Source organism: Streptomyces sp. NPDC047971 (assembly GCF_040653355.1).
Lineage (GTDB): Bacteria > Actinomycetota > Actinomycetes > Streptomycetales > Streptomycetaceae > Streptomyces.
Genome location: NZ_JBEZNW010000001.1, coordinates 397,786 through 591,843, shown reverse-complemented (window position 1 = coordinate 591,843; position 194,058 = coordinate 397,786). Strand labels below are relative to the sequence as shown.

Here is a 194,058-nt window from a genome sequence, read left to right as displayed (position 1 = left end):
GTGGACCGCCACCCAGGCGGAGAAGGCATCGGCCGGCTCCCTCTGGCTCGGCCTCGGCATCGTCCTCTCGCTCCTCGGCTTCATCGTCGTCGGCCTGCTGTCCGAGCCCATGAGTCGCGGCGCCGGCGGAGTCCGTCCGCCCCGACGCACACGAGGGCCGCCGCCCCGCCCTCCCCCCGGCGTCCGGCCGCGACGCGGCCCAGGAAAGCCCCTGTACGGCCGGGAGAACGACGAAGGGCCCGGAGACCATGTCTCCGGGCCCTTCCTTCGTCCACGTACCGGCTACGGCAGCTGAGCCGCCTGCGCCTGGCGTGCCTCGCGGCTCTCGCGGCGGTTGCCGCGGAAGGTGTTCACCCGACGGGCCGTCGCGAAGAGGGGGATCACGGCGCCCATCACCACCTGCAGGGCGCAACCGGCCTGCAGCAGGAACTGTCCGCCGGGCGCGTCGAACGCCCAGGCCGCCAGCATTCCCATGGCTCCGACGATCCAGGCGAGCATCGCCACCGCGAGGACACCCCGCGGCTTGGGGTACTCGACCCGGCTCACCATCAGCCAGGCGACGCCGATGATCGCGAGCAGCGTCGGGATGAACGGCAGCTCGAGGAGCACGATCGAGACCACCGTGAGCGCGCCGAAGGGGCTCGGCATGCCCTGGAACATGCCGTCCTTCAGGGTCACGCAGGAGAATCTCGCCAGCCGCAGCACCACCGCGAGCAGCACCACGATCGCGGCCACCGCCGAGACCTTCTGCTGCGCGCCGGGCGTGACCATGCCGTACACGAGTACGAAGTAGGCCGGGGCCAGACCGAAGCTGATCAGGTCCGAGAGGTTGTCGAGTTCCGCGCCCATCGGGGACGAGCGCAGCTTGCGTGCCACGATGCCGTCGAAGAGGTCGAAGATCGCCGCGGCGAGCATCAGGATCACGGCGGTCGCGGCGCTGTTGCGCGCCATGCCGGTCTCGGTGCTGCCCGTGAGGTGCGGGATGAGGATGCCCGTGGTGGTGAAGTACACCGCCATGAATCCACACGTGGCGTTACCGAGCGTGAGGGCGTCCGCTATGGACAGCCTCAACGACAGAGGCATCTCCTCGGCCTCTTCGGCCTCCTCCGCGTCGCCGTCGGCGACCCAGTCTGCGGCCCGGGTGTCGGGATCAATCACGGTCAATGCGAGTCACCCCCGCGGTCGTGGTCTGACCGACCTCGACGGCGACGTCGACACCTTCCGGAAGGTAGATGTCGACGCGCGACCCGAAGCGGATCAGACCGATGCGCTCGCCCTGCTCGACCTTCGTCCCCTGCGGGATGTACGGCACGATGCGACGGGCCACGGCACCCGCGATCTGCACCATCTCGATGTCACCGAGCTCGGTGTCGAAGTGCCAGACAACGCGCTCGTTGTTCTCGCTCTCCTTGTTGAACGCCGGGACGAACCCACCGGGGACGTGCTCCACGGACGTCACCGTGCCGGCGAGCGGCGCGCGGTTGACGTGGACGTTCAGCGGGCTCATGAAGATGGCGACCCGGGTCCGTCCGTCCTTCCACGGCATGATGCTCTGCACCACACCGTCGGCGGGGGAGATGACCCGGCCCTGAGCGATCTCACGCTCGGGGTCGCGGAAGAACCACAGCATGCCCGCCGCCAGCGCGGTGGTGGGCACGGCGATGGCCGCGGCACGCCGGGACCTGCGCGCACGCACGAGGCTCAGGGCCGCGGTGGCGACGGTCGGCAGAAGCCACGGCGATGCTCCGCGTGCGATGCGTACGCCCTTGGGGGTGTCGCGGTGTGCAGAGGTTTGGCTGTGGGGCATGGATGACCTTCGTAGCGGATGATGCCGCACTTGCAACAGGGGACGGCGGCTTTCGGGCGATGCTATCGGTTGCGGGCCGCAACTGGGCAAGCCAGAAGCCGAGTCGGCGGCCGGAAGACGATGACAGGGTGTGATCTTCTTCGCGGCCGAACCGACCCAAATGCGACAATCAGCCCTGGAATCGGTACTCCTCGAGCAGCCTGCGCCCAATGATCATTTTCTGGATCTCGGCGGTACCTTCGCCGATGAGCAGCATCGGCGCCTCACGGTAGAGGCGCTCGATCTCGTACTCCTTCGAGAACCCGTATCCACCGTGGATACGGAAGGCGTCCTCGACGACTTCCTTGCAGTATTCGGAGGCGAGGTACTTCGCCATCCCCGCTTCGAGGTCGTTTCGTTCCCCGGAGTCCTTTTTGCGTGCTGCATTCACCATCATGGCATGAGCGGCCTCGACCTTGGTAGCCATCTCGGCGAGCTTGAACTGAATCGCCTGGTGCTGGGCGATCGCCTTGCCGAAAGTGTGACGTTGCTGGGCATACGAGACACCTAGTTCGAAGGCACGCTGCGCGACACCGCAGCCACGGGCCGCGACATTGACGCGACCGACCTCCACGCCGTCCATCATTTGGTAAAACCCTCGGCCGGTGACCCCGCCGAGGACCCGATTGGCCGGAATGCGCAGTCCGTCCATGATGAGTTCGGTCGTGTCGACGCCCTTGTAACCCATCTTGTCGATCTTCCCGGGGATGGTGAGGCCGGGGCGGACCTCTCCGAAGCCGGGCTCCTTCTCGACGAGGAAGGTCGTCATCGACTTGTGGGGGGCGGTGCCCTCCGGGTGTCCTTCGTCACTTCGGACGAGAACGGCGACCAGCGTTGACGTTCCGCCGTTCGTCAGCCACATCTTCTGGCCGTTGAGGACGTACTCGTCGCCGTCCTTGACCGCCTTGGACGTGATCGCCGACACATCCGAGCCGAGGCCCGGCTCCGACATCGAGAAGGCGCCGCGCGTCTCGCCGGCCGCCATCCGCGGAAGGAAGTAGTCCTTCTGCTCCTGGGTGCCGTGCTGCTTGAGCATGTACGCGACGATGAAGTGCGTGTTGATGATGCCGGAGACCGACATCCAGCCGCGGGCGATCTCCTCCACGCACAGCGCGTAGGTGAGCAGCGACTCACCCAGGCCCCCGTACTCCTCGGGGATCATCAGACCGAAGAGGCCGAGCTCCTTGAGCCCGTCGACGATCTGCTGGGGGTACTCGTCGCGGTGCTCCAGCTCGGTGGCGACCGGGATGATCTCCTTGTCGACGAACTCCCGGACGGTCTTGAGGATCTCCTGCTGGACGTCCGTGAGCCCGGCGGTCTGGGCGAGTCGGGCCATGTCTACTTCCCCTGTTCCTTGAGCTCCGGGCGGCCGGGCTGCTCGCCGCCGCGCTCCTTGATGTACGTCTCGGTGGGGACCATCACCTTGCGGCGGAAGACGCACACGAGGGTGCCGTCCTGCTTGTAGCCCTTGGTCTCGACGTAGACGATGCCGCGGTCGTTCTTCGACTTCGACGGGGTCTTGTCGAGGACCGTGGTCTCGCCGTAGATCGTGTCGCCGTGGAACGTCGGCGCGACGTGCCGCAGCGACTCGATCTCCAGGTTGGCGATCGCCTTGCCCGAGACGTCCGGCACGGACATGCCGAGCAGCAGCGAGTAGATGTAGTTGCCGACGACGACGTTCTTCTTGAAGTCCGTCGTGTTCTCCGCGTAATTCACGTCCATGTGAAGCGGGTGGTGGTTCATCGTCAGCAGACAGAAGAGGTGGTCGTCGTACTCGGTGACCGTCTTCCCGGGCCAGTGCTTGTAGACGGCGCCGATCTCGAACTCTTCGTAGGTGCGGCCGAACTGCATCGGACTCAGGCCTCCGGGATCTCGAACTTGGTGGTGCGCTGCATGCCGGCGGCGCGGCCCTTGCCGGAGATGACCAGGGCCATCTTGCGGGAGGCCTCGTCGATCATCTCGTCGCCGAGCATGGCCGAGCCCTTCTTGCCGCCGGCCTCGGAGGTGTAGTAGTCGTACGCGTCCAGGATCAGCTCGGCGTGGTCGAAGTCCTCCTGCGAGGGCGAGAAGATCTCGTTCGCGGCGGCGACCTGGTCCGGGTGGAGCACCCACTTGCCGTCGAAGCCCAGGGCCGCGGCGCGACGGGCGACCGCCTGGTAGCCCTCGGGGTTGCGGATCTGCAGGTAGGGGCCGTCGATCGCCTGGAGGTTGTTGGCGCGGGCGGCCATCAGGATCTTCATCAGGATGTAGTGGTAGGCGTCGGCGTCGTAGCCGGGCGGCTGCTCGCCGACGACCAGGGACTTCATGTTGATGGAGGCCATGAAGTCGGCCGGGCCGAAGATGATCGTCTCGACGCGCTGCGAGGCGGTCGCGATCGCGTTGACGTTGTTGAGGCCCTGGGCGTTCTCGATCTGCGCCTCGATGCCGATCTTGCCGACCTCGAAGCCCATGGTCTTCTCGATCTGCGTCAGCAGCAGGTCGAGCGCCACGATCTGCTGGGCGTCCTGGACCTTCGGCAGCATGATGCAGTCGAGGTTCTGGCCGGCGCCCTCGACGACGGTGACGACGTCACGGTACGTCCAGTGGGTGGTCCAGTCGTTGACCCGCACGACGCGCGTCTTGCCGGTCCAGTCGCCCTCGTTCAGGAACTTCACGATGGTGTGGCGCGCCTCGGGCTTGGCGAGCGGCGCACAGGCGTCCTCCAGGTCCAGGAAGACCTGGTCGGCGGCGAGCCCCTGGGCCTTCTCCAGGAAGCGGGGGTTGGAGCCGGGGACCGCCAGGCAGGAGCGACGCGGGCGGAGTCGGTTCACGGGGCTGGTCATGCGGGGACCTCCAGGGGGTCGAGCTTGTTCGCTTTCCGGATCTCGTCGACGATACGGCCGATGATCTCCGTGATACCGAAGTCCTTCGGTGTGAAGACGGCGGCCACACCCGCGCGCTTCAGATCTGCGGCGTCGGCGTTCGGGATGATCCCGCCGACGATGACCGGAACGTCGTTCGCCCCGGCCTCACGGAGGCGGTCGAGGACGTCCGGGACCAGCTCGGCGTGCGAGCCGGAGAGGATCGACAGACCCACGCAGTGCACGTCCTCGGCCAGGGCCGCGTTGACGATCTGCTCGGGGGTCAGCCTGATCCCCTGGTAGACCACCTCGAAACCGGCGTCACGCGCGCGTACGGCGATCTGCTCGGCCCCGTTGGAGTGCCCGTCCAGGCCGGGCTTGCCGACCAGGAGCCGCAGCCGCCCCGCGCCCAGCTCGGTCGCCGTCCGGGCCACCTTCTCCCGTACGAGGGCCAGCGGGGTGCCCTCCTCCGCCGTCACCGCGACAGGGGCGGAGGAGACGCCGGTGGGGGCCCGGAACTCGCCGAAGACGTCCCGCAGCGCCCAGGACCACTCGCCGGTCGTGACGCCGGCGCGCGCGCACTCCAGGGTGGCGGCGAAGAGGTTGCCCTCGCCGGCCGCCGTCGCCTTGAGGGCCGCCAGCGACTCCTGGGCACGGTTCTCGTCCCGGTTGTCGCGCCACTCGTGGAGCTTCGCGACGACCTTGGCCTCGTTGGCCGGGTCGACCGTCATGATCGCCGTGTCGAGATCCGAGGTGAGGGGGTTCTCCTCGGTCGACTGGAAGATGTTGACGCCGACGATCTTCTCGTCGCCCGCCTCGATCCGGGCGCGCCGCTCGGCGTGCGAGGAGACCAGCTGCGACTTCAGGTAGCCGGACTCGACGGCGGCCATCGCGCCGCCCATCGCCTGGATCCGGTCGATCTCGGCCAGGCACTCCTCGACGAGGGCGTCCACCTTGGCCTCGATCACGTGCGAGCCGGCGAAGATGTCCTCGTACTCCAGCAGGTCGGACTCGTGGGCGAGCACCTGCTGGATGCGGAGCGACCACTGCTGGTCCCAGGGACGGGGCAGACCGAGCGCCTCGTTCCACGCGGGCAGCTGGACGGCACGCGCGCGTGCGTCCTTGGAGAGCGTCACGGCCAGCATCTCCAGCACGATCCGCTGGACGTTGTTCTCCGGCTGGGCCTCGGTCAGACCGAGCGAGTTGACCTGCACGCCGTAGCGGAAGCGGCGCTGCTTGTCGTTCTCGATGCCGTACCGCTCGCGGGTGACCTTGTCCCAGATGCGGCCGAAGGCGCGCATCTTGCACATCTCCTCGATGAAGCGGACGCCCGCGTTCACGAAGAACGAGATGCGGGCGACGACCTCGCCGAAGCGGTCCGCCGGGACCTGGCCGGAGTCCCGGACCGCGTCGAGCACCGCGATCGCGGTGGACATCGCGTAGGAGATCTCCTGGACCGGAGTGGCCCCCGCCTCCTGCAGGTGGTAGCTGCAGATGTTGATCGGGTTCCACTTCGGGATGTTGTTCACCGTGTAGGTGATCATGTCCGTCGTGAGGCGCAGGGACGGGCCGGGCGGGAAGACGTGCGTCCCGCGCGACAGGTACTCCTTCACGATGTCGTTCTGGGTGGTGCCCTGGAGCAGGGTGACGTCCGCCCCCTGCTCCTCGGCCACCACCTGGTAGAGCGCCAGCAGCCACATCGCCGTGGCGTTGATGGTCATCGAGGTGTTCATCTGCTCCAGGGGGATGTCCTGGAACAGCCGGCGCATGTCACCGAGGTGCGAGACCGGGACCCCGACCCGGCCGACCTCGCCGCGGGCGAGGATGTGGTCGGGGTCGTAGCCGGTCTGCGTCGGCAGGTCGAAGGCGACCGAGAGGCCGGTCTGACCCTTGGCGAGGTTGCGCCGGTACAGCTCGTTGGACGCCTCGGCGGTCGAGTGACCGGCGTACGTCCGCATGAGCCACGGCCGGTCCTTCTCTTTCCGTGCCTGCGGCTTCTGACGCTCAGTCATGTACGGTCCCGGGGTCAGATGTTACGGAAGCGGTTGATGGCGTCGATGTGCTTGGCGCGCATCTCCGGGTCGCGCACGCCCAGGCCCTCCTGCGGGGCGAGGGCGAGAACGCCGACCTTGCCCTGGTGCAGGTTGCGGTGGACGTCGTAGGCGGCCTGACCGGTGTCCTCCAGGGAGTAGACCTTGGAGAGCGTCGGGTGGATCTTGCCCTTGGCGATCAGGCGGTTGGCCTCCCACGCCTCGCGGTAGTTGGCGAAGTGCGAGCCGATGATGCGCTTCAGCGACATCCACAGGTAGCGGTTGTCGTACTGGTGCATGTAGCCCGAGGTGGAGGCGCAGGTGGTGATCGTGCCGCCCTTGCGGGTGACGTAGACGCTCGCGCCGAAGGTCTCGCGGCCCGGGTGCTCGAAGACGATGTCGATGTCCTCGCCGCCGGTGAGCTCGCGGATCTTGGAGCCGAAGCGCTTCCACTCGCGCGGGTCCTGGGTGTTCTCGTCCTTCCAGAACTTGTAGCCCTCGGCGTTGCGGTCGATGACCGCGTCGGCGCCCATCGCGCGGCAGATGTCGGCCTTCTCGGGGGAGGAGACGACACAGATCGGGTTGGCGCCGCCGGCCAGCGCGAACTGGGTGGCGTACGAGCCGAGGCCGCCGCTGGCGCCCCAGATCAGGACGTTGTCGCCCTGCTTCATGCCGGCGCCGTTGCGGGAGACCAGCTGGCGGTACGCGGTGGAGTTCACCAGGCCGGGGGAGGCGGCCTCCTCCCAGCTCAGGTGGTCCGGCTTGGGCATGAGCTGGTTGGACTTGACGAGCGCGATCTCCGCGAGGCCGCCGAAGTTGGTCTCGAAGCCCCAGATGCGCTGCTCGGGGTCGAGCATCGTGTCGTTGTGGCCGTCCGAGGACTCCAGCTCGACCGAGAGGCAGTGCGCGACGACCTCGTCGCCCGGGTTCCAGGCGTTGACGCCGGGGCCGGTGCGCAGCACCACGCCCGCGAGGTCGGAGCCGATGATGTGGTACGGCAGGTCGTGGCGCTTGGTGAGCTCCGACAGGCGCCCGTAGCGCTCCAGGAAGCCGAAGGTGGAGACCGGCTCGAAGATCGAGGTCCAGACCGAGTTGTAGTTCACGGAGCTGGCCATGACGGCGACCAGGGCCTCGCCCGGGCCGAGCTCGGGGAGCGGCACGTCGTCGAGGTGGAGCGACTTGCGCGGGTCCTTGTCGCGGCTGGTGAGGCCGTCGAACATCTCGACCTCGTCCTTGTGGACGGTCACGGCGCGGTACGACTCGGGGAGCTTGATGTTGGCGAAGTCCGAGGACGTGGAGTCCGGGGACTGGATCGCGTCCAGGATGTCCTTCACGGGGTGCCTCCGGCGGTGCGGCGTCTGAGGGTGACGCGCTGAGGGTTCTGTCTTGGAGTGCTGCGGTGGAGGTGTGCCGTCGGTTCGGCGGGGTCGTGCGTGGCTGCGCCGGGTGCGGCGCTGAGGGTGCCTGTGACGCAGGCGTCCGGGCGCACAATCGCTTGTGGGGACAGCCGGCGCACGAGGTGATCTCTGCGCGCCGGCCGCCCGGACAACATCAACGTATGGCACCGCGTGTCACCTGACAAGGCACTGGGTGCCAACAATTTCACTCAGATGCAATCCCCTGGTCACACATGAGCGATGATCGATCGAGTAGGGGGTCGAAACGGACGAAAGGCCGCCCCGGAAAGGGGCGGCCTTCGTCGTGGACGGCGGTGCGTCGGTCAGCTCTTCCGCAGCGCCTGCTGGATCGTGCGCATGACCTCGTCCAGCGGAGCGTCCGTACGGGCCACGGCGATCACCACGTCCCCCTCCGTGGAGACCGCGGCCGCGGGTCCCGTGGCGGCCGGCTGCTGCTGAGGCTGCGGAGCCGCGGCCGGGCGGGCGCCTATGCCCGTGCCGAAGGTCTCCCGCACGATCGCGAACGCGTGGTCCAGCTGGGCCTCCACGTCGCCCTGACCGCCCGCGCGCAGCCAGCGACGCAGCACGTGGTTGTGGGCGGTGACGACCGCGGAGGCGGCGACCTCGGCCAGCAGCGGGTCGTCGTTGCCGTCGTGGTGGTCACGCTCGTCGAAGTGGCCCAGGAGATAGCGGGTGAACAGCCGCTCGTAGCGGGCCACCGAGGCGATCTCGCGCTCCCGCAGGGTCGGTACCTCACGGGTGAGCCGATAGCGCTCCACGGAGACCGCCGGGGACCCCGCGTACATCTTCATGACTTCCTTGATGCCCCGGCAGACCGTGTCCAGCGGGTGCTCGTGCGGCGGCGCGGCGTTCAGCACCGCCTCCGCCCGCACCAGGGTGTCGTCGTGATCGGGGAAGATCGCCTCTTCCTTGGAGCGGAAGTGGCGGAAGAAGGTCCGGCGCGCGACCCCGGCCTGGGCGGCGATCTCGTCGACCGTCGTGGCCTCGTACCCCTTGGTCGCGAAGAGCTCCATGGCCGCCGCGGCCAGCTCGCGGCGCATCTTCAGCCGCTGCGCCGCCGCGCGGGTGCCCGCCGGGCTCTCCTGCGTGTCGGAGGACGGGGAGGTGGACGTGGCACGGGGTGACTTCGCGGCCTTGGACATGTCCTGAACGTACTGCATCAGCGCGGGAGTGTGCCCAGGTGGGGGAGGGTCGCCCGGGGCGCCGGAGGCGGCCCCGGGACTCAGCAGCCCTCCCCAGCCCGCGTAGGGCTCAGCGTCGGGCATATTCGCGGAAGCCGCGCCCCGTCTTGCGGCCCAGGCAGCCGGCCGCCACCAGGTGCTCCAGGAGCGGCGCCGGGGCCAGGCCCGGGTCGCGGAACTCACGGTGCAGCACCTGCTCGATGGCGAGGGAGACATCGAGGCCGACGACGTCGAGGAGCTCGAAGGGCCCCATCGGGTAGCCGCCGCCCAGCTTCATGGCGGCGTCGATGTCGTCCAGCGTCGCGTAGTGCTCCTGGACCATCTTGATCGCGTTGTTCAGGTACGGGAAGAGCAGCGCGTTCACGATGAAGCCGGCCCGGTCGCCGCAGTCCACCGGGTGCTTCCTGATCTTCGCCGTGACCTCGCGGACCGTGGCGTGCACGTCGTCGGCGGTCAGGACCGTACGGACGATCTCCACCAGCTTCATCGCGGGCGCCGGGTTGAAGAAGTGCATGCCGATGACGTCCTGCGGGCGCGAGGTGGCGCGGGCGCAGGCCACGACCGGCAGCGAGGAGGTCGTGGTGGCGAGCACCGCGCCCGGCTTGCAGATCTTGTCGAGCCGCGCGAACAGCTCCTGCTTGATCGTCAGGTCCTCGGCGACCGCCTCCAGGGCCAGGTCGACCTCGGCGAAGGCGTCGAGCGAACCGGCCGGGGTGATCAGGGCCAGCGTCTCGTCGCGGGCCTCGGGGGTCATCCGGCCCTTGTCGACCGAACGGGCGAGGGACTTCGCGATCCGGGCCTTGGCGGTGTCCGCCTTCTCCTGGGAGCGGGCCGCCAGCACGACCGTGTACCCGGCCTTGGCGAAGACCTCGGCGATGCCGGAGGCCATCGTGCCGGAGCCGGCGACGCCCACCGAACGGACCTCACGGCCCTCGGCGGTGGCGGCGCTGTCCAGCGGGGTCAGCGCGTCGCGGACCACGGTGGCCGAGCCGGGGGCGTCGTAGGTGTAGAAGCCGCGACCCGACTTGCGGCCGGTCAGCCCGGCCTCGCTGAGCTGCTTGAGGATCGGGGCGGGGGCGTGCAGACGGTCGTGCGACTCGCTGTACATCGCCTCCAGGACGGTACGGGCGGTGTCGACGCCGATCAGGTCGAGCAGCGCCAGCGGGCCCATCGGCAGACCGCAGCCGAGCTTCATGGCGGCGTCGATGTCCTCGCGGGAGGCGTACTTGGCCTCGTACATGGCCGCGGCCTGGTTGAGGTAGCCGAAGAGCAGTCCGTCGGCGACGAAGCCGGGACGGTCGCCGACGGCGACCGGCTCCTTGCCGAGGTCGTGCGCGAGGGAGGTGACGGCCTCGACCGCCTGCGGGGCGGTCAGGACGGAGGAGACGATCTCCACCAGCTTCATCGCCTGGACCGGGGTGAAGAAGTGCAGGCCGAGGACGCGCTCGGGGTGCGCCGAGTCGGCGGCCAGCCGGGTCACCGAGAGCGCGTTGGTGCCGGTGGCGATGATGGCGTCGGGCCGGACGATGGCGTCCAGGGCCCGGAAGACCTCCTGCTTGGCCTCGTACGACTCGGGGACGACCTCGATCACGAGGTCGGCGTCCGCGGCGGCCTGGAGGTCGGAGAAGGTGCGGAAGCGGGCGAGAACGTCCTGCCGCTCCTCCTCCGTGATCCGCTCACGGGTCACCGCGCGGGCGGTGGAGGCCTCCAGGGCGGCGACGGCCTGGGCGGCGGCGGCTTCGCTGATGTCGACGCCGATGACCTCACGGCCGGCCCGGGCGAGGACATCGGCGATGCCCGTGCCCATCGTGCCGAGACCGATGACGGCGATGGTGGAGAGAGGGGTGTCCATCAGGGGACTCCAGGGAGGGAAGAGTGACGACTGAAGGCGGCAATGCGGGCGCGCACAGGTCGCGAACGGAAAGCGCGAGGAGTTCGCGACAGAAGCGCGAAGAGATCGCGTGGAAAAAGCGACGGACTCTGTCCCGGAGCCGCGTCGAAAACTGCCGAACCGACAAACTCGAACTCACGACGGCTGCGTCACCAGGCCGTTGTGAGGGTGCGGGGGGTGACCCGCTCACCTGAGATTAACCGGCGGGTAACGAGCGCGCCAGTCCTCGGGAGTTCGGAAAATGTGATCTGGATCGCGGATACGCTGACGGCCATGGAAATCGCCCAGGACCCCGAATTCTGCTCGATGATCGATCGATTGCGGGACGAGATCCACGACGGCGCGGAAGCCGATCGAAAACCATTCGAGGAACTGCTCGCCGCCGACGATCCCGAGGAGTTCGCCCGCGTCCTGACCGCACCCGGCCGCCCCCTCTGGGCCCGCGAGATCTCCGCCTTCCGGCTCGGCCTCGCCCGCGACCCGCGCGCCTTCGAAGCCCTGGTCCTGCTCCTCAACCACCGTGACCCGGAGCGCTGCGTCTCCGCCGCCTACGCCCTGACGCGTCTCGGCGACCCGCGCACCGCTCGGGCGGCCGCCGCCCTCGCCACCAACGAACTCCGGGTCGCCTACGCCCTGTTGCCGGTCCGGCTGCTCGCCGCCCTGCGCGCTCCCGAATCCGTGCCGGCCCTCGTCGCCGTCCTCGAACGGCGGCTGGCGGCCGACGACCCGCACTGGCGGGTCGGTGTCGCCTGCGTCGAGGGGCTCGGCTCCCTCGGCGACCCGAGAGCCCGGCCGGCGATCGAGGCCGCCCTGCCCCATCCCCGGCTCGGCCGGGCGGCCGCCGAAGCCCTCGCCCGGCTCGCGGGCTAGCCCGCGTCGCTCTCCGGGACCAGGGCGAAGGCGTCGACCTCGATCAGCAGCTCCGGCCGGACCAGAGCGGCGACCTGGACCGCCGAGCTCGCGGGCAGCGGGGCCGTGCCGAACGCCTCGTCGCGCGCCGCGCGGACCGCGGGCAGGTGGCCGACGTCGGTGACGAAATACGTCAGCTTCACCACGTCCTCGAAGCCCGCGCCCGCCGCGGCGAGACAACGGCGCAGGTTCGCGAAGACCTGACGGGCCTGCGCCGCCGGGTCGTCCGTCCCGACCACCGCGCCCGAGGCGTCGAGGGAGCACTGGCCGGATATCGCGACGAACCGGCCGGTGCCCCACACGACGTGGCTGTACTGGGCGCTGGGGGCGATCCCCTCGGGAGCGGGGACGTGGGTGAGGTGCGTCGTCATGACCGACATCCTCGCGCACGCCACTGACAGCGCCCCGGGGCGGTTCCCTCAGCGCACGTGGCCGAGGAGGCCGTGCAGCACCGTGCCGCCCGTGGTGGCGGGCCGCGCGGAGCCGTCGCGGTTCGCGGTGGCCTTCACCGGCGTCGGCTCCGGGAGCGTCTCGCAGACCGCGTCCGCCTCCGCCTGCCCGTCGCCGCGCGGCACCCGGCCCGTGGCGAGGTACGTCACCAGGTGCTGGTCCACGCACGCGTTGCCGGCCAGCGACACCCCGTGGTTCCCGCCGCCCTCCTCGACCACCAGGCTGGAGCCGCTCACCATCCGGTGCAGCGCCACACCGCCCTCGTACGGGGTCGCCGCGTCGTCCGACGCCTGGAGGATCAGCACCGGCCCCACCTCGTCGTTGGTGACGTCGGGCGGGGTGAGCGAGTCCACCGGCCAGAACGCGCACGGAGCGTTGTACCAGGCGTTGTTCCAGGTCGCGAACGGAGCCTTGGCATGCACGTCCCAGTTGTCCGTGCGCCAGGTGTTCCAGTCCCGCGGCCACGTGGCGTCCCGGCACTGCACGCTCGTGTAGACCGAGTAGCCGTTGTCGGCCGCCGCGTCCGCCTCCCCGTACGCCTCGTACGCCCGGGTCAGCGGGACCGCGTTCTTGTCGTTGACGTACGAGGAGAAGGCCGCCGCCAGGCTCGGCCAGTAGCCGTTGTAGTACCCGCCCGGCAGGTAGGTGTCCTCCAGCTCGCCCGGACCGACCTTGCCGCCCGCCGGGCTCTTCCCCAGCTCCTCCCGCATCCGGTACCAGGCCGCCTCGACCGCGGCCGGGTCCGTGCCCAGCTTGTACGTGGCGTTCTGGCGGGCCACCCAGGACATGAAGTCCTTGTGGCGGGTGTCGAAGGCGTAGTCCTGCGCGATGTTGTCCTCGTACCAGACGCCCTGCGGATTGACGACGGAGTCCAGCACGAGGCGGCGCACCCGCTCCGGGTACAGCCGCGCGTACACGGCGCCGAGGTACGTGCCGTAGGAGTACCCGAGGTAGTTGAGCTGCGGGGCGCCGAGCGCCGCGCGGATGGCGTCCAGGTCCCGGGCCGTGCTGACCGTGTCGATGTACGGCAGGACGTCGCCGTGCTTCTTCCCGCAGGCCGTCGCGAACGACCGGGCCCGCTCGACCCCGGTCCGCTCGCGCTCGGCGTCGAGCGGCAGGGAGTCCGGCCGTACCGGGTCGAAGTGGCCGGGCTTGCAGTCGAGCGCGGGCTCGCTCCTGCCGACGCCGCGCGGATCGAAGCCGATGACGTCGTACTGGCCCGCCACCTCCGCGGGCAGCGAGGCGGCCACGAAGCCGGCCATGGTCCGTCCGCTGCCCCCCGGGCCCCCGGGGTTGACGAGCAGGGGGCCCTGGTAGTCCTTGGTGTCCTTCACGGTGTGCGGGACCCGGGTCAGGGCCAGCGTGATCGACCGGCCGGCCGGGTCGTCGTGGTTCAGGGGCACCTGGAGGGTGGCGCACTGGAGCCGGGGATACGCCGTGGTGGCGCAGTCGCTCCACAGCAGCGGTGCGATGGGGCGGGGGGTCGGCTCGGGCCTGGGCGTCGCGGACGCGGGCAGGGCGGTGACCGTCCCTGCGACCAGTGCCCCAGTGGCGATCAGCATTCCTGCGCGTGTGGTCATAGGGCGTCCGTGCCCCGATCCGAACCCGAAGGGACCCGATCCGCCCAGAGTTGACCCGAACAGAGGACCCGTCAGAGGAGGGTGAGCTGTTCGGGCGTGCCCGCGAGGGCCGGCTCCTCCGGTGCGGGCGTCCGGCGCGAGGCCCCCCGGCGGGACGGTCCGATCCCGAACTCGGTTGCCAGTTCGTGCACCTGACGGGTGATCCGGCGCTGGTACCAGGTCGGCGCGTAGGCCCCGTCCGCGTACATCCGCTCGTATCGCCCGACCAGATGGGGGTGGTGCCGTCGCAGCCAGGTGAAGAACCACTCGCGGGCGCCCGGACGCAGATGCAGCACGAGCGGGGTCACCGAGGTCGCGCCCGCCTCGGCGATGGCGCGCACCGTGTCGCGCAGCTGCTCGGGGCGGTCGCCGAGGAAGGGGACGACCGGGGCCATCAGCACCCCGCAGCCGATGCCGTGCGCGCCGAGCGTCCGCACGACGTCCAGGCGTCGCGCGGGGGAGGGAGTGCCGGGCTCGATCGTGCGCCACAGCTCCTGGTCGGTGAAGCCGACGGAGACGGAGATGCCGACCTCGGTCACCTCCGCCGCCTGGACGATCAGATCGAGGTCCCGCAGGATCAGCGTCCCCTTGGTGAGGATGGAGAAGGGATTGGCGTGGTCGCGGAGGGCCTCGATGATCCCGGGCATGAGCCGGTAGCGCCCCTCGGCCCGCTGGTAGCAGTCGACGTTCGTGCCCATCGCGATGTGGGCGCCCTGCCAGCGACGGGAGGCCAGCTGGCGGCGCAGCAGCTCCGGCGCGTTGATCTTCACCACGATCTGCGAGTCGAAGCCGAGGCCGGTGTCCAGGTCCAGATAGCTGTGGGTCTTGCGGGCGAAGCAGTACACGCACGCGTGTGTGCAGCCCCGGTACGGGTTGACCGTCCACTCGAACGGCATCCGTGAGGCGCCGGGCACCCGGTTCACGATCGAGCGGGCCCGCACCTCGTGGAACGTGATCCCGCGGAACTCGGGGGTGTCGAAGGTGCGGGTGGTGACCGCGTCCGTACCGAACAGGGCGGTCTCCGCGACGGTGACGGGGTTGTCGCCCAGATTGTCCCAGCGCATCGACGCCTCCTCGGTAGCCGTTTCTCAGCCGTGCGGACAGAATAGAACACATGTTCCCTTGATCGCCGCAACCCGGATTTGGGAGGCCCGGGTCCAGGTGGTTGGCTGGGCGCCACACCCTGAAGAACCACGTGTTGGAGGAAGTGCCATGGCGCAGGTCGAGGCCACGACGGAGCGGATCATCTCGGCGGACCCGGAGTCGGTGTTCGACGCCCTGGCCGACTACAGCGGCACGCGCGCGAAGCTGCTGCCCGAGCACTACAGCGAGTACGAGGTGCGCGAGGGCGGCGACGGCGAGGGGACCCTCGTCCACTGGAAGCTCCAGGCCACCAGCAAGCGCGTCCGCGACTGCCTCCTGGAGGTCACCGAGCCCACCGACGGGGAGCTCGTCGAGAAGGACCGCAACTCCTCCATGGTCACCACCTGGACCGTCACGCCCGCGGGCGAGGGGAAGTCCAGGGTGGTCGTCTCCACCGTGTGGAACGGCGCCGGTGGCATCGGCGGCTTCTTCGAGAAGACCTTCGCGCCCAAGGGGCTCGGCCGCATCTACGACGCCGTGCTGGCCAACCTGGCGGCCGAGGTGGAGAAGTAACGCCTCGTCGGTCACCGATTCGAGTGGATTCCCCCGCGCCCCCTCGGTAGCGCCCCGCGCGCCCCGGGGGCGCGGGGGTCTTCACAAACGCGCTGATGAGCGCCCCAAGTGCCACCCCGCACAGGGCTGTTCGGCCCCTCCGGCCCCATCGTTCCCCCGTGCCGCCCGACTTGCTCCCGCTTCGCGCCCAATGCGAAGAATGGCGCGGCGCTGACGTCGTGACGAGGGGAGCAGCACGTGGGTGCGATCACGCTGGCGAAGGACGAGCCGCCCGTCGAGGACGGCCCGCCCCGCGACCAGCCCCCGCCCACCGGAGGGGAGGCCGCCGCTCTCGACCCCCGCCGGGTCCGACTCGTCTTCTTCGGCCTCATGCTCGCCCTGCTCCTCGCCGCGCTGGAGCAGATGATCGTCGCCACCGCCCTGCCGAAGATCGTCGGCGAACTCCAGGGCCTGGACCGGATGTCCTGGGCGATCACCGCCTATCTCCTCACCGCCACCATCGGCCTGCCGGTCTACGGCAAGCTGGGCGACCTCTTCGGCCGCAAGGGCGTCTTCCTCTTCGCCATCGTGGTCTTCGTCATCGGCTCCGCGCTGGCGGGCTGGTCACGGTCCATGGACGAGCTCATCGCCTTCCGGGCGGTCCAGGGCATCGGCGCGGGCGGCCTGATGATCGGCGTCCAGGCGATCATCGCGGACATCGTCCCCGCCCGGGAACGCGGCCGCTACATGGGCCTCATCGGCGCGGCCTTCGGCCTCGCCTCCGTCGCGGGCCCGCTCCTCGGCGGCTTCTTCACCGACCACGTCTCCTGGCGCTGGTGCTTCTACTTCAACGTCCCCTTCGGGCTCGTCACCCTCGCCGTCGTCGCCGTGGTGCTCAAGCTCCCCCGGCCGAAGAACAGGGCACGGCTCGACGTCCTCGGTGCGATCCTGCTCGCCGCCGCCTCCACCTGCCTCGTGCTGCTCACCAGCTGGGGCGGTACCGAGTACGCGTGGGACTCCGAGGTCATCATCGGTCTCGGCTGCGGAGCCGCGGCGGCCACCGTGCTCTTCCTCGTCGTCGAGCACGTCGCGCCCGAACCCCTCATCCCCCTGCGGCTGTTCCGTGACTCGGTGTTCACGGTCACGAGCCTCGTCGGCGCGGTGGTGGGCATCGCGCTCTTCGGCGCCGCCAGCTATCTGCCGACCTTCCTCCAGATGGTCGAGGGCGCCACCGCCACCGAGTCCGGTCTCCTCATGCTGCCGCTGATGGGCGGGATCGTGCTCGCCTCGATCGTCTCGGGGCAGCTGATCACCCGCACCGGTCACTACCGGATCTACCCGATCGCCGGTGGCGCGGTCTCCGTGGTCGGCATGTGGCTGCTCTCCCGGATGGAGACGGACACCCCGCGCCTGCACCACAGCCTCTGGCAGGCCGTGCTCGGCCTGGGCATCGGCCTGGTCATGCCCGTCCTCATCCTCGCGGTGCAGAACTCCGTGCGCCCCGCCGACCTCGGCACCGCCACCAGCGCCCACAACTACTTCCGCCAGATCGGCGGCAGCGTCGGCGCCGCGGTCTTCGGCACCCTCTTCGCCGCGCGGCTCGACGACGCGCTCGCCGACTCCCTGCCCCGCGCGGCGGGAACCCCGCTGCCCGCCGCCGAATCGATCACTCCGCAGACGGTGCACGCCCTGCCGCCCGTCCTGCGCGACGCCTACATCCAGGCGTACGCGGACGCGATGCCGCGGATCTTCCTCTATCTCGTGCCGGTCCTCGTGCTCGGCCTCGTCCTCGCCTTCTTCCTCAAGGAGAAACCGCTGGTGTCCCACCACAGCCCCACCACCGAGGCCCCCACCGCCGTTCCCCGGGCCCGCGCGGCGGCCGCCCCCGCCCCGGCCGCCAACACCGCCGGCCTTCCGGTCTGCGGAACCGTCCAGCACCACGACGGCAGCCGCGTCCCGCGCGCGGCCCTCACCCTCATCGACGTCCAGGGGCGGCAGATCGGCCGCGGCGGCAGCGGCGAGGACGGGCGCTACGCCCTCAGCGTCCCCGGCCCCGGCGCGTACGTCCTGATCGCGGCGGCCGGCGGGCACCAGCCCCAGGCCGTCTCCGTCACCGTCGGCGAACGGCCGGTGGAGCTCGACGTGGTCCTCGGCGGCGCCGGCCGGCTGGCCGGCGCCGTGGTGACCGCCGACGGAACTCCCGTACGGGACGCGGCGGTCACCCTCACCGACGTACGCGGCGAGGTCGTCGCCTCCACCCGCAGCGGGCGCGAGGGCGGCTACGTCATCGCGGAGCTGGTGGCCGGCGAGTACACGCTGGCCGCCAGCGCCCCCGCGTTCCGGCCCGCCGCGCTGCCGGTGAGTGTGCAGGCGTCCCGCGAGACCCGCCAGGACATCGAGCTGGCGGGCGGCGCGGTGCTGCGCGGCACGGTGCGCGCGGGCGGCGGACAGCCGGTCGAGGACGCGCGGGTGACGCTCCTCGACGCGGCGGGCAACGTGGTCGACACGCTGACGACGGGCCCCGACGGCACCTTCCGCTTCGTGGACCTGTCCTCGGGGGAGTACACGGTGATCGCGGCGGGCTATCCACCGGTCGCCACCGTCCTCCAGGTCGCCGGCGGCGGCCGCACCGAGCGGGACCTCCAGCTCGGTCACGAGGACTGAGGCGGCTCAGGAGGAGGCGTCGGCCGCCCTGCGCAGCGCGCTGATGCAGCTGCCGATCGCCTCCTGAAGGGCTTCGAGGCGCTGGAGCATGTCGTCCTCGAGGACGTCCTCCTCCAGGACCTCGTCGAGCGTCAGCTCCTCGAAGACCTTCGTGGCCTTCTGCAGGCTGTTGTAGAACTTCGTGCGCCGCTCCTGGACGCGCAACGCCGGGTCCGACTCGACGGCCTCGGCGACCATGCCCTTCACCGCGTCGTACGCCTCACCCGCCCACTCGCCCGCCTCCTCGGAGTCGTCGAGCTCGTCGAGGAGGGAGAGGTGCCGCTCCGCCTCGGCGCGCACCGCGGCGGGCGCCTCCACGGTCTGTCCGGCGGGAGTGCGGATCTGGCCCTTCTCGACGATCTGCCGGACGTAGCCGATCCGGTCGGCCGCCTTCGCCTCGCCCGCGACGGCCTTCTTCAGCTCGTCGGTCCTGGCGATGGCGCGGGCCATCTCGGTCTGCAGCGCCGGGTCCTCCTTCATCCGGTCGAGGAGCGCGCCGCGCGCGGCCTCGGCGGTGCCGGGGTCGGCGAGGATCGCGGCGCGCAGGGCGGTCGGGTTCTCGGCGACCTCCAGCGCCTTCGTCGGCCTGATGCCCTCGGCCTCCGCCGCGGCGGTGATGGCGTGTCCGCGCACCGAGGACGCGCTGGAGCGGGAGGAGTAGTACGACAGCCAGACGTCGGCCTCCGGGAGCTCGACCTCCTCGCCGGGTACCAGGGCCTCGAACTGCGGGACGAGGCCGTCGTCGGCGGCCATGTCCCACGCCTTGTAGTAGCGCATGACCCGCTCGGGGGAGCATTCCGCCAGCTCGGCGAAGACCGTCGCCGACACCTTGGGCGAGTCCTGGGCCGCCTGCCCGCCCGGTCGTACGCTCCGGGCCACCTTCAACGCGAACGCCCAGCCGCCGGTGCGGGCGTAGACCCCGAACTCCCGGGCGTCCCGGACGACCGCGTCGGGCACGTCCTGGACGACGAAGTCGGTCTCCTCGGCGTCGGGAGCCTGTGCGGCTTCGGCTTCGGATGGGGCGATCACGGTGGTCACCGAGAGGTCTCCTGACGGTCGGGGTGCGGGAAGTGCGCCCGCAAGCCTATACGCGCCTGTTGGCGGGGTATCGCCCGAAATCGATATTGAACCGATCGGTCCAATACCTGCTACGGTTCCTCCATGGCACGCCCGAGGACGTTCGACGAGGCGCGCGCCCTGGACGCCGCGATGCACCTGTTCTGGGAGAAGGGCTACGAGGCCACTTCGACCCAGGACCTGTGCGAGGCGACCGGCCTGGGCCGCAGCAGCATCTACAACACCTTCGTGAGCAAGCACGCGCTCTTCCTCAGGTCGCTCGCGCGCTACACGGAGATGACCACGAGCGGCCAGCTCGCACTCCTGGAGGACGAGACCCTGCCGCCCGTCGACCGCCTGAAGGGTGTCCTGGCGTCCGTCGTCGAGATCGAGGAGGCTCATCGGCGGGCCGGCGTCGGCATCGGGTGCCTCGGTGTGAACAGCACCGTCGAACTCTCCGGGCGCGACCCCCAGGCGGCCGCGCTCCTCGGGCGGGACCAGGAACGCCGGCTCGCCGCGCTCACGGCGACGATCGCCGCAGGGCAGAGCGCCGGCGCCTTCGCGCGGACGCGCCGGGCGGACGAGCTCGCGCGGTTCTTCAACGCCGCCGTCGCGGGAATGCGGGTCTCCGCGCAGAACGGCGCCGACCGCGCCGTCATCGAGTCCATCGCCGCCGTCACCCTGGACGCCCTGACCGTCTGACCCTCGCGCGCCGGGCCTTCGCCATGGGGCCGCGCCCCGTGGCGCCCGACCGCGCCCTCATTTCGTACTGATCAGTCCAAAACTGTTTCCGGAACAACGTAAGGACGTGAACCACGTGCCACGCGCCGTGTACGTACTGGCCATCGGCATCTTCGCCATGGTCACCGGCGAGTTCGTCGTCGCGGGTCTCATGCCGCAGATGGCGGCCGGACTCGACGCGACCATCCCTCAGATCGGCTACCTCATCACCACCTTCGCCGTCGCGATGGCGGTCGGCGGCCCCTTCCTCACCGTCGCGGTCCTGAAACTGCGCCCCAAGCCCGCGCTCCTCGTGCTGATCGGTGTCTTCCTGACGGGCAATCTGCTGGCCGCCACCGCCACCTCGTACGGCGCGATGGTCGTCGCCCGTGTCGTCACCGGGGTCGCCGCCCAGGCCTTCTTCGGTGTGGCGATCTCGGTCTGCTCCGCCCTGACCCGGGAGGAGGTCCGCGGCCGGGCCGTGGCCGTCGCGATGAACGGACTGATGCTCGGCACGCTCCTCGGGCTCCCGATGGCGACCTTCATCGGCGGGCACCTGGGCTGGCGCGCGGCGTTCTGGGCGATCACCGCGCTGACCGTGCTCGCCGCCGCGGCGGTGGTCGTGGGCGTCCCCCGCCTGGAGCGGCCCGGCGCCGCCGGCGCGTCCTTCCGTGACGAGGTCCGGGTCTTCCGCGCGCCGCGTCTGTGGTCGGCGCTCGCCACCAGCACCCTCATCATCGGCGCGACGTTCTCGGCCTTCAGCTACTTCAACCCCATCCTCACCGAGGTGACCGGCTTCGAGGAGGGGACCGTGCCCGTGCTGCTCGTCGCCTACGGCGCCGCCACGGTGATCGGCAACACGGTCGTCGGCCGTCTCGCGGACCGTCGCACCGTCGGCGTGCAGGTCGCCGGCCTCGCCCTCAACGTCCTCTTCCTGAGCGGCTTCGCGCTGCTCGCCGATGTCGGTGCCGCCGCCGTGCTCCTCATGACGGGCATCGGCCTGGTGGGCGTCACCATGAACCCCGCCATGGTCACGCGCGTCCAGCGGGCCGGCAACGCGGGGCCGCTGGTGAACACCGTGCACTCCTCGTTCATCACCCTCGGCATCATCATCGGTTCCTCCGTCGGAGGGGTTCTCGTGGGCGCGTACGGACTCCGCTCGCCGCTCTGGCTCGGTGCCGCGCTGGCCGTGCTCGGCCTGCTGTCGCTTCTGCCCGAGTCCGGGCGCCGCCGACACCCGATAGAGGTCTAGACCACTAAACCTTTCCGAGGTCCTGGCCCGGCCCCTCCTCGGGGCGTAACGTGACGCCGCATGAGCGTCGTCGTCACCGAACGTGAGGGGACAGGGGTTTCGTGAAGATCCTTATCAGCGCCGACATGGAGGGTGCCACCGGCGTCACCTGGCCGGGCGACGTGCTCCCCGGGACACCCCAGTGGGAACGCTGCCGGTCCATGTTCACCTCCGACGTCAACGCGGCGGTCCTCGGCTTCTTCGACGGCGGCGCCGACGAGGTGCTGATCAACGAGGCGCACTGGAGCATGCGGAACCTGCTCCTCGAACAGCTCGACGAGCGGGCCGAGATGATCACCGGCCGGCACAAGACCCTCTCCATGGTGGAGGGCGTGCAGCGCGGGGACGTCGACGGCATCGCCTTCGTCGGCTACCACACCGGCGCCGGAACCGAGGGCGTCCTCGCGCACACCTACCTCGCCAACTCGATCACCGGCGTATGGCTCGACGGCGAGCGGGCCAGCGAGGGACTGCTGAACGCCCATGTCGTCGCCGAGTACGGCGTGCCCGTCGTCCTCGTCACGGGCGACGACCTGACCTGCGAGGACGCCCTCGGATACGCGCCCGAGGCGCACAAGGTCGCCGTGAAGGACCACGTCTCGCGGTACGCGGCCGTGTGCCGGACCCCGAAGCGTACGGCGAGCGACATCCGGGCCGCCGCCAAGGCCGCGGCCGCTCTCGCCGTACGGCACGAGCCGGTACGGGGCGGGCCGTTCACCGTGGAGCTGGAGTTCGACGCCGACCACCTGGCCTCCTCCGCCACGGTCGTGCCCGGCGTCGTACGGAACGGCGAACGCCGGGTCGCCTACACCAGCGGGACGATGTACGAGTGCATCCGCACGTTCAAGGCGGTCACCACGATCGTCTCCGCGGCCGTGGAGGAGCAGTATGGCTGAGCCGGGCCGAGAGCCGGACGCCACCGCGCTCGACGAGGTGGTGACCTTCACCTCCGAACTCATCCGCATCGACACCACCAACCGCGGCGGCGGTGACTGCCGCGAGCGGCCCGCCGCCGAGTACGTCGCCGAACGCCTCGCCGCCGCCGGTCTGGAACCCATCCTGCTGGAGCGGACCCCCGGCCGCACCAACGTCGTGGCGCGCATCGAGGGGACCGACCCCTCCGCCGACGCCCTGCTCGTCCACGGCCACCTCGACGTCGTCCCCGCGGAATCCGCCGACTGGGCCGTGCACCCCTTCTCCGGAGAGATCCGCGACGGCGTCGTCTGGGGGCGCGGCGCGGTCGACATGAAGAACATGGACGCGATGGTCCTCGCGGTCGTCCGTTCCTGGGCCCGCCAGGGCATCCGCCCGCGCCGTGACATCGTCCTCGCCTACACCGCCGACGAGGAGGCGAGCGCCGAGGACGGATCGGGCTTCCTCGCCGACGAGCACCCCGGACTCTTCGAGGGCTGCACCGAAGGCATCAGCGAGTCCGGCGCGTTCAGCTTCCACCCGACCCCCGGCACGACCCTCTACCCGATCGCCGCCGGCGAGCGCGGCACCGCCTGGATCAAGCTCACCGCACACGGCAGGGCCGGACACGGCTCGAAGGTGAACACGGCCAACGCCGTCACCCGCCTCGCCGGAGCCGTCGCCCGCATCGGCGCCCACCCCTGGCCCGTCCGCCTGACCTCGACCGTACGGGCCGCGCTCACCGAACTCGCGGCGCTGTACGGCATCGAGACCGACATCGGCGCGGCGGACTTCGACGTCGACCGGCTGCTGGAGAAGCTCGGACCCGCCGCGGCCCTGGTGGAGCCGACCGTACGCAACAGCGCCAACCCGACGATGCTGGAGGCCGGTTACAAGGTCAACGTCATTCCCGGGCACGCCGTCGCCTACGTCGACGGCCGGATGCTCCCGGGCGGCGAGCAGGAGTTCATCGAGACGATGGACCGGCTCACCGGACCCGACGTCGCGTGGGAGTTCCACCACCGCGAAGTCCCCCTGGAAGCACCCGTCGACTCGCCGACCTTCGCCCGACTGCGCGCCGCCGTCGAGCACTTCGCGCCCGACGGCCATGTCGTCCCCTTCGCCATGTCCGGCGGCACCGACGCCAAGCAGTTCTCCCGGCTCGGCATCACCGGATACGGCTTCTCCCCGCTCAAGCTGCCCCCGGACCTCGACTACGCCGCGCTCTTCCACGGGGTCGACGAACGCGTCCCCGTCGACGCACTGCACTTCGGCGTCCGCGTCCTCGACCACTATCTGAAGTCCGCGTGAGGGGAGCCGAGATGGTACCGACAGGCGACCACGGCACCTGGCCCTCCCCGATCGACGCGGCGCTCGCCGCCCGGCACGACGGACGCCCCGAGTACGTCGGCGTCATCGGCGACGAGGTGTGGTGGACCGCGCCACGCCCCACCGAGGGCGGCCGGCGCGCGCTCGTCCGCCGACGCGCCGACGGCACCGAGGAGTCGGTGCTTCCCGCCCCGTGGAACGTCCGCAGCCGGGTCGTCGAGTACGGCGGACAGCCCTGGGCGGGCCTGGCCCGCACGGCGGGCGGACCGCTCGTCGTGTTCAGCCACCACCCCGACCAGCGGCTCTACGCCCACGCGCCCGACGCCGGCCCCGGATCCGCGCCACAGCCCCTCACCCCCGTCTCCACCGTCGGCGGCGGACTGCGCTGGGCCGACCCGGTGATCCACCCCGAACGCGGTGAAGTCTGGTGCGTCCTGGAGGAGTTCACCGGACCCGCGCCCACCGACGTCCGTCGCGTCCTGGCCGCCGTACCCCTCGACGGCTCGGCCGCCGAGGACCGCGGCGCCGTGCGCGAACTCTCCGACGGGCGCCACCGGTTCGTCACCGGCCCCCGGCTCTCCCCGGACGGACGGCAGGTCGCGTGGATCGCCTGGGACCACCCGCGGATGCCGTGGGACGGCACCGAGGTGCTCCTCGCCGAGGTCACGGCCGACGGCACCTTCCAGGGCGCGCGGACCGTCGCCGGCGGGCCGGAGGAGTCGGTGCCTCAGGTCGACTGGAGCGCCGACGGACAGCTTCTGTACGTCAGCGACCGCAGTGGCTGGTGGAACCTCTACCGCGCGGACCCCGGGGGAGAGCCGGTCGCCCTCTGCCCGCGCCCGGAGGAGTTCGGCGGACCGCTGTGGAAGATCGGTCTCAGATGGTTCCACCCGCTGGAGAGCGGCCTCGTCGCCGTCGTCCACGGCAAGGGCGCCACCACTCTCGGGATACTCGACCCCGAGAGCGGGGAACTCGTCGACGCCGCGGGCCCCTGGACCGAGTGGGCCTCCACCCTCGCCGTGCAGGACACCCGCGTCGTCGGCGTCGCGGCGAGCCCGCGCAGCGCCTACGAGGTCGTGGAGCTGGACACCGGCACCGGCCGGGCCCGGGTCATCGGCTCGGCCCACGACGATCCCGTCGACCCCGCGTACTACCCCGAGCCCCAGATCCGTACCTTCACCGGCCCCGACGACCGCGAGATCCACGCCCACGTCTATCCGCCCCACAACCCCGACCGGATCGCCCCCGGCCAGGAGCTGCCGCCCTACGTCGTCTGGGCGCACGGCGGGCCGACCGGGCACGCTCCGCTCGTCCTCGACCTGGAGATCGCCTACTTCACCTCCCGGGGCATCGGCGTCGCCGAGGTCAACTACGGCGGGTCGACCGGCTACGGGCGGGAGTACCGCGAGCGGCTGCGCGAGCAGTGGGGCGTCGTCGACGTGGAGGACTGCGCCGCCGTCGCCGAGGCGCTGGCCGCCGAGGGCACCGCCGATCCGGCCCGGCTGGCGATCCGGGGCGGCAGCGCGGGCGGCTGGACCACCGCGGCGTCCCTCGTCACCACCGAGGTGTACGCCTGCGGCACGATCATCTATCCCATCCTCGATCTGCTGGGATGGGCGACCGACGAGACCCACGATTTTGAAGCCCGGTACCTGGAGTCGCTCGTCGGCCCGCTCGCCGACGTACCCGCCCGCTACCGGGAACGCTCGCCGCTCGACCACGTCGAGCGGATCACGGCGCCGTTCCTCCTGCTCCAGGGCCTCGACGACGTGATCTGCCCGCCCGCGCAGGCCGAGCGGTTCCTGGGGCGGATGGCGGGGCGCGGCGTCCCGCACGCGTACATCGCCTTCGAGGGCGAGAGCCACGGCTTCCGCCGCGCCGAGACGATGATCCGCGCTCTGGAGGCCGAACTCTCGCTGTACGCGCAGACCTTCGGCATCGCCCGAACCGACGTCCCCCGGCTGGAGCTGAAACGGTGACCGTGACTCCGCCGCGCCGGCCCCGGCGCCTTCGCCCGGGTTCCCGGGTCGCCGTCGTCGCCCCCAGCGGGCCGGTCCCCGAGGATCGGCTCGCCGCCGGGCTCGACCTGCTGCGCGGCTGGGACCTGGAACCCGTGGTCGCCCCCCATGTCCTGGACACACACGGAGAGTTGGGGTACCTCGCGGGCGCGGACGCGGCCCGCGCCCGGGATCTCCAGGCGGCCTGGTGCGATCCCACCGTCTCCGCGGTGATCTGCGCCCGCGGCGGCTACGGTGTCCAGCGGATGGTGGACCTCGTCGACTGGTCGGCGATCCGGGCGGCGGGGCCCAAGGTGTTCGTCGGCTACAGCGATGTCACCGCCCTGCACGAGGCGTTCGCCGTCCGCGCGGGCCTCGCCACGCTCCACGGACCGATGGTCGCGGCGGCCGCCTTCCTCAAGGACCCCCGCACCCAGGAGTCCCTGCGGGCCACGCTCTTCGAGCCCGATTCCGTGCGGACCCTCGGCCTGGACACCGCCCGCGCCATCGCTCCCGGCCGGGCCCGCGGCGTCACGCTCGGCGGCTGCGTGAGCCTGCTCGCCGCCGACCTCGCCGCCCCGCACGCCCGCCCCTCGGCCCGCGGCGGCCTGCTCCTCCTGGAGGACGTGGGGGAGGAGCCGTACCGCCTGGACCGCATCCTCACCCAACTGCTGCGCTCCGGCTGGCTGGACGGGGTCGCGGGCATCGGCCTCGGTTCATGGGAGGAGTGCGGCCCCTACGAAGAGGTCCGGGCGGTCCTCGCCGACCGGCTCGGCGCGCTCGGCGTCCCGGTGGTGGAGGAGATGGGCTTCGGCCACTGCGAGACGGCCCTCACCGTCCCCCTCGGCGTACCCGGCGTCCTGGACGCGGAGGCCGGGACGCTGACACTGGACGTGCCGGCGCTGCGCTGAGGCCGCCGCCTCCGCCCCCGGGGGAGTCGTGTCCACCTTCACTGAATCTCCGTCAACAACCCCTGTCAGGTGCGTTGACGGAGATCTGACACGTGTCACACCATGGGCCCGGATCGATACGTACCAGTCGGTATCCCCAGCGTGGAGGCCCCGTGCCCGTGTCCCGTGCGCTACCGCTGTCCCGCAGACTGCTTTCCCTGGCGGCGAGTTCGTTGCTGCTCGGACCCCTCGTCCTGACCGGCCGGGCGAGCGCCGCCGAACCCGGTTCGTACACCGTCACCCCGCTGACCTTCACCGTCGACGCGGGTGGGCGCACCTGCACGGTCGACGCCGATCTCTACCGGCCGGCCGGGGTCGACGCCGCCCACCCGGCGCCCGCCGTGCTCGCCACCAACGGCTTCGGGGGGAGCAAGGCCGACGGGTCGACCGATGCCATCGGGAAGGCGTTCGCCGCCCGGGGGTACGTCGGACTCGTCTACTCGGGGCTCGGCTTCGGCAGGTCCGGCTGCCTGATCTCCCTCGACGACCCCCGCATCGACGGACGGGCCGCCACGCGACTCGTCGACTTCCTCGGCGGCACCCGCGCCGCCGACGACGGCACCCGCGCCGACTTCGTGACCAAGGACGGCGCCGGAGACCCGCGCGTCGGCATGGTGGGCGGCTCCTACGGCGGCGCCGTCCAGCTCGCCACCGCCTCCGTCGACCCCCGGCTCGACGCGCTCGTCCCCCTCATCACCTGGAACGACCTCGCCCACTCGCTCGCCCCGAACGGCGCCGACCGCGCGACCCCCGGCGTCTTCAAGTGGCAGTGGGCCAACGGCTTCTACCTCATGGGCGAGGGGCAGCCCCTGCTCGTTCCCTCCCTCGATCCGTCCCGGATCAACGGCCTCGGCTGTCTGCACTTCGTCACCGACGCCTGCGACACCGTCCGGCTCCTCAACTCCGGTCGCTACCCCGACGCGGAGACCAGGAAGATGCTCGACTTCGCCCGGAGCGTCTCACCGGTCTCCTACCTCGACCGCGTCAAGGCGCCGACCCTGATCGTCCAGGGCCAGGCCGACAGCCTCTTCACCCTCAACGAGGCCCAGGACACCTACGAGCGGCTCCAGGCGCGGGGCGTCGAGACCAAGATGATCTGGCAGTCGTGGGGACACAGCGGGGGACAGGCCGCCGGCGAACTCGACCTCGGCCAGGGCAATCTGGAGACCAGTTACGTCGGACAGCGCGTCCTGGCCTGGTTCGACCGCCATCTGCGGGGCGACCGGAGCATCGACACCGGCGCCGAGTTCGCGTACTACCGCTCCTGGCAGAGCGGTTACGGCACCGCGGCCCGGGTCCCCGCCCTCAGCCAGAAGCTCTATCTCTCCGGCGACGGCAAGCTCGTCGACAACCGCGCCAAGGTCGTCCGCGGTTCGCGTGCGTACAGCAACTGGCTGGTCCCCACGAGTCATTCGGAGTCCTCGCTCGCCGGACTCATCGGTCTTCCTGACCCCCGGCCGTACGACATCAAGGGCACCTACCTCGGCTGGACCAGCGCCCCGCTGAGCGCCCCCGTCGATGTCGTCGGCTCCCCGCGGGCCACGCTCAGGGTCGTCTCCCCGAAGACGGAGCGCGTCCAGGACTCCGGTGACGCCGCCGACAAGCTGGTGCTCTTCGCCAAGGTCTACGACATCGCCCCGGACGGGACGAAGACCCTGGTCAACCGGCTCGTGGCGCCGGTGCGGGTCCCGGACGCGACCCGGCCCTTCACGGTGGAGCTGCCGGGCATCGTGCACCGGTACGAGGCGGGGCACCGCCTGGAGTTCGTGATCGCGGCCAGCGACGACGCGTACGTCGGGAACCGGGGCGTCAAGCCGGTGACCGTCACCGCCGCGCCCGAGGACACCGGGGTCCTGGAGCTGCCCGTTGTCAAGGGCCGATCGGGGTAGCAGCCAGAAGGGTGGATTCACGCGACCTTCGGTCGTTCTTTACCTGTTCTTTTCCCACTCTGTGGGCGGTGGGGCAGAGACTGTGCCACCGCCTTCGCGCCGTGACGTCGGCGCGGGGCAGCCTCCCCACTCGCAGAAGGACCGAAGGCCCCGTGCCACTTCCCGTTGTGCTGTCCGGCCGCACCGTACGGCTGGAACCCCTCGCACCACAGCACGTCGCCGCGATCGCCGCGGCCGGCGCAGAGGACCGTACGACGTACGCGTTCACGCCCGTCCCCCACAGTCCGGACGCGGCGGAGATCTATCTCGAACGGGCCCTGGCCGAACAGGCCGCGGGCCGGGCGATGCCCTTCGCCGTCGTCGGTACCGCCGACGGACAGGTCGTGGGCTCCACGAGGTTCCTGGAGCTCGACTACTGGCAGGGGCCGCTGGTCTGGCCCTCGGTGCCGGGGATGCCGTACGGAGATCCGGCCACCGCGGTGCCGGACGCCGCGGAGATCGGCAACACCTGGCTCGTGCCCCGGGCCCAGGGCACCGGGATCAACACCGAGGCCAAGCTGCTGATGCTGCGGCATGCCTTCGAGGTGTGGGGGGTGCGGCGCGTCTCGATGCGCGCCGACGCCAGGAACCTGCGTTCGCGGGCCGCCATCGAACGCCTCGGAGCGACCTGCGAAGGGGTCCGGCGGGCGCATTCGCGCGGGCTCGACGGAGCCGTGCGCAGTACCGCCTTCTACTCGATCCTCGACGACGAGTGGCCGGCCGTCCGGGCCGTCATCGAGGCGAGGCTCGACCGCGGGCCCCGGCTCGACCGCGGGCCCCGGCTCGACGGAGCGGCGCTGCTGGACGGACCGCCCGTGCTGGACGGATCACCCCTGCCGCCCCTGCTGGACGGTGCGGTCGGGCTCGACGCGTCGGCGTCGCGCGGACCGCTCGTACCGGCGTAGGCGCGAAGCGAGCGGCCCCGCACGGTCGACAGGAACCGTGCGGGGCCGCCGCGCGCGACGGGGGCGTCAGAGCGCCGCGTACCCCGGTCGCACGACCTCGTCGATCAGCCGCTGCCGCTCCGGCAGCGGCAGGAACGCGGCGTCGAGCGCGGCGACGGTGAACTCCTCGAAGACCTCCGGGCCGTAGCCGAAGGCGTCCACCATGTGCTGGAACTCCTCGCTCATGGTCGTGCCGGAGACCAGCCGGTTGTCCGTGTTCAGCGTGATGCGGAAACCGAGGCGGCGGAGCTCGTCGATGGGGTGCGAGGCGTAGTCCTTGGCCGCACCGGTCTGCAGGTTGGAGGTCGGGCAGACCTCCAGGGCGATCCGGTTGTCCCGGACGTACGAGGCCAGGTGGCCGAGCGTGCCGTCCTCGGCGATGTCGTCCGTGATCCGCACGCCGTGGCCGATCCGCTCGGCGCCGCAGACCTGCACGGCCTCGTGGATCGACTCCGCGCCGACGGCCTCGCCCGCGTGGATCGTGAAGTGGCAGTTGTGCCGCTTGAGGTGCTGGAAGGCGGGGAGGTGACGGGCCGGCGGGTTGCCGATCTCGCCGCCGGCGATGTCGAAACCGGCCACGCCCTCCTCGCGGTGGGCGACGGTGAGCCGCGCGATCTCCAGCGAGCGGTCGGTGTGGCGCATCCCGGTCAGGAGGGCGCGGACCGTGATCCGGCCGCCGGTGCGGCGCTCGCCCTCACGGAAGCCCTCGTTCACCGCCTCGACGACCTCGTCGAGGGTCAGCCCGGCCTCCAGGTGCTGCTCGGGGGCATAGCGGATCTCGGCGTAGACGACCCCGTCCGCGGCCAGGTCCTCGGCGCACTCCGCCGCGATGCGGTGCAGCGCCTCGCGGGTCTGCATCACCGCGCAGGTGTGGGCGAAGGTCTCCAGGTACCGCTCCAGCGAACCGGAGTCGGCGGCGTCGCGGAACCAGACCGCGAGGGCGGCCGGGTCCTCGGTCGGCAGCGCGGTGTAGCCGCACTCCCGGGCCAGTTCGACGATGGTGGCGGGGCGCAGGCCGCCGTCCAGGTGGTCGTGGAGGACGGCCTTGGGCGCGCGGCGGATCCACTCGGCGACGGGCGTGGACACCGGGGCGCTGAGCGGGGCGGCAGGGTTGTCAGACAAGTGCATGGCGCGGAAGTGTACGCCACGACGGCGGGCGGGCGCTGTGACGGCGATCGCCCACCCCGCCTCCCGGGGGTGCCCGGTCAGTTCGACTGGAGCACCGGGAGCGCCGGCGCGCCCGTCGGGAGCATGTGCTTGGCCGCGAGGACCGGGGTGTCCCCGACCCGTACGACCTGGGTCACCAGCACCGCGGGGGTGTCGGCAGGCCGGCCGAGCTGCTCACCGCGGCGCTGGCCCACCAGCGTCGCGGTCACGCTGCTGTGGGCCCCCAGCGGCACCCCGCGCGAGGCCCCCGCGAGCACCGCCAGCATCGAGGTCCGCTCGGGTGCGGCCTCGGCGCGCAGCGCCTCGGCGAAGGCGGGGTGCGCCCGCGCCAGCACGTCGTCGGCGGCCGCCCACTCCTGGCTCAGGGCCGCCGCCGCACCCTCCCCGACCAGCAAGGACTCCCAGAAGCGCAGCTCCGCCCGGGCCGGGGCGAGCAGGTGCTGGGTGGTGAAGTCGGTCGGCTCCTCGACCGCCCGCAGCAGCGCCCGGACGCGCAGCGGGGCACCCGCGCCGATCAGCTCCTCCAGGGGCTGGATGTGCTCGAAGCCGCGCCGGGGAGGGTGGTCGTTGACGGTCCGGCCGACCCCGCGCCGCACGGACAGCAGGCCGTCCTCCTGGAGGAGCAGCAGCGCCTCGCGCAGGGCGGGGCGGCTCACGCCGAGTTCGCCGGCGAGCTTGGGCTCGGAGGGGAGGGTCGAGCCCGGGGGGTAGGTGCCGTCGTGGATGGCGTCCGCGATCCGCTCGTAGAGCACCACGACCGGTCGCCGCTGCTGCCCGCTGACTGCCACTGCCCCTCCTCCTGCCGACTTGTCGGCAAGTGAACGGTATCCGGAATCACAGGTCAAAGGGACTTGACGTGTGACGCGCGTAGAACTCACTCTGTCTGAGCCTTGCTTGTCAGACAAGTAGGGTTCGTCGACATGACATCCACGGCAAAGGGGCCCACATGTCAGCAACATCCGACCTCAAGGGCCGCGGGCCCATGCTGCTGGCGATGGTGCTCGCCGTGCTCGGCTACCAGATCAACGCCACCATGCTCAGCCCCGCCCTGCCGGATGTCATCGAGCGCCTCGGCACCACCACGGCCGCCGCCGGTCTCTCGCAGACCCTCTTCTTCCTGATGGCGGCCATCGGCCAGGTCACCCTCGCCCGCCTCAGCGACCAGCGCGGCCGCAAGCCGATGATGATCGTCTGCGCCGTCGTCCTGATCGCCGGCAACCTGCTCTGCGTCTTCGCGCCGAACATCGAGATCTTCATCGCCGGCCGCATCCTCCAGGGCATCTCGGCGGCGATGTTCACGCTCGCCTTCCTCACCCTCAACCAGCTGCTGACCCCGGCGGGCTTCGGCAAGGCCGCGGGCGTCATCACCGCCGTCAACGGCGGCCTCGCGGGTGTCGACGCCATCGCCGGCGGCCAGATCGCCGACACCATCGGCTTCCGCGGCATCTTCGTCTGCTCCACCCTGATCGCCGTCGCGGGCCTGATCGGCGTCCGCAGGTACGTCCCCGACGTCCCGGCCACCGCGACCGACGGCCGCTTCGACTCCCGCGGCATCGCCGCCCTCGCGCTGGGCCTCACCGGCATCCTCGTCGGCCTGGCCCAGGGTGCCGCCTGGGGCTGGACCTCCGTCCTCACCCTCGGCTTCCTGCTCGGCGGCCTCGCCTCGCTGGTCTTCTTCGTCGTCTCGCAGAAGAGCGCGGCCAACCCGGTCATCGACATCGAGGTGCTCGCCTCGCGCCGCGCCTGGCCGCTGCTGCTCACCACGGTCTGCACCCTGGGCGGCGCCTTCGGTGCCATCGCGCTCACGATCCCGCTCTTCTCGCAGGACGCCAGGGTCGGCCTCGGCCTCTCCGCGGTCACCGCGGCCGTCCTCTTCCTCACCCCGATCCAGCTGATCGGTGTGGTCTCCGCCCCGCTGACCGGCCGGCTCGGCCCGAAGATCGGCTGGCGCACCATCGTCGTCACCGGCGCCGTCGCCAACTTCGCGATCTTCCTCTTCGCGACGCTCTTCCTGCACAACGAGTGGATCCTCGTCGCCTCGCTCGCGGCGCTCGGCGTCACCTACGGCGGATTCATGCTGACCGGACTCAACGGCCTCGCCGTGACCACCGCCCCGAAGGACAAGCCCGGCTCGCTCTCCGGACTCAACGGAGCCTGCTTCGGCATCGGGGCCTCGCTCGGCATCGCCCTGGCCTCCGCGATGATCACCGCGGGCAGCGACGCCGGAGGCCCGACCGAGGCCGGCTACCAGCACGCGATGTACGCGGCGCTCGCGCTGCTCGGCATCGGCGTCCTCACGGCCTTCCTCATCCAGCGGCCCGACCCGGCCGAGGCGCCCGCCGAAGCGCCGCAGCCGGTGCTCGCCCACCACTGACCGGGCCGCGGGCGAGGCCGCACCCTCACCCGTACGGCCCTCCCACCGCCCCCGCGGGACCGGATCCCTCCATCCTGGTCCCACGGGGGCGGCCGCGTACGAGGAGGAGAGGTCAGGGGATGAGGCCCAAGGAGACGTCGAGCACGGGTCGGCGCCGGCGCACCTGGTCCCTCACGCCCGGCCGGATCGCCACCGGTGCCGTGCTCGCGCTCGCGGTGGTGGCCGTCACGGCGGGGGAGGAGGCGGTGGCCGACGAGGACGCCCCGCCGATGCCCGGTTTCCTCGGCAAGGGACTGTGGCAGGTCTTCACGGCGCTCGACCATCGCACCCGCATCGATGTCCACGACGTCGGCGGGAGGGACCGTCGGGTGCTGTGGCCGTCGAACTGGACGGTGTGCACCCAGCACCCCGACGAGGGTGTGGCGCTCGACGGCCGCACCACGGTCGTGATCGGTGTGGTGCGGAAGGGCGAGAGCTGCCCGGTGAAGGTCCGCTCGGCCCGCCGCTGACCGGCAGCCGCCCGCCGTTGACCGGCAGCCGCGCGCCGTTGACCGCCGCCATACGCCCTGGACCGCAGCCGCCCGCCCTGGACTGCCCGAGGCTGCCGGCCGCTGGCGGGTCCCTCAGCGCTTGTAGTTGATCTTCATCGTGTCCATGTCGGTGACGGACGACGTGAGTTCACCGTGGCCGTGACCGAGCTCCCCGAGCGCCGTCTCCACCCGGTCCTCCGCGATCGCCGCCGCCATCTCCACGCCGTCCGCCGCGTCCGAGACCACGATCACCCGGTACGAGAAGTGCTTCAGCGTCCTGTCGTAGGCGAGCGAGCCCGCGTCGGTGAAGCGCATCGCGGACATCCCGTGCTCGTCGGCCTCGGCGAGCAGCCGAGCCCGGCTCTCCTCCGACAGCCCGTCGAACGTGCCGCGCACGATCACCCGGTAGGTGTGCTCGGTACTCATTTCCCTGGTCCTCGCGTTCTTCGCCGAAGTCGATTGAAGATCCAGACTACGGGCGTGAGGATGAGACGCATGCGGAATATCGTGGCCCTCGACGCCCCGTCCAACCTCGGCCTGCGCCCGCCGGCCCCCGGCACCGTCCCCGGCTGCTACAAGCTCGCCGGCGCCCTGCGCGAGAACCGGATCGTGCGGCGGCTCGGCGCGCTGGAAGGCGGCGTCGTCGTCCCGCCCCGCTACGACCGCGGCGACTGGCGGGAGGGCGACGGAGTCTTCAACGCGGCCGCCCTCGCCACGTACACCCGCAAGCTCGCGGACCGGATCGAGGGGCACGTACGGGCGGGGGACTTCCCCCTCGTCCTCGGCGGCGACTGCTCCATCCAGCTCGGCGCCTCCCTCGCCCTGCGCCGACTCGGCCGCTACGGACTCGCCGCGATCGACGCCTCGCCGGACTTCCGCCACACCGGCAACTCCGACGCCGTGGGCGCCGCCGGCGGTGAGGAACTGGCCCTCGCCACCGGCCGGGGGCAGCGCGACCTCACCGACCTGGAGGGCCTGCGGCCCTACCTCCGCGAGGAGGACGTCCGGCTCTTCGGCATCCGCGACGCCTACCTCGACGATCCCGAGCTCGTCGACCTGCGCGCCCTGAAGGTGCCCGTCGTCACCGTCTCCGACCTGCGCGCCTGGGGCCCGGCCGAGCTCGCCGCCGCCACCGTGACCGCCTTCGGGACCCCCGCTCTCGACGGCTTCTGGGTCCACCTCGACGCCGACGTCCTCGACCCCACCGTGATGCCGGCCGTCGACAGCCCCGACCCCGACGGACTGCTGCCCCACGAACTCACCCCGCTGCTGCGCACCTTGGTCCGCTCCGAACGGTGCGTCGGACTCAACGTCACGATCTACGACCCGGATCTCGACCCGGACGGCACCGCCGGAGCGCTGCTCACGGACCTCGTGGTCGCCGCCCTGGCCCCGGCATGACGAGCGGCGCCCCTGGTCAGGAGGGCGCCCGACGTGTTCCATGGTCGACATGACGACCGTACGACGTGCCGTACTGACCCTGCCCGCGGCCCCGTTGGGACCGGACAACCCCCTCCCCGCGCTGCGGGCCCCTGGCGCGCCGCACACGGCCGCCGTGCCCGATCCGCGCGCCGGGGAGGACGTTCCGCGCGACATGGCGCGGCAGTTGGGCTACGCGCCCCTGCGCAGCCTGCTGCCCGTCCCGGTCCGTGACGGCTACGGACGCGAGCGCACCCCCGCCGCGCTCGACGCGATCGTCATCGAGAACGACCGGCTGCGGGCGACCGTCCTGCCCGGACTCGGCGGTCGCGTCCACTCCCTGCACCACAAGCCCACCGGCCGCGAACTGGTCCACCGCAACCCGGTCTTCCAGCCCGCCGCCTTCGCCCTCAACGGCGCCTGGTTCGCGGGCGGCATCGAATGGAACATCGGCGCCACCGGCCACACCACGCTCTCCTGCTCCCCGGTCCACGCCGCGATCGTCCCGGCCCCCGACGGCGGCGAGATGCTCCGGCTGTGGGAGTGGGAGCGCCTGCGCGACCTGCCCTTCCAGGTCGACCTGTGGCTGCCCGAAGGCTCCGACTTCCTGCACGCCGGCATCCGGATACGCAACCCGCACGAGCGGACCGTGCCCGTCTACTGGTGGTCCAACACCGCCGTCCCCGAGGACCGCAGGATCCTCGCGCCCGCCGACGAGGCATGGCTCCACGGCTACGAACGCGGTCTGCGCCGCGTCCCCGTCCCCGTCACCGAGGACCACACCGGCACGGCGGCGGACCACACGTACCCGCTCCGCGGCACCCTTCCCGCCGACTACTTCTACGACGTCCCCGAGGAACGGCGGCGCTGGATCGCCGCTCTCGACGAGACCGGCGCCGGACTCGTCCAGACCTCCACGGACCTGCTGCGCGGGCGCAAGCTCTTCGTCTGGGGCTCGGCCCGCGGCGGCCGGCGCTGGCAGGAGTGGCTCACCGAACCCGGCGCGCCCGGCTATGCCGAGATCCAGGCCGGACTCGCCCGTACCCAGCTGGAGCATCTGAGGCTGGAGGCCGGGGCGGAGTTCAACTGGCTGGAGACGTACGGGCCGCTCGCGGCCGCGCCCTCGGCGGTTCACGGCGAGGACTGGGCGGCGGCCCGCGCGAGCGTGGAGACGAGCCTGGAGCAGGCGCTCCCGCGCGCCGCCGTCGACGCCGCGTACACGGCGTGGCGCGACGGCGCGGCCGACACCGAACCGGTGACCGTCCTCGCGGCGGGCTCCGGCTGGGGCGCGCTGGAGCTCCTCGCCGGAGGGCACGAGCTGCCCGGCACCCCCTTCCCCGCGTCCACCCTGGGCGCAGAGCAGAAGCCCTGGCTGGAGCTGCTCCGCACCGGCGTCCTGCCGCCTCCCGAGGACGGTGCCGTCCCGGGCCCGCCGCTGGTCGCGGACCACTGGCGGGACATGCTGGAGACCGCACCCGCCGAGCCGTTCACCGAGTACCACCTCGGGATCGCGCAGTGGCACGCGGGCGATCTGGCCCAGGCGGTGCGGAGTTGGGAGCGCGGACTCCAACAGGCGCACGTACGCTGGCCGTTGCTGTACTGCCTGGCCGTCGCCGACGAGGAGGGCGGTCACCCGGAGCGGGCGGCCGAGCGCTTCGCGGAAGCCTTCGACGCCCTGCCCGAGGACGCCGGCGCCGTGCTGACCGCCGCCCTGGGGCGCGAGGCCCTCACCGCGCTCCTGGCCGCGGGCCGGGTCCCGCAGGCCCGGGCTCTCTGGGAACGGCTGCCCGCACCCGCCCACGGGCACGGCGCGTTCCGCTTCGCCGAGGCCCGCCTCCTCCTCGCCGAGGGCCGCAAGGCCGAGGCCCGCGCCGTCTTCGACGCGGGCTTCGAGGTTCCGGATCTGCGGGAGGGCGCCGAGATCCTGGGCGACGTGTGGTCCGCCGTGAGCGACGAACCGGTCCCGGACGTCTACGAGTTCCGGATGCGTCCCTGAGACGTCCCTGAAGCGTCCCTGGCGCGTCCCGTCGGACCGGCCGGCTCAGCCGGTCCGACGGTCGACGTACTCGAAGACGGAGCCGTCCGGGTGGACCGCGATCAGATTGCGGCCCACCGGGGTCGGGACCGGGCCGGCCAGGATCTTGGCCCCCGCGTCGGCCAGCGAGGTGAACGCCGCGTCCACATCCTGTACGGAGATGGTCGCGGTGACCTTCCGCAGGACCTCCAGCTCCGCCTCGGGCCCGCTCATCAGCAGGAAACAGCCGACGGCCGCGACCGACACCCCGCCGCGCTCGAACCGGAGGGCGGAGGTACCGGTGAGGCGCTCGTAGAACTCCACCGCCGGATCGAGGTCGTCGACGCAGACGCGTAGCGTGGTTCCCAGGATCTCCATGCGTACGAGCCTAGTTGAGGTTCAGGAGACGCGGCAGAGGATCTCCCCGTGGGGGACCATGAACCAGGCGTCGTCCTGTCGGCCCCACTCCCGCCACGCCTCGGAGATGCCGGTCAGGGCCCCGGGCGTGGCATGTCCGCCGTCCACCGCCAGCCTCGCGTACACCGACTCGGTCGTCCGGTCCGCCCACAGACCGCTCCACCACGCCCGCTCGTCCGGGGTCGCGAAGCACCAGGCGGCGGCCGTCGTCGTCACGTCCGTGAACCCCGCCTGCCGCGCCCAGCCGAACAGCCTCCGCCCGGCGTCGGGTTCGCCGCCGTTGGCCCGGGCGACCCGGCGGTACAGCTCCTGCCACTCGGTCATGGCGGCAGGCTCCGGGTACCAGGCGAAGGCCCCGTAGTCGCTGTCCCGGGCGGCCACCACACCGCCCGGGCGGCAGACCCGGCGCATCTCGCGCAGCGCCCGCACCGGGTCCCCGACGTGCTGCAGCACCTGGTGGGCGTGGACGACGTCGAAGGAGTCGTCGGGGAAGTCCAGGTCGTGGACGTCGGCCACCGCGAACTCCACGTTATCCAGGCCCCGTTCGGCCGCGGTGGCCCGGGCCTTGTCCAGGACGTCCTCGGCCGCGTCCACCGCGGTCACCCGGCCGGGGGCCACCAGAGCCGCCAGGTCGGCGGTGATGGTTCCGGGACCGCAGCCCACGTCCAGGACGTCCAGGCCGGGGCGCAGCTCGGGGATCAGGTAGGCCGCGGAGTTGGCCGCCGTGCGCCAGGTGTGCGAGCGCAGCACCGACTCGTGGTGTCCATGGGTGTAGACGGCGGTCTCCCGCGGAGCGGACTGCTCGGAGGCATGGGTCATGGCCGGACTCCCTCGTCTGGGTTGGTTCGGCCACCGTACGCCCCAATGCCGCATGGTGAGATGAGAATCTCACCATGCGGGCAGAGCGTCGAGTGGACCGGCGGTCCGTCCCGGCGCCCCGCCCCGGATCGCGGGGCATACGCCCCGGAGCCCTGGGTACGCGCGTCGGTGGACAGGGCACGCCAAGCCGCCACGAAGGCTCGTGGAGGAGGTTCGTGATGGGGTACGCATCGATGTCCTCGCTCGCCCGGCAGCTCCGGGTGGACGCCGTACGCGCCGCCGACGCCGCCGGCTCGGGACACCCGACCTCCTCGATGTCGGCGGCCGAGATCGGCGCCGTGCTCCTCGCCCGCCACCTGCGGTACGACTTCGACCGACCCGACCACCCGGGCAACGACCGGCTCGTCCTCTCCAAGGGGCACGCCTCGCCGCTGCTGTACGCCATGTACCGGGCCGCGGGCGTCGTCGGCGAGAGCGAACTGCTCACCTTCCGCGCCCGGGGGAGCCTCCTCGAAGGCCACCCCACACCCCGGCTGCCCTGGGTCGACGTCGCCACCGGCTCCCTGGGCCAGGGCCTGCCCATCGGGGTCGGCATGGCACTCGCCGGGAAATTCCTCGACCGCGTCCCCTACCAGGTGTGGGTCGTCAGCGGCGACAGCGAGATGGCCGAAGGGTCCGTCTGGGAGGCCGTGGAGCACGCCGCCTACTGCCGCCTGGACAACCTCACCCTGATCGTCGACGTCAACCGGCTCGGCCAGCGCGGACCCACCCGCCACCAGCACGATCTGGGCGCCTACGCGGCCCGCCTCGAAGCCTTCGGCTGGCACACCCTGCGGATCGACGGCCACGACGTCGAGGCGGTCGACGCGGCGCTGCGCGAGGCCCGGGCCACCGTCCGCCGCCCCACCGCGATCCTCGCCGCCACCCGCAAGGGCCGGGGCGTGGCCGCGGTGGAGAACCGCGAGGGGATGCACGGCAAACCGCTGCCGGACGCCGAGGCCGCCATCGCCGAGCTCGGCGGCCGGAGCGATCTGCGGGTCCAGGTGACCGATCCGCCCGCCGCGCTCGTGGCGCGTCCCGGACGGGACGGCGCGCCGCGACTCCCGCGGTACGGCAGGGGCGAGAAGGTCGCCACCCGTGACGCCTACGGGCACGCTCTCGCCGCCCTCGGAGACGTGCGCGCCGACGTCGTCGCGCTCGACGGCGAGGTCGGCGACTCCACCCGCTCCGAGTTCTTCGCGAAGGCGCACCCCGAGCGCTACTTCGAGTGCTGGATCGCCGAACAGCAGCTCGTCGGCGCCGCCGTCGGACTGCAGGCGCGCGGCTACGTCCCGTACGCCTCGACCTTCGCCGCCTTCCTCACCCGCGCGTACGACTTCGTCCGGATGGCGGCCGTCAGCCGTGCCGGTCTCAACCTCGTCGGTTCGCACGCCGGGGTCTCCATAGGCCAGGACGGGCCGAGCCAGATGGGTCTTGAGGACCTGGCGATGCTGCGCGCCGTGCACGGCAGCACCGTGCTCTACCCGTGCGACGCCAACCAGACCGCGCGACTGGTGGTGGCCATGGCCGACCTGGAGGGCATCCGCTACCTGCGCACCACCCGCGGCGGCACCCCCGTCCTGTACGGGCCGGACGAGGAGTTCCCGGTCGGCGGGAGCAAGGTGCTCCGCAGCCACGGCGACGACGACCGGGCGACCGTCGTCGCGGCCGGGGTGACGGTGCACGAGGCCCTGAAGGCCGCCGACCGGCTCGCGGAGCACGGCCTGCCCGTCCGGGTGATCGACCTCTACTCGGTCAAGCCGGTGGACACCGCGACCCTCGACCAGGCGGCCGGGACGACGGGCTGCGTCCTCACGGTGGAGGACCATCACCCCGAGGGCGGGCTCGGCGACGCCGTCGCCGAGGCGTACGCCAACGGCCACGGCGGGGTCCCCCGACTCGCCCGCCTCGCCGTGCGCTCCATGCCCGTCTCCGCGACCCCCGAGGAACAGCTCCACGAGGCCGGCATCGACGCGGACGCCATCGTCTCGGCGGTCGAACTGATGCTGGAGCGCGTGTTGGTGCGCTAGTTGTATTGATCACGAGCGTTGTTGACACCGGCCTGGTCTTGAACATGGCGAAGACCTCCGGTGTGGTGGGAGCTGTCTAGGAACTCACCGCACGGAGGTCTTCGTGCCCCACCGTAATGCCCGGCTGACCGTCTTCGGTAGGAGACTGCTGGTCGAACGTGTCCGCTCAGGCCGTCCGGTCGCTCATGTGGCCGCCGAGATGGGGATCTCCCGGGCCACCGCCCACAAATGGATCCGCCGGTGGCGGGCCGAGGGCGATGCGGGTCTGCACGACCGGCCGAGCCAACCTCACACGAACCCGCACCGAACACCGGCCGCGATGGAAGACCGTGTCTGCGAGCTGCGGCGGAGCCGCAAGCTCGGGCCCGCCCGGATCGGCCCGGTCCTGGGACTGCCTGCATCCACCGTCCACCGAATCCTGACCCGCCACCACCTGAACCGGCTCGCGTGGATCGACCGCCCGACCGGCCAGATCATCCGCCGCTACGAACGCGACCACCCGGGCGAGCTGGTCCACATCGACGTGAAGAAGCTCGGCCGGATCCCCGACGGCGGCGGCCACAAGACCCTGGGCCGCCAAGCCGGCCGGGCCACCCGCAACGGCGTGGGCTTCGACTACGTCCACTCCGCCGTCGACGACCACTCCCGACTTGCCTACAGCGAGATCCACTCCGATGAGAAGGTCGCCACCTGCGCGGCCTTCCTGGCCCGCGCGGCCGCGTTCTTCCAGACCTGCGGCATCACCCGCATCGAACGGGTCCTGACCGACAACGCCTGGGCCTACCGCAAGGGCCTGGCCTGGAAGAACGTCCTGGACGACCTCGGCGCGACCGGCAAACTCACCCGCGCCTACCGGCCGCAGACCAACGGCAAGGTCGAACGCTTCAATCGCACCCTGCTCGACGAATGGGCCTACCTGCGGCCCTACACCTCCAACCACGAGCGGACCGAAGCCCTGACAGACTTCCTCCACACCTACAACCACCACCGCTGCCACACCGCACTCGGAGGCAACCCACCGATCAGCCGTGTCAACAACGCTGCGGGTCAATACAGCTAGTCCGTGCCGCGCCGGGTCCCGTGACCCGCCTTCGGGTGGATCGCCTCGGGCGTCGTGGGGTGGGGGACCTCGGTCACCAGCAGTTCGGAGAAGAGCAGGTTCAGTCGGTAGACGTCGGTCCTGAGGAAGACGTCGTGGAAGTCGATGCCAAGGGCCTGCGACCAGCGACGGGCCGCGTCGGACGGGGGCGCCACCTCCGCCCCGGGAGACCGATGCCACGCCTCATCCCAGGCGGACCCCTCAGGCTCTGCGTCGGCCTCCTGGCCGATCGTGCCGTCGTCCAGAGCACGCTTCCACACCTCGGCCGGCACCGAGGAGAGACATCGGGCCCCGACGCAGTGCCGGAAGAGATAGCGGCGGAGTGGCGACTCCCGCGCATCCGAGTCCGTCACCACACGGACGACGACCTCGTAGTCACGCAGGCGACCGGTGTACCCGTGGCGCACGACCGGTTGCCCCGATATCCCGTCCAGCATCTGCTCAAGCACTGCGGCATCCATGCCGACGTTCTACCTCACGCGCCGGGCGCCGCCGCGCCGCGCCGCCGCCGTTCGACACGCCGGACACCCCGCCGGGCGTCCTCCTCCTGCCTCACCCGGACGGTCCCCTCGTCGTGTGTGGCGGGCCCCGCCGGTGGCCAGCACCCTTCGTCGTCCCGTGCCCCCGCCCGGGGCGGCGAACCGTCCCGAACCTTCGTATAAAGGGCACTGTGGGCGCCGTGCGGGCGCGAACCGGTGCTTCGGGAGGTACGGAAGATGAGGCAGACGGCTCCGGAAGGCCGCGGTCCGGTGCGCTACGGCCCTCCGGCCCCGGAACCGGCCCTGCCCGTACTCCCCGGACTCGCCGCCCTTCTCGCCGCCGCCGCGGGCCGCGCCACCGTGGAACCACCCGGCGGCGGGCCCGTGCTCCGCGAGGCCGCCGGCGGCTACTGGTGGCGTCGCGGCCTGCGCACGCACGCCGAGGACGTAGTCGCGGCCCCGGGGGCGCAGCCCCTGCTCCTCGCCCTGATCGCCGCCCATGGCGGCGACGTCCTGATGCCCCGGCCCTGCCCCGCCTGGTGGACCCCGCAGGCCCGCCTCCTGGGCCGCCCCGCCTACCACGTGCCCACCCCCGCCGAGTGCGGCGGCGTACCCGATCCGTACGCCCTGCTCGAAACGATCCGGCGGGTCAGGGCCGAGGGCGGGCACCCCCGGCTGCTGCTGCTCTCCGTCGCCGACGACCCCACCGCCACCGTCGCCCCGCCCGAGCTGGTCCGCGAGGCCTGCGAGGCGGCCGTCGGCGAGGGGCTGCACATCATCAGCGACGAGACCTGGCGCGACACCCTGCACCGGCGCCACGACACCGTCCTCCTCAGCCCCGCCGAGATGTGTCCCGAGGACGTCACCGTCCTGTACGACCTGGCCGGCGCCCTCGCCCCGGTCGCCTGGCCCTGCGCCGTGGCCCGCTTCCCGCCCACCGACCCCTCGCGCGCCGACCGCTACACCGATCCCCGCGCCCGCACCCTCGACATCCTCACCGCGCTCGGCGCCTGCGTCGCGGGGCCGGTCGCCCCCGCCGCCGCCCACGCCCTCGACGAGCCGGAGGACGTGACCGTGCGCGCCGCCCTCTCCGCCGGCCTCCACGCGCGCGTGGCCGCCGCCGCGCACCGGGCCGTCCTCACCGCGGGCGCCCTCGCCCGGCCGCCGCAGGCCGGCCGCCACCTCTACGCCGATCTCGGCCCGCTCCGGGCCGGGCTCGCCGCCCGGGGCGTCACCGACTCCATGGAGCTGGAGAACCACCTCAGCGAGCGGCTCGGCACCCCGGTCCCCGGCGGGCATCGCTTCGGCGACGAACTCGGCGCCCTGCGCGTGCGGTTCGACACCGGCGCGTTCCTGGGATCGACCGATGAGGAACGGATGGAGTCCCTGGCCTCGGCGAACCCGGTGGAACTGCCGCATGTGGCGGCCGCGTTGAGCTCGTTCGGCGCGGCACTGGAGGAACTTCGTTGACATCCGGCGCACTTCGGAGCCCCGCAGGCTCGTAAGACGTCCTCGACGAACCGCGCAGAACGGAGCTCGCAGATGACGGAACAGACGGCACGGTCGACCGAGGCCCCCCTGAACGCGCCCGACGCCGACACCGCCCCGGACGGCCGTACCGCCCTCGACGCCGACACCGCCCCCGACGGCCGTACCGTGCCCGACACCGACACCGCCCCCGACGGCCGTACCGCGTCGGACGGCCGTACCGCCCCCGACGGCCGTACCGCCCCCGACGGCCGTACCGCCCCCGACGGCCGTACCGCCCCCGTACCGGGTGCCGTGGGGGCCGGTGCGGCGGCGAGATCGGCGGGTGGGGCCCCCGCGGCCCTGCTTCAGCCCCTCGGCCGGGTCAGGGCGGACTGGCCGCGTTCCTTCGCCGATCGGCTCACCGCGCCGCTCCCCGGCGTCCGGGCGATGGCGCGGCTCGCCCGCGAAGGTGCCGTACGCCCCGGCCCCGAGGGCCTGCGCGACATCCCGCTGCTGCCCTTCGCCCCGGGCCCACTGCCCGCCGCGGGGCCCGACACGCTGGCCGTCACCTGGGCGGGCCACGCCAGCTGGATCCTGCGGGTCGGTGGCCTGACCGTCCTCACCGACCCTGTCTGGTCCCGCAGGATCCTCGGCACCCCGGCCCGGATCACGCCCGTCGGGGTGCGCTGGGAGGACCTGCCGCCGGTGGACGCCGTCGTCATCAGCCACAACCACTTCGACCACCTCGACGCCCCCACCCTCAGACGGCTGCCGCGGGACACCCCGGTCTTCGTCCCCGCGGGACTCGGCCGCTGGTTCACCCGCCGCAGATTCCACCGGGTCACCGAACTCGACTGGTGGGAGGCGGCCGAACTCCAGGGTGTGCGCTTCGAGTTCGTGCCCTCCCACCACTGGTCCAAGCGGACGCTCCTCGACACCTGCCGCTCGCTGTGGGGCGGCTGGGTCCTCACCGACCCCCGCGACCGCCGGGTCTACTTCGCCGGCGACACGGGCTACGGCCACTGGTTCGCCGAGATCGGGCGGCGCCACCCGGGGATCGACCTCGCGCTGCTCCCCATCGGCGCCTACGCCCCCCGCTGGTGGCTCAGCGACGTCCACACCGACCCCGAGGAGGCCGTCCGCGCCTTCCAGGACCTCGGGGCACGGCGGATGGCGCCGATGCACTGGGCGACCTTCGTCCTCTCCTCCGAGCCGGTCCTCGAACCGCTCACCCGGGTCAGGGCCGCCTGGGAGCGGGCCGGACTGCGCCGTGACGACCTCTGGGACCTCCCCGTCGGCGCCTCACGCGTGCTTCTGCCCTGACCTGCTGTCCCGCCCGGACCCCCGCATCCGCCGCCACAGCGCGGGAGCCCCGCTGATCAGCACCGTCAGGGCCACCGCCGCCAGCACGCCCTGCCAGGGCTCGGGGAAGAGCGAGCCGCCCAGGATCCCGATCAGCTGATACGTCGCCGCCCATGCCAGACAGGCCGGAACGTCCCCGCGCAGGAACCGGCGCAGCGGCATCCGCGCCAGCAGACACGCGAGCATCACCGGAATCCGTCCGGCCGGTACCAGCCGCGACAGCACGAGGACCGACACCTGGTGGGTCTCCAGCTTCGCCTGCGCCTGCGCCAGCCGGTCGGGAGCGGCCCGGCCGCGCAGCACCTCCAGCCAGCGCGAGCCGTTCCGCGACCTCACGCCGCGCTGCCCCAGCCAGTACAGCGTCACGTCGCCCAGCAGCGCGGCGGAGGCCGACACCAGGAACACGAAGAGCAGCGACAGCGGGGACGTCTGGTGGAAGGCGACGACGGCCGCGGAGCTGACGATGGCCCCCGTCGGCACCACCGGCACCAGCGCACCGAGCGCCACCAGCGCGAACAGCGTGGGGTAGCCGACCGCCTGCTGCGTCGACTCGGGCGGCAGGTCCCGTACCGCCCCCATCAGATCGATCACCGCGCGACCTCGGGCCGCACCCGCTCGCCGTGGCCGAGCAGATGGACCGCCACCTTCGGCGCGAGCCGCGCGGCGTGCCGGACGAACTCGTCGCCCGGGGCATGGAACTCGTGCGGCCGGACCGCGTCCATCCCGATCGGCCAGTACGTGCCGTAGTGCACCGGCACCGCCGCCGCGGGGGAGAGCGCCGCGAGCGCCTGCGCGGCCCGCCGCGCGTCCAGATGGCCGTGCCCCAGGTACGGACCCCAGCCGCCCACCGGCAGCAGCGCCACGTCCACCGGGCCGACCGCCTCGGCCATCCCGTCGAAGAGGCCGGTGTCGCCGGCGAAGTACGTCCGCGCCTCGCCCTCGACGACGTACCCGAGCGCGGGGGAGCGGTGCGGTCCCACCGGAAGCCGCCGCCCGTCGTGCCGCGCCGGCACGGCCCGTACGGTCACGCCCCGCACCGTGACCGTGTCGCCCGGCTCCAGCTCCGTCAGCCGCAGACCCCGGCCGTCCAGCCTCCGCAGCCCCGCCACGGCGCCCGGCGCGCCGTGCGGCACGATCAGCCGCGTCCCCGGCGCGAGCCGGGCCAGCGAGGGAAGATGCAGATGGTCGGCGTGCAGATGCGAGACGAGGACCGCCTCGGCGGACGCGGCCTCCGGGGGCGGCAGCGCGCCGCGGCGGCGGCGCAGGTGCGCGAGCCGGCGCACGAAGAGCGGGTCGGTGAGGAACCGGACCCCGGAGTCCTCGACCGTGCAGGTGGCATGACCCCACCAGGTGACCTCCACCGGTACGCCGCCCTTCCGCCCGAGTCGATGCGCTCCTACCGAGGGTAGATGTCCCGGGCGGGCGACGCGGGGCGTCCGAGGCGGATCGAGGGGGTAGCCATCGTGGAGCAAGGCGATGGGAGCACGGGTGAGCACGATGGGGACGACCTGCCATTCGACGCAGTGCCCGCGCTGCGGGGGCGTACTGGCCGTGACCCAGGACGGCTGGCAGATCTGTCACACCTGTGGCTACTCCTCGCCGCCGTGAGGCCGGACGAGTGGGGGAAGGGAGCCTCCTCGCCCGAGCCGGTTCGGAGTAGGGTCGGTCCATGGACGACGTTCGGGTGGCGGCGATCGCCAGCCTCACCCCGCTCGAGGAACTCGACAGCGACCCCTTCCTGGTCGACACCCGCAGCCAGCACGAGATGTGCGCCCGCTGGGCGGCGCACAAGGGCTACGTGGTGGCGAGACAACTGCTCTGCTACGGGATCCGGCCCGACCACGCGGCGCTCTGGGCCGATGTGGACGCCGGGCAGGTGGACCTCTTCGTCGCCCCCAACGAACGGGTGCTCGCACGGGCGTTGACCGACGTGCCCGCGTTCTTCGCGGAGTGCGAGCGACGCGGCGTACGCCTGGAGACCGCGGGCTTGGACGAGCCGGTGTACGACGCCGCGGCCAAGGCCGGAGTGCATCGCCGCCACTCCATGCCCACCGCCGGCTACGACGGTTGTTAGCCCGGCGCGCAACCTGCTCCGTGCCGCCCGCTCCTTGCCACCTGCTCCCTGAGCGCCTCCTGCCTGCGCGCCTGCTCCCTGAGCGCCTCCTCCCTGCGCGCCTGCACCTTGCCGCCTCGCCGGCCGCCCGCGCGGCCGAGTAGGCGGCCGAGACGGGGGCCGAAACGGCGCCCGCGACGGCGGTCGGCCCCGGCGTCGCGCGCACCCCTTTCCCGCCCTGACCACGCCCCCGGGCGATGTGCCACGCTTGAGGCAGGAAACGGGTGAAAGGTGAACCAGGCGTGGGTGACGGGCGATGGCGCACCGCCGGCCGCTGGCGGGCGACGGGGAGCGCGCTGGTGCGGGTGGCCGTGGTCTGGGCGGTGTCGACGCTGACCATGCTGGCCCTGGCCGGCCTGCTGCCCGACTTCCAACTCCAGTCCGCCGACGGCGACAGCATCACCCGTACCGCCCTCACCGCCGTCTGGGGCGCCGGTGCGTTCGGTCTGCTCGGCGCGCTGGTGTGGCCCGTGGTCGTGCGGGCTCTGCTGCTCGTACCGGCCTTGGTCCTCGGCCTGTTGGTCTTCTTCCTCAACGGCTCCCTGCTGCTGATCGCGCTCTGGCTCATCCCCGACGGCCGGGGCGCCGCCGACCCGGAGACCGCCGTCGTGGTCGCCGCCGTGATGTCGGCCGTCGCCTCGGCCACCTCCACCGCGCTCGCGGTCCGCGACGACGACGCCTACCGCCGCCGTCTCTACCGGCTCGCCGACCGCAGGCGTCCCCGGGCCGTGGCCGGGGGCACGGCCCCGGGCGCGGGGGGAGGATCCGAACCCGTCCCCGGCACCCTCTTCCTGCAACTCGACGGCGTCGGCCACCGCGTGCTCCGCGACGCCGTGGCCGACGGCCTGATGCCCACCGTCGCCGACTGGCTCGACAGCTCGCACAGGCTCACCCCCTGGCGCACCGACTGGTCCAGCCAGACCGGCGCCAGCCAGCTCGGCATCCTGCACGGCTCCAACGAGGACGTGCCGGCCTTCCGCTGGTACGAGAAGGACACCGGCCGGCTGATGGTCTCCAACCGGCCCGCGAGCGCCGTCGAACTCCAGCGGCGGGCCATCGAACGCACCGGCGACGGCGGACTGCTGACCGTCGACGGCGCCTCCCGCGGCAACCTCTTCAGCGGCGGTGCCGACCAACTCGCCCTCGTGCTGTCGATGGCCGCTCGGCGCGGTCGGCGCAACCGCTCGCGCGCCGGCTACTTCACCTACTTCTCCGACCCCGCCAACGCGGTCCGTACGGCGGTCTCGTTCGTCGCCGAGGCCGCCCGTGAGGTGTTCCAGTCGATCCGCGCACGGCTGCGCAAGGAGACGCCGAGGGTCTCGCGCGGGGGCGCCTACCCCTTCATCCGGGCCTTCGCCACCGTCGTGGAGCGCGACGTCGTCGTCGCCGCGGTGATCGGGGACCTGCTGGCCGGCCGGACCGCCGTCTACGCCGACCTCGTCGCCTACGACGAGGTCGCCCACCACTCCGGCCCGCACGGCCACGACACCGACCGGGTCCTGGCCCGGCTCGACCGCTCCCTCGCGCTGATCGCCAAGGTCGCCGAGCACGCCCCCCGCCCGTACCGGATCGTGCTCCTCTCCGACCACGGCCAGAGCCCCGGCGAGACCTTCGAGGGCGCGTACGGGCTCACCCTGCGGGATCTCGTACGCGCCGGCTGCGGGCTTCCCGTACCGCGCCGGGTCGGGCGGACCCGCAGCGGCTCGGAGGCGAGGGACGCGGCTCGCGACGCGCTGCGCAGCGCGCTGCACCGCCCGGTGGACGAGGACGGGGGAGTCGTCCCCGACAAGGCGGGGCCCGTCGTGCTCGCCTCCGGCAACCTGGGGCTGATCTCCTTCCCCGGGGTGCCGCACCGGATGACCCGTGAGGAGATCGAGCGCCGCCACCCCGCGCTCCTGCACACCCTCGCCAACCATCCGGGCATCGGCTTCCTGCTGGTCGCGAGCGCCGAGCACGGCTCGGTCGTGCTCGGCAGGGACGGCGCGGAGGTGCCGGTCGCCGAGCTCGCCGACGACGGACCGCTCGCGGTCTTCGGGCGGGGCGCGGCGGACACGGTGCGGCGCACGGACGGGTTCCCGCACGTCGCCGACATCATGGTCAACTCGATGTACGACCCGGCGACCGGCACCGTGCACGCCTTCGAGGAGCAGATCGGCTCGCACGGTGGCCTCGGCGGGGAGCAGTCGCATCCCTTCCTGCTCTCTCCCGTGGAGTTCTCGGCGCCGGTCGAGGCCGGCGCCGAACTCGTGGGGGCGGAGCAGGTCCACCGGGTGCTGCGCCGCTGGCTGCGGGAGTGCGTGGGGCCGCAGGTGCCGCTGGAGATTTCGCTGCCCACCAGCGATGCGGAAGCGTTTCTTCCGGTCAAGGGTGCTGCCGGGCCGGACAAAAACGACTGATTTGGTGGGGCGTCTCGCCTACCGGACCATGGTCGGGTTTGCACGACGAGAGGCGCACCACCCCCCATGAGCACGGCCGTATCCGAACAGCCCGCAGAAGAGACCAAGCACGCCCGGCGATTCGGACTGCCGATCGCCACCGCGCTGGTCATGGGCAACATCATCGGCGGCGGGATCTTCCTGCTCCCCGCCTCCGTCGCCCCCTTCGGGACCATCAGTCTGGTCGCCTTCGGCGTCCTCACCCTCGGCGCGATCGCCCTCGCCCTCGTCTTCGGCCGGCTCGCCCACCGCCATCCGCAGACCGGCGGCCCGTACGTCTACGCCCGGGCGGCCTTCGGCGACTTCGCCGGATTCCTCGCGGCCTGGTCGTACTGGATCACCGCCTGGGTCTCCAACGCGGCCCTCGCCGTGGCCGCGGTCGGCTACCTCGACGTGCTGATCCCCGTCCACGAGTCGAAGCTCGCCACCATCGCCGCCGCGCTCACGCTCCAGTGGCTGCCGGCGCTCGCCAACCTCGCCGGCACCCGGTACGTCGGGGCCGTGCAGCTGATCGCGACCGTCCTCAAGTTCGTCCCGCTCCTCCTGGTCGCCGTCGGCGGACTCTTCTTCTTCGACAGCGCCAACCTCGGACCGTTCCAGGCCGGTGAGGGCGGCGCGCTCGGCGCGGTCTCGGCCTCCGCCGCGATCCTGCTCTTCAGCTACCTGGGCGTCGAGTCGGCCGCCGTCAGCGCCGGGGAGGTCCGCGACCCGCGGCGCAACGTCGGCCGTGCCACCGTCCTCGGGACCCTGGGCGCCGCCGCGATCTACCTCCTCGGCACGCTCGCCGTCTTCGGCACCGTCGCCCACGACCGGCTCGTCGCATCCTCCGCGCCGTTCTCGGACGCCGTGAACGCCATGTTCGGCGGCTCGTGGGGCGGCACCGTCATCGCCTGCATGGCCCTCGTCTCCATGGTCGGCGCGCTCAACGGCTGGACCCTGCTGAGCGCCCAGACCCCCTACGCCGCGGCGCGCGACGGGCTCTTCCCGCAGGTCTTCGCCCGGAAGCGGCGCGGCGTCCCGACCGTCGGCGTCCTCGTCACCGTCGTGCTGGCCTCGCTCCTGACGGTCTACAACTACACGGTCGGCACCGAGGGCGTCTTCGAGATCCTGGTCCTCGTCACCACCTTCACCGCGACCGTCCCCTACCTGCTGTCCACCGCCGCCCAGATCTACTTCCTGCTCTCCGGCCGTTCCGAGCGCGTCGACCGCGCCCGGCTGATCCGCGACGGGGTCCTCGCCGCGGCCGCCTTCGGGTTCTCCATGTGGCTCGTGGCGGGCTCCGGATACGCGGCCGTGTACCAGGGCGTGCTGTTCCTCTTCGCGGGCGTGCTCGTGTACGCGTGGATGTCGGCCCGCACGGCACGGCGGGGGACCGGCCCGGTGCCGGGCGCCGTCTCCGTGCCGGAGCCGTCGCGGACGGCCGACGGCACGTCCGAGCGCGTGAATTCGGGCGCTCCGGCGTAGGCCGCCCGGGCGGAATCGCCGCCCACCACGGCACGTCGGGCCGCACGCGGGGCAGAACGCATCTCCGTGAGCCCCGCTCCCGCGCCGCACCCGGACCCCGCCGCCCCGGCGGGGTCCCCGCCACGCGAAGCGCCGGACGCCGACGCACCCGGCGGGGACGCGTCGGCGGGAGCGGACTGGACCCGCCCGGAGGTGCCGGCCTCGGCCCCGGGCGGCCGACGAAGGCGCTCCCGGGCATCGGCCGTCGGGCGGCTCGTGGTCACGGTGCTGCTCGTGCTGGCCTCCCTCCTCGGTGCGTACGGCGGGGTCGGAGGGTCCGGAGCGGCCGAGTCGCTGCCCGCCGCCTCCGGCGCGGCCGACCCCGGCACGGAGACGCTCGAAGCGGGCGAGGCCGAGACCGCCGCCCCCGCCTCCCGGAGTCGCTCGCGCCACGGGGCCGCGCCCCGCGACGGCGGTCGCCGGCGCGGAGCGGCGGCGGCCGACCTCCCCCTCGCACCCGCCCTCCTCCCCGTGCCCGGCCCACGCGACGGCGCGCGGCGGTGCGTGGTGATGCGCTGCTGAGAGGCCCGTTCCTCTCGCAGTCCCTCACCCCCCACCGCAAGGAGCTCTGTCATGCCCGTCGACCCCTTCGCCGTACTCCGCGCCCTGCTGCGCGCGGAGGCCGCCCGCGACGCCCGCGGCGCGTCCGCCGAGCCGGAACGCGCCCCGGCACGCGAACCGGAACGCGCCCGCGAGGAGCGTCCCGCCCGCTAGTGCCGCGCCGGCGGGCGGAGTCGCGGTGGGGTGTGCGGTGGGGTGTGCGGTGGACGCGGATCACCCGATGAACGCGGCCGACCGGCCACCACCCTGACCGGCACACGACCCCCGGCCGGGGCACCCCCGGCCGGGGCACCCCGACCGGTCCGCCGGCCGACACCCACCCCCGGCCCTCCCGAGCCCGGGAGAGCCGCCTCGGCCCTCCCGAGCCGGGAGGCCGAGCGCGGCCCTCAGCCGGCCTGCTGGACGCCCTTCCCCGCGGCGCCCCTGCCGTGCAGGGTGACCAGCGTGGTCAGACCGACGGCGAGGACCACCAGCGCCACCAGGGCCGGGACCAGGCCGACGAGCGCACCGGACGCCAGCGCGCACACCCCGCCGACCGCGAGCACCGTCGGCCGGCGCCCGGAGGTGCGCAGCACGATCGCGGCGCCGCCGAGCAGGAAGACTCCGACACCGCCCGTCAGCGACCAGGCCACGACCCCGTGCAGCGGCTCGGAGAGACCGTAGTGGCCGGTGTCCGCGACCTGCTGGAGGACCTTCTTCATCCCGAGCGCGCACAGCACCACGCCCGCGACGAGCGGAAGGTGCAGGAAGGTGTACACGTCCCGGGCGAACCGGGTCCGCTCGTCGCCCTCCAGCGCCTCCAGCCGGTGCTCCGCCCCCTCCGCGAGCCGCCGGAAGTACAGCGCCCACAGCGCGGCCGAGAGCAGCAGCCCGGCGGCGGCGGCGCCCAGGACCGCGACGGTGATCGGGAAGGCGCCGACTCCCACGCCCATCGCCACGATCGACTCGCCGAGAGCGATGATGACGATCAGCCCGTGCCGCTCGGCGAAGTGCCCGGGGGAGTTGATCCGCCAGCCGGAGGCGCCCGTGACGTAGATCCCGCCGTAGTCGATGACCACCGCGCCGAGCCACAGCAGGAGTTGGACCGTGCCCGTGTAGGCGGAGCCGATCAGCAGCAGCACCAGCGGCGGGGCGACGGACAGCAGCGCCGTGCGGCGCAGGGTGGCCCGCAGGGCGGCGTCGCCGGGGCTGGAGATCCAGTACGAGACCAGGTGGAGCAGGCGCACGGCTCCGTAACAGAGCACGAAGAGGAGCGGGGCCGAGAGCCCGCCGGGTGCGTCCGCGAACACCTCGGGAACCACGAGCGACACGATGAAGACGACGGCCATCACGACGACGAGCACCGCGAACAGCGCCCCGGAGTCGGCCCGTACGACGTTGCCCAGCCAGGCGAAGCAGCACCAGCACCACCACAGCAGCGCGAGCACGACCATCGCCCCGACCACCCGCATCGCCGACGGATCGGCCGCCATCAACGCGGTGACCTGGGTGATCGCGTACACGAACACGAGGTCGAAGAAGAGTTCCGCGGGCGTCACCCGGTGGTCGTCCCCGGCCGCGACCATCCGCGCCCGTTCCCTGCGCCGAACCATGTGAGCTCCCCGCCTTCCCGATGCGACCCCCGCCGCCACGGCGCGAACAATACCCAGGCCCCGGCGCCGGGGAAGCGATCTCCGGGATCCCGTACGAGCGGTGCCGTGCCCCCGGAGACCATCCGCGGCGGGTGGGCCCGCGAGGACCGCCCTGACGGTCGGGGGGAGCCGGCCGGCCACCGACGGCCACGCGCGCGGCCCGTCGAGAGCCCCGAACCGCGAGCCCCGCCAGCGCAGGGGCGCCAGCGGTCAGGGGCGCCAGCGGGGTGCCTCGTCGTCCGGGGTGTCGGGGGAGGCGAAGTGGAACGGCACGCCGAGGTGGGCGGCGAGGTCGGTTCCCGCGCGGGTGGCGGCCACCGCCGAGGGGTGGAGCGGTCCCGTGTCGGCGTGGTCCAGGGCGCGTACGGCAGTGGCCCGGTAGATCGTGGCCAGGCATGTCTCGCCGGCGGGGTCGTCCGTCACGGCCAGCAGGGTCACGAACCAGTCGTGGACGGTGTCCCCGTCCCAGACGGCCTCGATCGCCACCACGCGGGCCCGGACACCGCGGGCGAGGGCGGCGAGCGAGTCCAGGTCGAGGGGGGAGTCGGGCGTGCGGGCCACGCGGTCGCCGAGGCGCTCGTAGCGCCGATGGACGATCTGCTGGGCGGCGTACAGGTCGACACCCTGGGCGCGGCCCGCCTCCCACACGAGCCGCACCGCCCGCATGTGGGCGTCCTGCAGGACGTAGCCGTCGGCCTGGGCGCGGATGCCGGACGGAAGCCCCTCCCACCGGCTGTCGATGTCCTGGTCCACGGTGTCCGTCCCTCGGTTCGTCCTGGCGTCGTCGCGACATGATCGGCGCGGCGGTGCCCCGCCGTCGACGGGATTTCGCCGGCCTACCGCGGGACCGCCTCGGCCGGCCGCGCCGGTCGACGTGGCCGACACGATGCCGCCCCGCTCGCGCCGGGCGCCGTCATCGTCCCGGCGCGGGGGAGGCCGAGGACCCCGCCTGTGCCGCGCTGTCGGTGTGCCGGAGCTCGGCGAGGAGTTCGTTCTGTCCGGCCAGGAGTTCGGTGAGGATGCGTCGGGCGGCGCGCAGGAGTTCCGCCACGTCGCCGCCGGCGAGGGCGTAGCTGACGGTGGCGCCGTCGCGAATGGAGATCACGATGCCGGATCGCCTCAGTACCGCGAGCTGCTGGGAGAGGTTCGACGGCTCGATCTCGATCTCGTTCAGGAGATCGCGTACCGGTACCGGGCCGTGCTGGAGCAGCTCCAGCACACGGATGCGGACGGGATGCCCGAGCATGCGGAAGAACTCCGCCTTGGCCTGATATAGCGGCACCTGCATGCGACAACACTCCCAACCCGCGGTTCGACCATCCAGGGCCGGCAGCTGGACCTGCCGGCTCCTCGGTACGCAGCTCCAGCCAGTCTCTCGTTTCCCGGCCCAGCCTGCCCTGGCCTGATCACATTCGGATATGCCGAGTTGAAGAATCTTTCAACTCATGGGCGCACGGGGCCGGGAAGCAGAGAGAACGGCTAGACCTCCAGCTCCGCCTCGATGCGCTTGAGCTGGTGCCTGGCCATGGCGAGGTTCGCCCGGCCCTTGTCGAGAACGAGGTAGAGGAACAGGCCGTTGCCTCCACGGCCCTTGATCAGCCGCAGGAGGTGGTACTGCGTGCCGAGGGTGATCAGCACATCCTCGATGTCGTCCTTGAGGCCCAGCATCTCCATCGTGCGGACCTTCGCCCGGATCACATCGGTGTTCCCCGCCGCGGCGACCGTCAGATCGAGATCCTTGCTCCCGCCCAGTGTGCCCAGCGCCATGCCGCTCGTGTAGTCGACCAGCGCGACCGCCACGCTCCCCTCGATCGAGGTCATCGCCTCCTTCAGAGACGTCTCCACCGTCAACATCCGTACCCACTCCCTCTGTTCCGAACGACGTCGGCCGGGATTGCGCGCCGGCCGAGTGACGACCGCAGACGCTACCCACACGCTGCCGGGAGGTAGGGGAACACCGGGAATATGGCAGAAATCGATCCCCGTGCCCTACTATGCGCCCCGCCATCCATGACGGGGCGGCCCGCGCCCGGACGGCCGGGTCCGGTGCTGCGGCGAACTCAACGGCGGGCCGACCCCGATCCGCCCCGACCCGATCCGCCGCGTCCCGCTCGTCAACGCCAGGACCGGCGAGGGGAACGGGCCCACCCCGGCGGCCGGATCAGGCCACGAGCCGCCCCCGCATTACCTCCCGCGTAATCGACCCCGTCGGGACGTGGCGGCATCGTGGTGGTCACCGGGACCCGGGCGGCGCACTCCGGCCGAGTCCCGGTCACCAGCACCTCGTAGACACAGCCCATGGAGGGTGATCCGTCATGTCCCAGGCCCTGCTCGCCGGCCTCTCCCGCACCTCCGAGCCGCAGTCGATGGTGCGCCGGTTCCTCGCCCTCGACGCCGTCGTCACCGGCGGCAACGGCCTCGCCTACCTCGCCGCGTCCGGGCCGCTGGGCGAGCTGCTCGGCGTCGACTCCGGACTGCTGCTCGAACTCGGCCTGATCCTGACCCTGTACGCGGCCGGCGTCGCCTGGCTGGCGAGCCGCCCCCAGCCGCCCGCCCCCGGCGTCAGGCTCGTGATCGACATCAACGCCCTCTGGACCGTGCTCAGCGTCGTCGCCCTCGTGGCCTGGCTGGAACCCTCCACCGCAGGGCTGGTGTGGATCCCGATGCAGGCCGCCGTCGTCGCCGGGTTCGCCGGGCTCCAGTGGTCGGCCCTGCGCGCCGCTACCCCTTGAGCGACCGCAGATACGCGACGGTCTCCGGGTCGGCCGGGAGCAGGGTCTCGATGGCCAGCTCGGCGACCGTCACGTCCATCGGGGTGTTGAACGTCGAGATCGACGACACGAACGACAGCACCCGCCCGTCGTGTTCGATCCGCAGCGGCAGCGCGAAGTACGGGTACGGCTGCGGGTCCTCGCGGTCGTCGGGGTCCGCGGTGCCCTCCGGCAGCGGATAGGCCGCCACCTCCTCGTACAGCCCGCGCAGCTGCTCCGAGCGGGACAGCGCGATCTGCCGCTCCATCTGGGCCAGCAGATGCCCGCGCCACTCCCGCAGGTTCCTGATCCGCGGCGCGAGACCCTCCGGATGCAGCGTGATCCGCATCGCGTTCAGCGGCGGCACGAGCAGATGCTCCGCCACGTCCGACAGCAGCACGCCGATGCTCTCGTTCGCCGCCACCACGGTGTACGCGCCGTCCACGACGAGCGCCGGATACGGGTCGTATCCGCGCAGGAGCTGGTCGATGCCCTCCCGCAGGGTCTCCAGCCGCGGGTCGTCGAGCGTCGACTCCTGGTACCGCGGGGCGTACCCGGCGGCGAGCAGCAGCACGTTCCGCTCCCGCACCGGCACGTCCAGGTGCTCGGCGAGGCGCAGGACCATCTCCTCGCTCGGCCGGGCGCGGCCCGTCTCGACGAAGGAGATGTGCCGGGCCGACGAGTCGGCCCGGAGCGCCAGCTCCAACTGGCTCAGCCGCCGCTGCTCGCGCCAGCCGCGCAGCAGCGGCCCCACTCCCCGGTCGCTCACGACTGTTGTCATGGTCCGACGGTATCCCAGGTGTCGGCCCGGGTATCGAGACCCCGGGACCGTATCGTCGCCGTCAGCAACCCCGACCGGAGGGAGTACGGACATGCCCACAGAGCCGCTGTCGCAGAAGGAGATCGAGGACCGTCTGCGGGAGCTCCCCGGCTGGTCCCTGACGGAGGACCGGATCACCCGCACCTACCGTCTCGGCGACCACTTCGCGGCCACCGCGATGGTCGTCCACGTGGCGCAGATCCAGCAGGAGCTCGACCACCACTCCGATCTGACACTCGGCTACAACACCGTCGCCGTGTCCGTGAACACCCATTCGGCCGGACCTGCCGTCACCGAGAAGGACTTCGAACTGGCCACCCGGGTCGAGACCATCGCCCCCGGACACGGGGCGAACTGACACCTCGTAGGCTCTGCCCCATGGGGGAGACCTTGCTGGACTACGACGCCGAGGCGGACCGCTACGACGAGACGCGCGGCGGCGTGCCGCGCGCGCGGGCCGCAGCGGACGCCGTCCTGCGTCTGGTCCCGCCCGGCGCCCGCACCCTGCTCGACCTCGCCTGCGGCACGGGGCTCGTCACCGAGCGGCTGACCAGGCCGGGCCTGCGCGTGTACGGCGCGGACGCCGCGCCCGGCATGGCCCGCCGGGCCGCACGGCGCGTACCGGGCGGGGTCGTCCTGGCCGACGCCCGGCGGCTGCCGCTTCCCGACGCCTCCGTCGACGCCGTCAGCGCCGTCTGGCTGCTGCACCTGATCCCGTTCGCGGACGCCGTCGTCGCCGAGGCCGCCCGGGTGCTGCGGCCCGGCGGCGTCCTGATATCCACCGTCGACAAGGACGCCGCCCACGACGTCGGCAGCGACATCGACGCCGTCCTCTCCCCCCACCGTTCGTACGGCGAGAGCTCCGACCGGGCAGACCTGATCGCGGGCCACGCGGCCGCGCACGGCCTCGAACCGGCCGACGCCACCCGCTTCACCGGACACGGCCAGGGCAACACCCCGCGCGGCACCGTGGAGAAGCTGCGCCGCGGCTACTTCGCCTCGTGGTTCGCCGGCTCCCCGGAGACGACGGCCGAGCTCGTCGGCCGACTCGGCGCGCTGCCGGACCAGGACCGCCCCCGTGACGACCCCGCGTACCGGCTGGTGTCCTACCGGCGCCCCGTCAGGCGCGGCTGAACTCCATCACCCAGTTCGTCACCCACGGCCCGCCGTCGAGGGCGAACGCCTGCTCCCAGCGGGCGGTGGAGGCCGAGACGTCCGACCAGCGGAAGCGCACCCGTACGTTCCTGCCCGCGTAGACGTCCACGCCGTGGAACTCACCCGTGCCGTCTCCGGACCACCGGCCCCTGACCGGTGGATCCAGGCGCCCCATGCGGCTGTCGGACCAGTTCAGGGTCCACTCGTCCGTCTCCGGCTCGTAGAGCCGCAGCGTCAGCCCGCTGAACCCCTTCGAAGGGAAGACGATCTCGTCGACGTGGGCCCGGCCGTCCCGGAACAGCAGGCCCGTGGTGTGGCCTTCGAACTCCTCCCAGCCGCTGTCGGGATCGAGGAAGTCGGCGAGACGGCGGTTGCGGACGTGCCAGGCGCCGTGGAGGAAGGAGAAGCCGGACGTCGTGACGGGCCGAGTGGTCTGCGGGGAAGTCATGGCTGGACTGTAGGAGGGCTTCACTGACACCTTGTGTCAGTGAAGTCCAGCCGGCTCATCTCGGTCCTCCTGCTGCTCCAGACCCGGGGCCGGATGACCGCCGCCCAGCTCGCCGAGGAGCTGGAGGTCTCCGTCCGCACGATCTACCGCGACGTCGAGTCCCTGCACGCGGCGGGTGTGCCGCTGTACGGCGACGCGGGCCACGCCGGCGGCTACCAGCTGCTCGCCGGCCACCGCTCGCGGCTCACCGACCTGTACACGGGCGAGGCCGAGGCGCTCTTCCTCGCCGGGATTCCCGGGGCGGCGGCCGAACTCGGCCTGGGCGGCGCCTTCGTGGACGCGCAGCTCAAGCTGCGCGCCTCCCTGCCGGCGCCGCTGCGCGACCATGTCGACCGGTTGCGGTCCCGCTTCCACATCGACGCGCCGGGCTGGTACGCCGAGGACACCGACGCGCCCTTCCTGCCCCAGGTCGCCGAGGCCGTACGGGCGGGGCGGGTCCTCGCCGTCCGCTACCGCCGGTGGAGGGAACCCACCGACGTCGACCGGCGCCTCGAGCCGTACGGACTCGTCCTCAAGGCCGGCCGCTGGTACCTGGTCGCCGGGCCCGGGCCGCGTACCTATCGGGTGGACCAGATCCTCGAACTCGACGTGACGGAGGAGGAGTCCGCGATCCCGGAGGGCTTCTCGCTGACGGCCTACTGGGCCGACCACCAGGCAGCCTTCCGCGTCCGGCTGCACGGCGGTGACGCCGTCGTCCGGCTCTCGCCGGACGGTGCGAGACGCCTCACGGGCGAAGCCGCCCGGGCCCTGGCCGCGAACGGCTCCCCGGAGCCCGACGGCTGGACCCGCGCCACCCTTCCCATCGAGTCCCTCACCCACGCCCACGACACCTTCCTCGCCCTGGGCGCGGAGATCGAGGTCATCGAGCCCGCCGGACTCCGCGCCCGGATCGCCGAGACCGTCGCCCGCATGGCGGCCCGCTACGGGGCTACGCCGCCGTCCCCCGCCACGCCTCCGTCGCGAAGGCCGTGAAGTCGCGCGGCTCGCGGCCCAGGACCCGCTTGACCCCGTCCGTCACCGACGCGTTGTGGCCGTCGAGGAGCATCGAGAAGAGCGCCGAGAGCCACCGCGCGTCCGGCTCGGGCAACCCGAACCGCTGGAGCAGGGAGGCGTATTCACCCTCGCTCATCGGGACGTACGTGACCTCACGGCCCGAGGCGCGGGAGACCTCCGCCGCGACCTCCGCGAAGGTCAGCAGCCGCGGACCGGTCACCTCGTGGACCAGCCCCGCGTGTCCGTCGCCGGCCAGGGTCTCGACGATCACCTCCGCCAGGTCGTCGGCGTGGATGAACGGCTCCGCCGTGTCGCCCGCCGGGAAGGCGACGACGCCCTCGGCGACGCCCTCCGCCAGCGCCCCCTCGGTGAAGTTCTGCGCGAAGAACGAGGCCCGAACGACGGTCAGTTCCGCCCCCGAGGCCCGCAGCGCCTCCTCCGCCTGGACCGCCTCCGGCTCACCCCGCCCGGACAGCAGCGTCAGCCTCCGCACCCCGTTCGCCACGGCCAGTTCACCGAGGACGCGCATCGCCTCCACCGCGCCCGGCGCGGCGAGGTCGGGGTAGTAGTTCACATACGCGGCGTCCGCGCCCCGCAACGCCGGGGCCCAGGTGCTCACGTCCTCCCAGTCGAAGCGGGTCGTACCGGAGCGGGAGCCCGCCCGCACGGTCACCCCGCGATCCGCGAGGAGCCCCGCCACCCGCCGTCCCGTCTTGCCCGTCGCGCTCGTCACCAGAACCGTCTGCGTGTCGTTCGTGTTCGTCGTCATGCCCTCAAGACTCGCGGCCGCGCGGCCCGTTTCCCATGCTCCACGGACTCACTCCCATACGCGTCCGTCTACGCTTGCGCCCCATGGACGCTCTCGCCGGACTTCTCGACGGCCCCAGGGCCAAGGGGGCCTTCCTGCTCCGCATGGTCATGGAGCCGCCGTGGTCGGTCCGGATCGACGACCGCGCGCCGCTCTGCCTGATGTGCGTCACCGAGGGCGAGGCGTGGATCGTGCCCGCGCGGAGCGCACCCGTCCTGCTGCGGCCCGGCGACATCGCCATCGCCCGCGGTCCCGAGCCGTACGTCGTCGCCGACGCCCCGGACGCGCCGCCTCGCGCGGTGATCGGCCCCGGCGGCGTCTGCACCACGCTCAGCGGCGAGCCGCTCGCCGAAGCCATGCACCTCGGTGTACGGAGCTGGGGCAACGCCCTGGACGGCTCCACCACCGTGCTCGTCGGCACCTACCAGATGGACGGCGAGGTCAGCCGGCGGCTGCTCGACGCCCTGCCGGACCTGCTGCACCTGCCCGCCGACGTGTGGAACTGCCCCCTCATGCCCTTCCTCGACGAGGAGATCTCCCGCGACGAACCCGGGCAGAGCGTCGTCCTCGACCGGGTCCTCGACCTGCTCCTGATCGCCGCCGTCAGGGCCTGGTTCTCCCGGCCGGGAGCGCAGGCACCGGCCTGGTACCGGGCCATGGCCGACCCCGTCGTCGGCCCGGCCCTGCGGCTCCTCCAGAACGATCCCGCCCACCCCTGGACCGTCGCCTCGCTGGCGGCCGGGGCGGGAGCGTCGCGGGCCGGGCTCGCCCGCCGGTTCACCGAACTCGTGGGGGAGCCGCCGATGGCCTACCTGACCGGCTGGCGTCTCGCGTGCGCCGCCGACCTGCTGCGGGAGACGGACGCGACCATCGAGTCCGTGGCCCGGCAGGTCGGCTACAGCAGTGCGTTCGCCCTCAGCGCCTCCTTCAAGCGGGTCCGGGGCGTCAGCCCGCAGGAGTACCGCAGGCGCGGATGAATCCTTTGCCGGAACGGCAACATTTCTCGCGTTCCCGGGGCGCCGGGCGCAGGCTGGCAGCATGACTCACGACCACAACCACACGCACCTCGACTGGGCCGCCATGGCGCCGCTCCTGGAGCGCCAGGCCGAACTCCACAGCCCCCTCTACACCCGGGCCGCCGCCTGGCTCGGCGAGCTCGTCCCGGCCGTCGGCGTCCGCCGGATCCTCGACGTCGGCAGCGGCCCCGGCGTCGTGACCACCCTGCTCGCGGAGGCGTTCCCGGCCGCCGAGGTGGTCGCCGTGGACGTGACCCCGGAGCTCCTGGAGCGCGCCCGTGAGCGCGCCGAGGCCCGCGGTCTGGCCGGCCGGGTCAGCACCCTGCGCGCCGAACTCCCGGCGGACTTCGCCTCCCTGGGCGACGCCGACCTCATCTGGGCCGGCAACTCGGCCCACCACCTCGGGGACCAGCGGGCCGCCCTCGCCTCCTTCGCCGGTCTGCTGCGCCCCGGCGGTCTGATCGCCCTCGTCGAGGGCGGGCTCTACGCCCGTCATCTGCCGGCGAACATCGGCTTCGGCCGGTCCGGCCTGGAGTCCAGGATCGAGGCGGCGCACGCCGGCTGGTTCGCCCAGATGCGGGCCGAACTCCCGGACAGCAAGGACGAGCCGGACGACTGGCGGGCGCTGCTCGGGGCCGCCGGTCTCACGCCCAGCGGGACCCGCTCGTTCCTCACGGACGTTCCGGCCCCCGTGCCCGCGGCCGTACGCGAGGTGATCGTGGCCCACTTCACGCGCCTGCGGAACCCGCTCTCCGAAGGGGTCGACGCCGTCGACCTGGCCAGCCTCGACCGGCTGCTGGACCCGGCGGACCCGCTCTCCCTGCACCGGCGCACGGACCTCTTCCACCTGTCCGCCTCGACCGTCCACACCGCCCGCAAGGGCTGAGCGGGGCCCTGAGGGTCAGGACACCGGCTCCAGCCGCCACCACTGGGACGGCGAGTCGGTGTCCTCCCACTGCCGGACGTTCGCGCCGTCGTCCATGGACCCGTCCTCGACCTCCAGGAGCAGGCCGCTGACGAAGCTCACCAGCGCGACCGTCCCGGGCGACTGCAGGTCCTGCTCGATGATCCACTCCTGCGCGCCGAAGTTGTTCGCCTTCCACTGCTGGACGTTGGCGCCGTTCTCCGTCGAGGCGTTCGCCACGTCCAGCCGTTTGCCGCCGGCCACGTTGACCAGGTGGTGGAGGCCGCTGCCGTTCGGGACGGCCGTGATGTGCCAGTGCTGGCCGGGGGAACCGTTCTCCTTGCCCTGCTGCACGTTCGCGCCGCTGCGGGTGGAGCCCTGGTACACCTCCAGGAGCAGCCCGCTGGCCACGTTCCGTACCCGGTACAGGCCCTCTTCGACCGGCGCGGGCGTACCGCTCACTGTCCGTACTCCTCGTTCGTGGCCGACCACCGGGGCGGGCGCCACCGGGACAGGGGAGAGGACCGGCCCGATGCCGGGCCGGCCCTCCGCGCGCTCAGGCGCCGACGTGGAACTCGGCCGGGTCGGGACCGAGACGCCGGTCCTCGTCGAGGACGGCGATCGCGGCCATGTCCTCGGCGTCCAGCTCGAAACCGAACACGTCGATGTTCTCCCGGATACGGGACGGCGTCACCGACTTCGGGATGACCACGTTCCCCACCTGCAGGTGCCAGCGCAGCACCACCTGGGCGGGGGTACGGCCGTGCTTCTGCGCGATCGCGACGATCGCCGGGACCTCCAGGAGGCCCTTGCCCTGACCCAGCGGCGACCACGCCTCGGTGGCGATGCCGTGCGTGGCGTGGGCCTCGCGGGAGGCCGCCTGCTGGAGGTGCGGGTGCAGCTCGATCTGGTTGACGGCGGGGACGATCGAGGTCTCGCCGATCAGCCGCTCCAGGTGCTCAGGAAGGAAGTTGGAGACACCGATCGCCTTCGCCCGGCCGTCGGCGTGGATCTTCTCGAACGCCCGGTACGTGTCGACGTACGCGTCCTTCGCCGGCAGCGGCCAGTGGATCAGGTACAGGTCGACGTAGTCCAGGCCGAGCTTGTCGAGCGAGGCGTCGAAGGCCCGGAGGGTCGAGTCGTGGCCCTGCTCGCTGTTCCAGAGCTTCGTGGTGACGAACAGCTCCTCGCGGGCGATGCCGGACGCGGCGATCGCCTGACCCGTGCCCTTCTCGTTCTGGTAGATCGCGGCGGTGTCGATGGAGCGGTAGCCCGCCTCCAGCGCCGTGGTCACCGCGCGCGTCGCCTCGTCGTCCGGCACCTGCCAGACGCCGAATCCGAGCTGCGGCATCTCCACGCCGTTGTTCAGGGTGAGGGAAGGGACCTTGTTGTCCGTGCTCACGTGCGGTCGATCCTAACGTCGTCGGGTGGTACTCCCACGGTCAACCATCTCAGACCCCGTCGCATTCCGCGGAGCCCGGCGGCGTGGGCGGACGTACCCCGGAAACGGGCCCGGGAACCCTGCCCGGAGCCGCGCCGAGATACGCCTCCCGCACGGCGGGGTCGGCGCGCACCTCGGCCGCCGTTCCCTCGGCGAGGACCCGGCCGAGGTCCAGGACCACGACGCGGGCGCACAGCTCCATCACGAAGGCCACGTCGTGTTCGACGAGCAGCACCGCGCAGCCCTCCTCCTCCGCCATGTGCCGGACGACGGCGGCGAGTTGACGGCGCTCCTCGGCGGTCGTGCCGGAGGCGGGCTCGTCGAGGAGGAGCAGGCGCGGCGGGTCGGCGAGCGCACGGGCCAGCTCGACCATGCGGGCCTGCCCGACGGGCAGCGCGCCCGCGTACGACTCCGCGAGCGCGTCGAGCCCGCACTCGCGGAGCACGGCGGCGGCCCGCTCCCGGTGGCGGCGCGCACCGCCCGCCCGCCAGTCCTGGGCCACCACCAGGTTGTCGGTCACCGTCAGCTGTCCGAAGAGCTGCTGGCGCTGGAAGGTCCGGCGGATGCCGTGCCGGGCCCGCCACACCGGGGAGCGGCGGGTGATGTCCTCTCCCGCGAAGGCGATCGATCCGCCGTCCGGCCGCCGGATCCCGGACAGGACGTCGAAGAGCGTGGTCTTGCCGGCACCGTTCGGGCCGATGAGGCCGCAGATCTCGCCGGGGCGTACGGAGACCGTCACACCGCGCAGGGCGTGGACGCCGCCGAAGCGCACGTCGATCCCCTCCGCGTGGAGCGTCTGCCCGGTCATCGGCGGACCCCCGTTCCCAGATAGGCGTCGGCGAGCCGGTCGGTGTCCACCTCGGAGCGAGGCCCGGACCAGGCGATCCCTCCCTGCGCGAGGTACGCGACGGTGTCGGCGATGCCGAGCACCTCGGCGGCCTTCTCCTCGACCAGGAGCAGCGCCGTACCGCTCGCCCGCAGCTCGGTGAGGAGGCCGAAGACCTCGTCCACGAGGCGGGGCGCGAGTCCGAGGGAGGGCTCGTCGGCGACGAGGACGGCGGGCGGGCGCTGGAGGAGCGGGGCGAGCGCGAGGAGCTGCTGCTCGCCGCCGGACAGGGAGCCGGCCGCGACGGAGCGGCGGGCGGCGAGCGCGGGGAAGCGCGCGTACACCGCGTCGCGGTCCTCCAGCGCGGGGAGCTGGAGCGAGAGGTTCTCCTCGATGGAGAGCCCGGCGAAGATCCCCCGCCCCTCGGGCGCGAGCCGCACTCCACGCCGGGCCCGCGCGACGGCGGTGTCCCCGCCGGCGTCCTCCCCGTGCACGTGCACCTGCCCTCCGGTCGGCCGCAGGAGCCCCGCGGCCAGCCGGCACACGGTGGACTTCCCGGCCCCGTTCGGTCCGAGCAGGACCAGCGTCTGCCCGGCGCGCACGGTGAGGTCCACCCCGTGCAGCACGGCGGCGCCGCCGTACCCGGCGTGGACGCCGCGCAGCGCGAGAGCGGACGGCGGACCGGCCACCGCGGGGGGCACCGACGGGGCACCGGCGGCGTACGGCTCCGCGGCCCGGGCGGATGCCCCCGCCGTCTCCTCGGCACCGGACGTCCGAGCCGCGCGAACCGGTGCGCCGGAGGTCCTCGCGGCGACCCCGGCCGGGGCCGGCCGCCCTTCGCGCGGCGCGGGCGGACCGTCCGCCTCCACGTCCGTCGACGGGCCGCCGTGCTCCGGCAGGCGCGCGCCCGCGCTCGCCGCGCTCCGCCGGGCCGCCCGTCGCGACGGCAGCGCCGCGCAGTAGCCGTCGGGATCGTTGGCGAGGGCCAGGCCGGCCAAGCCGAAGAGGATCACCGGCAGGTGCGCGGACTCCGTCACGTACGTCGCCATCAGATGCGGGACCACCGCGAAGACCAGCCCGGCCACCACCGCGAACTGCGGCCGCCGCACCCCCGCCGCGACCACCACCGCCAGCCACACCAGGCCCGTCATCGCCGTGAAGTCCGTCGCCGTGATCCGGGTGTTGTACGAGGCGTACAGCACGCCGCCGAAGCCCGCGAGGGCCGCCGACACCGTGAAGACCAGCAGCTTCGTCCGTACCACCGACACCCCCGAGGCCGCCGCGGCCTCCGGCGCCGAACGGACCGCGAGGACCGCCCGCCCCCACCGTGAGCCGCGCAGCCAGGTCAGCAGCCACACGACCGCCGCGCACAGCAGCACCAGCGCGACGCCGAGCGCCCGGTCGTCGGTCAGGTCCACCGGGCCGAGGACGGGACGGGGGATCTCCCAGCCCGTGTCCCCGTTGCGCAGCCACCCCACCTGGAACAGCACCTGGTCCGCCAGGAACGCGAGCGCCAGCGTGGCCAGCGCGAGCGAGCGGCCCCCGAGCCGCAGCGCGGGCAGCGCCACGACCGCGCCGAGCAGCGCCGCGGCGGCCGTGCCGACCACCGCCGCGGCCACGAACGGCCAGCCGCGGCTCATCAGCAGCCCCGCCACGAGCGCCGCGCCGGTCACGAACGTCGCCTGGGCGAGCGACACCATCGCCCCGAGGCCCGTGACCACCGTGAACGACATGAAGACCAGCCCGATCGCGAGGCCCTGCGCCAGGATCCCGCTCCAGAACGGTGTGGTGACCGTGTAGAACGCCAGGGCGAGCAGCCCGCCGGCGACCGCCCACACGCCCCAGCGGCGCCCCCAGCGCTTCCCGGCGAGATAGTCGACGGGCGGCGGATCGGCGGCCGCCGTGCCCGCCGCGCGCCGTCGGCGCGCCAGGACGACCAGGCCGCCGAAGAGGATCAGGAACGGTACCGCCGTACGGAAGCCGGTGATGTCCTCGGCGAAGGAGGCGTACCCGGCGACGAGGTTCTGCAGCACGCCGAGCCCGAGCCCGCCCGCGAAGGCCAGCGGCACCGACACGAACCGCCCGAGCACCGCCGCGGTCGCGGAGACGAAGAGGAACAGGGTGTAGTCGTGGGCCGAGAGCCCGAGGAGCGGGGTCGCGAGGACACCGGCGAGGCCGGCGAGACCCGACGACAGCATCCACGCGATCGAGGACAGCCGGTCCGCGCTGATGCCCCGCAGCTCCGTGAGCGAGCGGTTGTCGACGGCGGCACGCAGGTGGAGTCCGAGCCGGGTGTGCCGCATCAGCACCCAGAGCCCGGCCGCGACGAGCGCGGTCGCGATCCAGGTGATCAGCTGGTCGGAGTCGACGCCGACGCCGTCGACGGGCTGCCAGGACACCGCGGGGCTGGGCCCGACGCCGGGCAGACCGAACTGGTTCTCGGCGGGCTGGACGGGGGCCCCGGCCCGCTCCAGCAGCTCGACCAGCCAGAGACCGGCGGCCGGCAGCGCGACCAGCAGACCGATCGTGGCCACGATCTGCGCCGTCTCGCCCACCCGGGCCAGCTTCCGGAACATCAGCCGGTCCAGGCCCCAGCCCAGCGCGGGCGCGACGACGCACACGAGCAGCAGCGCCGTCGGCACGGCGGGCCAGCCGAAGCCGGAGTGGAGCTCGTAGAAGGCCAGCGCGCACAGGTAGGCGGTGGCGCCGTGCGCGAAGTTGAAGAGTCCGGACGCGGAGTACGACAGCACGAGTCCGGTCGCCAGCAGCGCGTACAGCGCGCCGGAGACCAGACCGCTCAGCACGAAGCCCAGCAGGTCACCCACGGCGACGCCCTAGCCGAACGGGATCGGCGGGTAGCACTTGAACGGCACCGCCACCTCGTACCGCCCGTTCGTCAGGCGGACGAGGGCACCGCAGCCGAAGCTCTCCTTCTGGCCCTTGGGCTCGGCACGGTCGCCGACGAGCGTGCCCGTGTCGGAGAAGCCCGCGGCCGCCTTCTGGAAGGACTCGGCCGTCAGGTCCTCGCCGGCCCTCGCGGCGATCGAGAGGAAGAGGTCGGCGCTCATGTAGCCGGTGAGCATGTGCATGTTGAGCGGTACGTCCTTGCCGCCCGCGGCCCGCTTGATGTCCGCCTTGAACCGGCGCATCGCGGGGCTGTCCGCCTCGAACGGCTGGAACTGCAGCAGCACGTGCACCCCGTCCAGCGCCTGCCGTGTCGCGTCCTTCGCGAGCAGCCCGGGGTCGTAGTCGGTCGGGTCGGAGATGACGCCCTTGTAGCCGGACCGCTTGAGCGCGGTGAACAGGCCGATGTTGTACGGGGTCTGCATCACGGAGACGACGGCGTCGGGCGCCCCGCCGCCGGGTCCCGAGCGGAGGATCTCCTTCGTGTACGCCGACCAGTCGCTGGGCATCGAGGTCGCGGGCACCGCCGCCTTGGCGTAGGAGACCTGGAAGCCGGCCGCCTTGAAGCCCTGGGTGAAGGTGCGGATGCCGAACTTCCCGGCGTCGTTGTCGCCGGCGATCAGCGCGACCGACTTGCCGCGCGCCCCGCCGAGGACGGTGGCGAGCCCCTCGGGCCAGGTCTGGTTGAGCGTGCCGCCCGGGGTCGGGACGAGGCAGCCGTTGAAGCCGTAGATGTACGCGGGGCCGCAGAACGAGGGCAGGGTGCCCCAGCCGACGGTGGGCACCTTCTGGCCGTTGAGGAAGTCCGCTCCGGCGAAGGTGACCGAGCTCATGGGGGAGACGGCGAACACCTTGTCCTGCTGGACGAGTTTGCGGGCCGCCGCCAGGTTCTTGGCGGGGTCCTGACCGTCGTCCTCGGCGCCCAGGTAGTCGATCCTGCGCCCGTTGACACCGCCCTCGGCGTTGGCCCGGTCGTAGCGCGCCCTGGCGCCGAGGTCGGTGTCCTTCTTGGAGTAGCCGCTCGCGGTGGTCATGGAGACGATCCCGCCGACCTTGATCGTGTCGGCGGTGACTCCGCGTGCGGAGGAGCCGGTCGCACTCCCGCCGCTGGAGGCGGAGTTGCAGGCGGCGACGAGCAGCAGGGTGAGAGCGGCGGCGATGGTGCCGAGCGGTCGAGGCACGGGCGATCCCTCCGTCGGGGTGACCGCATTCTGTGACCGTGCCGATGAACCGTCAATAACTGATACACCGTCAATTGATGATGTGTCAGGAGAGTCTGGCGCGGCCCGGAGGAGGTCCGGCCCGCGTGCGGCGATCAGCCGTAGAGCGCTTCGACCTCCGCCGCGTACGCCTTCTCGATCGCCTTGCGCTTCAGCTTGAGCGAGGGCGTGAGCAGCCCGTGCTCCTCGCTGAACGGGTGCGCCAGTATCCGGAAGGTCCGGATGGACTCGGCCTGCGAGACCAGGGTGTTGGCCGCCACCACGGCCCGCCGGATCTCGGTCTCCAGGCTCGGGTCGCGCACGAGCTCGGCCGGCGGCAGCGGCGGCCTCCCCTGCATCGCCAGCCAGTGCTCCACGGCCTCCTGATCCATCGTCACCAGCGCGGCGATGTACGGCCGGTCGTTGCCCACCACGATGCACTGGGCGATCAGCGGATGCGACCGCACCCGCTCCTCGAGCCCGGCGGGCGAGACGCTCTTGCCGCCCGAGGTCACCAGGATCTCCTTCTTCCGCCCCGTGATCGTCAGATAGCCCTCCTCGTCGAGCATCCCCAGATCGCCGGTGGCCAGCCAGCCGTCGTTGAGGACGGCGGAGGTGGCCTGCGGATTGTTGAGGTACCCGGAGAAGATCTGGCCGCCGTGCAGCCACACCTCCCCGTCCTCCGCGATGTGCACCGTCGTGCCCGGGACGGGCTGCCCCACCGTCCCGTACTTGGTCCGCTCCGGCGGATTCGCGGTCGCGGCCGCCGAGGACTCCGTGAGCCCGTACCCCTCGAACACCGTCACGCCCGCGCCCTCGAAGAAGAGCCCGAGCCGCCGGTCCATGCCCGAACCGCCCGACATCGCGTGCCGGACCCGCCCGCCCATCGCGTCGCGGACCTTCCCGTACACCATCTTCTCGAAGAACTGGTGCTGCATCCGCAGCCCCGCCGACGGGCCGGGGCCGAGTCCGAACGCCTTCTGCTCCAGTGCCTCGGCGTACTTGACCGCCACGTCCACCGCCTTGTCGAAGGGGCCCAGCTTCCCCTCGCTCTCCGCCCTGCGCCGGGCGGCGTGGAAGACCTTCTCGAAGACATAGGGAACGGCCAGGATGAACGACGGCCGGAACGAGGCGAGGTCCGGCAGCAGCGCCTCCGCCGCCAGGACCGGCTGGTGACCCAGCTTCACCCCGCTCTGCACCGCCGCGACCTCCACCATCCGCCCGAAGACATGGGCGAGCGGCAGGAAGAGCAGTGTCGTCGCCTCGTCGCCCGGCTTGGAGTGGAAGACCGGCTCCCAGCGGCCGACCAGCATGTCCGTCTCGAACATGAAGTTGGAGTGCGTGATCACGCAGCCCTTCGGGCGGCCCGTGGTGCCCGAGGTGTAGATGATGGTCGCCACGGACTCGGGCGTCACCGCCCGCCGGTGGCGCTGCACGACGTCCTCGTCGATCTCCGCACCCGCCGCGACCAGCTCGGCCACCGCGCCCTCACCCGCGTCCAGCTGCCACAGCCGCTGGAGCCGCGGCAGCCGGTCGATCACCGAACCGATCGTCATGGCATGGTCCTCGTGCTCCACGACGCACGCGGTCACCTCGGCGTCGTGCAGCATCCAGTAGACCTGCTCGGCGGAGGACGTGGGATAGATCGGCACCGACTGCGCGCCGAGCGCCCACAGCGCGAAGTCGAACAGCGTCCACTCGTAGCGGGTCCTGGCCATGATGGCGACCCGGTCGCCGAACCGGACGCCGTGCGCGATCAGCCCCTTCGCGAGCGCGAGCACCTCGTCCCGGAACCGCGCCGCCGTCACGTCCTGCCACTGCCCCGCGGCGTCCTTGCGCCCGAACGTGACCCGGTCCGGCGTCCGCTCGGCGTGATCGAACACCGCGTCCGCCAGACCGCCGACCTGAGGCGCCGCCTCGACGGGCGGCACGGTGAACTCGCGCAATGACCTGCTCCTCGCCCGATCGATGTAGCTCTCCGTACGGCGCGGGTGACGGTACCCCACCCGACTGGCGGGCGGGAGGGCCTTCACCAAGCCGGGACATTGGGTGTTCTCACAGGTCAGGGGAGGGGAGTGAGGTAAGTGGCGGGTGACGGGGGCGGGTTACTGACTCGCGAGTAAGGAAGGCGGGTCCGAATCTCCACGGAATCTGTACCCGCCACTCACGTTCCCGGCGGAAGCCCGGGCCCAACGGCCGCTCCCGACCGGGACGGAAGACCGCGACCACCTGCCGCTCACACTCACGACCCCGGCCGAAGCCCCGCTCCGTCAGCCCGGCGCAGGCGGCCGGTGCAGGCGGTCGCCGCCCGCCAGGATCGCGGCGGCCAGGGCGTCGGCCGCCTCCTGGGACGGACCGCGTCGACGGCCCTTGCGCAGAACGAAGTCGACGTCGCCCAGCTCGGGCAGGTCCGCCCGGGCGGGCAGCCGGGTCAGGCCGGGCGGAACCAGGCCGCGCGTGTGGGCCATCACGCCGAGCCCGGCACGGGCCGCCGCGATGTTCGCGCTCAGGCTGCTGCTCGTACAGGCGATCCGCCACGCCCGCCCGTGCGCCTCCAGCAATTCGAGGGCCCGGGAGCGCGTGATCCCGGGCGGCGGGAAGACGATGAGCGGAACAGGCCGGTCCGGGTCCAGCCGCAGCCGCGGCGAACCGATCCAGATCAGCGAGTCCTGCCAGACCAGCTCGCCCCCGCTCTCCTCGGCGCGCCGCTTGGCGAGGATGAGGTCGAGGCGTCCCGCCTCCAGCCGGGCGTTCAGCGTCCCCGACAGCTCGACCGTCAGCTCCAGATCCACCTCGGGGTGCTCGCGCCGGAACGACTCCAGGATCTCGGGCAGCCGCGTCACCACGAAGTCCTCGGAGGCGCCGAAGCGCAGCCGCCCCCGCAGCCTGGTCCCGGTGAAGAAGGCCGCCGCCCGCTCGTGGGCCTCCAGGATCGTCCGGGCGAAGCCCAGCATCGCCTCGCCGTCCTCCGTCAACTCCACACTGTGCGTGTCCCGGGTGAAGAGGGGACGCCCGGTCGCCTCCTCCAGACGCCGCACGTGCTGGCTCACGGTCGACTGCCGCACGCCGAGCCGGCGCGCGGCCTGGGTGAAGCTCAGCGTCTGGGCGACCGCGAGAAAGGTCCGGAGCTGGGACGGGTCGTACACCGCCCCACCGTAACCCGGTCATCGCGATTCGTGATGGCAGTCAGAGCGCTGTACGGGATTCCCGATGTCCGCGCGAGGGAGCAGGATGAGGAGGGAACGACCCCGTCCGAAAGCAGTGGAGCGATGAGCCGCCGCACGACCCTCCTCCCGTCCTGGTTGCCGATCGACCCCTTCATCCTGGCGCTGCTCGCCACGGTCGGCCTCGCCGCCCTGCTGCCGGCCTCCGGCGCCGCGGCCACGGTCGCCGACGGGGCTTCGACGGCGGCCATAGCCGTGCTGTTCTTCCTCTACGGCGCCCGGCTCTCCACCCGCGAGACGCTCGACGGGATCAAGCACTGGCGGCTCCAGCTCACGGTCCTCGCCTGCACCTTCCTCCTCTTCCCGCTCCTCGGGCTCGCGGCGAAGGGACTGGTACCGGCCGTTCTCACACCCCCGCTCTACAGCGGGCTCCTCTTCCTGTGCCTGGTGCCCTCCACCATCCAGTCCTCGATCGCCTTCACCTCCATCGCGCGCGGCAACGTGCCCGCCGCGATCTGCGCCGGCTCCTTCTCCTCCCTCGCCGGGATCGTTCTGACCCCGCTGCTCGCCGCGGGCCTGATCGGCGGCGGTGTCGGCTTCTCCGCGGACTCGCTCCTGAAGATCGTCCTCCAGCTCCTCGTGCCCTTCCTGGCGGGCCAGCTGGTGCGCCGCTGGGTGGGCCCGTTCCTGGTCCGGAACAAGAAGGCGCTCGGGTACGTCGACCGGGGCTCGATCCTCCTCGTCGTGTACACGGCCTTCAGCCTCGGCATGGTCGCCGGCATCTGGCACCAGGTGACCCCGGCGCGGCTCGGGCTCCTGCTCGCCGTCGAGGCGGTGCTGCTCGCGATGATGCTCACGCTGAGCTGGTACGGCGCGAAGCGGCTGGGCTTCGACCGGGGCGACCGGATCGCCATCCAGTTCGCGGGCTCGAAGAAGAGCCTGGCGGCGGGGCTCCCGATGGCGAGCGTGCTGTTCGGCGCCCAGGCGTCGCTCGCCGTCCTGCCGCTGATGCTCTTCCACCAGATGCAGCTGATGGTCTGCGCGGTCCTCGCCAAGCGCCGCGCCCGGGACCCGGAGGCGGGCACGGCCCCGGACGCCGAGGAACCGGCCCCGACGCAGGAACCGGCCCCGGACGCCGAGGAACCGGCCCCGGACGCCGAGGGCACGACACGGGCCGCCGTGGCCAGGGGCTGAGGCGGAGGCGGGGGCGAGCAGGCAGGCCCGGGGCTGAGGCGGAGGGCGAGGGGGCCGGCCGGCCCGGGGCTCCCGCCCGGCCGGCCCGGCCGTGGCTCCCGCCGACACGAGGCGGAGTTCCCCGGTCCGGCCCCGGGGCCGCCGGCGCGGGGCGCCCGCGCGCGTTGGCGGGATCACATCCCCACCAGCCCCGTCAAGATCACCTCGGCCGCTACCGTGCTCCCATGCCCGCACTCGATCCCGGCCGCACCGCGCTCGTCCTCGTCGACCTCATGGAACGCATCGTCGCGCTCCCCCTCGCACCCCGCCCCGGAACCGACGTCGTCGCCGCGGCCGCCCGGCTCGCCGGCACGTTCCGGGCCGCCGGCGCTCCCGTCGTCCACATCAGGGTCGAGCGGCCCGGTGTCGAGACCCAGCCGCCCGGCAGCGAACTGGTCCCCTCCCTCGTCCAGGCCGGCGACCACGTCGTCGTCAAGCGGACGATCGGCGGCTTCCAGGCCACCGGGCTGCACGAACTGCTCACGGAACACGCGGTCACCACCGTCGTGTTCGCCGGCATCGCCACCAACCTGGGCGTCGAGTCCACCGCCCGCGCCGCCTGCGACCTCGGCTACGAACCCGTCTTCGCCGAGGACGCCATGACCGCGTTCACCGCCGACGAGCACCACGCCTCGGTCGCCCTCGACTTCCCGCGCCTCGGCACGGTGGCACCCGTCTCCGCGATCACCCTGGAGGGCCCCGCGTGACGCCGGTCCCGATACGCTACGGCGCCCGTCCCTGTTCCCTCGTCGTCTGCCGTGGCTGCTGCTGCGGCGACGCCCGCAAGAACCCCGGCGTCGACCACGCGGGCCAGCTCGCCCGGCTCCGCAGCGCCGCCGCGGACTCCGGGGGCCGGCTGGCGGTCCGCACGAGCGACTGCCTCGGCCCGTGCGCGCAGGCCAACGTCGTCGTGGTCCAGCCCTCCACGGAGGGCCGCCGCCGCGGCGGCCGGGCCGCCTGGATCGGCTTCACCGTGGACGACGACTGCCTCGACGACATCCTCGCCTGGACGGCCGCGGGCGGCCCCGGCATGGCCGAACCCCCGCCCACCCTGGCCCTCCAGATGATCGACCCGCCGGCCGAGACCAACCGCCGCAGCCGGGCGCGCTAGGCGACGACAGGACCGGCAGCCCGCCGAGCGGCTGCCGGTCCTGTCGTCCTCGTGCGATGAGCCCCGAGACGGTCAATGCCGCGGTCTCGGGGGCCGACCGCCTACCGATGTCGCGGGCGATCGCGGCAGCAGGTCAGCGAATCCACTTCTGGAAGCCGGCGTCGAAGGAGTCGAAGCTGCACGAGTGAAGACGCAGGCCGTGGTTGTAGCTGTAGTCCAGGCACGTGTCAGTGGCTGCGTTGCTCCACATCTGAGCGCCTCCCTCGTCCAGTACCCGGACCCACTTCTGGTAGCCGTTGTTGTAGCTGGCGGTGCTGCAGGGGTGGGTACGGACGCCGTGGTTGACGCTGCCGTCCAGGCACAGGCCCGTCTTGGCGTTCCTCACCTGGTAGGTGTTGCTGGATCCGGTCACCGTCCACCGCTGGTAGCCGTTGCTGTAGCTCGCGGTGTTGCACGTGTGCACCCGGAGCCCGTAGGTGGCACTGTCGTCCAGGCACGTGTCGCCGTGCAGCCCGTTGATCATCCACTGGGGCCAGGATTCGGTGGCAGCCGCCGCTTCCGCCGACGCTCCTTCCCCAGCGGGCGGTGCCGCCACGGCAGCAGGCGTTCCGCCCGCACCTTCGGTCACGGCTGCGGCACCGGGCGCCGCGGCGAGCGTCGCGATCATGCCGATGACGGCGGCTGTCAGAGCAAGGGTTCTCCGCATGGCGAAGCCTCCTGGTTGTTGGGCAGCGGACATGAAGTCGCCGCGCACCACACCCTCCCAGTGGTACGTGGCGATGATCATCTTGACGCCCCTCGGGCCCACCGTCCACCCTCTCGTGGATCACCCTCGTCCCACTCCGATGCGGGTGTGACAGCCGACGACCCTCTGCACGCCGGCGCCTGCCCAGGAGCGCACGCTGCCGACCACGGTGGTCAGTTGCCCCCCGATCGCTCGACGCGAGGCGCGGGGACAGAGCGGGGAGGGCGCGGAAACGCCGCGGCGCTCCGCGAGCGGCCGGTCCTGCCCGCGTCGCGGGCGGTGGTCAGTCGTGGGGGGCCGTCGCCCCGAGGGAGATCCGGTGCTCGCCCGCGTACACGTTCATGTCCGGCCCCCGCAGGAAGCCCACCAGGGTCAGACCCGTCTCGACCGCCAGGTCCACCGCGAGCGACGACGGCGCCGATACCGCCGCGAGCACCGGGATGCCCGCCATCACCGCCTTCTGCGCCAGCTCGAACGAGGCCCGGCCCGAGACCAGCAGGACCGCCCGGTCCAGCGGCAGCCGCCCGTCGGTCAGGGCCCGCCCCACCAGCTTGTCCACCGCGTTGTGGCGGCCCACGTCCTCCCGGACGTCCAGGAGCTCGCCGTCCTCCGAGAACAGTGCCGCCGCGTGCAGCCCCCCGGTCCGGTCGAAGACCCGCTGCGCCGCGCGCAACCGGTCGGGGAGGCGGGAGAGGAGCGCAGGCGAGAGCCGGACCGGGGGAGCGTCGGCGATCGGGAAGCGCGCCGTGGTCCGTACGGCGTCCAGGCTCGCCTTGCCGCACAGGCCGCACGACGACGTCGTGTACACGTTGCGCTCCAGGGTGATGTCCGGAACGGCGACACCGGGCGCCAGCTGCACATCCACCACGTTGTACGTGTTCGAGCCGTCGTCCTGGGCGCCCGCGCAGTACACGATGTTCCGTACGTCCGAGGCGGCACCGAGCACCCCCTCGCTGACCAGGAACCCGGCGGCGAGCGCGAAGTCGTCCCCGGGCGTCCGCATCGTGATCGCCAGCGGCTTGCCGTTCAGCCGGATCTCCAGCGGCTCCTCGGCCACCAGCGTGTCGGGGCGCTCGTTCACCGCCTCCCCGCGGATCCGCAGGACCCGCCGTCGCTCGGTCACCCGTCCCATGATCGCCACACCTGATTCTGTACGTGCCGGGAGCCGAAGCGGCCCTTGATGCGGAGGTCGCCGTCGGTCACCGACGCGTCGTGCGGGCGGCGACCTCGACGATCCATTGTCCTGCACGCGCGACGTGGGGTTGTCACGGTCGCCCAACAGCCACGGGCGAATCTTGGTGGTTTACGTGCCTGGTTACCGATCAGTCGCTGGCAAGACTGGGTGGTTCCTGCTTCCGCTCCACCACGCGCCACACTGAACCAAGGGGGTCCCGGGCATGACGGGCACTCGTATCGCCGCGCTCGGGCACTATCAGCCCGCCAAGGTGCTCACCAACGGCGACCTGGCCGCACTCGTCGACACCAGCGACGAATGGATCAGCAGTCGCGTCGGGATCAGGACGCGTCACGTCGCGGGCCCGGACGAGCCCGTCGACGAACTCGCCGCGCACGCCGCGGGCAAGGCCCTCGCCGCCGCCGGCCTCGGCCCCGCCGACATCGACCTGGTCCTCGTCGCCACCTCCACGGCGATCGACCGCTCGCCCAACACCGCGGCCCGTGTCGCGGCCCGGCTCGGGATGGGCTCACCCGCCACCATGGACCTCAACGTGGTCTGTGCCGGTTTCACCCACGCCCTCGCCACCGCGGACCACGCGATCCGGGCGGGTGGCGCGCGGCGCGCGCTGGTCATCGGCGCGGACAAGATGACCGAGGTGACGGACTGGACCGACCGGACGACCTGCGTCCTCGTCGGCGACGGCGCGGGCGCGGCGGTCGTCGAGGCGGTCGCGGACGGCGCCGAACCCGGCATCGGACCGGTGCTGTGGGGCTCGGTCCCGGAGATGGGCCACGCCGTGCGGATCGAGGGCACCCCGCCGCGCTTCGCGCAGGAGGGCCAGTCCGTCTACCGCTGGGCCACCCAGCGGCTCCCCGCCCTCGCCCGCCAGGCCTGCGAGCGTTCGGGGCTCGCGCCCGAGGACCTCGCGGGCGTCGTGCTGCACCAGGCCAACCTGCGGATCATCGAGCCCCTCGCCGCCAAGATCGGCGCGGTCAACGCGGTCGTCGCCCGGGATGTCATCGAGTCGGGCAACACCTCGGCCGCCTCCATCCCGCTGGCGCTGGCGAAGCTGGTCGAGCGGGGCGAACTGCCCTCCGGAGCCCCGACCCTGCTCTTCGGCTTCGGCGGCAACCTCTCCTACGCGGGACAGGTCGTGCGGGTGCCGTAGCCCGGACGGAGCGGGACCCGGCAGGCCGAGAGCGCGACGGACGGCCGGGGCGCGCGGGGCGGGAGTGCGGAGCGTTCCCCGGCCGGGCGGGTTCCCGGCCCGGCGGCCGGGCGAGGAGCCGGCGCCGATGTCCCCCGTTCACCGCGCGCCGTTTCCCCGTTCGGCGGAGCCCGGTGGCGAGGGCGCCCGGGGCGGCCTAGCTTCGATCGCGTCGAGGGACGTCCCCGGCCGTGACGCGGCAACCGTCCGCGCCCGCCCCTCGCGTGATCGGGAGGATCGCCATGCGCGTGATACGTCTCGCCCCGGCGACCCTGCTCGCCACCACCGCCCTCGCCCTCGCCGCCCCGGCGGCGGTGGCGGACGAGGTCACCGGCGGCGGCATCACGTCGTTCGGCTTCTCCGTCTCGCCCACGACGGTCGCCCCCGGCGGCACGGTCACGCTGAAGTCCGACAGCTGCGAGGTCCCGTCCGTCACCGTCTCGTCCGGTGTCTTCGACACCGTCACCCTCGACGAGGGCAGCGCGGGCACCGCCACCGTCGACATCGAGGCCGAGGTCGGTGCGGAGTACCAGGTGACGTTCGACTGCCAGGGAGAGAAGGGCACCGCACCCCTCACCATCGCCGACACGTCCGCCGGCGGTCCCACGGGCGTCGACGCCGCCGGCGACCCGTTCACGGCCGGCCACGAGACGGCCGCCCGGCCTACCGGAGTCGACGAGACCGGCGACCCGTTCACGGCCGGTCATGAGACGGCCGCCCGTCCCACGGGCGTCGCCGACACCGGCCTGCACCTGGGCGTCAAGGCGGGCTTCGGGGGCGGCGCCGGAGAACTCGGCACCACCGAGGTGGTCGCCGGAACCGCGCTGATCGCCGGCGCGCTCGGCGGCGCCGGGGTGCTCCTGCTGCGCCGCCGCCGCACCGACGGCCCGGCCTGACGCCGGGACCCGGGGGCCGATACGGCTCCTCCGCCCCGGGGTGACGAGGCCCGGGACGGAGGAGCGCCGAGGCGTACGCGAAGAGAGCGGATCGTGCAGGGGTCGAGCGGGTCGAGCGGGTCGAATGGATCGTCCAGGCGCGGCGCGTGGGGCGTCGTGGCCGTCGTCCTGCTGGTGGGCATCCACCTCGTACGGGGCGGCACGGACGAATGGCGGGCCGGAGGCCCCCCACAACCGGTGGCCGCCGCCGCGCCGGACGGTTCGAACGCCGCCGCGGCACCGGACCGTACCGACGCTGACGCATCGGACCGTACCGACGCCGACGCCGACGCCGACGCCCCGGACCGTACCGACGCCGACGCCCCGGACCACGGGGCCGCGCCCGGCCGGCTGCCCGCCTCCCGCCCCGTGCGCGTCCGCATCCCGGAGGTCCGCGTCGACGCCCCCGTCACCGAGGTCGGCAGGGACGCCGAGGGAGCGATCGACACCCCGCCCGCGCACGAGAAGAACCTCGCCGGCTGGTACACCGGCGCCGTCACCCCGGGTGAACCCGGCACCGCCGTCGTCGTCGGACATGTCGACACCCCGGAGGGGCGCGCCGTCTTCTACGAGCTCGGCGCGCTGAACAAGGGCGACCGCGTCGAGATCGCCCGGGAGGACGGCAGGACCGCCGTCTTCTCCGTCCACGGCGTCGAGGTCGTGCCGCGGGAGGGCTTCCCGGCCGAGCGGGTCTACCGGCCGGGCGCCCTGCCCGAGCTGCGCCTCATCACCTGCGGGGGAGCCTTCACACGGGAGCGGGGGTACGAGGGCAACGTGGTCGTCTTCGCCCGCCTGGCCGCCGTGCGCTGACAGGCGCCCGCACCCGGCCCGCCCGAGCTTTGTCCTCGTTCGGGAAAAAGTCTGCCTCGATTCCTGCGCGACTTCTTCCCACCCCGGGACGCCGCTGCTACGTTCCCCTCGAAAGCACGACGGAGAGCCCGCGATACGTCACCAGGGGAGGGGCGCGTGAGACGCATGACGGCACGACCTGCCAACGCGCACCAGGCGCGTCTGCTCCGGCTGCTGCGCGACGGAGGACCCAACTCCCGTGCCCAGCTGGGCGATCAGATCGACCTCTCCCGCTCCAAGCTCGCCGTCGAGGTCGACCGGCTCCTGGAGACCGGTCTCGTCGTCGCGGACGGCCTCGCCGCCTCCCGCGGCGGACGCCGCTCGCACAACATCCGCCTCGCCCCCGAACTCCGCTTCCTCGGCATCGACATCGGCGCCACCTCCGTCGACGTGGCCGTCACCAACGCCGAGTTGGAGGTGCTCGGGCATCTCAACCACCCGATGGACGTCCGTGAGGGCCCCGTCGCCGTCTTCGAGCAGGCCCTGTCGATGGCGGCCAAACTCCGGGCCTCCGGTCTCGCCGAAGGCTTCGACGGAGCCGGCATCGGCGTCCCCGGCCCGGTCCGCTTCCCCGAGGGCATCCCGGTCGCACCGCCGATCATGCCCGGCTGGGACGGTTTCCCCGTACGGGAGGCGCTCAGCCAGGAACTCGGCTGCCCGGTCATGGTCGACAACGACGTGAACCTGATGGCCATGGGGGAGCAGCACGCGGGAGTCGCCCGCTCGGTCGGCGACTTCCTCTGCGTCAAGATCGGTACGGGCATCGGCTGCGGCATCGTCGTCGGCGGTGACGTCTACCGCGGGACGACAGGCAGCGCCGGCGACATCGGGCACATCCAGGTGGAACCGGACGGCCGCGCCTGCGCGTGCGGCAACAAGGGCTGCCTGGAGGCCCACTTCAGCGGTGCCGCCCTGGCCCGTGACGCCGAGGACGCGGCGCGCGCGGGCCGGTCGGACGAGCTCGCCGGGCGCCTCGCGGCGGCCGGCCGGCTCACGGCGATCGACGTCGCCGCGGCGGCCGCCGCGGGCGACGCGACCGCCCTCACGCTCATCCGCGAGGGCGGCAACAGGGTCGGGCAGGTCATCGCCGGACTCGTCAGCTTCTTCAACCCCGGTCTGGTGGTGATCGGCGGCGGCGTCACCGGCCTCGGTCACAACCTCCTCGCCAGTGTCCGCACCCAGGTCTACCGGCAGTCCCTGCCCTTGGCCACCGGCAACCTCCCCATCGTGCTCGGCGAGTTGGGACCGACAGCCGGAGTCATCGGCGCGGCCCGCCTCATCAGCGACCATCTCTTCTCCCCGGCGTAACCGCGCCCACGGACACGCGTTCCTCCCCCGACCCCCGTCCGGGGGCCCGACGGGACGCGTGCGCACACCACCCACCGGCCCCACCCGCCGGAACACCCCAGCACCCACTCGCTCAGGCGCAGCCCGCACCCGCCGAGGGGATCCCACCCATGCCGCAAGAGCCGCCACCGCACGCGTCCCTGCTCACCATGTCCGCCATCACCAAGTCCTTCCCCGGCGTCCGAGCCCTCGACGGCGTCGACCTCGACGTCGCCCCCGGAGAGGTCCACTGCCTGCTCGGCCAGAACGGGGCCGGAAAGTCCACCCTCATCAAGGTCCTCGCCGGCGCCCACCAGCCCGACGGAGGCCGGATCACCTGGCGCGGCGAGCCCGTCCAGCTCCGCTCGCCGATCGCCGCCATGCGCCTCGGCATCGCCACCATCTACCAGGAACTCGACCTCGTCGAAGGGCTGTCCGTCGCCGAGAACGTCCACCTCGGCCACGAACCCACCACCGCCGGCTTCGTCGTCCGCGGCCGCGAGGCCAGGACCGCCACGGCCGCGCTCCTCAAGCGGCTCGGCCATCCCGAGATCGACCCGGCGCGCCTCGTCGGCGACCTCTCCGCCGCCCAGCAGCAGATCGTCTCGATGGCCCGCGCTCTCTCCCACGACGTCCGCCTCATCGTCATGGACGAGCCGTCCGCCGCGCTCGACCCCGACGAGGTCGACAACCTCTTCCGGATCGTCGCGGACCTCACCACGGCCGGCGTCGCGGTCGTCTACATCTCCCACCGGCTGGAGGAGATCCGCCGCATCGGCGACCGGGTCACCGTCCTCAAGGACGGCCGGGCCGTGGCCGGCGGGCTGCCCGCCGCCTCCACACCCACCCGCGACATCGTTGCCATGATGACCGGTCGGAATGTGGAGTACGTCTTTCCGCCCCGCCCCGCCGAACCGCCCACCGCCGCACCCGTCCTCCAGGTCCAAGGGCTCGCGAGGGACGGCGAGTTCGCGCCCGTCGACCTCGAACTGCGACCCGGCGAGATCGTCGGACTCGCCGGACTCGTGGGATCGGGCCGCTCCGAGATCCTGGAGACGATCTACGGAGCCCGGAAGGCCACCGCCGGACGGGTCGTCGTCGACGGCCGCACCCTGCGCCCCGGCAGCGTCCGGGACGCCGTCCGCGCCGGTCTCGGCCTCGCCCCCGAGGAGCGCAAGGCCCAGGGGCTGCTGATGCTGGAGTCCGTCACCCGCAACGTGTCGGTCTCCACCCTCTCCCGGTTCGCCCGCGCCGGCTGGATCGACCGCGACGCGGAACGCGAAGCCGCCCGGACGGCGACCCGCGAACTGTCGCTGCGGCCCGACAACCCCGACGCCCGGATCCGTACCCTCTCCGGCGGAAACCAGCAGAAGGCCGTCCTCGCACGGTGGCTGCTGCGCGGCTGCCGCGTCCTGCTGCTCGACGAACCGACGCGCGGCGTCGACGTCGGGGCCCGCGCCGAGCTCTACGCCGTCATCCGCCGTCTCGCCGACGACGGCCTCGCCGTCCTCCTCGTGTCGAGCGAGGTGCCCGAGGTCCTGGGCCTCGCCGACCGTGTCCTGGTGCTCAGGGAGGGCCGTGTCGTCCACACGGCACCCAGCCGTGAGCTCGACGAACACCGCGTACTCGACCTCGTGATGGAAGGGAGCCCCACGACATGACGCTGTCCACCGCCAAGAGCACCGAGGCACCTGCGCAAGGGGGTGGCCGGCGCCCGCTCGGGCTGACGGCCGACGTCCGCAACCTCTCCCTGCTCGGGGTGCTCGCCGTCCTGATCGCGGTCGGCGGCCTCACCAAGCCCGACGAGTTCCTCGCCACCTCCAACCTCCAGCTCGTCCTCACCCAGGCATCCGTCATCGGCGTCGTCACCGTCGGCATGACCTTCGTCATCACCAGCGGCGGCATCGACCTCTCCGTCGGCGCGATCGTCGCCCTCGCCTCCGTCTGGGCCACCACGCTCGCCACCCAGGAGTACGGCTTCGCCGGCATCCTCTTCACGGCCGTCGTCGTCGGCCTCGGCTGCGGACTGGTGAACGGGCTGCTCATCGCCTACGGCGGGATGGTGCCCTTCATCGCGACCCTCGCGATGCTCGCCTCCGCCCGAGGACTCGCCCTCCAGATCACCGACGGCCGCACCCAGATCGTCACCATCGACTCCGTCCTCGACCTCGGCATCCCCGACGCCTACATCCTGGGCATCCCGCCGCTCGTCCTCGTCTTCGCGGCGGTCACCGTCGTCGGCTGGCTGATCCTCAACCGGACCACCTTCGGCCGCCGCACCGTCGCCGTCGGCGGCAACGCGGAGGCCGCCCGCCTCGCCGGCATCGACGTCCGCCGCCAGCGCCTCTACCTCTACCTGCTGTCCGGACTGTGCTGCGGCATCGCGGCCTTCCTGCTGATCATCCTCTCGGGCTCCGGCCAGAACACCAACGGCAACCTCTACGAACTCGACGCCATCGCCGCCGCGATCATCGGCGGAACCCTGCTCTCCGGCGGCCGCGGCACCATCGTCGGCTCCGTCCTCGGCGTCCTGGTCTTCACCACGATCACCAACATCTTCGCCCTCAACAACCTGCAGAGCGACGTCCAGCAGATCGCCAAGGGCGCCATCATCGTCGCCGCCGTCCTGGTCCAGCACCGCACCGCCCGCCACGGCGAGCCCTGACCCCCAGCCCCCGTCCCGCCCCGCACCTCCCTCACCCCCGAAGGGAACCATCGCCATGCCAGAAACCAGCCGCAGAGGACTGCTGTTCGGCACCGCGGCCGTCTCCGCCGGAGCGCTGCTCACGGCCTGCACCAGCAACGAACCCAAGAACGCGGGGAATTCGGCCCCGGCCGCGAGCAACGCCCCGGCCGCCGACGACAAGCCGGGCACCCCCGTCACCATCGGCTTCGCCGGCCCCCAGGCCGACCACGGCTGGCTCAACGCCATCAACCAGAACGCCAAGGAACGCGCGAAGAAGTACTCCGAGGTCACGCTGGAGATCACCGAGGGCTCCAACGACACCGCCGTCCAGATCGGCCAGATCCAGACCCTCATCAACAAGAAGGTCGACGTCCTCGTCATCCTGCCCGCCGACGGCAAGGCGCTGACCCAGGTCGGCCTCCAGGCGATGAAGGCCGGCATCCCCGTCATCAACCTGGACCGCATCTTCGCCTCCCCGCAGGCGTACCGCTGCTGGATCGGCGGCGACAACTACGGCATGGGCCTCAACGCCGGCCGCTACATCGGCGAGAAGCTCAAGGACAAGCCGAACGCCACGGTCATCGAACTCGCGGGCATGGACAGCCTGGAGCTGACCAAGCAGCGGACCCAGGGCTTCGACGACGCCCTGAAGAACTACCCCAACATCCGCAAGGTGGCCCGCCAGGCCGCCGACTTCACGGTGGAGTCGGGCCAGGCCAAGATGGCGCAACTCCTCCAGGCACAGCCGAAGTTCGACGCGCTGTGGAACCACGACGACGACCAGGGCGTCGGCGCGCTGCGCGCCATCGCCCAGGCCGGCCGCAAGGACTTCCTGATGGTCGGCGGCGCCGGCGCCAAGTCCGCCATGGACGCCATCAAGGCCGACGACAGCGTCCTCAAGGCCACCGTCCTCTACCCGCCGACCATGGCCGCCTCCGCCATCGACCTGGCCCGCGCGCTCGGCCAGAAGAAGGGCGTCGGCGGCATGGCCGAACTGGAGATCCCGGCCTCCGTCACCCTCTACTCGGCCGTCGTCACCAAGGACAACGTCGACGAGTACCTGCCCACCGGGTTCAGCTGACCGGCCTCCGGCCGCCCCCACCGCGCAACCGACGAGGAGGAATCCGTATGGAACAGAGGGACAGCGAGGCCGGCGAGGCCACGCCGCCGACACTCGGCATCGGCATGGTCGGGTACGCGTTCATGGGCGCCGCCCACTCCCAGGGGTGGCGCACCGCGGGACGCGTCTTCGACCTGCCGATGCGGCCGGTCCTCGCCGCGGTCGCCGGCCGTGACGCGACAGCCGTCCGAGCCGCCGCCGCGCAGCACGGCTGGGCGGCGGCGGAGACCGACTGGCGCGCCCTCGTCGCCCGCGACGACGTCCAGCTCGTGGACGTCTGCACCCCGGGCGACAGCCATGCGGAGATCGCCGTCGCCGCGCTGGAGGCGGGCAAGCACGTCCTGTGCGAGAAGCCGCTCGCCAACTCGGTCGCCGAGGCGGAGGCCATGGTCGCCGCCGCCACGGCGGCGGCCGCCCGTGGCCAGGTCGCCATGGTCGGCTTCAACTACCGGCGGGTGCCGGCGATCGCGTACGCCCGCCGGCTCATCGCCGAGGGCAGGCTCGGCGCGCTGCGGCACGTACGCGTCACCTATCTGCAGGACTGGCTCGTCGACCCCGGCTTCCCGCTGACCTGGCGCCTGGAGCGCGAGCACGCGGGGTCCGGCGCGCTCGGGGACCTCGGCGCGCACGCCGTCGACCTCGCCCAGTACCTGGCGGGGGAACTCGTGGTGGGAGTGTCGGCGCTCACCGAGACCTTCGTACGGGAGAGGCCGCTGCTCGCCGGGGTGTCGGCCGGGCTCGGCGGGGCCGCGGCGGGCGGGGCCCACGGGACGGTGACGGTCGACGACGCCGCGCTGTTCACCGGGCGGCTCGCCTCCGGGGCGCTCGCCTCCTTCGAGGCGACCCGGATGGCCGCCGGCCGCAAGAACGCCCTACGCCTGGAGATCAACGGAGAGAAGGGCTCGCTCGCCTTCGACCTGGAGCGGCTCAACGAGCTCTCCTTCCACGACCACACCGAACCCGCCGCCTCCGCCGGCTTCCGCCGCATCCTCGTGACCGAGCCGGACCACCCCTACCTGGAGGGCTGGTGGCCGCCGGGTCACGCCCTCGGATACGAGCACACCTTCGTCCACCAGGCCCGCGACCTGGTCCTCGCCGTGGCCTCCGGCACCGGCCCGGCGCCGTCCTTCGCCGACGGGCTCCAGGTCCAGCGGGTCCTCGCCGCCGTGGAGGAGAGCGCGGAGAAGAACGCCGTCTACACCCCCGTACAGGTCTAGGAGGCCGTCCATCGTGACCCGTCCCTTCACCCTCTTCACCGGCCAGTGGGCCGATCTGCCACTGGAGGAGGTCTGCCGGCTCGCCCGTGACTTCGGCTACGACGGCCTCGAACTCGCCTGCTGGGGAGACCACTTCGAGGTCGACAAGGCCCTCGCCGACCCGTCGTACGTCGACGGTCGGCGCGCCCTGCTGGAGAAGTACGGCCTGAAGTGCTGGGCGATCTCCAACCATCTGGTGGGCCAGGCCGTCTGCGACCATCCGATCGACGAACGCCATCAGGCGATCGTGCCGGCCCGGATCTGGGGCGACGGCGAGCCCGAGGGCGTACGGCAGCGGGCGGCGCGCGAACTGGCCGACACCGCGCGGGCCGCCGCGGCGCTCGGCGTCGACACCGTCATCGGCTTCACCGGCTCGTCGATCTGGCACCTGGTGGCGATGTTCCCGCCCGTGCCCGAACGCATGGTGGAGCGCGGCTTCGAGGACTTCGCGGAGCGCTGGAACCCGATCCTCGACGTCTTCGACGCCGAAGGCGTGCGGTTCGCCCACGAGGTCCATCCGAGCGAGATCGCGTACGACTACTGGACCACCCAGCGCGCCCTGGAGGCGGTGGACCACCGGCCCGCCTTCGGGCTCAACTTCGACCCGAGCCACTTCGTCTGGCAGGACCTGGACCCGGTCGGATTCCTCTGGGACTTCCGCGACCGGATCTACCACGTGGACTGCAAGGAGGCCCGCAAGCGCCTCGACGGGCGCAACGGGCGGCTCGGCTCGCACCTGCCCTGGGGCGACCCGCGGCGCGGATGGGACTTCGTCTCCGCCGGCCACGGGGACGTGCCCTGGGAGGACGTGTTCCGGATGCTCCGCTCGATCGGCTACGCGGGGCCCGTCTCGGTGGAGTGGGAGGACGCCGGGATGGATCGGCTCACCGGCGCCCCGGAAGCGCTTTCCCATCTGAAGCGGTTCGATTTCGACCCGCCGGCGGCCTCGTTCGACGCCGCCTTCGGCGGTGATCGGTAGCCCCCGCGGCTTCATCCCCGCAGGTCGGCGCCCGGTGGCGGCAACGCCACCGGGCCGGTCCGCCCTGCCCGCGCGCGGCTTTGTCCTCTCGCGGTGAAAAGTTCGACAGCACCGGTGCGCAAGGGCTTTCGGGCGTGGACGAACCCCGCTACCGTCCCTGTGTGGCTGATGTGTACATGACGTAACTGCGAAGACGCGACCAGCGTGACGGCGCACGCCGGTCCCCGGACAACCCGCACACCCGGCCCTACTCCGGAGGACACCCCCGTGCACAGAAAACGACTCCGAACCAGGAAGTCACTCGCCCTGCTCACCGTCGGACTGCTCGCCCTCACCACCCCCCAGGCCCTCGCCACCGACACGGACACCCCCGCCGGCACCACGGCCGCCGAGGAATTCCAGCAGGTCACCCTCGCCAAGGGCGGCGAAGAAGTCGGCGAACCCATGTCCCTCGCCGTACTCCCCGACCGCAGCGTCCTGCACACCTCACGAAACGGCGAACTGCGCCGCACCGACGCCGCCGGCAACACCAAGGTCATCGGCACCATCCCCGTCTACTCCCACGACGAGGAGGGCCTCCAGGGCATCGGACTCGACCCCGGCTTCGCCCAGAACGAGGCCATCTACCTCTACTACGCCCCGCCGCTCACCACCCCCGCCGGCGACGCCCCCGAGAACGGCACCGCCGCCGACTTCGCGAAGTACGACGGCGTCAACCGCCTCTCCCGCTTCACACTCAAGGCCGACGGAACCCTCGACAACGCCAGCGAGAAGAAGGTCATCGACATCCCCGCCACCCGCGGCATCTGCTGCCACGTCGGCGGAGACATCGACTTCGACGCCCAGGGCAACCTCTACCTGTCGACCGGCGACGACTCCAACCCCTTCGCCTCCGACGGCTTCACCCCCATCGACGAACGCCCCGGCCGCAACCCCGCGTTCGACGCACGCCGGACCTCCGGCAACACCAACGACCTCCGCGGCAAGATCCTCCGCATCAAGGTCGCCGACGACGGCTCCTACACCGTCCCCGACGGCAACCTCTTCGCACCCGGCACCGACAAGACCCGCCCCGAGATCTACGCGATGGGCTTCCGCAACCCCTTCCGCTTCAGCGTCGACAAGGCCACAGGCGTGCTCTACGTCGGCGACTACGGCCCCGACGCCGGCGCCGCCGACCCCACACGCGGACCCGCGGGCCAGGTCGAATTCGCCCGCATCACCAGGCCCGGCAACTTCGGCTGGCCCTTCTGCACCGGCAAGAACGACCCCTACGTCGACTACGACTTCGCCACCAAGGTCTCCGGCGCCACCTACGACTGCGCCGCCCCGAAGAACGACTCGCCCCACAACACCGGCCTCGTCGACCTCCCGCCCGCCGAACCCGCCTGGATCCCCTACGACGGAGGCTCCGTCCCCGAATTCGGCACCGGATCCGAATCACCCATGGGCGGCCCCGTCTACCGCTACGACGCCGACTCCACCTCCCCGGTGAAATTCCCGGAGACCTACGACGGCGACTTCTTCGCCGGCGAATTCGGCCGCCGCTGGATCAGGCGCGTCGAACAAGGCGCCGACGGCGCCGTCCAGTCCATCAACCCCGTCCCCTGGACCGGCACCCAGGTCATGGACATGGCCTTCGGCCCGGACGGCGCACTCTACGTCCTCGACTACGGCACCGCCTGGTTCGGCGGCGACCACAACTCCGGCCTCTACCGCATCGAGAACGCCACCGGCGGCCGCTCCCCGAGCGCCGAGGCGAGCGTCGACAAGACCTCGGGCGTCGCACCCCTGAAGGTCGCCTTCTCCTCCGCCGGCACCACCGACGGCGACGGCGACGCCCTCACCTACAGCTGGGACTTCGGCGACGGCGGCACCTCCACCGCCGCCAACCCCACCCACACCTACCGCAAGAACGGCACCTACACCGCCACCGTGACAGCGAAGGACCCCAGCGGCCGCACCGGCTCCGCCTCCGTCCACGTCGTCGTCGGCAACACCGCACCCAAGGTCACCCTCGAACTCCCCGCCGAAGGAGCCCTCTTCTCCTTCGGAGACGAGATCCCCTTCAAGGTGACCGTCACCGACCCGGAGGACGGCGCGATCGACTGCGCCAAGGTCAAGGTCACCTACATCCTCGGCCACGACAGCCACGGCCACCCCATCACCTCCGCCAACGGCTGCAGCGGCACCATCAAGACCTCCGCCGACGGCGGCCATGACGACGACGCCAACATCTTCGCCGTCTTCGACGCCGAGTACACCGACGGCGGAGGCGGCGGCCAAGCCGCCCTCACCACCCACGACCAGGCCAAACTCCAGCCACGCCACCGCCAGGCCGAGCACTTCGACACCCAGCACGGCATCACCGTCTACGACAAGGCCCCCGCGCACGGCGGACGGACCGTCGGCGACATCGACGACGGCGACTGGATCTCCTACAAGCCCTACAACCTCAGCGGATCCACCAAACTCACCGCCCGCGTCTCCTCCGGCGGCGCCGGCGGCTTCCTCGAAGTCCGCACCGGATCACCCACCGGCACCCTCCTCGGCTCCGCCCCCGTCCCCGTCACCGGCGGCTGGGAGACCTTCCAGGACATCGACGTACCCCTGCGAAGCGTCCCCCGCAAGACCACCGAACTCTTCCTCGTCTTCAAGGGCGGCGCCGGCGCACTCTACGACGTCGACGACTTCACCCTCTCCAACAGCCCCGTCGACCGCACCGCCAAGCGCGTCCTCGTCTTCTCCCGCACCGCCGGCTTCCGGCACGACTCCATCCCCGCCGGCATCACCGCCCTCAAGGAACTCGGCGCCGGCACCAACATCACCGTCGACACCACCGAAGAACCCCGCCAGTTCACCACCAACAACCTCGCCCGCTACGACGCCGTCGTCTTCCTCTCCACCACCGGCGACGTCCTCAACGCCGAACAGCAGACCGCCTTCGAGAACTACGTCTCCACCGGCGGCGGCTACATGGGCATCCACGCGGCAGCCGACACCGAGTACGACTGGGAGTTCTACGGCGGACTCGTCGGCGCACACTTCGCCTCCCACCCGCACATCCAGCCCGCCACCGTCCGCGCCGAGGACCACGACCACCCCGCCACCGCCCACCTCGACGGCCCCTGGCAGCGCACCGACGAGTGGTACAACTACCGCACCAACCCGCGCGGACAGGCCCGCATCCTCGCCACCCTCGACGAGACCACCTACGAGGGCGGCACCATGAAGGGCGACCACCCCATCGCCTGGTGCAAGTCCTACGGCGGCGGACGCTCCTTCTACACCGGCGGCGGCCACACCAAGGAGTCCTACACCGAAGCGGCCTTCCGCCAACACCTCCTCGGCGGACTGCGCTACGCCGCCGGCCAGGTCACCGCGGACTGCCGCCCCCAGACCGGCTACCGCGACCTCTTCAACGGAGAGACCCGCGAAGGCTGGAAGCAGGCCGGACCCGGCAGCTTCGACATCACCGAAGGCGAACTGCGCTCCGTCGGCGGCATGGGGATGCTCTGGTACCAGGCCAAGGAGTTCTCCTCCTACTCCCTCAAGCTCGACTGGAAGATGGCCGGAGACGACAACTCGGGAATCTTCGTGGGCTTCCCCGCCTCCGACGACCCCTGGTCCGCCGTGAACAAGGGCTACGAGATCCAGATCGACGCCACCGACGCCGCCGACCGGACCACCGGAGCCGTCTACGGCTTCAAGTCCGCCAACCTCACGGCACGTGACGCCGTCCTGCGGCCACCCGGCCAGTGGAACTCCTACGAGATCCGCGTCCAGGGCGAACGGCTCCAGGTGTTCCTCAACGGAGTGAAGATCAACGACTTCACCAACACCGACCCCGCCCGCAGCCTGAAGGACGGCCACATCGGCATCCAGAACCACGGAGCCGACGACCAGGTCTCCTTCCGCAACATCCAGCTCAAGGAGCTCACCCCGTAGAGCTCCCGCACAGCCGGCGGCGGGCGGGGAGGCGCCGTACCCCCCGCCCGCCGTCTCCACCACCGTCCCAGGGAGGCAGGGCCGTGACCACAGGAACACCCACGGGAGCCGGAACACGCACAGGAGTCTGGTTCATCGGAGCCAGAGGCTCCGTGGCCACCACCGCGATGGCCGGCTGCGCCGCGACCACGGCCGGCCTGCACCCACCCACCGGAATGGTGACCGAGACCGACCCCTTCACCGCCGCCGGCCTCCCACCCCTCACCTCCCTCGTCTTCGGCGGACACGACACGGCCGCGTGCCCGCTCCCCAAACGAGCCGAAGCACTCACCGCCGCGGGAGTCCTCCCGCACGGCCTCGCCACCGCCGTCGCCACCGAACTCACCACCGCAGACGGTGAGATCCGCCCCGGCGGACCCGCCCCCGGCGACCACCGCGACGAACGGGAACTCATCACCGCCTTCGCCGCTGACATGACAGACTTCCGCCAGCGGCTGGCATTGCAACGCGTGGTCGTCATCAATGTGGCCTCTACGGAGCCGGCGTCGGGGGGCGCCGGGCTCCCACCCAGCACCCTCTACGCGGCCGCCGCCCTGCGCGCCGGATGCCCCTACGTCAACTTCACCCCCTCCACCGGACTGCGCCACCCCTCCCTCGCCGAAGCCGTCGAGACCAGCGGCCTTCCCCACGCCGGACGCGACGGCAAGACCGGCCAGACCCTCCTGCGCTCCGTCCTCGCCCCGATGTTCCTCCAACGCGCCCTGACCGTCCGCGCCTGGTCCGGCACCAACCTCCTCGGCGGCGGCGACGGCGCCGCACTCGCCGACCCGGCCGCCGCCGAGGCCAAGAACGCGGGCAAGGAACGCGTCCTCGCCGACGTCCTCGGCCGGGCCCCGGAAGGCCAGGTCCACATCGACGACGTCCCCGCCCTGGGGGAGTGGAAGACCGCCTGGGACCACATCGCCTTCGACGGCTTCCTCGGCTCCCGCATGACCCTCCAGACCACCTGGCAGGGCTGCGACTCCGCCCTCGCCGCGCCCCTCGTCCTCGACCTGGCCCGGCTGACCGCCCGCGCCCACGAGACGGGCCTGACAGGCCCCCTGGAAGACCTGGCCTTCTACTTCAAGGACCCGGAGGGCGAAGCCCCCGCCGCGCTGGCGGAACAGTACGAGCGGCTCCTGGCCTTCGGCGCCCGCCTCGGGACGGCACGATGAGCGGACGCCTCGCCCCCTGGGCCGAACTGCTGCGCGTCTCCGCCCTGTTCACCGTGCCCGGGGACGCCCTCGCCGGCGCGGCCGCCACCGGCCTGCGACCGAACAGGTCCACCCTGCTCGCCATCGGCTCCTCCCTCTGCCTGTACGAGGCCGGCATGGCCCTCAACGACTGGGCCGACCGCGCGGAGGACGCCGTCGACCGTCCCCACCGCCCCATCCCCTCCGGCCGCATCAGCCCCAGGGCCGCCCTCACCGCCTCGGCCGCCCTGACCGCCGCCGGCCTCGGCCTCGCCGCCCGCGCGGGCCGCCCCGCGCTCACCGTCGCCACCGCCCTCGCCGCCACCGTCTGGGCCTACGACCTCCACCTCAAACACACCCCGGCCGGTCCCGCGGCGATGGCGGGGGCACGGGCACTGGACCTCCTCCTCGGCACCGTCGCCACCTCCACCGGGGGGCCCTCCCCCTCCCCCTCCCCCCACCCTCCCCTCCGCCCCACCCCCCGCCCACCGAAGGAGGCGCTGCGCTCGGCCGCTCTCCTGGGCGCGCACATCTACGGCGTCACCACGGTCTCCCGCCACGAGACGCGGGGAGGCTCGACCCGCACCCCGCTGCTGGCCCTCGCCACCACCCTGGCGCTGGCCGCCGAGGCGACCCGCACCGCCAGGACCCGCCCCCTCGTGACGGCCGTACTCGCCGCCGCCTACGCCCGCACCCCGGCCACGCCACTCCTCCACGCGGCCCTCAACCCGTCACCTCCCCTCACCCAGCGCTCCGTCGGCGCCGGCATCCGTGCCGTGATCCCCCTCCAGGCCACCCTCGCCGCCCGGGCCGGCGCTCCCCGCACCGCACTCGCGCTCCTCTGCCTCACCCCGCTCGCCCGCGCCCTCGCCCGAAAGGTGAGTCCGACATGACCCGGCGACCCCCCGGACTCCGCCTCGGCTACGGCACCAACGGCCTCACCGACCTCCGCCTCGACGACGCTCTCGCCCTCCTCGCCGACCTCGGATACGACGGCGTCGGTCTCACCCTCGACCACATGCACCTGGACCCCCTCGCGCCCGACCTGGCCGTCCGGACCTCCCGAGTGGCCCGACGCCTCGGATCACTCGGCCTCGGAGTCACCGTCGAGACCGGCGCCCGCTACGTCCTCGACCCGCGACGCAAACACGGTCCCTCCCTCCTCGACCCGGACCCCGCCGCCCGTGCCGCCCGCACCGACCTCCTCCTGCGCGCCGTCCGCGTCGCCACCGACCTCGGCGCCCACGCCGTCCACTGCTTCAGCGGCATCACCCCCGCGGACACGGCCGAGCCCACCGCCTGGAAGCGCCTCGCCTCAGCCCTCACCCCCGTCCTCGAAGCGGCCGACGCCGCCGGCGTCCCGCTGGCCGTCGAACCCGAGCCCGGCCACCTCCTCGCCACCCTCGACGACTTCCACACCCTGCGCGGCCTCCTCGGCGACCCGGACCCCCGCCTCCTCGGCCTCACCCTCGACATCGGCCACTGCCAGTGCCTGGAGCCCGCGACACCGGCCGACTGCGTCCGCGCCGCCGCCCCCTGGCTGCACCACGTCCAGATCGAGGACATGCGCACCGGCGTCCACGAACACCTCCCGTTCGGCGACGGAGAGATCGACTTCCCACCCGTCCTCACCGCCCTCGCCGAACTCACCGCCGCCGGCTACCCGGGCCTGACCGTCGTCGAACTGCCCCGCCACTCGCACGCCGGCCCCGAACTCGCCCGCACCTCCCTCTCGTTCCTCCGCGACCAGCCCGTCCCACGGGAGGCCCCGGCATGCTGACCGACTCCGCCCGCGCCTGGCTCGACGAAGCCCTCACCGCCGCCACGGCCCGCACCGCCCTCTGGGAACTGCGCTTCGCGTCCGCCGGCCGTCACTGCGGCCCCGAGCACGCCGACTCCGCCCGCGTCCTCCTCCTCAAGGCGGCCCACGCCGACACGGCCGTCCTCACCCGCCTCTACCAGCAGGGCTCCACCGCCGAACGACGTGCCGTCCTGCTCGCCCTCCCCTCACTCGTCGCCGGCCCCGAGGCCCTTCCGCTGGTCGAGGACGCGCTGCGCACCAACGACACCACGCTGTTCTCCGCCGCTCTCGGCCCCTACGCCGCCTCCCACCTCACCTCGCACTCCTGGCGCCACGCCGTCCTCAAGTGCCTCTTCACCGGCGTCCCCGTCGACGTCGTCGCCGGCCTGTCCCACCGCGCCCACGGCGACCGCGAACTCGCCCGGATGCTCACCGACTACGCGGCCGAACGCACCGCCGCCGACCGCCCCGTCCCCGCCGACCTCCACCGCGTCCTCGCCCTCACCGCCCCCACCGAGGAGTCCTGATGCGCATCTTCGACCCCCACATCCACATGTCCTCGCGCACCACCGACGACTACCGGGCGATGCACGACGCCGGAGTACGCGCCCTGGTCGAGCCCGCCTTCTGGCTCGGCCAGCCCCGCACCTCACCCGCCTCGTTCTTCGACTACTTCGACTCCCTCCTCGGCTGGGAACCCTTCCGCGCCGCCCAGTACGGCATCGCCCACCACTGCACCCTCGCCCTCAACCCCAAAGAGGCCAACGACCCCCGCTGCACCCCCGTCCTCGACGCCCTGCCGCGCTACCTCGCCAAGGACAACGTCGTCGCCGTCGGCGAGATCGGCTACGACTCCATGACCCCGGCCGAGGACACCGCCCTCGCCGCCCAACTCCAGCTCGCCGCCGACCACGACCTGCCCGCGCTCGTCCACACCCCCCACCGCGACAAGCAGGCCGGCCTGCGCCGCACCCTCGACGTCGTCCGGGAGTCCGCGCTCGCACCCGACCGGGTCCTCCTCGACCACCTCAACGAGACCACCGTCAAGGAAGCCGCCGACAGCGGCGCCTGGCTCGGCTTCTCCATCTACCCCGACACGAAGATGGACGAGGACCGCATGGTCGCCGTCCTCAAGGACCACGGCCTCGAACGGGTCCTCGTGAACTCGGCCGCCGACTGGGGCAAGAGCGACCCGCTCAAGACCCGCAAGGTCGGCGATGCCATGCTCGCCGCCGGCTTCTCCGACGACGACGTCGACCGGGTGCTGTGGCGCAACCCCGTCACCTTCTACGGCCTCAGCGGCCGGCTCCGGCTCGACCCCCCGTCACCCGACACCTCCCACCAGGGCAACTCCATCCTCCGCGGCGGGGAATGAGGCGAGCCCGCCGATGCGCTTCCGCCACCCCGACGGCTCCACCGTCCACCTCGCCTACTGCACCAACGTCCACCCCGCGGAGACCCTCGAAGGCGTCCTCGCCCAGCTGCGCGACCACTGCGAACCCGTGCGCCGGCGCCTCGGCCGCGACCGGCTCGGCATCGGCCTCTGGCTCGCCCGGGACGCCGCCCGCTCCCTGATCACCGACCCGGCCTCCCTGCGCGCACTGCGCGCCGAGATCGACCGCCGAGGACTCGAGGTCGTCACCCTCAACGGCTTCCCGTACGAGGGCTTCGGCGCCGAGGAGGTCAAGTACCGCGTCTACCAGCCCGACTGGACCCGCCCCGAACGTCTCGCCCACACCACCGACCTGGCCCGCCTCCTCGCCGCCCTCCTTCCCGACGACATCACCGACGGCTCCGTCTCCACCCTGCCGATCGCCTGGCGCACCCCCTTCGACGCCCGGTCCGGGCAGACCGCGCACACCGCCCTGGCCACCCTCGCCGAACGCCTCGACGCCCTGGAGGAACTCACCGGGAAGTCCGTCCGCGTCGGGCTGGAACCGGAACCCGGCTGCACCGTCGAGACCACCGCGGACGCCATCGCCCCGCTCACCGCCCTCTCCAGCCCCCGCATCGGCGTCTGCGTCGACACCTGCCATCTCGCCACCTCCTTCGAAGACCCGCACACCGCCCTGGACGCCCTCGGCGCCGCCGGGATCCCCGTCGTCAAGACCCAGCTCTCCGCCGCACTGCACGCCGAGCACCCGCATCTGCCCGAGGTCCGCACCGCGCTCGCCGAGTTCGCCGAACCCCGCTTCCTGCACCAGACCCGCACCCGGACCGCAGCCGGCCTGCGCGGCACCGACGACCTGCCCGAAGCCCTCGCGGGCCGCTCGCTCCCCGACGGCGCCCCCTGGCGCGCGCACTTCCACGTCCCCCTCCACGCCCCACCGGAGCCTCCGCTCACCTCCACCCTTCCCGTGCTCCGGACCGCCCTCGCCCTGCTCGTGGGCGGCCCCCGCCCCCGGACCCACCACCTGGAGGTCGAGACCTACACCTGGCAGGCGCTGCCGGCCGACCGACGCCCCCGCACCCGTGCCCGCCTGGCCGACGGCATCGCCGCCGAACTCACCCTGGCCCGTGACCTCCTGACCGACCTCGGCCTCAAGGAACTGCCATGACCAGCCCTCGGAGCGACACCCGGCCCACCCCCCTCCTGGTCCTCGACGTCGTCGGTCTCACCCCCCGGCTCCTGAGGCACATGCCCCACCTCCGGGCTCTTGGCCGTACCGGCTCCCAAGCGGCTCTCTCCACCGTCCTGCCGGCCGTCACCTGCACCGCCCAGTCCACCTTCCTCACCGGCACCCTCCCCTCCGAACACGGCATCGTCGCCAACGGCTGGTACTTCCGCGAGCTCGGCGACGTCCTCCTGTGGCGTCAGCACAACGGACTCGTCTCCGGCGACAGACTCTGGGACGCCGCCCGACGCGCCCACCCCGGCTACACCGTGGCCAACATCTGCTGGTGGTACGCCATGGGCGCCGACACCGACATCACCGTCACCCCCCGTCCCGTCTACTACGCCGACGGCCGCAAGGAACCCGACTGCTACACCCGGCCCCCGGCCCTCCACGACGAACTCACGGACCGGCTCGGAACCTTCCCCCTCTTCCACTTCTGGGGACCCGGCGCCGACCTGGTCTCCAGCCGGTGGATCATCGACGCCACCCGCCACATCCTGCGCACCCGCCGACCCGACCTGGCCCTCTGCTACGTGCCGCACCTGGACTACGACCTCCAGCGGTACGGCCCCGACGACCCGCGCTCCGCGCGCGCCGCGGCCGAGCTCGACACGGCCCTCGCGCCCCTCCTCGACGACGCCCGAGCCGAAGGCCGGACGGTGGTCGCCCTCTCCGAGTACGGCATCACGCGCGTGAACAGGCCCGTCGACATCAACCGGGCCCTGCGCCGAGCCGGCCTCCTGGAGGTCCACACCCAGGACGGCATGGAGTACCTCGACCCGATGACCTCCCGGGCCTTCGCGGTCGCCGACCACCAGATCGCCCACGTCTACGTCCGACGCCCGGAAGACCTGGACGTCGTCCGGGAGACCCTCGCCGGACTGCCCGGCATCGAGCGGCTCCTCGACGACGAGGGGAAGAAGGAGCACGGCCTGGACCACCCCCGCTCCGGGGAGCTCGTCGCCCTCGCCGACCCCGACGCGTGGTTCACGTACTACTACTGGCTCGACGACACGAAGGCACCCGACTTCGCCCAGCTCGTCGAGATCCACCGCAAACCCGGCTACGACCCGGTCGAGTTGTTCATGGACCCCCTCGACCCGTACGTACGGATCAAGGCGGCGAAGGCGATCGCGCGCAAGAAGCTCGGGATGCGCTACCGGCTGGCGGTGGTCCCCCTCGACCCCTCACCTATTCGCGGCAGCCATGGCCGCCTCCCCACGAGCGACGACGAAGGTCCGCTCATTCTGTGCTCCACCCCCCGCGCTGTCAGCGGCCGCGTCGCGGCCACCGATGTGAAGTCCCTCTTGCTCCAGCTGGCCGGTCTTCACCGACCGGACTCCAGTGAAGCAGACCCGACCGACACCCAAGGAGTTGTCCACAGATGAGCCGCACCCGCCGCACCCCCGCCGACCCGGAGCTCACCCACAGGCTCAGCAGACGGAACATGCTCGGCGTCGCCGCAGGCGCCACCGCCGCGGCCCTGCTCGGCGCGACCGCCCCCACCGCGGCGGCCGCGGAAGCGGGCACCGCGGCCGCCGACCGGGGCCACGGACGGGGCCGCCCCGTCATGCCCCCGGGACGCCTCGGCATCCAGCTCTACTCGCTGCGCGACAAGGTGGCCACCCTCGGCTTCGCCGCCGTCTTCGCCGAGCTGAAGAAGTACGGATACGACGAGGTCGAGTTCGCCGGCTACAGCCAGGGCTCGGCGGGCCCGATCACCCTCGCCCAGCTCAAGCGGCTCGCCCGCGACAACGGCCTGACCGGCATCGGAAGCCACGTCGGCTACTACTCCTCCGACCCCGGCGCGTACACCTTCGCCCAGAACCTCGACAAGGTCCTCGACGACGCCCAGGCCCTCGGTCTCCCGCACATCGGAACCGCCTCGGGCCCCTGGCGCTACGGCGCCACCGTCGACGGCTGGAAGCGCTGCGCCGAGGAGTTCAACCACTACGGCGCCGAGGCGAGGAAGCGCGGCATGAAGTTCTACCAGCACAACCACGCCGAGGAGTTCTCCTTCGCCACCGACCGGCCGGACGTCCGCCTCTACGACGTCCTGCTCGCGGAGACCGACCCCGACCTCGTCCACCTGGAGATGGACATCTACTGGGCGTACGCCGCCCAGTTCCGCTTCTCACGGCGCGTCGACGGCACCCCGGCGCCCTTCGACCCGCTGGACTACGTGCTCGACCAGCCGCACCGCTACCCGCTCTTCCACGTCAAGGACGGCGAACACGACGACTCCGTCCGCGACGGCTACCGCATGACGGACGTCGGGGACGGAGACATCGACTACCGGCGCTTCATCTCGGCGGTGAACCGCACCCAGCACGGCTACCGCGCCCACCACTGGCAGGCCGAACACGACAACCCGGTCGAGTCCCTCGCCTTCGCCCGCAAGTCCGCCGCGCACCTCCGCTCCCTGCGCGAGAAGGACTGCTGACCGGCCCAGCCCACCGGATGCCGACCCGGCACTGCCACCGGGCTCACGCGCGTCGGCCGGGTCGGCCCCGGGCTCACGCGCCTCGGCCGGCCGGCCCCGGGTTCGCCGCCACGCGATGGTCCGGTCCGGCCACCGGGCTCACCCGATGCCCTGGCGGTCCGCCTCCAGGGCGAAGGACCGGTCGGCCGCCTCCGGCACCGCGCGCTCCACCAGCTGGGTGAGCAGCGCGTGGTGCCGGATCAGCGGTGCTCGGCGCTCCTCGGGGACCAGCGACAGCAGGTCGTCGAGCCCGGCGAGCATGCGCCGCGACACCTGCGGGCTGGCGGCGGCGCAGCCCCGGACCTCGGTGAAGCCCAGATCCACCAGGTCGGTCCATCCGGGTCCGTCCTGCACCAGGCGCACGGTGCCCGCGCGGTCCCGGTGCTGGACGGCCCCGAGCGGCCGGGCCGCCAGGACCGCGAGGATCTGGACGATCCGGTCCAGGCACTGCACGGCCGTGGTCGGGTCGTTGACGGCGGGGGAGAGGGCCCGCAGGGCGATGTCGGCGAGCTGCCGGAGGCCGAATCCGAGATCCTGGTGGAACGTCCGCTCGATCCCGAGGGAGACCGCGGAGGCGAGCCTGCGCGGAACCTGTCCGCCGTGGACGGCGAGGATGGGGGTCCCGGGCACCACGAAGTCCCCGATCTTGGGCAGCAGCCGCAGCACGACGCCGTGCCTTTGCGCGCCGCCGACGAGCCACGCCACGTTGACGTCCCGCAGGACGCCCGCGCGCCCCCGGTGGACGAGGAAGGCCGTGGGCTTCCCGAGGTCGCCGACCTCGTCCCCGTAGAGCGGCTGCTTGGCCAGCACGGACAGCGCCTCGGTCGTGATCCGTTCCACCACGTGCCCCACGCGCATCAGCTGCAGTGTCGTGCTGACGTACGCCACGAAGAGCAGCAGGCTCAGCGCGACCATGACGAGTGTCAGCAGCGACTGGACCAGGGGCACGATCGTCACGTACCGCGGATCCGTCTCGCTCTCGTACGAGGAGAGCACCAGCAGGGACAGCACGAAGGTCGACAGGAAGACGGAGAAGGTCGCCTTGGTGATCCTGCTCCGGATGAAGATCCGCACGATCCGGGGGCTGAACTGGCCGCTCGCCATCTGCACGGCGACCAGGGAGATGGAGAAGACGACACCGATGAAGGTCATCATCGCCGAGGAGATCGTCGTCACGATCGTCTTGGCGTCGTCGGAGAGCGCGATGAGGTCGGAGATCTCCTCGTACGCCCCCTCGTCGCGAAGCCACCCGATGATCGCCTCGTCCAGCGTCGACGCACCCGCCCACAGCGCGGAGATGATCACCATCGACAGGATCGGCGCGAACCAGAAGGTGTCCCGCAGATGCTCCCGCATCGGCGACAGCATCCGGGGCCTGCGGTACGTCGACCTGCGGGAGTCGGATTCGTAGCTCACCCAGGGCAGGCTAGGCGGGGTGGAGCGCCACTCCGCGTATGCGTAGGGCGACACTCTGTACGACCTTGCGGCGCGCCCGGACTCGATCAAGGACATCCGGCCCGTGGCACCCCACTGACCACGGGAAACGTGGGTGAAAGGCGCGTCGAACCCCTGGTAGAGTTATCCATGTCGCCGCGGGGAACACCCCGGGACGACGACAACACCCAGTCCGGGTGGCGGAATGGCAGACGCGCTAGCTTGAGGTGCTAGTGCCCTTTATCGGGCGTGGGGGTTCAAGTCCCCCCTCGGACACCAGAGGAATACGAAGGCGGGTCGTGGCGAGAAGCCACGGCCCGCCTTCGTCGTCGTCCCGGCCTGTTCCCGGGGCGGGCTACACCTTCCGCGCCAGCACCAGCCGGCAGCGCGGGCTGCCGTCCTCCCGTCGACCCAGTCCCTCCAGGGGCAGCAGCGACACCTCGAAGCCCGCCGTCGCCAGGCGGGCGCGCACGTCCGCCAGGCGGAACGTCCGGTAGTACATGACGAAGGGCGGGCGCCACAGCGCGTTCCGTACGCGCATCGTCACGTCGAAGCCCAGCAGGGTCCAGTACGGGAGCGAGCCGACCCGAGGCGGTGCGGGGAGGGGGAAGGCGAGGAGGCCGCCCGGGCGCAGGGAGGCGTGGGTCCGGGCGAAGAGCCTGGACTGCTCCGCCGGGAGGAAGTGGCCGAAGGCGCCGAAGCTGACCGCCAGGTCGAAGACCGGTGCGAAGGGGAGGGACAGGGCGTCCGCGCGGATCAGGGTGGCCTTCGGGTGGAAGCGGCGGGCCTCGGCCAGCATCCCCGCGCTGAAGTCGACGCCGGTGATCCGGCCCGTGCACAGCTCCCGCAGGACGGAGAGGCCCGCGCCGGTGCCGCAGCAGAGGTCGAGGCCCCGCTCGAAGGGGCCGAGGGGCCGCAGGGTCTCCCTCACCGCGTCCAGGACGGGGTCCGGGGTGCGGAACGGGGTCTCGTCGAACTTCTTCGCCAGCAGGTCGTAGCCGTGCTCCACCGAGGAGAGGGCCTGGACGGCCAGCTCACGGACGGTCGGGCCCTGAGGGGTGAACATGCTCCGACATTACGCCGTCACTCTGCGTGGGAAGGAGGGGCCAGGACGGGGCGGTGCCCGTCAGCTGGCAGCACAGCAGGTAGAGAGGGATCGGCGGGGTGTAGGGCGAGGTGCCGTCGGGGCGGTGGATCAGACGGGGCCGGCGGTCCGGGATCTCCGCACCGGGGGCGTAGCACGCCGGCATCGGCCAGGTCAGCTCCAGGTCCGAGCCGGTCGGCACGAGCCACCACCACCAGTCGGTGTCCGCGTAGACGCAGCCCTTGGCGGGCAGCCGGGACAGGATCCGGAATCCGTAGCGCGCCGGCACTCCCACGGCGTCGCAGCCCAGAGCGGTGCGGAACTCCGGCGGCACGATCAGGCGGGTCGCCTCCGACCCCGCGCTCCTGCGGGATCTCGGCGTCAGGAGCGTCGCCATCGACCTCAGCACGTGTGTCCCATGCCGTGGGCCAGCTCGGCCCAGACGACCCGCGCCGTTCCATGACCGGTCCGGTCCGCTCCCCAGGCGCTGCACAGTCCGTCCACGAGCATCAGCCCGCGGCCCCGCTCCTCCTCGCCGCAGTCTCGTATCCGCGGATCGCCGGCGCCGCCTTCGTCCCGGACCGCTATGCGCAACTGCTCCTCGCCCTCGCGCAGTTCGCAGACGACATGGGTGCTCGCGGTGTGCACGACGGCGTTGGTGACGAGCTCGGAGACGATCAGGGTGACCGTGTCGCGGATCTCCGGATCGCAGCCCCAGAGGATGAGGCGCTCCTCCGCGAGCCTGCGGGCGCGGGAGACGGAGGACGTGCGGGCCGGCAGCTCGAAGGCGAACCGGCGGACATCGGGGCGGAGGCCGGGACGGGGGGCGTCGGTTCGTGGGCGCTGGGTCATGACGCGAGGGCTCGCTAGACCTGAGGGGAGCGCGTTACCAGAAGCCACGACCGATCCTCACAACAGTGGGTAAGCAGTGCCGTACATCGCCTCCCGTGGCGGCGCGCGGCAGCAGCGCGTACTGGTTCACCGGAATACTTTGCTCCCGACACGGACACTTGGCAAGTGGCACTCTGAAAATTGCAGAGTGCTGTGTTCTCTCTGGCCCTGTTCATTCTGTTCATGGCACACTCAACCAAAACAGCGCGTCGGGGAGGTCTGAGAGTGAGCGAGCCGCGGTCCGCCCCCACGGTCGGACAGGTCGTTCTCGGGAAGCGTCTGCAGGATCTGCGCGAGCGTGCCGGCCTGAAGCGGGAGGAGGCCGCCAAGGTCCTCCGTGTCGCTCCGGCCACCATCCGGCGCATGGAGACGGCGGAAGTCGCGCTGAAGATCCCGTACGTCCAGCTCCTGCTGAAGGCGTACGGCATCACCGACTCCGAGGCCGAGGGCTTCGTCGCCCTCGCGGAGGAGGCCAATCTCCCCGGCTGGTGGCAGCGGTTCCACGACGTGCTGCCCGGCTGGTTCTCCATGTACGTCAGCCTGGAGGGGGCCGCGAGCCTCATCCGGGAGTACGAACCCCAATTCGTCCCCGGTCTGCTGCAGACCGAGGGGTACGCCCGCGCCATTCTGCGCAGCGGGGCGGTCGGCGGCAGCGATGCCGAGGAGATCGAGCGCCATGTAGCCCTGCGGATGGAGCGCCAGTCCCTGCTCACCAGGGAGGACGCCCCGAAGTTCTGGGTGATCATGGACGAGACGGTCTTCCGCCGACCGGTCGGCGACGGGCCCGAAGTGATGCGCGACCAGCTCGACCGGCTGCTCGAAGCGTCCGAGCTGCCGAACGTCACCCTGCAGATCGCGGAGTTCGCGTCCGGCCACCACCCCGGCACCTATGGACCGTTCGTCCTCTTTCGCTTCGCCGTGCCCGAACTCCCGGACATGGTCTACAGCGAGTACCTCACCGGCGCCGTCTATCTCGACGCGCGCCCCGAGGTGGCCTCTCATCTCGAGGTCATGGACCGCATGGCGGCCCAGGCCGCGACTGCACAACGCACGAAGGAGATCCTCCGGGATCTCCGCAAGGAGCTGTGAATGGATCGCATATACAACGGCATGCCCGCCGCGGAACTCGGTGCCGAGGGATGGCACAAGCCGTGGAGCGGCGGGAACGGGGGCAACTGCGTGGAGGCCATGAAGCTGGCCGACGGCAGAGTCGCCGTGCGACAGTCCGCAGACCCTGAGGGACCAGCGCTCATCTACACCCATGGAGAGATCGCCGCCTTCATCCAAGGGGCGAAATCCGGTCAGGCCGACTTTCTGCTCACCTGACCCCTTCCGTCACCCGCCTACCGTCGCGTAACTCTTGCTCTGATAGCCGCAGTTCTCTCCGCCGACCAGGAGCCTCGATGAGCCAGGACCCCGCAGCCGTACGGATCGACACCAGCAAGCCCCATCCCGCGCGGATGTACGACTGGTTCCTGGGCGGCAAGGACAACTACCCGGTCGACGAGGAGATGGCCAGGCAGCTGCTGACCGTCGACGCGCGCGGCCGGGACATGGCGCGGGTCAACCGGGCCTTCATGCACCGCGCCATACGCTGGCTCAGCGCCAACGGCGTGCGGCAGTACCTGGACATCGGGACGGGCATCCCCACCGAGCCCAACCTGCACCAGATCGCGCAGGAGGCCGCGCCGGACTCCCGGATCGTCTACTGCGACAACGACCCGATCGTGCTCGCGCACGCCGCCGCCCTGCTGCGCTCGACACCCGAAGGGGCCACCGAGTACATCCAGGCGGACGCCCGCGACCCCGAGACCATTCTCGAAAGGGCTGGAAAAGTCCTTGACTTCGACAAGCCCATAGCCTTGTCGATGCTGGCCCTGCTGCACTTCGTCGGGGACGAGGACGGGGCGTACGACCTGGTCGGCAAGCTCGTCGACAAGCTCGCGCCGGGCAGCTACGTCGTCCTCTCGCACGTCACGGGCGACTTCGACCCGGAGGGTGCGGCCAAGGCGGTCGGGATGTACAAGGCCCGCGGGCTGACCCTGCGGCCGCGCTCGCGCGACGAGCTGGCCGCGTTCTTCGACGGTCTCGAACTCGTCGAGCCGGGTGTCTCGCTCACCGCGGAGTGGCACCCGGAGCTGGGCGAGCCCGTCCCGGTCCAGGGCGACGACCCGATCCCGGGCTGGGCCGCCGTCGGACGCAAGCCCTGACGGTTGAGCCGCCGTCGGACGCAAGCCCTGACGGCTGGGCCGCCGTCGGACGCCCGCCCCGACGCTCCGCCGAGACGCGAGGGGCCCGCGGACCATCCGGTCCGCGGGCCCCTCGCGTGCGTCGCCCGGCCCGATGCCGCGCGCTCGTCGTTCCTGCCTCAGCCCCTCGGCGCGACCAGCGTCACCCGGAACGACTTCGCCGCGCTCACATTGCCCGCCGCGTCCATCGAGCGGTACTCGATCGTGTGCGTCCCGTAGTCCGGCGTCGCGTCGTCCCACGGGACCGCCCGGCTGCTGCCCAGCTTGCCGTAGACGAGATCGTCGACGACCGTGCCGCCGGGCGAGAAGCGGAAGGGCGCGTCGGCGTCGGTGGGCCAGCCGTAGTACGTGTACCAGCCGTCGCCGTCCACCCGGAACTGGCTCACCACGGCGCCCGGTTGATCGTCCTTGGCGGTGAGCCGCATCGTGAACTCCCCGTCGTAGACGTACTCGACCGGGCGGCCCGGCCGGCTCACCGTGCGCAGCGGCTCGGAGAGCTCGTACGACTGCGTCGCCGGACGGGCGTCCACCGTCCACCTCACCTCGGCGTCCGTGCCCGGGATCGCGGCCGTCAGGGTGTGGGTGCCCGGGCCGAGACGCAGAGAACGCAGGTCCAGATCACGGTCGTTGCCCGGGTTGTCGACCGTCCGGCCGTCCAGGCGCCAGCGGACGGGGAACGTGCCACGCGTCGGATGCGTGGTGTCGGCGTGGACGACCGAGCGCGCGCCGACGGGCGACGCCGTCGGCGTGTGGCCGGTGAAGGCCGCCCCCACCTCGGCCTCGGGGGTGGTCAGCGCGCGGTTCACGGTCCAGCCGACCGTGCGCGTCAGGGCGGCCGAGCCGCGGACCGCGGGGTCGCGGACGAACGGGGTCGGGTCGCTGACCGTCGCCGTCAGGGTGTGGTTCCCGGGGGAGAGGCGCGTCCGGCGCAGGTCGATCGCCCGTGCGTCGCCCGAGCCGATCGTCCGGCCGTCCAGCCGCCACACGACGGAGAGTTCACCACCCAGCGGGTGCAGGGTGTCCACCCAGACGGTCCGGTCGGCCCCGATCGGCGCCGTGTTGGGCGTGTGCCGCTGCACCAGGTCCACCTTGGCCGAGATCGCCTGCACCATCACCTCGCGTTCGACCTGGTCGAAGGCGTAGCCGAGGGTCTTCATGATCGAGTGCTTGCTCGGTCGCCAGACGCCCTTGGTGCTGTAGAGACCGCCCTCGAAACGGCCGATGACCCCGCCCGCCTCGCTCGGCTCGCCCAGCCAGCGCCACCACTTGGCGCGCTGCTCGCGCATCTGCTCCTCGGTCAGCAGGGTGTGGTGCGCCGACGACGGCTCGGTTCCGGCGTACGTGCCGCCGGCGACCCCGCGCGCGTAGTAGTCGTACTCGTCCTGGAGCTTTCCGAGGGAGTGGCCGATCTCGTGCGGGGTGATCAGCGAGGAGAGCGCGTTGCCACCGGACGCGGTGGCGTAGCTGCCGCCCGCGCCGCCGTAGGTGTCGCTGTGGGCCAGCGCCACGATCTGCCGGTTGGCGCCGCTCGTGCCAGGGACGAGGTCGGCGAGCGCCGCCGCCCTCGCGCTGTCGACCGTGAGCAGCCGCTGCACGCTGCCGGGGTTGCAGCCGCCCCAGAAGCCCATGTTCAGCGGGGTGTCACGGCGGGGGGCGTCGAGCCCCGGGTCGCAGTCGACGCCCGACTCCGGCGAAGGGACCTCCACCGCCCAGACGTTGATGTACGAGCGGTACGAGGCGAAGGGTTCGATGCTCCACAGCACGTTCAGGTGCTTCTCGACGTCGGCGCGGAACGCCGGCATCTCCTCGGCCGTGTAGCCGTCGCCCATCAGCACCAGATTGAAGCGCTTGTCGGCGGGGCCCGTCGTCTGCACGGGAACGACGGTCGCCGAGCCGACGACGCCGTCGACGCCGTCGGGCGGTTCGGCGGCCGCGGGTCCGGCTATCACCAGACCCGCGGTCAGCAGACAGCCCGCGGTGAGACGGGCCACCGCCCTTCTCAGACGTGTACGACGTATCCCAGGTGAGTCCATGGGGCGCGAGCGTAGGCCGAGCCCCCAGGGGCGTAAAGATGTTCGTCGGACAGTCGTGCCGGTCGGTTCAGCCCCGCAGATACGCCAGTTCCGCATGGCCGGCGGTGTACCCGTCGACCAGCCGTCGGGCCACGGACACCGAGTCGACCAGCGGATGCAGCGCGAACGCCTTCACCGCCGTGGCCCGTGATCCGCTCTCCGCCGCCGCCATCACCTCGCGCTCGACCGCCTTGACCGCCGTCACCAGGCCCACCGCGTGGTACGGCAGCGGCGCCACCGACACCGGATGCGCGCCGGCCGCGTCCACGAAGCACGGGACCTCGATCACCGCGTCCGCGTCCAGCACCGAAAGAGTGGAGCCGTTGCGGACGTTGAGGATCAGCGTGGCCCGCTCGTTGCGCGCGATCGCCCGCATCAGCGCCAGCGCCACCTTCTCGTACCCGCCCGACTCCAGATCCTCCTCGTCGCGCTCGCCGATCCCGGCGGCCTCCCGGTTGGCGGCCATGTACGTCGCCTCCCGATCGGCGAGCGTCCGGTGCCAGGTGGTCAGCGCGGGGGTGTCCGGCTTCGCCATCTCCTCGTAGAAACCGCCCTGTTGGTCACGGAGATAGGCGCCACGGGTCTTCTCGGCCCGCTGGTAGGCGGCGACGGCCTCACGGTTGAAGTAGTAGTAGTGCAGGTACTCGTTGGGGATCGCCCCGAGCGAGCGCAGCCACTCGGGGCCGAAGAGCCGGCCCTCCTCGAAGGAGCCGAGCGCCTGCTCGTCCGCCAGCAGCCGGGGGAGCTCGTCCCGGCCGGCGACCCGCAGGCCGCGCAGCCAGCCGAGGTGGTTGAGGCCGACGTAGTCGATCCACGCCTCGTCCGGACGCGCGCCAAGGACCCGGGCGACCCGGCGGCCGAGTCCGACGGGGGAGTCGCAGATGCCGACGACCCGGTCGCCGAGCACCCGGGACATGGCCTCGGTCACCAGACCGGCCGGGTTGGTGAAGTTGATGACCCAGGCGTCCGGGGCGAGTTCGGCGATCCGCCGCGCGATGCGCACGGCGACCGGCACGGTCCTCAGCCCGTACGCGATCCCGCCCGCGCCCACCGTCTCCTGGCCGAGCACGCCCTCGGCGAGCGCGATCCGCTCGTCCGCCGCCCGGCCCTCCAGACCGCCGACCCGGATCGCGGAGAAGACGAAGTCCGCCCCGCGCAGCGCCGCGTCCAGATCCGTGGTCGCCGTCACCGCGGGGGCGTCCGGCACCCCGGCGCCCTGCTCGGCGAGGACCCGGGCGATCGCGGAGAGCCGCGCCCCGTCGAGGTCGTGCAGGGTCACCTCGGTGACCCGCCCCTCGGCGTGGTCCGCCAGCAGGGCGCCGTACACGAGCGGGACCCGGAATCCGCCGCCTCCGAGAATCGTCAGTTTCATGGTCGTACGCTACTGCGATGCACGTACTGAGCAGCCGGATTCTGCTCCGGCCGACCGATCCCGACCGCACCCGGCGCTTCTACGGAGACACCCTCGGGCTGACGGTGTACCGCGAGTTCGGCACCGGACCCGACAGGGGGACCGTCTACTTCCTGGGCGGCGGCTTCCTGGAGGTCTCCGGGCGCGCCGCGCCGACGGACGTCCCGTCACGGCTGCGGATCTGGCTCCAGGTGGCGGACGTCCGGGCCGTGCACCAGGAGCTCCTGGGGCGGGAGGTCGAGATCACGCGGGAGCCGGTGACCGAGCCCTGGGGCCTGGTCGAGATGTGGGTCGCGGACCCCGACGGCGTCCGGATCGTCGTCGTCGAGGTCCCCGAGGACCATCCGCTGCGCTACCGCCCCTGAGCGGCGCGCCGGGTCACCCCACGTCGAGCGCGTTGCGCAGGCCGAGCCGGTACCGCACCCGGTCGTGCCGCTTGAGCGACTCCAGCTCGGGCGCGCGGAAGAGCGGCCGGACGGTGCAGCGCGTCGCCGTCGAAGCCGTACGGTCGAGCAGCGCGTTCACGGCCTGCCGGGCGGAGGCGTTGGCGCCCTCCATGGTCGCCAGGTCGATGTCGACGGCCACGTAGTCGCCCGCCAGGAAGAGGTTCGGGATCCTCGTCGCGGCCTGCGGGCGGTTGTGGAAGGTGCCGACCGGATGGATGAGGAGCTGGTCGTCGTTGGTCGGGTGCGGGGTGCCCAGACCGTCCACGCCCGGGTCCAGGAACCAGGAGTGCAGCGCCCCGTCCTTCAGCACCGTACGGCCCGTGTCGTTGAACGCGGCCTTCAGCTGCGCCCACACCTCGCGCGCGACCTCCGTCCTGGTGCACTGCTTGGCCGTCTTGCCGTAGAGGATCCCGGGGCGGTCCCACTCCGAGACGTCCACCGAGAGACAGTCGACGACCGATCCGTCGCCGTAGTCGGCGGGGAAGTCCCGAGTCGGCCAGTGGTGTGCCTGCTGGATGCACGTCAGCGACCAGGGGGAGTCGATCAGATTGGCATGGCCGGCGAGGAGCGGGGCCCGCTCGGTCAGATAGAACTGGATGCCCGTCATCCAGTCGGTCTCCAGCAGGTCGCAGCGGGCCAGTTGAGGATCCGCCGCCCGCAGCGCGGCGCCCCAGGTGCGCCGTGCGTGTTCCACCGGCATCGCGGAGACGTAGTGGTCGGCGGTGACCGGGCGGCGGACCCCCTGCGGGTCCTCGATCACGGCCGCGGAGATCCGGCCGGCCGCCGAGTCGTAGGCCAGCTCCCGTACGGTCCAGCCGACCCGGAACTCCACGCCCAGGCCGGTCAGATGGGTCACCCAGGGGTCGATCCACGCCTCGTTCGTGGGCAGGTCGAGGATCCGGTCGAGCGGCCCGTCCGCGCCGCGGCCGAGCGCGTTGAAGGCGAAGGCCTCCAGGAGCGTGGCGACCGTACGGGTACTGGCCTCCTCGGCCTTGGTCGCCACGATGTTGCGGGTGAGCCCGACGGCCAGGATGCGCTGGTAGTCGTAGCTCATCCGCTCGGCCCGCAGGAAGTCCCACCAGGGTGTCGCCTCCCAGGTCCGGTCGCGCCGCTCGTCGCAGCTGGTGAGGAAGACCAGGAAGCGGTTGACGAAGTACGCGGCCTCGTGGAGCGGGATGGAGCGGGCCGTCTCCAGGAGGGCGGTCAGGGCGCGGCGGATCTCGTCGAGGGTGAGTTCGGCGGGCCGGTGGCCGGGCCACGGCAGCGGGATGCGCAGGTCCTCGCGGCCGGTGCGGGCGAAGGCCATCTCGGCGGGGGCGACGAGGTTGTCCCAGACGCCGTTGGCGTTTCCGGGGAAGGGGATGCGCCGCATCGTGTCGGGGAGGTTGTGGTAGATCCCGGGGATGAAGCGGAAGCCGTGCTCGGCGGGGAGCGGTCGGCGGGTGCCGCGCGCGCTGTCCGGCACGTCCATCGAGCGGGCCTTGCCACCGAGCGCCCGGCGCTCGTAGACGGCGACGCGGAAGCCGCGTTCGGCCAGTTCGTGGGCGGCGGTCAGGCCGGCGACCCCGCCGCCGAGGACGGCCACCGAGTGGGGTGCCGCCGTCTCCTGCCCGGCCTGCCCGGCCTCGGCCGCCATCGCCCCGGTCGCCGGCAGGGCTCCGACGGCGACGGCCCCCGTGACGGCGGCTGCGCCCGTCACGAAGACCCGGCGCGAACTCCCCGGGCGGTCTGCGCTCTCGTCCGTACGATCCATGCCCCGACCCCTTTACCGGCGGTAACCATCACGTCCGGCGCAGGAGCATACGGTCGCCTCCCCGCCCCCGGAAGTGTCGTGCGCGCCGCCCCGCGCACATGGCTCGATCCCGCCCCCCAGGGGCACAGGACACAATGGCCCCATGGCCCGACGCACCACGCGCAAGAACCCCCCGTCCCCACGCATCACCGCGGACTCGCCCTGCCCCTGCGGCCTGACCGCCCGCTACGGCGAGTGCTGTGGACGCTTCCACGACGGCTCCGCGGCGGCGCCCACCGCCGAACTGCTCATGCGCTCCCGCTACAGCGCCTTCGTCCTCCGCGACGAGACGTATCTGCTGCGCACCTGGGCCCCGGAGACCCGGCCGGCCGAGGTCGACTTCGATCCCTCGATGCGCTGGACCGGCCTGGAGATCCGGGACACCGGCGACGGCACGGCCTTCCACCGGACCGGAACCGTCACGTTCGTCGCCTCCTACACCCACGGCGGCGCCGCCGGCTCGCTGCACGAGCGCAGCCGCTTCGCCCGCCACGAAGGCGCCTGGGTCTATGTCGACGGGGAGTTCATCGCGTAGTGCCCTCCAGCTCGCGCCGGCCGCCGGGCAGCCCGGTCGCCAGGTCCTCGGCGATGAGCTTCTTCGCGATGGCGTCCGTCGCCGCCCGCAGCTCGGGTCCGCTCGGCCGCCCGCGCTCCCGCTCGACCTGGCCGCTGAGCCAGTCGCCCCAGGCATGGGTGATGATCTCGGCCTCCCGCTGCCCCGACGGGGTGTGCGAGAGGAGGTTGCCGTCCCGGGTCAGGAACCCCTCGTCGACCATGCGGTCGAAGACCGGGAGCAGGACCTCCGGAGGCACCCGCCGGCCCGCCGAGACGAGCCCGAGGCTGGCATGCCCGACGATCCGGGTGTAGAGCTCCACCTGCATGACCGCCCACGCGCCCGCCGTGTCCAGCCGCGTGTCGGACTCGGCGACGATCCGGCGGGCCGTGTCGAAGTCCGTCCTCCGCAGGATCCTGCCGACGGAGAGTTCCAGCAGCTTGGCCGAGTCGCCCGCGGTGGTGGGGGAGCCGAAGCCCTCGCCCATGTCGGGTGCGGAGGCACGGGCCGTGTCGCGGAGCTTCACCTGCTTCAGGAAGAGCGCGACGACGAAGCCGATCGCGGCGACCGGCACCGTCCACAGGAAGACGGTGTGCAGGGTGTCCGCGTACGCCTCCACGATCGGCGCCGCCACGTCGTCCGGCAGTCCGTGGACGCCCGATGGGCTGGTCGCCGCCCGGGCGATCGCGGCCGGGTCCTGACCGGGCCCGGCGATCACGGCCGCCTCGCGGACCCCCTCGGCGAGGTTCGGCTCCAGGGAGTTGGCGTAGATCGTGCCGAAGACGGCGGTGCCGAAGGAGCTGCCCAGCGTACGGAAGAAGGTGACGCCCGAGGTGGCCGTGCCGAGATCGGCGTACTCGACGGTGTTCTGCACGGCGATGGTGAGCACCTGCATGCACAGGCCGATGCCGACGCCGAGCACGAACATGTACAGCGACTCCAGCCAGGCGCTCGTCCCGGTGCCCATCAGGGACAGCAGGAAGAGGCCGATCCCCATCACCAGACAGCCCACGATGGGGAAGATCCGGTAGGTGCCGGTCTTGCTCACCACGTTGCCGCTGTAGACGGAGGCGATCAGCAGGCCGATGACCATCGGCAGCGTACGGATGCCGGAGACGGTGGCCGAGTCCCCGTCCACGTACTGGAGATAGGACGGCAGGAACGTCATCGAGCCGAGCATGGCGAAACCGACGACGAAGCTCAGCACGGAGCAGACGGTGAACACCGGATTGGCGAAGAGCCGCATGGGCAGCATCGGTTCGGCGGCCCGGGTCTCCACCCAGCAGAACAGGCCGAGCGCGATCACTCCGCCGGCGAAGAGACCGATGATGACGCCGGACGTCCAGGCGTATTCGTTGCCGCCCCAGCTGGTCGCCAGGATCAGGGCGCTGGAGCCGGCCGCGACCAGGGCGATGCCCGCGTAGTCGATGACCGGCTTGCTCGCGGAGCGCACGGAGGGGATGGTGCGGGCGGCGGCGATCACGACCAGGATGGCGATCGGGACGTTGATGTAGAACGCCCAGCGCCAGCTCAGATGGTCGGTGAAGAGCCCGCCGAGCAGTGGACCGATGACGGTGGAGACGCCGAAGACCGCGCCGATCGCGCCCTGGTACTTGCCGCGTTCCCGCAGGGGGATCACGTCGGCGATCAGCGCCATGGAGGTGACCATCAGACCGCCGGCGCCGATGCCCTGCAGGCCGCGCCAGATGATCAGGAGGGTCATGTTGGTGGCCAGGCCGCAGAGGAACGAGCCGGTGATGAAGACGATCGCGGAGATCTGGAAGATCACCTTGCGCCCGAACAGATCGCCGAACTTGCCGACGAGGGCGGTGGCGACCGTCTCGGCCAGCAGATAGGCGGTGACCACCCAGGACATGTGCGCGGCGCCACCGAGGTCGGAGACGATGGTCGGCAGGGCCGTGCCGACGATCGTCTGGTCCAACGCGGCCAGCAGCACACCGAGCATGATCGTGCCGAAGACGATGTTGCGGCGGCGGCTGTCGAGCACGGGTGGCCCGGCTGCCGGGGGCGCGGGCGCGGCTTCGCTGGTGGTGGTCACCCTCGCAGCCTCACACCGGGTGGAGCGGCCCGCATGTGGGGGTCGGCCGAACCGGTGCGGTGGCGGGGCGGCGCCCCGAACGGAGCAGCGCGGCGGCCGGAGGTTGGGCGCCGGCGGCGTTGGGCGGTCGCCCGCCGCTGAGCGCGGGCGGGGCTGTCGGACGGAGCGCCGGCGGAGGAGGCGCCCGAGGGGGTGTGCCGTCGATCGGGCCGGGCTCGCCGGGGGGCACCCCCTAGTGGGGGAGCACCGGCAGCAGCGGGTGGTGCTTCGCCAGCACCTTGTTGGCCCGGGCGAGGGTGGACAGGGCGTGCTCGCGGTCCGCGCGGTCCTCGGCGCACAGCGGACCGCGGAACCGGAGTACCTCGCGCGCCGCGCAGTCGGCGTCGACCTCCGCCTGAAGGACGTGCAGCGGCAGACAGGAACCGATCATCGCGGCCACACGGTCGGGGATCGGTACGGGGACGAGGGGTGAAGGCGAGGTGATCACGGTCAGTCCTTGTGGGGGTCCGGTGTCGGGGAGGGGTCTCCCCCTCCATACGTACAGGATGGGCATCCGGGTTCGTCGACGGGGATGTCTCCGTGGAGCAACGGCCCGAAGGCCGCTGGGCCGGGTGTGGGGAGCGGTCGTGCGCGCCGGTGCGGGCGGCCCGGGCGGCGGCGCGGAACGTCGTCGCAGGTGCGGGGCGCGCGGCGCGATCTTCACGGGCGGACCGGCGATCCGAATCGCTCGATTGTCCGTCGAATGCGCAATCGACAATCCCTGCCCGATGGCGGCTGCGTGAAGCGGGAATGTGAAGCATCTCACGCCGGTCGCGGTCGGTCGGCGGGGCTGTCGGGAGTCGAACTGGTTCAAGGGAGAACGTGCGCGGGCGGTTGAAATCTCCCTACGCGCCGGTAAGTTGACCCCCCGGTAGGTCCAGCGAACCCGGTCACTCCCCGCCCTCACGCCGCGAACAGGAGCCCGCCATGGGCGTACGCAAGGATCTGAAGCAGGCCAAGAGGCGCAGCGATCTCCTCGACCGCTTCCCGGTCGAGCTCGTGCGCGAGAACGGAGTCGTGCGGGAGGCGCGTACGCCGCTCCCCGAAGGACCGCCGCCGAGCGGCACCCCCGCGGACATCCCCTTCGTCAACGCCGCCGACGACCCCGGTTCGGTGGTCATACGCCGTCGGCGACAGGGGAGCTGGCACCCCGTCACCGCGGCCGAGTTCGCCGGTGACGTCCAGGCCGCCGCGAAGGGGCTGATCGCCGCGGGGGTGGAGCCCGGCGGCCGGGTCGTGCTGATGGCCCGCACGAGCTACGAGTGGTGCGTGCTCGACTTCGCCATCTGGGCGGCCGGCGGCCAGACCGTCCCCGTCTACCCCACCTCCTCGGCCGAGCAGATCGCCTGGATCCTCCAGGATTCGGGCGCCCGCCACGCCGTCACCGAGACCTCCGAGCACACCGCCGCCCTCCGCGAAGCCGCCGCGACGCTGCCGGGGCAGGTCCGGAGCTGGGAGACCGCATCCGGCGGGATGGAGGAACTCGCCCGTGGGGGAGCGGAGTTGCCGGACGAGGAGGTGGCCGAGCGGCGCGCCGCGCTCACCCCGGACACCGTCGCCACCGTCTGCTACACCTCCGGCACCACCGGCCGCCCCAAGGGCTGCGTCCTCACCCACGGCAACCTCCGCACGGAAGCGGCCGGCACGGTGGAGCTGCTGCACCCGGTCTTCAAGGAGGTCACGGGTCAGGCGGCGTCGACGCTGCTGTTCCTGCCGCTCGCCCACATCCTGGGACGCGCGATCCAGGTCGCCTGCCTCATGGCCCGGATCGAGATCGGCCACTTCCCCAGCATCACGCCGGACGAGCTGCGGCCCGAGCTGCGGCGGTTCCGGCCCACCTTCGTCGTCGGTGTGCCGTACCTCTTCGAGAAGATCCACGACACCGGGCGGGCCACCGCCGAGAAGCTCGGCCGCGGCTCCTCCTTCGACCGCGCCGACTCCATCGCCGTACGCTTCGGCGAGGCGGCGCTGCGCCGGCTCCTGGACGAAGGCCGTCGCCCCGGACTCGGGCTGACGGCGGCCTGGGCCCTGTACGACCTCCTCGTCTACCGCCGGATCCGCAGCGAGCTCGGCGGGAACCTGCGGTACGCCATCAGCGGCGGTTCTCCGCTCGACCGGCGACTCAACCTCTTCTTCTACGCCGCCGGGGTGCTCGTCTACGAGGGGTACGGCCTGACCGAGACGACCGCGGCCGCCACCGTCACCCCGCCCCTGCGGCCCCGGCCCGGCACCGTCGGGCGGCCGGTCCCCGGCATCGCGATCCGCATCGCCGACGACGGCGAGGTGCTGATCAAGGGCGGGATCGTCTTCGCCGCGTACTGGAACAACCCCGACGCCACCGAGGAGGTGCTGCGGGACGGCTGGTTCGCCACCGGCGATCTGGGCGCACTCGACGACGACGGCTATCTCGTCATCACCGGCCGCAAGAAGGACATCCTGATCACCTCGGGCGGCAAGAACGTGTCCCCGGCCGTTCTCGAGGACCGGCTGCGCAGCCGCCCGCCGGTCGGGCAGTGCCTGGTCGTCGGTGACAACCGCCCCTACATCGCGGCGATCGTCACCCTCGACCCCGAGGCGGTGGGGCACTGGCTGGCCGTGCGCAAGCGGCCCGGGGACACCCCGATGGCCGAGCTCTGTGACGATCCGGAGCTGCTCGCCGACGTCCGGAAGGCCGTCGACTACACCAACCAGGCCGTTTCCCGGGCCGAGTCGATCCGCAGGTTCCGCATCGTCCCGGGGGAGTTCACCGAGGAGAACGGGATGCTCACCCCCTCCCTCAAGGTCAAACGGCACGCGGTCGCGACGGCGTACGCGGCGGAGATCGAGGCCCTGTACCGCTGACCCCCGCCACCCCGCGCGGCACTTCTAGGCCAGCACCTCGGAGAGGTCGTAGGAGACCGGCTCCTCCAGCTGCGTGTACCCGCAGGACTCCGGCAGGCGGTCCGGACGCCACCGCTTGAACTGGGCCGTGTGCCGGAACCGGTCGCCCTCCATGTGGTCGTATCCCACCTCGCAGACCCGCTCAGGACGCAGCGCCACCCAGGACAGGTCCTTCTTGCCCGACCAGCGGCTCGGCGCGCCCGGCAGCCGCGCCCCCGCGTGGGCCGCCTCCTCCGCCCAGGCCGCCCACGGGTGCCCGTCGGGCGGGTCCATCCGCAGCGGCTCCAGCTCGGCCACCAGCTCCTCGCGCCGTTGGGCGGTGAAGGCGGCGCAGACGCCGACGTGCTGGAGCGTGCCGCCGTCGTCGTACAGCCCGAGCAGGAGGGAGCCGACGACGGGACCGCTCTTGTGGAAGCGGTACCCGGCCACGACCACATCGGCGGTCCGCTCGTGCTTGATCTTGTACATGAGGCGGGCGTCCGGCCGGTACGGGAGATCGAGCGGCTTGGCGATCACGCCGTCCAGACCCGCGCCCTCGTACTGGTCGAACCAGCGTGCCGCGACCTCCGGATCGGTCGTCGCCGGCGCCAGATGGACCGGGGCGTCGACCCCGCGCAGGGCCTCCTCCAGGGCGGCCCTGCGGTCGGTGAGCGGGGTGTCGAGGAGGGAGTCGTCGCCGAGGGCGAGCAGGTCGAAGGCGATGAACCGGGCCGGGGTCTTCTCGGCCAGCATCCGCACCCGCGAGTCGGCGGGGTGGATGCGCTCGGTGAGCCGGTCGAAGTCGAGCCGCCCGCCGTGCTCGATCACGATCTCGCCGTCGACCACGCAGCGCTGCGGGAGCCGGGGCAGCAGCGCCGCGACCAGTTCGGGGAAGTAGCGGGTCAGCGGCTTGCCCGTCCGGCTGCCGATGACGAGGTCCGGACCGTCGCGGTGCACGATGGCGCGGAAGCCGTCCCATTTGGCCTCGTACTGCATCCCCGGGGGGATCTTCTTGACGGCCTTGGCCAGCATCGGCTTCACGGGCGGCATCACCGGCAGATCCATGGCCCGATTGTCCGGTATGCGGGGAATGTCGGCGAGCTCTACGCTGGCTCGCATGGCGAGCAAGGCGGCAGCGGTGGAACTGGAAGTCGGCGAGCGGACCGTACGCGTGTCCAACCCGGACAAGGTGTACTTCCCCGAACCCGGCTACACCAAGCTCGACATGGTCACCTACTACCTGGCCGTCGGGGACGGCGTCACCCGTGCGCTGCGCGACCGCCCCACGACCCTGGAGCGCTACCCCGACGGAGTGACGGGCGAGTCCTTCTTCCAGAAGCGGGCGCCCAAGTACCTCCCGGAGTGGATCCCCACCGCCCACATCACCTTCCCGAGCGGCCGGTCCGCCGACGAGATGTGCCCGACCGAGCCCGCGGCCGTGCTGTGGGCCGCCAACCTCGGCGCGGTCACCTTCCACCCCTGGCCGGTGCGGCGCGAGGACACCGACCACCCCGACGAGCTGCGTATCGACCTCGACCCGCAGCCGGGCACGGACTACACCGACGCGGTCCGCGCCGCGCACGAGCTGCGCGCCGTCCTCGACGAGCACGGGCTGCGCGGCTGGCCCAAGACCTCGGGCGGCCGCGGTCTGCACGTCTTCGTGCCGATCGAACCGAACTGGACCTTCACCCAGGTCCGTCGCGCGGCGATCGCCTGCGGGCGCGAGCTGGAACGGCGCATGCCGGACCGCGTGACGATCAAGTGGTGGAAGGAGGAGCGGGGCGAGAAGATCTTCGTCGACTACAACCAGACGGCCCGCGACCGCACCATCGCCTCCGCCTACTCCGTACGGCCCCGTCCCCACGCCCCGGTCTCGGCGCCCCTGCGCTGGGACGAGATCGACGACGCGACGCCCCGGGACTTCGACATCAGGACGATGCCGGCCCGCTACGCCGAACTGGGCGACGTCCACGCCGACATGGACGACGAACGCTTCAGCCTGGAGAGCCTCCTGGAACTGGCCCGCCGTGACGAGGCGGACCACGGCCTCGGCGACCTGCCGTACCCGCCCGAGTACCCGAAGATGCCGGGCGAGCCCAAGCGGGTGCAGCCGAGCCGGGCGAAGAAGGAGGACGGCTGACGGGGTGCCGCGCGAGGAGCCCGCCGGCCGCTCGGCGCGCCGCATTGATCGAACGTTGATGGCGCGTTTACGGCCCCGGGGCAACGTGTCGGCCATGCAGACCGACACCACCGCCGTACTGAACTCCCAGGCCCCCGACATGTCCTGGCAGGAGAACGCCCTGTGCGCGCAGGCGGGCCCCGAATTCTTCTTCCCGGCCCCCGGCTCCTCCACCCGTGAGGCGAAACTGCTGTGCGGGGCATGCGAAGGGCGGGTGCAGTGCCTGGAGTACGCACTGGACCACGACGAGCGGTTCGGGGTGTGGGGCGGACTCTCGGAGAAGGAGCGGGTCCGGCTCAAGCGCCGGGGGTGACGGTCCGTCATCGCCCGCGGGTGAGCGGATAACGGGATGCCGATCCCGGATCACGCTCACTACGATCAAGGACCCATGGACCAGGAACTCGCCGCCTTCGAGCGCACCATCGCCAGGCTGCGCAGCCTGCCCCTCGGCGACCCCGACCGGATACGCGGCGAGATACTCGCCGCCACCTTCGTGCGCGGGAGCCGCAACCAGCGGCGCCGGGCCCGCCGCGCCACCGAGGCAGCCGCCGACGCCGCGCTGACGGCCCGCACGGCGACCGGGGCTCTCGACCGGCGCGAGGACGCTCCGCTGGCGGTCGCGGGCGGCGAGTCGCCCGGAGAGTTCGTCAGAAACCGCTACTGCTACGTCTGCAAGTCGCCCTATCGACAGGCGGACGCCTTCTACCACCGGCTCTGTCCGGCCTGCGCCGCGGACAACACCGCCCGCCGGGCCCTCACCACCGACCTCACCGGGCGCCGGGTCCTGCTCACCGGCGGCCGCGTCAAGATCGGCTTCCAGCTGGCGCTGATGATGCTCCGCGACGGGGCCGAGCTCCTGGTCACCAGCCGTTTCCCGCACGACACCCTGCGCCGCTTCCGCGCCGCCGAGGGCAGCGAGACGTGGTTGCGGCGACTCACCGTCGTCGCCATCGACCTGCGCGACCCCCGTCAGGTCCTCGGCCTCTGCGAGCGACTGCACGCGGAGGGCCGACCGCTGGACATACTCGTCAACAACGCCGCCCAGACGATCCGCAGGCCCCCGGAGTCGTACGCGCTGCTCGCGGCGGGCGAGCGCGCCGCGCTGCCCGAGGGCGTCATCCCCGCGCCGGGGTACGAGACCGCCGAGACCGTGCCGGTCCTCGCGGCGCTGGAGCGCGACCGGCTCGTCCGGCCGGACGAGCAGCCCGACGAGGCGGGGCTGCTCCCCGACCCCTCGGCGCGGAACTCCTGGTCCGTACGGCTCGGCGAGCTCGACGCCGCCGAGCTCCTGGAGGCCCAGCTGGTCAACGCCGTCGCGCCGACCCTGCTCTGCGACCGGCTGCTGCCGCTGCTGCTCGCCTCCCCGCGGCCGCGCCGCTACATCGTGAACGTGTCGGCGGTGGAGGGACGCTTCGCCGTGCGGAACAAGACGGGCGGCCATCCCCACACGAACATGGCGAAGGCCGCCCTCAACATGCTCACGCGCACCAGCGCCGGCGAGCTGGCGGAGCAGGGCGTGCACATGTGCAGCGTGGACACCGGCTGGATCACGGACGAGAACCCGGCGCCCCGCAAGGCCAGGGTCGCGGCGGCCGGCATCCGGACGCCGCTCGACGTCGTCGACGGCGCGGCCCGGATCTACGACCCGATCGTGCGCGGTGAGGCGGGGGAGCCCGTCACGGGCGCCTTCCTCAAGGACTACCGGGAAGCCGCCTGGTGAGAGGGCGGCCCGTCCGTGCCGGGTGAGCGGCCCCGCCCACCCGGACTCCCGACCGGTCAGCCGGCCTTGCGGGCCTCCATCCGCGCCTTGCGGGCGGCGAGCTTCTCGTCGAACTTGAGGGCCTCGCTGTCCAGGCCGTTCATGTACAGCCCGAGCTCCTCCTGGGCCTTCAGGCCCTCCGGGCCCAGGCCGTCGATCTGGAGGACCTTGAGGAAGCGGAGGACCGGCTGGAGGACGTCGTCGTGGTGGATGCGCATGTTGTAGATCTCGCCGATCGCCATCTGCGCCGCCGCCCGCTCGAAGCCGGGCATGCCGTGTCCGGGCATCCGGAAGTTCACGACGACGTCCCGCACGGCCTGCATGGTCAGGTCGGGGGCGATCTCGAAGGCCGCACCCAGCAGGTTGCGGTAGAAGACCATGTGCAGGTTCTCGTCGGTGGCGATGCGGGCCAGCATCCGGTCGCAGACGGGGTCGCCCGACTGGTGGCCGGTGTTCCGGTGCGAGATGCGGGTGGCGAGCTCCTGGAAGGCGACGTACGCGACCGAGTGCAGCATCGAGTGCCGGTTGTCGGACTCGAAGCCCTCGCTCATGTGCGCCATCCGGAACTGCTCCAGCTTGTCCGGGTCGACCGCGCGCGAGGCCAGCAGGTAGTCGCGCATCACGATGCCGTGGCGGCCCTCCTCGGCGGTCCAGCGGTGCACCCAGGTGCCCCAGGCGCCGTCGCGACCGAAGAGGCTGGCGATCTCGTGGTGGTAGCTGGGAAGGTTGTCCTCGGTCAGCAGGTTCACCACGAGAGCGATCTTGCCGATCTCGGTGACCTTGGACTGGGACGGCTCCCACGCCTCGCCGTCCTCGAAGAAGCCCGGGAAGTTCCGGCCGTCGGACCAGGGCACGTACTCGTGCGGCATCCAGTCCTTGGTGACCTTGAGGTGCCGGTTGAGCTCCTTCTCCACCACCTCTTCCAGCGCGTAGAGCAGCCGCGCGTCGGTCCACCCTGCCGAGCTGCCGAGGTGGGGAGAGGTGAGCGTCACTGGAACTCCTGGGGACGGAGAAGGGCATACGGAACTACCTACGGATTCGTAGGTTACGAGACCGTAGGTTAAGGCTCCGTAAGGCGTCGACCAAGCCCGTCTCGGCGATGTCCGGTTACGTTCCGTTATGTACGCTGCTGAGGGGCGCCGACGGAGAGGCAGGTCACGCGCATGGCGTGCCCGGCCTCTCCGCGATCGTGGCTACTCAGCGCAGACGGGCGGTCCCGCTAGCCCGGCACCCCCTCCCGTACCGCCTCCGGCGTCGTCGGCCGCAGCTCGCCGTCGAGCAGCAGCCAGCGGGTGATCCCCAGCGACTCCAGGAACGGCACGTCGTGGCTCGCCACGATCAGCGCCCCCTCGTACGCCTCCAGCGCCGCCGTCAGCTTCCGGACGGAGGCGATGTCCAGGTTGTTGGTCGGCTCGTCCAGCATCAGCAGCTGCGGGGCGGGCTCGGCGAGCAGCAGCGCCGCCAGGGTCGCCCGGAACCGCTCCCCGCCCGACAGCGTCCCGGCCGCCTGGTCCGCCCGGCCGCCGCGGAAGAGGAAGCGCGCGAGCCGCGCCCGGATCGCGTTCGCCGTCGCCGAGGGGGCGAACCGGGCGACGTTCTCGACCAGGCTGAGCTCCTCGTCGAGAACGTCGAGGCGCTGCGGCAGGAAGCGCAGCGGCACGTGCGTCTCCACCTCGCCCGACAGCGGCTCCAGCTCACCGGCGATCGTCCGCAGCAGCGTCGACTTGCCGGCCCCGTTCCGGCCCACGAGCGCGATCCGCTCCGGTCCGCGCAGATCGAACTCGCCGCCCACGCGGGCTCCGTAGCGCAGCTCCACCTCGCGCAGCGTCAGCACGCCCCGGCCCGGATGGACCGTGGTGCGCGGCAGCTCGATGCGGATCTCGTCGTCGTCCCGCACCGCCTCCACCGCCGCGTCCAGCCGCTCCCTCGCCTCGGCGAGCCGCTCGGAGTGCAGGGCGCGGTGCTTGCCCGCCGACACCTGGGCCTCGCTCTTGCGGTTGTTGGCCACGATCTTCGGGACCACCTTGTTCGCGGCGCTCTTCTGGGCGTACCGCTTGCGTCGGGCCAACTTCTGGTGCGCGTCGGAGAGTTCGCGCTTCTGGCGCTGGACGTCGGCCTCGGCGACCCGCACCATCCGTTCGGCCGCCTCCTGTTCGGCGGCGAGCGCCTCCTCGTACGCCGAGTAGGCCCCGCCGTACCAGGCGACCTCACCGTCCCGCAGGTCGGCGATCTGGTCGACCCGCTCCAGGAGTTCACGGTCGTGGCTGACCACGACGAGCACCCCCGACCAGGCGTCGACCGCCTCGTAGAGCCGGTGACGGGCGTACAGGTCGAGGTTGTTGGTCGGCTCGTCGAGCAGCAGGATGTCGGGCCGGGCGAGCAGCAGCGCGGCGAGCCGCAACAGGACGGACTCGCCACCGGAGACCTCGCCGATGGTCCGGTCGAGCCCGACATGGCCGAGACCGAGCTGGTCGAGCGTGGCGCGGGCCCGCTCCTCCACGTCCCAGTCGTCGCCGACGGCCGTGAAGTTCTCCTCGGAGGGATCACCGGCCTCGATGGCGTGCAGCGCGGCGCGGGCGGTGGCGATCCCCAGTGCCTCGTCGACCCGGAGCGTGGTGTCGAGGGAGATGTTCTGCGGGAGGTAGCCGACCTCGCCGACCGTGCGGACCGTGCCGTCGGTGGGCGTCAGCTCGCCCGCGAGGAGCCTCAGGAGCGTGGACTTGCCCGATCCGTTGAGGCCGATCAGGCCCGTTCTGCCGGGTCCGACCGCGAGCCGGAAGTCGTCGAGGACCTCGGTCCCGTCGGGCCAGGAGAAGGAGAGAGAGGAGCAGGTGAGGAACGTGGGATGGGTCGCCATGGGGGCCTCCCGGTTGCAAGAGCGTGGGCTGGGGCAACGGGTGAGACACCGGGGGCGCGGGCAGGCACAAGAGCTCGTACGCCGAGGTCGAAGACGGCACACGCGGCGGCAGGGGGCACGCGCGGCACGGTGTCTCGAAACCTCAGACGAGCAACGGCCTTCTCCGATCGGGCGACAACAGGGCCAGGTCAGGACGGTACGCCGGGCGCCGGAGGGGAGGCAATCGATTTAACGGGCGGTGCCCGGGGGAACGGGGACGGGCGCCCTCAGGCGTAGTCGTCGAGCAGCTCGGCCAGGTCCTGGTCCCAGTCCAGGTAGTGGTGTTCGCGGCCCGTGGGCACCAGGTGCTGCGACCGCTTGAGGAACTGCCGCAGTTCGGCCGTGCGGATGTGCACCACGGCGACGCCCTCGGGCGCGTGGAACTCGACGACGGTGCGGTCGTAGCCGTACGGGCGGACCCGGACGTCGCCCAGCCCGGCCGGGCCGTCCACCCCCTCCGCCAACAGCTCGCGCGAGAACGCCCACGACACCTCGACGCCCTCCAGCGTGGCGGGCGGCGGGAACGCCATGCTCACCGCGTACGGATCCGCGCGGTCGTACCGCAGTGTGGCGGGGACGGTTTCCATCCGGGGAGCGGATGCGACCAGACGGGCCTGAACGGCCTGCTCGATGACGGTGGACAAGGCCAGCTCCTGTCGCGCGGCTTCGGTTCCTGACGTCTCCCTGACACCAGGAAAGACGAACGATCGGGCCCGAACGTGCACTGGTGGTGGACGTGAGCTGTGTCACCGTCGTTCACCTGGGGGTTTCACCGCGACTCGGCGGGGCGGTCCACCGGGTCGTCCGTCGGCGGCGCCGCACACGATCCCGAGCGGTCGCAGTACGGCTGGTTCCCGGACGCCCCGCAGCCGCAGAGCATGACGCGCGTCTCGTGCCGTACGCCCAGCTCGCCCTCGACCGAGAGATCGCCGCGGACCACGAGCTGCCCGGCCGGATTCCGGCGCACGGTGGTGGGGGTGTCCGGCGGCTCGGCGGAGCCGTCGGCGGGGTGGTACTGGAGCGCGCCCGAGGGGCAGCGGCGGACGACCTCGGCGACCAGCGCGGCATCGGCGCCGTCGGGCCGGACCCAGGGACGCCTCCCCACGTCGAAGACCGCCGGCAGACCGCGCACGCACTCGGCGGCATGCAGACAGCGGCGCGGTTCGAAGGTGACGGTGATGCCTTCGCCCGCGTACTCCTTGAGCTTCGGCTGCTCGTCGGTCATGCCGTCCAGCCTAGGAAGTGGGGAGGGGCGACGCACTCTGGACGGGATCAGCGGGGTGGACTAGCTTCCGGCGCCATGACGTCCATGGGGAAGACGAGACGAGTGTTATCGGTGGGCCTGTGCGGTGCGGTGCTGGCCCTGGCGGCCTCGGCGCTGCCGACGGGAGCGGCGCAGGGCGCGTCGCACCGGGTGTCCTGGCAGCTCACCGAGACCGGAACGGACGCCCGCTTCCGCGGGCTCGCCGCGGTCGACCGGAGGACGGCCTGGGCCGCGGGCTCCCAGGGGACGGTGCTGCGGACCACGGACGGCGGCCGGAGCTGGCGGAACGTCTCGCCGCCCGGCGCGGCGGAACTGGAGCTGCGCGACGTGGAGGCCTTCGACGCCCGGCGCGCGGTGGTCCTCGCCATCGGCGAGGGCGAGGCGTCGCGGGTGCTGCGCACCGACGACGGCGGGGCGACCTGGACCGAGTCCTTCCGCAACACCGATCCGCGGGCGTTCTACGACTGCATGACCTTCTTCGACCACCGGCACGGTCTGGCCATGAGCGATCCGGTCGACGGGAGGTTCCGGATCCTGTCCACCCGGGACGGCGGCCGTACCTGGGCGGTGCTGCCGAACACCGGGATGCCGGCCGCGCTGCCCGGCGAGGCGGGGTTCGCGGCGAGCGGTCAGTGCCTGGTCTCCTCGGGACCGAAGGACGTCTGGCTGGCGACCGGCGGCGGGGCCACGGCACGCGTGCTGCACTCCCGGGACAGGGGGCTGACCTGGACCGCCGCGGAATCCACGATTCCGGCGGGCGATCCCGCCCGCGGCGTGTTCGGGCTGGCGTTCCGGGACCCTACGCACGGGATCGCCGTGGGCGGCGACTACCGCAAGGACCAGCCGTCCCCGCGGGCGGCCGCGGTCACCTCGGACGGAGGGCGCGGCTGGCGCGCCGCCTCCGCCCCGCCGCCCGCGTACCGCTCGGGCGTCGCCTGGCTCCCGCACAGCCGGACGGCCGCGCTCGCCGTCGGCCCCACGGGCACGGACCTGACGACCGACGGCGGACGCACCTGGCGGACCGTCGACTCCGGCTCGTACGACACCGTCGACTGCACGGGGGACGGGGCGTGCTGGGCCTCCGGCGAGCAGGGCAGGATCGCCCGCCTCGGCCGGGGCGCGCCCACGCCCTAGGAAGGAAGCTGCTCCCGGTACGGGGCGAGCTCCTCGGCCGTCTTGGTCGCGTAGAACTCGGTGATCCGGTACGCGCAGACACCTGCGGCGCTGAAGGGGTCGGCCGCGGCGATCTTCTCGATCGCCTGGCGGTCGACCCCGGCCGCCAGGATCACGCCGCCGTCGCGCGGGTTCTTCCGACCCGAGGCGATGAAGACGCCGGCGGCGTACTGCGCGTCGAGCCACGCGACGTGGGCGTCGAGCAGCGTGTCGACCAGCTCGACGGGAGCGGTGTAGGTCAATTCCAGTACGAACATGATCGGCAGGCTACCGGGGAGCGGGGACCCGGCGGGAAAAGCGTTCGACTGGCGGACGGAGCCGCGCCGTAGGGTGGCCGTCACCATGAGGATCATCGACATTCCCGCGGGCTGGCCCGCCGACGAGACCGCAGCCCGAGCCGCGCAGGGCGAGCTGAGCGGACGCCTCGTGCTCGACGAGCCGGGCCCGGAGCCCGGCACGGGCCATGTCACGGGTCTGGACGTGGCGTACGACGACGAGCGCGATCTCGTCGCCGCGGCGGCCGTCGTGCTCGACGCCCGGACGCTCGCCGTGGTGGAGGAGGCCACGGCGGTCGGCCGGGTCTCGTTCCCCTATGTGCCGGGGCTGCTCGCCTTCCGCGAGATCCCGACGGTGCTGGCCGCACTCGCCTCGCTGGAGAACGACCCCGGTCTTCTGGTCTGCGACGGCTACGGCCTCGCCCACCCGCGCCGCTTCGGTCTCGCCAGCCATCTCGGCGTGCTGACCGGCCGCCCGTCGATCGGCGTCGCGAAGAACCCCTTCACCTTCTCGTACGACCCGCCCGGAGCGGCGCGGGGAGAGGTCAGCCCGCTGGTGGCCGGTGACGAGGAGGTCGGCCGCGCGCTGCGCACCCAGGCCGGGGTGAAGCCCGTCTTCGTCTCCGTCGGCCACCGCGTCTCCCTGGACAACGCCTGCGCCCACACCTTGCTCCTCTCCCCGCGCTACCGCGTCCCCGAGACCACACGGCACGCGGACTCCCTGTGCCGTCGCGCGCTGAAGGAAGCGCTCGGGGGAGCGCCGTGACCGAGTTGATCATCGAGGTGAGGGACCGGGCGCGGCCCGGGCTGTGTCTCCGGACGGCCGGCGACCGGCTGGTCCTCACCCAGGGGGACGATCCGCTGCTGCTCGCGGTCGTGGATCCGCACCTCCACGGTGTCGACTTCTACCGCACGGCCACGCCCCGCCCCCTCCTCCCGCCCCTGCGGGCGGCCGACGCCCGCGCGTACGCCGACCGGCCCGAACGCTGGGCCCACCGCCTCGCCCGCGAGCTGACCGCCGACCCGGACGGGCCGCTGCACGACGGCCGTTGGGTGCTCACGACCGAGACGCAGCCGCAGTGGAACCGGCACGGCGCGGGCCCCGCCGCGTACTGGGAGGAGCTCGTCGTCCCCGGGCATCCCGACGGACACATCGACTGGTTCGTCCACTCCGGTTCCTGGGAGGTGCTGCCCCTGCGCCCGCTCCCCGACGCCGACGACGGCCGCGTCCACGCCTACCGCAAGCAGGCCCGCGCCGGGATCCTGCCCCCGGTCCTGCTCTGGTGGGTGAGCGGGTTCGACTGCTACCTGCTGCTCGACGGGCACGCCCGGCTCGCCGCCGCGATCGCCGAGGACGTCGAACCACCCGTTCTCGTGCTCCGGCGGACCGTCCCGCACGACGAGCGCGAGCGGGGAGAGGCCGAGGCGGCCCTCGCGTACGAGGCCGAACTCGCCCGCTTCCACGCCCTCAGGGCCCGGCACCCCGCCGTCCCCGACGGCGCCGAGACCGCGGGCGGCGTCCTCGTCCGCCGCCTCGAAGAGCTGCGCACCGGCGGCCGTCCCACCTGGGCCTGGCCCCTGGCCGGGGGTGAGCACGAGTGGCAGCGGATCGTGGAGCACCTGAGTACGAGTACGGATGGCGGGCCGCGATCATGGGCGGCACAGTGGGCCTCATGAGAACCCCCGTACGCACCCCGTCGCGTCCCGTCGGACGCGGCACGACCGTGACCCTCGCCGTGGCCGGGCTCGCCGCCCCGGCGTGGGTCGGCGCCATGACCCATGTGCTCGCGGGCCGGGTGATCGCGTGATCGGCACGCTGCAGTGCGTCGTGCTCGACTGTACGGACGTACTCGAACTGGCAAGTTTCTACCAGCAGTTGCTGGGGGGCGAGATCAACCGCCCGGACCCGCAGTGGGCCGTCGGCGACGGTTGGGCCACCCTGCACGACGCCTCGGGCGCGCCGGTGCTCGCCTTCCAGGCGGTGGCCGACCATCGGCCGCCGGTCTGGGGCGCGCCCGAGCAGCAGTTCCATCTGGACGTCCGGGTCGCCGACCTGGAGGTCGCCCACCACGCGGTCCTGGCGCTCGGCGCGTGGCAGCTCGACGTCGGGGACGGCGACCGGGGGTGGCGGATCTACGCCGACCCGGCCGGGCACCCCTTCTGTCTCGTACGCCACTGAGTCCGGTGCCGTACGGCGGCGTGTTCCGCTCCCGTACGGCACCGGGCCCGGGCGTCAGCCCTCGTACGCGACCCGGAAACGGATGCCCGCGGCCCGCAGCCGGTCGAGGAGCGCGTCGCCCATCGCGACCGCCGTCGTGACCTGCCCCGCTGTCTTCGGCAGGTCGTCGAAGGCGAGGCTGAGAGCCGATTCCGCGAGCATCTTCGCCGTCTCGTCGTACCCGGGGTCACCGCCCGACACCTCGGTGAACACGCGCCGTCCGCCGCCCTCGCCGACGAAGCGCACGGAGAACCAGCTGCGTGCGCGGCGCTCCGCGCTGGGGCCGTCGCCCGGCGCGTAACGGTCCATCAGCCAGCTTCGCACGGGCGCGAGTTGGGCGGCGACGACGCCCGTTCCGATCGCGGCGGTGCCGCCGAGCGCCATCGGCAGCGTCTTCACCGACGCGTAGTGCCGGTAGCGGAAGTCCGGGCCGTAGGACTCCAGCGCGCGCGCCGAACGGGCGACCACCTGCGGATCCACCGTCGGAAGGGGCAGCGCCCAGGTGCCGGTCTCCCGGCTGAACCGCGGTGCTCCGAGCGGTGCGCGGGCCCGCCGGCCGACCAGCCGCGGTTCGTGCAGGCGGCGTTCGTGCGAGGCGCGCTGGATCTCCCGGCCGCGTCCCATCGCGGTCAGCGCCGAGGCGAAGGTCCCGCCCGAGAAGACCGCTCCCACGCGGACGAATCCGTCGACCCGCAGCGGCACGTCCCTCGGCAGCCGCTGGACCGTGAAGTAGGCGCCCAGGTCGTGCGGTACGGAGTCGAAGCCGCAGGCGTGGACGATCCGGGCACCCGTCTCCCGGGCCCGCGCGTCGTGCCGCACGTACATCAGGTCGATGAACTCGGACTCGCCGGTCAGGTCCACATAGTCCGTGCCGGCCTCCGCGCAGGCGGCCACCAGGCCCTCGCCGTACCAGACGTAGGGGCCGACCGTGGTGGCCACCACCCGGGTGGACCCGGCCAGTTCGCGGACGGCGTCCGTGTCGCCGGAGTCCGCGACCACCAGCGGCAGCTCCGCGCACCGCGGCCACCGGGCGGCGAGCCGCTCCCGCAGTCCCTCCAGCTTGGCGCGGCTGCGCCCGGCGAGCGCCCACCGGCAGTCGGCCGGCGCGTGTTCGGCCAGATACTCCGCGGTGAGCTCGCCCACGAACCCCGTCGCCCCGAACAGGACCACGTCGTACGTCCGCTCGGCCGTGCCCCGTCCCGTGCCGTTCCCGGTCTCCATCCGGTCCCTCGCCTTCGCCTTCGGCTTCCCCTGAGAGCGCGGAGCCTAGCGCCACGCTCCGCGGGCTCCGTCACCGGTAGTCGTCGGGGTGACCCTGCATCCAGGTGTTGATCCGGTCCCGCGTGCCGATCAGCCGGGTCTGGTGTTTCTTCAGGTTCGCATACGAGCGGTCGCCGGCCAGGGTGGTCCGCAGCTCCTCGGTCCAGGCGATCGGCTCGCGGAAGTGTCCGGGCCCCTTCGGGTCGGCCTTCATCGCGGCGTCGAGCTCCTGGAGCTCGTCGTGGACGCGGCCGAGGAAGTAGGCGCAGTCGGATGCGCAGCTGCCGTTGTAGGTCGCCTGCAGGCCGGCGAAGGCGTCGCGGACCAGGACGGGCGCGGCGGACGGGCTCCCGTCGTCCTCGGCCGGGCCGCCCTCGGCCTGCGTGCCGTCGTCCCCGGCGGCGGTGAGCGGGGTCGAGGTCGCGCCGGGTGTCGCGGCGGCCTGGTCGGGCGACTGCTCCGAGGCGGAGGAGCAGGAGATCAGCAGGGTCGCCGCGAGTGGCGCCGCGATCAGGGCGACCAGAGCCCGTTTCGTTATGGACATGGCAGGACCCTACCGGGACAAGATCCGGATCACCCGCTGCCGTCAGTCGAAATTTCCAAGCGCTTGCTCGGCCGGGGGGCTTGTGCGGAGTGGAACACGTTCCTAGCATCACCGGTGTTACATCATTGGTGTCACACACGGTCCTGGGGGCTCGATGGCAGCACAGGCGAACGGTGGGAACGGCCCGCTCTCCGGGGTGCGCGTGGTCGAGCTGGCGGGGATCGGGCCCGGCCCGTTCGCCGCCATGCTCCTCGCCGACCTCGGCGCCGACGTCGTACGGATCGACCGGCCCGGCGGCCCCGGACTCGGCATCGACCCCGCGTACGACCTCACCAACCGCAACAAGCGTTCCGTCCTGGTCGACCTCAAGGCCGACGGGGGCCCCGCCACCGTCCTGGACCTGGTCGAACGCGCCGACATCCTCGTCGAGGGGTACCGGCCCGGCGTCGCCGAACGCCTCGGCGTCGGTCCGGACGCCTGCCTCGCCCGGAACCCGAGGCTCGTCTACGGCCGGATGACCGGCTGGGGCCAGGACGGACCGCTCGCGGCCAGCGCCGGACACGACATCGCGTACATCGCGATCACCGGCACCCTCGGCATGATCGGCCCCGCCCCGGACGGCCCGCCCACCGTCCCCGCCAACCTCGTCGGCGACTACGCGGGCGGCTCCCTCTACCTCGTCGTCGGCGTCCTCGCCGCGCTCCAGCACGCGCGCACGCACGGCGAGGGCCAGGTCGTCGACGCCGCCATCGTCGACGGCGCCGCCCACCTCGCCACCATGATCCACGGAATGGTGGCGGCCGGTGGCTGGCAGGACCGCCGGGGAGTCAACCTGCTCGACGGCGGCTGCCCCTTCTACGGCACCTACGAGACCTCCGACGGGGGGTACATGGCCGTCGGCGCCCTGGAGCAGCAGTTCTACGAGGAGTTCACGCGCCTGCTCGGCATCGAGGACGTCGCCCCCGCCCGCAAGGACTTCGGCCGCTGGGACGAGCTGCGCGCCGCCGTGGCCGACCGCTTCCGCACCCGTACCCGCGAGGAGTGGACGGCCGTCTTCGAGGGGACGGACGCCTGTGTCGCGCCGGTCCTCTCGATGCGCGAGGCGCCCGCCCACCCGCACCTCGCCGCCCGGGGCACCTTCGTCGAGCACGCCGGCTTCACCCAGCCCGCGCCCGCGCCCCGGTTCTCCGCCACCCCCGGAGCCGTCCGCTCCGCACCCGCCCGGCCGGGCGCCGACACGGAGGCGGTCGCCCGCGACTGGGCCGTCCCCTCGCTGAACGGCCGGGAAGCCACCGTCGACGTCCGCACGGAAGCCCGCGACGCATCACCCCAGGAGCCCGAAGCATGAAGCGCCAGCTCTACACCGACGACCACGAAGCGTTCCGCGGGACCGTCCGCACCTTCCTCGCCAAGGAGGTGCTGCCCCACTACGAGCAGTGGGAGAAGGACGGCATCGTCTCCCGCGAGGCATGGCTGGCGGCCGGCCGCCAGGGGCTGCTCGGTCTCGCCGTCGACGAGGAGTACGGCGGCGGTGGCAATCCCGACTTCCGCTACAGCGCCGTCCTCGCCGAGGAGTTCACCCGGGCCGGCGCGCCCGGCATAGCGCTCGGCCTGCACAACGACATCATCGGGCCGTACCTCACCTCGCTGGCGACCGAGGAGCAGAAGCGCCGCTGGCTGCCCGGGTTCTGTTCGGGCGAGCTGATCACCGCGATCGCGATGACCGAGCCCGGCGCCGGGTCCGACCTCCAGGGGATCAGGACCAGCGCCGAGGACCGGGGCGACCACTGGATCCTCAACGGCTCCAAGACCTTCATCTCCAACGGCATCCTCGCCGACCTCGTGATCGTCGTCGCGCGCACCACCCCCGAGGGCGGCGCCCACGGACTGTCGCTGCTCGTCGTCGAGCGGGGGGCGGAGGGCTTCGAGCGCGGCCGGAACCTCGACAAGATCGGCCAGAAGTCGCAGGACACGGCCGAACTCTTCTTCCGCGACGTGCGCGTGCCCAAGGAGAACCTCCTCGGCGAACTCAACGGCGCCTTCGTCCACCTCATGACCAACCTCGCCCAGGAGCGGATGGCCATCGCCGTGGCCGGCATCGCCGCCGCCGAACACCTCCTGGAGATCACCACCACCTACGTCAAGGAGCGCGAGGCGTTCGGGCGGCCCCTGGCCAGACTGCAGCACATCCGCTTCGAGATCGCCGAGATGGCCACCGAGTGCGCCGTCACCCGCACCTTCCTCGACCGCTGCATCGTCGACCACGCGAACGGCGAACTCGACGCCGTCCACGCCTCGATGGCCAAGTGGTGGGCCACCGAGCTGCAGAAGCGCGTCGCCGACCGCTGTCTGCAACTGCACGGGGGATACGGCTACATGGCCGAATTCCCGGTGGCCAGGGCCTTCACCGACGGCCGCATCCAGACCATCTACGGCGGGACGACCGAGATCATGAAGGAGATCATCGGCCGCTCCCTGCTCGGCTGACCTCCCGCTTCCCCACCCTCCTGAAAGGCTTCTCGTGAGCACCGAAGCGTACGTGTACGACGCGATCCGCACCCCGCGCGGACGCGGCAAGGCCAACGGCGCCCTGCACGGCACCAAGCCCATCGACCTGGTCGTCGGCCTCATCCACGAGATCCGGGCCCGCTTCCCCGGACTCGACCCGGCCGCGATCGACGACATCGTCCTCGGCGTCGTCGGCCCCGTCGGTGACCAGGGCTCCGACATCGCCCGGGTCGCCGCGATCGCGGCGGGACTGCCCGACACGGTCGCCGGTGTCCAGGAGAACCGCTTCTGTGCCTCGGGCCTCGAAGCGGTCAACATGGCCGCGATGAAGGTCCGGTCGGGCTGGGAGGACCTCGTCCTCGCCGGCGGCGTCGAGTCCATGTCGCGCGTCCCCATGGCCTCGGACGGCGGTGCCTGGTTCGCCGACCCGATGACCAACTACGAGACGGGCTTCGTCCCCCAGGGCATCGGCGCCGACCTCATCGCCACCATCGAGGGCTTCACCCGCCGCGACGTCGACGAGTACGCGGCGCTCTCCCAGGAGCGCGCCGCGGCCGCCTGGAAGGACGGCCGCTTCGACCGCTCCGTCGTCCCGGTCACGGACCGCAACGGCCTGGTCGTCCTCGACCACGACGAGCACATGCGCCCCGGCACCACCGCCGACTCGCTCGCCGCCCTCAAGCCCTCCTTCGCCGCCATCGGCGACATGGGCGGCTTCGACGCCGTCGCGCTGCAGAAGTACCACTGGGTCGAGAAGATCGACCACGTCCACCACGCCGGCAACTCCTCCGGCATCGTCGACGGCGCCTCCCTCGTCGCCATCGGCTCCAAGGCGGTCGGCGAGCGCCACGGACTCACCCCGCGCGCCCGGATCGTGGCCGCGGCGGTCTCCGGCTCCGAGCCGACCATCATGCTCACCGGGCCCGCGCCCGCGACCCGCAAGGCGCTCGCCAAGGCCGGCCTGACCATCGACGACATCGACCTCGTGGAGATCAACGAGGCGTTCGCCGGAGTCGTGCTCCGCTTCGTCAAGGACATGGGCATCAGCCTGGACAAGGTCAACGTCAACGGCGGCGCGATCGCGCTCGGCCACCCGCTCGGCGCCACCGGGGCGATGATCCTCGGCACCCTCGTCGACGAGCTGGAGCGCCAGGACAAGCGCTACGGCCTGGCCACGCTGTGCGTCGGCGGCGGCATGGGCATCGCCACCATCGTCGAGCGCGTCTGACCGTCCGTCCCACCAGCCTTACGGAGAAGCAGCAATGAGCCAGAGCACCACCATCCGCTGGGAGCAGGACGAGACCGGCATCGTCACCCTCGTCCTCGACGACCCGAACCAGTCCGCGAACACCATGAACCAGGCGTTCAAGGACTCCATCGCGGCGATCGCCGACCGGGCGGAGGCCGAGAAGGACTCCATCCGCGGCATCATCTACGCCTCCGCCAAGAAGACCTTCTTCGCGGGCGGCGACCTCAAGGACATGATCCGGCTGCGCCCGGAGGACGCGAAGATCGCCTTCGACACCGGCACCGAGATCAAGCGCTCGCTGCGCCGCATCGAGACCCTCGGCAAGCCGGTCGTCGCCGCCATCAACGGCGCGGCCCTCGGCGGCGGCTACGAGATCGCCCTCGCCTCCCACCACCGCGTGGCGCTCGACGCGCCCGGATCCAAGATCGGCCTGCCCGAGGTCACCCTCGGACTCCTCCCCGCGGGCGGCGGCGTCACCCGCACCGTCCGGCTCATGGGGATCGCCGACGCCCTCCTCAAGGTGCTCCTCCAGGGCACCCAGTACTCCCCGCGACGCGCGCTGGAGAACGGCCTCGTCCACGAGGTCGCCACCACGCCCGAGGAGATGCTCGCCAAGGCACGCGCCTTCATCGACGCGAACCCCGAGTCGTGGCAGCCCTGGGACGTCAAGGGGTACAAGATCCCCGGCGGAACCCCGTCGAACCCGCGGTTCGCCGCCAACCTCCCGGCCTTCCCGGCCAACCTGAAGAAGCAGCTGAACGGCGCGCCCTACCCGGCGCCGCGCAACATCCTCGCGTGCGCCGTCGAGGGCTCCCAGGTCGACTTCGAGACCGCGCTGACCATCGAGGCCCGCTACTTCACCGAGCTGGTCACCGGCCAGACCGCGAAGAACATGATCCAGGCGTTCTTCTTCGACCTCCAGGCCGTCAACTCCGGCGCCAACCGCCCCCAGGGCTTCGAGCAGCGCCCGGTCCGCAAGGTCGCCGTCCTCGGCGCGGGCATGATGGGCGCCGGAATCGCCTACTCCTGCGCCCGCGCGGGCATCGAGGTCGTCCTCAAGGACGTCACCGCGGAGGCGGCGCAGCGCGGCAAGGAGTACTCGGAGAAGCTGCTCGCCAAGGCGCTCTCGCGGGGCCGCACGACCGAGGCGAAGCGCGACGAACTGCTCGCCCGGATCACCCCGACGGGCGACGCGGCCGACCTGGCGGGCTGCGACGCCGTGATCGAGGCCGTCTTCGAGGACACCGCGCTCAAGCACAAGGTGTTCGAGGAGATCCAGGACGTCGTCGAGCCGGACGCGCTGCTCTGCTCCAACACCTCGACCCTGCCCATCACGGTGCTCGCCGAGGGGGTGGAGCGCCAGGAGGACTTCATCGGCCTGCACTTCTTCTCGCCGGTGGACAAGATGCCGCTGGTCGAGATCATCAAGGGCGAGCGGACCGGGGACGAGGCGCTGGCGCGCGCCTTCGACCTGGTGCGGCAGATCAACAAGACGCCCATCGTCGTCAACGACTCGCGGGGCTTCTTCACCTCCCGCGTGATCGGGCAGTTCATCAACGAGGGCGTCGCGATGGTCGGCGAGGGGGCCGACCCGGTCTCCGTCGAGCAGGCCGCCGCCCAGGCCGGCTACCCGGCCAAGGTCCTGTCCCTGATGGACGAGCTGACCCTGACCCTGCCCCGCAAGATCCGCAACGAGACCCGGCGCGCGATCGAGGAGGCCGGCGGCACCTGGGCCGGGCACCCCTCGGACGCGGTGATCGACCGGATGGTCGACGAGTTCGGTCGTACGGGACGCAGCGGCGGAGCCGGCTTCTACGAGTACGGCGAGGACGGCAAGCGGGCCGGGCTGTGGTCCGGCCTCCGCGAGCACTTCACCCGGACCGATGTGGACATCCCCTTCGAGGACATGAAGGAGCGCATGCTCTTCTCGGAGGCGCTGGACTCCGTGCGCTGCCTGGAGGAGAACGTCCTCACCTCGGTCGCCGACGCCAACATCGGCTCCATCATGGGCATCGGCTTCCCCGCGTGGACCGGTGGCGTGCTCCAGTACATCAACGGGTACGAGGGCGGGCTGCCCGGTTTCGTGGCGCGCGCCCGCGAGCTGGCGGAGAAGTACGGGGACCGCTTCCAGCCGCCCGCGCTGCTGGTGGCGAAGGCGGAGCGGGGAGAGGTGTTCACCGACCAGCCCGGCCAGGGCTGAGGGCCGGCGGACTAGGGCGTCCTGAAGGCCGTTCGCAGCTCCTCGCTCAGGGAGCGCTGGAACGCGGTGACGAGGGCCTGGATCACCATCGGCTGCATGTGCGCGGAGAGCGATTTCATGGCGGCGACGTGGTCCGGGTCCTCGGCGCTCTCCCGGTACGGGTTCCACACCTCGTCCTGGAAGAGCCGGGAGAGCTCCTGCGCCGCGGCGCGGGCGTGCTCCAGGAGGACCGTGCGGGAGGCGAGGATCGTCTCGTGCGCGATGGGCACGTCGAGGAGCTCCACCCCGAGGCGCAGCAGCGTCGCGTCGAGCCGGAAGACGTCCGGGTCCGCGGTCCTGTCGAGGACGCCCATGGCGGCGAGCCGGTCGACGTCGGGGTCGGCGAGGGCGCGCCCCGCGCGCCGTTCCAGCTCGCGCCGGGTGATCTCCTCGGCGGACTCCGGGGCCCAGGAGGCGACCAGGGCCCGGTGGACGGCGAGGTCCCGCGCGCTGAGGTCGGGCGGCAGCTGGTGGAGGTAGCGCTCGATCGCGGCGAGCGTCATGCCCTGCCGCTGGAGCTCCTCGATCAGCGCCAGCCGGGAGAGGTGGTCGGGTCCGTAGTGTCCGACCCGCCGCGGCCCGATGGCCGGCGGCGGGAGCAGCCCCTTGGTGCTGTAGAAGCGGACGGTCCGCACGGTGACGCCCGCCCGCGCGGCCAGCTCGTCGACGGTGAACGTCGGCGGCTGCTCCTCGGTCTCGGTGCCCATCTGAGCTGCCTCGCTTCCGGTGCCGTGCCCGTTCCCCATCGGTGCAACAGTATTGCTGTCTCACCAGCGTTGTAAAAGTGTTCGCGCGGTGTCAGTGGTGCCTCGTACGGTGGAGAGATGTCGGGGATCACGTACGTACGGGGGGACGCCACCGCCCCCGGGGGCAAGGGCGTCAAGATCATCGCGCATGTCTGCAACGACCTGGGCGGCTGGGGCAAGGGATTCGTCCTCGCGCTGTCGCGGCGCTGGCCGGAGCCGGAGGCGGCCTACCGCCGCTGGCACCGGGAGCGCGCGCGGAACGACTTCGGGCTCGGCGCGGCCCAGTTCGTGCCGGTCGGGCCGTATGTCTGGGTGGCCAACCTGGTGGGCCAGCGCGGCATCAGGACCGGCCGGAGCACCGGTGTGCCCGTGCGGTACGAGGCGATCGACGCGGCGCTCGGGCTGCTCGCCGACAAGGCGGAGGAGCTGGGGGCGTCCGTGCACATGCCGCGAATCGGGTGCGGTCTCGCCGGCGGGAAGTGGGCGCGGGTGGAGCCGCTGGTCGCCGAGCGGCTCACGGCCAGGGGGATACCGGTCACGGTCTACGACTTCGAGCCCTGACGGGGCCCGGGGCTCCGCCCCACCCGCGCGTCGCCTGGCGTGTACCTGCCGCTAGAGTCACGTGCTTGTTCGAATTTGGGGATCGGTGACTGGGGAGGGTCATGTACACGGAACTCAGGGAGACGGCCACGGAGTTGGCCGCGGTCCTGTGGCGGGAGCACACCGTGTACCGGGAGCGGGGCGGCGGCGTGGTGATCCGCGGCGAGCACGTGGGGCGCTGGATCAGCCTGGCCCCGACCGGTGGCAAGGATCAGGCGCGGCTGCGGGCCGGACGCCTCCTCGACGGCGGCACCACGGCGCCCGCCCGCGCGGAGATCGTCGTCGACCTCACGGCGGGGACGACGGAACTGGCCGCGGTCTGCCGCCGCCTGCTCGCCGCCGTCGCCGAGACGGAGCCGGCGCGGGCCCGCACGGAGCGTCCCGGTCGAGCCGGGCGCGTCGCGCGCGAGGAGCGCCCGGCCAAGCCCGCCCGCCCGCGCAGGAGCCGCCACACGAGCTTCGGCTCCTGGATGGTCCTCATCTGTGTGGCGGGGGTCGTGGGCCTCTGGGTGTACACCCAGTTCGGGAGGTACGGGTACTAGGTGGAGGGATCACGAGCGTTGTCGACGCGGGTGATGGGCGGGCACTCGTCGGACACGGCCCGGCAGCCGGCTCAGGTTCCGGGGAGGATGCGGCGCGTCTCGTAGGCCCACATCGCGATCTCGACCCGGTTCCGGGCGCCGAGTTTGGCCATCAGGCTGGCCAGATGCGTCTTCACCGTGCTGAGGCTGATGTGCAGTGAGTCGGCGATCTCGGTGTTGGTCAGGCCGCGAGCGACGGCGAGGAGCACCTGCTCCTCGCGGGCGGTGACGGGGGAGACCGGCTGGGCCACGGGCCGGCCCGCGGGGAGGTCCGCGAACGCCCTGAGCAGACGGACGGTGACGCTGGGCGCGATGAGCGCCTCACCTTCCGACGCCGACCGCACGGCCTGCGCCAGAAGGTCCGGTCCCGTGTCCTTGAGGAGGAATCCGCGGGCGCCGGCACGCAGCGCGCCGTAGACGTACTCGTCGAGGTCGAACGTGGTGATGACGACCACGGCTGGCGGGTCGGCGACGCCCGGGCCGGCCACCAGCCGGGTGGCCTCCAGCCCGTCGAGCACCGGCATGCGGATGTCGAACAGGCAGACGTCGGGGCGCAGTTCGCGGGCCAGACGTACCGCCTCCCGTCCGTCGGCGGCCTCGCCGACCACCTCGATGCCGGGCTGGGCGTTCAGCATGATCCGCAACCCGGTGCGGATGATCGTCTGGTCGTCAGCGACGAGGACGCGAATGGACACCGCTCTCGCTCCTCGCTCTCGGCAGTTCGGCGTCGACATGCCAGCCCCGGTCGGTACCCGGGCCGGCTCGTAGTGTGCCGCCGAGCAGCGTCGCGCGCTCGCGTAGTCCGGTAAGTCCGTATCCGTCGCGACCCCGGCCGGTGCGCCGGCCGTTGTCGCGCACGCTCACCCGCACCAGGTGCCGTTCCGCGGCGACCCGGACGACGACCTCGGTCGCGTCGACCGCATGGCGCAGCGCGTTGGTCACCGACTCCTGCACGATCCGGTAGACGGCCGCGTCCACGGCAGGCTGCAGCGCGTCCAGTTCGCCGTCGAGTCCCAGGTCGACCCTGAGGCGGCCACCCGGGGTGCGCACCAGGCGCTCCAGATCCGCGACACCTGCGGGCGGCGCCAGCTCGGCGCCGACCCCGCGGTCACGCAACGCGGCCACCATGGCGCGCATCTCCTCCAGCGTGCGCGCCCCTTCCTCCTCGACCCCCTCCAGCGCCTCGACGGCGGCGGACGGGTCCGTGCCCGCGAGCACCCGGCCGGCCTGGGCGATGATCACCATGGCCGACACGTGGTGGGCCACCGTGTCGTGCAGTTCCCGGGCGAGCTGCTCGCGCTCGCGGGAGCGCACCTGCTCCGTCTGTCGCTCGCGAGCGGTCACCCGGAACCGCACGGCGGCTCCGACCGCACCGGGCACCAGCAGGAAGGCGAGGCCCACGACGTTTTCGACGACCGGGGTCTCGTCCGTGACGGAACACAGCGCGCCGGCCGCCAGGATCACCGCGCCGCCCAGCACGACCTCGCGTCCCGATCCCCACCGGGGCAGCGCGTACACCAGCACGAGCACGACCGCGCCGGTGTACAGGCCGACGGGCTCGCGCGGTGCGGCGACGAGCGAGGCCGCCTGAAGCAGGATCACCGAGCCGAACGCCAGCGTCACCATCGCCAGCGGACGGGTCCGGCGCCACAGGGGCAGCAGGCACAGCCATACGGCGAACACCACCGCCACCGGCCGCCACACGACGTTCTCGCGCAGGCCGGCCTCCAGCACCACACCGCCCAGGCTCACGGCGAGCAGCGCCCGGTCCCGCCACACCCGGGCGGGCGCGTCGGGCGGCCGGGGTTCGGTCCACAGGGTTCGCAGGTCGTCTCGGAGCACGGTTCTCAGCCTAGGGACCGCGGCGCGGCGCGCATCGGCCGAAAGGACGGGTCGTCACTCCGCCCCGGGGCCGACGGATCCGCGGCCCGCGGGCCGATGTCGCGGAGCGCCGTGGCAAGGAGCCTCGGCATCGGCGGCCGCACAAGGACGGCCGACGAGGTGGTTGGAGGACCCGATGCTCTCGAAAGCCCTGTTGCGCCTGGGCGCAGGCGCCGCCCGCCATCCCTGGCGGGTGATCGCGGCATGGCTGGTCGCGGCCACGCTCGCCGTCCTCGCCGCGGTGGCCTTCGGCGGGCGGACCGCGGACTCGATGACCGCTCCGGGACTGGACTCCCAGCGGGCCGCGGAACTGATCGAGCGGGCCGGCACCGGCCAGGAGGGTATGACGGCCCACATGGTCGTCACCCCCCTCGACGACGGTGCGACGTTCCTCGACGACGACGGCGCGCGCACCGCTCTCACGCGGCTGCGTGCCGAGGTGCAGCGGCTGCCGCACGTGCTCGGCACGAGCGACCCGGCGGGGGCGCTCACGGCGGGCGGGGACACCGCCGTGCGCGGCGGCCTCGTCTCGGCCGACGGGCGGATCGCGGTCGTCCGGGTGCAGTACCCCGACCAGAGCCGGCTCTCGGCCGAAGACCTCGACGCCCTCGTCGCCCTCGGCGACCGGCTGCGCGCCGAACTGCCGCTGCGCATCGAGATGGGCGGGCACCTCTTCTACGCCTTCTCCGACCCCGACGGCGGCGTGAGCGAGCTGATCGGCCTCCTCGCCGCGGCGGCGATCCTGTTCCTCGCGTTCGGTTCGCTCGTCGCCGCCGCGCTGCCGATCGGCATGGCGGTCTTCGGGCTGACCGTCGGGATCGCCACGATGACGGTACTGGCGGGGATGACGGAGGTCCCCGCCTTCGCACCGGTCCTGGGCAGCATGGTCGGGCTCGGAGTGGGCATCGACTACGCGCTGTTCGTGCTCGCCAGGCACCGGGAGTACCTCGCGTGCGGGCTCGATCCGCAGGCGGCAGCCGGACGAGCGGTGGCGACGGCGGGGCGGCCGGTGGTCTTCGCCGGCGGCACCGTCGTCGTGTCGATCCTCGGCCTGGCCGTCGCGAACGTGCCGTTCATGACGGTGGGCGGGCTCGCCGTCTCGATGGTCGTCCTGACGATGGTGCTCGCGTCGGTGACGCTGCTGCCGGCCTTCCTCGGCGCGGCGGGCCCGCGGCTGGGCCGGCCCGGCCGGATCGGCCGTGCCCTTCGGGCCGGGCGGTCGGGCCGCCTCGGCCGACGGCGGGACACGGCGGCCGGGCCCGTCCCCGCCGCCGGGTGGCGGCGCTGGCTCGGGCACGTCGGCCGGCACCCGGTGCCGTACGCGGCCGGCGCCGCGGCGCTGCTGCTGACGGCGACGCTGCCCGTGCTCGGCCTGCGCGTCGGCCTGCCCGACGACGGCTCGCTTCCGCAGAGCCGTACCGAGCGCCGGGCCTACGACCTCGTCGCCGAGGGATTCGGCCCGGGCACCAACGGTCCCCTCGTCATCGCCGCGGACCCCGCCGGTGATCCGGGTGCGCTGGACCGTCTCGTCTCGACGGTCGCGGCGGATCCGGGCATCGCGTCCGTCGCGCCGACGCACATCGATCGGGCCACCGGCATCGCGACCCTCGTGGTGTTCCCGACGACCGGCCCTCAGGACAGGGCCACGGCCGACACCCTCGCCCGGCTGCGCGCCGAGGTGCTGCCCGCGGCGATCGGGCACGGTCCGGCCAGGGCGCACGTCGGCGGCGCCGCCGCGAGCCTGTCCGATGTGGGCCGACGCACCAGCGAACGCCTGCCGGTGTTCGTCGCCGCCGTGCTGGCGATGTCGTTCCTGCTGCTGATGCTGGTCTTCCGCTCGGTCGTCGTGCCGCTCAAGGCGGTACTGCTGAACCTGCTGAGCATCGGTGCGGCCTACGGCATCATGGTCGCGGTCTTCCAGTGGGGCTGGGGAGGCGCGTTCATCGGGCTGGAAGCGACGGTTCCGATCGTGTCGTTCATCCCGATGTTCCTCTTCGCCATCCTGTTCGGCCTGTCGATGGACTACGAGGTGTTCCTCCTCTCCCGCGTGCGGGAGGAGTACGTGCGCACCGGCGACAACGCCGCGGCGGTCGTGGAGGGCATCTCGGGCACCGCCCGGATCATCACCTCGGCGGCCCTCATCATGGTGGCGGTCTTCCTGTCCTTCTCCGTCGCCGACGACCCCTCCGCCAAGATGTTCGGGCTCGGCCTGGCCACCGCGATCTTCATCGACGCCACGGTCGTACGCATGGTGCTGGTACCGGCGACTATGACACTCCTCGGCCGGACCAACTGGTGGCTGCCGAAGTGGCTGGACCGGATGCTGCCCCGCGGCCCGGTCGGCACCGACGACGCCGACGCGCCATCCACGGGTGGGGCCCCGCGTCCACGCCTGGTCGACCGGTGACGCGACTCCTGCCCGCCCCGGGCGTCAGCCACCTCGGCGCGGCAGGGCGCCGGCGCCCCGCCATGACCGGCCGGTCATGGCGGGGCGGTGCGCTCAGTAGGCCGTCACAGGGTAGTGGTCGGAGAGGTTGGTGTACGTGTACTTCGTGCCCCAGCTGGAGACCGTCCAGGGCGCCGTCGACTCCAGGACCACGTTGTTCGTCCAGTTCGCCGGCCGGGCGTTGCCCGAGCGGTACAGGACGTAGTCGAGGTCCTCGCGCGGGTCGTCCGGGTAGCGCTCGGAGGCGATCGAGTTCAGCTCCGTGTCGAAGGAGTACGGGTGGCCGGTGCGGGCGTCCGCGCCGGCGAGGCCGGCGTCGCTCAGCATGGTCGCGTACTCGGGCGTCCGGGAGTCCACGTTGAAGTCGCCCGCCACGATCACCTGCTCGTTCGCCGGGATGTTCTTGGCGTCGAGGAAGGCGTCCATCGCCTTGAACTGGCGGCTGCGCATCTGCGCCGCCTCGCCGGCCGAGCAGCCCGGGTCGGTGGACTGGGCGTGCGTGCCGACGACGTGGACCCGGGCGCCGTTGACGTCCAGGACGGTGTAGACGAAGCCCTTGTTCGAGTACCAGTCCGCGCCGCACGCGTCCTTGTAGACGTACTGCTCCTTGCGGACGATCGGCCACTTGCTGAGGATCGTCACGCCCCCGTCCTCGGGGGTGGTGGCGGAGTAGGCCCCGCTGGTGGCGTCCCAGCCGCTCTTGCTCCGGCCCATGACGGGGGTCTGGTACGGGTACTGGGCGGACGAATTCGCCTTGAGGGCGTCCGAGGAGGAGTTGTCGAACGCCTCCTGGATCACGACGACGTCCTGGCCCTGGTAGAAGCCGGCGGCGGGGATCGCCTTGGCGCGGTGGTCCTGGCCCCAGTTCGGGTAGAGCGTCTTGCTGAAGAGGAAGGTGTTGTAGCTGAGCACCTTCAGGCGCGGCGCCTCGGCGGCCGAGGCCGAGGGGGCTGCCGTGGCCAGGGTCGCGGCGGCGAGCGCCAGGGACAGGGCGGCGCCGGAGGCACGACGGCGGTGAGCGGCGATCGGCACAGAAACTCCCGTGTGTGGGTGGGGGGTTGGTGCGGCGCGGCACATCAAATCAGCCGTAGTTACCTTCCGGTAGACTCTGGGCGGCGGGAATCTTGCGTGGTCGGCACGAACATGCCAACAGTCGGGCACCCGCCGAGATTGTCGCCTTTTCGAGCAGGTATCATGCGCGCATGACCCTCGCGCAGAACTCGACGATCTTCGACATGGACCTCGGTCCGCTCAACCCCGTCACGGCTGAGCTCATCCTCGGCGTGGTGTTGTTCGCCCTCACCTTCCTGATCCTGGCGAAGGGCATCCTGCCGAAGATCAACCGCACCCTCACCGAGCGTGAGGACGCCATCGCCGGCGGCACCGAGCGCGCCGACGACCTGCGCGCCGAGGCCACCCGGATCCGCGAGCAGTACGAGGCCGAGCTCGCCGAGGCCCGCCACGACGCCGCCCGCATCCGCTCCAAGGCCACCGAGGACGGCACGGCCGCCATCGCCGCCGCCCGCGCCGAGGGCCTCGCCGAGCGCGAGGCGATCCTGGCCGCCGGTGCCGCGCGCATCGCCGAGGAGCGCGCCGCCGCCGAGCGCGAGCTCTCCTCCGACGTCGACGCCTGGGCCCGCGCCCTGGCCGGCCGCATCGTCGGCGAGCCCGTCGGCGCCGACCGCGCCTGACCCCCACGCACCACGAGATCGGGGCCGCGCCCCGGGCCGAGGCCCGGGACGCGGCCCCGACCCATGTGTGCCCGTTGCCGCGGATGCCCGGCCGTAGCACGCTGAGAACGTGAGGAGAGTGCCCATGACCGGACCGACCCGGCCCGTGGGGCCCGCCCGGCCCACGACCGACGAGGGCCCGAAGGGGACCGCGCCGGAGCCGCCGCCCGTCGGCGGTGTGCTGTGGAGCGTCGCGGGGGACGTCCGGGGCCTGCTGATGCTGCCCTCCGCGCTCGCCCTCCAGGTCGCCCACCCCGCCGTCGGCGCGGGCGTCGACCAGTACTCCGTCTTCCGCACCGACCCCTGGGGCCGCGGCGAGCGCTCCCTGCGCTCCGCCCTGCTCTGGGTGTACGGGGGAGAGGACGCGGCCGAGGAGGGGCGCCGGCTCCGGAAGCTCCACCGGACCATCCAGGGCACCGACGCCCACGGCCGCCGCTACCACGCCCTCACCCCCTCGAACTACGCCTGGGTGCATGCCACCGGCTTCCCCGTCTACCGCCACGGCCTGCGCCTGCTCCACCGCCCGCTCACCGAGGCCCAGGAGCGCAGGCTCTACGCCGAGTGGCTCCAGGTCGGCCGCATCCTCGGCATCCACGACCGGGACATGCCCCAGACGATCGAGGAGTTCTGGCCGTACTACCGCAAGATGCTCGGTGAGCTGGAGGCAACGGTCGTCCTGCGCGAGCTCGTCGCCACCGACCAGCCGGTACCGCCGCCCGACCGAGGCCCCCTGCCGCTGCGGCTGCTGCTCCGGGCGGCGTGGCCGGTGCTCCTGCCCCGCCTCGCCCGCTTCCGTTCCTTCGTCACCGTCGGCCTCATGCCACCGGACGCCCGCGAGGCCGTCGGCCTGGAGTGGACCGACGAGCAGGAGCGACGGCTGCGCCGGTTCGCCCGGGTCGTACGGGCCGTGGTGCCCGTACTCCCCGAGCGGCTGCGCTACCTGCCGATCGCCCGGGAGGCGCGTCGCGCGGCACGGCTCAGCGGGACAGCCCGCCGCGCCTGATCACCTCCGCGTACCAGCGCGCGCTGTCCTTCGGGGTACGGCGCTGGCTCGCGAAGTCCACGTGCACGATGCCGAACCGCTTGCCGTAGCCGTACGCCCACTCGAAGTTGTCGAGCAACGACCACAGGAAGTACCCGCGCACATCGACGCCGTCGGCGATCGCCCGGTGCACCGCCGCGAGATGCGCGTCGACGTACGCCACCCGCTCCGGGTCGTGGACCTCGCCCTCCGGGTCCGCGTAGTCGTCGTACGCGGCGCCGTTCTCGGTGATCAGCAGCGGGATCTCCGGCAGCTCGTCGCGCAGCCGCACCAGCAGCTCGTGCAGGCCGTCCGCGTCCACCGGCCAGTCCATCGCCGTGCGCGGCCCGGGTACGGACGGGAAGCCGACCCGGTCGGACGCGCCCGGCCAGGGGGACGGCGACTCCGAGGTGCCCGCGGCGACGACGGAGGGCGCGTAGTAGTTGATCCCGAGCGAGTCGATCGGCGTGGAGATCGCCTCCAGGTCGCCGCCCCGGACGAAGGACCAGTCCGTGATCGACCGGGTGTCCTCGACCAGATCGGCCGGCAGCCGGCCGTGGAAGACCGGGTCGAGGAAGATCCGGTTGCCGACCGCGTCGATCCGACGGGCGGCGTCCACGTCCTCGGGGGCGTCCGAACGGGCCCTGATCGCATGGAGGTTGAGGGTCAGGGAGAGTTCCGCCGTGGACGGCACGGACGCGCGGAGCACGCCGGCGGCCAGACCATGGGCCAGATTGAGATGGTGCGCGGCCCGCAGCGCGGCCGCGTCGTCGGTGCGGCCCGGGGCGTGCACCCCCGAGCCGTAGCCCAGAAAGGCCGCGCACCACGGCTCGTTCAGGGTCGTCCAGGTGGTGATCCGGTCGCCGAGCGCCTCCGCGGCGAGACCGGCGTACTCGGCGAACCGCTCGGCGGTCGCCCGCTCCGGCCAGCCGCCCGCGTCCTCCAGCTCCTGGGGGAGGTCCCAGTGGTAGAGGGTCGCGACGGGACGGATCCCGGATTCGAGCAGCTCGTCGGCGAGGGAGCGGTAGAAGTCGAGGCCCTTCTGCACGGCCGGTCCTCGCCCGGTCGGCTGGATCCGGGACCAGGACAGGGAGAAGCGGTAGTCCGTCAGGCCCAGCTCCCGCATCAGGGCGACGTCCTCGCGCATCCGATGGTAGTGGTCGGCGGCGATGTCACCCGTGTCGCCGTTGCGCACCTTGCCCGGCGTGCGACTGAAGGTGTCCCAGATGGAAGGGGTACGGCCGTCCTCGGCCGCCGCGCCCTCGATCTGGTACGCGGCGGTGGCCGCGCCCCAGCGGAATCCTTCAGGGAAGAGAGCGTTCATGAAGGGCGAACTCCTGTGAGAATGAGGGGGGATACGGGTCGGTTCCGTACGGCAGGGGCAGGGGCAGGGGCAGGGGCAGGGGCAGGGGCAGGGGCCGACGGTCGACGGTCGACGGCCGGCCCGGTCGGCTCAGCCCTTGACGGCGCCCTGCATGATGCCGCCCACGATCTGCCGGCCGAGGAGACCGAAGACGAGCAGGACCGGCAGGGTGCCGAGCAGCGTGCCCGCCATGATCACGGACTGGTCGTGGACATAGCCGCCGCCCAGCTGACGCAGCGCGACCTGCACCGTCGGCTCCTGCGAGGACAGCGCGACGATCGGCCAGAAGAAGTCGTTCCAGGCGGCCATGAAGGTCAGCAGTCCGAGCACCGCCATCCCGGGCCGGGCGACGGGCACCACGATCGACCAGAAGATCCGGGCCGAGGACGCCCCGTCGACCCGCGCCGCCTCGATCAGCTCGTCCGGCAGCGACTGGACCAGGTACTGGCGCATGAAGAAGACGCCGAAGGCGGAGACGAGTCCGGGCAGGATCACGGACTGCAGCTGGTTCACCCAGCCCAGCTCGGCGATCAGCATGAAGAGCGGGATCACTCCGAGCTGCGGCGGGATCATCATCGTGCCGACCGTGATCGCGAGCAGCGCGCCCCGGCCGCGGAAGCGCAGCTTGGCGAAGGCGAACCCGGCCAGCGTGCAGCACAGCACGGTGCCGACGGTGATGGAGCCCGAGACCACGAGGGAGTTGAAGAGGGCCTTCCCGATGTCCGCCTCCTCCATCACCGCCTCGAAGTTGCGGAAGAGGTTGGGGCCGGGAAGCAGGGTCGGCGGCACCTGCGCCAGATCGGCGTTGGAACGGCTCGCGGCGACGATCGTCCAGTAGAACGGGAAGGCGGAGACGAGGACGGCGAGGACCAGGATCGCGTACGTGATCCGGCCCCCGTGGCCCGTACGGCCGGCGACACGCGTGGTCATGCCCGGCCCTCCTTCCGTGAACGGCGGCGCACGATCAGGGCGTTGACCCCGACCAGGACGAGAATGAGCAGGAACATCAGCCAGGCGATGGCGGCGGCCCGGCCGAGGTGGAAGAAGCCCCAGCCCTGTTCGTACAGATAGAGCCCGAGCGTCTGGTACTGGTGGGAGATGCCGCCCGAGATCGACCCCTCGAAGAGCAGCGGCTCACCGAAGAGCTGGGTCGCGCCGATGGTGGAGACGACCGTGGTGAAGACGATCGTCGGACGCAGCCCGGGCAGGGTGACGTGGAAGAACTGGCGCCACCGCGAGGCGCCGTCCATCTCCGCCGCCTCGTACAGCTCGGCGGGGATGGACTGCATGCCGGCGAGGTAGATCAGGGCGTTGTAGCCGGTCCAGCGCCAGATCACGATGGAGGAGACGGCGATCTGCGAGGCGAGCGTGCCGTTCTGCCAGTCGACCGGATCGAAACCGAGCAGCGAGAGGGCGTAGTTGACGAGTCCGTAGTCATGCCCGAAGAGCTGGGCGAAGACGAGCGTGGCGGCGGCCACCGACGTGGCGTACGGCAGCAGCATCGCCGTGCGGAAGAAGGTCCGGCCGCGCAGCTTGTAGTTGAGCAGATGGGCCAGGCCGAGCGCCATCGCGAGCTGCGGCACGGTGGACAGTACACCGATCGTGAAGGTGTTGCGCAGCGCGGTCCAGAAGAACTCGTCGGTGAGCAGCGCCGCGTAGTTGCCCAGGCCGCGCCACTCCATCTCGCCGGGGGTCTGCAGCTCGACCCGGTAGAGCGAGACGAAGGCGGTGTAGAGGAGCGGGAAGAGCCCGAACGCCGCGAACAGGGTGAAGAACGGGGCGAGATAGGCGTACGGGACGAGGGCGGCCCACCTGCGGCGGTGCGCCCGGCGGGTGGACCGGGCAGGCGGCGGCGGGACGGGCGCCGTCGCCTGCCCGGAGGCGGTGAGGGTCACGTTGCGGCCCTTCGGGGTGGTCGGGAGAGGTGCGGGTGAGGCCGGCCGGGGCCGGCGGGGCGGAGGCGGCCGGGACGGCGGCCTCCCGGTGCGGAGCGGCGCCCGGGGCGTGCGGCTCCGAACCGGGGCAGGGGGCCGGGGAGGCCCCTGCCCGGCGCTCAGCCGATGGCGTTCTCGACGCCCTTCCGCGCGTTCGACCACGCCTTCTCCGGGCTGGTGCCCTTGCGCTCCACCTCGCTCAGCGCGTTGGTGATCTGGTCGGCGACGTTCTTGTCGTGGATTCCGAGCACCTGCACCGGCGCCGCCTTGGCCGCGTCACCGAAGATCTGGCCGATCGGGGCTCCGGAGAAGTACGGGTCGGTCGCCGACGAGACCTGGGCGATGGCGTCGGTGGAGGAGGGGAAGTTGCCCTGCTTGGTGAAGAGGGTGGCCTGCTGCTCGGGGGCGGTGAGCCACTTGATCAGCTCGTACGCCTCCTTCTTGTGCTTGGCCGCGCGCGGTACGGCGAGGTAGGAGCCGCCCCAGTTCCCGGCGCCGCCGGGCAGCTTGGCGATGTCCCACTTGCCCTTGCCCGCGTCACCGGCCTGGCCCTTGATGTAGCCCAGCATCCAGGCGGGGCAGGGGAGCGTCGCGAAGGAGCCGGTCGAGAACGCCTGGTTCCACTGGGGCGACCACTGGTCGAGCTTGGCGCTCAGACCCTCCTGCGCGGCCTTCGTCGAGGCGTCCCAGGCGGACTTCACGGCGGGGTTGTCGGCGTAGACGAGCTTCCCGGACGCGTCGTAGTACCGCTCCTCCTCCTGGCCGATCATGACCGCGTAGAGACTGCCGACGCTGTCCACCCAGGCGCTCTTGGCGGGGGCCTTGGCCTTGTACTGCCGGCCGAGCTCCAGGTAGCCGTCCCAGGTGGACCACTTCTGGGCGAGCTCGGCCCGGTCCGTCGGGAGTCCGGCCTGCTGGAACAGGTCCGTGCGGTAGCACATCGCCTCGGGGCCGACGTCCGTGCCGAGTCCCAGGACCTTGCCGTCCTTCGTGGTCGCGGCGGACCACTTCGCGGCGGCGAACTCGCCCTTCAGGGCGTCCGCGCCGTACTTCGTCAGGTCCTCGAACTTGTCCGACTGCTGCTGGGTGACCGAGGCGATCCGTCCGACCTCCAGGCCCTGGACGTCGGCGAGTCCGCCCCCGCCGGCCAGCCTGGTCTGGAGCGACTTCCAGTAGTCCTGCTCGTCCTCGGTGTCGGACTGCTTGATGGTGACGTTCGGGTGGAGCTTCTCGTACGCGGCGTACAGCCCGGCCTCCTTGTAGCCGAAGGAGCCGTAGAGGTCGACGGTGATCGTGACCTTTCCGCCCGCGCTGTCGGAGGCGCCGTCGGATCCCCCGGATCCGCAGGCTGCGAGCAGGGCGCCGGTGAGGACGACGGCGCCGAGACGTGCGGCGGTCGAACGGGCGGATCGGGCAGTGGGCATGGGAAGCCTCCGTCTTGAGAGCGCTCTCAGGAATGCGTCAGGAGCGTGCCTCTCCGGTGAGGTTCCCGTCAAGAGTCGAACGCGTAACAGCTCGATGTACCGGCGCCGTTCGCCCCGGAGTTCAAGGCCCTTACACGGACTTCCTGGGCGGCCTCCGTCACGCGGAGGCGCGCAGGACCAGCTCGGTCGGGGTGATCACGGGCTCGACGGCACCCGCGCCGTCCAGGGTGCGCATCAGGAGTCGTACCATCAGCCGGCCCATGCCCTCGATGTCCTGGCGGACGGTCGTGAGCGGGGGATCGGTCGCCTCGGCCACCTGCAGCATGTCGTCGAAGCCGACGAGCGCCACGTCCTCGGGGACCCGGCGGCCCTGCTCGCGCAGGACCTGCAGCGCGCCCGAGGCCATCAGGTCGTTCGCCGCGAAGACGGCGTCCAGGTCGGGGCGGCGGGCCAGGAGTTCGCTCATCGCCCGGGCCCCGCTCTCCTCCGTGAAGGCGCCCTCGGCGACCAGGTCGGGCCCGCCGTCGGGGAGTTCGTCCCGGTATCCGTCGAGACGGTCGAGCGCGGACGTCTGGTCGCGCGGTCCGGTGATGTGCGCGATGTTCCGGCGGCCGAGCGAGCGGAGGTGGCGCACGGCGGTGCGGGCCCCGCCGCGGTTGTCGCAGTCGACGTACGGGACCTGTGGCTCGTCCTCGGGGCCGGTCCAGCCGGGGCGCCCGCCGAAGACCGTGGGCACCTGGACCCGTCGGACGATCTCGGGGAGTTCGTCGTCGTTGTGGAGCGAGAACGCCAGCGCGCCGTCGACGTGGCCGCCTCCGAGATAGCGGGCGATCCGCTCGTGATCGCCCGGTCCCTCCACCCAGAGCAGCACCAACTGGGCGTCATGCAGGGTGAGTTCCCGACTGATGCCGCGCACCTGCTGCTCGAAGAACGGGTCCGAGAAGATCCGGAACTCGGGTTCGGCGATGATCACGGCGACGGCGCCGTTGCGCCGGGTCACCAGGGTCCGCGCCGCGTGGTTGGGGATGTACCCGAGCTCCTCGACGGCCCGGCGCACCTTCTCGGCCAGGGCCTCGCGGACGCCGGCCCCGCCGTTGACGACGCGGGACACCGTGGCCCGGGACACCCCGGCGCGCGCGGCGACGGCTTCCAGGGTCGGACGCGTCCCGGACGTCGGCTCGCTCAAGGTGGCTCCTCACGGACACGGTGGGTGACGGCGCTACAGCGTCGAGGGTATCCGGTGACGGGCGGGTGGTTCCGTCCCGGGGAAAGCGCTCTCGGTTCGACGGCGGGCCCGACCGGCCCGGCCCTCAGCGCTCCCGTCGCAGCACATCCACCTGCGAGAGGCCCCGATGACGGTGGTGGGCCGCGGCCGTCGTCGCCAGGGCCGGACGGCCGAGCTCCCGGTAGGCGACGGCCAGGAGCTCGTGCGCGTACTCCTCGCGGTCGGGTTCGCCGTACGAGGCCCAGTGCAGATCCCGTCCGAGGACAAGGGCCTCCGCTGGATCACCGGCGGCCGCCCGCCGCAGCGCCTCGTCGCGGGCGGCGCGGAGCGCCCCCGCGTCCTGGAACAGCTCCTCCATGAAGGTGCCGAAGCGGTACTCGTCGGCCCCGATGTGCGGTGGACGTCCGAGCGCGGTCGCCCCGGACACCAGCGCTCCGGCCTCGTCCAGGGTGGTGACCCGGTCGGGATCGACGGGCAGCCGACGGGAGTCGTACGCCTCGGAGTACGCGAGGCCCGTCTCGGTGCGTTCCCCGGTCTCGAAGCCCGTCAGGGCCGTCCGCAGCCGCCCGAGGTCGGCGAGTCGCTCGCCCACGTCCTCGCCGTCGGCGGCGTGGTCCGCCAGGTCCCGCCGCGCCCGCTCGATCCGTGCCCGCACCGCCTCCAGCGGGGTCCCGTGGCGCCGCGTGATGCCGTCGCCGTCGTTGGTCCAGTACGAGGCGACCGCGTCGCACGTGCGCCCGTCGTCGGACCAGAGCCCGTAGTGGAGCCCGTCCGAACCGCCGTGCAGGAACGTGAGGAACTCCGGAGGGTCGCGGTAGTACCGGCCGTGCACCCGGATGTCGAGACCCTCGCGGGGGAGCGCCGACGGATCGGCGAACAGGTCCAGGACGCCGTACGGCGCGAGCTCCACGTCTCGCAGCGCCCGCTCCTCGGCGGGCCCGAGGACGGCCAGGAAGTCGAGGAACCGGAAGAAGGAATCCGGCAGTTCGAGCCCCCACTCCGCGGCGATCCGCCCCGCCACGGACTCCCGTACCGCCGGATCGCCGTACCGCTCCGACTCGGACACGCTGTGCTCCCACCCTCCGGCCGCCTGTTCGTGCCGAGCCTACCGACGGGTGCGGGCGCGCCCCGCCCCGCCCCGGGAGGCGGGAGCGGGGCGCGCCGCCGAGCTCAGTGCTCGTCGTGCTCGTGGATCGTGTTCGTCTCCGCGATCTTCTTCCACGACTTCGGCTGCGCGGGCTTCACCGGCTTCACCACCGCGGGACCGGCGGCGGCCGACCGCGCCGTGACCCCGACGCCGGCCCCGGCCGCCGTCGGCGCGGCCGGCTTCACCGGCTGGTACAGCCAGGTGTCGAAGAGCGAGGCCAGCGGCTTGCCCGAGATCCGCTCGGCGTACGCCACGAAGTCCCCGACCCTGGCGTTGCCGTACGCGAACTCCGTCGGCCAGCCCTTGAGAACGGCGAAGAAGTCCTCGTCGCCGATCTCGTTGCGGAGCGCCTGGAGGGCCAGCGCGCCCCGGTCGTACACGGCGATGTGGAACTGGTTGTCCGGGCCCGGGTCGCCCGGCTTCACCGTCCAGAACGGGTCCTCGGCCGCGCGGGTCGCGTAGACATAGTCCGCCAGCTCCTGGGCCGTGCCCTCGCCCTCCTTCTCCGACCAGAGCCACTGGCTGTAGCGGGCGAAGCCCTCGTTGACCCAGATGTCCTTCCACCCGTCGACGGAGACGCTGTCGCCGTACCACTGGTGCGCCAGCTCGTGGACGACCACCGACACGTTCGCCCCGTTCGCGAACTGCCGGGGGCTGTAGAACGGCCGGGTCTGCGTCTCCAGGGCGTAGCCGCTGGTCACGTTGGGGACGTAGCCCCCGAGCGCGTTGAAGGGGTACGGCCCGAAGACCCCCTCCAGCCACTCCGCGACCTCGGCCGTCCGCTCGATCGAGGCCCGGGCCGCGCCCGCGTTGTCGCCGAGGTCCCTGCTGTACGCGTTGAGGACCGGAAGCCCCGCGGCGGTCTTGTCGGTGGTGATGTCGAACCTGCCCACCGCGAGCGTGGCCAGATAGGTCGCCTGCGGCTTGTTGGAGCGCCAGTTGTAGCGGGTCCAGCCCAGCCGGGAGGACTGCGACTGGAGCACGCCGTTGCTGATCGCCTGCGTGCCGTCCGGCACGGCGACGGAGACGTCGAACGTGGCCTTGTCCAGGGGGTGGTCGTTGGACGGGAACCACCACGCGGCCGAGTCCGGCTCCTGGGCCGCGACACCGCCGTCGGGGGTGCGGTGCCAGGCGGTCCAGCCGCCGATCTTCACCTCCGAGGGCTTGCCCGCGTAGCGCACGACGATCGAGACCGCCCTGTTCTTCTCCAGCGGGGTCGCCGGGGTGATCTCCAGCTCCTGCTCCCCGGTGGCGGCGAACGTCGCCTTCCTGCCGTTCACCCGCACCTCGCCGACCTTCAGTCCGAGGTCGAGGTTGAAGCGGGAGAGGTTCTGCTTCGTGGTGGCGAGGATCGTCGCCGTGCCCTCCAGGAGGTCGGTGGCCGGCTGGTACGTCAGCCGCAGGTCGTAGTGGGAGACGTCGTAACCGCCGTTGCCACTGGCCGGGTAGTAGGGATCGCCGATGCCCGATGCGCCCGGAACGTAGTCGGCGGCCGATGCCGGGATCGCCAGCAGGAGAGAGGCCGCGAGCGCGCTCGGAACGACAAGTCTGCGGTGCACGAGAGCTCCAAGTCTGTAAGAAGCACGAATGGTCTTCGGTCCTTATCGACACTATTCAGGGCCACGACGCCCCGTCATGTCCATGGCCCCACGCGCCACACGATCGCCATTCGGCCGAAACGAACGCTCCGGCCCCGGGCGGCGTGTTCCCGCTCACGACTGCACTCTTTTGCTCGGGAGTTGACCGGGGTACGTTCCGCCCCATGCCGATACCTGTGCGGAGAACCCGCAGAGCCCGTCTGTCGTGCAGAACCCTGGTGGCGGCCGCCTCGGCCGCCCTGATGGCCGCGCTGGTGTCCCCGACCGGGGCTCAGGCGCAGGCCCCCGTAAGGGAGTCGAAGCCCGTCCACTCGTACGCCGACGCGATCCGGGAGTCCGTCTGGGTGGACACCGGACTCGACGGGGACGGCGACGGCCGCACCGACCGGGTCGCGGCGGACATCATCCGGCCCCGTGAGCCCGCCGCGGCCGGCCGGAAGATCCCGGTCATCATGGACGCCAGCCCGTACTACTCCTGCTGCGGACGCGGCAACGAGGGCCAGAAGAAGACGTACGACGCGGCAGGGAACCCCGTCCAGTTCCCGCTCTTCTACGACAACTACTTCGTCCCCCGCGGGTACGCCTTCGTCGCCGTCGATCTCGCCGGCACCAACCGCTCCGACGGCTGCGACGACGTCGGCGGCCGCTCCGACGTCCAGTCCGCCAAGGCGGTCGTCGACTGGCTGAACGGCCGGGCCCGCGGATACACCACCCGTACCGGCCCCGACCGCGCCCGGGCCACGACCTGGTCCACCGGCAAGGTCGGCATGATCGGCAAGAGCTGGGACGGAACCATCGCCAACGGCGTCGCCGCGACGGGCGTCGAGGGCCTGGAGACCATCGTGCCGATCGGCGCGATCTCCTCCTGGTACGACTACTTCCACTCCCAGGGCGCCCCGCTCTACAACGCCAACCCGAGCTGGCTCTCGGAGTACGTCAACAGTCCCGAAGCGAACGCGCGTTGTGGCGCGGTGCAGGAGCGCATCACCGCCGCCACGCCGTACAGCGGCGACTGGACCCCGGCCTGGAGCGAGCGCGACCACGTTCCGGACGCCCGGAAGGTGAGGGCCAGCGTCTTCGTCGTGCACGGGCAGCAGGACCTCAACGTCCGCGCCAACCACTTCGGCCAGTGGTGGGACGCCCTCGCCGCCCGTGGTGTCGAGCGCAAGATCTGGCTCTCCCAGACCGGTCACGTCGACCCCTTCGACTTCCGGCGCGCGGACTGGGTCCGCACCCTGCACCGCTGGTTCGACCACTACCTCCTCGGTCACGACAACGGCATCGACCGGGAGCCCATGGCCGACGTCGAACGTGCCCCGGACCGCTGGACCACCGACCGGGTCTGGCCGCCGCGCGCCACCGGGCCCACCACGCTGCGCCCCGGCACGGGCACCGCGCCCGGTGTCGGGACCCTCGGCCGTACCGCCGCGGCACCCGGCGCCACGGAGACCTTCACCGACGACCCGGCCCTGGGCGAGACGGACTGGGCCGCGCGGATCGACGAGCCGACCGCCGCCAAGGCCGGCTTCGTCACCCGGCCGCTCGGACGCGACCTGCGGCTCTCGGGCCCCTCCACGGTCACCGTCACCGCCACCCCGTCGACCCCGACCGCCCATCTGACGGCCGTTCTCGTCGACATCGGCCCCGACACCATCCGGGACTACGCGGCGCCGGGTGAGGGCATCACCACGCTCACCCAGCGGTCCTGCTGGGGCGCGAGCACGAGCGGCGACAGCGCCTGCTTCAAGGACACCGAGGCCCGCACGGCCGACGTGGACTTCACGGTCGTCAGCCGAGGCTGGGCTGACCTGGGCACCTGGGCCAACCCCGGCAGGGGCCGGCCGCTGACCCCGGGCACGGCGTACACGATGACCCTGAAGCTGGCGGCCACCGACCACGTCGTCCCGGCCGGGCACCGGCTCGCCCTGATCATCGGCGGCACCGACAAGGACCTCCTCGATCCGCCGTCCACCACGCCGACGATCACCCTCGATCTGGCCCGCACCTCTGCCAAACTGCCCCTGGTCGGCGGCCCGGACGCCTTCACCCGGGCGACGGCCGGCACGGACGGCGCCCGCCTCGCACCCGGCGGACGCGTGCTGGACGGCGTCGGACACCCGCGCTCGAACCACCCGCTTCCCGGAGAGGCCCGATGACGCACACCCCGCACCGCCGCTCCCGGCGGACGCTCGCCCTCGTGGCGGGCGTCGCCGCCCTCGGTCTCCCGCTCGTCGCGGTCCCCGCGGAGGCCGCGGGCACCGCGGCCGCCACCCCGCCCCCGAGAACGGGCTTCGAGGGGAGCGGGGGCGCCCGGTGGACCGGCGAGCAGGAGGAGACGGCGTTCCTCGCCGCCGTCGACCGGGGCAGCGACCGCGTGTCGGTGCGCACCCTCGGCACGACGCAGCAGGGCCGCCCGATCCGGCTCGCCACCGTCGGCTCGCCCCATGCCGGCACCACCGTGCTGCTGGTCTGCAGCCAGCACGGTGACGAGCCGTCGGGCCGGGAGGCATGTCTCACCACCGTGCGGGACCTGGCGTACGCGCGGGACCCGGAGACCCGCCGCTTCCTCGCGCGCACCACCGTTCTCGTCGTGCCCTCCGCCAACCCGGACGGGCGCGAGGCCGACACCCGGGGCAACGCCGACGGCGTCGACGTCAACCGCGACCACATCGCCCTGAAGACCGCCGAGGGCCGGGCGATGGCCGCGCTCATCAGGGACCGGCGCCCGGAGGTGATCTACGACCTCCACGAGTACGGCGGGACCTCGCCCTACTACGACAAGGACCTGCTGGCGCTCTGGCCGCGCAACCCGAACGCCGCCGCGCACGTGCACGACGAGTCCCACACCCTCTCGGAGTCCTACGTCCGGCCGGCGGCCGGTGCCGCCGGCTTCGGCAGCGGCATCTACGGGATCTGGACCGACCCCCTGACCGGAAAGCCCGTCAAGCAGGTCGCGGGCGACGGCCAGGAGCGGATCCTGCGCAACACGGCCGGGGTCAAGCACTCCGTCGGGCTGCTCGTGGAGACTCGGGTCGAGGCCCTGACCGAGGCCGAGAAGGACGACACGGCGCGCAATCAGCTGCGCCGGGTGCGCACGCAACTCGCCGCTCTGAAGGGTGCCTTCAGCTATGTCGACGAGCGGCGCGGGCGGCTCGGCGCGGCCACGGCGGCGGCCCGGGTGGCCGGGTTCGCCGACCGGGGGCCGGTGATGCTCGGGGGTGCGGACAACGACCCGCCCGAGCCCGCCGAGACGATCCAGGACCCGCCCTGCGGCTATCGGCTGGACCGCGCGCAGTACGCCGAGTTCGGCGACGAACTCGCCCTGCACGGGATCACCGTCCGGCGGGACGGCGACGGCGTCCTCGTCCCCCTGCGGCAGTCGCAGCGCGCGCTCGTCCCGCTGCTGCTCGACGGCCGGGCGGCGTACCGGCTCACCACCGGACAGCCGGTGGAGGTCTGTTGATGGGCTGAGTTGGTCCCGGATGTAGCGCGTCACGTGTGGTACTGCCTTACGGAGCGAGTTCAGTCTGTCCCGTAATGCCGTGAAAGGTGCCACCTTGTCGCAGGAAGAACAGAGAGCGGGCGAGCCCGGGGGCGGCGGAGGGCGAGGAGGAGGCCGGGAAGGGCTGCCGGTGACGGTGGCCCTCCCGCGTGGCCCCGGCCACCAGTCCAAGGCCCGGACCGACTGGATCGTGTTCGGCGTCACCGCCGTTCTCACCGTCGCGTTCGTGGTCTGGGGCGCCACGGCCACGGGCAGCCTGGAGAGCGTCTCCAGCGACCTCCTCGACGGCCTGATCCGCAACGGGGGCTGGGCGTTCATGCTCGCCGCCTCCGGCTTCGTCGTCTTCGCGCTGTGGCTCGCCATCAGCCGGTACGGGCGGATCACCCTCGGCCACGAGACCGAGGGCCCCGAGTTCCGGACCGTGTCGTGGATCGCGATGATGTTCAGCGCCGGCATGGGCATCGGCCTGATGTTCTACGGAGTGAGCGAACCGCTCGCCCACTACGGCACCCCGCCGCCCGGCACCAGCCCGGCCGACTCGGCCGAGCGGATGCAGGTCTCGATGGCCACGACCCTCTTCCACTGGACGCTGCACCCGTGGGCGATCTACGCCGTGGTGGGGCTCGCGATCGCGTACTCCACCTTCCGGCGCCGCCGGCGGCAGACCATCAGCGCCGTCTTCGTCCCGCTGATCGGCAAGAAGGCGGCCAACGGCGGCCCGGGCCGGGTCATCGACATCCTGGCCATCTTCGCCACCCTCTTCGGGTCGGCCGCCTCGCTGGGGCTCGGCGCGCTCCAGATCGGCAGCGGGATCGAGGAGCTGGGATGGCTGAGGACGACCGGGACCGCGCTGCTCGTCGGCATCATCGCCGTCCTGACCGTGGCGTTCGTGCTGTCCGCGATCTCGGGCGTCGAGAAGGGCATCCAGTGGCTGTCCAACATCAACATGGTGCTCGCCGTGGTGCTCGCCCTGTTCGTCTTCGTGGCCGGCCCCACCATCGTCGTCCTGGATCTGCTGCCCACCTCGATCGCCGCCTACATCGGTGACCTGCCGCAGCTGATCGGACGCACCGAGGTGACCGCGGGAGAGAACGTCCATGACTGGCTGGGGAGCTGGACGGTCTTCTACTGGGCCTGGTGGATCTCCTGGACGCCCTTCGTCGGCATGTTCATCGCCCGCATCAGCAGGGGCCGGACGATCCGTCAGTTCGTCGGCGGGGTCATCCTCGTGCCGAGCACCGTGAGCCTCGTCTGGTTCGCCGTCTTCGGCGGCACGGCGATGAAGCTCAGCGAACGCGGCGAGCTCTCCGAGGAGACGACCCCGGAGGGGCAACTCTTCGGTCTGCTCCAGGAGTTCCCGATCACCGGCGTCATGAGCCTGCTGGTGATGATCCTCGTGGGCATCTTCTTCGTCTCGGGCGCGGACGCCGCCTCGATCGTCATGGGGACGCTCTCGCAGCGCGGCTCCTTCGAACCGACCCGTCCCGTGGTCGTGTTCTGGGGTGTGGTGACCGGCGCCGTCGCCGCCATCATGCTCCTCATCGGGGACGGCCAGGGTGACGCGCTCGCCGGCCTGCAGAACCTCACGATCCTGGTGGCCGCGCCGTTCGTCCTCGTGATGATCGGCATGTGTGTGGCGCTCATGCGGGACCTGCGCCACGACCCGCTCATCGTCCGGGGCGAGGTGGGCGAGGAGGTGATCGAACTGGCCGTGATCGCGGGTCACGAGAAGTACGACGGCGACTTCGAACTGCGCATCGGACCGGGTACGGGGGCACCGGGTGACGGGAGTTGATCGGGCGTCAGCTATTGTTACCGGCCGGTATCGACCGTACCTGGTGGGGGCCTCTCCGGCCGACGGCCGCAGCGGGGTCCCCACGGCCCGAAAGGTGAACCACATGAACCACGCGACGCCGCTGCGCCGCACCCTGACCGCCCTGACCGCGACGACGCTGCTGGCCGGGGGCCTGCTGCTCGGTCAGACGGTGACCGCCGAGCCCGCGCACGCGGCCGGCAAGAAGATCGTCTGCGACGTCCCCAAGCTGCGGCAGCAGGCGGCCGAACTCCGTTCCAAGGCCGCCAAGCTCCAGCGCCTCGGATCCACGGCGGAGGCCCGCAAGGTCCGCGCCTATGCCGACGCCCTGGAGCGCCAGGCCCAGGCGTGTGTCGACGCGGACAACAACGCCGGCAAGCCCTGGCAGTAACCCTCCGCGGGCCCGACCCCGGCCCGGTCTCGCGACCGGGCCGGGGTCGCGCCTTCCCCGGTCGTTCAGCCGGTCGCCAGATCGGCAGCGCTGCGGGCGCAGCCCCAGGCGACCGTCACCCCCGCTCCTCCGTGCCCGTAGTTGTGGACCAGCCGTCCGCCGCCCGGCAGCCGCTCCGCCTCGATCCGCACCCCACCCGACCGGGCCGGCCGCAGCCCCACCCGGTGCCCCAGCACCCGGGCGCCCGCGATCTCGGGCCGCACGCGCGCGCACCGCGCCACGATCGCCGCCGCCGTCGCCGGATCCGCCCCGAGCCGCTCGTCACCCTCCTGTGCCGTCCCGCCCAGGATCAGCCGCCCGGGCTGCGGGAAGAAGTACGTCGTGTCACTCGACGCCGCGTCGGCGGCCGTGAACCACTCCTCGATCCCCGGATTCTCCACCAGCACCAACTGCCCCCGCACCGGACGCAGCCCAGCGTCCGGCACGAGCTCCCGGGCACCGAGTCCCGCGCAGTCGACCACCACCCGCGCCCGTTCGGCCGCCTCCCCGAAGCCGGTCACCGCCCGCCGCTCCACCACCCCGCCCGCCGCCTCGAACCGGGCCCGCAGCCACTCCAGATGGACCGGCATGTCGATCAGCGGCAGCCGGGCCGCCAGCCCCACCCGGTACGGACCCGGCACCTCCCCGGCCGCCAACTGCCGCAGGCCGGAGACCTCCCGCGCCCAGTCCCCGAGATTCCCGAGGACCGTGTCCGCGTGGACACCCGGCACCATCCGGACCCCCGTGCCCAGGGGATCGTCCGCCAGCCTCTCGTACACCCGCAGCGATGCCAGCGCCCAGGCGCCGGCCTCCGCCTCCGGCTCGATCCGATACGGCCACCACAGCGCCCCCGCCACCGCGGAGGTCGTCTCCGTCACCGCCTCCCGCGACCACACCCGCACCCGCAGCCCGCGCTCCGCCAGGGTCAGGGCCGTCGTCAGACCGATGACGCCGCCGCCGACCACGATCACCTGTTCGCTCATGAGCGGAACGTACCCGGACCACGCCCGGCCGGACCACGTCGCGACCGGTCATGCCCGCACGGACCATGCACGGATCGCCCGCCGCCGGGGAATACTTCCGAACATGTCTGCCGAGTACGCGTCCTTCGCCCTCGCCCCCGCGATACGCACCGGCGCCGTCTCCCCGGGCGGCAGCCGTCGCATGCACCGGGACTTCCTCGACTTCGTCGTCGACGGCCGGCCACTCCTCTTCCGCCTCGCCGACCTCGACGCCGTCTCGCCCCTCGCCTCCGACATCCCGCCCGCGATCCTCACCGACAGCGTGCGCGGGCTCCTGCTGGAGGCCGAGGCGCCACTGGCGGGCGGCCGCCATGTGATCTACGGCTGTCCCGAGTGCGACGACCTCGGCTGCGGGGCGGTCACCGCCGTCATCGAGCGCGACGGCGACGACATCGTCTGGCGCGACTTCGCCTGGCAGACCGACGACAGCGCCGACCTCGACTTCAACGGCTACCGGGGGATCGGCCCGTACCGCTTCCGCGGCGACCGGTACCGCGCCGAGCTGGAGCGGCTCCTCCCGGACGGAGAGGACGGGACGGCCACGCCCTCCCACCGCCGTGTCCTGCTCATCGGAGCCCGCGCGGCCGTCCTCGGCAAGCTCGCCGCGGCCCTGCGCACCATCGGCATCGGCGCCGACATCGTCCAGGACACCGACGGGGTCACCGACGACGAGCTGCGCGGCTACGGCGCCGTCGCCTTCGGCCGGGCCGTCGGCGACGAGGTGCGGGCCGGGGTCCGCGACTCCTTCGCGCGCGCCGGCGCCGACATCGCGTACGTCGACGGGCTGGCCCCGGTCATCCCCGTGCTCGTCGCCCAGATCGTCACCGCCCTCGACCCGACCCCGCCGGAGCGGCGCCGCGTCACCGCGCTGGCCGCCACGGCGGCCGAGGCCACCATCCAGGTCAGCTCCGCGGTCGGCGTCCAGCTCGTCGCCTACCGACTCGACCGGCTCTACCGCACCCACGAGAAGCTGCTCCTCGACGACGTGCTGGAGCCCGGCGTCCACCGGATCCCGCTGGACGCCAAGGCGGTCAAGGGACAGTCCTTCGTCGTGGCCCGCACCACCGGCAGCGAGCTGGTGGTCCCGGTCGTCCGCTGACGGCGGGAGCACCGGCCGCATACGGGTCCACCCGCGGGCCTGACCTAGGATTCATCTCCTGATGACTGCAACCCTCGTCGCCAAGGACCTCGCCGCCGGCCACGGCGAACGCTCCCTCTTCGCCGGCCTCGACCTCGTCGTCGCCCCGGGCGACGTCATCGGCCTCGTCGGCGTCAACGGCGCCGGCAAGTCGACCCTGCTGCGGCTGCTCGCCGGGCTCGACACCCCCGAGGACGGCGAGCTGAGGCTCTCCCCGCCCACCGCCACCGTCGGCCACCTGCCCCAGGAGCCGGAGCGGCGCGAGGGCGAGACTGTACGGGAGTTCCTGGCCCGCCGCACGGGCGTGGCCGCGGCGCAGGCCGCCATGGACGAGGCCACCCAGGGCCTGGTCGACGGGACGCCCGGCGCCGACGACGCGTACGCCCTGAGCCTGGAACGCTGGCTCGACCTCGGCGGCGCCGACCTGGACGAGCGCGCCGGGGAGGTCACCGACTCCCTCGGCCTGACCGTCGGCCTCGACCAGCCGATGACCTCCCTCTCCGGCGGCCAGGCCGCCCGCGCGGGCCTCGCCTCCCTGCTCCTCTCCCGCTACGACGTCTTCCTCCTCGACGAGCCCACCAACGACCTCGACCTCGACGGCCTGGAGCGGCTCGAAGCCTTCGTACGGGGGCTGCGCGCCGGCACGGTCGTCATCAGCCACGACCGCGAGTTCCTCACCCGCACGGTGACCAAGGTCCTCGAACTCGACCTCGCCCAGCAGCAGATCACCCTCTACGGCGGCGGCTACGAGGCGTACCTGGAGGAGCGGGACACCGCCCGGAGGCACGCCCGCGAGGACTACGAGGAGTACGCGGGCAGGAAGGCGGCCCTCGAAGCGCGCGGCCACATGCAGCGGTCCTGGATGGACAAGGGCGTCAAGAACGCCCGCCGCAAGGCCACCGACGGCGACAAGCTCGGCCGCAACGCCCGCAGCGAGGCCAGCGAGAAGCAGGCCGCCAAGGCCCGGCAGACGCAGCGGATGATCGAACGGCTCGACGTCGTCGAGGAGCCCCGCAAGGAGTGGGAGCTGCGGATGGAGATCGCCGCCGCCCCGCGCTCGGGCTCGGTCGTGGCCACCCTGCGCGAGGCGGAGGTCCGGCGCGGCGACTTCCGCTTCGGGCCCGCCACGCTCCAGATCGACTGGGCCGATCGCGTCGCCATCACCGGCGCGAACGGCGCCGGCAAGTCGACCCTGCTCGCCGCGCTCCTCGGCCGGCTCCCGCTCGACGCGGGCGACGCGGTGCTCGGCTCGGGGGTCGTCGTCGGCGAGGTCGACCAGGCGCGGAAGCTCTTCCACGGCTCCGAGTCGCTGCTCGACGCCTTCTGCGCGGCGGTGCCGGAGACCGAGCCGGCCGACGTGCGGACGCTGCTCGCGAAGTTCGGACTCAAGGCCGACCACGTCCTGCGCCCGGCCACCACGCTCTCCCCGGGCGAGCGCACCCGCGCCGCGCTGGCCCTGCTCCAGGGGCGCGGGGTGAACCTGCTGGTGCTCGACGAGCCGACCAACCACCTGGACCTGGCGGCCATCGAACAGCTGGAGTCCGCCCTCGACTCCTACACCGGCACGCTGCTCCTGGTCACCCACGACCGGCGGATGCTCGACGCGGTGCGCACCACCCGTCGCGTCGAGGTCGCGGCCGGCAAGGTGACCGAACTCTGATGGGTGCCGTCTTCGGCTGGGGCCCGACGGAGGCGGCCCTGCTGGCCGGGGACGCCGCATGCCTGGTCGTCGTCGACGTCCTCTCCTTCACCACGTCGGTGGGCGTGGCGGTCGAGGCCGGGACCTCCGTCATCCCGTACCGCTGGAGGGACGGGACGGCGGCGGCGTACGCGGCGGATCGGGACGCGGTCCTCGCCGTCGGCCGGAGCGAGGCGTCGCCCGAGACCCCGTGGACCCTCTCCCCGGCCGCGCTGCGGGCAGCCCCGCCCGTCCCGCGGCTGGTCCTGCCGTCCCCGAACGGCTCCACGATCGCGGCGGGGGCGGGCCGGGCGACCGTGGTCGCCGCCTCGCTCCGCAACCGCACGGCGGTCGCCCACTGGCTGGCCCGGCACGGCTACGGCTCCGACGCCCGCCCGCTCGCCGTCGTCGCCGCGGGCGAACGGTGGCCGGACGGCTCCCTGCGCCCCGCCCTGGAGGACCTGCTGGGCGCGGGCGCCGTGCTGGCTGCTCTGCGTGCCCTGGTCGCCTGCGACCTGACGCCCGAGGCGCGGGCGGCGGCCACGCTGTGGGAGGCGACGGAGGACCCCGCGGCGGAGCTGCGCCGCTGCGATTCGGGGCGTGAACTGTACGAGTACGGCTATCCGCAGGACGTGGCGGTGGCCGCCGAGGTCGACACCTCGGAGACCGTCCCCGTCCTGACGGACGGCGCATTCCTGGAGGCACCATGACCGACCTGCTGACCCGGCTCACCGAGATGCTGGACGACCTCGACGCCGACGTCGACGAGACCATCGACCTCGCGGACGAGATCGCCGCCTCGGGCGACGCCGCGCTCCTGCCGCGTCTCCAGTCCGAATTGGACCGCGCCCTCGTCGAGCGCAACGCCTACGCCCGCGAGCTGCTCGGCGGCGTCCTCGCCGCGATCGGCGGACCGGACGCCCTGCCCGCCCTGCTGCGGGCCTCTTCCGTCGACCTCGGCGACGACCAGGACGCCCTGGCGACCGAGATCGTCGAACTGGTCCAGGCCGACCCCACCCGCTCCCGGGCCCTGCTCCTGCCCTTGACGGAGGACGACGACCTCACCGTGGCCAACCGCGCCGAATGGGCCCTCCGCTTCCTCCCGAACGCGTAGGGGGTTCCCGCTCGGGCCGACGCCGGGGCTGCGATGCTGCCCGCATGACCGACATCGACGAGTCGACGAGCCCGGCCCGCTCCCCGAAGATCATCCGCCTCGACTGGGGCCTGATGGAAGCCGAAGGCATCGCCCCGGGCAAGGACTTCGTCCTGTACCCGGGCGGCGGCCACGCGTGGGACTGGGCCGAGCACGGCACCCGGCACAGCCCCGGGATACAACCGGGGGACGTACGCGTGCTCCTCGACAGGGGCGCCGAGGTCGTCGTCCTCGGCCTCGGCATGCACGGGCGGCTGGGGGTCGCCCCGCCGACCCTGGAGCTGCTGCGAGAGGCCGGAGTGGACGTCCATGTGGACGAGACCCCCGCAGCCGTCGAGCGCTACAACGCGCTGATCGCCGGCTCCCGGCCCGTGGGCGGGCTCTTCCACTCGACCTGCTGAGCGACCGCCCGCGCCGAAGGGCGGCGGGAGACCCCGGCACGGTGCCCCCGGTGGGACACGAGGGGCCCGGCTTCCGGCCGGGCCCCTCGTCGGTGTCAGCGGCCGCGCCGCTTCCCGCCGCCGTCCTCGTTCAGCAGGCCCGCCTTGCGGAGCGCGTCCGCCATCGCGCTGTTCGCCGGAGCGGCCGGGGCCGCGCCCTGGGACTGGCCCCGGCGCTGCTGCGGCGGGCGGCCACCGCGCTCACCACGGCCCTCGCGCTCACCACGGCCGCCACGCTCACCGCGCCCGCCACGGTCGCCGCGCTCGCGACGCTCCCGCTGCCCGGACCCCGCCTCCGCCGTCGCCTCGTCGTCGAGGCGCAGCGTCAGCGAGATCCGCTTGCGCGGGATGTCGACGTCCAGGACCTTCACCCGGACCACGTCGCCCGGCTTCACCACGTCGCGCGGGTCCTTGACGAAGGTCTTGGACATCGCGGACACGTGCACCAGGCCGTCCTGGTGCACACCGATGTCCACGAACGCCCCGAACGCCGCCACGTTCGTGACCACGCCCTCCAGGACCATGCCCGAGGCCAGGTCGCCGATCTTCTCGACGCCCTCCTTGAAGGTCGCCGTCCTGAACGCCGGCCGCGGGTCCCGCCCCGGCTTCTCCAGCTCGCGCAGGATGTCCGTGACCGTCGGCAGACCGAAGGTCTCGTCGACGAACTCGTCCGCCCGCAGCGACCGCAGCACACCCGTGTTGCCGATCAGCGACGCGACCTCGCCGCCCGTCGTCTTCACCATCCGCCGCACCACCGGGTACGCCTCCGGGTGCACCGACGACCCGTCCAGCGGGTCGTCGCCGCCCCGGATCCGCAGGAAGCCCGCGCACTGCTCGTACGCCTTCGGCCCGAGCCGCGCCACGTCCTTCAGCGCCTTGCGCGACCGGAAGGGACCGTTGGCGTCACGGTGCGCCACGATGTTCTCGGCCAGACCGGCGCCGATCCCCGACACCCGCGAAAGCAGCGGCGCGGACGCGGTGTTGACGTCGACGCCGACGCCGTTCACGCAGTCCTCCACCACGGCGTCCAGCGAACGCGAGAGCTTCACCTCGGACAGGTCGTGCTGGTACTGCCCGACCCCGATCGACTTGGGGTCGATCTTCACCAGCTCGGCCAGCGGGTCCTGCAGCCGCCGCGCGATCGAGACGGCGCCGCGCAACGACACGTCCAGTCCCGGCAGTTCCTGCGAGGCGAACGCGGACGCGGAGTACACCGAGGCGCCGGCCTCGGAGACCATCACCTTGGTGAGCTGCAACTCCGGGTGCCTGGCGATGAGTTCGGCCGCGAGCTTGTCCGTCTCGCGGGAGGCCGTGCCGTTGCCGATGGCGACCAGCTCGACCGCGTGCTCCTTCGCGAGCCGCGCCAGCTTCGCCAGCGACTCGTCCCACTTGTTCGCCGGCACGTGCGGGTAGATCGTGTCGGTGGCCACGACCTTGCCCGTCGCGTCGACCACGGCGACCTTCACGCCCGTACGGAAACCGGGGTCCAGGCCCAGGGTGGCCCGCGTGCCGGCCGGCGCCGCGAGCAGCAGGTCCCGCAGGTTCGCCGCGAAGACCCGTACCGCCTCGTCCTCCGCCGCCGTCCGCAGCCGCAGTCGCAGATCGATCCCGAGATGGACCAGGATCCGGGTCCGCCAGGCCCAACGGACCGTGTCCAGCAGCCACTTGTCGCCCGGACGTCCTCGCTCGGCGACGCCGAAGCGATGGGCGACCATGCCCTCGTACGCGGACGGGCCGGGCGCCTCGGACGGCTCCTCCGGCTCCAGCTCCAGCGCGAGGACGTCCTCCTTCTCGCCGCGCAGCATCGCGAGGACCCGGTGCGAGGGGAGCGCCGTGAAGGGCTCGGCGAAGTCGAAGTAGTCGGCGAACTTCGCGCCCGCCTCCTCCTTGCCCTCGCGGACCTTGGCGGCCAGCCGTCCCCGGCCCCACATGCGCTCGCGCAGCTCGCCGATGAGGTCGGCGTCCTCGGAGAACCTCTCGGTGAGGATCGCGCGGGCGCCCTCCAGCGCCGCGGCCGGGTCGGCGACGCCCTTGTCGGCGTCGACGAAGGCCGCCGCGGCGGCCGCGGGCTCCACCGACGGGTCGGCGAGCAGCCCCTCCGCCAGCGGCTCCAGGCCGGCCTCGCGGGCGATCTGCGCCTTCGTGCGCCGCTTGGGCTTGAAGGGCAGGTAGATGTCCTCGAGGCGGGCCTTGGTGTCGGCGGCCCGGATCTGCGCCTCCACCTCGGCCGTCAGCTTGCCCTGCTCCCGTACGGAATCGAGGATGGCGGTCCGCCGGTCCTCCAGCTCCCGCAGATAGCGCAGCCGCTCCTCGAGCGTGCGCAGCTGCGCGTCGTCGAGCATCTCGGTCGCTTCCTTGCGGTAGCGCGCGATGAACGGCACGGTCGATCCGCCGTCGAGCAGCTCGACGGCCGCCCTCACCTGTCGCTCGCGTACGCCGAGTTCCTCGGCGATCCTGCCTTCGATGGACGTCGTCACGGTGTCCGACTCGCCTTCTCGTGCCTCAAGCTTGCGACAGCATTCTGCCGGGTCGCCGACTGTATCGCCGCACCCGCCCCGCCCGCGCGGCGGCCGACGTCAGCCCTTGTCGCCGAGGTCCGCGGGGAAGGCCCCCGCCAGGAAGGCCGCGTTGCGGAAGCCCTTGCCCAGCTCCGTCAGGCGCTCCACGCCCGCCGCGCCCAGGTGCTCGTACGGCGCGGAGTCCATGCGGTCGGTGTGCTCCTCCACCGCGTCACGCAGGGCGACCCCCTCGACGGTGAGCTCGCCGTCCGCGTCCAGCAGCCCGCGCTCGCGCAGCCGTGAGGCGGCGGCGTCCCAGTCGGCGCGGCGCCAGCCGCGGGCACCCAGCGCCCAGCGCGGGTTCATGCCGGTGCCGGTGGCGGTGTGGCTGACCATCGCCTCCAGCGGGTCGAGGCCCGCGCTCAGGAGGGCCGCCAGGTGGCCGTCGCCCCGGTGCTCGCGGAGCAGCGTCGCGGCATGCCAGTAGCGCAGGTGCGCCTCCTCGGGGACCGGCAGGTCGGCGTGGGCCGAGTAGAGCGGCCGGGCGTGCCGGGTGCAGCCCTCGGTGGCGCGCAGGGCGAGCTCGGCGGCCTCCGCCATCTCGGCCGAGGCGATCGCCTCCTCGCCGAGGAGACGGCGCATCGTGGCGTCCACGGCCCGCAGCCGCGCGGCCAGCACGTCGCCCGGCGAGGCGATGTCCCAGACGGCCGGCAGGTGCCGGGCCAGCAGCTCGACGTTGTAGTTGGAGAAGGCCGCGGCGACGGTGCCGGCGCCCACGGCGCCCATCGCGGCGCTCCGCGAGGCGAGCCGCATGGCCGAGGTGTCATCGAATCCGAGGGCCCGGAACTCGGTGTCCAGGTCCGGTGAGAAGTACACCGTGGAGTGCATCGGGTTGAGCATGTGGTGGCAGCGGCGGCCCGCGCGGGGCGGCAGAGAGGTCATGGACGGCACGTTACCGACTGGTCGGTACGACCGGAAGCCCGGGGCGGCCCCGGCCGCGGCCGCCGCCGGCCGATGGCAGGAAAGGTGGGGCCTTCGTCATTGCGGACATCCCGGACCACGCCAAGGATGGAACACATGACGAAGCGACCCGTGCTCGTCGTCCTCTTCGACGACGTGCAGAGCCTGGATGTCACCGGACCGGTGGAGGTGTTCGCCGGGGCCGGCCGCGCCTCCGGCGGCGACGCCGCCTACCCGATCCTGACCGCCTCGCTCGACGGGGGGCCGGTCCGCACCCAGAGCGGCCTGCGGATCCTCCCGGACACGACGCTCGCCGACGCGGAGCGCCCGCACACCCTCCTCGTCCCCGGCGGCGAGGGCACCCGCCACCCCGACCCCCGGCTGGTCGACTGGCTGCGCGAGAACGCCCCGCAGGCCGAGCGTCTGGTCTCCGTCTGCACCGGTGCGCTGCTGCTCGCCGAGGCCGGGCTCCTCGACGGTCACCGGGCCACCACCCACTGGGTCGCCTGCGACCATCTCGCCCGCTGCTACCCCGAGGTCGAGGTGGAGCCTGAGCCGATCTTCGTCCGCGACGGAAGGATCTCCACCTCGGCCGGCGTGACCGCGGGCATCGACCTCGCCCTCGCGCTGGTCGAGGAGGACCTGGGCCGCGACACCGCGCTGACCGTCGCCCGTCATCTGGTCGTCTTCCTCCGCCGCCCGGGCAACCAGGCGCAGTTCAGCGCCCAGCTGGCCGCGCAGACCGCCCGGCGGGCACCCCTGCGCGACCTCCAGCAGTGGATCACCGAGCACCCCGAGGGGGACCTCTCCGTCGAGGCGCTGGCGGCCCGTGCCCGGCTGTCGCCCCGCCACTTCGCCCGCGCGTTCCAGGCGGAGACCGGCACGACTCCGGGCCGGTACGTGGACCGGGTCCGGCTGGAGCACGCGCGCAGGCTCCTGGAGGAGACGGCCGTGGGGGTCCAGGAGGTCGCCCGGGCGGCCGGCTACGGCACCCCCGAGGCCATGCGCCGGGCCTTCGTCAAGGCGCTCGACACGGCCCCGGCCGAGTACCGACGCCGCTTCCACGCACCCGTGTCGCCGACCCGCTGACCGATGCCACCGATCCGACCACCGCACGGGCACGCCCGCCGACCACCCGTCACGGGCTCGCCGACACCGATCACCATCACCGACCACCGAGGGGAACACCATGCAGATCGCCGTCCTGCTCTACGACCGCTTCACCACGCTCGACGCCGTCGGCCCGTACGAGCTCCTGTCCCGGCTCCCCGGGGCCGAGACCGTCTTCGTCGCCAAGGAGGCGGGCCAGGTCCGGGGCGACCAGGGGAGTCTCGCCCTGGTCGCCGACAAGTCCCTCGCCGACGTCCCGGCCCCGGACATCCTCCTGATCCCCGGCGGGCCGGGCTCGCGCGAGGCGATGCTCGACCCCGAGATCCTCGCCTGGGTCCGTACGGCCGACGCCACCAGCACCTGGACCACGTCCGTGTGCACCGGCTCGCTGATCCTCGCCGGCGCCGGCCTGCTCGCGGGCCGCCGTGCCACGGCCCACTGGCTCGCGCTCGACGAGCTGAAGCCCTTCGGCGCCGAACCCACGGGCGAGCGGGTCGTCTTCGACGGCAAATACGTCACCGCCGCCGGAGTGTCCTCGGGCATCGACATGGCGCTCCACCTGCTCGGACGGATCGCCGGCGACGAGGTCGCGCAGACCGTCCAGCTCCTGACGGAGTACGACCCGCAGCCTCCTTACGAGGCGGGGTCGCCGGAGAAGGCGCCGGCCGCGATCGTCGCACGCTGGCGGGGGCAGGCGGAGACGGTCCTCGCCCAGGAGGACTGACGGCGGCCGGAACGGATCAGATCCCGTAGCCGAAGCGGGGCGCGCGGCGCTCCAGGAAGGCGGCGACCCCCTCCGCGGTGTCGCCGCTGCCGCGCGCCTCCTCCGCCCAGTACGCGTCACGGTCGACCCGGCCGTCGGCGAACTCCTTCGCCGCCGCCTGCGTCAGCAGCGACCGGGACGTCAGGACGCGGGTGAACTCGCCCACCCGCTTGTCCAGTTCGCCCGACGGCAGCACCTCGTCCACGAGGCCGGTGCGCAGCGCCCGCGCCGAGTCGATCAACTCGCCGGAGAAGAGCAGGTACTTGGCGGCCGAGGGCCCCACGAGCGAGGACAGCCGCCGGGTGGAGGACGACGGATAGACGATGCCGAGCTTCGAGGGGGTGACTCCGAAACGCGCGCCCTCCTCGGCGAACCGCAGGTCGCATGCGGCGGCGAGCTGGCTGCCGCCGCCCACGCAGTAGCCGCGGACGGCGGCGAGCGTCGGCTTCGGGAAGGCGGCGAGCGCCTCCTCGGCCCGAACCGCGAGCGCCTGCTGTTCGTCGCCCGGTTCCCGCAGCGTGGAGATGTCCGCGCCGGCGCAGAAGGTCTCGCCCTGACCGGTGAGGACCAGGACGCGGACCTCGGCGTCGGTCGCGAGCGGGGCGAGCAGCCCCGGCAGGGACCGCCACATCGCGGCCGTCATCGCGTTGCGCTTCGCGGGGTTCGAGATGACGACGGTGGCGATCCCGTCGACGACGCTGACACTCAGCTGCGGCTCCATGCGCCGGATGCTATCCGGGCACCCCGACCGTACGATCAGGAAGGGGGTCGTGCCAGGAGGAGGCGCCCCATGGCCCAGGGTTCCCACGACGCCGTACGCGAGGGCAGGAAGCTGCGCCGCAGTTTCGGCTGGCTCACCTTCCTCGGTGTCCTGCTCGTGATCGCCGGGATCATCGGGCTCTTCTACACCGGCCTCGCCACCCTCACCTCGATGCTCCTCTTCGGCTGGCTCCTGCTCATCGGGGGCCTCGTGGGTCTGCTGCACGCCATCGAGTCCCGCGGCACCAGCTACTTCTGGCTCGCCGTGGTGGTCGCGGCCCTGAACATCGCGGCCGGTGTCGTCGTGATCCGTCACCCCGAGGGGTCGGCCGAGGCGCTGACCATGTTCGCGGCGCTGCTCTTCCTGACCGGCGGGGTGTTCCGGTTGGTGGGGAGCGTGGTGGTGCGCGGGCCGCAGATGGGCTGGACGCTGCTCCAGGGGGCCTTCGGGCTCCTGCTCGGGCTGCTGGTGCTCTTCGACTGGCCCGACAGCAGCCGCTACGTCCTCGGGGTCTTCTTCTCGCTCGCCCTGCTCTTCGACGGTCTCGGACTGATCGCCATCGGTGTCGGAGGCCGACGGATCGTCGGTATGGTCACCCCTGAGGCGGCCTCCGCGCGGGCCCCGTCGGACGTCGCTCCGCGGACGCCTCCGCCGGGTACGGAGCAGACGCCTCCGAAGCCGTCAGAAGAAGATCAGGAACGGTCGAACAACTGACCTTGGCATACTCACCCGATCAGAAGTCGGTCGATAAGTGTCGACTTCTGGTCAGTAGGCCGGTCCGGACCTACGGATTACCAAGACTCGATCCCGTGGCGACAATCGAGCACGAGGGTGGGAGCCGGACTATGGAGAGCCGGGGGAGCGTCCCCGCACGGCCACCGTCCTACGAAGGGGTCTGGCGCTTCACCGCTCCCGCGGTCGACGTCTCCGTTCCGCAGGCCCGGCATGCCGTTCGGGACCTGCTGATCCGTCAAGGGGTGCCGGTCCACGACGACACGGTCCAGGGCCTGCTCCTGATCGTCTCGGAGCTGGTCACCAACGCCGTCAAGCATGCGGCGCTGCTGTCCCCCGAGGTGGCGGTGGAGGTGGCGATCGGCGCGGAGTGGATCAGGGTGTCCGTCGAGGACAACCATCCGTACCGCCCCAAGGCGCTGGAGGCGGACTACGGGCAGACGGGCGGCCGCGGGCTGCTCCTGGTGCGGGAGATCGCGCTGGAGTCCGGCGGGGCATGCGACGTGGAGCACACCGCGAGCGGCGGCAAGATCATCTGGGCCGCCCTGCCCCTCGCACCGCAGGCACCGGGGCCCGCGGCGGCGCCGGGGATCGGGTCCCGGGCACCCGCGACGGCGCCCGGCACCCCGCTCCTGCCCGGGATCACCAGCCCCCGGACGGACCCGTCAGCTCCCTGACGGCCGGACGCGCCGCGTCCAGGACGGTCATGAACCAGGCGGAGAACGGCGCGGCCGCATGCCGCTCGGTGAGCTCCTCCGCCGTCACGAAGGCGGTCTCCTCGACCTCCTCCGGGTCCGGGCGCAGATCGGCCTGCACCATGCCGACGAAGAGGTGGTTGTACTCCTGCTCCACCAGGCCCGACGCGGGATCCGGGTGGTTGTAGCGGACGGTGCCGGCCTCGGCGAGCAGCGAGGGCGAGATTCCCAGCTCCTCGTAGGTGCGCCGGGCGGCCGCCGCGAACGGCGCCTCGCCCGGGTACGGGTGGCCGCAGCAGGTGTTCGACCAGACACCGGGGGAGTGGTACTTGCCCAGCGCCCGGCGCTGGAGCAGCAGGCGGCCGGACTCGTCGAACAGGAAGACGGAGAAGGCGCGGTGCAGCTGCCCCGGCGCCTGGTGTGCCGCGAGCTTCTCGGCCGTACCGATGGTGGTGCCGTCCTCGTCGACCAGCTCCAGCATGATCGACGCCGGGGCCGCGCCCGAAGAGACGCCGTTCGGCGAGCTGTGTGCCGCAGTGGCTGATGTGGTCGGCATACCCATCCTTCGCTTCGATCCTCGGCCCGTTGGGGCCCCCTCAGTCTGCCGCACAAAAGCGGCTTGTCCGTACTTCGGAGGCCGGACATGGCCCGCTCCCACCGCACCGGAGTACACCTCGTGCGGCGGGAGCGGGCGACACGTCAGACGCCGAAGGCCGTCGGATAATGGATCATGCCCGGGGTGACCTGGGCGGAACCGTCGAGAACCAGCGCCATCATCGCCTCGTCCGGAACCTCGAAACCTGGCTTGATCCCGTATTCAGACGCCCGTGCGAAGCCGAATCGTGGGTAGTACTCGGGGTGGCCGAGCACCAGCACCAGCCGCTCCCCGCGCAGCCGCGCCGCGTCGAGCACGGCCCGGACCACGGCCTCGCCGGCACCCTGCCGCTGGTACGCCGGATCGACGGCGACCGGGGCGAGGGCCGCCGCCGGGGCGCCGTCGACGTGGCAGCGGGTGAGCAGCGCGTACGCCGCCACCGTGCCGTCCGGCGCCTCGGCGACGTACGAGAGACCGGGCAGCCAGGCGCCGGGGTCCTCCCGCAGGGCGTCGACCAGCGCGGCCTCGTCCTCGGTGGCGAAGGCGCTCGCGTTGATCCGCCGTACGCGCGGAACGTCCGCGGCCGTCTCCTCCCGCGTACGCCATCGGGGGTCCGAGGGCCGCAGGACGTAGCCGGTGTAGCCGTACTCGCCGCCGTGGTCACGGCGCATCGCGAGCTCCGCGCGCGTCGCGGCGAGGGCCCCGGCCATGCCGGGAGCCGTCGGATCGGCGGCGTCGGCCCGCGCCGAGAGCGGGCCGTAGTACTCGTCCCAGTCGCTCTCGGGCTGGGGGACGACACCGAGGACGTGATAGCCGGCGTCGGTCGCCGCCGCCGTGTTCGCGGCGGTGGTACGGAGCGGGTAGTGAAGGTCCCAGAAGGCGCGGGCCTCCCGGCTCGGCGCCTCCACCGTCCACTCGCACTCGGTCAGGACGAGGGCCCCGCCCGGCGCGAGGAGGCGGCGCCACTCGCGCAGCGCGGTGTCGAAGCCGATGGCGTAGGCCGAGCTCTCGGCCCAGACGAGATCGAAGGATCCGTCGGGGAACGGGAGTGCGCCCATGTCGGCGGCGAGCGTACGGACGGAATCGCCGAGCCCGCGGGCCTCGGCGGCCTGACGCAGCTCGTCGAGGAAGGGCTCGTGCAGGTCCACGGCCGTCACCTCGGCGCCGGCCTCGGCGGCCAGGAGCAGGGCGGAGCGGCCGGGGCCGCAACCGAGATCGAGCACGCGGGGCCGCTCGGGAAGCGGACCGGCACTCCCGTCACGCCCCTCGGGGGCGCAGGGGGTCAGCGCGAGCAGGCGACGGGTGGTGGAGTCGGAGCCGGGGCCCTGCCGCGGAAGGCCGTGGTGCAGGGCGAAGAAGGCGGTACGCAGATCGTTGTCGGACAACGTGGGAAACCCTTGTGTGAGAGGGTCCCGGCCGACGACGTGACGAACCGGTTCGCAGGAACCGGGAGATCAGGTCAGCCGGAGACCCGGAAGCTGAGGTCGGACCGGGCGCTGCCGCACTGGGCAGCCTTCATCGCGACGGTCATCAACCTCAGCTCCTCTCCACGCATGTCTGTCGATCAACGGTAGCAGGCGCCCGGGGTCACAGACACAGCTTGGCCTCGTGCTCGGCGTGACCCACCGGCTCCAGCTGGAAGGTGCAGTGCTCCACGTCGAAGTGCGAGCCGAGGCAGCCCTGAAGGTCGTGCAGCATCTTCTCGTGGCCCACCGAGTCCAGCGCGCCCTGGTCCACCACCACGTGCGCGGAGAGCACCGGCATCCCCGAGGTGATCGTCCAGGCATGCAGATCGTGGACGTCCTCGACGCCCGGCAGCGCCAGGATGTGCGCGCGGACCTCCGCCATGTCGACGCCCTTGGGGGCGGACTCCAGAAGGACGTCGAGGGTCTCGCGCAGCAGCTTGACCGTGCGCGGCACGATCATCAGACCGATCAGGATCGAGGCGATCGGGTCGGCGTACTGCCAGCCGGTCGCGAGGATGATGCCCGCCGAGACGAGCACCGTCACCGATCCGAGGGCGTCGGCGAGCACCTCCAGATACGCGCCGCGCACGTTCAGGCTCTCCCGCTGGCCCCGGACGAGCAGCGAGAGCGAGATCATGTTGGCGACCAGGCCGATCAGCGCGAAGGCGATGGCCATGCCGCCCCTGGTCTCGGCCGGCTCGATGAACCGCTGGATCGCCTCGTAGAGCACATAACCGCCGACCCCGAGCAGCAGCAGACAGTTGGCCAGCGCCGCCAGGATCTCGGCCCGGGCGAAGCCGAAGGTGCGCCGCTCCGTCGGTGGCCGGTTGGCGAAGTGGATCGCGAGCAGCGCCATGGCCAGTCCGACCGCGTCCGTCGCCATGTGGGCGGCGTCGGCGATCAGCGCCAGTGAGTTCGAGGCGATGCCGCCGATGATCTCGATCACCATCACGGACAGTGTGATCGCCAGCGCGATCCGCAGCCGGCCCCGGTACGCCGCAGCCGCGGTCCCCGTGGGCGGCGGTCCGCCGTGGCTGTGCCCGTGGTCGTGTCCAGCCCCCATGACAAGGCCTCCCGGTCGTGTCGTCGTGTTGCCCCGAGTCGCAAGTGAACTACGGGTGGGGGGTATGTGCAACACGGTACTGAACACCGTTGTCATATCGTCTGACCTGCGGTTATGTGCGCAGCTCGGGGTGGGGTCGGACGGTCGCTCAGGGTGGTCGCGCAGCGTGGTTTGTGAGGCGGGGCGCCGATCGCCCATGATGATCTCCGCAGGACGGGGCGCTCTCGCGAGGATGCGAGGGGGCCCGGGGGAGTCCGCACCGCAAAGCCTCGATGAACTCCCGCTTTCGTTCATCCGATAGCCTCAGCCGACGTGCTGCCGCCCGATGCCGGGCCGTGCCGCTGTGCCCGGGGCCGTGTCATGGGCCCCGCCGGCCCGCCCGTCAGCTCCAAGGAGTGAGTTCGTCCTGTCGACCGCCATCCTCACCGGTCCGCCGGTACCCGGATCGTCGCTCGACGGCGATCTGCGGTCGCTGGGCTTCGACGTCAAGGTAGCGACCGACCCGCGCGACGCGGGCGCGCTGCTCGCCGCCGTGCCGGCCGGCGAGCGGGTCGCCGTCGTCGATCCCCGCTTCGTCGGGCACCTCCACGCGCTGCGGCTGGGTCTCACCGACCCCCGCTTCCCCGCCTCCGCCGTGCCCGGCGCGCTCACCGCGCAGAGCGAGGCCCGGGGGGCCCTCGCCCGCGCCCTCACCGACGTGTCCGCGCCGGTGCCGGGCGCCGACCACGGACCCGTCCTCGCCGAGGGCGAGGCGCTGCCCGACACCCTCGCCGCCGCGCTCGACGCCGGCGGCGTCGCCGTGCACCGCCCCGCGCTCGGCTCGCTCGTCGCCGCCGTACCGTCCGACGCGCAGGGCCGGCACGCGGCCCGCGACGCCGTCGCCGACGTCGACGAGGAGGCCGTCCGGCTCCGCTCCGCGGTGAAGGCCCACGACGGCTTCTTCACCACCTTCTTCATCAGCCCGTACTCGCGCTACATCGCCCGCTGGTGCGCGCGGCGCGGACTGACGCCCAACCAGGTCACCACCGCCTCGCTGCTCACGGCCCTGATCGCGGCCGGCTGCGCCGCCACCGGCGAGCGCGGCGGCTACATCGCCGCCGGCGTCCTGCTCCTGGTCTCCTTCGTCCTGGACTGCACCGACGGGCAGCTCGCCCGCTACTCCCTGCAGTACTCGACGATGGGCGCCTGGCTGGACGCCACCTTCGACCGCGCCAAGGAGTACGCCTTCTACGCGGGCCTCGCCCTCGGGGCCGCGCGCAACGGTGACGACGTGTGGGCGCTCGCGCTGGGCGCGATGGTCCTGATGACCTGCCGCCACGTCGTGGACTTCTCGTTCAACGAGGCGAACCACGACGCCACGGCCAACACGAGCCCCACCGCGGCCCTCTCCAGTCGCCTGGACAGCGTCGGCTGGACCGTCTGGGTCCGCCGGATGATCATCCTGCCGATCGGCGAGCGCTGGGCCATGATCGCGGTCCTGACCGCCGTCACCACCCCGCGGATCGTCTTCTGGGCCCTGATCATCGGCTGCGCGTTCGGCGCCTGCTACACCACCGCCGGCCGCGTGCTGCGGTCGCTGACCCGCAAGGCCAAGCGCACCGACCGGGCCGCCCAGGCCCTGGCCGACCTGGCCGACAGCGGCCCGATCGCGCAGTTCATCGCGGGTTCGCCGGGCGGCGGCCGGGGTCGCTGGACGGCCCCGCTGGCCGCGGCCGTCGGTGCGGCGATCCTGCTGGTGGAGGCGGCCGACAAGAGCGTCGGCAGTTACTGGGTCGTCCTGGCCGCCGTGGTCTACGTCGCGGCCGCGGGCATCGCCGTCGGGGGCCCCCTCAAGGGCCCCCTCGACTGGCTGCTCCCGCCGCTCTTCCGGGCCGCGGAGTACGGCACGATCCTGATCCTCGCCGCCCGCTCCGAGGTGAACGGGGCCTTGCCCGCGGCCTACGGACTGGTGGCGGCCGTCGCCTACCATCACTACGACACGGTGTACCGCATCCGCGGCGGCACCGGCGCGCCGCCCTCGTGGCTGGTGCGCGCGATCGGCGGTCACGAGGGCCGCACGTTGCTGGTGACCGTCCTCGCCGCCCTGCTGGCGAGCCGTGGCAACGACTTCACCCTGGCGCTCACCGCCCTGGCGGTCACCATCGCGCTCGTGGTGCTCGTGGAGTCCATCCGCTTCTGGGTGTCCTCCGGAGCACCCGCCGTACATGACGAAGGAGAAACAGCATGATTGGCCTCGTACTGGCAGCCGGTGCCGGAAGGCGTCTGCGCCCCTACACCGACACGCTTCCGAAGGCCCTCGTGCCTGTCGACGGTGACACCACCGTCCTGGACCTCACGCTGAAGAACTTCGCGGAGGTCGGCCTCACCGAGGTCGCCATCGTCGTCGGCTACCGCAAGGAGGCCGTGTACGCGCGCAAGGAGGCCCTGGAGGCCACGTACGGCCTGTCGATCACGCTGATCGACAACGACAAGGCCGAGGAGTGGAACAACGCCTACTCCCTGTGGTGCGCCCGTGAGGTCCTCAAGCGCGGTGTGATCCTCGCCAACGGCGACACCGTCCACCCGGTCTCCGTCGAGAAGACCCTGCTCGCCGCCCGCGGCGACGGCCAGAAGATCATCCTCGCCCTCGACACGGTCAAGAACCTGGCCGACGAGGAGATGAAGGTCATCACCGCCGAGGGCAAGGGCGTCCAGAAGATCACCAAGCTGATGGACCCGGCCGGCGCCACCGGCGAGTACATCGGTGTCACCCTCATCGAGCCCGAGGCCGCCGAGGCGCTCGCCGACGCGCTGAAGGCCACCTTCGAGCGCGACCCCGACCTCTACTACGAGGACGGCTACCAGAAGCTCGTCGACGACGGCTTCACGATCGACGTGGCTCCCATCGGCGACGTCAAGTGGGTCGAGATCGACAACCACGACGACCTCGCGAAGGGCCGTGAGATCGCGTGCCAGTACTGACCCGGCTGATTCCCTCGCCGGTCGTCGTCGACATCCGCCGGGGAGCGCTGGACGATCTCGCCGGCCTCCTGGCGGACCAGCGGATCTCCAGCAACGGCCGGATCGCCGTGGCGATCAGCGGCGGCTCGGGGCTCAAGCTGCGCGAGCAGTTCGCCCCCGAGCTGCCCGGCGCCGACTGGTACCCGGTCGAGGGCGGCACCATCGATGCCGCGGTCACGCTCGCCGACGCCATGCGCGGCAAGCGGTACGACGCGGTGGTGGCCCTCGGCGGCGGCAAGATCATCGATGTGACCAAGTACGCGGCGGCCCGGGTCGGCCTGCCGCTGGTCGCCATCGCCACGAACCTGTCGCACGACGGCATCTGCTCGCCGATCTCCACCCTGGACAACGACAACGGGCGCGGCTCCTACGGTGTGCCGACCCCGATCGCCCTCGTCATCGACCTCGATGTGATCCGGGACGCCCCGGTGCGCTTCGTCCGCTCCGGCATCGGCGACGCGATCTCCAACCTCTCCGCGATCGCGGACTGGGAGCTCTCGCACCGGGAGACCGGCGAGCCCGTCGACGGCCTGGCCGCGGCGATGGCCCGCAGCGCCGGCGAGGCGGTGCTCCGGCACCCCGGCGGCGTCGGTGACGACGACTTCCTCGTCACCCTCTCCGAGGGCCTGGTGATGTCCGGGATCGCCATGTCGATCAGCGGCGACAGCCGGCCCTCCTCGGGCGCCTGCCACGAGATCAGCCACGCCTTCGACCTGCTCTTCCCCGAGCGCGCCGCCAGCCACGGCGAGCAGTGCGGACTGGGCGCGGCCTTCGCGATGCACCTGCGCGGCGCCGCGGAGGGCTCGCTGGGCATGGTCGAGACGCTGCGCCGGCACGGCCTGCCCGTGACCCCTCAGGAGATGGGCTTCAGCGTGGACGAGTTCGTCCGCGCCGTGTCCTTCGCCCCGCAGACGCGTCCCGGCCGCTTCACCATCCTCGAACACCTCGAACTCTCCGACGACCAGATCAGGGACGCGTACGCGGACTATGCCAAAGCCATCGGTAGCTGAGCTTCGCCCGGTCGTGCACCCGGCGGGGGTGAAGGACCGCCGCAGCGGCGAGCACTGGGGCGGCCGCCTGTACATGCGCGAGATCTCGCTGCGCATCACCCGCCACCTGGTCACCACCAAGGTCACGCCGAACCAGCTGACCTACGTGATGACCCTCTGCGGCGTCCTCGCGGCCCCCGCGCTGCTCGTGCCGGGCATCTGGGGCGCCGTCCTCGGTGTCGTCGCCGTCCAGCTCTACCTGCTGCTCGACTGCGTCGACGGCGAGGTCGCCCGCTGGAAGAAGCAGTACTCGCTCTCCGGCGTCTACCTGGACCGCGTCGGCGCCTACCTGTGCGACGCCGCCGTCCTCGTCGGCCTCGGGCTGCGCGCGGCCGACCTCTGGGGCGGCGGCAGGATCGACTGGCTGTGGGCCTTCCTCGGCACCCTCGCCGCGCTCGGGGCCATCCTCATCAAGGCCGAGACCGACCTCGTCGGCGTCGCCCGCCACCAGGGCGGGATGCCTCCGGTGAAGGAGGCGGCGAGCGAGCCCCGGTCCTCCGGCATGGCCCTCGCCCGCCGGGCGGCCGCGGCGCTCAAGTTCCACCGCCTGGTCCTCGGCATCGAGGCGTCCCTGCTCATCCTGGTCCTCGCGCTGCTCGACGCGGCACGCGGCGACCTCTTCTACACCCGCCTCGGCGTCGCGGTCCTCGCGGCCATCGCGATGCTGCAGACGGTGCTCCACCTGGTGTCGATCCTGGCGTCGAGCCGGCTGAAGTGAGGACACGCGTGAGTACGCCGATGAAGCTGGGCGCCGTCATCATCACCATGGGCAACCGCCCCGACGACCTGCGCGCGCTCCTCGACTCGGTCGCCAAGCAGGAGGGCGACCCGGTCGAGGTCGTCGTCGTCGGCAACGGCGCCCCCGTGACGGGCGTGCCCGACGGCGTCCACACCATCGACCTGCCCGAGAACCTGGGCATCCCCGGCGGACGCAACGTCGGCATCGCGGCCTTCGGCCCCGGCGGCCCCTGCGGCCCCGTCGACGCGCTGCTCTTCCTGGACGACGACGGTCTGCTCGCCCACGAGGACACCGCCGAACTGGTCCGCCAGGCGTTCACCGCCGACCCCCGGCTGGGCATCATCAGCTTCCGGATCGCGGACCCCGAGACGGGCCTCACCCAGCGCCGGCACGTCCCGCGGCTGCGCGCGTCCGACCCGATGCGGTCCTCGCGCGTGACCACCTTCCTCGGCGGTGCCAACGCGGTCCGTACGAAGGTCCTCACCGAAGTCGGCGATCTGCCGGGCGAGTTCTTCTACGCCCACGAGGAGACCGATCTCGCATGGCGGGCGCTCGACGCCGAGTGGATGATCGACTACCGTTCCGACATGGTGCTGCTGCACCCCACCACACCGCCCTCCCGGCACGCGTCGTACCACTTCAACGTGGCCCGCAACCGGGTGTGGCTGGCTCGGCGCAATCTCCCCGCACCCCTCGTTCCGGTCTATCTCGGTGTCTGGCTGCTGCTGACTCTGGCGCGGCGCCCGTCCCTCCCCGCGCTCAAGGCGTGGGTCGGCGGATTCCGGGAAGGCTGGCGCGTTCCCTGCGGACCGCGACGGCCCATGAAATGGCGTACGGTGTGGCGGCTGACCCGACTGGGACGCCCGCCCGTCGTGTGACACCGTGGTACCCGACTTGCCGCGCTTCTGGATACGAAAGTTTCGACTTGTGAGTGACACAACCCACGACGGTGCGGTCGCGACGAGCGCCCCGCCCTCTGCCGACGACGGCCTGACCCCGGCCGAACTGGCGGCCAAGTACGGTCTCGCGGTCAGCGGCGCCCGGCCCGGCATCCTGGAGTACGTCCGTCAGCTGTGGGGGCGGCGCCACTTCATCCTGGCCTTCTCCCAGGCCAAGCTGACGGCGCAGTACAGCCAGGCGAAGCTCGGCCAGTTGTGGCAGGTGGCGACCCCGCTGCTCAACGCGATGGTCTACTACCTGATCTTCGGGCTGATCCTGGACGCCGGCCAGGGCATGACGACCTCGGTCTACATCCCCTTCCTGGTCACCGGGATCTTCGTGTTCACCTTCACGCAGAGCTCGGTCATGGCGGGCGTGCGGGCGATCTCGGGCAACCTCGGACTCGTCCGGGCCCTGCACTTCCCGCGGGCCACGCTGCCCATCTCCTTCGCGCTCCAGCAGCTCCAGCAGCTGCTCTTCTCCATGATCGTGCTGGCGGCCGTCGCGATCGCCTTCGGCAGCTACCCGTCGCTGAGCTGGCTCCTGCTGGTCCCGGCCCTGACGCTGCAGTTCGTGTTCAACGTCGGGCTCGCCATGATCATGGCCAGGATGGGCGCCAAGACGCCCGACCTGGCCCAGCTCATGCCGTTCATCATGCGCACCTGGATGTACGCCTCCGGCGTGATGTTCTCGATCCCGGTGATGCTCGCGGACAAGCCGGCCTGGATCGCCGACGTCCTCATGTACAACCCGGCGGCGATCTACATGGACCTCATCCGGTTCGCCCTGATCGACGGCTACGGCGCCGGCAACCTCCCGTCGCACGTCTGGATGGCCGCGCTGGGCTGGGCCCTGGCGCTGGGTCTCGGCGGCTTCGTCTACTTCTGGAAGGCCGAGGAGAGGTACGGCCGTGGCTGACATCGACCAGGGACGCGTTCCCACCGTCATCGCCGACGAGGTCCACATCGTCTACCGGGTGAACACCGGTGGCGGCGGCAAGGGGAGCGCCACGGCGGCGCTCAGCAGGATCCTCGGCCGCGGCAAGGCCGAGGTCTCCCGGGGTGTGCGCAAGGTGCACGCCGTACGAGGTGTCTCCTTCACCGCCTACCGCGGCGAGGCCATCGGCCTCATCGGCAGCAACGGCTCCGGCAAGTCCACCCTGCTGCGCGCCATCGCGGGCCTGCTCCCCACGGAGAGCGGCAAGGTCTACACCGACGGCCAGCCCTCGCTCCTCGGCGTCAACGCGGCGCTGATGAACGACCTCACCGGCGAGCGCAACGTGATACTCGGCGGCCTTGCCATGGGAATGAGCAAGGAAGAGATCCGCGAGCGCTACCAGGGGATCGTCGACTTCTCGGGCATCAACGAGAAGGGCGACTTCATCAGCCTCCCGATGCGCACGTACTCCTCCGGCATGGGTGCCCGGCTCCGGTTCGCCATCGCGGCGGCCAAGAACCACGACGTACTCATGATCGACGAGGCGCTCGCGACCGGTGACCGCCGCTTCCAGATCCGCTCCGAGGAGCGCATCCGTGAGCTCCGCAAGGAGGCCGGCACCGTCTTCCTGGTCAGTCACAGCAACAAGTCGATCAGGGACACCTGCGACCGGGTGCTGTGGCTGGAGAAGGGCGAGCTGCTGATGGACGGACCCACGGACGAGGTCATCAAGGCGTACGAGCGCGAGACCGGGAAGTAGTCCCGGCGGCGCGTCGCGGGGCCCCTGCCGCAACGGCGGGGGCCTTCGCGTGGTGCGCGGCGGGTCGTGCCCCCCCCGCCTGGAATGTTCATGCGGTCAACATCGGGCAGGATGAGCGCCATGGCAGCGATCTCGGGGGGAAAGTCCTACCACCACGGCGACCTGCGCAACGCGCTGATCTGCGCCGCCGTCGACCTGGCCACCGAAGGCGGACCCGACCGCGTCGTCCTGCGGGAGGCGGCGCGCCGGGTGGGCGTGTCGCCCACCGCCGCCTACCGGCACTTCGAGGGCCGAGGCGAGCTCCTCAGGGCCGTCAAGACCCACGCCCAGCGCGCGCTCGCGGAGTCCATGGAGCGCGCGGCCGCCCGGGCCCCCGGCGCCGACGACGCCACCGTCGCGGCGGAGCTGCGTCTCGCCGCACTGGGCCGGGGCTATGTGAGCTTCGCGCTCGACCAGCCCGGCCTCTACCGCGCCGCGTTCTGCACCCCTCGGCCGCCCTGCGGCGAGGAGTGGCTGCCCGCCGGCCGGACACCGGAGCCCGAGCCCGAGATCCGGGCGTTCACGCTGCTCACGGACGCCCTGCGGGCCCTCACCGGGGTCGGCCGCGTCCCGAAACAGGCACGACCCGCCGCCGAGGCCGCCGCGTGGTCGGCCGTGCACGGACTGTCACTCCTGCTGCTCGACGGCCCGCTGGGCAACCTCCCGGAGCGGCGCCGCGCGGACGTCGTGGAGTCCACCCTCGCCATGGTCGTCTCGGGCACCCGCGCGGAGTGACCGTCACCGATCAGTGAACTGCCGCGTCCCGCTGGAGGGTTGGCGCACCCGGTGATGTTTTCGCAAAGCGGCGCGCACCCCGACGAGGCGGTGGGCGTTGTACAACGTAAGCTGTACCGGTGCTGATTCGTGGCAAGTGGGGCGATACCCCCTAGGTGTCCCGGCCGTCGGGCGGCGACCCCTCTCGGGAGGCCCGGTGGCGTGTCCGAAATAGGATGGATTGGATCGGCAGTGTAGAACAGGAGATGTGACGGCCATGACGCAGAATCTCCAGCTCCACGAGGGTGTCGCCGTCCCCGCGTCGGGCAGCCCCCAGTGACGGGAACCCGGCAGGTGCGCCACGACGCCTCCTCACGCACCACACTCGACAAGGCCGCGGACGAGAACTTCCCCGTGGCCCCCTTCTTCCTGCCGCGCGCCTGGCGCGACGACCTCATGGCCGTCTACGGCTACGCCCGACTCGTCGACGACATCGGCGACGGCGACCTCGCGCCCGGCGGAGCCGACGCCCGCCACCTCGGCGTCTCCCCCGAGCGGGCCGGGGACCCGCCGGCGATGCTGGACGCCTTCGAGGCCGATCTGCTGCGGGTCTTCGACTCGGTCCCGCGCCACCCCCTGCTGCTGGCCCTCCAGCCGACCGTGCTCCGCCGCGGCCTCACCCCGGAGCCCTTCCTGGGCCTGATCCAGGCCAACCGCCAGGACCAGCTGGTGCGCCGCTACGAGACGTACGACGACCTCCTCGCGTACTGCGAGCTCTCGGCCAACCCCGTCGGCCGGCTCGTCCTCGGGATCACCGGCACCGCCACCCCCGAGCGGATCCGTCGCTCCGACGCCATCTGCACCGCGCTGCAGATCGTCGAGCACCTCCAGGACGTCGCCGAGGACCTGGGACGCGACCGGATCTACCTGCCCGCCGAGGACATGAAGACCTTCCACGTCACCGAGGCGGACCTCGCCAGGCCCACCGCCGGCGCGTCGGTCCGCGCGCTGATCGCCTTCGAGGCGCAGCGCGCCCGCGAGCTGCTGAACGACGGCATTCCGCTGGTGGCCAGCGTCCACGGCAGGCTGCGCCTGCTGCTCGCCGGCTTCACGGCCGGCGGACTCGCCGCGCTCGACGCGATCGCCGCCGCCGGAGGCGGTTACGACGTACTGCCGGAGCCGCCCAAGCCCACGAAGCCGAGTCTGATGCGTGAAGCGGGATCGATCCTGCTCAGAGCGCGGAGAGAGGGGTGAGCCGGACCGTGGAAGAACAGACGGAGACGTCGGCGCCGGTACAGGCCGCGTACAGCTACTGCGAGGCCGTCACCGGCCGGCAGGCCCGGAACTTCGCCTACGGCATCCGCCTGCTGCCGACGGAGAAGCGGCAGGCCATGTCGGCGCTCTACGCGTTCTCGCGACGCGTCGACGACATCGGCGACGGCACACTCGCCCCCGAGACGAAGCGGGACCGGCTCGAGTCCACCCGCGCGCTGCTGGAGCGGATCCGCAAGGACGAGGTCGACGAGGACGACACCGACCCCGTCGCCGTGGCCCTCGCCGACGCCTCCCGCCGCTTCCCCATCCCGCTGGGCGGCCTCGACGAGCTCATCGACGGCGTCCTGATGGACGTGCGCGGCGAGACCTACGAGACCTGGGACGACCTCAAGGTCTACTGCCGGTGCGTCGCCGGTGCCATCGGGCGGCTCTCCCTCGGCGTCTTCGGCACGCAACCGGGCGCGTACGGAGTGGAACGCGCCTCCGAGTACGCCGACACGCTCGGGCTCGCCCTGCAACTCACCAACATCCTCCGCGACGTCCGCGAGGACGCCGGGAACGGCCGCACGTACCTGCCCGCCGACGACCTGGCCAAGTTCGGCTGCGGTGACGGCTTCGCCGAGGAGACCCCGGCCGAAGGGGCCGACTTCACCGGCCTGGTGCACTTCGAGGTCCGGCGCGCCCGCGCCCTGTTCGCCGAGGGCTACCGGCTCCTGCCCATGCTCGACCGGCGCAGCGGCGCCTGCGTCGCCGCCATGGCCGGGATCTACCGTCGCCTCCTCGACCGGATCGAGCGCGACCCCGAGGCGGTGCTGCGCGGCCGCGTCTCGCTGCCCGGCCGAGAGAAGGCGTACGTCGCGGTGCGCGGCCTCTCCGGCCTGGACACCCGCCACATCTCCCGACGGACCATCAGGAGGCGCGCGTGATGCGGGCCGAGCCGGGGCACCGGTCAACCCGCCGCCGCGAGACGGCGTCCCTGAGGGCGACGGCCGGAAGGGGGAAGGCATGACCAGCGACCAGTCCGTGCCACGGGCACCGCGCGCGGTCGTGGTCGGCGGCGGCCTCGCCGGGATCACCGCCGCCCTCCAGCTCGCCGACGCCGGGCTGCGCGTGACGCTGCTCGAAGGCCGGCCGCGACTGGGCGGCCTCGCCTTCTCCTTCCGCCGCGGCGACCTCACCGTCGACAACGGTCAGCACGTCTATCTGCGCTGCTGCACGGCCTACCGCTGGTTCCTCGACCGCGTCGAGGGCGCCCACCTCGCGCCCCTGCAGGACCGACTGGACGTGCCCGTCCTCGACGTCGCCCACCCCCGTGGCCCCCGCCTCGGCCGGCTGCGCCGCACCGCCCTGCCCGTACCGCTGCACCTCGCCGCGAGCCTGGCGACCTATCCGCACCTCTCCCTCGCCGAGCGGGCGAGCGTCGGACGCGCCGCGCTCGCGCTGAAGGGCCTCGACCCCGCGGACCCGGCCCTCGACGGCATCGACTTCGCCACCTGGCTCGGCCGCCACGGCCAGTCCCGGCGCGCCGTCGAGGCCCTGTGGGACCTGGTCGGCGTCGCCACCCTCAACGCCACGGCACCCGACGCCTCCATGGGCCTGGCCGCGATGGTCTTCAAGACCGGCCTGCTCTCCGAGCCGGGCGCCGCCGACATCGGCTGGGCCCACGTGCCCCTCGGCGAGCTCCACGACACCCTGGCCCGCAAGGCCCTCGACTCCCTCGGCGTACGCACCGAACTGCGGACCAAGGCCGAACGGATCACCCGCGGCGACGACGGCCGGTGGAGCGTCGAGGTGCCGGGGGAGTCCATCGAGGCGGACACCGTCGTGATCGCCGTGCCGCAGCGCGAGACCCGCGAGCTGCTGCCCGAGGGCGCCCTCGACGACCCCGACCGGCTCCTCGACATCGGCACGGCACCCATCCTCAACGTGCACGTCGTCTACGACCGCAAGGTGCTCAGGCAGCCGTTCTTCACCGCGCTCGGCTCTCCCGTGCAGTGGGTCTTCGACCGCACCGACTCGTCCGGCCTGAAGGGCGGGGGACAGTACCTGGCGGTCTCCCAGTCCGCCGCGCAGAGCGAGATCGACGAGCCGGTCTCGGTGCTCCGGGAGCGCTACCTCCCCGAGCTGGAGCGACTGCTGCCCGCCGCCCGCACCGCCGGGGTCAGGGACTTCTTCGTCACCCGGGAGCGGACGGCGACGTTCGCCCCCACCCCGGGCGTCGGCCGGCTCCGTCCGGCCGCCCGCACCCACGCCCCCGGCCTCTACCTGGCCGGCGCGTGGACCGCCACCGGCTGGCCCGCGACCATGGAGGGCGCCGTTCGCAGCGGCTTCAGCGCCGCGGGCGCCGCGCTCTCCGCCCTCGGCCGCCGCCATGAACATCCGCTGCAGGAGGCGGTATGAGTGTGAGTACTGGAACAAGAGGAGAGACCGTGCCGACTGTGCCCCCGGTGAATCCGGCCGTCGACACCGCGGACGTGACCGCTCTGCTGGAGCGTGGGCGGACCCTGGCCACCCCCGTCCTGCGGGCGGCCGTCGACCGGCTCGCACCGCCCATGGACACCGTGGCCGCCTACCACTTCGGCTGGATCGACGCGCAGGGCAACCCCACCGAGGGGGACAGCGGCAAGGCCGTCCGCCCCGCGCTCGCCCTGCTGTCCGCCGAGGCGGCCGGCGTCGCTCCCGAGGTCGGCGTCCCCGGCGCCGTCGCCGTGGAGCTCGTCCACAACTTCTCGCTGCTGCACGACGACCTGATGGACGGCGACGAGCAGCGGCGGCACCGCGACACCGTCTGGAAGGTGCACGGCCCCGCGCAGGCGATCCTCGTCGGCGACGCCCTCTTCGCCCTCGCCAACGAGCTGCTGCTCGAACTCGGGACCGTCGAGGCCGGCCGCGCCACCCGCCGGCTGACCACCGCCAGCCGCAAGCTCATCGACGGGCAGGCCCAGGACATCTCCTACGAGCACCGCGACCGGGTCACCGTCGAGGAGTGCCTGGAGATGGAGGGCAACAAGACCGGCGCCCTGCTCGCCTGCGCCGTCTCCATCGGCGCGGTCCTCGGCGGGGCCGACGACCGCACGGCGGACAAGCTGGAGGAGTACGGCTACCACCTCGGCCTCGCCTTCCAGGCCGTCGACGACCTGCTCGGCATCTGGGGCGACCCCGAGGCGACCGGCAAGCAGACCTGGAGCGACCTGCGCCAGCGCAAGAAGTCCCTGCCCGTCGTCGCCGCCCTCGCGGCCGGCGGACCGGCCTCCGAGCGGCTCGGCGAGCTGCTCGCCGCCGATGCCAAGAGCACCGACTTCGACTCGTTCTCGGAGGAGGAGTTCGCCACCCGCGCGGCGCTGATCGAGGAGGCCGGTGGCCGCAAGTGGACCTCCGAGGAGGCCCGCCGCCAGCACACCATCGCCATCCAGGCCCTCCACGAGGTCGACATGCCCGAGCGCGTCAGGGCGCAGCTCACCGCGCTCGCCGACTTCGTGGTCGTACGGAAGAGATGATCACCATCACCCTGATATGAGTGCGCAGTCGCCGGCCGGTGCCACCGGGCATCGGCCGACGGCAGACCCGAGAAAGCAGAAGTATTCGACTGCACGAAGGGGAAGCCATGACAGCGACGACCGACGGAAGCGCCGGGGCCATGGGCCCCAGGGCAGCCGCGGCCAGCGACACCACCGACACCGCGCTCGCGATCGGCCTCGAGGAGGCCGCCAAACGGGCGGCGGAACGATCCGTCGAGCATCTGCTCGGCCGCCAGGACGCCGCGGGCTGGTGGAAGGGCGACCTGGAGACCAACGTCACCATGGACGCCGAAGACCTCCTGCTGCGCCAGTTCCTCGGCATCCGGGACGCCGGGACCACGAGCGCGGCCGCCCTGTTCATCCGGGGCGAGCAGCGCGAGGACGGCACCTGGGCGACCTTCTACGGCGGGCCGGGTGAACTCTCCGCCACCATCGAGGCGTACGTGGCGCTGCGCCTCGCCGGGGACCTGCCCGAGGACCCGCACATGGCCCGCGCCTCCGCCTGGATCCGGGATCAGGGCGGGATCGCCGCCGCCCGCGTCTTCACCCGGATCTGGCTCGCCCTCTTCGGCTGGTGGAAGTGGGACGACCTGCCCGAGCTGCCACCCGAGCTGATCTTCCTGCCGAAGTGGTTCCCCCTCAACATCTACGACTTCGGCTGCTGGGCCCGGCAGACCATCGTGCCGCTCACCGTCGTCTCGGCGAAGCGGCCCGTACGGCCCGCGCCCTTCCCGCTGGACGAGCTGCACGCCGATCCGGCCCGGCCCGGTCCGGCGAAGCCGTCCGCGCCCATGGCCAGTTGGGACGGCGTCTTCCAGCGGATCGACAAGGCGCTGCACGTCTACCACAAGGTGGCCCCGCGCCGACTGCGCAAGGTGGCCATGAACGTCGCCGCCCGCTGGATCGTCGAACGCCAGGAGAACGACGGCTGCTGGGGCGGCATCCAGCCCCCGGCCGTGTACTCGGTCATCGCCCTGCACCTCCTCGGCTACGACCTGGAGCACCCCGTCATGCGGGCCGGGCTGGAGTCCCTCGACCGCTTCGCCGTCTGGCGCGAGGACGGCGCGCGCATGATCGAAGCCTGTCAGTCGCCCGTCTGGGACACGTGCCTGGCCACCATCGCCCTCGCCGACGCGGGGCTGCCGGCCGACCATCCGGCGCTGGTGAAGGCCGCCGACTGGATGCTGGGGGAGGAGATCGTCAAGCCGGGCGACTGGGCCGTGCGAAGGCCCGGGCTGCCGCCGGGCGGATGGGCCTTCGAGTTCCACAACGACAACTACCCCGACATCGACGACACCGCCGAGGTCATCCTCGCCCTGCGCCGGGTGAAGCACCCCGACCCCGCGGGGGTCGAGGCGGCGATCGCCCGCGGCGCCCGCTGGACCGTCGGGATGCAGTCGAAGAACGGAGCCTGGGCGGCCTTCGACGCGGACAACACCAGCCCCTTCCCCAACCGGCTGCCGTTCTGCGACTTCGGCGAGGTCATCGATCCGCCGTCGGCCGACGTCACCGCCCATGTCGTGGAGATGCTGGCCCACGAGGGCTGGGCCCAGCACCCGCGTACGCGCAGGGGAGTCGAGTGGCTGCTCGCCGAACAGGAGCCCAACGGAGCCTGGTTCGGCCGCTGGGGGGTCAACTACGTGTACGGGACGGGCTCGGTCGTCCCCGCGCTCACCGCGGCCGGACTGCCCCGCTCCCACCCGGCGATCCGCCGCGCCGTCGCCTGGCTGGAGTCCGTGCAGAACGAGGACGGCGGCTGGGGCGAGGACCTGCGCTCGTACAAGGAACAGCCCCGGGTCGTACAGGGCGCCTCGACCGCCTCGCAGACCGCCTGGGCGTTGCTCGCCCTGCTCGCCGCCGGCGGCCGCGAGTCGAAGGCGGTCGAGCGCGGCATCGCCTGGCTCGCCGGGACCCAGCGCACGGACGGGTCCTGGGACGAGCCGTACTTCACCGGCACCGGTTTCCCCTGGGACTTCTCCATCAACTACCACCTCTACCGGCAGGTGTTCCCGCTCACGGCGCTCGGGCGCTATGTGAACGGCGAACCCTCCCTGTCCCGGGAGGGGTGATGGCCGAGCAGCCGGGGCCGTCCGGCGGCTCGCCGCCGCTGCTGATCGCGTGCGCGCTCGGCATCGAGCAGCTCGCCCTGCGCAGCGGTGACCGGGACGGCGCGCCCGGCCCCTTCACGGTGGTGCGCACGGGCATGGGACCCGACCGTGCCCGGCGCGCGGTCTCCCGGGCGCTCGGCCGGGAGCCCTGGCGGGACGCCGTCGTCATCGCCTCGGGCTTCTGCGCCGGACTCGCCCCCGGGATGCACCCCGGGGACCTGATCGTGGCCGACGAGACCCGAGGGGCCGCCGCCACCACCCCCTGCACCGGTACGGAACTGCTGGTCAAGGCCCTGACCCGGGCCCTGCCCGGCAGCACCGTCCACACCGGCCCGCTGACCGGCTCCGGTCACATCGTCCGCGGCCACGAGCGGGCCGAGCTGAGGGCCACCGGAGCCATCGCGGTGGACATGGAGTCCGCCGCCACGCTCGGTGCCGCGCTGGCCGCCGGACCCCGCCCGGTTGCGGCCGTACGGGTGGTCGTGGACGCTCCAGAACATGAACTGGTCCGGATCGGCACGGTACGCGGTGGAATATCGGCTTTCCGTGTTCTTCGTGCCGTCCTTCCCGCATTCTTCGAATGGCACCGTTCTTTGCTGCTCCCCAGGAGGTGAGCGAGTTATGGCCATGCCGCTCCGTCAGTCCATCCGGGTCGGGACCTATCTCTTCGAACAGAAGCTCCGCAAGCGGGACAAGTTCCCTCTCATCGTCGAGCTGGAGCCGCTGTTCGCCTGCAACCTCAAGTGCGAGGGCTGCGGAAAGATCCAGCACCCGGCCGGTGTGCTCAAGCAGCGGATGCCGGTCGCCCAGGCCGTCGGCGCGGTCCTGGAGTCCGGGGCGCCGATGGTGTCCATCGCGGGCGGCGAGCCCTTGATGCACCCTCAGATCGACGAGATCGTGCGCCAGTTGGTGCAGAAGAAGAAGTACGTCTTCCTGTGCACCAACGCGATGCTGATGCGCAAGAAGCTGGAGAACTTCACCCCCTCGCCGTACTTCGCCTTCGCCGTGCACATCGACGGGCTGCGCGAGCGGCACGACGAGTCCGTCGCCAAGGAAGGTGTCTTCGACGAGGCCGTGGCGGCGATCAAGGAGGCCAAGCGGCGCGGCTTCCGGGTCACCACCAACTCGACCTTCTTCAACACCGACACCCCGCAGACCGTCATCGAGGTGCTGAACTACCTCAACGACGACCTCCAGGTCGACGAGATGATGATCTCGCCCGCCTACGCCTACGAGAAGGCCCCCGACCAGGAGCACTTCCTCGGCGTCGAGCAGACCCGGGAGCTGTTCAGGAAGGCCTTCGCCGGCGGCAACCGCAGCCGCTGGCGGCTGAACCACTCGCCGCTCTTCCTGGACTTCCTGGAGGGCAAGGCCGACTTCCCCTGCACCGCGTGGGCGATCCCCAACTACTCCCTCTTCGGATGGCAGCGCCCCTGCTACCTGATGAGCGACGGCTACGTCCCCACGTACCGGGAGCTGATCGAGGAGACCGACTGGGACAAGTACGGCCGGGGCAAGGACCCGCGCTGCGCCAACTGCATGGCGCACTGCGGCTACGAGCCGACCGCCGTCCTCGCCACCATGGGCTCGCTCAAGGAGTCCCTGCGGGCTGCCCGCGAGACCGTCTCCGGCAACCGAGGGTGAGAACAGGCGCCCGGGGAGCCCGCTCCAGGACTCCCCGGGCGCTCGCAGGACGCCGGGTCGACAGGTCGAAGGGGGCCGAGCATGACGATTCTGGAGAACATCCGGGGGCCGCGGGACCTCCGGCCGCTCGGCGAGGCCGAGCTCGAAGAGCTGGCCGAGGAGATCAGACGTTTCCTGATCGACGCCGTGGCCAGGACCGGCGGCCACCTCGGCCCCAACCTCGGCGTCGTGGAGCTCACGCTCGCCCTCCACCGGGTCTTCGACTCGCCGGCCGACCGCATCCTGTGGGACACCGGCCACCAGACCTACGTCCACAAACTGATCACCGGCCGCCAGGACTTCTCCAAGCTGCGCGGCAAGGGCGGGCTCTCCGGCTACCCCTCGCGGGAGGAGTCGGTCCACGACGTCATCGAGAACTCGCACGCCTCGACCGTCCTCGGCTGGGCCGACGGCCTGGCCAAGGCCGACGCGCTCGTCGGCCGGCCCGACCACGTCGTCGCCGTCATCGGCGACGGCGCCCTCACCGGCGGGATGGCCTGGGAGGCGCTCAACAACATCGCCGCCGCCAAGGACCGACCCCTGATCATCGTCGTCAACGACAACGAGCGCTCCTACGCGCCCACGATCGGCGGCCTCGCCCACCATCTGGCGGCCCTGCGGACCACCGACGACTACGAGCGCTTCCTCGCCTGGGGCAAGGACGTCCTCCAGCACACCCCCGTCATCGGGCAGCCGCTGTACGGCTCGCTGCACGGCGCCAAGAAGGGGTTCAAGGACACCTTCGCGCCGCAGGGCATGTTCGAGGACCTCGGTCTGAAGTACGTCGGCCCCGTCGACGGCCACGACATCGGAGCCGTGGAGTCCGCGCTGCGCCGCGCCCAGCGGTTCCACGGGCCGGTGCTCGTCCACTGCCTCACCGAGAAGGGACGCGGCTACGGCCCGGCGCTGCGGGACGAGGCCGACCGCTTCCACGCCGTCGGCGCCATGAACCCGCTCACCTGCGAGCCCCTCATCCCGCCCGCGGGCCCGTCCTGGACCTCCGTCTTCGGTGACGCGATCGTCGAGATCGGGGCCGAGCGGCCGGACGTGGTCGCGGTCACCGCCGCCATGCTGCACCCCGTGGGCCTGACGGCGTTCGCGGAGCGGTTCCCCGACCGGGTGTGGGACGTCGGCATCGCCGAGCAGCACGCCGTCGTCTCGGCCGCGGGCCTCGCCGCGGGCGGCCTCCACCCGGTCGTCGCGGTCTACGCGACCTTCCTCAACCGCGCCTTCGACCAGCTGCTCATGGACGTCGCCCTGCACCGGTGCGGAGTCACCTTCGTCCTGGACCGGGCAGGCGTCACGGGCACCGACGGCGCCTCCCACAACGGCATGTGGGACCTGTCGCTGCTGCAGGTCGTGCCGGGGCTGCGGATCGCCGCACCGCGTGACGCCGAGCAGCTGCGCGCCCAGCTGCGCGAGGCCGTCGAGGTCGACGACGCCCCGACCGTCCTGCGGTTCCCGAAGGAGACCGTGGGCGCTCCGGTGCCGGCCGTCGGGCGGATCGGCGGCATGGACGTCCTCCTCGCCCCGCGACCGGAGCCCGCCCTGCCGGATTCCGCCGCCCGGCCGGACGCGGAGGTCCTGCTGGTCGCCGTCGGCGTGATGGCGGAGGTGTGCCTCCAGGCCGCCGAGCTGCTGGCCGGGCGCGGTGTCCGGTGCTCCGTCGTCGACCCGCGCTGGGTCAAGCCCGTCGACGAGGCCCTCGCCCCGCTGGCCGAGCGGCACCGCCTGGTCGCGGTCGTCGAGGACAGCAGCCGTACGGGCGGTGTGGGCGCGGCGGTCGGCCAGGCCCTGCGCGACGCGGGTGTCGACGTGCCCCTGCGCACCTACGGGATCCCGGAGCAGTTCCTCGCGCACGCCAAGCGTGGCGAGGTGCTGGCGGACCTCGGTCTCACCCCGGTGGAGATCGCCGGTGACATCAGCGCGGCACTGACCCGGAAGAAGGGGCGATGACCAAGGAGTTCGACCTCATGGCGCTGCTCGCCGAACGCGGCGCGGAGCGCTACGAGCTGCACACCCGGTACCTCAACCACCAGCTCCCGCGGATGCTGCACACCATCGGCTTCGACAAGGTCTACGTGCGGGCCGAGGGCGCCCACTTCTGGGACGCCGACGGCGGCGACCACCTCGACATGCTCGCCGGCTTCGGCGTCATGGGTCTCGGCCGGCACCACCCCGTCGTCCGCCGGGCCCTCCACGACGTCTTGGACGCCTCCCTCGCCGACCTCACCCGCTTCGACTGCCAGCCCCTGCCCGGACTGCTCGCCGAGAGGCTGCTCGCCCACAGTCCGCACCTCGACCGGGTCTTCTTCGGCAACAGCGGCACGGAAGCGGTCGAGACCGCGTTGAAGTTCGCCCGGTACGCGACCGGGAAGCCCAGGGTCCTCTACTGCTCCCACGCCTTCCACGGCCTGACCACCGGTTCCCTCTCGGTCAACGGCGAGGAGGGCTTCCGGAACGGCTTCGCCCCGCTGCTGCCCGACACGGCGATCGAGCTCGGGGACCTGGAGGCGCTGGAGCGGGAGCTGCGCAAGGGGGACGTGGCCGCCTTCGTGGTCGAGCCGATCCAGGGGAAGGGGGTGCACGAGGCGCCCCCCGGCTTCCTGCGCGCCGCCCAGGAGCTGCTGCACGCACGCGGCGCGCTGCTGATCGCCGACGAGGTCCAGACGGGCCTCGGCAGGACCGGGGACTTCTACGCGTACCAGCACGAGGAAGGTGTCGAACCGGACCTGGTCTGCGTCGCCAAGGCGCTCTCCGGCGGCTATGTGCCGGTCGGCGCGACACTGGGCAAGGACTGGATCTTCAAGAAGGTCTACTCCTCGATGGACCGTGTGCTCGTCCACTCGGCCAGCTTCGGTTCGAACGCGCAGGCCATGGCCGCCGGGCTCGCCGTGCTCTCGGTCATGGAGAGCGAGGGGACGGTGGCCCACGCGCGCCGGATGGGCGAGCTGCTGTCCTCGCGCCTGAGGGAGCTCGTCCCGCGCTACGAGCTGTTGAAGGAGATCCGGGGGCGGGGGCTGATGA

At 72.3% G+C, this 194,058-nt stretch carries 177 protein-coding genes and 1 tRNA gene (1 of these 178 only partly in view); 106 read left to right on the top strand and 72 right to left on the bottom strand.

Features of this window, described 5'->3' with window-relative positions; genetic code table 11:
* Positions 1-295, top strand: a 295-nt coding sequence (locus tag AB0D99_RS02600) for a hypothetical protein (protein WP_362355997.1), incomplete at its 5' end; no start/stop codon positions are given.
* Here AB0D99_RS02600 and pssA read toward each other — a convergent pair.
* From pssA to AB0D99_RS02555, 9 genes are all read right to left on the bottom strand, one after another.
* Positions 283-1,158 (bottom strand): CDP-diacylglycerol--serine O-phosphatidyltransferase, encoded by an 876-nt coding sequence (pssA, locus tag AB0D99_RS02595; RefSeq protein ID WP_362356067.1) that lies wholly within the window; start codon positions 1,156-1,158, stop codon positions 283-285. The genes AB0D99_RS02600 and pssA overlap by 13 nt on opposite strands.
* Complete coding sequence (locus AB0D99_RS02590) at positions 1,151-1,807, bottom strand: phosphatidylserine decarboxylase (protein WP_362355995.1); 657 nt, start codon at positions 1,805-1,807, stop codon at positions 1,151-1,153. The genes pssA and AB0D99_RS02590 overlap by 8 nt, the downstream gene beginning before the upstream one ends.
* Before the next feature lie 169 nt (positions 1,808-1,976).
* Positions 1,977-3,182 carry an acyl-CoA dehydrogenase family protein gene (locus AB0D99_RS02585; RefSeq protein ID WP_015037484.1) on the bottom strand — a complete coding sequence of 402 codons (1,206 nt, stop codon included), beginning with the start codon at positions 3,180-3,182 and terminating at the stop codon, positions 1,977-1,979.
* 2 nt (positions 3,183-3,184) lie between these two features.
* Complete coding sequence (locus tag AB0D99_RS02580) at positions 3,185-3,697, bottom strand: MaoC family dehydratase (RefSeq protein WP_362355993.1); 513 nt, start codon at positions 3,695-3,697, stop codon at positions 3,185-3,187.
* A gap of 5 nt (positions 3,698-3,702) precedes the next feature.
* Complete coding sequence (locus AB0D99_RS02575) at positions 3,703-4,668, bottom strand: CoA ester lyase (protein WP_362355991.1); 966 nt, start codon at positions 4,666-4,668, stop codon at positions 3,703-3,705.
* The gene (locus AB0D99_RS02570; protein ID WP_362355989.1) at positions 4,665-6,698 is read right to left on the bottom strand and encodes a protein meaA; all 2,034 of its coding nucleotides are present in this window, start codon (positions 6,696-6,698) and stop codon (positions 4,665-4,667) included. Before AB0D99_RS02570 ends, AB0D99_RS02575 begins: the two co-directional genes overlap by 4 nt.
* A gap of 14 nt (positions 6,699-6,712) precedes the next feature.
* Complete coding sequence (gene ccrA, locus AB0D99_RS02565; RefSeq protein WP_362355987.1) at positions 6,713-8,050, bottom strand: crotonyl-CoA carboxylase/reductase; 1,338 nt, start codon at positions 8,048-8,050, stop codon at positions 6,713-6,715.
* Positions 8,051-8,436: 386 nt separating this feature from the next.
* Positions 8,437-9,276, bottom strand: coding sequence for a TetR family transcriptional regulator (locus tag AB0D99_RS02560; protein WP_362355985.1), 840 nt, complete (start codon positions 9,274-9,276; stop codon positions 8,437-8,439).
* 109 nt (positions 9,277-9,385) lie between these two features.
* Positions 9,386-11,167: a 3-hydroxybutyryl-CoA dehydrogenase gene (locus AB0D99_RS02555; protein WP_362355983.1), complete on the bottom strand. Its 1,782-nt coding sequence runs from the start codon at positions 11,165-11,167 to the stop codon at positions 9,386-9,388.
* Positions 11,168-11,479: 312 nt separating this feature from the next.
* On the opposite strand from AB0D99_RS02555, the gene AB0D99_RS02550 reads away from it, so the two are divergent.
* Positions 11,480-12,076, top strand: coding sequence for a HEAT repeat domain-containing protein (locus tag AB0D99_RS02550; protein WP_362355981.1), 597 nt, complete (start codon positions 11,480-11,482; stop codon positions 12,074-12,076).
* Here AB0D99_RS02550 and AB0D99_RS02545 read toward each other — a convergent pair.
* The 3 genes from AB0D99_RS02545 to AB0D99_RS02535 all read right to left on the bottom strand — a co-directional run bounded on the left by AB0D99_RS02545 (position 12,073) and on the right by AB0D99_RS02535 (position 15,248).
* Positions 12,073-12,486 (bottom strand): RidA family protein, encoded by a 414-nt coding sequence (locus AB0D99_RS02545; protein WP_362355979.1) that lies wholly within the window; start codon positions 12,484-12,486, stop codon positions 12,073-12,075. The genes AB0D99_RS02550 and AB0D99_RS02545 overlap by 4 nt on opposite strands.
* Before the next feature lie 48 nt (positions 12,487-12,534).
* Positions 12,535-14,145, bottom strand: coding sequence for an alpha/beta hydrolase (locus AB0D99_RS02540; RefSeq protein ID WP_362355977.1), 1,611 nt, complete (start codon positions 14,143-14,145; stop codon positions 12,535-12,537).
* 71 nt (positions 14,146-14,216) lie between these two features.
* A complete protein-coding gene (locus tag AB0D99_RS02535) occupies positions 14,217-15,248 on the bottom strand; it encodes an Rv2578c family radical SAM protein (RefSeq protein ID WP_362355975.1) in 1,032 nt (343 codons plus the stop codon).
* 148 nt (positions 15,249-15,396) lie between these two features.
* Here AB0D99_RS02535 and AB0D99_RS02530 point away from each other — a divergent pair, with 148 nt between their 5' ends.
* Together AB0D99_RS02530 and AB0D99_RS02525 are read left to right on the top strand one after the other, a co-directional pair.
* Complete coding sequence (locus AB0D99_RS02530) at positions 15,397-15,840, top strand: SRPBCC family protein (protein ID WP_362355973.1); 444 nt, start codon at positions 15,397-15,399, stop codon at positions 15,838-15,840.
* Positions 15,841-16,077: 237 nt separating this feature from the next.
* A complete protein-coding gene (locus AB0D99_RS02525; RefSeq protein ID WP_362355971.1) occupies positions 16,078-18,483 on the top strand; it encodes an MFS transporter in 2,406 nt (801 codons plus the stop codon).
* Positions 18,484-18,489: 6 nt separating this feature from the next.
* On the opposite strand, the gene AB0D99_RS02520 is transcribed toward AB0D99_RS02525, so the two are convergent.
* Positions 18,490-19,479, bottom strand: coding sequence for a hypothetical protein (locus AB0D99_RS02520; protein WP_362356065.1), 990 nt, complete (start codon positions 19,477-19,479; stop codon positions 18,490-18,492).
* Between the two features lie 204 nt (positions 19,480-19,683).
* Between AB0D99_RS02520 and AB0D99_RS02515 the strand changes: the two genes are divergently transcribed.
* The 8 genes from AB0D99_RS02515 (at position 19,684) to AB0D99_RS02480 (ending at position 29,610) form a co-directional block, all read left to right on the top strand.
* Positions 19,684-20,280, top strand: coding sequence for a helix-turn-helix domain-containing protein (locus AB0D99_RS02515; protein WP_362355969.1), 597 nt, complete (start codon positions 19,684-19,686; stop codon positions 20,278-20,280).
* 115 nt (positions 20,281-20,395) lie between these two features.
* Positions 20,396-21,550, top strand: coding sequence for an MFS transporter (locus AB0D99_RS02510; RefSeq protein ID WP_362356063.1), 1,155 nt, complete (start codon positions 20,396-20,398; stop codon positions 21,548-21,550).
* Positions 21,551-21,651: 101 nt separating this feature from the next.
* Positions 21,652-22,485, top strand: coding sequence for a M55 family metallopeptidase (locus AB0D99_RS02505; RefSeq protein WP_362355967.1), 834 nt, complete (start codon positions 21,652-21,654; stop codon positions 22,483-22,485).
* Positions 22,478-23,812, top strand: coding sequence for a M20/M25/M40 family metallo-hydrolase (locus AB0D99_RS02500; protein WP_362355965.1), 1,335 nt, complete (start codon positions 22,478-22,480; stop codon positions 23,810-23,812). The genes AB0D99_RS02505 and AB0D99_RS02500 overlap by 8 nt, the downstream gene beginning before the upstream one ends.
* A gap of 11 nt (positions 23,813-23,823) precedes the next feature.
* On the top strand, positions 23,824-25,809 hold the full coding sequence (locus AB0D99_RS02495) for a prolyl oligopeptidase family serine peptidase (RefSeq protein WP_362355963.1): 1,986 nt from the start codon (positions 23,824-23,826) through the stop codon (positions 25,807-25,809).
* Positions 25,806-26,738 carry an LD-carboxypeptidase gene (locus AB0D99_RS02490; RefSeq protein ID WP_362355961.1) on the top strand — a complete coding sequence of 311 codons (933 nt, stop codon included), beginning with the start codon at positions 25,806-25,808 and terminating at the stop codon, positions 26,736-26,738. The genes AB0D99_RS02495 and AB0D99_RS02490 overlap by 4 nt, the downstream gene beginning before the upstream one ends.
* A 158-nt stretch (positions 26,739-26,896) precedes the next feature.
* Complete coding sequence (locus AB0D99_RS02485; protein WP_362356061.1) at positions 26,897-28,666, top strand: CocE/NonD family hydrolase; 1,770 nt, start codon at positions 26,897-26,899, stop codon at positions 28,664-28,666.
* Positions 28,667-28,818: 152 nt separating this feature from the next.
* Positions 28,819-29,610 carry a GNAT family protein gene (locus tag AB0D99_RS02480; RefSeq protein WP_362355959.1) on the top strand — a complete coding sequence of 264 codons (792 nt, stop codon included), beginning with the start codon at positions 28,819-28,821 and terminating at the stop codon, positions 29,608-29,610.
* Positions 29,611-29,676: 66 nt separating this feature from the next.
* On the opposite strand, the gene AB0D99_RS02475 is transcribed toward AB0D99_RS02480, so the two are convergent.
* Both AB0D99_RS02475 and AB0D99_RS02470 read right to left on the bottom strand, forming a co-directional pair.
* Complete coding sequence (locus AB0D99_RS02475) at positions 29,677-30,777, bottom strand: adenosine deaminase (RefSeq protein ID WP_362355957.1); 1,101 nt, start codon at positions 30,775-30,777, stop codon at positions 29,677-29,679.
* Positions 30,778-30,854: 77 nt separating this feature from the next.
* Positions 30,855-31,604, bottom strand: coding sequence for a GntR family transcriptional regulator (locus AB0D99_RS02470; RefSeq protein WP_362355955.1), 750 nt, complete (start codon positions 31,602-31,604; stop codon positions 30,855-30,857).
* 158 nt (positions 31,605-31,762) lie between these two features.
* Here AB0D99_RS02470 and AB0D99_RS02465 point away from each other — a divergent pair, with 158 nt between their 5' ends.
* The gene (locus AB0D99_RS02465) at positions 31,763-33,190 is read left to right on the top strand and encodes an MFS transporter (protein WP_362355953.1); all 1,428 of its coding nucleotides are present in this window, start codon (positions 31,763-31,765) and stop codon (positions 33,188-33,190) included.
* 119 nt (positions 33,191-33,309) lie between these two features.
* Positions 33,310-33,699: a hypothetical protein gene (locus AB0D99_RS02460; RefSeq protein ID WP_362355951.1), complete on the top strand. Its 390-nt coding sequence runs from the start codon at positions 33,310-33,312 to the stop codon at positions 33,697-33,699.
* 114 nt (positions 33,700-33,813) lie between these two features.
* On the opposite strand, the gene AB0D99_RS02455 is transcribed toward AB0D99_RS02460, so the two are convergent.
* Positions 33,814-34,146, bottom strand: coding sequence for a DUF6204 family protein (locus AB0D99_RS02455; RefSeq protein WP_362355949.1), 333 nt, complete (start codon positions 34,144-34,146; stop codon positions 33,814-33,816).
* Between the two features lie 69 nt (positions 34,147-34,215).
* Here AB0D99_RS02455 and AB0D99_RS02450 point away from each other — a divergent pair, with 69 nt between their 5' ends.
* Both AB0D99_RS02450 and AB0D99_RS02445 read left to right on the top strand, forming a co-directional pair.
* Positions 34,216-35,121, top strand: coding sequence for an arginase family protein (locus AB0D99_RS02450; RefSeq protein WP_362355947.1), 906 nt, complete (start codon positions 34,216-34,218; stop codon positions 35,119-35,121).
* A gap of 40 nt (positions 35,122-35,161) precedes the next feature.
* Positions 35,162-37,135, top strand: a complete 1,974-nt coding sequence (locus tag AB0D99_RS02445; RefSeq protein ID WP_362355945.1) for a DUF5107 domain-containing protein — start codon at positions 35,162-35,164, stop codon at positions 37,133-37,135.
* Positions 37,136-37,180: 45 nt separating this feature from the next.
* Here AB0D99_RS02445 and AB0D99_RS02440 read toward each other — a convergent pair whose 3' ends face one another.
* Both AB0D99_RS02440 and AB0D99_RS02435 read right to left on the bottom strand, forming a co-directional pair.
* Positions 37,181-37,531, bottom strand: coding sequence for a VOC family protein (locus AB0D99_RS02440; RefSeq protein WP_362355943.1), 351 nt, complete (start codon positions 37,529-37,531; stop codon positions 37,181-37,183).
* A 21-nt stretch (positions 37,532-37,552) separates the two neighbouring features.
* The gene (locus tag AB0D99_RS02435) at positions 37,553-38,389 is read right to left on the bottom strand and encodes a methyltransferase domain-containing protein (RefSeq protein ID WP_362355941.1); all 837 of its coding nucleotides are present in this window, start codon (positions 38,387-38,389) and stop codon (positions 37,553-37,555) included.
* A gap of 218 nt (positions 38,390-38,607) precedes the next feature.
* Here AB0D99_RS02435 and AB0D99_RS02430 point away from each other — a divergent pair, with 218 nt between their 5' ends.
* The gene (locus AB0D99_RS02430; protein ID WP_362355939.1) at positions 38,608-40,458 is read left to right on the top strand and encodes a transketolase; all 1,851 of its coding nucleotides are present in this window, start codon (positions 38,608-38,610) and stop codon (positions 40,456-40,458) included.
* A gap of 103 nt (positions 40,459-40,561) precedes the next feature.
* Complete coding sequence (locus AB0D99_RS02425) at positions 40,562-41,518, top strand: IS481 family transposase (RefSeq protein WP_362355937.1); 957 nt, start codon at positions 40,562-40,564, stop codon at positions 41,516-41,518.
* On the opposite strand, the gene AB0D99_RS02420 is transcribed toward AB0D99_RS02425, so the two are convergent.
* On the bottom strand, positions 41,515-42,018 hold the full coding sequence (locus AB0D99_RS02420; RefSeq protein WP_362355935.1) for a hypothetical protein: 504 nt from the start codon (positions 42,016-42,018) through the stop codon (positions 41,515-41,517). The two genes, AB0D99_RS02425 and AB0D99_RS02420, sit on opposite strands and share 4 nt — an antisense overlap.
* A gap of 255 nt (positions 42,019-42,273) precedes the next feature.
* On the opposite strand from AB0D99_RS02420, the gene AB0D99_RS02415 reads away from it, so the two are divergent.
* The gene (locus AB0D99_RS02415; protein ID WP_362355933.1) at positions 42,274-43,506 is read left to right on the top strand and encodes an aminotransferase class I/II-fold pyridoxal phosphate-dependent enzyme; all 1,233 of its coding nucleotides are present in this window, start codon (positions 42,274-42,276) and stop codon (positions 43,504-43,506) included.
* 72 nt (positions 43,507-43,578) lie between these two features.
* Positions 43,579-44,829, top strand: a complete 1,251-nt coding sequence (locus AB0D99_RS02410; RefSeq protein WP_362355931.1) for an MBL fold metallo-hydrolase — start codon at positions 43,579-43,581, stop codon at positions 44,827-44,829.
* Here the strand turns inward: AB0D99_RS02410 and AB0D99_RS02405 are convergent.
* Complete coding sequence (locus AB0D99_RS02405) at positions 44,809-45,447, bottom strand: VTT domain-containing protein (protein WP_362356059.1); 639 nt, start codon at positions 45,445-45,447, stop codon at positions 44,809-44,811. The genes AB0D99_RS02410 and AB0D99_RS02405 overlap by 21 nt on opposite strands.
* A gap of 8 nt (positions 45,448-45,455) precedes the next feature.
* On the bottom strand, positions 45,456-46,229 hold the full coding sequence (locus tag AB0D99_RS02400; protein WP_362355929.1) for an MBL fold metallo-hydrolase: 774 nt from the start codon (positions 46,227-46,229) through the stop codon (positions 45,456-45,458).
* A 308-nt stretch (positions 46,230-46,537) separates the two neighbouring features.
* Here AB0D99_RS02400 and AB0D99_RS02395 point away from each other — a divergent pair, with 308 nt between their 5' ends.
* The 5 genes from AB0D99_RS02395 (at position 46,538) to AB0D99_RS02375 (ending at position 51,633) form a co-directional block, all read left to right on the top strand.
* The gene (locus AB0D99_RS02395) at positions 46,538-46,942 is read left to right on the top strand and encodes a recombinase family protein (RefSeq protein WP_362355927.1); all 405 of its coding nucleotides are present in this window, start codon (positions 46,538-46,540) and stop codon (positions 46,940-46,942) included.
* A gap of 281 nt (positions 46,943-47,223) precedes the next feature.
* On the top strand, positions 47,224-49,377 hold the full coding sequence (locus AB0D99_RS02390) for a phage holin family protein (RefSeq protein ID WP_362355925.1): 2,154 nt from the start codon (positions 47,224-47,226) through the stop codon (positions 49,375-49,377).
* Between the two features lie 66 nt (positions 49,378-49,443).
* On the top strand, positions 49,444-50,880 hold the full coding sequence (locus tag AB0D99_RS02385) for an amino acid permease (RefSeq protein WP_362355923.1): 1,437 nt from the start codon (positions 49,444-49,446) through the stop codon (positions 50,878-50,880).
* Positions 50,881-50,946: 66 nt separating this feature from the next.
* Positions 50,947-51,441 carry a hypothetical protein gene (locus AB0D99_RS02380; protein ID WP_362355921.1) on the top strand — a complete coding sequence of 165 codons (495 nt, stop codon included), beginning with the start codon at positions 50,947-50,949 and terminating at the stop codon, positions 51,439-51,441.
* 51 nt (positions 51,442-51,492) lie between these two features.
* On the top strand, positions 51,493-51,633 hold the full coding sequence (locus AB0D99_RS02375) for a hypothetical protein (RefSeq protein ID WP_362355919.1): 141 nt from the start codon (positions 51,493-51,495) through the stop codon (positions 51,631-51,633).
* A 233-nt stretch (positions 51,634-51,866) separates the two neighbouring features.
* Here AB0D99_RS02375 and AB0D99_RS02370 read toward each other — a convergent pair whose 3' ends face one another.
* From AB0D99_RS02370 to AB0D99_RS02355, 4 genes are all read right to left on the bottom strand, one after another.
* A complete protein-coding gene (locus AB0D99_RS02370) occupies positions 51,867-53,072 on the bottom strand; it encodes a low temperature requirement protein A (protein ID WP_362355917.1) in 1,206 nt (401 codons plus the stop codon).
* A 249-nt stretch (positions 53,073-53,321) separates the two neighbouring features.
* Positions 53,322-53,864: a hypothetical protein gene (locus tag AB0D99_RS02365; RefSeq protein ID WP_362355915.1), complete on the bottom strand. Its 543-nt coding sequence runs from the start codon at positions 53,862-53,864 to the stop codon at positions 53,322-53,324.
* Positions 53,865-54,024: 160 nt separating this feature from the next.
* Positions 54,025-54,399 carry a metalloregulator ArsR/SmtB family transcription factor gene (locus tag AB0D99_RS02360; RefSeq protein WP_362355913.1) on the bottom strand — a complete coding sequence of 125 codons (375 nt, stop codon included), beginning with the start codon at positions 54,397-54,399 and terminating at the stop codon, positions 54,025-54,027.
* Between the two features lie 191 nt (positions 54,400-54,590).
* Positions 54,591-54,965, bottom strand: coding sequence for a hypothetical protein (locus AB0D99_RS02355; protein ID WP_362355911.1), 375 nt, complete (start codon positions 54,963-54,965; stop codon positions 54,591-54,593).
* A 461-nt stretch (positions 54,966-55,426) separates the two neighbouring features.
* Here AB0D99_RS02355 and AB0D99_RS02350 point away from each other — a divergent pair, with 461 nt between their 5' ends.
* Positions 55,427-55,843 carry a hypothetical protein gene (locus tag AB0D99_RS02350; RefSeq protein ID WP_362355909.1) on the top strand — a complete coding sequence of 139 codons (417 nt, stop codon included), beginning with the start codon at positions 55,427-55,429 and terminating at the stop codon, positions 55,841-55,843.
* Here AB0D99_RS02350 and AB0D99_RS02345 read toward each other — a convergent pair.
* Positions 55,833-56,642 (bottom strand): helix-turn-helix transcriptional regulator, encoded by an 810-nt coding sequence (locus AB0D99_RS02345; RefSeq protein ID WP_362355907.1) that lies wholly within the window; start codon positions 56,640-56,642, stop codon positions 55,833-55,835. The two genes, AB0D99_RS02350 and AB0D99_RS02345, sit on opposite strands and share 11 nt — an antisense overlap.
* Positions 56,643-56,733: 91 nt before the next feature.
* On the opposite strand from AB0D99_RS02345, the gene AB0D99_RS02340 reads away from it, so the two are divergent.
* Together AB0D99_RS02340 and AB0D99_RS02335 are read left to right on the top strand one after the other, a co-directional pair.
* The gene (locus AB0D99_RS02340) at positions 56,734-57,039 is read left to right on the top strand and encodes a 4a-hydroxytetrahydrobiopterin dehydratase (protein ID WP_362355905.1); all 306 of its coding nucleotides are present in this window, start codon (positions 56,734-56,736) and stop codon (positions 57,037-57,039) included.
* 32 nt (positions 57,040-57,071) lie between these two features.
* Positions 57,072-57,815 (top strand): class I SAM-dependent methyltransferase, encoded by a 744-nt coding sequence (locus tag AB0D99_RS02335; RefSeq protein WP_362356057.1) that lies wholly within the window; start codon positions 57,072-57,074, stop codon positions 57,813-57,815.
* Here AB0D99_RS02335 and AB0D99_RS02330 read toward each other — a convergent pair.
* Positions 57,802-58,284, bottom strand: coding sequence for a hypothetical protein (locus AB0D99_RS02330; RefSeq protein ID WP_362355903.1), 483 nt, complete (start codon positions 58,282-58,284; stop codon positions 57,802-57,804). The genes AB0D99_RS02335 and AB0D99_RS02330 overlap by 14 nt on opposite strands.
* Positions 58,285-58,323: 39 nt before the next feature.
* On the opposite strand from AB0D99_RS02330, the gene AB0D99_RS02325 reads away from it, so the two are divergent.
* Entirely contained in the window at positions 58,324-59,316 is a 993-nt protein-coding gene (locus tag AB0D99_RS02325) for a YafY family protein (RefSeq protein ID WP_362355901.1), read from the top strand.
* Here AB0D99_RS02325 and AB0D99_RS02320 read toward each other — a convergent pair.
* Positions 59,273-60,106 (bottom strand): NmrA family NAD(P)-binding protein, encoded by an 834-nt coding sequence (locus tag AB0D99_RS02320; RefSeq protein ID WP_362355899.1) that lies wholly within the window; start codon positions 60,104-60,106, stop codon positions 59,273-59,275. The genes AB0D99_RS02325 and AB0D99_RS02320 overlap by 44 nt on opposite strands.
* 83 nt (positions 60,107-60,189) lie before the next feature.
* Between AB0D99_RS02320 and AB0D99_RS02315 the strand changes: the two genes are divergently transcribed.
* Complete coding sequence (locus tag AB0D99_RS02315; RefSeq protein ID WP_362355897.1) at positions 60,190-61,122, top strand: AraC family transcriptional regulator; 933 nt, start codon at positions 60,190-60,192, stop codon at positions 61,120-61,122.
* A gap of 61 nt (positions 61,123-61,183) precedes the next feature.
* Complete coding sequence (locus AB0D99_RS02310) at positions 61,184-62,047, top strand: class I SAM-dependent methyltransferase (RefSeq protein WP_362355895.1); 864 nt, start codon at positions 61,184-61,186, stop codon at positions 62,045-62,047.
* A gap of 15 nt (positions 62,048-62,062) precedes the next feature.
* Here AB0D99_RS02310 and AB0D99_RS02305 read toward each other — a convergent pair whose 3' ends face one another.
* The 7 genes from AB0D99_RS02305 to AB0D99_RS02275 form a co-directional block, all read right to left on the bottom strand.
* Positions 62,063-62,527: an RICIN domain-containing protein gene (locus tag AB0D99_RS02305; protein ID WP_362355893.1), complete on the bottom strand. Its 465-nt coding sequence runs from the start codon at positions 62,525-62,527 to the stop codon at positions 62,063-62,065.
* Between the two features lie 94 nt (positions 62,528-62,621).
* The gene (locus AB0D99_RS02300; RefSeq protein ID WP_362356055.1) at positions 62,622-63,416 is read right to left on the bottom strand and encodes an aldo/keto reductase; all 795 of its coding nucleotides are present in this window, start codon (positions 63,414-63,416) and stop codon (positions 62,622-62,624) included.
* Between the two features lie 100 nt (positions 63,417-63,516).
* Positions 63,517-64,314 carry an ABC transporter ATP-binding protein gene (locus AB0D99_RS02295; protein ID WP_362355891.1) on the bottom strand — a complete coding sequence of 266 codons (798 nt, stop codon included), beginning with the start codon at positions 64,312-64,314 and terminating at the stop codon, positions 63,517-63,519.
* On the bottom strand, positions 64,311-67,157 hold the full coding sequence (locus tag AB0D99_RS02290) for an ATP-binding cassette domain-containing protein (RefSeq protein WP_362355889.1): 2,847 nt from the start codon (positions 67,155-67,157) through the stop codon (positions 64,311-64,313). The genes AB0D99_RS02295 and AB0D99_RS02290 overlap by 4 nt, the downstream gene beginning before the upstream one ends.
* A 9-nt stretch (positions 67,158-67,166) precedes the next feature.
* Positions 67,167-68,417, bottom strand: a complete 1,251-nt coding sequence (locus AB0D99_RS02285; protein WP_362355887.1) for an ABC transporter substrate-binding protein — start codon at positions 68,415-68,417, stop codon at positions 67,167-67,169.
* A gap of 134 nt (positions 68,418-68,551) precedes the next feature.
* Positions 68,552-70,381 carry a long-chain fatty acid--CoA ligase gene (locus tag AB0D99_RS02280; protein WP_362355885.1) on the bottom strand — a complete coding sequence of 610 codons (1,830 nt, stop codon included), beginning with the start codon at positions 70,379-70,381 and terminating at the stop codon, positions 68,552-68,554.
* Positions 70,382-70,705: 324 nt separating this feature from the next.
* On the bottom strand, positions 70,706-71,581 hold the full coding sequence (locus AB0D99_RS02275) for a LysR substrate-binding domain-containing protein (protein ID WP_362355883.1): 876 nt from the start codon (positions 71,579-71,581) through the stop codon (positions 70,706-70,708).
* 123 nt (positions 71,582-71,704) lie between these two features.
* Between AB0D99_RS02275 and AB0D99_RS02270 the strand changes: the two genes are divergently transcribed.
* The 3 genes from AB0D99_RS02270 (at position 71,705) to AB0D99_RS02260 (ending at position 73,943) form a co-directional block, all read left to right on the top strand.
* Positions 71,705-72,793, top strand: coding sequence for a bile acid:sodium symporter family protein (locus tag AB0D99_RS02270; RefSeq protein ID WP_362355881.1), 1,089 nt, complete (start codon positions 71,705-71,707; stop codon positions 72,791-72,793).
* A 224-nt stretch (positions 72,794-73,017) separates the two neighbouring features.
* The gene (locus AB0D99_RS02265) at positions 73,018-73,539 is read left to right on the top strand and encodes an isochorismatase family protein (protein WP_362355879.1); all 522 of its coding nucleotides are present in this window, start codon (positions 73,018-73,020) and stop codon (positions 73,537-73,539) included.
* Positions 73,536-73,943, top strand: coding sequence for a (2Fe-2S) ferredoxin domain-containing protein (locus AB0D99_RS02260; protein WP_362355877.1), 408 nt, complete (start codon positions 73,536-73,538; stop codon positions 73,941-73,943). Before AB0D99_RS02265 ends, AB0D99_RS02260 begins: the two co-directional genes overlap by 4 nt.
* A gap of 133 nt (positions 73,944-74,076) precedes the next feature.
* Here AB0D99_RS02260 and AB0D99_RS02255 read toward each other — a convergent pair whose 3' ends face one another.
* A complete protein-coding gene (locus AB0D99_RS02255) occupies positions 74,077-74,649 on the bottom strand; it encodes a ricin-type beta-trefoil lectin domain protein (protein WP_362355875.1) in 573 nt (190 codons plus the stop codon).
* 322 nt (positions 74,650-74,971) lie between these two features.
* Complete coding sequence (gene fdhD / locus AB0D99_RS02250) at positions 74,972-75,820, bottom strand: formate dehydrogenase accessory sulfurtransferase FdhD (RefSeq protein ID WP_362355873.1); 849 nt, start codon at positions 75,818-75,820, stop codon at positions 74,972-74,974.
* A 265-nt stretch (positions 75,821-76,085) separates the two neighbouring features.
* Between fdhD and AB0D99_RS02245 the strand changes: the two genes are divergently transcribed.
* From AB0D99_RS02245 to AB0D99_RS02160, 18 genes are all read left to right on the top strand, one after another.
* Positions 76,086-77,033: a beta-ketoacyl-ACP synthase III gene (locus AB0D99_RS02245; RefSeq protein WP_362355871.1), complete on the top strand. Its 948-nt coding sequence runs from the start codon at positions 76,086-76,088 to the stop codon at positions 77,031-77,033.
* A 281-nt stretch (positions 77,034-77,314) separates the two neighbouring features.
* The gene (locus AB0D99_RS02240) at positions 77,315-77,968 is read left to right on the top strand and encodes a hypothetical protein (RefSeq protein ID WP_362355869.1); all 654 of its coding nucleotides are present in this window, start codon (positions 77,315-77,317) and stop codon (positions 77,966-77,968) included.
* 156 nt (positions 77,969-78,124) lie between these two features.
* Positions 78,125-78,817, top strand: a complete 693-nt coding sequence (locus AB0D99_RS02235) for a class F sortase (RefSeq protein WP_362355867.1) — start codon at positions 78,125-78,127, stop codon at positions 78,815-78,817.
* Between the two features lie 165 nt (positions 78,818-78,982).
* Entirely contained in the window at positions 78,983-80,164 is a 1,182-nt protein-coding gene (locus tag AB0D99_RS02230) for an ROK family transcriptional regulator (protein WP_362356053.1), read from the top strand.
* A 149-nt stretch (positions 80,165-80,313) separates the two neighbouring features.
* Positions 80,314-81,843: a sugar ABC transporter ATP-binding protein gene (locus AB0D99_RS02225; RefSeq protein WP_362355865.1), complete on the top strand. Its 1,530-nt coding sequence runs from the start codon at positions 80,314-80,316 to the stop codon at positions 81,841-81,843.
* Positions 81,840-82,847, top strand: a complete 1,008-nt coding sequence (locus tag AB0D99_RS02220; protein ID WP_362355863.1) for an ABC transporter permease — start codon at positions 81,840-81,842, stop codon at positions 82,845-82,847. The genes AB0D99_RS02225 and AB0D99_RS02220 overlap by 4 nt, the downstream gene beginning before the upstream one ends.
* Before the next feature lie 55 nt (positions 82,848-82,902).
* Positions 82,903-83,949: a substrate-binding domain-containing protein gene (locus AB0D99_RS02215; RefSeq protein ID WP_362355861.1), complete on the top strand. Its 1,047-nt coding sequence runs from the start codon at positions 82,903-82,905 to the stop codon at positions 83,947-83,949.
* A 47-nt stretch (positions 83,950-83,996) separates the two neighbouring features.
* Positions 83,997-85,205 (top strand): Gfo/Idh/MocA family oxidoreductase, encoded by a 1,209-nt coding sequence (locus tag AB0D99_RS02210; RefSeq protein WP_362355859.1) that lies wholly within the window; start codon positions 83,997-83,999, stop codon positions 85,203-85,205.
* Positions 85,206-85,218: 13 nt separating this feature from the next.
* Positions 85,219-86,223, top strand: coding sequence for a sugar phosphate isomerase/epimerase family protein (locus AB0D99_RS02205; RefSeq protein WP_362355857.1), 1,005 nt, complete (start codon positions 85,219-85,221; stop codon positions 86,221-86,223).
* 267 nt (positions 86,224-86,490) lie between these two features.
* Entirely contained in the window at positions 86,491-90,171 is a 3,681-nt protein-coding gene (locus AB0D99_RS02200) for a ThuA domain-containing protein (RefSeq protein ID WP_362355855.1), read from the top strand.
* Positions 90,172-90,254: 83 nt separating this feature from the next.
* On the top strand, positions 90,255-91,385 hold the full coding sequence (locus tag AB0D99_RS02195) for an inositol-3-phosphate synthase (RefSeq protein WP_362355853.1): 1,131 nt from the start codon (positions 90,255-90,257) through the stop codon (positions 91,383-91,385).
* The gene (locus AB0D99_RS02190) at positions 91,382-92,296 is read left to right on the top strand and encodes an SCO3242 family prenyltransferase (RefSeq protein ID WP_362355851.1); all 915 of its coding nucleotides are present in this window, start codon (positions 91,382-91,384) and stop codon (positions 92,294-92,296) included. The genes AB0D99_RS02195 and AB0D99_RS02190 overlap by 4 nt, the downstream gene beginning before the upstream one ends.
* Positions 92,293-93,183 (top strand): sugar phosphate isomerase/epimerase family protein, encoded by an 891-nt coding sequence (locus AB0D99_RS02185; RefSeq protein WP_362355849.1) that lies wholly within the window; start codon positions 92,293-92,295, stop codon positions 93,181-93,183. Before AB0D99_RS02190 ends, AB0D99_RS02185 begins: the two co-directional genes overlap by 4 nt.
* Positions 93,177-93,731 carry an EboA domain-containing protein gene (locus AB0D99_RS02180; protein WP_362355846.1) on the top strand — a complete coding sequence of 185 codons (555 nt, stop codon included), beginning with the start codon at positions 93,177-93,179 and terminating at the stop codon, positions 93,729-93,731. Before AB0D99_RS02185 ends, AB0D99_RS02180 begins: the two co-directional genes overlap by 7 nt.
* The gene (locus AB0D99_RS02175) at positions 93,731-94,579 is read left to right on the top strand and encodes a TatD family hydrolase (protein ID WP_362355844.1); all 849 of its coding nucleotides are present in this window, start codon (positions 93,731-93,733) and stop codon (positions 94,577-94,579) included. Before AB0D99_RS02180 ends, AB0D99_RS02175 begins: the two co-directional genes overlap by 1 nt.
* Before the next feature lie 13 nt (positions 94,580-94,592).
* Entirely contained in the window at positions 94,593-95,762 is a 1,170-nt protein-coding gene (gene eboE, locus AB0D99_RS02170) for a metabolite traffic protein EboE (RefSeq protein ID WP_362355842.1), read from the top strand.
* A complete protein-coding gene (locus tag AB0D99_RS02165; RefSeq protein ID WP_362355840.1) occupies positions 95,759-97,210 on the top strand; it encodes a nucleotide pyrophosphatase/phosphodiesterase family protein in 1,452 nt (483 codons plus the stop codon). Before eboE ends, AB0D99_RS02165 begins: the two co-directional genes overlap by 4 nt.
* A complete protein-coding gene (locus AB0D99_RS02160; protein WP_362355838.1) occupies positions 97,207-98,265 on the top strand; it encodes a sugar phosphate isomerase/epimerase in 1,059 nt (352 codons plus the stop codon). Before AB0D99_RS02165 ends, AB0D99_RS02160 begins: the two co-directional genes overlap by 4 nt.
* 138 nt (positions 98,266-98,403) lie before the next feature.
* Here the strand turns inward: AB0D99_RS02160 and AB0D99_RS02155 are convergent, their stop codons facing one another.
* Positions 98,404-99,672, bottom strand: a complete 1,269-nt coding sequence (locus AB0D99_RS02155; protein ID WP_362356051.1) for a DUF2254 domain-containing protein — start codon at positions 99,670-99,672, stop codon at positions 98,404-98,406.
* 257 nt (positions 99,673-99,929) lie between these two features.
* Between AB0D99_RS02155 and AB0D99_RS02150 the strand changes: the two genes are divergently transcribed.
* A tRNA-Leu gene (locus AB0D99_RS02150) sits at positions 99,930-100,017 on the top strand.
* A 76-nt stretch (positions 100,018-100,093) separates the two neighbouring features.
* Here the strand turns inward: AB0D99_RS02150 and AB0D99_RS02145 are convergent.
* Genes AB0D99_RS02145 through AB0D99_RS02135 form a run of 3 tightly spaced genes read right to left on the bottom strand, consistent with a single transcriptional unit; the run spans position 100,094 to position 101,674 of the window.
* Complete coding sequence (locus tag AB0D99_RS02145; RefSeq protein WP_362355836.1) at positions 100,094-100,804, bottom strand: methyltransferase domain-containing protein; 711 nt, start codon at positions 100,802-100,804, stop codon at positions 100,094-100,096.
* On the bottom strand, positions 100,773-101,219 hold the full coding sequence (locus AB0D99_RS02140; RefSeq protein WP_362355834.1) for a hypothetical protein: 447 nt from the start codon (positions 101,217-101,219) through the stop codon (positions 100,773-100,775). Before AB0D99_RS02140 ends, AB0D99_RS02145 begins: the two co-directional genes overlap by 32 nt.
* Before the next feature lie 5 nt (positions 101,220-101,224).
* Positions 101,225-101,674, bottom strand: coding sequence for an ATP-binding protein (locus AB0D99_RS02135; RefSeq protein ID WP_362355832.1), 450 nt, complete (start codon positions 101,672-101,674; stop codon positions 101,225-101,227).
* A gap of 264 nt (positions 101,675-101,938) precedes the next feature.
* On the opposite strand from AB0D99_RS02135, the gene AB0D99_RS02130 reads away from it, so the two are divergent.
* From AB0D99_RS02130 to AB0D99_RS02120, 3 genes are all read left to right on the top strand, one after another.
* Complete coding sequence (locus tag AB0D99_RS02130; protein ID WP_362355830.1) at positions 101,939-102,802, top strand: helix-turn-helix transcriptional regulator; 864 nt, start codon at positions 101,939-101,941, stop codon at positions 102,800-102,802.
* Positions 102,803-103,039: a DUF397 domain-containing protein gene (locus tag AB0D99_RS02125; RefSeq protein ID WP_015037566.1), complete on the top strand. Its 237-nt coding sequence runs from the start codon at positions 102,803-102,805 to the stop codon at positions 103,037-103,039.
* A 77-nt stretch (positions 103,040-103,116) separates the two neighbouring features.
* Positions 103,117-103,923: an SAM-dependent methyltransferase gene (locus AB0D99_RS02120; RefSeq protein ID WP_362355828.1), complete on the top strand. Its 807-nt coding sequence runs from the start codon at positions 103,117-103,119 to the stop codon at positions 103,921-103,923.
* A 158-nt stretch (positions 103,924-104,081) separates the two neighbouring features.
* Here the strand turns inward: AB0D99_RS02120 and AB0D99_RS02115 are convergent, their stop codons facing one another.
* Both AB0D99_RS02115 and AB0D99_RS02110 read right to left on the bottom strand, forming a co-directional pair.
* Positions 104,082-105,953, bottom strand: coding sequence for a M64 family metallopeptidase (locus AB0D99_RS02115; protein ID WP_362355826.1), 1,872 nt, complete (start codon positions 105,951-105,953; stop codon positions 104,082-104,084).
* Positions 105,954-106,062: 109 nt separating this feature from the next.
* Positions 106,063-107,406, bottom strand: a complete 1,344-nt coding sequence (locus AB0D99_RS02110) for a 6-phospho-beta-glucosidase (RefSeq protein ID WP_362355824.1) — start codon at positions 107,404-107,406, stop codon at positions 106,063-106,065.
* A gap of 17 nt (positions 107,407-107,423) precedes the next feature.
* On the opposite strand from AB0D99_RS02110, the gene AB0D99_RS02105 reads away from it, so the two are divergent.
* A complete protein-coding gene (locus AB0D99_RS02105) occupies positions 107,424-107,810 on the top strand; it encodes a VOC family protein (protein ID WP_362355822.1) in 387 nt (128 codons plus the stop codon).
* 13 nt (positions 107,811-107,823) lie between these two features.
* On the opposite strand, the gene AB0D99_RS02100 is transcribed toward AB0D99_RS02105, so the two are convergent.
* On the bottom strand, positions 107,824-109,644 hold the full coding sequence (locus AB0D99_RS02100; protein ID WP_362355820.1) for an FAD-dependent oxidoreductase: 1,821 nt from the start codon (positions 109,642-109,644) through the stop codon (positions 107,824-107,826).
* Positions 109,645-109,786: 142 nt separating this feature from the next.
* Here AB0D99_RS02100 and AB0D99_RS02095 point away from each other — a divergent pair, with 142 nt between their 5' ends.
* Positions 109,787-110,218 carry a YchJ family metal-binding protein gene (locus AB0D99_RS02095; protein WP_362355818.1) on the top strand — a complete coding sequence of 144 codons (432 nt, stop codon included), beginning with the start codon at positions 109,787-109,789 and terminating at the stop codon, positions 110,216-110,218.
* On the opposite strand, the gene AB0D99_RS02090 is transcribed toward AB0D99_RS02095, so the two are convergent.
* Together AB0D99_RS02090 and AB0D99_RS02085 are read right to left on the bottom strand one after the other, a co-directional pair.
* The gene (locus AB0D99_RS02090) at positions 110,208-112,295 is read right to left on the bottom strand and encodes an MDR family MFS transporter (RefSeq protein WP_362355816.1); all 2,088 of its coding nucleotides are present in this window, start codon (positions 112,293-112,295) and stop codon (positions 110,208-110,210) included. The genes AB0D99_RS02095 and AB0D99_RS02090 overlap by 11 nt on opposite strands.
* 232 nt (positions 112,296-112,527) lie before the next feature.
* Complete coding sequence (locus AB0D99_RS02085) at positions 112,528-112,779, bottom strand: hypothetical protein (protein ID WP_362356049.1); 252 nt, start codon at positions 112,777-112,779, stop codon at positions 112,528-112,530.
* 482 nt (positions 112,780-113,261) lie between these two features.
* On the opposite strand from AB0D99_RS02085, the gene AB0D99_RS02080 reads away from it, so the two are divergent.
* Positions 113,262-115,175, top strand: coding sequence for a long-chain fatty acid--CoA ligase (locus AB0D99_RS02080; RefSeq protein WP_362355814.1), 1,914 nt, complete (start codon positions 113,262-113,264; stop codon positions 115,173-115,175).
* A gap of 24 nt (positions 115,176-115,199) precedes the next feature.
* Here AB0D99_RS02080 and AB0D99_RS02075 read toward each other — a convergent pair whose 3' ends face one another.
* Positions 115,200-116,258: an ATP-dependent DNA ligase gene (locus AB0D99_RS02075; RefSeq protein WP_362355812.1), complete on the bottom strand. Its 1,059-nt coding sequence runs from the start codon at positions 116,256-116,258 to the stop codon at positions 115,200-115,202.
* A gap of 52 nt (positions 116,259-116,310) precedes the next feature.
* On the opposite strand from AB0D99_RS02075, the gene ligD reads away from it, so the two are divergent.
* From ligD to AB0D99_RS02060, 3 genes are all read left to right on the top strand, one after another.
* The gene (ligD, locus tag AB0D99_RS02070) at positions 116,311-117,333 is read left to right on the top strand and encodes a non-homologous end-joining DNA ligase (protein ID WP_362355810.1); all 1,023 of its coding nucleotides are present in this window, start codon (positions 116,311-116,313) and stop codon (positions 117,331-117,333) included.
* A 94-nt stretch (positions 117,334-117,427) separates the two neighbouring features.
* Positions 117,428-117,685: a WhiB family transcriptional regulator gene (locus tag AB0D99_RS02065; RefSeq protein ID WP_362355808.1), complete on the top strand. Its 258-nt coding sequence runs from the start codon at positions 117,428-117,430 to the stop codon at positions 117,683-117,685.
* A gap of 75 nt (positions 117,686-117,760) precedes the next feature.
* Entirely contained in the window at positions 117,761-119,092 is a 1,332-nt protein-coding gene (locus AB0D99_RS02060; RefSeq protein ID WP_362355806.1) for an SDR family oxidoreductase, read from the top strand.
* A gap of 56 nt (positions 119,093-119,148) precedes the next feature.
* Here the strand turns inward: AB0D99_RS02060 and AB0D99_RS02055 are convergent, their stop codons facing one another.
* From AB0D99_RS02055 to AB0D99_RS02040, 4 genes are all read right to left on the bottom strand, one after another.
* Positions 119,149-120,123 (bottom strand): acyl-ACP desaturase, encoded by a 975-nt coding sequence (locus AB0D99_RS02055; RefSeq protein ID WP_362355804.1) that lies wholly within the window; start codon positions 120,121-120,123, stop codon positions 119,149-119,151.
* Positions 120,124-120,350: 227 nt separating this feature from the next.
* The gene (locus AB0D99_RS02050) at positions 120,351-121,988 is read right to left on the bottom strand and encodes an ABC-F family ATP-binding cassette domain-containing protein (RefSeq protein ID WP_362355802.1); all 1,638 of its coding nucleotides are present in this window, start codon (positions 121,986-121,988) and stop codon (positions 120,351-120,353) included.
* 266 nt (positions 121,989-122,254) lie between these two features.
* The gene (locus tag AB0D99_RS02045) at positions 122,255-122,671 is read right to left on the bottom strand and encodes an SsgA family sporulation/cell division regulator (protein WP_362355800.1); all 417 of its coding nucleotides are present in this window, start codon (positions 122,669-122,671) and stop codon (positions 122,255-122,257) included.
* Positions 122,672-122,796: 125 nt separating this feature from the next.
* On the bottom strand, positions 122,797-123,252 hold the full coding sequence (locus tag AB0D99_RS02040; RefSeq protein ID WP_362355798.1) for a (4Fe-4S)-binding protein: 456 nt from the start codon (positions 123,250-123,252) through the stop codon (positions 122,797-122,799).
* Positions 123,253-123,327: 75 nt separating this feature from the next.
* On the opposite strand from AB0D99_RS02040, the gene AB0D99_RS02035 reads away from it, so the two are divergent.
* The gene (locus AB0D99_RS02035) at positions 123,328-124,425 is read left to right on the top strand and encodes an oxidoreductase (protein WP_362355796.1); all 1,098 of its coding nucleotides are present in this window, start codon (positions 123,328-123,330) and stop codon (positions 124,423-124,425) included.
* Here the strand turns inward: AB0D99_RS02035 and AB0D99_RS02030 are convergent.
* Positions 124,422-124,721, bottom strand: coding sequence for a YciI family protein (locus AB0D99_RS02030; RefSeq protein WP_362355794.1), 300 nt, complete (start codon positions 124,719-124,721; stop codon positions 124,422-124,424). The genes AB0D99_RS02035 and AB0D99_RS02030 overlap by 4 nt on opposite strands.
* Before the next feature lie 85 nt (positions 124,722-124,806).
* Here AB0D99_RS02030 and AB0D99_RS02025 point away from each other — a divergent pair, with 85 nt between their 5' ends.
* The 4 genes from AB0D99_RS02025 to AB0D99_RS02010 are packed head-to-tail and all read left to right on the top strand — an operon-like array spanning position 124,807 to position 126,918.
* A complete protein-coding gene (locus AB0D99_RS02025; protein ID WP_362355792.1) occupies positions 124,807-125,505 on the top strand; it encodes an endonuclease V in 699 nt (232 codons plus the stop codon).
* Entirely contained in the window at positions 125,502-126,416 is a 915-nt protein-coding gene (locus tag AB0D99_RS02020; protein WP_362355790.1) for a hypothetical protein, read from the top strand. The genes AB0D99_RS02025 and AB0D99_RS02020 overlap by 4 nt, the downstream gene beginning before the upstream one ends.
* The gene (locus AB0D99_RS02015; protein WP_362355788.1) at positions 126,413-126,547 is read left to right on the top strand and encodes a hypothetical protein; all 135 of its coding nucleotides are present in this window, start codon (positions 126,413-126,415) and stop codon (positions 126,545-126,547) included. The genes AB0D99_RS02020 and AB0D99_RS02015 overlap by 4 nt, the downstream gene beginning before the upstream one ends.
* Positions 126,544-126,918, top strand: coding sequence for a VOC family protein (locus AB0D99_RS02010; protein ID WP_362355786.1), 375 nt, complete (start codon positions 126,544-126,546; stop codon positions 126,916-126,918). The genes AB0D99_RS02015 and AB0D99_RS02010 overlap by 4 nt, the downstream gene beginning before the upstream one ends.
* 54 nt (positions 126,919-126,972) lie before the next feature.
* On the opposite strand, the gene AB0D99_RS02005 is transcribed toward AB0D99_RS02010, so the two are convergent.
* Positions 126,973-128,178 carry a saccharopine dehydrogenase NADP-binding domain-containing protein gene (locus AB0D99_RS02005; protein WP_362355784.1) on the bottom strand — a complete coding sequence of 402 codons (1,206 nt, stop codon included), beginning with the start codon at positions 128,176-128,178 and terminating at the stop codon, positions 126,973-126,975.
* 70 nt (positions 128,179-128,248) lie between these two features.
* The gene (locus tag AB0D99_RS02000) at positions 128,249-128,761 is read right to left on the bottom strand and encodes a hypothetical protein (protein WP_362355782.1); all 513 of its coding nucleotides are present in this window, start codon (positions 128,759-128,761) and stop codon (positions 128,249-128,251) included.
* Between the two features lie 154 nt (positions 128,762-128,915).
* Between AB0D99_RS02000 and AB0D99_RS01995 the strand changes: the two genes are divergently transcribed.
* Genes AB0D99_RS01995 through AB0D99_RS01980 form a run of 4 tightly spaced genes read left to right on the top strand, consistent with a single transcriptional unit; the run spans position 128,916 to position 134,718 of the window.
* Positions 128,916-130,109 carry a CaiB/BaiF CoA-transferase family protein gene (locus AB0D99_RS01995; protein WP_362355780.1) on the top strand — a complete coding sequence of 398 codons (1,194 nt, stop codon included), beginning with the start codon at positions 128,916-128,918 and terminating at the stop codon, positions 130,107-130,109.
* Positions 130,106-131,248, top strand: a complete 1,143-nt coding sequence (locus AB0D99_RS01990; RefSeq protein WP_362355778.1) for an acyl-CoA dehydrogenase family protein — start codon at positions 130,106-130,108, stop codon at positions 131,246-131,248. The genes AB0D99_RS01995 and AB0D99_RS01990 overlap by 4 nt, the downstream gene beginning before the upstream one ends.
* Positions 131,249-131,282: 34 nt before the next feature.
* Positions 131,283-132,497 carry an acetyl-CoA C-acetyltransferase gene (locus AB0D99_RS01985; protein ID WP_362355776.1) on the top strand — a complete coding sequence of 405 codons (1,215 nt, stop codon included), beginning with the start codon at positions 131,283-131,285 and terminating at the stop codon, positions 132,495-132,497.
* 34 nt (positions 132,498-132,531) lie between these two features.
* Positions 132,532-134,718 (top strand): 3-hydroxyacyl-CoA dehydrogenase NAD-binding domain-containing protein, encoded by a 2,187-nt coding sequence (locus AB0D99_RS01980; protein ID WP_362355774.1) that lies wholly within the window; start codon positions 132,532-132,534, stop codon positions 134,716-134,718.
* An 11-nt stretch (positions 134,719-134,729) separates the two neighbouring features.
* On the opposite strand, the gene AB0D99_RS01975 is transcribed toward AB0D99_RS01980, so the two are convergent.
* Positions 134,730-135,464, bottom strand: coding sequence for a MerR family transcriptional regulator (locus tag AB0D99_RS01975; protein WP_362356047.1), 735 nt, complete (start codon positions 135,462-135,464; stop codon positions 134,730-134,732).
* 117 nt (positions 135,465-135,581) lie between these two features.
* On the opposite strand from AB0D99_RS01975, the gene AB0D99_RS01970 reads away from it, so the two are divergent.
* Together AB0D99_RS01970 and AB0D99_RS01965 are read left to right on the top strand one after the other, a co-directional pair.
* Entirely contained in the window at positions 135,582-136,064 is a 483-nt protein-coding gene (locus AB0D99_RS01970) for a macro domain-containing protein (RefSeq protein ID WP_362355772.1), read from the top strand.
* Positions 136,065-136,165: 101 nt separating this feature from the next.
* Positions 136,166-136,645 carry a hypothetical protein gene (locus tag AB0D99_RS01965; RefSeq protein ID WP_362355770.1) on the top strand — a complete coding sequence of 160 codons (480 nt, stop codon included), beginning with the start codon at positions 136,166-136,168 and terminating at the stop codon, positions 136,643-136,645.
* A gap of 71 nt (positions 136,646-136,716) precedes the next feature.
* On the opposite strand, the gene AB0D99_RS01960 is transcribed toward AB0D99_RS01965, so the two are convergent.
* Together AB0D99_RS01960 and AB0D99_RS01955 are read right to left on the bottom strand one after the other, a co-directional pair.
* Positions 136,717-137,379: a response regulator transcription factor gene (locus tag AB0D99_RS01960; RefSeq protein ID WP_362355768.1), complete on the bottom strand. Its 663-nt coding sequence runs from the start codon at positions 137,377-137,379 to the stop codon at positions 136,717-136,719.
* A complete protein-coding gene (locus AB0D99_RS01955; RefSeq protein WP_362355766.1) occupies positions 137,354-138,526 on the bottom strand; it encodes a histidine kinase in 1,173 nt (390 codons plus the stop codon). Before AB0D99_RS01955 ends, AB0D99_RS01960 begins: the two co-directional genes overlap by 26 nt.
* A 175-nt stretch (positions 138,527-138,701) precedes the next feature.
* Here AB0D99_RS01955 and AB0D99_RS01950 point away from each other — a divergent pair, with 175 nt between their 5' ends.
* Complete coding sequence (locus tag AB0D99_RS01950) at positions 138,702-140,972, top strand: MMPL family transporter (RefSeq protein WP_362355764.1); 2,271 nt, start codon at positions 138,702-138,704, stop codon at positions 140,970-140,972.
* A gap of 93 nt (positions 140,973-141,065) precedes the next feature.
* Here AB0D99_RS01950 and sph read toward each other — a convergent pair whose 3' ends face one another.
* Positions 141,066-142,088 (bottom strand): sphingomyelin phosphodiesterase, encoded by a 1,023-nt coding sequence (gene sph, locus AB0D99_RS01945; RefSeq protein WP_362355762.1) that lies wholly within the window; start codon positions 142,086-142,088, stop codon positions 141,066-141,068.
* Positions 142,089-142,213: 125 nt separating this feature from the next.
* Between sph and AB0D99_RS01940 the strand changes: the two genes are divergently transcribed.
* Complete coding sequence (locus tag AB0D99_RS01940) at positions 142,214-142,702, top strand: hypothetical protein (protein ID WP_362355760.1); 489 nt, start codon at positions 142,214-142,216, stop codon at positions 142,700-142,702.
* Positions 142,703-142,826: 124 nt separating this feature from the next.
* A complete protein-coding gene (locus AB0D99_RS01935) occupies positions 142,827-143,744 on the top strand; it encodes an oxygenase MpaB family protein (protein WP_362355758.1) in 918 nt (305 codons plus the stop codon).
* On the opposite strand, the gene AB0D99_RS01930 is transcribed toward AB0D99_RS01935, so the two are convergent.
* The 7 genes from AB0D99_RS01930 to AB0D99_RS01900 all read right to left on the bottom strand — a co-directional run bounded on the left by AB0D99_RS01930 (position 143,719) and on the right by AB0D99_RS01900 (position 152,414).
* Complete coding sequence (locus AB0D99_RS01930) at positions 143,719-145,086, bottom strand: GH1 family beta-glucosidase (protein WP_362355756.1); 1,368 nt, start codon at positions 145,084-145,086, stop codon at positions 143,719-143,721. The two genes, AB0D99_RS01935 and AB0D99_RS01930, sit on opposite strands and share 26 nt — an antisense overlap.
* A 129-nt stretch (positions 145,087-145,215) precedes the next feature.
* Positions 145,216-146,055 carry a carbohydrate ABC transporter permease gene (locus AB0D99_RS01925; protein WP_362355754.1) on the bottom strand — a complete coding sequence of 280 codons (840 nt, stop codon included), beginning with the start codon at positions 146,053-146,055 and terminating at the stop codon, positions 145,216-145,218.
* Positions 146,052-146,891, bottom strand: coding sequence for a sugar ABC transporter permease (locus AB0D99_RS01920; RefSeq protein WP_362356045.1), 840 nt, complete (start codon positions 146,889-146,891; stop codon positions 146,052-146,054). The genes AB0D99_RS01925 and AB0D99_RS01920 overlap by 4 nt, the downstream gene beginning before the upstream one ends.
* A 287-nt stretch (positions 146,892-147,178) precedes the next feature.
* Positions 147,179-148,483: an extracellular solute-binding protein gene (locus AB0D99_RS01915; RefSeq protein WP_362355752.1), complete on the bottom strand. Its 1,305-nt coding sequence runs from the start codon at positions 148,481-148,483 to the stop codon at positions 147,179-147,181.
* 157 nt (positions 148,484-148,640) lie between these two features.
* Positions 148,641-149,669, bottom strand: coding sequence for a LacI family DNA-binding transcriptional regulator (locus AB0D99_RS01910; RefSeq protein ID WP_362355750.1), 1,029 nt, complete (start codon positions 149,667-149,669; stop codon positions 148,641-148,643).
* A 124-nt stretch (positions 149,670-149,793) separates the two neighbouring features.
* Entirely contained in the window at positions 149,794-150,774 is a 981-nt protein-coding gene (locus tag AB0D99_RS01905; RefSeq protein ID WP_362355748.1) for an ADP-ribosylation family protein, read from the bottom strand.
* A 104-nt stretch (positions 150,775-150,878) separates the two neighbouring features.
* Complete coding sequence (locus AB0D99_RS01900) at positions 150,879-152,414, bottom strand: M1 family metallopeptidase (RefSeq protein WP_362355746.1); 1,536 nt, start codon at positions 152,412-152,414, stop codon at positions 150,879-150,881.
* A gap of 203 nt (positions 152,415-152,617) precedes the next feature.
* On the opposite strand from AB0D99_RS01900, the gene AB0D99_RS01895 reads away from it, so the two are divergent.
* The 4 genes from AB0D99_RS01895 to AB0D99_RS01880 all read left to right on the top strand — a co-directional run bounded on the left by AB0D99_RS01895 (position 152,618) and on the right by AB0D99_RS01880 (position 158,159).
* On the top strand, positions 152,618-154,609 hold the full coding sequence (locus tag AB0D99_RS01895) for a Xaa-Pro dipeptidyl-peptidase (RefSeq protein WP_362355744.1): 1,992 nt from the start codon (positions 152,618-152,620) through the stop codon (positions 154,607-154,609).
* Positions 154,606-155,916, top strand: a complete 1,311-nt coding sequence (locus tag AB0D99_RS01890) for a M14 family zinc carboxypeptidase (RefSeq protein WP_362355742.1) — start codon at positions 154,606-154,608, stop codon at positions 155,914-155,916. Before AB0D99_RS01895 ends, AB0D99_RS01890 begins: the two co-directional genes overlap by 4 nt.
* Before the next feature lie 163 nt (positions 155,917-156,079).
* Positions 156,080-157,750, top strand: a complete 1,671-nt coding sequence (locus tag AB0D99_RS01885) for a BCCT family transporter (protein ID WP_362356043.1) — start codon at positions 156,080-156,082, stop codon at positions 157,748-157,750.
* A 103-nt stretch (positions 157,751-157,853) separates the two neighbouring features.
* Positions 157,854-158,159: a hypothetical protein gene (locus AB0D99_RS01880; RefSeq protein ID WP_362355740.1), complete on the top strand. Its 306-nt coding sequence runs from the start codon at positions 157,854-157,856 to the stop codon at positions 158,157-158,159.
* Positions 158,160-158,224: 65 nt separating this feature from the next.
* Here AB0D99_RS01880 and AB0D99_RS01875 read toward each other — a convergent pair whose 3' ends face one another.
* Positions 158,225-159,181 carry an FAD-dependent oxidoreductase gene (locus AB0D99_RS01875; RefSeq protein WP_362355738.1) on the bottom strand — a complete coding sequence of 319 codons (957 nt, stop codon included), beginning with the start codon at positions 159,179-159,181 and terminating at the stop codon, positions 158,225-158,227.
* Between the two features lie 103 nt (positions 159,182-159,284).
* On the opposite strand from AB0D99_RS01875, the gene AB0D99_RS01870 reads away from it, so the two are divergent.
* From AB0D99_RS01870 to AB0D99_RS01850, 5 genes are all read left to right on the top strand, one after another.
* The gene (locus tag AB0D99_RS01870) at positions 159,285-160,319 is read left to right on the top strand and encodes an oxidoreductase (protein WP_362355736.1); all 1,035 of its coding nucleotides are present in this window, start codon (positions 159,285-159,287) and stop codon (positions 160,317-160,319) included.
* A gap of 61 nt (positions 160,320-160,380) precedes the next feature.
* Complete coding sequence (locus tag AB0D99_RS01865) at positions 160,381-162,018, top strand: ABC-F family ATP-binding cassette domain-containing protein (RefSeq protein WP_362355734.1); 1,638 nt, start codon at positions 160,381-160,383, stop codon at positions 162,016-162,018.
* Complete coding sequence (locus AB0D99_RS01860) at positions 162,018-162,746, top strand: 2-phosphosulfolactate phosphatase (RefSeq protein WP_362355732.1); 729 nt, start codon at positions 162,018-162,020, stop codon at positions 162,744-162,746. Before AB0D99_RS01865 ends, AB0D99_RS01860 begins: the two co-directional genes overlap by 1 nt.
* Positions 162,743-163,150, top strand: a complete 408-nt coding sequence (locus AB0D99_RS01855) for a hypothetical protein (RefSeq protein ID WP_362355730.1) — start codon at positions 162,743-162,745, stop codon at positions 163,148-163,150. Before AB0D99_RS01860 ends, AB0D99_RS01855 begins: the two co-directional genes overlap by 4 nt.
* A gap of 44 nt (positions 163,151-163,194) precedes the next feature.
* Positions 163,195-163,590 (top strand): Mth938-like domain-containing protein, encoded by a 396-nt coding sequence (locus tag AB0D99_RS01850; protein WP_362355728.1) that lies wholly within the window; start codon positions 163,195-163,197, stop codon positions 163,588-163,590.
* A gap of 95 nt (positions 163,591-163,685) precedes the next feature.
* Here AB0D99_RS01850 and AB0D99_RS01845 read toward each other — a convergent pair whose 3' ends face one another.
* Positions 163,686-166,106, bottom strand: coding sequence for a Tex family protein (locus AB0D99_RS01845; protein WP_362355726.1), 2,421 nt, complete (start codon positions 166,104-166,106; stop codon positions 163,686-163,688).
* A 99-nt stretch (positions 166,107-166,205) separates the two neighbouring features.
* Positions 166,206-167,069 carry a hypothetical protein gene (locus AB0D99_RS01840; protein ID WP_362355724.1) on the bottom strand — a complete coding sequence of 288 codons (864 nt, stop codon included), beginning with the start codon at positions 167,067-167,069 and terminating at the stop codon, positions 166,206-166,208.
* A 135-nt stretch (positions 167,070-167,204) separates the two neighbouring features.
* On the opposite strand from AB0D99_RS01840, the gene AB0D99_RS01835 reads away from it, so the two are divergent.
* Both AB0D99_RS01835 and AB0D99_RS01830 read left to right on the top strand, forming a co-directional pair.
* Positions 167,205-168,176, top strand: coding sequence for a GlxA family transcriptional regulator (locus tag AB0D99_RS01835; protein ID WP_362355722.1), 972 nt, complete (start codon positions 167,205-167,207; stop codon positions 168,174-168,176).
* Positions 168,177-168,276: 100 nt separating this feature from the next.
* Positions 168,277-168,921: a DJ-1/PfpI family protein gene (locus AB0D99_RS01830; protein ID WP_362355720.1), complete on the top strand. Its 645-nt coding sequence runs from the start codon at positions 168,277-168,279 to the stop codon at positions 168,919-168,921.
* 16 nt (positions 168,922-168,937) lie between these two features.
* Here the strand turns inward: AB0D99_RS01830 and AB0D99_RS01825 are convergent, their stop codons facing one another.
* Complete coding sequence (locus AB0D99_RS01825) at positions 168,938-169,681, bottom strand: enoyl-CoA hydratase/isomerase family protein (RefSeq protein WP_362355718.1); 744 nt, start codon at positions 169,679-169,681, stop codon at positions 168,938-168,940.
* 69 nt (positions 169,682-169,750) lie between these two features.
* On the opposite strand from AB0D99_RS01825, the gene AB0D99_RS01820 reads away from it, so the two are divergent.
* Positions 169,751-170,434 carry a DUF308 domain-containing protein gene (locus AB0D99_RS01820; protein WP_362355716.1) on the top strand — a complete coding sequence of 228 codons (684 nt, stop codon included), beginning with the start codon at positions 169,751-169,753 and terminating at the stop codon, positions 170,432-170,434.
* Between the two features lie 131 nt (positions 170,435-170,565).
* The gene (locus AB0D99_RS01815; protein ID WP_362356041.1) at positions 170,566-171,129 is read left to right on the top strand and encodes an ATP-binding protein; all 564 of its coding nucleotides are present in this window, start codon (positions 170,566-170,568) and stop codon (positions 171,127-171,129) included.
* Here the strand turns inward: AB0D99_RS01815 and idi are convergent.
* From idi to AB0D99_RS01800, 3 genes are all read right to left on the bottom strand, one after another.
* On the bottom strand, positions 171,095-171,703 hold the full coding sequence (gene idi, locus AB0D99_RS01810; protein WP_362355714.1) for an isopentenyl-diphosphate Delta-isomerase: 609 nt from the start codon (positions 171,701-171,703) through the stop codon (positions 171,095-171,097). The two genes, AB0D99_RS01815 and idi, sit on opposite strands and share 35 nt — an antisense overlap.
* A 143-nt stretch (positions 171,704-171,846) precedes the next feature.
* Positions 171,847-173,127 carry a bifunctional class I SAM-dependent methyltransferase/N-acetyltransferase gene (locus AB0D99_RS01805; RefSeq protein ID WP_362355712.1) on the bottom strand — a complete coding sequence of 427 codons (1,281 nt, stop codon included), beginning with the start codon at positions 173,125-173,127 and terminating at the stop codon, positions 171,847-171,849.
* 202 nt (positions 173,128-173,329) lie between these two features.
* Complete coding sequence (locus AB0D99_RS01800) at positions 173,330-174,271, bottom strand: cation diffusion facilitator family transporter (protein ID WP_362355710.1); 942 nt, start codon at positions 174,269-174,271, stop codon at positions 173,330-173,332.
* 406 nt (positions 174,272-174,677) lie between these two features.
* Here AB0D99_RS01800 and AB0D99_RS01795 point away from each other — a divergent pair, with 406 nt between their 5' ends.
* From AB0D99_RS01795 to AB0D99_RS01715, 17 genes are all read left to right on the top strand, one after another.
* Positions 174,678-176,498, top strand: a complete 1,821-nt coding sequence (locus AB0D99_RS01795) for a DUF5941 domain-containing protein (RefSeq protein ID WP_362356039.1) — start codon at positions 174,678-174,680, stop codon at positions 176,496-176,498.
* Positions 176,495-177,232, top strand: a complete 738-nt coding sequence (locus tag AB0D99_RS01790; protein WP_362355708.1) for a phosphocholine cytidylyltransferase family protein — start codon at positions 176,495-176,497, stop codon at positions 177,230-177,232. The genes AB0D99_RS01795 and AB0D99_RS01790 overlap by 4 nt, the downstream gene beginning before the upstream one ends.
* Positions 177,220-178,281, top strand: a complete 1,062-nt coding sequence (locus tag AB0D99_RS01785; RefSeq protein WP_362355706.1) for an iron-containing alcohol dehydrogenase family protein — start codon at positions 177,220-177,222, stop codon at positions 178,279-178,281. Before AB0D99_RS01790 ends, AB0D99_RS01785 begins: the two co-directional genes overlap by 13 nt.
* Positions 178,259-179,038: a CDP-alcohol phosphatidyltransferase family protein gene (locus AB0D99_RS01780; RefSeq protein WP_362355704.1), complete on the top strand. Its 780-nt coding sequence runs from the start codon at positions 178,259-178,261 to the stop codon at positions 179,036-179,038. The genes AB0D99_RS01785 and AB0D99_RS01780 overlap by 23 nt, the downstream gene beginning before the upstream one ends.
* A gap of 20 nt (positions 179,039-179,058) precedes the next feature.
* Positions 179,059-179,937, top strand: coding sequence for a glycosyltransferase (locus AB0D99_RS01775; protein ID WP_362356037.1), 879 nt, complete (start codon positions 179,059-179,061; stop codon positions 179,935-179,937).
* 49 nt (positions 179,938-179,986) lie between these two features.
* A complete protein-coding gene (locus AB0D99_RS01770) occupies positions 179,987-180,916 on the top strand; it encodes an ABC transporter permease (RefSeq protein ID WP_362355702.1) in 930 nt (309 codons plus the stop codon).
* The gene (locus AB0D99_RS01765) at positions 180,909-181,694 is read left to right on the top strand and encodes an ABC transporter ATP-binding protein (protein ID WP_362355700.1); all 786 of its coding nucleotides are present in this window, start codon (positions 180,909-180,911) and stop codon (positions 181,692-181,694) included. Before AB0D99_RS01770 ends, AB0D99_RS01765 begins: the two co-directional genes overlap by 8 nt.
* Positions 181,695-181,814: 120 nt before the next feature.
* Positions 181,815-182,468: a TetR/AcrR family transcriptional regulator gene (locus tag AB0D99_RS01760; protein ID WP_362355698.1), complete on the top strand. Its 654-nt coding sequence runs from the start codon at positions 181,815-181,817 to the stop codon at positions 182,466-182,468.
* A 315-nt stretch (positions 182,469-182,783) separates the two neighbouring features.
* Positions 182,784-183,701 (top strand): squalene synthase HpnC, encoded by a 918-nt coding sequence (gene hpnC / locus AB0D99_RS01755; protein ID WP_362355696.1) that lies wholly within the window; start codon positions 182,784-182,786, stop codon positions 183,699-183,701.
* Positions 183,698-184,648: a presqualene diphosphate synthase HpnD gene (gene hpnD / locus AB0D99_RS01750; protein ID WP_362355693.1), complete on the top strand. Its 951-nt coding sequence runs from the start codon at positions 183,698-183,700 to the stop codon at positions 184,646-184,648. The genes hpnC and hpnD overlap by 4 nt, the downstream gene beginning before the upstream one ends.
* Positions 184,649-184,727: 79 nt before the next feature.
* Entirely contained in the window at positions 184,728-186,122 is a 1,395-nt protein-coding gene (gene hpnE, locus AB0D99_RS01745) for a hydroxysqualene dehydroxylase HpnE (RefSeq protein ID WP_362355691.1), read from the top strand.
* Entirely contained in the window at positions 186,119-187,219 is a 1,101-nt protein-coding gene (locus AB0D99_RS01740) for a polyprenyl synthetase family protein (protein ID WP_362355689.1), read from the top strand. The genes hpnE and AB0D99_RS01740 overlap by 4 nt, the downstream gene beginning before the upstream one ends.
* Positions 187,220-187,326: 107 nt before the next feature.
* Entirely contained in the window at positions 187,327-189,309 is a 1,983-nt protein-coding gene (gene shc, locus AB0D99_RS01735; protein ID WP_362355687.1) for a squalene--hopene cyclase, read from the top strand.
* Positions 189,309-189,962, top strand: coding sequence for a 1-hydroxy-2-methyl-2-butenyl 4-diphosphate reductase (locus AB0D99_RS01730; RefSeq protein WP_362355685.1), 654 nt, complete (start codon positions 189,309-189,311; stop codon positions 189,960-189,962). The genes shc and AB0D99_RS01730 overlap by 1 nt, the downstream gene beginning before the upstream one ends.
* Before the next feature lie 7 nt (positions 189,963-189,969).
* Complete coding sequence (hpnH, locus tag AB0D99_RS01725; protein ID WP_362355683.1) at positions 189,970-190,992, top strand: adenosyl-hopene transferase HpnH; 1,023 nt, start codon at positions 189,970-189,972, stop codon at positions 190,990-190,992.
* An 81-nt stretch (positions 190,993-191,073) separates the two neighbouring features.
* Positions 191,074-192,987, top strand: a complete 1,914-nt coding sequence (gene dxs / locus AB0D99_RS01720) for a 1-deoxy-D-xylulose-5-phosphate synthase (RefSeq protein ID WP_362355681.1) — start codon at positions 191,074-191,076, stop codon at positions 192,985-192,987.
* Positions 192,984-194,058, top strand: the 5' portion of a protein-coding gene (locus AB0D99_RS01715) for an aspartate aminotransferase family protein (RefSeq protein WP_362355679.1). It continues 311 nt past the right edge of the window; 1,075 of the gene's 1,386 nt are visible here — the first part of the coding sequence; the start codon lies at positions 192,984-192,986; its stop codon lies off the right edge, out of view. The genes dxs and AB0D99_RS01715 overlap by 4 nt, the downstream gene beginning before the upstream one ends.

Coding starts and splice junctions, on each gene's coding strand:
- AB0D99_RS02320 (WP_362355899.1), bottom strand. CDS start 60,106: ATGACGACGAACACGAACGACACGCAGACGGTTCTGGTGACGAGCGCG.
- AB0D99_RS01860 (WP_362355732.1), top strand. CDS start 162,018: ATGGGTGCCGTCTTCGGCTGGGGCCCGACGGAGGCGGCCCTGCTGGCC.
- AB0D99_RS01980 (WP_362355774.1), top strand. CDS start 132,532: ATGAGCCAGAGCACCACCATCCGCTGGGAGCAGGACGAGACCGGCATC.
- AB0D99_RS02300 (WP_362356055.1), bottom strand. CDS start 63,416: ATGCCGCAGCTCGGATTCGGCGTCTGGCAGGTGCCGGACGACGAGGCG.
- AB0D99_RS02120 (WP_362355828.1), top strand. CDS start 103,117: ATGAGCCAGGACCCCGCAGCCGTACGGATCGACACCAGCAAGCCCCAT.
- dxs (WP_362355681.1), top strand. CDS start 191,074: ATGACGATTCTGGAGAACATCCGGGGGCCGCGGGACCTCCGGCCGCTC.
- AB0D99_RS02105 (WP_362355822.1), top strand. CDS start 107,424: ATGCACGTACTGAGCAGCCGGATTCTGCTCCGGCCGACCGATCCCGAC.
- AB0D99_RS01935 (WP_362355758.1), top strand. CDS start 142,827: ATGACCGGACCGACCCGGCCCGTGGGGCCCGCCCGGCCCACGACCGAC.
- AB0D99_RS02475 (WP_362355957.1), bottom strand. CDS start 30,777: ATGCACTTGTCTGACAACCCTGCCGCCCCGCTCAGCGCCCCGGTGTCC.
- AB0D99_RS02035 (WP_362355796.1), top strand. CDS start 123,328: ATGACGTCCATGGGGAAGACGAGACGAGTGTTATCGGTGGGCCTGTGC.
- idi (WP_362355714.1), bottom strand. CDS start 171,703: ATGCCGACCACATCAGCCACTGCGGCACACAGCTCGCCGAACGGCGTC.
- hpnH (WP_362355683.1), top strand. CDS start 189,970: ATGGCCATGCCGCTCCGTCAGTCCATCCGGGTCGGGACCTATCTCTTC.
- AB0D99_RS02580 (WP_362355993.1), bottom strand. CDS start 3,697: ATGCAGTTCGGCCGCACCTACGAAGAGTTCGAGATCGGCGCCGTCTAC.
- AB0D99_RS02450 (WP_362355947.1), top strand. CDS start 34,216: ATGCGGAATATCGTGGCCCTCGACGCCCCGTCCAACCTCGGCCTGCGC.
- AB0D99_RS02405 (WP_362356059.1), bottom strand. CDS start 45,447: ATGGGGGCGGTACGGGACCTGCCGCCCGAGTCGACGCAGCAGGCGGTC.
- AB0D99_RS02225 (WP_362355865.1), top strand. CDS start 80,314: ATGCCGCAAGAGCCGCCACCGCACGCGTCCCTGCTCACCATGTCCGCC.
- AB0D99_RS01865 (WP_362355734.1), top strand. CDS start 160,381: ATGACTGCAACCCTCGTCGCCAAGGACCTCGCCGCCGGCCACGGCGAA.
- AB0D99_RS02110 (WP_362355824.1), bottom strand. CDS start 107,406: ATGAAACTGACGATTCTCGGAGGCGGCGGATTCCGGGTCCCGCTCGTG.
- AB0D99_RS02210 (WP_362355859.1), top strand. CDS start 83,997: ATGGAACAGAGGGACAGCGAGGCCGGCGAGGCCACGCCGCCGACACTC.
- AB0D99_RS01740 (WP_362355689.1), top strand. CDS start 186,119: ATGAGTGTGAGTACTGGAACAAGAGGAGAGACCGTGCCGACTGTGCCC.
- AB0D99_RS02145 (WP_362355836.1), bottom strand. CDS start 100,804: ATGTTCACCCCTCAGGGCCCGACCGTCCGTGAGCTGGCCGTCCAGGCC.
- AB0D99_RS02175 (WP_362355844.1), top strand. CDS start 93,731: ATGCGCATCTTCGACCCCCACATCCACATGTCCTCGCGCACCACCGAC.
- AB0D99_RS01825 (WP_362355718.1), bottom strand. CDS start 169,681: ATGGAGCCGCAGCTGAGTGTCAGCGTCGTCGACGGGATCGCCACCGTC.
- AB0D99_RS02345 (WP_362355907.1), bottom strand. CDS start 56,642: ATGACAACAGTCGTGAGCGACCGGGGAGTGGGGCCGCTGCTGCGCGGC.
- AB0D99_RS02540 (WP_362355977.1), bottom strand. CDS start 14,145: ATGACCACACGCGCAGGAATGCTGATCGCCACTGGGGCACTGGTCGCA.
- AB0D99_RS02265 (WP_362355879.1), top strand. CDS start 73,018: ATGCCCGCACTCGATCCCGGCCGCACCGCGCTCGTCCTCGTCGACCTC.
- AB0D99_RS02140 (WP_362355834.1), bottom strand. CDS start 101,219: ATGGCGACGCTCCTGACGCCGAGATCCCGCAGGAGCGCGGGGTCGGAG.
- AB0D99_RS01820 (WP_362355716.1), top strand. CDS start 169,751: ATGGCCCAGGGTTCCCACGACGCCGTACGCGAGGGCAGGAAGCTGCGC.
- AB0D99_RS01930 (WP_362355756.1), bottom strand. CDS start 145,086: ATGAACGCTCTCTTCCCTGAAGGATTCCGCTGGGGCGCGGCCACCGCC.
- AB0D99_RS02575 (WP_362355991.1), bottom strand. CDS start 4,668: ATGACCAGCCCCGTGAACCGACTCCGCCCGCGTCGCTCCTGCCTGGCG.
- AB0D99_RS02395 (WP_362355927.1), top strand. CDS start 46,538: ATGGACGACGTTCGGGTGGCGGCGATCGCCAGCCTCACCCCGCTCGAG.
- AB0D99_RS02230 (WP_362356053.1), top strand. CDS start 78,983: ATGACGGCACGACCTGCCAACGCGCACCAGGCGCGTCTGCTCCGGCTG.
- AB0D99_RS02315 (WP_362355897.1), top strand. CDS start 60,190: ATGGACGCTCTCGCCGGACTTCTCGACGGCCCCAGGGCCAAGGGGGCC.
- AB0D99_RS02270 (WP_362355881.1), top strand. CDS start 71,705: ATGAGCCGCCGCACGACCCTCCTCCCGTCCTGGTTGCCGATCGACCCC.
- AB0D99_RS01995 (WP_362355780.1), top strand. CDS start 128,916: ATGGCAGCACAGGCGAACGGTGGGAACGGCCCGCTCTCCGGGGTGCGC.
- AB0D99_RS02185 (WP_362355849.1), top strand. CDS start 92,293: ATGACCCGGCGACCCCCCGGACTCCGCCTCGGCTACGGCACCAACGGC.
- AB0D99_RS02495 (WP_362355963.1), top strand. CDS start 23,824: ATGGTACCGACAGGCGACCACGGCACCTGGCCCTCCCCGATCGACGCG.
- AB0D99_RS02190 (WP_362355851.1), top strand. CDS start 91,382: ATGAGCGGACGCCTCGCCCCCTGGGCCGAACTGCTGCGCGTCTCCGCC.
- AB0D99_RS01730 (WP_362355685.1), top strand. CDS start 189,309: ATGGCCGAGCAGCCGGGGCCGTCCGGCGGCTCGCCGCCGCTGCTGATC.
- AB0D99_RS02220 (WP_362355863.1), top strand. CDS start 81,840: ATGACGCTGTCCACCGCCAAGAGCACCGAGGCACCTGCGCAAGGGGGT.
- AB0D99_RS01880 (WP_362355740.1), top strand. CDS start 157,854: ATGAACCACGCGACGCCGCTGCGCCGCACCCTGACCGCCCTGACCGCG.
- AB0D99_RS02555 (WP_362355983.1), bottom strand. CDS start 11,167: ATGGACACCCCTCTCTCCACCATCGCCGTCATCGGTCTCGGCACGATG.
- AB0D99_RS02535 (WP_362355975.1), bottom strand. CDS start 15,248: ATGCGCTGGGACAATCTGGGCGACAACCCCGTCACCGTCGCGGAGACC.
- AB0D99_RS02420 (WP_362355935.1), bottom strand. CDS start 42,018: ATGGATGCCGCAGTGCTTGAGCAGATGCTGGACGGGATATCGGGGCAA.
- AB0D99_RS01940 (WP_362355760.1), top strand. CDS start 142,214: ATGACCCTCGCGCAGAACTCGACGATCTTCGACATGGACCTCGGTCCG.
- AB0D99_RS02570 (WP_362355989.1), bottom strand. CDS start 6,698: ATGACTGAGCGTCAGAAGCCGCAGGCACGGAAAGAGAAGGACCGGCCG.
- AB0D99_RS01890 (WP_362355742.1), top strand. CDS start 154,606: ATGACGCACACCCCGCACCGCCGCTCCCGGCGGACGCTCGCCCTCGTG.
- AB0D99_RS01760 (WP_362355698.1), top strand. CDS start 181,815: ATGGCAGCGATCTCGGGGGGAAAGTCCTACCACCACGGCGACCTGCGC.
- AB0D99_RS02340 (WP_362355905.1), top strand. CDS start 56,734: ATGCCCACAGAGCCGCTGTCGCAGAAGGAGATCGAGGACCGTCTGCGG.
- AB0D99_RS02465 (WP_362355953.1), top strand. CDS start 31,763: ATGTCAGCAACATCCGACCTCAAGGGCCGCGGGCCCATGCTGCTGGCG.
- AB0D99_RS02445 (WP_362355945.1), top strand. CDS start 35,162: ATGGTCGACATGACGACCGTACGACGTGCCGTACTGACCCTGCCCGCG.
- AB0D99_RS02000 (WP_362355782.1), bottom strand. CDS start 128,761: ATGTCCATAACGAAACGGGCTCTGGTCGCCCTGATCGCGGCGCCACTC.
- AB0D99_RS02590 (WP_362355995.1), bottom strand. CDS start 1,807: ATGCCCCACAGCCAAACCTCTGCACACCGCGACACCCCCAAGGGCGTA.
- AB0D99_RS02295 (WP_362355891.1), bottom strand. CDS start 64,314: ATGACCGGGCAGACGCTCCACGCGGAGGGGATCGACGTGCGCTTCGGC.
- AB0D99_RS02005 (WP_362355784.1), bottom strand. CDS start 128,178: ATGGAGACCGGGAACGGCACGGGACGGGGCACGGCCGAGCGGACGTAC.
- AB0D99_RS02550 (WP_362355981.1), top strand. CDS start 11,480: ATGGAAATCGCCCAGGACCCCGAATTCTGCTCGATGATCGATCGATTG.
- AB0D99_RS02350 (WP_362355909.1), top strand. CDS start 55,427: ATGTCCCAGGCCCTGCTCGCCGGCCTCTCCCGCACCTCCGAGCCGCAG.
- AB0D99_RS01855 (WP_362355730.1), top strand. CDS start 162,743: ATGACCGACCTGCTGACCCGGCTCACCGAGATGCTGGACGACCTCGAC.
- AB0D99_RS01830 (WP_362355720.1), top strand. CDS start 168,277: ATGCAGATCGCCGTCCTGCTCTACGACCGCTTCACCACGCTCGACGCC.
- AB0D99_RS02440 (WP_362355943.1), bottom strand. CDS start 37,531: ATGGAGATCCTGGGAACCACGCTACGCGTCTGCGTCGACGACCTCGAT.
- AB0D99_RS02460 (WP_362355951.1), top strand. CDS start 33,310: ATGAGGCCCAAGGAGACGTCGAGCACGGGTCGGCGCCGGCGCACCTGG.
- AB0D99_RS02060 (WP_362355806.1), top strand. CDS start 117,761: ATGGACCAGGAACTCGCCGCCTTCGAGCGCACCATCGCCAGGCTGCGC.
- AB0D99_RS02065 (WP_362355808.1), top strand. CDS start 117,428: ATGCAGACCGACACCACCGCCGTACTGAACTCCCAGGCCCCCGACATG.
- AB0D99_RS01965 (WP_362355770.1), top strand. CDS start 136,166: ATGTACACGGAACTCAGGGAGACGGCCACGGAGTTGGCCGCGGTCCTG.
- AB0D99_RS01970 (WP_362355772.1), top strand. CDS start 135,582: ATGTCGGGGATCACGTACGTACGGGGGGACGCCACCGCCCCCGGGGGC.
- AB0D99_RS02015 (WP_362355788.1), top strand. CDS start 126,413: ATGAGAACCCCCGTACGCACCCCGTCGCGTCCCGTCGGACGCGGCACG.
- AB0D99_RS02025 (WP_362355792.1), top strand. CDS start 124,807: ATGAGGATCATCGACATTCCCGCGGGCTGGCCCGCCGACGAGACCGCA.
- AB0D99_RS02360 (WP_362355913.1), bottom strand. CDS start 54,399: ATGCAGGTGCCGCTATATCAGGCCAAGGCGGAGTTCTTCCGCATGCTC.
- AB0D99_RS02180 (WP_362355846.1), top strand. CDS start 93,177: ATGCTGACCGACTCCGCCCGCGCCTGGCTCGACGAAGCCCTCACCGCC.
- AB0D99_RS01975 (WP_362356047.1), bottom strand. CDS start 135,464: ATGGGCACCGAGACCGAGGAGCAGCCGCCGACGTTCACCGTCGACGAG.
- AB0D99_RS01840 (WP_362355724.1), bottom strand. CDS start 167,069: ATGACCTCTCTGCCGCCCCGCGCGGGCCGCCGCTGCCACCACATGCTC.
- AB0D99_RS01870 (WP_362355736.1), top strand. CDS start 159,285: ATGTCTGCCGAGTACGCGTCCTTCGCCCTCGCCCCCGCGATACGCACC.
- AB0D99_RS02030 (WP_362355794.1), bottom strand. CDS start 124,721: ATGTTCGTACTGGAATTGACCTACACCGCTCCCGTCGAGCTGGTCGAC.
- AB0D99_RS02330 (WP_362355903.1), bottom strand. CDS start 58,284: ATGACTTCCCCGCAGACCACTCGGCCCGTCACGACGTCCGGCTTCTCC.
- AB0D99_RS01790 (WP_362355708.1), top strand. CDS start 176,495: ATGATTGGCCTCGTACTGGCAGCCGGTGCCGGAAGGCGTCTGCGCCCC.
- AB0D99_RS02245 (WP_362355871.1), top strand. CDS start 76,086: ATGACGGGCACTCGTATCGCCGCGCTCGGGCACTATCAGCCCGCCAAG.
- AB0D99_RS02075 (WP_362355812.1), bottom strand. CDS start 116,258: ATGGATCTGCCGGTGATGCCGCCCGTGAAGCCGATGCTGGCCAAGGCC.
- AB0D99_RS01775 (WP_362356037.1), top strand. CDS start 179,059: ATGAAGCTGGGCGCCGTCATCATCACCATGGGCAACCGCCCCGACGAC.
- AB0D99_RS02545 (WP_362355979.1), bottom strand. CDS start 12,486: ATGACGACGCACCTCACCCACGTCCCCGCTCCCGAGGGGATCGCCCCC.
- AB0D99_RS02375 (WP_362355919.1), top strand. CDS start 51,493: ATGCCCGTCGACCCCTTCGCCGTACTCCGCGCCCTGCTGCGCGCGGAG.
- AB0D99_RS02560 (WP_362355985.1), bottom strand. CDS start 9,276: ATGTCCAAGGCCGCGAAGTCACCCCGTGCCACGTCCACCTCCCCGTCC.
- AB0D99_RS01835 (WP_362355722.1), top strand. CDS start 167,205: ATGACGAAGCGACCCGTGCTCGTCGTCCTCTTCGACGACGTGCAGAGC.
- AB0D99_RS02410 (WP_362355931.1), top strand. CDS start 43,579: ATGACGGAACAGACGGCACGGTCGACCGAGGCCCCCCTGAACGCGCCC.
- AB0D99_RS02160 (WP_362355838.1), top strand. CDS start 97,207: ATGAGCCGCACCCGCCGCACCCCCGCCGACCCGGAGCTCACCCACAGG.
- AB0D99_RS02530 (WP_362355973.1), top strand. CDS start 15,397: ATGGCGCAGGTCGAGGCCACGACGGAGCGGATCATCTCGGCGGACCCG.
- AB0D99_RS02165 (WP_362355840.1), top strand. CDS start 95,759: ATGACCAGCCCTCGGAGCGACACCCGGCCCACCCCCCTCCTGGTCCTC.
- AB0D99_RS02095 (WP_362355818.1), top strand. CDS start 109,787: ATGGCCCGACGCACCACGCGCAAGAACCCCCCGTCCCCACGCATCACC.
- AB0D99_RS01990 (WP_362355778.1), top strand. CDS start 130,106: ATGAAGCGCCAGCTCTACACCGACGACCACGAAGCGTTCCGCGGGACC.
- AB0D99_RS02215 (WP_362355861.1), top strand. CDS start 82,903: ATGCCAGAAACCAGCCGCAGAGGACTGCTGTTCGGCACCGCGGCCGTC.
- AB0D99_RS02500 (WP_362355965.1), top strand. CDS start 22,478: ATGGCTGAGCCGGGCCGAGAGCCGGACGCCACCGCGCTCGACGAGGTG.
- AB0D99_RS02385 (WP_362355923.1), top strand. CDS start 49,444: ATGAGCACGGCCGTATCCGAACAGCCCGCAGAAGAGACCAAGCACGCC.
- shc (WP_362355687.1), top strand. CDS start 187,327: ATGACAGCGACGACCGACGGAAGCGCCGGGGCCATGGGCCCCAGGGCA.
- AB0D99_RS01895 (WP_362355744.1), top strand. CDS start 152,618: ATGCCGATACCTGTGCGGAGAACCCGCAGAGCCCGTCTGTCGTGCAGA.
- sph (WP_362355762.1), bottom strand. CDS start 142,088: ATGTGCCGCGCCGCACCAACCCCCCACCCACACACGGGAGTTTCTGTG.
- AB0D99_RS02155 (WP_362356051.1), bottom strand. CDS start 99,672: ATGCTGTCGCCGATGCGGGAGCATCTGCGGGACACCTTCTGGTTCGCG.
- AB0D99_RS02585 (WP_015037484.1), bottom strand. CDS start 3,182: ATGGCCCGACTCGCCCAGACCGCCGGGCTCACGGACGTCCAGCAGGAG.
- AB0D99_RS01800 (WP_362355710.1), bottom strand. CDS start 174,271: ATGGGGGCTGGACACGACCACGGGCACAGCCACGGCGGACCGCCGCCC.
- AB0D99_RS01925 (WP_362355754.1), bottom strand. CDS start 146,055: ATGACCACGCGTGTCGCCGGCCGTACGGGCCACGGGGGCCGGATCACG.
- AB0D99_RS02240 (WP_362355869.1), top strand. CDS start 77,315: ATGCGCGTGATACGTCTCGCCCCGGCGACCCTGCTCGCCACCACCGCC.
- AB0D99_RS01815 (WP_362356041.1), top strand. CDS start 170,566: ATGGAGAGCCGGGGGAGCGTCCCCGCACGGCCACCGTCCTACGAAGGG.
- AB0D99_RS01915 (WP_362355752.1), bottom strand. CDS start 148,483: ATGCCCACTGCCCGATCCGCCCGTTCGACCGCCGCACGTCTCGGCGCC.
- AB0D99_RS01850 (WP_362355728.1), top strand. CDS start 163,195: ATGACCGACATCGACGAGTCGACGAGCCCGGCCCGCTCCCCGAAGATC.
- AB0D99_RS02435 (WP_362355941.1), bottom strand. CDS start 38,389: ATGACCCATGCCTCCGAGCAGTCCGCTCCGCGGGAGACCGCCGTCTAC.
- ligD (WP_362355810.1), top strand. CDS start 116,311: ATGGCGAGCAAGGCGGCAGCGGTGGAACTGGAAGTCGGCGAGCGGACC.
- AB0D99_RS02415 (WP_362355933.1), top strand. CDS start 42,274: ATGAGGCAGACGGCTCCGGAAGGCCGCGGTCCGGTGCGCTACGGCCCT.
- AB0D99_RS01780 (WP_362355704.1), top strand. CDS start 178,259: ATGCCAAAGCCATCGGTAGCTGAGCTTCGCCCGGTCGTGCACCCGGCG.
- AB0D99_RS02455 (WP_362355949.1), bottom strand. CDS start 34,146: ATGAGTACCGAGCACACCTACCGGGTGATCGTGCGCGGCACGTTCGAC.
- AB0D99_RS02355 (WP_362355911.1), bottom strand. CDS start 54,965: ATGTTGACGGTGGAGACGTCTCTGAAGGAGGCGATGACCTCGATCGAG.
- hpnE (WP_362355691.1), top strand. CDS start 184,728: ATGACCAGCGACCAGTCCGTGCCACGGGCACCGCGCGCGGTCGTGGTC.
- AB0D99_RS02040 (WP_362355798.1), bottom strand. CDS start 123,252: ATGACCGACGAGCAGCCGAAGCTCAAGGAGTACGCGGGCGAAGGCATC.
- AB0D99_RS02050 (WP_362355802.1), bottom strand. CDS start 121,988: ATGGCGACCCATCCCACGTTCCTCACCTGCTCCTCTCTCTCCTTCTCC.
- AB0D99_RS02125 (WP_015037566.1), top strand. CDS start 102,803: ATGGATCGCATATACAACGGCATGCCCGCCGCGGAACTCGGTGCCGAG.
- AB0D99_RS02100 (WP_362355820.1), bottom strand. CDS start 109,644: ATGGATCGTACGGACGAGAGCGCAGACCGCCCGGGGAGTTCGCGCCGG.
- eboE (WP_362355842.1), top strand. CDS start 94,593: ATGCGCTTCCGCCACCCCGACGGCTCCACCGTCCACCTCGCCTACTGC.
- fdhD (WP_362355873.1), bottom strand. CDS start 75,820: ATGGGACGGGTGACCGAGCGACGGCGGGTCCTGCGGATCCGCGGGGAG.
- AB0D99_RS02370 (WP_362355917.1), bottom strand. CDS start 53,072: ATGGTTCGGCGCAGGGAACGGGCGCGGATGGTCGCGGCCGGGGACGAC.
- AB0D99_RS01875 (WP_362355738.1), bottom strand. CDS start 159,181: ATGAGCGAACAGGTGATCGTGGTCGGCGGCGGCGTCATCGGTCTGACG.
- AB0D99_RS02310 (WP_362355895.1), top strand. CDS start 61,184: ATGACTCACGACCACAACCACACGCACCTCGACTGGGCCGCCATGGCG.
- AB0D99_RS02080 (WP_362355814.1), top strand. CDS start 113,262: ATGGGCGTACGCAAGGATCTGAAGCAGGCCAAGAGGCGCAGCGATCTC.
- AB0D99_RS02515 (WP_362355969.1), top strand. CDS start 19,684: ATGGCACGCCCGAGGACGTTCGACGAGGCGCGCGCCCTGGACGCCGCG.
- AB0D99_RS01950 (WP_362355764.1), top strand. CDS start 138,702: ATGCTCTCGAAAGCCCTGTTGCGCCTGGGCGCAGGCGCCGCCCGCCAT.
- AB0D99_RS02430 (WP_362355939.1), top strand. CDS start 38,608: ATGGGGTACGCATCGATGTCCTCGCTCGCCCGGCAGCTCCGGGTGGAC.
- AB0D99_RS02255 (WP_362355875.1), bottom strand. CDS start 74,649: ATGCGGAGAACCCTTGCTCTGACAGCCGCCGTCATCGGCATGATCGCG.
- AB0D99_RS02135 (WP_362355832.1), bottom strand. CDS start 101,674: ATGACCCAGCGCCCACGAACCGACGCCCCCCGTCCCGGCCTCCGCCCC.